Consider the following 230,686-nt stretch of genomic DNA (forward strand, 5'->3'; position numbering starts at 1 on the left):
GCAATCCTTATAACGATCCGGAACGCTATGTTATCGCTAAGGCGCTTCAGTTAAGTGAAGTCTTGGCGTCCAGGTTGGCGCTTTTGGGGGGCGGGATTGCCGATGACATGTTGCTTGAGGTTTCGCATGTTTTTGTGGAATTCGCCGCCGATTTATTGATTCGTCAATACGATCGTGCGATCGGAGCTCGGATGATTGTAGCCGCTATTAGCCGGAATAGAGGGTTTCCGAATTTGTTGGTCAAGGCTTATGCCGAAAATTTTGCTGATTCTTTTGGATTTACGCATGATGAGGCGGCTTCGATTATCATTGCCGAGGAGGCTAAATTTCGAAGATTGGCAATCAGGTACGGCATGATAATGCAATACAGCAATCGTAAGGCTCAAACGGAATTAGCGGGGTTGTTGGCTGAAATTGCTCCGCGCTTGATGGAAGGTTACGGTTTAGACGTTCCTTCTGCCATGTTGTTGCCGATCATACAGTTTGGCATTGGGGAGGCCTTTGAGTTATGTAAGGATGATTTGTTACCCGAGGTCGAAAATACCATTGAGGCGATCAAGGCGATCGATTGGCATAACAGGTAATGGACATCAGGCAGCGTTTTACTCGCTTTCGCAAAAAAGACAGCGCTATCGGCAAAACCTGGACGGGGAGGGTTATTTATTATACCCATCGTAGATCAAAATTCGGCACCGGGTGTCCGTCAAAGGACGCCGTGAACCCAGCACCTAAATCCCATAGCCAATGGGCTATGGGATTAGGTGCTAGGTGAATACATCCATGTAGATCCATCACCTAGCGTTAGGTGAGGGGTCGGGCACCCCGGCGGCTCCTCAGGCAATGCTGAAATTTCAAGTGCGAAAGGTATAACCCGGTCTAAACGTTTTGATTGGCCTTGGCTACTTTCGAAACGTTTAGGACAGGACTGCAAGCCCCGCCCTGCCAAGAGTAACCGTATCCTCGGCAAGGCTCATAAACCCAGTACGTTATTTTTCGCGAAATCCTTAGGATTTGTTTTAAGACAAGATATGAAATTCGCCATTCAAATCAACAGTAGCCCGACGGAGTCAAGCAGTGCTTATCATGCTTACCGGTTTGTTTGCTCAGTATTGGACGAAGGGCACTCGGTATTTCGCATATTCTTTTATCATGAAGGAATTTATCATGCTTTCAATTATGCGATGCCTCCCGATGATGAACTTAATTTTCCGAAACTGTGGAGTGCTTTGGCAAAACAATATGCAATCGATCTGGTAGTTTGCATTTCCGCTGCGCAAAGGCGTGGATTGCTTCATGCCGACGAGGCTAGTCGAGTCGGCAAACAGGATGACGATTTAGCCGACGGTTTTCGGATTTCCGGTTTAGGGCAATGGGTCGAAGCAACTCTACAAGCGGACCGTTGCATCGTATTCGGGTAGTTTATGCATAAGAAATTTCTGTTTGTTTTGCGTAAACCTCCTTTCAATGGAGTTTCGATGCAGGAAACATTGGATAGCGTATTGACGATCGCGGCATTCGATCAAGCGGTTAGTTTGTTGTTGCTGGACGACGGCGTATTTCAACTGAAGAACGGACAGCAACCGGAGCGTTTCGGCATGAAGGATACTTCGGCTGTGTTCGGTGCGTTAGAAATTTACGATATTCACGATATCCGAGCCGAAGTTGAGTCGCTGCAGGAGCGCGGCTTGAAGCCTGGCGATTTATGCCTGCCGGTACGAGAGATCTATCGCAAAGAGCTTGCTGCGTACATGAAGCAATTCGATGTGATTCTTGCCGGCTAATATTATCATTTCAACGCAAGCTGTAATGCTTTAACCCGGCAGGTCGGGTTAGGCGAGGCCGTAACCCGACAATCGATGGGCAAAATGTCGGGTTACGCTAATCCTAACTCGACCTACGCTTCTATTTTCATCGAGTCAATTAAGTCAATTTTTTATATTTTATCCGGTGCGGATTGTCGGCATCGGTGCCTAAACGGCGATGGCGGTCGGCTTCGTAATCGGCGTAATTGCCTTCGAACCAGACTACTTGGCTGTCGCCTTCGAAGGCCAGCATGTGCGTCGCGATCCGGTCTAGGAACCACCGGTCATGCGAAATGACCACCGCGCAGCCGGGGAAGGTCAGGAGCGCTTCTTCAAGAGCCCGCAGGGTTTCGACGTCGAGATCGTTAGTCGGTTCGTCGAGCAGCAAGACGTTGCCGCCGCTTTTCAATAACTTGGCTAGGTGCACGCGGTTACGTTCGCCGCCGGACAAATCGCCGATGCGTTTTTGCTGGTCGCCGCCTTTGAAGTTGAAGCGGCCGACATAGGCGCGCGATGGCGTTTCGTATTTACCGACCGTGATGATGTCGAGACCGTCCGAAATTTCTTCCCAAACCGTTTTGTTCGGGTCTAGGTTGTCGCGCATTTGATCGACATAGGCCAGTTGTACGGTTTGACCGATTGTCACGGTGCCGGAGTCGGGCTTTTCAAATCCGGCCATCATGCGGAATAATGTTGTCTTACCGGCGCCGTTCGGTCCGATGATTCCGACGATGCCTCCCGGCGGTAGTTTGAAGCTCAAGTCGTTGATCAGTAATCTATCGTCGAAGCCCTTGTTGATGTTGTCGGCATGAATCACGATATCGCCGAGGCGAGGGCCGGGCGGAATATAAATTTCTTGGGTTTCGTTACGTTTTTGCGCTTCTTGCGAAGACAGTTCTTCAAAGCGCGCCAAGCGAGCCTTGCTTTTCGCATGGCGGCCTTTCGGGTTGGAACGTACCCATTCCAATTCCGCCTTCATCGATTTCATTCGGGACGTTTCCTGGCGTTCTTCCAGTTCCAGGCGTTTTTCTTTTTGTTCGAGCCAGCTCGAATAATTTCCTTCCCAAGGGATGCCTTGTCCGCGGTCCAGTTCCAGAATCCAACCGGCGACGTTGTCAAGGAAGTAACGGTCATGCGTGACCGCGACGACGGTGCCGGAGTAATCGTGCAGAAAGCGTTCGAGCCATGCGACCGATTCGGCATCCAAGTGGTTGGTCGGTTCGTCGAGCAGCAGCATGTCGGGGTTGGATAGTAAGAGTCGGCATAATGCGACGCGGCGTTTTTCACCGCCCGATAGTTTCGTGACATCCGCGTCCCAATCCGGCAGGCGTAGCGCATCGGCAGCGATTTCCAGCTTACGGTCTAGCTCCCAGGCGCCGGCTGCTTCGATTTTGTCTTGGAGTTCGGCTTGTTCGGCGAGTAGCGCGTCGAAGTCGGCGTCGGGGTCGGCGAAGGCGTTGCTGACTTCGTCGAACCGGGTCAGTATCGCTTTGATTTCCGCTACGGCTTCTTCGACGTTGCCGCGCACGGTTTTGTTAGGGTCGAGTTGCGGTTCTTGCGGTAAGTAACCGATATGAATGCCTTTTTGCGGGATCGCTTCGCCTTCGATATCTTTGTCGATTCCGGCCATGATGCGTAATAGCGTCGATTTGCCCGAACCGTTTAAGCCCAGTACCCCGATTTTGGCGCCGGGGAAGAAAGATAGCGAAATATCCTTTAGGATAAATTTTTTGGGCGGGACAATTTTGCCTACCCGGTTCATTGAATATATGTATTGAGCCATTTTGTGATGGATTTCCGGTGTGTGAGTGGGATGTAAGTATTCAGACCCTGCTGATCCCTCTCCTAGCGTTAGGTGTGGGATCGAACACCCCGGCGCCTCTTCTGGCATTGCCGAAATTTGAAGTGCGAAAGGTATAAATAATCTCCCCTAGCACCCTCTTTTTCAAAGAGGGTGGACTGAATACTTACGAAGGGACTGAACAATTACAATGGAATTGGTCGTTCCTTATTATTTCACGTTATCGATGAATTTTTAAGTGTCGTTAAATAGACTAATCCACGTTCGCCTTCCTTCATGACTTGTGCATGGTTCCATTCGAATATCGGCCGGCAAAGAAAGGCAAAGCGGTTCATCCACGGTTTGCAGGTTGCGACGTGCCAATCGAATTCGAGCCGTGTCGATTCGGCATTGCCCGAAACTCGGCAATGTCCCGAGCCGACTAAGTCGCCTTGAACCTTCACCGCGAGGTAGCGATGCTCAATGGCGCGCGTAACGGTCAATTCAATGACTAATCGGTAGGGCAGACGTGTTTTCCAATAAATACGCCGTTTATTATTGGGAATCTTCGATGCGCCGGACGAGATGTTTTCAACCGAATCGACATATCTCCACCAATCCGGCCAGGTTTCGGGGCGAATCAGGTAGAACCAGACCGTTTCGATTGGCGACGGAATAAGCCAGGTGGTGTTTAATGAAAAGTCGGGCATAATGACGCGCTCCGCGCAATTGGAGTTATACCCATCGTAGATGAAAATTCGGCCTTGGGGTGCCCGTCAAAGGACGCCGTAAACCCAGCACCTAAATTACCCGAAATAGTTAACCATAGCCAGTGGGCTATGGAATTTAGGTGCTGGGTGAATACATCCCTGTAGGTGCTATGCCGGTCCCCTCCTCAGGCGCTGCCGAAATTTGAAGTGCGAAAGGTATACTGAAAAAATGAATTTTTCCTATAGTGTAGCGGGTTATACGACTTGATAATGATATGTTTTAACCCAGTTTCGGCCAAGATGAGCTTACGTTTCCAACTAATTGTCAGAATTTTGTTTTTATTCGTCTGTATATTGATACTAGGCGGTTCGATCGCGATTTGGCGGGCTCGGGAGGCGGTCACTGAAGAGGTCGGCTCTTCTCTAAACCTGGCATTGCAATTGGTTAAATTCGGATTTTCGAAACCGGCCTCCGCAACCATGAAGGAGTCGGATTGGATTTATTGGCTTAGCGCCTTACGAGAAACACGCCATTTGGATATTCGCGTCCAGCAACCGACCGGTGAAACGATTCAAGTGACCCGTTCGCTGCAAAGTGAAGACCAGCCCGACATGCCTCCGGGTTGGTTTGTAAGTTTGGTTACCGCAGATTATGCCGAAACGCACTATCCGATCGTGATGGCCGACGGCAAGGCATTGATGTTAATTATTCAGCCGAATCCGATGGATGAGACTGTCGAGGTTTGGCATGAAACGGTCGCTTTTTTTATTACGCTGTGCTTATTGATTATATTGATTTTTTTGGCGGTACACCAAACGTTGCATAAAACTCTGCGATTTATCGATACGATTGTCGACGGTCTCAGGCGTATCGAAAACGGACAATATCGGGATGTGTTGCCGAGGTTTTCGATTCAGGAATACGATAGTATCGCCGGGGCGATTAATCATATGGCCGGCGTGCTCGATAAGACTCGTGAGGAAAATCGTGCCTTAACCAAGCATTCGTTGAAAATTCAGGAAGAGGAGCGCCGGCGTTTATCGCAGGAATTACATGACGAATTGGGTCAATCGTTGACGGCAATCAAGGTCATGGCGGTCACTGCTGCGCATGAAAAAGCCGATACCCGTCAAATTACAGAGTCGATAAGCCATATCTGCGATCATTTAATGGCTATCGTACGCTCGATGATGCATCAATTGCATCCATTGATTTTGACCGAATTAGGCTTGAAAGCCACGCTCGAAGATATGGTCAATCATTGGTCGGAAAGAAACCCTTGGCTGAATTTGACGATCGAGTGTCCGGACGAGTTGGATTCGCTTGATCAAAATGTTGCGATACAAATATTTCGTGTCATTCAGGAATGTTTGACCAACACAATCCGCCACGCCGAGGCCAAACACGTTAAAATAGTGCTGGAAATTTTAGGCGAAAATCGTGATTGTTTGCATCTAGAGGTGGCCGATGACGGGCGCGGTTGCGATATCAATCGGATATCGTCGGGATTCGGGCTCAGAGGCATTCAAGAAAGGATTAAGTCGCTCGACGGCGAGCTGACCGTCCGCTCGCAACCCGGTCAGGGCATGGCAGTTAGCGCAACGATACCTATCCTATGAAAAGCAAAATCAAAATCAAAATTATTTTAGTCGATGATCATGCGGTTGTGCGTGCGGGGTTTCGAATGTTGCTCGGGACGCATGATATGATTGAAATTGTTGCCGAGGCCGATCGAGGGGAGCAGGCGATTCAATTGATGCAGGAACATGCTGTCGATGTCGCCGTGATGGATCTATCGATGCCGGGCTTAGGCGGGCTGGAGACGATACGGCGTATTTGTCAGCGCGACAGTAAGGCTAAGATTTTGGTGTTTAGCGTGCACGATGAACAGGTCTACGTTAATCGTGCCATTGCGGCCGGAGCCAAAGGCTATATCAGTAAAAACAGCGCGGCGGCCAATCTTGCGATGGCAATAGAGCATATCGCCAATGGCGAAATTTACATCGAAGATGGGCTGCTCAAGGATCAAACCGGAAAGTCGGATGTGATGGATTACCATGCAATTATAGAGGCGTTTTCGGCCCGGGAATTCGATGTATTCCGTTTACTTGCGAAAGGCATGACGGTACACAAAGTTGCCGAAGAGCTTTGTTTGGGCTACAAAACGGTCGCCAATTACGGCACGCAAATTAGAAATAAGCTCAAAGTTTCGACGCTGGCGGAACTGGCGCACATCGCGGTGATTTTGGGCTTGATGAAAAATTGAGCGGTTTGAGTTCCGTCGTTTCCACCGAGAAATCATAAAAAATTTATTCACCATGAAGGAAATGAAGAAAAGACTAGAGACTCAACAATCTAATTCTTTTCGCCGTGGCATGTAGCTGAATACTCCTTAGCAATACGGGATTTGCAATCCATACGGATTAAGCTAAGGATTTTGTTAAAATTAACTTACTGATTTAATTAATATTCTTGTGAGAGTGAATTCATTCGCTTGGGCAATTAAAATTGCCTCTAGATTGAATTTAGGGCGTTTCGAGGGCTTCGACATAAGCCGAGAATACCAAGTTACCGTTACACTAAGGAACGAGCATGAAATAACTTAGACAACTGTTGGGGGAGGGGCTCGATTGACAGGTGCCGGCGGCAGGGATAGCCGCCGTCAAGCCTACAGGGACGTATTCACGGAGTCCTGTCAAGCGAGTCACCAAACCGCCATAAAGCCTACTACTTGTATAAGTTACTTTGTGCATATTCCTAAAGGCATATCGAGGTCACAAAGACTAAAATATGCTGTTACTCAAGCTCCAGCTTGGGCAATCTGTTTAGGAAGCTTTAGCTTCCTGTCAACCCAGGAAGATTGAACGAGCGAGTCGGGGTTGATTGAGAATGTGCGGAGGTTGTGTTGGTCATAGGAAGCTGGAGCTTCCAGAGTGTCTTTTCCAAACTGGAGCTTGGGAAAGAGCGTGATGCGGGTTGGACGTTTTAAGCTTGATGCGCATGAGTTTGCAACCTCGTCCCGCAGAGTCTATTCAAAAGCTTGCCATCCCTGGCATTTCCTTAAGTATCGCCGAAATTAGAAGTGCGAAAGGTATAACGACTGCCGAGCAGTCATTTTTTCAAACCGATTTTTAAATTTATGTTCGAACTCTATCTCGATAGCGCCGATATCGCGCAAATCGCCCGCTTTCATGACTGCTTGCCGGTCAAAGGCGTGACGACTAATCCATCCATCCTGGCCAAGTCCGGGGTCGGTTTGAATCAATTATTATTGAATTTGGCCGAATTGATCGGTCCCGAAGCTCGCTATCATGTCCAGGTCGTCAGTTCGACCGTCGACGGCATGGTCGAGGAAGCGAAACGCCTACAGGATTTGCCGTACGATATTGTCGTGAAAGTGCCGGCCAATGAAACCGGTTTAGCGGCAATCAAAAAAATCAAAGCCGATGAGATAGCGGTTCTGGCCACGGCAATCTATAGCGTTCAGCAAGGCTTTTTAGCGGCCTTGTGCGGAGCCGATTATCTGGCGCCCTATGTCAATAGAATCGATGCGATGGGCGAAAATGGGCCGCAAGTGGTTGCCGATTTACAAAATTTGCTCGATCGCCAAAAATTGCCGTGTAAATTGTTGCCGGCCAGTTTCAAGAACACTCGGCAAGTACTCGATGTGTTGAGTGCGGGAGTGAGCGCTATTACTCTGCCGATCGAGATTGCCGAACAAATGCTGGGGCATCCGGCGGTGAATCCCGCGGTCGCGCAATTCGATTTGGATTGGTGCAATGTGTTTGGTAATCAGTTGTCGTTTGAAAGTTGACTCATGAATCCGGCGTTATGCGCGTAAGCTCCTCTATTTTATTTTCTTTTTTCTTGGGAGAGCGGGGTTTGTAATTTATATGCACCGAGCAAAAAATCGCCAAACCGCTTCCGCTAGTGGGTAGGCTGGAGGATAACCACCAGCCCCCCGTTGCCGGAAGTGCCGTAGGATGGGTAGTAGCGAAGCGGAAACCCATCGCTTTGTTTGAGTGCAGGTACGGTTGTGATAACGCCACCATTAACCAAACCCGCGATTTGTTACAATGGCTCTCATGATGTTCCATGATGGGTTTCGCTCCGCTCTACCCATCTTACATTAACTGTCTATCAACCTAAAAAGAGTAGTTTGAGGCTTCACCAGGCCGGTGAACGTGTTGTAGACCCTTCATGCTTCGACTTTACTCAGCACGAACGGTCTACAACACATGCCAACTGCTCTTTTTAGGATCAAACTTTTGACGCCGTAGAATTGGTTAAATAACTCGTGTTTTAAAAGCTTGCCATCCCCGGTGGAATAAAGGGTTCCGTGGGAATCCATACCTTGGCTGCCAAGGCAAGCAGTTCTATTTTTAAACTTTCGCGATTCATTAAACCGGAGGTGCGACAATGACGATGAATTGGCAAGCAATCGCCGAGCAAATCGAACAGGCGACTGGGCGGCCTTTTTCGGTAACGGAAGCCCGTCCGGTCGGCGGCGGCGATATCAATGAAGCTTATCGGTTGCGTGATGACGAACGAACTTATTTCGTAAAACTGAACCGTCCGGCTTCGGTCGATATGTTCGAGGCCGAAGCCGAAGGCTTAAAAGAAATAGCCGGCACTCGGACGATAAGGGTGCCCGAACCGGTTGTGTGCGGGCAAACCGATCAGCGGTCGTTTCTGGTTTTAGAGCATATCGAGTTCGCTTCTTCGAATTCTCGTTCCGAGCGCCAATTAGGGCAGCAGTTGGCGTTGCTGCATAGTGCTGAGCAGCCTTATTTCGGATGGCATCGAGACAATACCATCGGCAGCACGCCGCAACCGAACGGCCGTTACAACGATTGGCCGGGTTTCTGGCGCGAGCAGCGATTGGGCTTTCAGTTACGACTGGCTGCGCAAAACGGTTATCGAGGCCGGTTGCAAAGCCAAGGCGAGCGGTTATTGGCGGATATGGATGCCTTGTTCGACAATTACCGACCTAGGCCATCTTTGTTACATGGCGATTTATGGGGCGGCAATGCCGCTGTTGCAGCCGGCGGGGCGCCGGTAATTTTCGATCCTGCCTGTTATTATGGGGACAGCGAAGCAGACTTGGCGATGACCGAGCTTTTCGGCGGCTTTAGCCGGGATTTTTATGCGGCTTATCACGAGGTCTTGCCGGAAGACCCGGGTTATAGGGTTCGAAAGACTTTTTATAATCTTTATCATATTTTGAATCATCTTAATTTATTCGGTTCGGGTTACTTGAGCCGGGCCGAAGCGATGACCGAGCAAATGTTGGCTGAAGTTTAGGTTGATTGTCTCTGAAAATTCCATGAAAGGTCTCTGAAAGGAATCGGCATTACAATGCCTCACGACTTAAGCGGAATGTGCCGTATTAGGTTTCAGTTTAATTTTCAAACTCTGTTCATCTTTATTTTTAAGGAGTCAACAAGCATGGCAAAAATCAGTAATTTACGCGTAGGCGAATCATTGGTAGGCGACGGCAACGAAGTCGCACACATCGATCTGATTATCGGCCCACGCGGTTCGGCTGCCGAAACCGCTTTCGCAAATTGCCTGACCAACAACAAAGACGGTTTCTCCAGCTTGCTGGCTGTTGTTGCCCCTAACTTGATGGTAAAACCTGCGACCGTAATGTTTAATAAGGTCACGATCAAAGGTTCCAAGCAAGCCGTCCAAATGTTCGGACCCGCTCAGCGCGGCGTGGCGATGGCGGTTGCCGATTCGGTCGAAAGCGGCATTATCCCTGCCGACGAAGCCGACAATCTGTTTATTTCGGTAGGTGTTTTCATCCACTGGATGGCTGAAGACGACGCCAAAATTCAACAATACAACTACGAAGCGACTAAAGAAGCTATCGAGCGTGCCGTTGCCGGTTCTCCAACAGCTCAGGAAGTTGTTACCGGGAAAGCGACTGCTACGCATCCATTTGCGGCAAATTAAGGAAAAAGTTGACCGTTTCCGGCCGGGATGGCCGGACAAATCGGCAGGATAGCCGGTTTGCATTGACTCGAAGGATAATGTGAAGGAGCCACATAGTAAGATTCGATGCCATGGATGGCTCCCCCTCTCTTAATCTACTGCCATTAAGTTAAACCGTCACAGAATAAGTAATGCCGGCATTCGGGCTCGAATGTGCTTCAAGAGGCTGCCATCCATGGCGGAATGACGGAGTCTCTTTAACTAAATTGCAGTATTCTCACAATCCAAACGATAAAAGACGAGATCTGTCCGGTATTCGGTTAAGTTTTAGTGTTTCGGTAATGTAATCCCGCCTTCCTCGACGATTAGCGCTTTTATCAACATGTCGCTGGCCGACGGGTATTTTTCGTAAATGTCTCCGATCGTTTTGTAGTATGCAATCGTATCGAATGGTTGCTTGGCCTGCTGTTCGGTGATGTCAGCCAGTATGGCGCCGAATTCCGGCGTTGTGGTCACGACGCGCAAGCCTTTTATGATACTCGTGGCCGAATCGATCAATACCAGATTGAACGGCAGATAGCCGGGACCGGTTGCGACAGTTTCATCGCCGGCTAAATGAATCGTGAAGGCTAGGTCCGACCATTCCAGAAAATTATCGATCTTAAACAAAAAAAATAGCGCATCGTTCTCGGTAAACAGGCCGAATGAACACGAGCCATTCAAAAAGGCATCGATTTGTTGCCGATTCAGCGAAAAATTAAAGGTCAGCATTGGGGTTCCGTTGACCAGAATTACGCTCATGCCTTCGTCGGGCAAATTGTGATCGAATCGTTCGCCTACCGTTAATTTCATAATATCCGACATATCAGGATTTCCGCGAATGCGTGTAGAGGTTATTGAATAGGCGGATTGCAACCAAAATCAGCTCTTGCGTGATTTGTGTGGCAGGCACCCGGCTTGGATTTTCCGAGGCATAATCATCGACCGCTGCGTTCATAAATGCAATGAGTCCGGATTGCGGGGTTTCATCGTGTGTTCTTGAAATCATTCTTTCTTGCAACGAGTTCCGGATTTTATCGTCCATGTCTTGATTTTTCTTCACGGCTTGCAATTCGGTATCGAGTAGCATCGCTTGTTTTTGAAGCCAATCGATATCAAGTTCGTTTTGTGCGGGCAGGGGGCCGAAGGCTTTTTGAAATACGCAGAGCAAGTCGAAGCACAAATCCATGAACAAATGCGCCATGTCTTGGTTCTGCTCGGCAATGATGCCGGGAAAAATACCGAACAGCATCTGCGCGAGCATCGTCTGGTCGTTTTGGAAGTCGGCCATGATTTTTCTGCCGGTTGTTTCGTCGATGCTTTTGGCGTATTCGAGGGCTTGATAAAGCTCTCGGTCTGTCAGTGCTTGCATGATTTTTTCCGATAATGAAGTTTGTTGCGGAATGATATCATTTTGATGCGAGGCAATAAAAATGCGTAGAGTTCTAGGCATTTATTCGGCGCCAAATCTTTACTTAGGATTTCGTGACAGATAACGTTCCGGAACTATGAGCTTTGTAGCACGTAGCTCTGATTGCGCTGCGCTCCATCCGGGCTACGCTGTTTAAACTCACCGGAAGCGGTCGGTAGCGATTTAGCAGCGGGGGTCTGCATTTGGCTTGATCCTAAATTAGGCAGTCAGTCCACGAAAATTACGAAATACACGAAAATAATCATTCGGTTACATAAATATCTTGAATCATGCATTGGGTAAGTAACTTGCAAAGTATAGCTAATTAGATATTTTCATGGACAAAATGCTTTTTATAGCTTGATGCGTATAGGTTGCAAATCACGTCCTGTCAAGGGGCTTGTCGTAGTCTTAGAGTTAAACACAAATACGTTACAATATCCGAGAAAGGCACGAAAACAAGCATCAAGCACAATTGTCGTGCTTCGCCGTACCCGGCAAAACTTAGTTTTGTTGGCATCGATTGTTATAGTGAAAGCTACGCGTATTCTCGGATAGCGATCGAAACTTACATCAAAAACTTTTCTTATCAAAATGGCGCATCATGCAAGTCTTGCTTTATAACGAACTGAATCCGAAAAAGATACCCGGCTTTACCAAGTTGAAAAACTATCTCGAAGCCGGCGATTTCAAGTCGGCCGACGTCAAAAAGGTCGGCGATAATTTGTTTCGCGCTCGTCTCAATCGTAGCGATCGGCTGCTGTTTTCGATTTATCGCCATCAAGGCCAAGCCTATGCGTTGATGTTGGAATTGATCAAGGGCCATGCCTATGAAGATTCGCGGTTTTTACGTCATGGAGCAACGGTCGACGAAGATAAAATTCCGGTGCTGAACGCCCCTGACGAAAACGTCGGGCAAGACTTGGTTTATCTGAATACGGGGCATCAGTCCTTTAATCTGCTTGATAAAATTATTTCCTTCGACGATAGCCAGCAATCGATTTATGCACTGAATCCGCCGCTGATCGTGATCGGCTCGGCCGGTAGCGGCAAAACCGCATTGACGCTGGAAAAGATGAAGCAGGCGGTCGGCGATGTCCTTTATGTTACGCAATCGGCCTATTTGGTCAAAAATTCCCGCGATCTTTATTACTCGCATCATTACCGGAATGACGATCAACAGGTCGATTTTCTGTCGTTTCAGGAATTTCTCGAAAGCATCAAGGTGCCGGAAGGTAAGCCGGTTACGTTTCAACATTTCCAACAATGGTTCGGCCGTCATCGGCAAGGCGGCCAATTCAAAGATGCGCATAAGCTGTTCGAGGAATTTCGAGGCGTCATCACGGGGCCGGCCACCGATAAAAGCTGGCTTAGCCGCGAGGATTATCTGGCGTTGGGGGTCAAGGAATCGATTTTTCTGGCCGAGGAGCGCGAAGCGGTTTACGGCATCTTCGAGAAATATCTGGAATTTTTACGCGAAAATCGGCTTTACGACAGCAATGTCGTCAGTCACGATTATCTGAAGATCAGCGAGCCGCGTTACGATTTCGTCGTCGTCGACGAGGTTCAGGACCTGACCAATATCCAGCTCTATCTGATCATGAAGTCGTTGCGGCAGACGCAGGATTTTATCTTGTGCGGCGATTCCAACCAGATCGTGCATCCGAATTTCTTTTCCTGGTCCAAGGTCAAGACTCTGTTTTACAAGCAAGAAGACTTGCAGGGTTCCGAAGACCTGATCCGAATTCTCAATACCAACTACCGCAATTCGCCGCAAGTCACCGATATCGCGAACCGGATTTTGAAGATCAAAAACCGCCGCTTCGGGTCGATCGACAAAGAAAGCCATTACTTGGTCGAAAGCAACGGACATACCCAGGGCGAAGTGCTGTTTTTACAAGATAACGACAAAATCAAACAGGAATTGGATAAAAAAACCAAGGCTTCGACGCTGTTCGCCGTGATCGTAATGACCGCCGAACAAAAACCGATGGCCCGCGAACATTTCAGCACGCCGCTGGTGTTCACGATTCAAGAAGCCAAAGGACTGGAATATGAAAACATCATTCTCTACAACTTCTTGAGCCAGGAGGAGTCGCGCTACCGCGAAATCAGCAAGGGCGTCAGTCAGGCCGATTTGGAATTGGAGCTCAAATATGCGCGAGGTAAGGACAAAACCGACAAGTCTCTGGAAGTCTACAAGTTTTATATCAACGCCTTGTATGTCGCGCTGACCCGGGCGATCAAGAATCTGTATTGGATAGAAAGTAATCCGAAACAGCCTTTGCTCGACTTAGTGGGGCTGCGCGATGCCAGGGATTCGTTGGAGTTAGCAAATCAAAATTCGAGTCTCGACGATTGGCGGCAAGAAGCGCATAAACTCGAATTGCAAGGCAAGCAGGAGCAGGCGGATCGCATACGTAGCGAGATTCTGAAGCAAAAAACGCCGAATTGGCAGGTGATTGCCGGTGAAAATCTGGAAAACCTGAAGCAACAAGCGCTCGTCGACAACAATAAGAAAGCCAAAATGGCGCTTTTCGAATACGCCTTGGTTTATGAAGATCGTAACCTGATCAACCAATTGATCAAAGGCGATTTCAGACCCGCGCATAATGTGGAAAAGGGCCTGCAGATGCTGCAACAAAATCATTACATGGCCTATACCTTCAAGAAACCCGATGCGGTGTTGAAGCAGGTAGATTTGTACGGCCCCAATTTTCGCAATGTTTTCAACCAAACGCCGCTGATGGTTTCCGCATGGACCGGAAATGTCGAGGCGGTCAAGGCGCTGTGCCAATTGGGCGCCGATACCGAAAAGGTCGATGGCAACGGCCTGAATGCCTTTCAAATCGCTTTGGGCCAGAGCGAGCGTGACGATTCTTATGCCAAAAAGAAATTGGTCGAGATCTACGAACAATTGGAGCCTTCCAGTATGAGCATTCAGGTCGACGGACGCCTGATCAAGCTGGATCAGCATTTGATGGAGTTTTTTCTGTTGAATCTGATGATCGCGCTGTTTTACCGGGTCATGACCAATAAAATGCAATATCGGCTCGACGGCTTCGCGACGCAGGATATACTCAATGCGATACAACACATTCCAAGCGCTATCTTGCCCGATCGGCGAAAGAAGCGCGCTTATTTGAGCAGCATTTTGTCGAAGAACGAGATCAACCGGGACGACAAATACAATCGAAAATTGTTTTACCGGGTCAGGACCGGCCACTATATTTTCAATCCGAATCTGGCGCTCAAGGTGGAAGGCGAGTGGGTCAATATATACGATTTATTGCTCTTGGATCGGCTCGCGCCGGTTTATATACAAGAGGACGATGATTGGTCAATCCGAATCGCCGAATATAGACGCAATACCGTGAAAAAAAATAAAGCCGAGTTGAGATCGTTACTGGCGAAGATGAGAGGAGATGTAGGGGGCGATAGGTAGCAAAGCGGGCTGTCGAAAAAAGCCATTTTTAGCGAATTGCTGTATTCCCGCTTTTTGAATTGAAATATACCCCTCGTAGATCAAAATTAGGCATCGGGGTGCCCGTCAAAGGACGCCGTGAACCTAGTACCTAGATCCAGTGCCTAAATTCCATAGGTTTTTGGCAATGATTCAAAATCATGGCTTATTTAGGTGCTGGGTAAATACATCCGTGTAGGCTCTATGCCAGCTCCATGCGAGCACCCCGGCGCCTCCTAAGACACTACCGAAATTTGAAGTGCGAAAGGTATATTTTTGAAATTGTTGGTGTTCATAGGCTATTAAGTGCCAAGCGTAGGGTGCGCATCGCGCACCTGGGTCGGGACCTCTTGTCGGTTAGGCGCCGTGGAAAGGTGCGCGATGCGCACCCTACGGCACTGGCGGAATGACGCGGTTTTTCCCTCCTGCGGGACATAAGTATCTACACATCTTTATCTTTTAAAATCATGCTGTTATAAAGTTTCTTCTGGTTTTTTATGAAGATAGGGACTAAAAATTGGAGTTTTTAGGCTACTTTTTTATCCTAGATTACAGAAAAATTAACTTAACTAATTGTTTTATAAAGCTGAAAACTTGTGTAGATACCTATGCCTGCGGGACGGATTATTTAACCCGTTCCCAACGTTTCGACTTGCTTCGGCTACACTTGAAACGTTTCCTCTGCGGAACGGGTTGTTTTTCGTTCGTTTACCGCGTGCCCAGACTCAAGGTCGCCGAGATGCCCGGCTCTTTCCTAACCGGATTCAGTTCTGTCGCGAGCAGGAATATTCGGTTTCCGGGGATGCCGCCTTCGGCGATCAGGTAATTTTGTATTGCTCCGGCTCGGCGTACTGCTAAGTCGTTTAGTCGTTGTTGATCGGGCTCCAAGGCCGCCTCGAGCGTTTTCCGAGCGATCTCATAAAAGTCGCCTTGTTCAGGGTTTTTCAATCTCGGTCTGCCGAAGAATGTGTAGTCGGCCAACATCGGAAATTTTTCGATGAAGAGTTGCGCCAGCAAACGCTGCTCTTCATCTTCGGATAGCGTGACATATTCCGCGCGAATTCTTCTACCTTCCGCTCTGAGTTCTTTTGCTCTCATCGATTTCAGTTGATCATTCAGCGCTTCCGAGCGCAACGCCGGCCAGTCCAAAGCCTCGAAAGCGGCGCCTTTGATTTCCAATCTGAGGGCCAGTCTGTCTTTCAATGCCTTAGCCAATGCGTCGAGCTTGGCTTTTTCGGCCTCTGTGATTTTGGTGCTGCCCGGTTCGAAAGTGATGGCGCTTAAATCCTGTTCCGCGTCGAACATCGATGCGATGGCTCTGAAAGGCGAGGTGGCGATATTTCTTATTAGGTTGCCGAGCGCTCTCATCACCAACGAGCTGACGCTGAATTCCGGATCGTCGAGACTTCCGGTAATGGGTAAGTCGAGATTGATTTGTCCTTTGGAGTCTTTCAGTAATGCAATCGCTAAATTTAACGGTAGCGATATCGCATCGGGGTTTTCGACTCTTTCGCCGAGCGTGAATTGATCGATGAACAGATTATTTTGTGCGTTGAGTTTGCCTTGGTCGATTGTGTATTTGAGATCCAGCGACATTTGGCCTCGTTCGATTTTATAACCGGCAAATTGAGCCATGTAAGGCGTGATCAGCGGCAATGGCATGTCCTTGAAGTTGAGTTCGATCGCTGAATCGCCGCTGTCTATTTGATAATTGCCGGCAATGCTGACATCGGCTAAATTATAAACCTTGCCTTGCAGTGACAACTCGGCGGTAGCGCCGGGCTCGGACGAAATGCCGGACAAGACGCCGTCAAGATTATTCATTTGCGTGACGAAGGGCAGTATCAGCGAGTAGTCGGCGAAGTCGGACAAGCCTCTTCTGACCTCGATTCGTCCGACATGATAGTGAATGGGTTTAGCAGGTTCGGCTTCTGTCTTCTCGGTTTCCGGCGTTTCGGTCGCTATGACGATATCGCTAAAGTTCGTCGTTCCGTCTTTTTTGATCAATACGCGGATATAAGGCCGGTCGAAGCGGATGTCTTCAAAAATGAACCGGTTAGCCGCTAGGTCGATCGAAATACTGCCGAGGTCAAGTTTGCGCCATTTGACGAAGTCCCGGCGTTGGACTTGATCTCGGGTTAACAGCCTGTCGATATGAGCATCGCCACGAAATTTCAAGTCCAGCTCGTCCTGTTCATCGATTGCCAATAAAGCTTGACCTTGAGCGGAAAAATCGCCTTCTATGAGATCCAAACGAACATGACTTTCCAAGTAGGGTTGGAAAGTTTTTAGCGCGATCGCATCGACTTTGAGTTCGAGGTCGGCCGATAGCGGGGTAGGGGCTAATCGACCTTCGATGTTGATCGAGCCGGTTTCATTGACGTTCGTGTGTAAACGAACCGGTGATTTTTGATTGATTTGATCCGTTAGGTGCTCGATGCCGACGGTAAGTTCGGACAAGGTGATCGGAACCGGTGTTTTTTGAGTTTTATCGGTAAACGCTATTTGATAGCCGTCGATAGTGAACGAGTCGAGCACGAATTGCCAGGGTTTACTATCGGGTGTCGGTAGCGGATCGGTTTTTTCGGTGCTTTCGTCACCGAATAGAGCTAGATAGTTGAATTGACCGTCCGGGTTGAGCCAGGCTTTCAGCTTTGCGTCTTTCGATGTCAGCGACGCGATATGGATGCGTTGTTTAGCGGTATCAGCCTTGATGCCGCTAGCTGCTATTGCCGGAATGTTGATGAGTTCGGTATCTTGCCCGTTAGCCCCGAATTGGAGTTTGTTAAGATCTATTTTCCCTTTTTCGATTTGAACAGCCATGTCAGGAGCTATCGTTACATCGGCTGCAATCGTTAAACGGCTCAATTCGGCTTCGAGCAGTTCGGTATGCGGCTTGAAAGCCATTTTTAGTTTGTTTAGATCGAATCGGCTTTGCTCTATGTTCAGTTTGAGACCTTGTTCGTTGCTTTCGGCTGTATAGACGGCATCGAAAGTCATGTTATGCGCCGATAGTTCTGGGATGTCGGCGGAAGGCTTGGAGGGTTTCAGGTTGAATGTTTCGAGTGCCAGTTTAGCGGTATCGGTGTTGACTTTTAATTCGCCATTGGCCGTTGTCAGAGTGAAGTCGGTGCCTAATTCGACGGATTTAACGCTAATATCGGCTCTTTGTCCCGGTTCCGTGGGGATATTTAGGCTGAGATTATCGACGCTGAGCTGGTTCGGTGTCGTAGTCTTGAGCGTTATCTCGTCATTGGACATCGTTAGCTCATAATTAGCATCGAACTTGAGTGATTTAGCCTCGATATTGGAGCTTTGGCCGGGTTCTGCTGCGATTTTGAGTTTGAGATTATCGGCGCCGAACCGGATGGGTTTGATTGCCGCGGTTATACCGTTTTCTTCGGTATTCAACGTATAGTCGACCGAAAGATTCAGTTCGCCGTCGTCGACTTTGATATCGCCAATTTCCTGTAAAAAAAGCTGTCCGATTCGAGTTAATCCGACTTTTTCCAATTTAATCGAGCCTTGCGATTGAAGGGGTTTGAGTGTGATCGAGCCTTGCCAATCGAGCGTAGTACTCGAGTCCGAAATAAAAGAAAATTGCAGCGGGGCAGGTTCGGAATCGACCGAATTTAGTTCGCTCAGCGATAGGTTAATTGAGCCGAAAGTTTCTTTTTTCGGTTCGGCCTGTTGAAGATCGTCCCAAAGGACAGATCCTTCCAAAACGGCTAGGCCGCGGAGTCGGAACGCAAATATTCCGGTATCTTCTTCGATAGGTTGTGCTTCCGGGTCCGCTTCGGTCAAATCGGCGAAATTAAATATGCCTTCAGAGTCTTTAGCGAATCTGACGAAGGGTTCGATCAAGGTAATTTTCTCGATGATAGGCTTAAAATGCGTAATTGAATCGAAGCCAGCGATATCGATATAAAGGTCTTTGAATGACGCGAATGTTTGTCCGTCGGTTTCTTTTAAGTCGAAGCCCTGAATAGCCATTTCCAATGTGAATGGATTGATCGCGAGTTTCTCTACGGCGGATTCGCGGCCGGTTTCCTGATAGATGATTTTAGGGAGTTGATTTTTCAGAACGGCCGACACGATCCAAAAGCCGGCGAGGGCATACAATGCAAGTAAAATCGATAGAATCGCGGCGGGTTTGATTAGGTGTCGTAATCCATTGTGCATCCGTTCGAATAAGTCAGCGGTATTCATTCGGCCTCCGCGTCGCCATGAAAAATTTAGTGGTTGTCGTTATTTTATACCTCAAAAGAGGATTGGGGGGAGAATTGTAGTGGCTAGTTTGCAGAGAGCGGTGAGTAGTAAGTAGTAAGCAGTAAGCAGTAAGCAGTGAGCAGTGAGCAGTGAGCAGTGAGCAGTAAGCAGTAAGCAGTGAGCAGTAAGCAGGAAAGAGGAAAGAGGAAAGAGGAAAGAGGAAAGAGGAAAGAGGAAAGAGGAAAGAGGAAAGAGGAAAGAGGAAAGAGGAAAGAGGAAATTAGCGCTTGACAAATGGATTAAATGCCGCATCATTTCACCGCTCACCGCTCACCGCTCACCGCTCACCGCTCACCGCTCACCGCTCACCGCTCACCGCTCACCGCTCACCGCTCACCGCTCACCGCTCACCGCTCACCGCTCACCGCTCACCGCTCACCGCTCACCGCTCACCGCTCACCGCTCACCGCTCACCGCTCACCGCTCACCGCTCACCGCTCACCGCTCACCGCTCACCGCTCACCGCTCACCGCTCACCGCTCACCGCTCACCGCTCACCGCTCACCGCTCACCGCTCACCGCCATAATGCGGATGGACGAAACCGCCCATCCTTTCCGGTAGAGAAGATTAGATTAGGTTAGATTGTGGTAACCGGTTTCTTTGTGGGTTGCGATGTCTAGGCCTTGTTTTTCTTGGTCTTTGGTGACTCTCAAGCCGATCAGTAGATCCAGAACCTTCAAGATTAAATAACTAAAAAAACCGCTCCAGAGAATCGTGACGCCGACCGCCAGTGCTTGCACGCCGACTTGATCCATGATCGAAACGCCTTCGTCCAAACCCAATCCGCCTAAACTGGTGGCAGCGAAAACACCGGTTAAAAGCGATCCGACGATGCCGCCGACGCCATGAACAGGAAATACGTCGAGCGAGTCGTCGATTTTCAGTTTTCGCTTCATGAACTGAGTGGCGACAAAGCAGAAGGCGCCTGCAGTAACGCCGATCACCAATGCGCCTGCGGGGCCGACGAAGCCGGAAGCCGGAGTTATGGTGCCTAATCCTGCGACCATGCCGGTCACGATGCCCAATGCGCTGGGTTTGCCGAATTTGATCCATTCAATGAACATCCATGTTACAGAGCCTGCTGCCGCACCTGTGTGCGTTACCAGAATCGCCATGCCGGCTGAACCGTCGGCGGTCAACGCACTGCCGCCATTGAAGCCGAACCAGCCGACCCATAGCATGCCTGCGCCGGTTAACACCATTGTCATGTTATGTGGCGGCATTGCAGTAGTCGGGAAACCTCTTCGATTACCGAGAACCAAGGCCGATACTAGAGCTGCAACGCCGGCATTGACATGAATCACAATGCCGCCGGCGAAATCCATGACGCCCAAGTCGGCGAGCCAGCCGCCGCCCCAGATCCAATGACATATCGGCACATATACCAGCAGCAACCACAAGGAGCTAAACCAGAGAATGGCGGAAAATTTCATGCGCTCTGCAAAACCGCCGACGATCAATGCCGGCGTAATGATTGCAAAAGTCATTTGAAACATGAAGAAGACGGTCTCCGGTATGTCGCCTATTAGAGAATCCGTGACCAGGCTGGGCACGAAAAACTTATGGGTGCCGCCCAGGACTTGTTGCAAATCTCCTCCGTCGTCGAAAATTAGGCTATATACGCCGGCAAGCCATAGCAGCGAAACGATGCAGGTGATTGCGAAACATTGCGTTAGCACCGATAGCACGTTTTTGCTTCTGACGAGTCCGCCATAGAACAGGGAAAGCCCGGGCAGAGTCATGAAGAGCACTAATGCGGTGGAGGTTAATACCCATGCAGTATTGCTTTGGTTGAGTTCGCTGGCCGCGGCAAGTTGCGGCAGGCCGAACAGTAAAATGAAACTGTTCAGTTTGTTAAGGGTCATGCTGTCCTCGTTAATTATTATAAGGAATATGCACGAATTTACTTCTACAAGTTTTAGGCATTGTGGTGGTTCGGCGACTCGCTTGACAGGACGCCGTGAACCCAGCACCTAAATTATCCACGGTAGTTAACCATAGCCAATGGACTATGGAATTTAGGTGCTGGGTGAATACATCCATGTAGGCTCGACGGCGGCTATCAGATTGCCATGGATGGCATGAATGCGGATTTTGCAGGAGCAAAAATCTGCCCTGCCGCCGACGCCTGTCAATCGATCCGCCGAACCCCCTTTCAGCATTTGTCGAAGTTATTTCATGCTCGTTCCTAAGTTTTTAGTGGACGCGCGCGGAATTGTCGGTACCGGGAATAAATCGTATCCAGGTGCCGAATAGTTTGAGGCTTGTTCGTGAGCTTAACCCAGCCTTAACCAATGTAGTGCCTATGCTCTAAAGTATTGAATTATATAAGTTAAAAAGTCATGCCAATTTTTACCCAACTTTTACAAATAAGGCTGGGTTGATATTGTCGTGCATATGTTCATAATTACTTAATTTTCAATGCTTTATGATAGGCGTCTGTTAAAGCAGGGTTAAATGGCGTCGCTGCCGGTTTCACCGGTTCGGATGCGAATCACTTGCTCCAGACTTGTCACAAATATTTTGCCGTCGCCTATCTTCCCGGTATTAGCAGCCTTGACAATGGTTTCGATGGCCTGATCCAGAATCTCATCGGAAACGGCAATTTCCAATTTCACTTTGGGCAAGAAGTCCACGACATATTCCGCGCCGCGATAAAGTTCGGTATGCCCTTTTTGGCGCCCGAATCCTTTGACTTCGGTGGCAGTAACTCCCGCAACGCCGATTTCCGATAAGGCTTCTCTGACGTCATCCATTTTGAATGGTTTGATAATCGCTGTAATTAATTTCATATTGATCTTCCAGAGTGGTTAAGTTGCTATCGTATCCCTTTCGGGGTTCGGTTTAAGCCGCAATCATAGTTAAATATCCTTATAGTTACAATTTCATAAGGCTTAATCCGATGCGGGACGTTACTTTTTCCGAAAAAAAAACGGGCGCACGGCGCGCCCGTTGTTGTTAGGTCAACCGTTAGCGTTTGCTGCCTTCGGTCGTAAACTCGGGGTAAGCCTCCATGCCGCACTCGGAGAAATCGACGCCTTTGTATTCTTCTTCTTCGCTGACGCGGATGCCCATTGTTAGTTTGATTAAGTACCAAGTTAGTAGGCTGCTTAAGAAAACGAAACCGAAGATCGTTACGATGCCGATCAATTGGGCTGTAAAGCTGGCTTCCTCATTGGAGAAGCAGACTGCGATCAACCCCCACATGCCGACGACGCCATGGACCGAAATCGCGCCGACCGGATCGTCGATTTTGAGTTTGTCCCAAGTCAGGATCGAGAATACTACGATCACGCCGCCGACTGCGCCGATGACAGTGGCCAATAATGGCGATGGTGTTAAAGGCTCCGCGGTGATTGCGACCAATCCTGCCAAAGCGCCGTTCAGCGTCATCGAAAGATCGGCCTTGCCGAACGTGAAGTGTGCGGTTAATAAGGCAGCAACCAAGCCGCCGGCAGCAGCTGTGTTGGTGTTGACAAATACCATCGCGACTGAGTTGGCTTCGCCGATATCGGAAATTTTCAACTCCGAGCCACCGTTGAAACCGAACCAACCCAGCCAGAGAATGAAAGTACCCAGGGTTGCCAACGGCATATTACAGCCGGGAATCGGATTGATGGAGCCGTCCGCGCCGTATTTTCCTTGGCGTGCACCGAGTAATAGGACTCCCGCCAATGCTGCGCTAGCGCCGCACATGTGAACCACGCCGGAACCTGCGAAATCGAGAAAGCCCAGCTGATCGAGAAAGCCTTCGCCCCATTTCCAATAGCCTTGCATTGGGTAAATAAAGCCGGTCATTACGACCGAAAATACCAGAAACGACCAGAGTTTCATTCGTTCGGCAACGGCCCCGGAAACGATCGACATTGCCGTCGCCACGAAAACGACTTGGAAGAAAAAGTCGGCCATGTTGGAGTAGTAAGTTTCTCCCTCACTACCCATGACTTCCTCGACCGTATTGTCATCGCCGAGCAAGAAGCTGATGCCGGGCCATACGCTGTTGACGGCTTCGTCCGGGTACATGATGTTGTAACCGACCAGCATGTACATGATGCAAGCGATTGCAAACAAGGCGACGTTTTTGGTTAGAATTTCGGTGGTGTTTTTGGCCCTGACCAAACCGGCTTCGAGCATCGCAAACCCGGCCGCCATCCACATGACCAGTGCGCCGCTCATCAAAAAATAAAATGTATCGAGCGCGTAACTTAATTCAACTAATTTATCCACTTTCGATCTCCTCGTTAACGATATTATAGAGCTTCTTCGCCGGTTTCACCGGTTCGGATGCGGACGACTTGCTCGAGATTGCTGACAAAAATTTTGCCGTCGCCAATCTTGCCGGTATTGGCAGCTTTTGAAATGGCTTCTACAGCCGCTTCGAGCTGGTCGTCGCCGATGGCTACCTCGACCTTAGCCTTCGGTAGAAAGTCCACGACATATTCCGCGCCGCGATACAATTCCGTATGGCCTTTTTGGCGGCCAAAACCTTTAACTTCCGTTACGGTGACTCCTGAAACCCCTATTTCGGATAACGCTTCGCGTACATCGTCCAGCTTAAAGGGCTTAACAATTGCTGTTATTAATTTCATATCTCTATGCCTCTTGTTAAGTTACGAACTCGAATTTGTTTAAAGCACGGAGCGTGCCATAAAAGTCAAGGATGTTATTGACCCAAAATTTGGGTGTTTGCCTTAACGGGAGATATTGTTTTGTGTCAATGTGGTGCAACTTGTTTTAAACTGTGCACCATAATGATGCTAAGAAGGGTGGACTGTCGATGAGTGACGTTTTTTTTATAATTGAGATCAATTAGTTGCTTATATGGCATGTGAAGTGCTTAAAATTAGCGTGTAGCGATTTCGAAAGCCGGTGTCATTCATTTTCTGCGATCGTTTTGAGGTATAGCAAACCTGCTTCCGTTGTTTGAGAAGTTATTTCATGTTCGTTAGATGGAGCAAACGGTTCCGCGTTTTTGATTTGCTCACGGATCAATGATCGGTTAATGGGGAGGGGGGCTATAAAACTTTTCCGGGCGGCTATATTGCAACTCAAAAAAATGATATCGTTATCGCGAAATATTCTTAGCAATTTATATATAACAACCAACCTAGGAGACAACTTACATGTCTGTAGAAAATGTACTTAAAATGATTCAGGAGCACGATGTTAAATTTGTCGACTTTCGCTTTTGCGATACGCGCGGCAAAGAACAGCATGTGACTTTTCCTGCTCATGATGTTAATGAAGACCTTTTTGAAGAAGGCAAGATGTTCGATGGCTCCTCGGTTGCGGGCTGGAAAGGTATCAACGAGTCGGATATGATTCTAATGCCGGATCCAAGTACGGCGGTGATGGATCCGTTTTATGACGATAACACGATGATTCTGCGTTGCGATATCATCGAGCCGAACGATATGCAAGGTTACGAACGTGATCCGCGGTCCATAGCTAAACGTGCCGAAGCTTATTTAGAGAGCACCGGTATTGCCGATGCGGCTTTCTTCGGTCCTGAAAACGAGTTTTTCGTGTTTGACGATGTGCGTTGGTCAGCCAATATTTCAGGCGCTTCATACAAGATCGATTCTTCCGAGGCCGGTTGGAACTCTGAAAAAGCCTATGAAGACGGAAACATGGGGCATCGTCCAAGCGTGAAAGGCGGTTATTTCCCTGTCCCCCCGGTCGATTCTTTGCAGGATATGCGTTCTGCGATGTGTTTGATTCTCGAAGAAATGGGCATGGTTACCGAAGTGCATCATCACGAGGTCGCAACAGCAGGCCAATGCGAGATCGGTGTTAAATTCGGTACGTTGGTTAAAAAAGCCGACGAAGTGTTGGATTTGAAATATGTCGTGACCAATATTGCGCATGCTTACGGTAAAACCGCGACATTTATGCCGAAACCTCTCGTAGGGGATAACGGTAGCGGTATGCATGTTCATCAGTCCTTAGCTAAAAATGGCGTCAATCTATTTTCCGGCGACCTATACGGCGGCTTATCGGAAACCGCGTTGTACTACATCGGCGGTATTATCAAGCACGCCAAAGCATTGAATGCATTTACCAATGCCTCGACGAACAGCTATAAGCGCTTGGTTCCAGGCTTCGAGGCGCCGGTAATGTTGGCTTATTCGTCACGTAACCGTTCGGCATCGATTCGTATACCTTTTATTAACAATCCGAAAGGACGTCGTATCGAGGTGCGCTTCCCCGACTCGACTGCAAACCCTTATTTAGCGTTCTCTGCAATGCTAATGGCGGGTTTGGATGGTATTCAAAACAAAATTCATCCAGGCGATGCGATGGATAAAGATTTGTACGATTTACCGCCGGAAGAAGAAAAAGCGATTCCGCAAGTTTGTCATGCCTTCGATCAAGCTTTACAAGCATTGGATAGCGACCGCGAATTCTTGAAGCAAGGCGGCGTGTTTACCGACGATGCTATCGACGGTTATATTGCGTTGAAAATGGAAGAAGTAACTCGTCTGCGTATGAGTACGCACCCGGTTGAGTTCGATATGTATTACAGTCTGTAATTACGAATCGAAATAGCAATAATAAAACGCCCCATAATGGGGCGTTTTTTGTTTGGGCGCACCAAAAGTGCCGGCTAATGGTTTTCCCTAAGCTCGTTTTGCACCGGAAATGATGGTGAAAGGTGAAAGGTGAAAGGTGAAAGGTGAAAGGTGAAAGGTGAAAGGTGAAAGGTGAAAGGTGAAAGGTGAAAGGTGAAAGGTGAAAGGTGAAAGGTGAAAGGTGAAAGGTGAAAGGTGAAAGGTGAAAGGTGAAAGGTGAAAGGTGAAAGGTGAAAGGTGAAAGGTGAAAGGGGCGGTAGAGGGTTGCTGCTATTAAGTTAAGGGTAATCCGTTATTCCAGCATGAGCTCGCGACCGTTCTGGTTTCTGTGGTCTTCCGTGGGGGCTCATTACCGTGGCTGCCGAGGCAAGATCGGTATGCATTCCCACGCTGGAGCGCTCATCGTTATGCACAAATATCGGTAAACTTGCTAAGCAGAGGTCATCGTATACTTGGGAGCGTGCTGATTGATAAATCTTCGGATATTGGATATCAGCTGCTCCGAAATGGCAACCAAAGCGTCGCTCCCACAAGAGGGCATAAGTATCTACACATCTTTATCATTTAAAATCATGCTGTTATAAAGTTTCTTCTGGTTTTTTATGAAGATAGGGGCTAAAAATTGAAGTTTTTAGTCTACTTTTTTATCCTAGATTACAGAAAAATTAACTTAACTAATTGTTTTATAAAGCTGAAAACTTGTGTAGATACCTATGCGCAAGGGGGGCGAATGCTCTGTGGGAGCGATCCCCAGATCGCGATTTCGAGGTCAAGAGTGTTAAATGACAATAAACGGTATCGAGGTCGCATTCGTCAAGATGGCAAGACGGTACTACGACTTATGTATAACGGCGAGCGCTGGAGCGTGGAAACAAGGAAAAAACGTCATCCCAGCGTGAGTGCCCATCGCAAGATATGGTCTTAGATTCGTCGATTAGTTATCTAAATTCTTTGGTCTAATACTTGCTTAAATTCAGTAAAGTATTCGTTTTCCCTGTATATATTTTTCTTCCTTGATTAATCGATAAGCTCATGACTTTAAAAAACCGTGTATAAAAAGATTCTCGAACACTTAAATGAAGCGGTTTTGCTATTCGATAGGCAGTTGAAACTGACTTACATCAATACCGCCGGCGAGGTGCTATTTGCCGATAGTGCTCGGCATTTGTTGGGCAATAGTGCCACGGAGTTATTCAAGACGGTCGATTCGGAGCAGCGGTTGGATCTGGAACAATGCCTGCAAATGGATGAGCCCTTAGTCGATCGTGAATTGACTCTGGACATCATGAATCAGAGCATTACTGTCAATTTTAGTGCGACGCCCGTTATCAATGATGATCAGGTTACTGAGATCATTGTCGAGTTGCAACAACTGGATAGGCATTTACGCATTTCTAAGGAAGAGCAATTATTATCTCAGCAATCAACCGTTCGAATGTTGGTCAGAGGTTTGGCTCATGAAATCAAAAACCCTCTTGGCGGCCTAAGAGGTGCGGCGCAGTTGCTGGATCTTGAATTGGATGATCCTGAGCTTAAGGAATACACTCAAATCATTATTGCCGAGTCCGACCGGCTGCAAGGTTTAATGGATAAAATGCTCGGCCCTAATAAGCTACCGAATAAAGCGCTATTAAATATTCATGAGGTTGTCGAGCGGGTTAGGCAATTGGTGCTGATTGAAGCGAACGGAAAACTGAGCGTTATTCAGGATTACGATCCTAGTATTCCGGATGTTTTTGCCGATAAAAATCAATTGATTCAAGCGGTATTGAATATTGTCAGAAATGCCGTTCAGGCGATGGAAGGCAGCGGAATACTGACTTTAAAAACCAGAGTTTGCCGACAAATGACGATCGGTCGCAAGAGAAACAAATTGGCCGCGAGAATCGATATTATCGATACCGGTCCCGGAATCGATAAAGAGATGATGAGCAAGGTCTTTTATCCGATGATTACCGGACGGGCCAGCGGTACAGGGCTGGGTTTGTCCATCGCACAGTCTTTGATCAATCAACATGACGGCATGATCGAATGCGATAGTCAGCCCGGTCGTACCGTATTTTCTATTTATTTACCCCTGGAGAATCACCATGAGTAATTCGGGCATGGTTTGGGTCGTCGACGACGATAAATCCATCCGCTGGGTATTAGAAAAAGCCCTGCAAAAAGCCGCGATCGAAACCCGTTCGTTCTCGAACGGTAATGTGTTGCTCGAGGCGTTAAAATCCGAGGAACCGGACGCGTTGATCACCGATATTCGCATGCCCGGCATCGATGGCCTGCAGTTGTTGAAGAGTGTGCAAAATAGTCATCCGGATTTGCCGGTCATTGTGATGACCGCGCATTCCGATTTGGAAAGCGCGGTATCGGCATTTCATGGCGGGGCCTTCGAATATTTGCCCAAGCCGTTTGATATAAAAGAAGTCGTTGAGGTCGTTCGCCGCGCATGCGAGCATTCCAAGCAACGACAGGAGTCGATACAAAACAACCATGTTGTTGAATCGACCCCGGAAATTATCGGTGCCGCTCCGGCGATGCAAGAAGTATTTAGGGCGATAGGTCGATTGGCTCGCTCCCACATTACCGTGATGATCAATGGCGAGTCCGGAACCGGTAAGGAATTGGTAGCCAAGGCGTTACATCGCCATAGTCCAAGGGCGAGTAATCCGTTTATTGCGTTGAACATGGCCGCGATCCCTAAGGATTTGATGGAATCCGAATTATTCGGACATGAAAAAGGTGCGTTTACCGGCGCTCAAGCACGAAGGTCGGGGCGATTCGAACAAGCCAATCACGGAACGCTGTTCCTAGACGAAATCGGCGATATGCCCGCCGAACTGCAAACGCGCTTGCTGAGAGTGCTGGCGGACGGAGAGTTTTATCCGGTCGGTGCGCATTCATCGGTCAAGGTCAATGTTCGGATCATTGCCGCGACACACCAGAATCTTGAAGTCTTAGTCGCTCAAGGCCGGTTTCGCGAGGATTTATTTCACCGCTTGAATGTTATTCGTATTCATATTCCACCGCTTCGCGATCGCCGAGAAGATATTCCGTTGCTGATGCAGTATTTTTTGAGTAAAGCCGCGGCCGAATTGAATACCGAATTAAAGGTGCTTAAGCCTGACGCCGAACAGTTCTTGAAGGCTCTGGATTGGCCGGGCAATGTTCGCCAGCTCGAGAATCTGTGTCGTTGGCTGACCGTAATGGCTTCGGGCCGGGAAATTCATAAGAACGAATTGCCGCCGGAATTGCTGCATAGTCGGGAGGAGTCGGGCGGGGCGGATGAGAATTGGCAAGGGGTGTTGAAGAAAAATATCGAGTACCAATTGCATAAGGGCGATCAGGAGATTGCCAAGCATACGATACCGGTAGTCGAAGCCATTTTGATTAAGTCCGCGTTAGACTATACCGGCGGAAAACGTCACGAAGCGGCTAAGCTTTTGGGTTACGGTAGAAATACGCTAACTCGTAAGATTAAGGAACTGGATATCGAGGAATGATCGTTAGCCCGGCACCGAATTTTGAACTGCGTTGGGTATACACATGGCCATCACGAAATCCTTATGGCTCGAGAAGAGGGCTTTCAACGAAGAAAGCCCTCTATCCGGTGTGATTGCCTATAAGGTTTTAGCCTTTGAGCAAATCCTTGACTTTAGCCATGATTCCGGCCGGATCGATGCCTTGGTGCGGGAATTGCTCCCACAAGCCGCCGCAACCTTCTTTGTGCGTGGCAATATGAGCGAATTTAGGCGTGTATCCGCGTTCCAGCAACCATGAACCATAGCGACTGCCCAGACCGGTTTTGCGGTTGAACGATTCGACGACCAACACCATCGGGGATTTTCCGACTTTAGTCAGCATCTCTTCGTCGATGACGTTCAATGTCGGTTTGTTGATCAAGCCGACATCGATGCCTTCTTTTTTCAAACGTTCAACCGCATCCAACGCGCGGTATAACGATTCGCCGAAGCTGACGACATAGCCTTGCGTCCCTTCGCGGATGACTTCGTCCTTACCGGATACGAATTTATAATTGCCGCCGAAGAAATCGTTCCCGTCGCTATCCAGGATCATGGGCACCTTGGAGCGGGTAGAGAAAACGAAACGCAGACCCGGGTTGAAGAAAATAGTTTCCAAGCAGGCTTTCATTTGATTCGGGTCGGCCGGGAAGTACAGATTGGTGTCGTAACCGTCGCTCAAACCGTTGTCGGCAAACATGTTGTTTAAACCGAAATGGCAAGTGTTGTCGGCCATGTCGTCGATACCGGAATGCGAGAAATGACACAACACGTTGGAATTGTTCAAACGCGCCATCGTGATTTCGGAAATACACATTTCCAGGAAAGCGCTGAATGTGCCGAAAATACCTTGTTTACCGGCTTCCATCCCGAAACCGGCCGCCGCAGAAAAGTTACCGCGTTCCATGATGCCGGAAGAAATAAAGATTTCAGGGTATGCATCATGAATTTTCTTTAAGCCGCAAGAGCCCTCGAGGTCGCTGTCGATCACGCGGACTTTATCCAAACGTTCCGCTTCGGACAATCGGCCCAAAATCGCGACAGACGCATCGCCGAAGACGTTGCGGTTGGCATCCCATTTATCGCTGGAGCCGAGGAAGGTGTAGTCTTGTTTCGGTGCTTGGATGGACTTCAGATGTTCGACCGCCGCTTGCTGACCGTTGGCTTCCAAGTATTCGAGCGCCAGTTTAACCGAGATGACATCGTGACCGTGGGTCGAGCCTTCCAGGCCTTTGATGCCAGGGCACATCGGGCGGTGGTTGATGACCGCGACAGGACCTTGCGTGTTGATCGCGGTGACGATGCGGCGGTACAAGTCGTCGAGGTCTTCGCCGTCGCCTTCCAGTACTTTAACGCCATGGCCTTCCAGCGTTTTTGCGGTGCTGCATCCGCCCAAATAATGGGAAGGGTGACCGGCGATCGTGACATCGTTGTCGTCGATGATCAGTTTGACATTCAATTGTTGAGCGACGGAAAGGCGCGCAGCCTCGGCATCGTTACCTTCTTGTTGCGAGCCGTCGGAGCCCAGGCAGAATAATGTCTTGCTAGGGTTAGCCATCGCCACGCCGTTGACATAAGGCCACATGTGACCTAAGCGACCGGAGCTGAATTTTACGCCGGGCGTAAAGCCCAATTCAGGATGGCCCGGAAGATGAGAATGCGCTTCGCGGTAATGCATCAGCTTTTCGGCCGGTAAATCGCCGTTTAACGTGGACATCAAGTATTGTGTGGCAACGCGGTGTCCTGCTTCATCGAAAAAGACAGGAACGAATTTGTCGTCGTTGCCGCGAAACAGTGCGTCCAGAATCATGACTTCCGGAACCGTATCGAACGGGCCGCCGGTGTGTCCGCCAACGCCTCTGGCGGCGCCGGTTGCCGTGAAAAATACGATCGCATCGCGGCATAATTGAATGTTGGCCTGCAGCGCCGATTTTTGTTCGGCGGTCAGTTTATCGCTGCTTGGATCGAGTGAAATGCGCTGATAAGCGCTAAGATCGATTGGAAATTTAGACATAGTTATTTTTCTTTTCGGTTGGGTTAATAAACGTGCTTTGAACCTAGGAAAAGCATTTTACCATAAAGGTCGCGGAGAATAAGTCACTAATTCAATGGCTTATTTTGCCTATGCAAATCGTTTTGTCCTAAAAGGTTATTGTAACTATTCAGCGCATGCGGTAGGTTGGTGTCAGGCATTGATTTCCAAGGACGCGTGAATACATCCCTGTAAGCTCTGACTGCAACGTCCTGTTGCAGACAGCCTTATAAATCAATGCCTGACACCTTCTCATACATGACTTATGCTGAATAATTACAGGTTATTTAAGATTTTATAGGGCAAACCGTTTAAAGACTTCATGTGCTTCATGGTCAAATTGCCGAGTTTAGGTTGAAAGCGCTCTCTTTATATATCCTTTGCTGGTCAAATTTCGGCGCAGGGGTGTCCGTCAAAGGACGCCGTGAATACGTCCATGTAGGCTCTATGCCAGCTCCATGCTGGCAAAGCCTTTATCGGACACCCCGGCGCCTCCTTAGGCAATGCAGAAATTTCAAGTGCGAAAGGTATATTTTTTGAGTATAAAGGGTGTGGCTTCGGTTTTGACATACCTCCGTCCGTGTCTTCGGCAGTCTTCAATCCGGGCTATTCTGAGCCTGATTTTTAACTGCCTAAAAATCACTTTCGAAAGTATAACTCGTAGGCAAGCTCAACAAAACATTTTCGCAAAAAATGTCGGCTCAATCGTTTCGAATCCAAGATTGATTTTCACGCTCGGTGTAGCGGTCTCTTGCCAGTAACAGATAAAACGAAGGGACGACGAACAGCGTAAATAGCGTTCCAACGCCGAGACCGCTAGCGATTACCAAGCCGATATCGAAACGGCTGGCAGCGCCCGGGCCGGAGGCGATCAGTAAAGGGACCATCGCGACGATCATCGATACGGTCGTCATTAAAATCGGCCGGAGCCGAATTTTCGCTGCTTGCTCTACCGCTTCGCGTTTGGTTAAGCCTTCGCGGATCTGCAGTTGATTGGCGAATTCGACGATCAAAATACCGTTCTTTGCAATTAAACCGATCAACGTGATCAAGCCGACTTGCGTATAAATATTGATCGAGGCAAAGCCGAGCATGATGAAAGCTAGGGCGCTGGCGATCGAGAGCGGTACCGAAATCAGAATAATCAAAGGGTCGCGCCAGCTTTCGAATTGTGCGGCCAGCATTAAATAAATGATCAACAACGACATGAAAAACGTCGCGACCAGAGCGCTGCCTTGTTGTGCGTATTGCCGGGAACTGCCCGTATAGTCGTAACTATAACCGCGCGGAAATAACTCATCGGCTTGCTGTTCCAAATAATCCATTGCATTGCCCAGTGTGATGCCTGGTGCCATCATGCCCGATACGGTCAGGCTGTTGAGCTGTTGAAATTGAGTTCGTTTGCTGGGCTCGACCGATTGTTCGAGATGCACCAGCGATGACAGCGGTATTTGTCCGCCCGATGCGGTTCGCAAATAATAATGATCGAACTTACTGGTATCGAGGCGCGATAAATCGTCGACTTGCGGTATCACTTTATAACTTCGCCCCTGCAGGCTAAAGTGGTTGACATATTGTCCGCCGAGTAAAGATGCCAGATTGCTGCCGATGTCTTGCATCGTCAATCCCAAATCCGCCGCTCTATCCCGGTCGATGACAAGGGTCGCTTTCGGCCGGTCGAAATTGACTTCCTTCATCAAAAAATTGAAGCGTCCGCTTTGTGTCGCACGATCGACCAGAAGGTCCGCTACTTGGTCAAGCGATGCGTAATCGGCATCGGTGACGATTACGAATTGTAGCGGTAGGCCGCCTCCCGAGCCGGGTAAGCTTGGCCGCGGAATGACCGCGGTTTGAAAGCCTGCAATGGCGTTAACCTTAGCCTGCAATTCCGGTTGTATCGCCATTTGCGAACGGTTGCGTAATGCCGTCGAAGGCATTTTAAAGCCCCCGAACACGGTATTGTTGCTGCCGCCGAAGCCCAGCAACATAAAGCTTTCGTTGTATTCCGGTATCGATTCGAATTGTTTAATCAACTCTTCGGCATAGGCTTCATTATAATTCAAAGTTGCAGTTTGCGGACCGCTCGCCATGACAAACAGTATGCTTTGGTCCTCGGTTGGGGCCAATTCTTTTTGCGACAGGCTGAACATGAAATAAATGCTGATCAAGACCATCAGCGCAAATGCCAGTACCAGAGATGGCGTTTCCAGAAGCGGGTGCAGCAATTTTCGGTAACGTTCGGACCAATCGTTAAAGATTGCTTCGACCGCATGTTCGAAACGACCGGCCTTGCCTTGATCCTTCAGGATTTTGGAGCTCAGCATCGGTGCGAGGGTGAGTGCGATAATGCTCGAAATGACGACCGCGCCGGCTAGGGTAAAGGCGAATTCGGTAAACAAGGTGCCTACCAGTCCGCCCATGAAACCGACCGGCAAATAGACCGCAACCAGCGCCACCGTTGTCGCGATTACCGGAAGAACCAATTCGCGCGTGCCATCGATCGCCGCTTCGAATTTGGATTTGCCCAGTTCGATATGGCGATGCACGTTTTCGACGACAATGATCGCGTCGTCGACGACTAGACCGATGCCTAGCACCATTGCCAGCATTGTGAGCAGGTTTACCGAAAACCCCATGAGTAGCATTAAAAAAGTGCCGCCGATCAACGATAGGGGGACTGTGATCGATGGAACCAGTGCGGCACGAATCGAACCCAGTGATAAATAAATGATCAATAAGACGATGATCAATGCTTCGGCCAGCGTGCGAAAGACTTCGTTGATCGAATCCTGGATAAAACGGCTCGCATCATAAGGCAGCAGGATATGCATGGCTTCGGGCAAGTCTTTTTCAATTTCGTCCAATATATCGCGGACGGCATAGGCAACCGTCAGCGGGTTGGCGCCGGGTGCCTGTTCGATACCCATGAAAATCGCGGTCTTGCCTTTATACCAGTTGACCATGTCGTAATCTTCGCTGCCCAATTCGGTATCGGCAACATCGGATAACCTGATTAGCGTACCGCCGCGATTGCCGACGACTAGATTACGAAATTCCTGTTCGCTGACGACATCGGTTGTCGCGCTCAAATCGACCGTAACGAAATTTCCCTTGGTTTGGCCGGCGCCCGACAGGTAATTGTTCGAGCGCAACACATTCGCGACATCCTCGGCAGTTACGCCGAGCGACGACATGCGCTTGGGGTCGAGCCAGATGCGCATCGCAAAGGTTTTATTACCGAGCACAGTGGCTTTGCCGACGCCCGGTATCGATTGAATTTTAGGTTTAACGACGCGCAGCATGTAATCGCTGATTTGCGAAGGTTTCATCGTATCGCTATATAAAGCGACATACATCAATGCGGTCGTGTCTCCGACTTGCGATGTAATGACCGGGTCTTCCGATTCGGCAGGTAAGATATTGCGTTGACTTGCTACTTTCGCTTGAATTTCGGCGACCGCGGCATTGGGGTCGTAGTTAAGACGCATGTGCGCTTCAATCGTCGAAACGCCTTGGCGGCTGTTCGAGGACAGATAATCGATGCCGTCGGCCTCGGCGATGGCCTGCTGTAGGGGCGTGGTAATGAAGCCTTGCACCAAATCGCTGCTGGCTCCGGGGTAGGACGTCCTTACCGTGACGACGGTATTTTCGGTTTCGGGGTATTGCCTGAGTTCTAGCACCGTGATGGCTCTTAAGCCGAGTACTAAAATCAATAAGCTGACAACACTGGCGAGGACCGGCCGTTCGATGAAAAGGTCGGTGAACTTCACTGTGAAATCTCCCGTTCGCCGGGGGCGGGTTTATCATCCAGCGTAACCGGCATGCCGTTTCGTAATTTGACTTGGCCTGCGCTGACGACACGTTCTCCAAGCTTCAAACCGTTAATGATTTCGACGCGTCCCGCTCGGGTTTGTCCCGTTTCGACTTGCCTGCTTTGAACGATCAGGCCTTGTTCGTTTGTTTCGATCACGAATACCGAATTGCCGTAAGGGTTATAGGTAATCGCAGTGTCGGGCAACGTCAGTACGTTGAGTTCTTGGTCCGATAAAATGCCGATCTGTGCGAATATGCCCGGATGCAGCAGTTTTTCGCTGTTGCTTAGCTTGGCGCGAACTTGTACGGATCGCGTGCCTTGGTCGATCAGCGGACTCACGGCGCTGATTTCGCCGTTGAATTCTCGCCCCGGGTAAGCTTGTACGGTCGCAATGACTTGGCGGCCTTTAACGAGTCGATTCAAATAGCGTTCAGGAACGGTAAAGTCCAAATAAATCGGGTCCAGCTGTTGTAGCGACACGATTGCCGAACCTTCCGTTAAGTATTGGCCGAGGTTGACTAGACGAATGCCGAGTTCGCCGGTGAAAGGCGCGCGAATTCGTTTTCTGTCGATCAGTGTACGTTTAGCATGAACGGCCGCGGCGGTTTCGTCGAGTAGGGCATGGTTCTGATCGTAATCGGATTGGGAAATGAAGTTTTTACCTATTAGTTTTTCGCTCCGCTCGAAGCGGACCTTGGCGAGCCGCATTTCGGCCTGGAGTCCTTGTAATTCCGCGCGATCGGTCGACGCATCCAGTTCCAACAGCAATTGTCCCTTTTTAACCGATTGACCGGAGTCGAAATGAATCGCTTCGACTTTGCCGGCCACTTCGTTGCTGACGTCGACACCGGCAATGGCGGTCAAGCTTCCCACCGCGGACAATGCGGAAGGCCAGATTTCCTGGGTGACTTCGGTGGCTGCAACGACGGCAGGCGGCGGTGGTTGAAATTGGCCGGCTTCTTGATGAAGTTGGTAAAACTTCAGTCCGAAAATGCCGCCAAAAATCAGCACGGAGAATAGTATTAGAATAAGAAAACGTTTGAGCATGTGAGGTTTAAAATACCGAGTCGATAAGTTAAGCCGTCCATGGTTCGACAAGCTCACCACGAACGGCTTAACTTAATGGCATTGACGGAGGTCGTGGTAGCCGGAAAGCCGCGACGGCTAGCGGGCATCAAGTTCTTTTATCATTTGTCGGATCCGATTTAGCAATTGTCGTTGTTGCGTTGTCGGCAATCGCTTTAGGTCGCGTTCGAATTCATTGAGGCCATAATCTTCTGTTTCATTGCTCAAATCGGATCGTTGTATACCGCAATCGGCGAGAACGCGAGTGATGGGTTCGCGTGCGTCATCGAGCGGCATCGCCCCCGACAATATGTTTTTGAGCATGGTATGTATGCGTACGAAAACCGATTTTCCGTTTAGTAATGCCTCGGCAAATGCTAGAGCATGCTCGTCGTTATAGGCTCTTCGTCTCGTATCCGAAAAGGTGCGCATTTCAATCGTAACGAGCGCTTGTTTATCGATTCGATAATCGAAGTCGAACGGCTGACTTTGAGAAGTAATCAGACTGTTGGAATCGACAACTAGTTGCAATTGATTCGCCTTGCAAACGATTTCAAGTCTGATTAAATCATATTTCCCCCGTTTCGGTAGCGGCGATCGCGCTAGGGTGTATTCGAGGTTAGCTAAGTGGTCCCGGTTACGATGGTAACTCCATGTGTGGAAGTCCTGAGCTACTGCGGTTTGTAAAGACAAGGCGACAATGCAAAGAATCTGTAAAAAATGCTTAAATAATCGAGTTTTAAGTTTCATTGAGCAATAGGCCGTAAAGCTTTGATAAAGAACCTTAGGATACACTAAAACACGAATCGAAAGCTAAACCGAGTAAAGCCAATTCAATGCTTGGCAGGACGGCAGTTGAAACCCCGTGAAACCCCGTTCTAAACATTTAGAACATGACCAAAGCAAGCTGAAATATTTACTGTGAAAGTTCGTAGATATAGACCCTTTATCTAATTTTTCGATATACGGCGCTCGACAGAGCAAATGCCGGTTCCGGAGAGGGTGCGGTTGCTCGACCGACAGGCGTTGGCGGCAGGGACAGCCGCCGTCGAGCCTACAGGGACGTATTCACGGCGTCCTGTCGGGCGAGTGACCGTACCCTCCCCACCAGAGAACTTTCATTTGCCGGGGCGATGGCCAGGCCTTCATGAACGTTACTGTGAAAGTTCGTGAGTTAAGGTTCTGGGTTTACGGCGTCCTTTCGCAGGAGAGCCCTGTCGAAGGGTGAACGGTAGTTTGAGGCTTCACCAGGCCGGTGAAAGTGTTGTAGACCCTTCATGCTTCGACTTGGCTCAGCACGAACGGTCTACAACAAATGCCAACTGCTCTTTTCAGGATTAATGCAGTGTATTGTCGGCTAATTCGCTTTCTCGCCGGAGTATCGATATCGATCGCTTTGTCGGATCAATTCATCCGCCGGCATGGGGTGCGCGAATAAATAGCCTTGAGCGATATTACAACCTTCGCGTTCAAGAAATTGAGCTTGCTCTTCGGACTCGACGCCTTCCGCGACGGCTTCCAGCCCTAGGTTTCGAGCCAGCGCGATGATAACCCGAACGATGGCTTCGCCGTGTTCATCGCGGCCGATGTCCTGCACGAAAGATTGATCGATTTTTAACCGATCCAGCGGGAGGTTTTTTAAATAAGCCAGACTGGAATAACCGGTGCCGAAATCGTCAATCGATAGCAAGATACCTTGTTGACGCAAATTATCCAAAATGCGCATGGCTTGATCCGGTTGGCGCATGATCATCGATTCAGTCACTTCCAATTCCAAATGCTTGGCAGGGATACTCATTCTCTCCAATGCTGCGGATACTTGTCCGGCGAGATCCTCCCGGTCGATTTGCTGCATCGATAAGTTGACCGAAACGCGAGGAACGTCAAAGCCCTCTGCTTGCCACTCGGCCATTTGTCTGACGGCTTCATTTAAAACCCATTCGCCGATTTCGGCAATGATACCCATATCCTCGGCTAACGGAATGAATTGCCCCGGCGATACTATGCCTAATTCTGCGTGTTGCCAACGCACTAATGCCTCGACTCCCGCAAGCGTACGGTCGATCAAATTAATTTGAGGTTGATAGTAAAGTAAAAGCTCGTTTCGGGCGACTGCGCCGCGCAGAGCGTTTTCCATAATCAAGCGCTCGAAAGCGCCGGTAGTTAGGCCTGATGAAAAGAACTGATACGTATTACGGCCTTGTTGTTTGGCTTGATACATGGCCAGGTCGGCATGTTTCAATAGCGTGTCGACGTCTTTGCCGTCTTGCGGAAACAGTGCGATGCCGATGCTGGCGGTCACGGTTAACGTGTGGTCCTCGATGAACATCGGCCGGTTAAAAATTTGCAATAATTTATGTGCGACGATAACCGCGTGATGCGCGGTGGAATCGTCTTCCAACAGCAGAACGAATTCGTCGCCGCCTAGTCGGGCCAGCGTATCGTCGGCTCGAATCGCTTGTTGCATACGATCGGCGGCTTGTTTCAATAAGTCGTCGCCTACCGGGTGACCCAGAGTGTCGTTAATTGTTTTGAACCGGTCCAGATCAAGAAATAATACGGCCAGATTCTTGTTTTCCCGTTGCGCATGGATCAAGGCATGCTCGAGACGGTCTCTGAATAAGGTGCGATTAGGTAGGCGTGTTAATGCATCGTGATGAGCCAGAAAGTCGAGTTGCGCTTGGGCTTCCTTGACCGAGCTGATATCGTTGAACACGCCGACAAAATGCGTGGTGGTGCCTTCGCTGTTTTTGACCGCACTGATAGTTAACCATTCCGGATAAACTTCGCCGTTTTTACGCCGATTCCAGACTTCGCCGCGCCAATGGCCTGTGCCTAATAAAGTATTCCACAACTCGAAAAAAAAAGACCTGTCTTGGTGGTTGGACTTCAGGATGCTGGGGTTTTTGCCTAACACCTCGATCTTGGTATAGCCGGTGATTTGCTCGAAGGCCGGATTAACGGCTACGATATTGGCGTCGATGTCGGTAACGATGATGCCTTCGCCGGTCGATTCAAAGACCTGGTCGGCGAGACGCAGCTTTTCGAGATAGCGTTTGCGTTCGTCGCGTAGTTCTTTTTCCTCCAGCGCATGCCGGATCGCGGCGCCCAAGCGAGCAGGGCGGTCTTTCAACACATAATCGAAAGCGCCTTTTTGCAAGGCATCGATCGCGATTTCCTCGCCGATACTGCCGGAAACAACGACGACAGGAATATCGTTATCGCGGTTATGAAGCAGTTCCAAGACTTTGAGGCCGCTAAATTGCGGCAGACACCAGTCGGTTAAAATCAAATCGGGTCGGGTATCGAGTGCTTGCAGAAAGTCCTCTTCGTTTTGAACCCGTTGCCAATCGAAAATTAATCCGTCATCCTTCAATTGTAATACCATCAGCTCGGCATCGACCGGGACGTCCTCGACGATCAGAATACGCAATACTTCGTTACGTTCCATAAATGATTTAGTCATTTTCAGCCTCAGGTTTAGAGGTAACTCCGAGCGGCGGCCCGATATTTAGACTTAACCAATAGTTTTCGATTTGCTTGATGACTTCGATAAAGCCGGAAAACGACACGGGTTTGACCAGATAGGAATTAGCGCCGATATCGTAAGATAAAGCCCGGTCGCCTTCTTCGCGCGATGAAGTCAAAATAACGACCGGTATGCGTTTGATCAATGGTGCGGTTTTGATTTGCTTGAGTACATCGAAGCCGTCTATGCCCGGCATTTTTAGATCAAGCAGTATCAGATCTGGTAACGGATAACGCTTCCGGTCGCCGTAGTCGCCGCGTCCGAATAAATAATCGAGTGCTTCTCGGCCGCTTGAAGCCGTTTCGATTCGGTTGATCAGCCGGGCTTCATGAAAGGCGTCCAGTGCTAATTCGATATCCATGCGATTATCGTCCACTAACAATATAAAGGCCTCATTATTCATAACGATTCTCATGCTTTAATTGGCGGCGGGAAGCCGAATACTAAACGTGCTGCCGTTGCCGGGGGTAGATTCGACTTCTACCGAACCGCCCATCATGCGTGCCGATTTGGCGACGATGGCGAGACCTATCCCCGTTCCCGGGTATTCGTCTTCATTGTGCAGGCGCTGAAAAACCTGAAAAATTTTATCATAATACTCGGGCTCGATACCTATGCCGTTATCGGTCACTTGAATAATGATTTGACCTTTATTAATGCGCGACGAGATTGCGATTATGGGCGGTATATCCGGTTTACGGTAAATTAACGCATTATCGAGTAAGTTGGATAATATTTGCCCAACTAAAGTGGCGTCGCCGATCGGTGACGCCAGCGGTTCGATGATTTCAAGCGTGGCTTGAGTGGCCGTTATGCGTTCGGCAAATGTTGCCGATAGCTGTTTCAGCAACGGCGATAGGGCTATCGGGCTCATTTGTACGGCGCGCCGCCCGGTGCGAGAATATTCCAGTAGGTCCTCAATCAATTGGCTCATACGGTTTCCGGCTTCGATGACATTATCGAGATAATGGCGGCCCTCGTCATTGAGCGTATCGCTATGTCTGCGTGCCAGAATTTGCGCAAAACCGTTAATGGCGCGAAGCGGTGCGCGTAGATCGTGCGAAACCGAATAGGAAAACGATTCGAGTTCTTTATTGGCTTGTTCCAACTCGGCCGTGCGCTCGCTAACTCGTCGTTCCAGATAGACATTCAGCCTGAGCACTTCCTGTTCCGCTTCGATTCGTTCGGTGATGTCCAAGCAGTAGCCCAGATAGCCGACAAAATCGCTCTTGTGATCGTAACGAGGCACGCCGTCGTCGATAAGCCAACGGTATTCCCCGTCGTGACGACGCAAGCGGTAAACGATAGAGAATTTCTCGCGCTTGTCGAAAGCCTCATTATAGACTTGCACGCAACGATCGTAATCATCGGGATGCACGCCTTCAGCCCAGCCGAACCCCCATTCTTGCTCCAGCGTCCGGCCGGTGAATTCAAGCCAGGGTTCGTTGAAATAGTCGCATAACTTATCGAGGCGCGCCGACCAAATCAGCATGCGCCCGTTATTAGCAAGTGAACGGTAACGCGTTTCGCTTTCTTTCAATGCTATTTCGGCCGATTTTTGATCTTCGATCAAGCTTAATAATACCAAGCGCTGTCGGTCCGATTCCTTTAACAATTGTTCGGTTTCGGTTCGTGCCGCATGAGTGGCTTGTTCGGCTTGTTTTCGTTTGGTGATATCGATCACGATCGCGACCGTCCCGTTCGGCGACTGGCCTTGTTCCCATAACGGCGAAACCGTTAAATTGACCCAAACGCAGCGCCCATTTTTATGGATATAACGTTTTTCCATTGAAAATTCGCGAATTTCTCCGGCCAGGAGTCGCTGCGTTTTTGCGTTGTCGGCTGCTAGATCTTCGGGATGCGTGATGCTTTGATAGGTCAGTTGTTCCATTTCATTGCGGGTATATCCGACGATATCGCAAAATCGTCGATTGATTCGCATGAAGCGGCCGGTGCGTATGTCGATCTGAGCAACGCCTGCCGCGGCTTGCTCGAATAAGGTGCGAAATCGCGTCTCGCTTTCGCGAAGCATCTCAGTGTCGCGGTCGCGGCGAAGCCTTATTATCATTAGCGATCCGAGCATGACAACCGCTAAAGGGTAGATCGTCAAAACCGGTAAGGCGATATCAGACAGAACCCGAACTGCGGTGGAATAAGGAAGGATCAGCATCAAGGCTAGCATCAAAACATGAACGAAAAGCCCGAATAGCCAAAGTTCGCGCCACGATATTTCGACGAGCGGCGATGGCCGAAAATGCCGCCAGAGTATGCCGGCGAGTCCCGATACGATAATGACCGAAACTCCGGTCCATGTCGCAATTCCGCCTTGATAGAGTCGTAGTGCCGCTGTGCCGGCCATGGCAACGGCTGTCGGGATGGTGCCGAAAAACAAGCCGGAAATACTTAACAGTACCGACCGAGTATCGAAGATGATGCCGGGTTGGTAATACCAAGGCGTTAGCATGATGACCATGCCGATCAAGGCAATACCCAGGCCGATTACAATTTGTCCGGCTAACTTAGGCTTGAATAAGAAACGCCCGGCCGTCATGTCGAAGGCTAGCGCGATCGTCAGCAGTAATGCGGCATTTTGGAGTATTGCTAGCGCTCCGGAAACAATCATGGCTTGAGTTCCTGTACTGAAACGGAGTAGCGCGTCGGTTCGCCGAGCCGGGTTAGTAGGGCGTTGACTTCTTGTTTCAAGTCGATGATCCTCGACTCTCTGTCTAAGGTGACCGTGTGCCAGCGGCGCAGTTCGTCTAATTGCCGGTTAAGTTTTTGAGTATCCTGTTCTCTTTCGATCGTAATCGCGGCTAAATGCGCAAAGGTATTGATTAACTGTCGCTCGCTTTCGGTTGCGTGGCGCGGCGTTCGGTAATAAGCCGCAAAAGTGCCGAGTACCTTGCCGGTCCCGGAAAAAATCGGTGTGGACCAGCAGGCGCGTAAACCATGATCGAGAGCGAGGCGATTAAAATTTTTCCATAGCGGGCTTTCGGCGATATCGTCGACGAATACCGGTTGCTTAGTAAAAGCCGCGGTGCCGCAGGAACCGACGGAAGGCCCAATTTCAATACCGTCCACAGATCGGTTGTAGCCATCGGGCAGGCTCGGTGCCGATCCGTGCCTAAGATGTAAGTCGTCCGCATCCATTAACAAGATCGAGCACAGCATGTCGGGGCTGAGCTGTTCTATGTTACGGGCGATATGTTTCAGTATTGTCGTTAGCGGCCGTCCTTCGGCGATTTGCTCCAAGGTATTGTTTGCTGCGGCGAGCAAAGCTTGCTGTTGTTTGAGTTCGCTGATGTCTCGGGCGATACCGAGAACGCCGATGAGTTTTCCTTTGGCGTCGTACATCGGCGTTTTTGTGGTTTGCACCCGAATGCTGCGCCCGTCTCCCGAAAAAGTCAGTGTTTCTTCGTTCGTGACCGGCTTTCCAGCGGCTGCCGCGGCGAGGTCGTTCGCGCGGAAAGCATCCGCTGTTTCCGAGTCGACAAAGTCGTAATCGGTTTTGCCGATAATTTCGGATACAGGGACTCCGAATAATTTTTCGATAGCCGGATTGCAGGCCAGGAAGGTACCGCTATGATCTTTTAGCCATACAAAATCGGGTATCGTCTCGAAGAGTGTTTTTAATCTATGTTCGGCTTGTTTACGCGCGGTTTCGCGTTCGAAATTATCCAATGCGAAAGAAATATCCTGAGCCATTTCTTCCAACAAAGTGCGCATTTGCCGGTCGAAAATATGCGTTTCGGCGGCATAAAGGTTGAATACCGCGACCAATCGGTTGCTGCACCGCAAGGGCAGCGCGACCGATGCGCCGATGCCGTATTGCCGGGCCAGGTCGTGCCATGGAGCGGTTGCCGGGTCGTTAAGAAAGTCCTCGCAATAATAAGGGCGTCCTTTGCGCATGACGTTAGCGGTCGGTCCTCGGCCTTTCGGTGAATCGGGGGCGATCTCGATTTCGGTTTGGCGGAGGTATTCATCGAGCGCGCCGTAGCTGGCTGCCGGTTCGATTCGGCCGGATATGTCGTCGATGCGGCCGATCCAAGCGCCAAGGTAACCTCCGTATTCGACCGCGATGCGGCAGAGGCGCTGAAAAAGCTTGTCCGGATCGCGAGTTCTTACGATTGCCTGATTGGTTTCGCTGAGTGTTGCATAGGCTTTGTTGAGGCGCTGTATTTGCTCTTCGGCGGCTTGTCGAGCGCTAATGTCACGAATAAAGCTTTGCCGGTAAAGATTGCCGTCGATCTCTAAAGGGCTGCAACTGATTTCGACCGGAAAGATATCGCCGTTTTTGCGTAATTGTAATATCTCGAACAACGCGCCGCCCTTCGTGTCGGCGGACGGCCAGATGTTTTGGATGGCGGACTGAAGATGCGACGGCGTTAAGTCGCGGATAGTCATCGAGCACAATTCGTCGATCTCGTAACCGTATGCCGATGAGGCGGCTTCGTTGGCTTCGACGATGCGTCCTTCGAGATCGGTTAGTAAAAAGATATCGCGCGCCAGTTTAACCAACCTGTCATAATGCCCGACAATTGCTGCTCGATCTTCCAGTTGCCGTTGTCGGAATAAGGCAAAACGCATTTGTTGACTGCGCCAGAGCAGCAAAACGGCAAGACCTCCGGCGCCAACCGCGAATATTACCACCAGAAAAATCAATTTTGCCCGTAGTTTCAACGGTTTCAACATTGCATCGGCATTACTTTCTAATAAGACATGCCAAGGCATGCCGGAGATCGGTTGAAATGCCGCCCATACTTCCATATCACGGTCATTGATGCATCTGCAAAAACCGGCTCCGTCGAGTACTGCTCGGGTAGCGGACAAGTTTACTCGGCTTAACGGTTTGCGGTGTGTGAGCGGAGAGTTGCTTATCCATTCGGTTCTGTTGAGATAGGCCACTTCATCGCCTTCTCGGCGCACTAAAAATAATTCCGAATCGGCGGAAATGGCCGACCATTCATTGAGGGATTTATAGAGTTCTATAGTCGGATCGGCGCTCAATACCACCATGACAAAGATTTTTTGCGGCTCGTTGATGATTATCGGTGCGATAAATTCAAGTCGATATTGGTCGGGCTCGGATTTGAGGCGATGTATGTCGTTGATCGCCAATTGCCGGGATCGTGACGAGTCGATAATGGCTTGCCGCACTGCTGCAGTGGCTTCGATGGCTTCGCCGGTAGTGAATAAAGGATGTCCTTGCTTGGTATAGAGCGTTACGCCGACCCATTCTTTGGTTTCGAGCAGGGCGTTGAAATAGCTTTGTAGTTTGGCTTTAAGTGTTTTGTCTAGTTGCCCGGAAACGGGTGCGTCGATTGCTGAAAGTATCGGATCGGATTGTATGAGTTTAATGTCCTGGCGGCGTTCGGTTAACCAGTTTTCTATATGGCGGGCTTTGAGCTTGACTATGGTTGACTGTACGGAAAATTGCCGCGCGGTGAACTCCAGGGCCTGCTGCCGATACACCAGGTAGCCGATACCGCCAATCGAGAGGGCTATTAAAATGTAAGTGGCGATCAGTAAACCGGCTCGAAAGTTGAAATACCCGGAGCCTGCTTCATTCTGGGTTGGAAGTTTTAATCTCAACAATGCATAAAGCACAAGCGCGGTCATTAGTACGAAGGCCGAGCCTTTCCAAGCTTGGATGCGAACTAATAGAGTTCTATCGGTGATGAGTAAGTCGACCAGCCAATCCGAAGTCAATATCCAAAAGCCTGCGAAAGCCAAATACAGGAGTGTGATAATCGCTGCTTTTGAAAGTCGTTGGCGCACTGTCATGTTCCTATAGTGAGCTCATAAAATCGGCGTTGATTAGGGTTGTTATTGACGCTGATGGTGGTTATGCGAGTTTGTTTTTATCAATTAGCGCTTAGGATACAGGTTAGTCGTAAAAAAACAAATTTTGGTTATAGGGCCTAGGAGTCACTGCCATTAAGTTAAGAGAATCCCTTCATTCCGCCATGGATGGCAGGCTTTTGAAGCGCATTCGGGCCTGAATGTCAGGATTACTTAATTTAAATGACTGCTTAATTTAACCTGATTAGCAAGATGCTTCAGCTTGCCGAGGCCAAGTGTCCGAGCAAGGACCAGTCGTAGTCGCAAAAACTAAAATATGCTGTTACCCAAGCTCTAGCTTGGGTAACCTGTTCAAGAAGCTCTAGCTTCCCGAAAATCAAGAAAGATTGAACGAGCGAGTCGGGTTTGATTCAGAATGTGTGGAGGTTGTGTCGGTCTCAGGAAGCTGGAGCTTCCGGGGTGTCTTTCCCAAGCTGGAGCTTGGGAAAGAGCGTGATGTGGGTTGGCCGTTTTTAGCTTGACGCGCATGGCTTGCGAACCCCGTCCTGCTAGGGATATGCTGGTTTTTGGGCTTTAGCTGAAGAAACTTGCTAATCAGGTAATTTAATGACGTTGGCGGGTAGGCGCGGCGCGAAAACCCTGGCAGGACGGGGTTTGCAACCCCGTTCTAAACGTTTTGACTTTGGCCGAAGTCAGCCGAAATGTTTAGGGCAAACCGAAACGTTGGGGACGGGTTAAATAACCCGTCCCGCAGAAGTCGCTGCGGTTACGACTAGCCCGCTCGGGCACTTGGCTCCGGCAAGCTGAAGCATCTTGCTAATCAGGTAACTTAATGACGTTGGCGGGTAGGCGCGGCTCGAAAATCTGATCGCTTCTGTGAATAATGCTGTTGAAAGTGCGGCTTTGGTGCGCAAATAAGAAACAATTGCACCTAGTTGGTACAAATAGTTGTCTTAATGCAACAGTGATGGTTGTTTGCCTAGCGGCAGCGGGTTTTATAAAAAAACCGGGAAACGTTTTTAATATGATGAAATCTAAAGATTAAATAGATTGTCGTTAATGGATGGGTTGAGCGTTTACCAAAATATATGGATTTTGGCAAGTGCTTTGCATCGAACAAAGTGACTATGAATTTCGTGATAAATAACGGGCTACTCACTTAACACGGGACAGTTTAAGGTTAATCCTTAGTACTTTTGTCCCGCCTTAAGTGGGAAGCCAAATAACGTTAAGAAACATGTTCGAACTAGGAATTACTGTTTTTAGCCGATTTTTTGTTACTTCTGTGAGGATAAGTCCATGACTCAAACAATGAATGCTTCCATGAATCTTTTTGAAGCGATAGCTAGTTGGCCGATGATCACTTCATTCGATTTGGCCGGGTTTACATTATTGATGTTTTTTATCATTTTGTCCGCCATCGAAGCGCATCGTCCTCGAAAGAAATTGCCGAAAAGTAATTTAAAAAACTCTTATCGGGTTAATATTACCTTATTATTATTCAACAGTTTGGTATTGTCGTTATTGTCGGTTTCATCGTTGCTGGTCGTGGCAGAGCATTTTTCCGGTGCGGGTATTTTGAGCGGGATGTCGGATTCATTGATCAAGGCTGCGTTGTCGTTAATTGTGCTGGATTTAGTGTTTTACCTTTGGCACAAGGCTTGTCATGACTTCGATGTTTTATGGCTATTTCATAAAGTCCACCACAGTGAGCCATATCTGAATGCCTCGACTGCATATCGTGTGCATATTTTGGAGATATTGGCTGCTACATTGATTAAAGCGCTCAGTATCGTCATTTTCGGTTTCGATAAGGCCAGCGTATTGGCTTATGAATTATTGATGATGCTGTTTGTTATGTTTCATCACGCAAATATTGCATTTTCTCGAGAAAAAGACCTAGGGTATTTATTCATTACTCCCTATCTGCATCGGGTTCATCACTCGACGGTTCGAGCCGAGCATGACAGGAATTACGGCGCGGTGTTTTCGATTTGGGACCGTCTGTTCGGAACCTTGATCGAGTTGGAGCCCAAACAAATTGGACTTAATAGCCAACCGCCGCTGACTTTTTTCAAATTATTAAAGTTTGGTGTGACGTCGGAGCCCAAGGCGAATCCTGTCGGTGATATTCCCGAGGCCATGCCGATGATTGCCGAGGCGGCTTATTTCAGAGCCGAAAAGCGCGGTTTTGAGCCGGGTAATGAAATGCTTGATTGGTTGGAGGCGGAACGCGAAGTCGTTCGGAATGCTTATGCCGGCAATGCCATCAAAAAACGCTTCCGGTTTGATATAGGGACCTTGTTGAAGCTAAGCCTCAAAAACAATGGTGCCATGCAGAGTTAATTGACTCAATAATGGAACGGGCATGATTCATGCCCGTTCTTTTCTCGTTCCCATGCTCCTGCGTGGTAATGCATGCCGATTTTTCTTCGGCAACCAAGGTACGGGTTCCCACGGAGGACCGTGGGAACCCGAATAATGCATAACTAAAGGTGCTGTTTGATCACTCTGTGTATATCGAACTTTAGTGGCTTCGATAGTCGCGACGAAGGCGTCGCTCCCACAGTACTTTCCGCGTTCCCACGTTCCTGCGTGGGAATGCATACCGATCTTCCTTCGGCAACCAAGATACGGGTTCCCACGGAGGACCGTGGGAACCAGAATAATCAATGATTAGGCATAGCTTCCGGTCATGTCCCGACCGATACTCCCTTCGGTACTTTTTTCTTTAACGCCATTGATTTTGTCGGTAATCAAGGTTTGCATGTCGTTGAATAATTGTTTTAGGTAGCGTGCGAACCGAGAGAGCAAAACTTGAGCCTCCATCTGTAATTTGTGAATTTCGATAAAAGTGGAACCGGTTCTTTGTTGGATTGGGCTGACAATTTTTCCTCGCCAAAAAAACTTGATTTCTCCAGGGGCTGCTTGCCACACCTCTTTGAAGTCGTCGCGAGCGTTTTTAATCGGCCACAATACTTTTTGGTCGAGCATATGAAGAATTTCGTCGGTCAAGTGGCGATAATTGCCGTTAAATTGGCCAAGCATATCGCGATGGCGGCTTGCCAGTGTGTTTAAAATGTTTTGATAATAATTCAACACATCGACTTTGGCGTCGTTCAACTTTCGTGTGCCGGTTTCCAGTATATTCATCGCAAAATAGTCTTTTGCGGTTACGGGCAATGAACGGGCAACTTCGATCAGGTCTTTGATTTGTGCGAGTTTCGCTACCGTCGATGCGCCAAGCGTGCCGCCTTGTAAAAGGCGACGGTATTCGGCGATTTTCATCCATATTAAACTGAGCAAGGAATGCTGAGCGATATTAAGAGCCGCTTCCAATTCGGCTAAGCGGCTTTGGCTTTCCGATAAGGATTTTTCCAGCGATTCCACTGTTTCGGATTTCGTTTGTAGAGCTTGTGTTAAAATTGAAACTTGCTGTTCAAGGTGTGCTAACTGGCCGAGCAATTCGCTATGCTCGTTATTCGGATTCAATGACATTGTTTTCCCCTCTTGGAATGGATGGCCTATTTTTATTAATTAAGTGGTTTTTTCGGCCAGCGGAACTTATTAACAGTTAAATGATATAAAGTCAATTATCGATATCTGCCGTTATCGGGGTTAATCGATTCGTTCCATGGACGTGAGTAGTCGCTGCTATTTGACAGCATTGATGGATTCAGCATATTTTTGTTAACCTTTTTCGTTGTGTGGGATGTTCGGCATTTAATGATCCGACTTGTAAATGCATTTCGAATTAAACTTAGGTATTAGCTGTATCATTCCCTATAAAATTAATCCTGATTAGCAAGTTTCTTCAGCTAAAGCCCAAAAACCGGCATATCCCTAGCAGGACGGGGTTTGCAACCCCGTCCCGCAGAAGTGGCTACGACTGGTCACTGCTCGGACAGTTGGCTTCGGCAAGCTGAAGCATCTTGCTAATCAGGAAATTAATTATGTTTAAGTCAGCAGATATGTGCCGAATGGTTACTAAATTTTAGAGCAACACAGTGAGTAATAACGATTGTAATGAACCGATACGACTAGGGCTCATGCCCCCGTTGACAGGATTAGTCGGGATCTACGGTGACGAAATCGTTCGTGCCGCAACGATTGCTTGCGGCGAAATCAACGAGCGGGGCGGAGTGCTTGGGCAGCCTTTGCAATTGATCGTCGAGGATGATGGCAGTTTGCCGGAAACAGCGGTGCAAGCAGCTATCAAGCTTGTCGACGAGCATCGTTGTTCGGCGATCATCGGTAACCTTCTGTCGAACTCCAGGATTCTGGTCGCGACTCAAGTCGCCGAACCGAGAAGAATACCTTATCTCAACTTCTCGTTTTACGAAGGCAGTATATCCGGTAGGTATTTTTTTCATTTTGCGGCTTTGCCTAATCAGCAAATCGATAAAATGATCGCTTGTATGGCCAAATATTACGGTCAGAAAATGTTTTTCGCGGGCAATAATTACGAATGGCCAAGGGGTTCTATCGATGCCGCGAAACTCGCTTTGACGGAGCTGGGCGGAGCGGTGGTCGGAGAGGAATATTTGTCGATCGGTGTTTCATACCGTGAAATCGACGATTTGTTAAAACAAGTTGCTCACTCGGGAGCTGATGTTTTTGCACCATTTTTTGCCGGCATCGATCAAGTCAAGTTATTAAACCGCTTTTCGGAATTGGGTTTAAAAAACCGTATGACGGTCGTTATGGGGCATTTCGACGAGATCATGGCTTCAAGGTTGTCGGCCTCGGTGCGCGATGGCTTTTATTCTTCGAACTCCTATTTCATGAGCGTGGATACGCCGGAAAACCGTAATTATTTGGCGAGGCTTGAGCAACTGCCTGGCATCGACGGTCTTTGGCCTTACGGTAACGGTATGTTGACTAATTTCGGCGAGGCGACCTATTTATGCGTGCAGGCCTTCGCCAAAGCTGCAGAGGTTGCCGGATCAGTGTATCCCGAAGCCTTGGTTGCGGCACTGGAAAGCGTGTCTATCAAAGGCCCGCAAGGACTCGTGCAAATGGATGCGAATACCCATCATGCCTATGTCAATACCTATCTATCACGGTGTACCGCTGAGGGTTCGTTTAGAATTATCGAAAGTTTCGGCCTCATACCTCCAGTAATTCCCGATCGTTATCGAATGCAAGCAAGACAATCGGCCGAAGCGGGTAAGGCCGATTCGGTCTCGCAATTAATTACCGACGATGCCAAGCAATTAATGCAAAAACTGAGTACCGCTTGGGATATCTTGTCGATCGCCGATATGGCGATTTTGGCGACCGACGAATTCGGTATTATCGTCGAAGCCAACACGAACGCTTGCCAGATCTTCGGGTATTCCAGCAAAGAATTAATTGGGCTTTCGGTTCATCTGTTGTTGCCGCCGCATTTGCGCGAACGGCATGTCGAGATGTTTCGCTTATTCGTCGAGGGCGAAGAAACCGAGAGGCGCATGAGCGGGCGTAGTCCGGTAACAGGCTATCGTAAAGACGGCACTTTTTTTCCTTTGGAAGCCTCGATCGCTAAATTTCGTCAGGACGGGCATTGGCTGTTAGTAGTCACGATGCGCGATATTACCGAAAACAAACGAGTTGAAGACGAAATTTTATGGTCTGCAACGCACGACGCCTTAACCGAATTGCCGAACCGAAGACTGCTTCGCGAAAGGCTGACGGATGCTTTACAACGATCGCGTAGGCAAGGCACCAATGTTGCGTTGTTATTTGTTGATCTCGATAATTTCAGTCTAATCAATAATATACATGATCATAAGATTGGCGATCAGGTGTTGCAAACGACGGCAAGACGTCTAATGGAGATTGTACGGCCCGGCGATAGTGTGGCGCATTTGTCTGCCGATGAATTTGTCGTGCTTTGCGAGCAATTAGAGAACCCGACAATGATTTCAACGCTCGCCGAACGGATCAATGAAGCCTTGAGGCAGCCAATAGACCTCAATGGCAATCAGTTATCGGTAACGGCCAGTGTCGGTATCGCGGTAGGACAAGGCAGCACGCATTCGGCCGATGACTTGTTGCGTTCCGCTGATACGGCGATGTCTGAAGTTAAAATGCTGGGTAAGGATAGCTGGTATTTTTTTAACGACAGCTTACAGGAAAAAGTGCGCTTGAGGTTGTCGATTACGCAAGGTTTGCGGATGGCGATCGAGCGCGATGAATTTTCCCCCCGATTTCAACCGATTGTCTGCACCGCAACCGGGCGCATCATAGCGGCTGAATTACTGCTGCGCTGGTTTCCATCGACCGGTGAAGTTTCTCCGGCTATTTTTATACCGATTGCCGAGATGAACGGCTCGATCCTCGCGATCGGCAACTGGGTGTTTCGGGAGGCTTGCCGGGCTGAAGCCGAATGGCGTCGACTATGGGGCGATAATGCGCCCGCTTATATTTCGGTTAATGTTTCGGCAAGGCAGTTGGATGAGGAATCGCTTTCCGATCAATTTGCCGACATCATTCGTGAAACCGGGGCCGATCCTTCGAGGATATTGCTCGAAATCACCGAAACGTCTTTGATGGCCGATGTCGAAACGAATCTACGCATGTTACGTCGTCTTGCCGATCAGGGCTTGCGAGTGGCGGTCGACGATTTCGGAACCGGTTATTCCTCGTTGGCGCAATTAATTAGGCTACCGGTTAGCGTACTTAAAATCGATAGAGCCTTCATCGACGGCTTGGAGAATCATCAAGAAAACCGTTTAGTGACACAGGCTATCATCGGTTTGGGGCGCGGTTTGGGTCTGAAAATGGTTGCCGAGGGCGTTGAGAATGAATTGCAGTTGAGAGAGCTGCGCGCACTCGGTTGCGATTATATTCAAGGCTATTATTTTTATCGGCCGCTGGATTGGAATACCTATGTCGAGACCGTCGAGCGCGAAATCGAAACCGAAACACCCGATGCGCCGTCGCCGTTATTTTTTGTGCTGTATGTCAGCCACGCTGTTCGACCGATGCCGGAAAATGAAATCGAAGCTTTATTGGAGCAGACCCGTCAATGTAACAAAATAAACGGTATTACCGGTTGCTTGCTGCATCGGGATGGTTGGTTCATGCAGCTCATAGAGGGCTCGCCTGAAAAGGTGATGGCTTTGACCGAAAAGATTAAACTGGATCCGAGGCACAAGGATATGCAGGTGGTTATTCAGGGGCCAGAGCGGAGACGTCTTTTTCCTGAATGGAGTATGGGCTATCGCGAAGTCGGTCAATTACCTGACGAGCTTGACTTCAGTCCTTGGCGCAAGCGGGTAATCGGTTTCGAAGAACTCGCCGAGGACGCCAAGATTTGTTACGAATTCATTACCTCGTTCAAAACGCGCACGGTTTAGGCTTCGGCCTGATGGTTAGGCGCTAAATTTGAGGATTATTGAAAATGCCGCAAGACATGCAAGCGATAGAAATTGTCGCACCGGGGAAGTTAGGCACGACGCACCGGCCACTGCCGATGCCATTAGCCGATGAAGTGCTGATACGCGTCGAGGCGGCCGGCGTTAATCGCCCCGATATTATGCAGCGCCAAGGTTTATATCCGCCCCCGCCAGGCGCATCAGATATTCCCGGGCTGGAAGTGGCCGGAACCATTGCAGTTTTGGGCGGTGATGTGCGGCATTTGCAATTAGGCGACCGTGTCTGCGCCTTGGTGACCGGCGGCGGTTATGCGCAGTATTGCACTGCCGCAGCCGAATTATGTTTGCCGATTCCGAAAGGGATAACGGTAATTCAGGCGGCCGGACTGCCGGAGACTTTTTTTACGGTTTGGAGTAATCTATTCGACCGCGCCGGACTCAAGCCCGGCGAAACCTTGTTGGTGCATGGCGGTAGCAGCGGTATCGGCGTCACGGCGATACAGATGGCCAAGGCCTTCGGCGTTCGTGTGTTCGTGACTGCAGGGTCGGCGCGTAAAAGCGCGTTTTGCCTTGAATTAGGCGCCGATGCCGCAATCAATTACCGCGAACAGGACTTCGTCGAAGAAGTATCGGCATTGACCTCCGGTAGAGGCGTCGATGTGATTCTGGATATGATCGGCGGCGATTATTTCCCGCGCAATCTCAAATGCATGGCATTCGATGCCAGGTTGGTGCAAATCGCGGTTCAAGGCGGACCGAAAGCCGAAATCAATCTATTGCAAGTATTTTTGAAAAGATTGACGATTACTGGTTCGACCTTGAGAGCCCGCGACAATGCCTTTAAGTCGGCGATCGCCGGAAAGTTGCGCGAGCATGTTTGGCCGCTCTTGGAGTCGGGCGACATTCATCCGGTTATCGATACGGTGCTACCTTTAGCCGAAGCGGCGGAGGCGCATGCATTAATGGAAAGTAGTCAACATATTGGAAAAATTATTCTTACGGTATAAACAACAATGGCTTATACAAATTTAATTCCCGTCGATCAATTAGCCGAGGATATCGGGACTCCCAGCTGGGTCGTTTTCGATTGTCGGTTTTCATTGGCCGATACCGAAGCCGGCGGTAAAGCTTACCGGCAAGGCCATATTCCAGGCGCCCGCTACGTTCATCTCGACCGGGATCTATCGTCCGGAATCACGGATTTAATCGGCCGCCATCCATTGCCGGACTTTAACTCGTTATGTAAAAAGCTGGGTGCCTGGGGCGTATCAAACGCCAGTCAGGTCGTGGTTTACGATGATGCCGGCGGCGCCTTTGCCGGCCGATTGTGGTGGTTGCTGCGTTGTTTAGGACACGATCGGGTCGCAGTACTCGATGGAGGGATTCAACAGTGGAGGAAAGGCGCTTATCCCATCACGACGGCATTGCCTTCGATTCAACCCGCATTGTTTAGGCCTTACCTAAACGATTCGAATTGGCTCAGTGCACAACAAGTGCAAAACGGATTGGCACGAAAATCGATTAAATTGATCGATGCCAGGACTCCGGAACGTTTTTCGGGGCGTCAAGAGCCTATCGATCCGGTTGCGGGGCATGTGCCCGGCGCGCTTAATCGGCCGTTTCAATTCAATCTGCAAGCGGACGGACGTTTCAAGGCGATGCAAGAGTTGCGCGATGAATGGTCTGCATTGATCGGTGTCACACCAGCCGAACACGTCGTACATATGTGCGGTTCCGGCGTGACTGCTTGTCATAATCTATTGGCGATGGACATCGCGGGTTTTGCCGGCTCCAAGCTTTATGCAGGATCTTGGAGCGAATGGATACGCAATAAAAATCGCCCGGTTGCGACAGAGTCTACTTAATACCAATCGCGAACTATTTTTCCGGTTCCTGTAAAATCATTCCGAATAATGACAGGACGTAAATATTCAGTCCCCCTTCTTTTTATGCTGTTTCCCAAGCTCCAGCTTGGGAAACCTGCTCAGGAAGCTCTAGCTCCTAGGCGATCAAGACAGATTGAACAGGCGATTCATCACGCGAGCGGCGGTTTACAAAAATGTTGATATAAGACGGCCTGGTAGCAATCGGTGCCTAGGCGAGCGGTGTTTGATTGGGGCCTAACGGCGGTGGTGTCGGTCTCGGGAAGCTGGAGCTTCCGAGGTTTGTTTCCCAAGCTGGAGCTTGGGAAACAGCGGAAACAGTGACCAGGACACTCGGTTGTCTTTTTGCCTTCGATCATGCCTAGCCGTGATACAGGAATTTTAGAGAGGAAAATTATTTTTTATGAGTGCTACGACTCTCAGGATAGCCATTGCACAAAGCAATTTTCGGGTTGGTGATATCAAAGCCAATACCGAAAAAATTATCGCCCAGGCACTAGACAGCCGCGACCGGCTAAAAGCCGATATTGTTATTTTTCCGGAACTCTCGGTAACCGGTTACCCGCCGGAGGATTTGTTGCTGAGACCGGATTTTATCGCCCGGGCCCAGCATGCCGCGACAATGATAGTCGAACAGGTGCAAGACATCGATGTGGTTTTCGGATACCCCGAACAGTCCGGCGGCAAGTTGTTTAACTCGGCGGTAGTGTGCAGGTCGGGAGAAATTATTGCGCGCTATCATAAGAATGTTTTGCCGAATTACGGTGTATTCGACGAACAGCGTTATTTCACTGCCGGTTCCGAGACTGCGTTATTCAACCTGAAAGGTTTGACTCTGGCATTGACGATTTGCGAGGATGTTTGGCAGTCGGGCTTGATCGCCAAAAACCGTCAGGCCGGCGCGGATATCGTTTTGACCTTAAATGCGTCGCCCTTCCATGCCGGTAAGATTCATCAGCGCGAGCAGGTCGTCTGCGATCAAGTTAAAGCTGCCGGCGTTCCTTTAGTTTATGTCAATTTAATCGGCGGACAAGACGAATTGGTTTTCGATGGTGCGTCATTTGTTGTCGATAGCGAAGGTTCAGTCGTGTTTCGTGCCGAGGAATTCCGGGAGCAGCTCAGTGTCGTCGAATTTGCCGGCAAACAACCGATTAAATCGATATGCGCCCCGATTTATCGGCCGGTGTCGAGCGAATATCAGGCTCTGGTCTTGGGGATTCGCGATTATGTCAGCAAAAACGGCTTTAACGGGGCCTTATTGGGTTTATCCGGAGGCATCGATTCGGCGCTGGTACTGGCATTGGCAGTCGATGCGCTCGGCGCCGATAAAGTCGAAGCGGTGTTGATGCCTTCGCGTTATACGCAAGCGATGAGCAACGAAGATGCCGAATCGGAAGCCAATGCGTTGGGTGTGAACTATCACATGATTCCAATCGAACCGGCTGTCACGGCATTTAACGAGATGTTGGCCCCGGTATTTGCCGGCAGCGCCAAGGATACGACCGAGGAAAATATTCAGGCTCGTTGTCGCGGCGTCTTGCTAATGGCCTTGTCGAATAAGCAAGGTAAATTGTTGCTAACCACCGGCAATAAAAGCGAGATGAGTGTCGGTTATGCGACGCTTTATGGCGACATGGCCGGCGGATTCGCGCCGATCAAAGATGTCCCGAAGCTATTGGTCTATGCATTGGCGCGTTACCGAAATTCGATTTCGAAAGTCATTCCGGATCGAGTGATAACGCGGCCGCCGTCGGCGGAATTGGCGCCGGATCAGGTCGATCAGGATTCATTGCCGCCTTATGAAGTTCTGGATCCGATCTTGGAGCGCTATGTCGAGTTCGATCAATCGGCGGACGAAATTATTGCAGCAGGATTTGCCGCAGAGCATGTCGTCAGGGCGATTACGCTGGTCGATCGCAACGAATACAAGCGTCGACAATCGCCGCCCGGTATTAGGATAACCCCTCGAGCCTTCGGCCGCGATCGGCGTTATCCGATTACGTCCGGTTACAAAGGTATTTGAGATAGCAAAGAAATCATGATGAAGAATAAAAAAAATGCGTTTCGTGTGGTCTGGTTTGTGTTGTTGATTTGGCGGACCTCATTTGCTTCAGCCGAAGATCGTTTTCAAGTCGAATTAATCGTATTCGCACAGGACATGGCGACGACCGAATTGTTCGATCAGACCCGTAGCGAGATTCAATGGCCGAGTCAGGTCGTCGAAGTGTCGGCATTGGCTCAGGCCGCCACGGAACAAAAATCGTTATCCCATGTCTACGCTACGCTTTCGCGTTCTTCAACGTATCAACCGATCGCCCACTATGCATGGATTCAAGTCATCAATGAAGACAGCGCCGGCGATGCGGTTCGAATTCAGGATGCCGCTAATGTGTTGGACGGTTTTTTTCAGCTCGAACGAGGCGATTTTTTGACCGTGACACTAGATCTTGAGTATCAGCCCGATCCCGAGCGATTTTTTAGAATGTCCGAAGCGAGGCGAATTAAGTTTAATGAAGAGCATTATTTCGATCATCCGAAATTCGGCGCTATTTTGAAGGTGAAAATGAAAGATGAAAGGTGAAAGGTGAAAGGTGAAAGGTGAAAGGTGAAAGGGGTAAGCAGTGAGCAGTGAGCGGTGAGCGGTGAGCGGAAATTAGGACTTGACAAGTGCTTTTAATGCCTCATCATTTTGCTAACTGCTAACTGCTAACTGCTAACTGCTAACTGCTAACTGCTAACTGCTAACTGCTAACTGCTAACTGCTAACTGCTAACTGCTAACTGCTAACTGCTAACTGCTAACTGCTAACTGCTAACTGCTAACTGCTAACTGCTCACCATCCACTTTCATTAGGGCTTTTTTTGTTTTCGATTTGGTGATTAAATAGCCGCCACTTTTCTCCGTTGTAATGACGGGGTGTTTTTTTTAGATGTACATACAATGACGCAAAAATTATATATTCAGACCAATGGTTGTCAGATGAACGAGTACGATTCCGACAAAATGCGGGATGTACTTAAAGCATCTCACGGTCTGGAGTTGACCGATAAACCCGACGAAGCCGATGTTTTATTACTCAACACTTGCTCGGTGCGCGAAAAAGCTCAAGAAAAAGTCTTTTCGGCTTTGGGCGTATGGCGGCCGTTCAAGGAGTTGAAGCCCGATGTCATCATCGGCGTCGGAGGTTGCGTGGCGAGTCAAGAAGGCGAGGCGATACAAAAGCGCGCGCCGTTCGTCGATATTGTCTTCGGTCCGCAAACCTTGCACCGATTGCCGCAATTGCTTGACGAAGCTCGCAATAAGCATAAGCGTGTCATCGACATCAGCTTTCCCGAAATCGAAAAATTCGACGCTTTGCCGGAACCGCGTGCCGAAGGTCCTAAAGCCTTCGTATCGGTGATGGAAGGCTGCAGCAAATATTGCACGTTTTGCGTCGTTCCTTATACACGAGGCGAGGAAATCAGTCGTCCGCTCGACGATGTGATCACCGAAATCACGATTTTGGCGAAGCAAGGCGTTCGTGAAGTCAATCTGCTCGGACAAAACGTCAATGCTTATCGGGGGCTGATGGCGGACGGCGATATCGCCGATTTCGCGCTTTTACTACATCATGTCGCTGCGATCGACGGTATCGACCGTATTCGTTTTACGACGTCGAATCCGGTTGAATTCAGCGATAGCCTGATTGAAGCCTATGCCGAAATTCCGCAATTAGTCGATCATCTGCATTTACCGGTGCAGAGCGGTAGCGATGCGATTTTGAAAAAAATGAAGCGAGGCCACGCGCGCGCCGAGTATTTCGAGATTATTCGCAAATTGCGTGAAGTCCGTCCCAATATTTCTCTGTCGTCCGATTTCATCATCGGTTTTCCGGGCGAAACCGATCGGGACTTCGACGATACGATGGATTTGATCGAGACGATCGGATTCGATCTTTCCTACAGTTTCATTTACAGTCAAAGGCCAGGTACGCCAGCTGCCGATTTGCCGGACGATGTTCCGGTCGAAGTCAAAAAGCAGCGTTTGCAACGTTTGCAAAACCGCATCAATGAAATGGCGGCCCAAATTTCGGCGAGCATGGTCGACACCGTGCAAACGGTCTTAGTTGAAGGCCCGTCGAAAAAGAATCCGTTACAAATGCAAGGTCGAACCGAAAATAATCGCGTCGTCAATTTCATCGGTCATCCTCGATTAGCAGGGCAATTCGTCGACGTGTACATAGCCGAGGCTTTGCCTAACTCTCTTCGCGGGCGTATGGTCGAATCTTCGACCGCAAAAATAACTGCGGTGGCTTAAGCAATTGATGTCAACTCAAGAAATTACGCTGTTGCCGGCCGATAACAGCAGACTCTCCAATTTTTGCGGCCAATTCGATTGCCATCTGCGTCAGATCGAGCAACGCATGATGGTGGAAATCGCTAATCGAGGTAATCATTTCAAAATCAGCGGTGAAGAGCAGGCAGTCAAAGCGGCTTGCGCGGTGATGCATAAGCTATTTGACAGCACCGAACTGGAATTATTGACTCCCGAGCAGGTGCATCTATCGATGCAGGATGCCAGCATCGACGAAGCCCTTGAGGCGGTCAAGGCCGAAACGGCGGCTCAACATCAGGTGACGGTCAAGACCAGGCGCGGCGTTATTAAAGGTAGGGGCGCCAATCAACAAAGTTATTTGAAAAAAATCACGACTCACGACATCAATTTCGGCGTAGGACCTGCAGGAACCGGGAAGACTTATCTTGCGGTCGCTTGCGCGGTTGAAGCCTTGCAAAACGAAAAAGTCCGCCGAATCATATTGGTCCGTCCAGCCGTGGAGGCGGGCGAGAAACTCGGTTTTTTGCCCGGCGATATGGCGCAAAAAGTCGATCCCTACTTACGTCCTCTGTACGACGCCTTGTACGAAATGCTCGGCTTCGAACGCGTCGAAAAATTGATCGACCGCGATGTCATTGAGGTAGCGCCGTTAGCCTTCATGCGCGGCAGAACCTTGAACGATTCCTTCATTATTCTCGATGAAGCGCAAAACACAACCGTCGAGCAAATCAAGATGTTTTTAACGCGGGTCGGTTTCGGTTCGACCGCCGTAATTACCGGCGACATCACGCAAATCGATTTGCCGTCCGAAAAAATGTCGGGATTGCGTCATGTGTTGAAGGTATTGGACAATGTCGAAGGCATCAGTTTTACGTTTTTCGGCGCGAAAGACGTCATCAGACACCCGTTGGTACAGCGAATTGTCCTTGCCTATGAGGCCTATGAGAAAAAACATTCGAACCCTTGATGAACAGTATTGAAATCCAACAGGAGATCGCTTCGGACGATGTGCCGGATAGCGGTCTATTGCAAACTTGGGTTGATGCCGCGCTAAAGGATTATCCGGACGATACCGAGCTGGTGATCCGTATCGTCGATAAACCCGAAATCAGTCAACTCAACGAACACTATAGAGCTAAACCGGGCCCGACCAATATTTTGAGTTTTCCTTTCGACGTGCCGGACTATATAGAAACCAACTTGCTTGGCGATTTGGTTGTATGCGCGCCGGTCTTGGCCGAGGAGGCGTTGGCGCAACACAAGACCTTAGAGCATCATTGGGCGCATATCATCGTGCATGGAGTCCTGCATTTGCTGGGCTACGATCATGTCGAAGATAACGAAGCCGAATTAATGGAAGCGAAAGAAATCGAAATATTGGCACAATTGAACATCGATAATCCGTATAACGAGGCAAACGAGGTATGAACGACGAACCCTATCCGAGTCAGACGCCGCAAAAAAGTTGGATCGGCAGACTAGGACAACTTTTGAGCGGCGAACCGCAAGATCAGGAAGACCTTCTTGAGATTTTACGGGAAGCTCGGGAAAAACATTTACTAGGCCCTGATGCGCTGGCAATGATTGAAGGCGTGCTTCAGGTTTCGGAAATGCGGGCACGGGATATCATGATTCCGAAAGTACAAATGGTCGTAGTGCCGCGGGATGCCGACTTGAAAACCATTTTTCCGTTGGTGCTCGAACACGGTCATTCGCGTTTTCCGGTGATCGAAGAGGACCGCAGTAAAGTGGTCGGCGTTTTGTTGGCAAAAGATTTGCTGCCTTATGCTCTGACCGAGACCAATCATGATATCAAAGTCGAGGAATTGATGCGTCCGGTCAGCATCGTGCCGGAAAGCAAGCGCTTGAATGTGTTGTTAAAGGAGTTTCGTACCAATCGCAATCACCTAGCCATCGTCGTCGACGAGTACGGAACCGCGGCAGGATTGGTGACGATAGAGGATATACTCGAAGAAATCGTCGGCGAAATCGAGGACGAACACGACCAGGAGCCCGATGAGGGCTACATCGTGCAGCGCAACGAAAACGAATATATGGTCAAGGCATTGACGCCGATGGAGGACTTCGACGAATATTTCTTTTGCGATCTATCCAGCGAGGAATACGATACGGTCGGCGGCTTTATCGTGACCAAGCTCGGACACCTGCCGCAAAAAGGCGAAAAAGTGATCGAAGGCAAGCTCAGGTTCGAAGTGGTCCGAGCGGACAGCCGCCGAATTCATTGGCTAAAATTGAAATTGCTCGAAGAAGAGGAAGAGTAGGCGGGTAATTTAATCCGCTCCGAACGTTATGGTTTGCTTTAGGCATGGTCGAAAGGTGCAGTGTAGTACCTGAGTACGGGCCGCCAATGTACCAAAGAGGCATTCGGATGGTCGCGTCGTGAGTGATAAGGACCGGTACGCCGCAGAAAAAGGGGGCTCGGAGTAAAGGTCCTTACGATCAATAGGCCGGTTACTAGTTTGAATCGTTTTTTAATGTATTGAGTAGTTCTATAGCTTTTGCTTTTTCAGGAATATTCTGCTTAAGACTAGCAATTTTCGACAGCAATTTAACGGCAGGGGGGTTGTTATTTGTGGCTAATAATGCTTCTGCCAGGTGGAACTGGATATCATATGCCATAGAGTCTAAAGAAAATGCTTTTTCAATAATATCTAAGGCTTCTTTAGCATGGCCAGTCTTAAGCAATATATAGCCATAAGTATCAGCGATTGCGGCTGAATTAGGTGCAATCTCATAAGCTTTTCTAGCCAAAATTATCGCCTTAGCATTATTCTGACTAAAATAAATCCATGCTAAGTTATTTAATGCTAAAGCATTATTTGGCTCGGTTGATAATACAAATTGGTAATGTTTTGCGGCCAAATTTTTTTCGCCTAAATCATCATAATTTAATGCAAGTTTAGAATGAATTGCAGTATTGTCAGGGTTTCTATCTAATTCTTGCTTAAGAAAGGATATGGCTTCATTTGGTTTTTTCAATAAATTCAATAGATCTGAAATTAAAAATAAAACCTTATTAGTTGGCTGAATCGTATAAGCAAGCTGATAAGCCGCTAGAGCTTTATCATACTGACTCATTGCAAAATAAATATCGCCTTGTAGTAGCTTACCAATTACTTGACTTGGTAATTCGGTATCAATTTTCTTCGCTAATTCCAATGCTTCTTTATTTCGGTTGCGCTTCATTAAGTAAGTTGTTTTATAAATTCTAGCCTGAAAATTATTTGGATCAATAGCGACTGCTTCATTTAGCAGATCAATTACTTCTTTGTCTTTTCTGATATCATCGCTAATTAATTTTGCCAATATAACTCGATGATTAACGTCGTTTATTTTCTGTTGTAGTAATGTACGTAACGTTTTTTCAGCTTCTTCAGGCTGATTGTTCAAGATTTGTGACTGCGCCAAAAGAGATAAAACATTAGGATTTTTCGGGTAGCGCTGAGATAGGCTTTGGCTGAGTTGAAGTATTTTATCGGTTTGATTTTGTGCTTGATAAAATCTGCCCAAATTATTCACCACTTCGACTTCTGCTAGAACATTGCCAGTCGCGCTTTTCAACGTATTTAATAATATTTGCTCTGCCTCCGAATAATTGCTTTGAACATAAGCAACATCAGCTAATAAAAATTGAGCGTTTATTATTTTGTTATTAACTTTCAAGACCCGATTCGCGAAATCTTGAGATTCTTTTAATTGTCCTTCTTCAAAAGCCAATTTTGCTAAGCCATATAAAGCGAAAACACCGTTGCTATCTATCTCGATCGAGTTTTTAAAACTTTGCTTAGACAATGCCTTGTCGTGGGTAACAATGCCTAGTAATGCTTGCAAGTTATGGAAGTTGGGCTGATTTGGATTTTGTTTTAATAATTCAGATATTTTTGCACGCGCGTCTTCAATCCTATGCCTTTTTAGCAGATCGATTACTTGGTCATATTCGACTTTGTTTGGGTTATTCTGAGGTTGCTGTAACTGCTCAAACATGTGAATACTGTTTTCAAGCTCATCTTGAGAAAGTATTGACTGAAAATCATCATTTATTGTTGCTTGGCTTGTTCGATTGAGGGCCAAAAGACCAATAAAGATGCTGATTATCAGATAATATTTATTATATTTTTTCATTTGACTCTTTCAGTGCACTTGCACCTGGAATGTAAATAAAAATTGCGAAATGGTAAGAATGAAGTCATCCTGTAATTACCAAAGCAGATAAGCTGAGCCACTAAGGATTTCGTGATAAATAACTTCCTGGAACTATGAGCTTTGTTGAGGGTTCGGTAACTCGCTTGACAGGACGCCGTGAACCCAGCACCTAAATTATCCAAGACAATTAATCATAACCAAAGGCTATGGAATTTAGGTGCTGGGTGAATACGTTCATGTAGGCTTGATGGTTTTCCCTGCCGCCGACAATTGCCAATCGAGCTACTGAGCCCTCTGTAAAATAGGGGGTTATTACTACGGCCAAAGCCTAACTCGAAAAACATCCTAAAGGACACTCATTTTGGTTCAATTTATAAAAACGGTAAATTCTTTTGTAAAAAAAGTTGACACTAGAATGGTGGTGACTGATTCAAGAATCGAAAGCAAGACAGCCGGGCTGCGGTTGCATCAGCCCAGCAGCACATAAACGATCAATTCAAAATTTTGCGACGTTTAGCGACGACAAATCCAAACAGTCCCAATGCCACTAACGCAAGCGTTTCGGGTTCAGGGACTTGGGTTGGGTCGACAACTTGACCGTTACGAACTTGGAAAACATAACGACCGTCAATATCTGAGTTAAGTCGATTGTTGATTAGACCGGTTTCTTGATTGCCATCAAGAAGGGCGCCATTAATCGCTGAGCCAGCAATTTCATAGGCAACATCCACACCATTAGAATATCCGGCTCTTGCCGAATTGCCGCCCAATCCGGAACTATTACCCCCACTGAATTCACCCGTTTCCCATAAGATTTGATCATAGTTGAATTCAAAATCAAAATCGCCCGCTGCAATATCGGAACGATCGGTCATGATCAATTGAAAGCTGTTTAAAGGGTCTGCCTGCTCGTTATAGAAGCCTACATCGATCCAATTCACGCCGAAAACCGATCGACCGTCTATCGTAGCTTGACCGTACCGCACGACATCGCTGGCCAAGTTACGCGTATCCACATCGGCAAAAAACGGCGCCAACATGGGCGTGCTCGTTGACAGCAAGCTGAACGGTGTATATACACTCAATGCTGAATCGAAGGTGACATTGCCATTATTGTTGACAAACAGGCTCGAAAAATTCTGTCCAAAAAAATTGATATCGAAACCGATAGCGACAGGTCCTGCCGAGTCGTCATCATTCCTCGCCAATTCAGTTGTAAACAAATCCGCATTACGAATGGCGGCAGCTTCAGCCGTTTCGATTTGCGGAAATATTAAACTTGCAGCCAATAAACTAGCAGAAATGCCTTTGTATGCTGTTTTTTTCATAAAATTATCTCCTAAGTGTTGAATAAACATTAACTTCATGTGAATAGCGTTTAAGCATAAGCTAGTTTAGTGCCATAATTATCTTTCATATTAAATACAAATTGTTATGAGATTTTTCTAAGTAATTCCCGGCAGCAGAGAACAAAGTTGTGTAAAAAAAACTGACAATTTGTACACTAAGTATGCAAAAGCCATGGGGTCACAAAAGCCACAAATTACAAAGCCATGGGGTCAGGTCTGGTGCGACAAGCGAAGCTTGTCATTTCTTGCAGGGTGAAAGTCCCTGTCTGGAAAATTCAAAGGACTGAGTTTGTAAGGCCTAACCAGCCACCAGAAACAGCTATGGTGTCAGGTCTTGAATTTTGCAAATATGTGCTTGCATAAACAAGACTTGATACCAAATTAAAAGACTTGACCTCATGCGCGCTGCTTCGCTCTGGGTTAGTTGGCGAGTGATGATCAACGTTAGTTGTGAAGCGTTATGGCGCTATAGCGCTAAAGTGCTATAATCGGCAAAAAAGAGGTGCCTTTTATGAGTGAGTTATCAAAAAGATCCACGGTTTACTTCGAGCCAGAGATTCACCATGCCCTTCGGGTTATGGCTGCAAACACGCATCAATCTGTCTCCGAATTCGTCAATGAGGCGGTTCGTATGGCCCTGCGCGAAGATCAAGAAGATCTGAGTGCGTTTGAAGAACGGGCGGCAGAGCCAACACTGAGCTATGAGGAATTGCTGGAAGATTTAAAGTTACATGGCAAATTATGAAATTCAGTTCAAGAAGTCAATTACCAAAGATCTTCGCGCTATTCCAAAAAAGGATGTCAAGAAAATACTGGAGCGAATAGATGCCTTGGCGGTAAACCCAAGGAGCGAAGGCTGTATCAAATTGTCCGGTCAGGAGCGTTACCGCACTCGGCAAGGCGTTTATCGGATAATTTATGAGGTCAAGGATGCCGAAATTGTCGTCGTTGTGGTCAAAATTGGGCGTCGTTCCCAAGTCTACAAAGACAGCTAACAAGGCAAACTCACTCGGACGGCAAAAAGGGGGCTGGGGTCAGGTCTTGAATTTTGCAAATACGTGCCTGCATAAACGAGGCGTGATGCAAATTAAAACCTGACCTCGTGCGGGCTAGAAGAGAGGCCATTCTGCGTTAATCAAGTGGGCAGAGTTGTTGTAGCCTGAATACCTTCGCCAATTAGGCTAAGTAATACATTAGCTCTATTAGTTAAAGCTGAAGAGGTAAAGATCGACAACTCTGAACTTTTGATTTCTTAACACTTGTTAAACCTCAAAAACCGTTCTTTATCCGGCTATACAGCTTTGCAATCGCTTAACAAAATTTGTTCTGTCGCGGTATGGTCGGCGGCAAGAAATTTCAGAATGCCGGAATCGCCTTTCGTATGCCAACGAAGGCTTTTTTGCTCGTCCAATGCAATATACAGCGCGCCGGAAGCCGCTTTCCGAATCTGCATTAAACTTAGCAAGCCCTGGTAATAAAGGGCGGCAAACGATTCGCCGGATTGTAGGTTTAAATAAGCGACCTGCAATTCGGTGTCGGGATGGCAATGATAAACGACTATTTTGCTTCGCCAACCGCTTCCTTCGATGATACTGGTTGTAACCGGTGTGCCGTCAAAATGTAAGGGATCTAAGGGATCTAAGGGATCTAAGGGATCGCGCTTAATTTGTTGTGCACAAGCCGTCAGTAATGCGGTTAAACTGATCACGAAAAGAATTCTACTCATAATTAATCTCTAGTCTTGAATAGCAGGAGCGGCAGTAGGCTGTCGAAAAAAGCCATTTTAGCTAATTGTTGTGTTCCAGCTTTTTAAACTGAAATATTTTTGAAATTGTTGGTGTTCATAGGCTATTAAGCGCTAAGTGTAGGGTGCGCATCGCGCACCTGGGTCGAGCACTTGTCGGTTTGGCACCGTGGAAAGGTGCGCGATGCGCACCCTACGGCGCTCAAAATACCTTGAAAATTGTTGATTATTATAGGCTATAAAGCGTCATTTATTTTCTCAAAATCTATAAAACAGTCATTTTATCTGACATTAAAATCAGTAAATCTCGACCCTCTAGGGCGGCCGTTATCCCGATAGAGATCAATATCCCGCAGCCTCTATACGTACATGCCGAAGTTTTAAGCACAAAAGGTATACTTATATTTTCATTGCTCGTCTAGCGGTTTTATATGCAAAATACCGGTTCAGATGGGTAAAGCCTTCAATAAATCCTAGCAAACTGGGGAGAAAAGTATGATGAAACGATGGATTATTTTTGCGTTATGCAGTGTGCTGATAGGGTGCGCAACTGATGCTAGCCGAGAGGAAAACGACGACGAGCAACAATTCAAGTGGGACAATATTGCTTGGCAACTCGAACATTTTGTCGAGCCTAACGGCAAAACGACAAGCGTTATAGATGATACGGTTATCGATGCCTTGTTTTCGAAAGGTCAATTATCCGGAAGCGGCGGTTGTAATCGTTATTTTGGAAAGTTTGAGGTCACAGAAGAGTCTAAACTAATGGTCAGCCCAGTCGGCTCAACGATGATGGCTTGTTCGGATATTATCAACGAACAAGAGCGCCGCTATTTCGATTGGCTCGCTAAAGTCGGCGGCTATCGCTACGATGAAGACGCTCGATTACTGACGCTTTCGGACCTAGAAGGAAATCCATTATTGGTGTTCAATACAAAAACCCAGCCGGCACTGGAACAAACCCAATGGCAGGCATCCGGCATCAACAACGGCAAGGGTGGCGTCGTGTCGGATAAAAATACCGTTTTAGCGAATGCATATTTTGCCGATGGCACTGTCCAAGGCAAAGCGGGTTGCAATCGATATTCGGCGGCTTATACAAAGCAAGATGAAGAACTCAGAATCGATTCTGCGCAGACGACTCGAATGTTTTGCGCCGAAGATGGCGTCATGGAGCTCGAAGCGAATTTTTTGAATGTTATGGCTCGGGTCGTCCGTTATGAAATCGATGGCGATCGACTAAAGCTACTCGATAAGGATGGGGCGTTATTGATTGGCTTTGTCAGAAAATAGAGTTTGAATATCCTTTTCCAGGAAGTTGTTTATACCATTTGCTAGCCCAAATTCGGCACCAGGGTGTCCTTTGACGGGCAGCCCTGTGTCGAATGGGGTTTTATAATAGATAAAGCTTTCGATTCCTAGAGTAACGTTCATGAAGGCCTGGCCACCACCCCGGGAAATGAAAGCTCTCTGGGGGGCGGAGGATGCGGTCACTCGCCCGACAGGACGCCGTGAACCCAGCACCTAAATTATCCAAGATAGTTAACCATAGCCAATGGGCTATGGAATTTAGGTGCTGGGTAAATACGTCCGTGTAGGCTCGACGGCGGCTATCCCTACCGCCGACGCCTGTCGATCGAGCAACCGCACCCTCTTCGGAACAGGAATTGCCGGAATGGAGATTTGTATATCGAAAAATTAGATAAAGAGTCTTAATCTACGAACTTTCACAGTAATGACCGGTTCGTTTCTCAAACCGCCTTTTTTATTCTCTCCAACGCATTTTCCAAGTTTTTCATGCTGGTCGCGATCGAGATTCTGACGTGGCCGGGGCAGCCGAAGGCAGAGCCAGGCACCAGCGCGACACCGGCATTTTCGATCAGGTATTCTGAAAAATCCAAGTCATCTTTGATGTTGTCCATTTTGGCGATTGCTTGTTCGACGTTCGGGAATACGTAGAATGTGCCGTCGGTTTCAAGGCAATCGATGCCGTCGATTTTGTTCAATTCCGAGACGACGAAATCATGGCGTTTCTTGAATTCGGTCATCATCATGTCGATGAAGCCTTGATCGCCGGTGAGTGCGGCTTCGGCGGCATATTGCGAAATCGAGGTCGGATTCGAGGTGCTTTGCGATTGAATTGTGCCCATCGCTTCGATTAGGTTGGCAGGCCCTGCCGCATAGCCAATGCGCCATCCGGTCATCGAATAGGCTTTAGAGACGCCGTTCATCACGAGGGTGCGGTCGTAAAGTTCCGGGCAAGCGTTCAGAATATTCACGAAGTTGCCTTTTTGCCAAAGGATATGTTCATACATATCGTCGGTCGCGATCATAATGTCCGGGAATTCTTTCAGTACAGTGCCGAGCGCTTTTAGCTCGTCGAGGGAATAGGCGACGCCGGTCGGATTCGACGGACTGTTGAGGAAAATTAGCCGGGTCTTGTCGTTAATCGCCGCACGCAGTTGATCCGGCGATATTTTAAAGTGCTGCGCCTGTGTCGTTTCGATGACGACCGGTACGCCGCCGGCTAACAGCACCATGTCGGGATAAGAGACCCAGTACGGCGCAGGAATGACCACCTCGTCGCCTTCGTTCAACAGTGCTTGCGTCAGGTTGTAAGAGCTCTGCTTGCCGCCGCACGAAACCAGAATTTGCTTGGCTTGGTAATCGAGGCCGTTGTCTTTTTTGAATTTGTCGATGATTGCTTGTTTCAGGCTTGGCGTGCCGCCGACCGGAGTGTATTTCGTAAAGCCTTTATTCATCGCTTCGATTGCGGCGGCTTTGATATGATCCGGTGTGTCGAAGTCCGGTTCGCCGGCGCCGAGGCCGATAATGTCCTTGCCGGCGGCGCGCATGGCGGCGGCTCTTGCTGTGATCGCCAGTGTCGGTGAGGGTTTAACGGATTGAACTCTGCCGGAAAGTTTTATGCTCATAAGTACCTGTCAAATCAATGTAAAAGTAGTCATGATTATACTCTATGTATAATGGCTGTTGAAATTCCATTAGAGAGTGAGTGTGTGAAAAAGGCATTTAATATTCAAGGCCGTTTTCAACCGGCGGGCGATCAGCCGGTGGCAATTAACCAATTGGTCGAAGGATTGAACGACGGCGAAGTGCATCAAACCTTGCTCGGCGTGACCGGCTCGGGCAAGACTTTTACGATTGCTAATGTTATTGACCAAGTGCAGCGTCCGGCGATGATTTTGGCGCCGAATAAGACATTGGCCGCGCAATTGTACGGCGAGATGAAGGAGTTTTTTCCGGAAAATAGCGTCGAGTATTTCGTGTCGTATTACGACTATTACCAGCCGGAAGCCTATGTACCGGCCTCGGATACCTTCATCGATAAAGATGCTTCGCTGAATGAACATATCGAACAAATGCGTTTATCGGCGACCAAGGCGCTGATCGAACGCGAGGATACGATCGTCGTCGCAACCGTGTCGGCGATTTACGGCTTGGGTGAGCCGGAGTCGTATTTTCAAATGGTCTTGCATTTGGTGCGCGGCGATTTGATCGATCAGCGCGCGATCGTCCGTCGTTTGGCTGAAATGCAATATACGCGTAATGAAACCGAATTGCGCCGCGCGACCTATCGCGTGCGCGGCGAAGTCATAGATATATTTCCGGCCGAATCCGAACAGGAGGCGCTTCGCATCGAGTTGTTCGACGATGAAATCGAGCGACTGTCGCTGTTCGATCCGTTGACCGGCGAAATTAAGCAGCGCATCGCGCGTTTCACGGTCTATCCGAAGAATCATTACGTCACGCCAAGGGATCAACTGTTGACTGCAGTTGACGCGATTAAAATCGAATTGAAAGCGCGTCTCGAGCATTTGTATTCGCTGAATAAATTGGTTGAAGCGCAACGCTTGGAGCAGCGAACATTGTTCGATCTCGAAATGATTTTGGAGGTTGGCTATTGTTCCGGCATCGAAAATTATTCACGTTATCTGTCCGGTCGCGGCCCGGGAGAGCCGCCCCCGACGATGTTCGATTACTTGCCGGATAATGCTTTGGTTATTGTCGATGAAAGTCATGTGACGATTCCGCAGATAGGCGCGATGTATAAAGGAGATCGCTCGCGTAAAGAAACCTTGGTCGAATACGGGTTCAGATTGCCTTCGGCGCTTGATAACCGTCCGTTGACCTTTGAAGAGTTCGAAGCAAAATCCAGGCAGCGAATCTATGTTTCGGCAACGCCCGGGCCTTATGAAAAAGCACATTCCGGGGTCTTTGTCGAGCAGGTTGTCAGGCCGACCGGTTTGCTCGATCCGGAAATCGAAGTTCGACCCGCAACGACTCAGGTCGATGATTTGTTGTCGGAGATCAACAAGCGTGTCAAGGTCAACGAGCGCGTCTTGGTCACAACGTTGACCAAGCGCATGTCCGAAGACTTGACCGAATATCTGGCCGACCATGACGTGCGAGTGCGTTATCTGCATTCGGATATCGATACGGTTGAGCGCGTCGAAATTATTCGCGATTTGCGGCTCGGCAAATTCGATGTGCTGGTCGGTATCAATTTACTGCGCGAAGGGTTGGACATTCCCGAGGTTTCGTTGATCGCGATTTTGGATGCCGACAAGGAAGGGTTCTTGCGTTCGACCGTGTCGTTGGTGCAAACGATAGGCCGCGCGGCGCGCAATGTGCATGGCAAGGCGATTTTGTACGGCGATAAGATCACGCGCTCGATGCAGCAGGCGATCGATGAGACCGTGAGGCGCCGCGAAAAACAGAGCCGTTTCAACGAAATGAACAATATTACGCCGGCAACCGTCTTCAAGTCGGTCAAGGATATTTTGGAAATCGCGATTCCGGGCGCCGGCTTTCAACCGGCGGCGAAGGCCTTGGCTGTGACCGAGCCCGATGCGGACTATAAAGCAATGACGCCGAAACAAAAAAGCAAGAAGCTCAAGCAGATGGAAGAGCAAATGTATAAGCATGCTCGGAATCTGGAGTTTGAAGAAGCGGCGCGGCTCAGGGATGAGATAAAATTATTGCAGGAGATTTATGTGATTGAATGATTCTAAAGGTGAAAGGTGAAAGGTGAAAGGTGAAAGGGGCAAGGGGCAAGAGGCAAGAGGCAAGAGGCAAGAGGCAAGAGGCAAGAGGCAAGAGGAAAGAGGAAAGAGTGTTGGTAGGTTTAGTGGGTACTGCCATTAAGTTACCTGATTAGCAAGTTTCTTCAGCTAAAGCCCAAAAACCGGCATATCCCTAGCAGGACGGGGTTTGCAACCCCGTCCTAAACGTTTTGACTTTGGCCGAAGTCAGCCGAAATGTTTAGGGCAAACCGAAACGTTGGGGACGGGTTAAATAACCCGTCCCGCAGAAGTGGCTACGACTGGCAACTGCTCGGACAGTTGGCTTCGGCAAGCTGAAGCATCTTGCTAATCAGGTTAAGTTAAGGGAAGCTCGTTATTCCGCCATGGACTGGCAGGCTTTTGAGGCGCATTCGATCCTGAATGCCAGCATTAATTATTCTGTGAAGGTGCTTAAAGGCATTGGGTTTAGTGGGTGATGGTTTATTTGTTGTGTTTTTGGGAGGGTAGGCAATGAGGTTTAAATTAGGTTGCGATCTCGATTATCAGGTTGACTCCTTTAGTACGTTTATCTTTAACTTTCGTATCGCGCAGATCGATTGCCAAAAGATTATTAGTGAACATCTGCAGCTTGATCCAGATGTTCATATTGATGAGTTTGCGGCGCCTGTTTTAGAAAATCGATATTTCAGAGTCAATGTATCGCCCGGAACGAATTTGCGTGTTTCGTATAGAGCAGAAGTTGAAATGTCGCATTTTTACGGGGATCCGAATCAGATTATGGAAATTCAGCCGGCGGAATTGCCGAAAGCGACCTGGCCTTACCTTTATCCCAGTCGCTTTTGTCAATCGGACCGATTAGTTAACCTAGCGCTTTCGGAGTTCGGTGGGGAGTTGATGGGCTATTCCAGAGTTACGGCTATCTGTAATTGGATTTTTGACAAGGTTTATTATCAATACGGAACCAGTAGCTCACATACTTCCGCATTCGATACCGCTACTGAGCGAATCGGGGTATGCCGGGATTTTGCGCATTTGGGCATCGCGTTTTGCAGGGCCTTGAATATTCCGGCGCGGTTTGTCTCCAGTTATGCTTATGGATTAGCGACACCCGATTTTCATGCCTGTTTCGAAGCCTATTTGGATAATCGATGGTATTTGTTCGACGCTACCCGTCTGGCGCCGCAGAACGGTATCGTGCGTATCGGCACGGGACGCGACGCGGCCGATGTTTCGATAGCCACAATCTTCGGAAATGTTTCAATGAACGATATGCGTATTTTTATCGAGCATGTTCCAGATCCGGATTGTCCCGGAATTCCGGAGCCGACGACGGAGGCCATTGCGATTTTATGAGGTTGAGAGATTTGAGATATGCATCCTGCAAAACTGGAATGGTGGAGTGACGACGCAGGTCGACAATTTGTTATCCGAGATTAACAAGCGAGTGCTTGTCGCGGCTGTCGCTCCGTGAACCGACTACACATAAGCGTCGCGATAGCGACACAAAGCCTTATTTAGGTTTCAAACTAAATCTTATAGTTAATTAGGAAAAAAGGAATATTTTAACTATTTGATTTTCTATAGTGGTTTAATGCGTTTGTCCTGTACCAGGGTGTCCGTCAAAGGACGCCGTGAATACGTCCATGTAGGCTCTAGCCAGCTCCATGCTGGAAAGCCTTTATCGGACACCCAGACGCCTCCTCTGGCACTGACGAAATTTCAAGTGCTAAAGGTATAATTGTCGAATTTCGGATAAAAGGTTTTCGTTATTATTGCGCTATGAGTTAACATTTCGGCTTTTCGATAATCATTTACCGACCGATAGTCAATTTAAACGATGATCTGATTTCTGTTTCAACGGAAGTCCGATATGACTCGCTGGGTTGACGATCGTATTGCACATTTCGAACATGTCAGGCTCATCCGTACTTTGCTGTCCAGAATCAGAGATTAGTTCCGCTCAATCCCATATCGTTGGTATTGGTGCTTCCGCAGGTGGTCTCGAGGCGTTGTCGGCGTTTGTCGGTAATATACCCGAGGGGCTTGGGTGCGTGTATATCATTGCGCAACACATGTCGCCGAATCATCGCAGCATGATGGTCGATATATTATCGAGAGAGTCCACACTGCCCGTTCAAACAGTGGTAGACGGCGGTTTACCTGAGCCCGAAAATATCTATGTCGTCCCTCCCGGTTTCAATCTGTCGATTCGAGAAGGCGTATTTCGATTGCAGCCGCCGTTGCCGGAAATTTCGCCGAAGCCTTCGGTTAATTTATTGTTTCAATCGATGGCCGAATATTACGACGAACGCGCGGTCGGCATTATTTTATCCGGAACCGGGTCAGACGGAACGAGCGGTTTGAGAGCAGTCAAGGCGGCCGGCGGCATCACCTTCGCACAACTGCCGGAGTCGGCCAAGTACGACGGCATGCCTCGCTCGGCGATCGAATCTGGCGTGGTCGACCGTATCATGATGCCCGATCAGATGGGCCGGGATTTGGAACGCTTGATTAAATTTCCGAACGTCGATTTACCGGATGACGATACGGATGAACAGACTTCGGAATTGGCGCGTCTTTTCGACGAGGTGCGGCAAAAAACCAAGATCGATTTTTCGAGTTACAAATTGTCGACGGTTCTGCGGCGATTACAACGACGTTTTTTAGCGACCGAAACTGAAAACCTGAGCGCTTATTTGGGTTATATCGAGCAGAATCCGAACGAGCTGGATAGTCTGGCGAAAGAAACGTTGATTTCGGTGACCGAATTTTTTCGCGACAAAGAGTCGCAAAAAACCTTGGAACGCTATATCAAAGAATTGATCGCGCGCAAAAAGCCCAACGAGGAAATCCGTGTGTGGGTTGTCGGTTGCGCGACCGGAGAAGAGGCTTATTCGCTCGCGATTTTATTCAGCGAACATATCCGTTCGCAAGATAGTAGGGCGAGGCTTCAGGTTTTCGCGACCGATATCGACAACGATGCGCTATCGTTTGCTCGACGCGGATTCTTCAATAGCGCGGCGATGGCTGAAGTACCCCAAGAATATCTCAACCGCTATTTTCGCCCCTCCGGTAACGGCTTTGAACCGATCAAGGAATTGCGCGACTGTATCGTGTTCGCGAGACAAGATATTGTCAGCGATCCGCCGTTTTTAAAAGTCGATTTGATCTCGTGTCGCAATGTATTGATTTATTTCAATGCCGATTTGCAGGCCAAAGTTTTGAATGTCTTGCATTTTGCCTTGAAAACCGACGGTCTGCTGTTTCTCGGCAAATCCGAAAGTGTCAGTCAAAAGGATACGTTGTTTGCCGTGCTGGATCGTCGCGCGCGTATCTTTCAGAGTCGCGGAGGAGGCAGTGCGCTGGATATTAAAATGAGTCGGCGCGGCCGACTGCCGTTGACGCTGCCGCCGAAAAAACAAGATCATACCCATGAGCGCCAATTTTTCGAAGCGGTGCGAAAGTTTTATGCGCCGTATGCGATGTTGATCGATTCGGCGTTCAATATCGTTTATTTGCAAGGCTCGATCAATAAATTCATCGATTTTCCAAGCGGCAGACCCGATATGAACCTGGCGCAAATCATCGTACCCGAATTTCGTAACGAACTGTTGACGACCTTGCATCGCGCTCGCCGGCATCAGGCGAGCGTGTATAGCCGTAAGCGGCGTATTGCATCGCTCGACTTCCAAACCTGGCGTCTGGCCGTGCATCCGCTCGAGGATTATCGGGACGAAATTTATTTGCTTGCATTCGAGGAAACCGGAAAATCGAGCGGCAATAAATCCGACTCGGTGAATTTGTTGGCATCGGCCAACGAAGCCGGTGACGACGATGAGCTGCAATCCGTACGCGAACACTTGCAAACCTTGCTCGAAGAGATGGCCTCTTCAAACGAGGAAATGCAAGCACTTAATGAGGAAGTGCAAGCATCCAACGAAGAGCTGCAGGCGACGAACGAAGAGTTGGAGGCTGCGAATGAAGAGTTGCAAGCGACCAATGAAGAATTGATCAGCGTCAATGAAGAAAGCTTGGTCAAATCGGCCGAATTAGCCGCGCTAAACAGCGAATTTGAAAGTCTTTATAATACGATGGATTTTCCGATCCTCGTCTTCGATTGCCACCTGATTCTCAAACGCTCCAATCTGAGCGCGATGCGGCAACTCGATATTTCGATGTCCGGTAACAACCGTCATGTGTCGCGTATCGACTTTCCTCCTTACTTGGTCGATATCGAAAAGCGCCTGCTGAATGCCGCCGACAAACAGCGCAAAGAAAATTACACGGTCTATCTAAACGATCGCTCGTATCAGGTTTATATCACGCCGACGATAAATACTACAGGCGTTACGCAAAGCATCGTGTTGTTCATTATCGACAATACCGAACTGGTTGCCGCGAATCGTTTGATCAAGGAAACGCAAGACAAACTGCTGTCGATTATGAATCACTCGCCTTACTTGGTGTCTTTGAAAGATACGGCGGGACGATACGAATTCGTCAATTATCGCTTCTGTGAACTGTTCGGCGTCAGTGGCGAGTCGATCTTGGGTAAAACCGATCGGCAGCTATTTTCGCAGGATATTGCTGATCCGTTGCGCCGCCGCGATTTGGAGGCGATGGAACATCAATCGTTGGTTCAGGCGAAACAGGAATTTAAAATCGGCTCCCGGTCCGTGTTTTTGGAGTCGACGCATTTTTCGATATTCGATCAAAGCGGCGTTGCCCGTTCGATTTGCATGCAAGCGATTGACGTGACGCAAAAACAAAAAGCCGAAGAGCAATTACGCCTGGCCGTCAAAGTGTTCGACCGGGCTGGCGAGGCAATCATGATTACCGACGCGTCCGGTCGCATCATCAAGGTCAACGATGCGTTTACGACGATTACCGGCTATCAGCCCGGCGACGTGATTGGACGCAAACCTTCGATCCTACAATCGGGTTTGCATGACGACGCGTTTTATCAAGCAATGTGGAATAGCATCAAGGGAAACGGCGGTTGGCAGGGCGAAATCAACAACCGGCGAGCCGACGGTACGGTTTACCCCGAGTGGTTGACGATCAGCGCGGTACATGACGTCAGCGGCGAGTTGGTCAATTATGTCGGCATCTTCAGCGATATTTCCGCGATGAAGGCTTCGCAGAATCGCATCGAGCATTTGGCGACGCATGATGAACTGACCGGTTTGCCGAATCGGACGCTATTGATGGATCGGCTGAGGCATAATTTATTTCAGGCTAAGCGCAAGAAAGAATCGCTCGCGGTTCTATTCATCGATTTGGACAACTTCAAGAATATCAACGACGCGTTGGGGCATGAAGCTGGCGATGTTTTATTGAAACAAGCGACTGACCGGTTATTGGCGTGCATGCGCGACGCCGATACGCTTGCCCGTTTGGGTGGAGATGAATTCGTCGCGATTTTGTACAATATCGACGGCGCCGATATCAATCGAATCGCGATACGAGTCGTCGATTCGCTTTCCGCATCGTTCCGTATTTACGATCGAGACTGTTTCGTTTCATGCAGTATGGGTATCAGTATTTACCCGCAGGACGGGGAGGACAGTACGACGTTGTTGAAAAATGCCGATACCGCGATGTATCGCGCGAAGGATCAAGGCAGAAATCAATTTCAATATTTCGCCGACGAAATGAAGCTGAAAGCTTTGCAGCGTTTGACGATCGAAACCGGCTTGCGGCTCGCGATGGATCACCAACGGCTTTTTTTGCATTATCAACCGAAAATTGATTTGCCGAGCGGTTTGATCGTCGGTGCCGAAGCGTTATTACGGTGGCACGATCCGAATTTGGGCAACGTATCGCCGGCGCAGTTTATTCCGGTCGCGGAAAGCTGCGGTTTGATCAATAAGCTCGGTGAACAGGTCATGACAATGGTGGCTGCCGATATTCATTTTTGGAAGCAAAAAGGGGTCGAGGTTCCGCCGATTGCGATTAATCTGTCGGTGCATCAGTTAAGGGATAAACGTTTCGGCGATATACTGATCTCACGTTTGAGTGAATTCGACGTCCCGGCGCAAGCGATTACGTTGGAGATTACCGAAAGTATGCTGATGGAGCGTATTGAAGAAACCGAGCGTTTGTTGGCGGATTTATCAGCTCAAGGCTTTAAAATTAGCGTCGACGATTTCGGCACCGGTTATTCATCTCTGTTATATCTTAAAAAGCTGCCGATCGACGAATTGAAAGTCGACCGGAGTTTCGTTGACGGGATCGACGAGCAGTCCGAAGATCGCTCGATTACGGATGCCATTATCAATATGGCGCACGCGTTACATTTGAAAGTCGTTGCCGAGGGCGTCGAAACTGAAGCGCAATTACGTGTTTTGCGCAGCCTCGATTGCGACGTTGTTCAAGGATACTATTATTACCGGCCGTTATCGGCAAACCAATTTTATGCTGTATTGGCACAATAGCGAATAGCCAAATTAATGAAGAACACAATAACCTAGCAATTTAGCCGATGAGTGAAATGAATATCGATGAATTGGCTCTGCAATGTGAACAAGAAGCGTTGCATCATTCCGGAGCGATACAACCTTTCGGTGCTTTATTGAGGCTCGATACCGACGAGAATTTGATCACGCATGCCAGTGAAAATTTGCTGTCGATCGCAGGTATCGAATTCGGCCGGATGATAGGGCAATCCATCGATAATTATGATTGGTTGCGGGAAGGGCTAAGCCGATTGAGCGACAAGTGCGGAAAACCATTGTTTTGGGAGCGTGCCGTCAAGACCCGGGATTGGCTCGACATTACGATGATTCGTACTGAAAACGGCGTATTGGTCGAAATCGAACGTAATGAACTTCCCGACGTTCATTATGATATTCAGTATTATCGACAACAATTGATTAAACCGATACGAGACTCCAATGAACTGGCTGCCTATCACCAGATGATTCTGGATGCTTTGAATGTCGTCACCGGTTTGAGCAGAATTATGGTTTACCGGTTTCATTCGGACTGGTCCGGAGAAGTCATCGCCGAGCTGGTTGCTTCCGGTTTGGGCAGTTATCTGGGCTTGCGATACCCGGCCAGCGATATCCCGGCGATTGCAAGAAATCTATATTTGCTCAATCCGATACGTTCGATTCCCGATGTCAAAGCAAAACCGGTAACGATCGTAGGCCTAGACGACCGGCCGGTCGATCTCAGTCGAACCGATTTGCGCAGTGTATCGCCGATGCACATTCAATATCTCGAGAACATGGGGGTCGCGGCTTCATTGTCGTTACCGATTAAACTCAACGGTCAATTGTGGGGGTTGATTGCCGGTCATCATCATGCACCGCTCAAATTGTCTCGTTATCAACGCCATTTATGTATCGAGCTGGTGGCATCCTGCAATTTGGGGTTGGCCAATTATTTCAACGGTAATCGTTTGAAAATTATCGACGGTTTGGAGCGTCAGGTTAATCTGTTACTCAATAAAATTTTCGCATCGGGCGATCCGTTGGATAATATCGATAACAATCAACAGTCAATTATGGCGTTTTTTCAAGCGGACGGTTTCGCGGCGATATTCGATCAAGACGTGATCAGTATCGGGGCCGCGCCCGAGATGGACGATATGGCCGATATCGATGCTTGGTTCGGGCGACAAACCAACGAAGTCGTCGCGTATGAAAAGCTTCATGATCTCTTTCCCGATAACCCGATGTTGTTAGCGATAGTAAGCGGGATGTTGGCGATAAAAATCGATTTGGGCCGGCGAGGCCATTTTCGTTTTTTTTGGTTTCGTAGAGAAGAAAAGCAGGAAATCCCTTGGGCGGGAAATCCGAACAAGCCGATTTTGGAAAAAGCCGATGCGATTGTTTTGTCGCCGCGTCGATCGTTCGAAAAGTGGGTCGAAGTGAGGTCGGGCTATAGCCTGCCATGGACTGATCAGGATAAATTGCTCGCGACAAAATTCAGAAAGATCATGTTGCATTGGTTATGAGCGAGAATTTTGCCGAATCGTTACACAGTTTTTTAAAAGAGCGAACCCGGGATTCGCACCGCCGGCTCGATCGAAACAGTATGCTGAGAAGCTTGCTGGATAACGGACTGACCGAATCCGTTTATGGGGATGTTTTACAGGCGATGTACGCATTTTATGCTGCGGTTGAACCGCAAATACTGGCTTATCTGGAGCGATCGGCGCTGCCGTTCGATTACCGTGAGCGAGTCAAATTGCCGTTGCTTGCGAACGATTTGTCGCGGCTTGATCGAAAGCCGGTTCCGCCCGTCGAGACGATGCCGGATTTAATACAAGACGCCGAATTGATTGCTGCGTTGTATGTGCTCGAAGGCGCGACGCTCGGCGGTCAGATGATCGTCAAATCGCTGACTTCGAAACATGCTGGCCTGCCGGTCGAATTTTATACCGGTTACGGCACGTTTACACAACAGCGCTGGCGCGAGTTTTGGTTGTTTGCCGAGGTGTATTGCCCGCAAAGCGACTGGTGTGTTGCCGGCGATTATGCCGTGTCACTCTTTGCGTTACTTGAAAGCCGTTTGTCCGGAGAGTGATTCTGTGCTCGTTGCCTAAGTTTGAAGTAGTCGATGAGGAGCCGATTAGGTTTTGCCTCGATAGATCTGTTCGAATAATTCCAGAAACCAGCGAGGACGGAAGATGACGGCGAATAATGCGATTAAACTGGCTGTCGGTATCGGGCCGATGTCGATCGCTATTAGCACGAGCATCGCCAAAAATAATAACAGGCGGGTTTTGAATGACGAAGCGTTGGTGTTTGTCGTTTCGCGGTGTTTTGGCTTAGGAGGGGGTGTATGAACATTCATTGCATTGCGCAATTTTGGATATTGCGAGTTGCTACCATATATATTATCGACCAGGGTCTTGAACCAGCGAGGGCGGAACAACGCGACGAATGCGCCTAGTGTCGAGGTAATCGGAATCGGGCCTATGCTGGCGATCGCGATCAAGATCAAGGTTAGTGCGCATTTTGCGCGTATCGATGTCGTCGTCATTTCTAATTCCCTGGTGCTATTGGGCTAGTCGAGTTTCGATGCTAAGGGCTTCTTGATCTACGACGGTATAATAACCGTCAAGCTAACGTTGCATGTGCTTGGTGTCAATGGTCCTTTCGTTGGTCTTGTCTTTTCGCTTAACAAAGTCAAATTAAAGGACATTCGAAAAAAAACATTTTAAATCGTTGCAAAAAATAAATGCTTCGATATAATAGCCGGCCTGAACACAAAGACCTTAGGCGCGTAGCTCAGTTGGTTAGAGCACCACCTTGACATGGTGGGGGTCGTTGGTTCGAATCCAATCGCGCCTACCAAATTTCAAAGCACCGTATATCGGTGCTTTTTTGTTAGTGAACCTTCAAAAGCTTAAATTAACATGCCGGTAATCACACTTCCCGATGGATCACAGCGTCAATTTGATCATGCCGTCACGGTTATGGATGTGGCTCGTTCTATCGGTTCCGGATTGGCAAAAGCTACATTGGCTGGTCGTGTCGACGATAAATTGGTCGATGCGGAAACAGTCATCGAACAAGATGCCCATTTACAGATTGTAACCGCTAAAGATGAAGAAGGCGTTGACGTAATTCGTCATTCGGCTGCGCATTTGCTGGCGCAAGCGGTTAAGCGCTTGTTTCCCGATGCGCAGGTAACGATCGGTCCGGTCGTCGAAAACGGATTTTATTACGACTTTTCCTATAAAAGGCCCTTTACGCCGGACGATCTTGCAGCGATCGAAAAAATGATGCAGCAAATCGTTGCCGAAGATATCGCGGTCAAACGCTTTCTTTTGTCACGCGACGATGCCGTCAAATTTTTTAAGGATCAAGGCGAAGCTTATAAGGCCGAGATCATCGAGTCGATTCCGGCCAATGAAGATTTGTCTTTATATGCCCAAGGCGAATTTACCGATTTATGCCGCGGACCTCATGTGCCGAGCACAGGTAAACTAAAGGCCTTCAAATTAATGAAGATTGCAGGCGCTTATTGGCGCGGCGATTCCAACAACGAAATGCTGCAGCGTATTTACGGTACTGCCTGGGCCGATGGCAAAGAGCTGAAGGCCTATCTGCATCGCCTGGAAGAAGCCGAGAAGCGCGATCACCGTAAGTTAGCCAAATCTCTCGATTTGTTTCATGCTCAAGAAGAAGCGCCGGGTATGGTTTTCTGGCATAGCAAGGGCTGGACGCTTTATCAGCAAGTCGAACAATACATCCGCAATAAACTGCGTCTGAACGGCTACCACGAAGTCAAAACGCCGCAAGTCGTCGATCGATCGTTATGGGAGAAATCCGGGCATTGGGATAAGTTCGGTGATATGATTTTCACGACACATTCGGAAAATCGCGATTATGCGATCAAGCCGATGAACTGTCCTTGCCATGTGCAAATTTACAATCACGGACTAAAAAGTTACCGCGATTTACCGATTCGCATGGCCGAATTCGGTTCCTGTCATCGTAACGAGCCTTCAGGAACCTTGCATGGCTTGATGCGGGTTAGAAACTTTGTGCAGGATGATGCGCATATTTTCTGTACCGAGGATCAAATTCAACAGGAAGTCTCGATATTTATCGACTTATTGTTTGAAGTTTACAAAGATTTCGGCTTCCGCGAAGTCATTATTAAATTATCGACTCGGCCGGAAAATAGGGTAGGTGACGATTCGGTCTGGGATAAGGCCGAGGAAGCGCTGGAAGTCGCATTGAACAATAAAGATTTGGATTGGCAGTTGCAGCCGGGTGAAGGCGCTTTCTACGGGCCTAAGATCGAGTTCTCGTTAAAGGATTGTATCGGCAGGGTCTGGCAATGCGGTACGATACAGGTCGATTTTTCAATGCCTGGTCGACTCGGTGCGAGTTATATCGCTGAAGACGGTTCTAAACAAGTGCCTGTCATGTTGCATAGAGCAATACTCGGTTCGCTCGAACGTTTCATCGGTATCCTGATCGAACAGCATGCCGGTACCTTCCCGCTCTGGCTCTCTCCGGTACAGATTGCCGTGCTGAATATTGCCGACAGACAAGCCGAATATGCCGAACAAGTCGTACGTAAGCTGGAAAAACAGGGCTTCAGAACGATAATTGACTTGAGAAATGAGAAGATAGGCTTTAAAATTCGCGAACACTCTATGCAACGGGTGCCGTATCTTCTGATTATCGGTGATAAAGAAATGGACAATCAGTTAGTTACGGTTAGGACGCAAAAGGGTGAAGATTTAGGCAGTCTTTCAATCGATCAATTGACCGAACGGCTAGGTAGCGAGATTGAAGACAAAAAATAATCATTGTTTGGAGGATTAGGGTATCTCAGCGAAAAAAGACGAAGTGCGCATAAATGACACGATCACCTCGAGAAGGGTGAGAGTCGTTGGCGCAGATGGCGAAGCGCTCGGCATTATATCGATCGATGAAGCAAAGCAGCTGGCTTATGATAACGACCTGGATCTGGTGGAGATTTCACCGAATGCGGATCCGCCGGTTTGCAAGGTCATGGATTACGGCAAGTTTCAGTTCGAGCAAAACAAGAAACAGCAGGCCGCCAAGAAAAAGCAAAAACAGATACAGGTTAAGGAAGTCAAGTTTCGTCCGGGCACCGAAGAAGGAGACTATCAGGTTAAATTGAAAAACCTGACTAAGTTCCTCGAAGAAGGCAATAAAACCAAAATTACACTCCGTTTTCGCGGTCGTGAAATGGCTCATAAAGAGTTAGGCATGGATTTATTGAAGCGTATCGAAAAGGATTTGGAAGAGCTGGCCTTAGTTGAACAGTTCCCTAAAATGGAAGGTCGTCAGATGGTTATGGTCATGGGGCCGAAAAAGAAAAAATAAAAAGGGCGTCGATTGTGAGGCGTCCTTGTTGTTAGGAAGGCAGCAGAAAGCATTGCCTAGGGTAATGCGACACAAATTCTTCAGGGCCTTGCATTTTGCCTTGTCGGGTTTAAATCTCAAGGAAACTTACTATTTTAATCGGAGCAAACAAATGCCAAAAATTAAAACTAATCGCGGTGCGGCAAAGCGTTTCAAAAAAACCGCAGGCGGATTTAAGTGCGGACAATCGCATCGCCGTCATATTTTGACAAAAAAGTCCACTAAAAGAAAAAGACAGTTACGTAAAGCAACTCATCTTCACCCGTCCGACGTGCGCATGGCGACACGTATGATGCCTTACAGTTAAAACGACAGGAGAAGAAAAGTGGCAAGAGTTAAACGTGGCGTAACAGCCAGAGCAAGACATAAAAAGATTTTAAAGCAAGCGAAAGGATACTACGGCGCGCGTAGCCGGGTTTATCGAGTTGCTAAGCAAGCAGTGATCAAGGCGGGCCAATATGCTTACCGTGACCGCAAACAGAAAAAACGTCAATTTCGCGCATTATGGATTGTTCGTATCAACGCCGCTGCGCGCCTGTGCGGAATCTCCTATAGCCGTTTCATCAATGGTTTGAACAAAGCCAATGTTGCGGTCGATCGTAAAGTGTTAGCCGATTTGGCCGTGCGTGACATGGACGCTTTTGCGGAATTGGCTAAAATTGCGCAAGCTAACTGCAGTAAGCCCTAAAAAACAGAAAAACCGGTCGGGTTGGTTCATTCTAGCTTTTCGCGATTTTTCGAAATGGCTATGATGCAGGGTGCGCATCGCGCGCCTTACTCAATGGCAACCGATCCCCAAGCGTTTTTCTTTATAGTGCGCGTTTCTTAGTACGGCCGCTTTAGTAATGAAGCGGCCGCACTTTTTCGATATTTCCCATTCATTTCTAATAGCGAGTTGAGCAGTGTCGGCTACTCTCGAAGATCTCCTGGCGCAAGCTTTACAAGAACTTGCGAATTCTCAAGACCTCAATCAGTTGGATCAGGTGCGCGTTCATTATCTAGGCAAAAAAGGCCTATTTACGCTGCAGATGAAAGAATTGGGCAGGCTCGATCCGCAGCAGCGACGAGAAGCCGGGCAGGTCATCAATCAAGCAAAAAACCAGTTTCAAGAAGCGCTTGAAGCGAAGAAGCAAGCGTTAGAAGCAGCAGCGCTGCAACAACGGTTAGCGAGCGAGTCTATCGATGTGACATTGCCGGGAAGAGGGCAACAGGTTGCAGGCTTGCACCCGGTTAGCCGAACCTTGCGCCGCATCGCCAAAATATTCGCCGGCGTCGGCTTCGATGTCGTCGAAGGTCCCGAAATCGAAGACGATTATCATAACTTCGGTGCCTTGAATATTCCCGATCATCATCCGGCTCGTGCAATGCACGATACCTTTTATTTCGATGCCCATACGGTGCTGCGCACGCATACGTCGCCGGTGCAGATTCGCGTGATGGAATCCGAACAGCCGCCGTTGAAAGTAATCGCGCCGGGCCGCGTGTATCGTTGCGATTCGGATTTGACGCATACGCCGATGTTTCATCAAGTCGAAGGCTTTTTGGTCGATAGCGGCGTGAGCTTTGCCGATTTAAAAGGCGTCGTTTATGAGTTTTTGCGCGCCTTCTTCGAAAAAGACATTCAAGTCCGCTTTCGTCCTTCTTATTTTCCGTTTACCGAACCGTCTGCGGAAGTTGATATCGAGTGCGTGATGTGTGGAGGAAAAGGCTGCCGCGTTTGCGGACATACCGGATGGCTCGAAGTGATGGGTTGCGGCATGATACATCCCGAAGTATTCAAATCGGTGGGTATTGACGGCGAGCTGTATTCGGGCTTCGCATTCGGCATGGGAGTCGAGCGCCTGGCGATGCTGCGCTATGGAATCAACGATTTAAGATTGTTTTTCGAAAACGATCTGAAATTTTTGCAGCAATTTAGGTAGGTTAAGGTCGGATCATGCAATTAAGTGAAGCTTGGTTAAGGGAACTGGTCAATCCGCCGATTTCGACGGCGGAACTGGTCGGGCAATTGACAATGGCCGGTCTCGAGGTCGATTCGGTGACGCCTGCGGCGGCCGAATTTAGCGGTGTCGTGGTTGGCGAAGTTTTGACGATGGAACCGCATCCGGATGCAGATCGACTGCGAGTCTGCAGGGTCGAGGTTGGTGAGCCCGAACCGCTGCAAATCGTTTGTGGGGCTGCAAATGTTCGCGTCGGTTTGAAAATTCCGGCCGCATTAATCGGTGCGGTATTGCCCGGCGATTTCAAAATCAAAAAGTCGAAACTGCGCGGTGTAGAATCGTTCGGTATGCTGTGTTCCGAAAAAGAGCTGGGTTTGGCAAAAGATGCCGAAGGCTTGATGGAATTGCCGGCCGACGCGCCTGTGGGTAACGATATTAGAGATTATTTGTCGCTAAACGATAATGTGATTGAGGTAGATTTGACGCCTAACCGGGCCGACTGCCTTAGCGTCGAAGGTATTGCCCGAGAAGTGGCGGTGTTGAATCGCTTGAATTTTAAACCGGAACATGTGATGCCGGTATCTGCGGTTCATCAGGATACGTTAGCAGTCGCGGTGTCGGCAGCCGAATATTGCCCTCGTTATAGCGGTCGATTGATTAAAAATGTCAATCCGGACGCTGAAACTCCGTTATGGATGCAGGAGCGTCTGCGAAGATCAGGGCTGCGTAGTCTCGGGCCTTTGGTCGATGTCACCAACTATATATTGTTGGAGATGGGGCAGCCTTTACATGCCTTCGATGCCGATAAATTGACCGGCGGAATTCGGGTGCGTTTAGCCGAGGCCGGTGAAAAACTGAATTTGTTGAACGATCAAGAAATCGTGCTCGATAACGAAACGCTGGTTATCGCCGATGATAGCCGTGCGTTGGCCTTGGCTGGCGTAATGGGCGGTAGCGAAAGCGCTGTCGGCGATAAAACAAGCAATATCTTTTTGGAATGCGCGTATTTCTCGCCGGATACCATCATGGGTAAAGCTCGGCGATACGGTTTGCATACCGATTCCTCGCATCGTTTCGAACGTGGTGTCGACCCGTATTTACAATCTCGAGCTCTGGAAAGGGCGACGCAACTGATTCTTTCGATTGTAGGCGGCAGCGTCGGTCCGGTTATGGAAGTCAAAAGCGAGGCGGCCTTGCCAAAACGTTTGCCGGTTTTATTACGCAAACAACAGATTTTGGACATTCTTTGCGTCGAGCTTGAAGATGAAGTGATTTCCGATATTTTCGAGCGCCTAGGCATGTCGGTCGAAACAGCGGAAGAGGGTTGGCAAGTTACCCCGCCCGGCTTCCGCTTTGATATCGCCATAGAGGCTGATTTAATCGAGGAAGTGGCCCGTATTGTCGGCTACAATAATCTTCCGCAAAGCGAATTATTTATGCGCTCGGAGTTGAGCAAGGCGCCGGAAGCGATGCTCGAACTCGACAGGGCTAAAGATTTTTTAGTCGATAGAGGCTACCAAGAAGCGATTACCTATAGTTTCGTCGATGAGGCGATACAAAAAATCATCGCGCCGGATGATGAGTTTATTCCATTGCAAAACCCGATTTCATCGGAATTGGCCGTAATGAGAACCACATTATGGTGCGGCTTGCTACGTGCTGCCTTGCATAATATCAATCGGCAGCATACTCGGGTCAGATTATTCGAAACCGGCTTGCGTTTCGTGCGTCGGGATGGCGCGATTCATCAGCAAAAAATGCTGGCAGGTCTCGCAATCGGCGATGTTTATGCCGAGCAATGGGGAGATAAAGGCCGCGCAATCGACTTTTTCGATGTTAAGGCCGATCTAGAGGCGCTGTTTGCCTTAACCGGTATCACAATGCGGTTTGAAGCGGCAATTCATCCTGCATTACACCCCGGCCAGTCGGCGCAAATTTTCTCTGCATCAGGGGAAATTATAGGCTGGATGGGTATGTTGCACCCGTCGCTGGAAAAACAATTAGATCTCGATTCGAGAGTTTTCTTGTTCGAATTGGATCAAGATTTATTATTGAACAAGGCCATTCCTGCGTTCAAGCCTTTATCGAAATTCCCTTCGGTACGCCGCGATATGGCCTTGATCGTCGATGAAAATGTAACGGCCGGTCAAATCGTCAATGTGATCAAAAGCTGCAACGAACCGATGATACAAGACATTATGATTTTCGACGTTTATCGTGGACCCGGTGTCGAAGCGGGCTGCAAAAGCATTGCCTTAGGCCTGGTTTTTCAAGATTTTTCACAAACTCTTACCGATTCGCAAATTGATGCTATATTTAGCAAACTGTTAGCGGCTTTAGCCGATAAGACCAATGCAAAACTGAGGGATTAAATTTATGGCATTAACGAAAGCTGATTTTGCCGAGAGGCTGTTTGACGAGCTTGGATTAAACAAGCGCGAAGCGAAAGACATGGTGGATTTGTTTTTCGAAGAAATCAAAGGATCTTTGGAAAACGGAGAACAGGTCAAATTATCGGGATTCGGCAAATTCGAACTTCGGGACAAAAACAGTCGGCCGGGTAGAAATCCGAAAACAGGTGAAGAGATACCGATTACCGCCCGTCGTGTGGTAACATTCAGGTCCGGTCAAAAACTAAAAGCCCGAGTAGAAGCTTATGCTGGAACCGAGTAATAATAATGAACTGCCGCCGATACCGGCGAAACGCTATTTTACGATAGGTGAAGTCAGCGAGTTATGTGCGGTCAAGCCGCACGTACTAAGGTATTGGGAGCAGGAGTTTTCAGAACTAGCCCCTGTAAAACGGCGGGGTAACCGTCGTTACTATCAACGGCACGATGTATTGATGATTCGTCAGATTCGATCGCTCCTTTATGAGCAAGGCTATACGATAGGCGGCGCAAGGGCGCACTTATCAAGCGACGATGCCAAAGAGGACTCAACTAGGACCAAGCAGTTGATTCATCAAATGATCGGCGAATTAGAGGATATACTGGAAATCCTTAAATAATTAGCAAGCTTTAATTATTCAATAGATAGGCCTGAATAGTTAAGTTTGTATTCACTTTTTAACGAATATCCAGTATTATTCCATTCTTTTCCAAAACGTCGGGGCGTAGCGCAGCTTGGTAGCGCACTTGCATGGGGTGCAAGGGGTCGAAGGTTCAAATCCTTTCGCCCCGACCAATTAAATCAAAGGCTTGTGATTTCCGATTAAATCATAATGCTATCATTTCGAGAAGCCAATTATAGGCGCTTCAATTTTTATGTTTTCCTCAGGTTATATCGATCGTCAGTTAATGACAACAGGTCCGGTCCAATTGAGTTCGTCGATCGCTCTTTGAGCCGACTCGATTGTTGGATAGGATGTGTTTAATACATGTCCGGCTTCGCTTCCGATGACGATGAATACCCGAATGCGATTTGAGTCGTTATTGATCCTAATAGAGCACACTATCCCCCGTCTAACGAGCCTACGCGCTTCGTTAGCTGTAATTTCAATCATAAAACAATCATTCATATTGATACCTGTGTTGGACAGTCTAGTTTAAGGCCCATTTTGGCACATTTTGGTTTCGTCTGTCTGTTTCCAGATCCATCATTCCTTCTGCAGTCCAAATTTCGGCAGTGATTAAGGAAGTGCTGGGATTGTTAGGTCGATTTTCCTGCCCTGCAACGCCTAACGCCTACTGTTGATGCCCCTAATACACGTCATTCGTGGCTCAATTTGTTGGCCATTGACACGCCATCCATCGTGATTACAAGGGCTTTGCCAGCATGGGGCTGGCATAGAGCCTACATGGGCGTATTTACCCAGCACCTAAATAAGCCATGATTTTGAATCATTGCCAAAGGCCTATGGAATTTTTAGGTGCTGGGTTTACGGCGTCCTTTGACGGACACCCCGGCGCCGAATTTTGATCTGCGATGGGAATAGCTTGTCATGAGTTGCTAAGGATTTTTTTATCAAAATAGGCTAATCTCTTATCGCATGCCGATTTTTTGACATCATGCAAAAAAATTTCAGTAGACGTATTTTCTAGTCAAAATTTTAGAGCGCGGGATATTCTCGCAAAGACAGACGGATATTTTAGGTAAGAACGAATTATGGCTTGGCCGTGTATTATATTGATCGATGATAATCAAACCAGAGCGCTTCAATTCAAAGCGGTACTAGAATTTATGGAGCATCGGGTGGAAATGACTCTCCCATCCACTATTACCGACGGTATCGAACGTTGCGGCGAAGAATTAATTGCCGTGTTTATTGGCGATTCGATCGATAAGCAAGCTTCGGTTATAAAATCCGTCTTGGAGAAGACCGAACGGGCTCCGGTTATTTTGTTGAAAGATAAGAATGTTGCCGGAGCGCTGCCTACGGCAGTCGAAGATATGCTGTTTCAACAATTGGTATGGCCGACGACTCATGCTGCATTGAAGAAATTATTGGATGAAATATTAGCTACGATCCATAACGGACAAATACCCCGCCATGCCCTTGATAGACGAGTTTACGAGCGGCGTTTATCGTCGGAGCAACGTCTTAAAGGCAACAGCAAGGCGATTGTCAATGTGTGTAAACTCATTGATCAAGTCGCCGAGTCCGATGCGACAGTAATAATTCTGGGCGAATCGGGTACCGGTAAAGAAGTCGTTGCTAAGACTGTACATGACTGGTCGTTACGCAGCAATCAGCCGTTCGTGCCGATTAATTGCGGTGCGATTCCGGGCGAATTGTTGGAGAGCGAGCTATTCGGGCATGAAAAAGGCGCTTTTACAGGCGCGTTGTCGACCCGGCAAGGCCGTTTTGAATTGGCCGAAGGCGGTACGTTGTTTCTCGACGAGATCGGGGATATGCCGATGGCGATGCAGGTCAAACTATTGCGAGTGCTGCAAGAACGGACATTCGAACGGGTCGGTAGTAATAAAACAATGCATTGTAACGTTCGCATTATCGCCGCGACGCATCGCAAATTAGAAGACGAAATCAAAGAAAATCGATTTCGGGAGGATTTGTTTTACCGGTTGAACGTTTTTCCGATCGAAATGCCGGCATTGAGAGATAGAGCCGAGGATATACCTTTATTGGCAAAGGATTTGATAGCGAGAATGGCGTCCGAAAATCGCGGTTCCGTGCGGTTGACCGATGCGGCGATTGCGCTATTAATGCAACATCAATGGCCGGGTAATGTAAGGGAGCTGGCTAATTTGATCGAAAGACTCGCGATTATCAAGCCGAACGGTTTGGTTGACGCAGAGGACTTGCCGGAAAAGTTTCAGCATTATGTCGTGCCGGAGAACATAAAAATCGTTACGGAAGAGGCATTCGAGCCGGAAGCTGTTCGCAAGACTAACGACTCGGCGGGAGGAACATCGGGAATCTTTCAATTACCGAAGCAAGGTATCGATTTGAAGGAGTATTTAAGCGACATGGAGAGTGACTTAATCCGTCAGGCTCTGGAAGAATGTAACGGCGTGGTTGCGCATGCCGCCAAGCGCTTGAAGATGCAGAGAACGACGCTAGTTGAAAAGCTTCGTAAATACGATTTGCAACGATAATGTCGACAGTTTTTTGACGAAGGGAATAAGAGTTTGACGGTAAGTCGTTGAGTGTACAGTTGAAATAAAGTGGTCCGTATTTTGCTTTAATCTGATTGAACCATCCGGAGCGATCAGCTTATGTCTTCATCAACGATTTCACAATCCCACAACAAAACCGAACAACTCGCCGATGCCTTTCGACTTTTCAACGAGTTGTCTCAAGATTTGACGATTTCCTATCAAAATTTGGAGCGGCAAGTCGCGAAGCTGAACGACGAGTTGGCCGCAGCACGTAGCGAAAGGCTTAAAACGCTATTGGAAAACGAAAAAATCGCGGCTCGTTTACGGCAAATACTCGCCGCTTTACCGGCCGGTATTTTGATTGTCGATCCTTCCGGCAAAGTCGCCGATTATAATCCCACGGCGCTCGAATATTTAGGTGAGCCATTATTGCAAAGGTCTTGGTCTGAAGTAGCCGATCGCAGTCTTAAAGCGGTTTCCGAGAACCCCCATGAGCGACAATTGCCGAGCGGTAAGCGTGTCGGCTTGAGTTATAACGCATTAACTGAGGGCGCGGGGCAGCTCGTCCTGTTGTCCGACGTAAGCGAAATGCGGGCCTTACAGGACATGGTCGATAGGCAAAATAATTTATCGGCGATGGGGGAAATGATCGCAAGCCTGGCTCATCAAGTCAGAACACCGTTATCGACCGCTATTTTGTATGCTTCGCAAATGTCAAGGCCCGGTATAGGCGAGAGCAAACGGCAACAATTTTCAAGCAAGATTCTCGAACGCCTGCATTATTTAGAAAGACAGGTGAACGATATGCTGATTTTCGCGAAGGAAGGGCGTTTGTCGATGGCGACTTTCGCACTGCATGACTTGCTCGGCAATGTTGAAGAAGCAATGGCGGACCGCTTAGCTGCCTGCAACTCTGTTGAATTTAACCTCAAAAACGAGGTGGGTTCCGAGATGTTGATAGGTAATGAGCCGGCATTACGCGGTGCGATTATGAATTTATTGAACAATGCCTTTGAGGCCTGTGCTGGAAAAGGTGTTGTTGCGTTGGCGGTGGTACGGTCTTCGCGGCAAAAAATTATCTTTACCGTTCGCGATACCGGGCCAGGCATTGAAAAAGCTTTGTTCCAGAGGGTCTTTGAACCTTTTTATACCACAAAAAGCAGCGGCACAGGTTTAGGGCTTGCCGTTGTCGACAGCGTCGTTAGAGCGCATCACGGCAAGGTGAGTTGCGACTCAATGCCGGGCATGGGGACTGTGTTTGAATTGGAATTGCCGATTGCCTGGGATACGAAACCGGCATTACCCGGCGGGTTTTCGGGAAGGCAAGCTAAGTTCGAGGAGTTATATGATGAAGCAATATGACGTCTTGATTGTCGAAGATGATCCCGATCTATGCGAGGCGCTTTCGGATACGCTAGAACTTGAAGGATACCGGGTATTGGCGGCGCATAATGGAACGGAAGCATTGGCAAAGCTCGGGCGTAATCGAGTAAAGTTGGTTGTTAGCGACGTGCAAATGCCGGTGATGGACGGCTTCGAGCTGTTGCGCAACATACACGCTCTGCATCCGGGGCTTCCGGTATTGTTGATGACGGCTTATGGAACTGTGCCTAAAGCGGTTAGGGCGATGCAGGAAGGAGCAGTCGATTATTTGGTTAAGCCTTTCGAGGCTTCGGCTTTAATCGATAAAGTTGCCGCATTTGCCGTTGTCGATGCGCCGGCTGCGGATTTTACGATAGGGCCGGATCCGGGGATGCAAAAACTTTATCGTTTGATCGAGCGCGTTGCGCAAACCCATGTCACGGTGCTGTTGCAGGGAGAAAGTGGTACCGGTAAGGAGGTTGTAGCACGCGCGATACACGAGCAATCGCCGTATCGTGGCGGACCTTTTGTCGCAGTCAATTGTGCCGCAATTCCGGACAATATGTTGGAAGCGATGTTGTTCGGCTACGAAAAAGGTGCTTTTACCGGCGCGGTGCAATCGATGCCGGGGAAGTTCGAGTTGGCTCAGGATGGAACATTGCTGCTGGATGAAATCGCCGAGATGGACTTGGGTTTACAAGCTAAACTACTGCGCGTCTTACAGGAAAAAGAAGTGGAGCGCATCGGCAGTCATAGAAAGATTGAATTGAACGTCAGAATTTTGGCGGCAACCAATCGCAAATTGAAGCAATCTGTCGAGCAGGGTTTATTTAGGGAAGACTTATATTATCGATTGAGTGTATTTCCACTGAGGATGCCGGCATTGCGAGAGCGCCCCGGCGATATTGTGCCGTTGGCTATCGAGTTGTTACGGCGTCATGGTTTCGACGCGGCGTGCGAGGCCGTTTTCGATCGTGAAGCATTAGATAAAATGCAGGCTTATTCATGGCCGGGTAATGTGAGAGAGCTGGAAAATGTGATGCAGCGAGCGTTGATTTTAAAAAGCGGTAAGCGAATCGCAGTAGAAGATTTAATTTTCGAGGAGAATGTAGACCCGCATGTGATGGCTGGAGCCGTCATTGAAAATGCTTGGGTCGATAACTCCGAAGACATGTCTTCTTTAGGCGATCAAGTGCGCTCGGCAGAGGAAAAAATGATCTTGCAGACGTTACTGACCGAAAACGGCAGCCGTAAAACCACGGCCGAAAAATTAGGCATTAGTCCTAGGACGCTACGCTATAAAATTGCCAGAATGAAAGAATCCGGCGTTGCTATTCCTTGTTCGGCTTGATGGCTCGAATTTTGCTTTTGACTTAGAAAGTCGTGTCGGAATAATTGAGAATAATCATGAGTGAAATGAATGTCAATCAAGTGCTGGCGCAAATGCGCCGGATGTCTATCGAGGCCGGGGCGGATGTAAAGCCGCAAGCGCTGGAAAGTAGCGATCAGGTTAACTTCGCTTCGTTGTTGAAACAATCGATCGACTCGGTGAATACGCAGCAAGCGACAGCGAGTGCGATGTCGACGGCATTCGAAACCGGAGAATCGGATGCCAACTTGGCCGAAGTGATGGTGGCGATGCAAAAAGCCAGCGTGTCTTTTCAGGCCATGGTTCAGGTTAGAAATAAACTGGTCGATGCCTATAAAGACGTCATGAATATGCCGATGTAGGCAGGCAGTGAATTAAGATGAGCGAGCAAGGTGCAAATGAATTAGTCGGAACGTCCACCCCCCAGGCAAAGGACGTTGACATCACTAATCCATTGTTGAAAGGTTTGGCTGGGCTGACAATGGCGCGTCAGATAGGGTTGATGCTCGGATTTGCTTTCAGCGTCGCGGTGGCAGTGGCGGTTGTGCTGTGGTCGCAAGAACCCTCCTACAATTTATTGTTTGCCGGCATTGCCGAAAAAGATGCGGCGGAAATTATCGAGGCATTGGATAAAGAAGGCATTAAGTACAAAGTCGAGTCCGGTTCGGGAGCAATCATGGTCCCGGGGTCCGATGTTCGCGAATTAAAACTGAAACTGGCTGCTCAAGGCTTACCGCGCAGTACCAGCTTAGGTTACGAACTACTCGATCAAGAGCAAGGCTTCGGAACCAGCAAAAATATTGAACAAATGCGTTTTCAGCGGGCATTGGAAGGCGAAATTGCGCGAACGATAATGACTATTCAAAGCGTCAAGGCGGCAAGGGTGATATTGGCGATGCCTAAGCAGTCGGTATTCGTTAGGCAGCAGAAAAAACCCAGCGCCTCGGTCATGGTCAATCTATATCCGGGCAGAACCTTGGATAAAGGGCAAATTGAATCGATAATTCATCTAGTCGCTTCTAGCGTTCCCTTAATGGAAGCAGGGCAAGTGACGGTCGTCGATCAAACCGGGCGTTTACTCAATGCTAAAGGAACCGATTCCGATATCTCACTGACTTCGAAGCAGTTTGAATACAAGAAAAATATCGAAGAACATTTAATGGCGCGCATCGAAAATATTTTGACGCCATTGGTCGGCGCCAACGGTTTACGCACGCAAATATCGGCCGATGTCGATTTTTCCGTGACCGAAAGAACCCAAGAAATGTTTAACCCTGACCTGCCGGCGCTACGTAGTGAGCAAACTCAAGAGGATCTCAGTTCCATGGGAGCCATTCAGGGTGTGCCGGGGGCGTTGACTAACCAGCCGCCACCCGCCGGCATAGCGCCTGAAGTGGCTGTCGGTGAAGGTGCCGAAACGCCGGCAGAATCGTCAGGATCTTCCAGCAAGAGTGCCACGCGGAATTACGAGCTCGATAAAACTATTACGCACACCCGTCTTGCTAGCGGTGTACTTAAGCGGTTGTCCGTGGCCGTGGTTGTCGATAACCGCTCTGTCGTTCGCGAAGATGGGAGTATCGCTAGCGAACCTTATCCGCAAGAGGACATCGTTCGCTTAAGTGATTTGGTCAGGCAAGCGGTCGGTTTCGATAGTAGTCGCGGCGATCAAGTGACCGTATCCAATGTTGCGTTCAGAGTGGTGGATGAACTTGAAGCATTGCCCGATGCGCCGCTTTGGGAACAGGCTTGGTTTATTGACGCCTTGAAACAGTTGGCGGCTGCGGCGGTTATTTTATTTTTGATTTTCGGCGTTCTCAAGCCAACCATGCAAGGTTTGATAGGCCGTACTGAAGAAGAACGCAAAGCCGCGGCATTGGCGTTGGCAAAAGCGGAAGCCGAAGCCATGGGCGGTGCGGTTGCATTCGACGAAAAAGGGGTGCCTTACGCGGTGCCTGCCGATGAGGCAGCGAAGCAACAGCTTGGGCTGTCTTCCGAGACCGAAGATCTGTTGCTGCTGGAAGCGCCGCAGAGTTACGAGAAACGGTTGGAGTATGTACAAAAATTAGTTGACGAAGATCCTCAATTAGTCGCACAGATCGTTAAGAATTGGGCCAAGCAAGATGTCTGAGAAAGAAATCGATTTGACTTATCCTCAGCGTGCAGCGCTGCTGCTTTTAGCGGTTGGGCAGGATCGTGCATCGGCGGTGCTCAAGCACATGGGACCTAAAGAAGTGCAGCTGATCGGGTCTACGATGGCAGGGCTTGGTGCTATTTCACCGGAAATGGTGGATGCCGTGCTTGAAGAATTCATTACTCGAATCAAGGATGAAACCGGCTTGGGTATTAATTCGGATGAGTTTATTCGCAACATGCTGACGGGAGCTTTAGGCGCAGATAAGGCGGGAAGCATCATCGATAGGATTCTACTCGGTGCCAACAGCAAAGGGATTGAGCAATTGAAATGGTTGGATACACGGTCGATTGCCGATCTAATACGTTTGGAGCATCCTCAGATTGTCGCGATCATTTTATCGCTATTGGATAGTGACCAAGCTGCCGATGTTTTAGCCTTATTACCGGAAAACATGCGTTCGGATATTCTGATGCGCATAGCGACGATGGAAGGTATTCAGCCGGCGGCATTAAAGGAATTGGACGAAATTATGGAAAAACAATTGACGGGCAGCGATGGCATGAAATCGTCATCGGTCGGCGGCGTCGATACCGTGGCAAATATTTTAAACTTCATGGAAGGCTCGGTCAGCGAGCATATCATGGAAGATATCAATGATAATAACGCCGTGTTGGGGCAAGAAATCATGGATAAAATGTTTGTCTTCGAGGATCTATCGACTGTTGACGACAGAGGTATTCAAACGCTATTGCGAGAAATATCGACCGATCGTTTGCTGCTGGCATTACGCGGTGTCGATGACAGCTTGAAAGACAAAATATTCGGCAATATGTCGCGTCGAGCCGCCGAAATGCTGAAAGACGATCTAGAGGCAGCGCCGCCGGCGAGACTCAGCGAGGTTGAATCGGCACAGAAAGAAATACTCGGAATCGCGAAGAAGTTGGCCGATGCCGGAGAAATCATGTTAGGTAGCGGCAGTGGCGATGAGCTCGTCTAAACAGCCGGGTTTCACCGATGACGAACTGGATGCATTGCGCCTTTGGGATATGCCTGATGTGTCGGGACGCGAACCCGCGAAATCAAGCGAAGAGGATAAAGCGCGCAGTCCGCTGTTGACCGTTCAAGATATTGAAGCGATGCAACAGCAAGCCTATGAGGAAGCCTTCGCCAAAGGCAAAGAAGAGGGTTTTACGCAAGGTTACGAAGAAGGGCGGTCGCAAGGTTACGAGGAAGGTTTGGAAAAGGGGTATGACGAAAACGTGGATCGATTGCGCGAACAAGGTTTGCAATTAGCCGAAATATTGGAGACGCTCAGCGAGCCTTTGAATGCATTGGATGAAGAAGTCGAAAAAGAGTTGGTGGATTTATCGATAGCGATAGCTAAACAGCTGGTTCGCCGAGAAATTAAATCGGATCCGGGGCAAATTGTGGCCACGGTTAGAGAAGCCGTCAATGTATTACCTATCGCAACGCGGGAAATAACGCTAACTTTACATCCTGAAGATGCGGAATTGGTGCGCTCGGTGTTGCAGCTAGACGAGCACCCCATCCCTTGGAAAATCAAGGAAGACCCCTTGCTCAGTAGGGGCGGTTGTTTAGTGGATGCCGAACAATCGCATGTCGATGCTTCGGTCGAAAGGCGTCTAGAGGCTGTTATCGCTCAAGTGCTTGGCGATGAACGGATTAGGGACGAAACCTCATGAAGTCTTCGCTAGATCGAAACGAGATTTGGCTCGGTAAGTTAAAACCTTACGCCAAACGGTTGGTTCAGCCCCCGGAACTGATCGTGGAAGGCAAGTTATCCAGAATGGTCGGATTGACACTCGAGGCTGTCGGTTGTAGAGCGCCTATCGGTTCTCGTTGTCAAGTACAAACTAAAGCGGGCAGGGTTATCGAAGCCGAAGTCGTCGGTTTTTCCGGCGATCGCTTATTTCTAATGCCCACCGGTGATCCTTATGGCTTGGAGCCGGACTGTCGCGTCATTCCGATGAGTAAGGAGTATTTAGCTAGAGTCGGTTTTAGCTTGCTGGGTCGAGTATTGGACGGGGCGGGTAATGCTTTGGACGGCAAGGGACCTTTGAAGACCGATGCGCAAGTGTCGTTAACCGGTGTTCCTGTCAATCCGCTTAGCCGAAAGCCGATTCGCGAAGTGCTCGATGTCGGTGTCAGAGCGATCAATGCCTTGTTGTGTGTAGGGCGAGGGCAAAGGATGGGCTTATTTGCCGGAACCGGCGTCGGCAAGAGCGTTTTGCTGGGGATGATGACTAAGTTTACCAATGCCGACGTCGTCGTGGTGGGGCTTATCGGTGAACGGGGGCGTGAGGTTAACGAATTCGTACAAAAAATTCTGGGTACCGAAGGGCTTAGTCGCTCTGTCGTTGTTGCGACGCCGGCCGACTACCCGCCATTGATGCGGGCGAATGGAGCATTGCTTGCGACCAGTATTGCTGAGTATTTCCGCGATCAGGGCTTGGATGTTTTACTGCTGATGGACTCGCTGACTCGTTATGCTCAAGCCCATCGAGAAATCGCGCTCGCAATCGATGAACCGCCTGCCACTAAAGGTTACCCGCCTTCGGTATTTGCTAAGTTGCCTCGGTTAGTTGAGCGTGCCGGGAACGGCGACGAAGGCGGCGGCTCGATTACGGCTTTTTATACCGTACTGACCGAAGGCGACGATCCCAACGATCCTGTAGCCGACTCGGCTCGCGGCGTATTGGATGGGCATATCGTGCTAACTCGAGAGCTTGCGGAGTCCGGACATTTTCCCGCGATCGATATCGAGGCGTCGGTCAGTAGGGTTTTGCCGGATATTGTCGATGACGATCATTTACGAATGGTGCGCAAATTGAGAGGCCTGTATTCTCTGTATCAGCAAAATAGAGACCTCATCAGCGTCGGCGCCTACAAACCGGGTTCGAATCCGAATATCGATTTGGCGATTGAGAAAATAGCAGCGATTAGGAATTTTTTGCAACAAGATATGAATGAGCCTGTGGATTTGAGTCGAAGTATCTTGGAATTGTCCGACTTGCTTGGGAATGAGGTGAAAGGTGAAAGGTGAAAGGTGAAAGGTGAAAGGTGAAAGGTGAAAGGTGAAAGGTGAAAGGTGAAAGGTGAAAGGTGAAAGGTGAAAGGTGAAAGGTGAAAGGTGAAAGGTGAAAGGTGAAAGGTGAAAGGTGAAAGGTGAAAGGTGAAATCGGCGCTTGACAAGCGAATTAAATGCTGCATCATTTTACCGCTTACCGCTTACCGCTTACCGCTTACCGCTTACCGCTTACCGCTTACCGCTTACCGCTTACCGCTTACCGCTTACCGCTTACCGCTTACCGCTTACCGCTTACCGCTTACCGCTTACCGCTTACCGCTTACCGCCCCTGCGTCAGGATAGTTATTCAAGTTATTTCATGCGCGATTCTTCTCTACGGTAGTTATCAATAAAATGAAAAAATCCGAACGCCTGAAAACGATTGTCGAGTTGAATGTTGCCCAGGAAAAAAAAGCCTTGGAAACATTCGGGCAAGTGCAAAAAAAACAAGTGCAATTGCAAATGCAGCTCGACCATTTGATTAATTATCGTCAGGAATATCAGGAAAAATTCGACGCTTTCTGTAAAACCGGGGCTAGGGTCGGACAACTGCTGGAGTTTAAGTCTTTTTTAGATAAACTCGATCTAGCGATTAATGGACAGGAGCAAGCGCTGCAGTCACTGGAAACGGAACTAAGTCGGGTGCGAGGAAATTGGATAGGACTTCATAATCGAACGAAGAGCTTGTCGAAATTATTTGACGCGGCGCAAGCCGATGAAGTTAAACAACTAGATAGGCGAGAACAAATCGAACAGGATGATAGAGTTGCTTCAGGGCGGCGCGGCGGCACGAAAAATGCTGGATAAATCCGTAATAGTTAAGAGGAAAAGTATATGAACGCTTTAAATTTATTGACGATGTTATCCGGTTCGATCGGCAAAGAAAATTTAAGCCCGCTTTTTCAGGGAGAAAATAAGGCATCCGGTGACTTTGCCGAAACCTTGATGGCTCAGATCGGTTTACTTTCGCAACCCCAAGCGCAGGAAAATTTAACATTGCCAATGGCTGATTTAGCGGAATTAACCGAACAATTAACGCAGTTGACAAGTTTTGATTCCGAACGAATGAGTTCGGCCATGCAAGAAATTGCCGGTTTGTTGGGCAATAAATTGCCGTCCTCGGAGCATTTCGATCAAGAAATCGATCTTGAGAAAACCATGCGGAAGTTAAGCGAAGTACTCGCTCATATTGAGGCCGCGACCGAGTCGTTGACTCATTCGACTGGGATGTCCGGCAATGTTGAGCGCGCCGAAACGGATGAAGCGAGGTTGCTCGATCATTCTGCTGAGGAAACCCCGGCTGCCATTCCGGTAACGACGATGCCTTTGAACATTATTAAAAGTCCGGATGAGACGATACTGGCGGTCGATGCAAATACTAAGTTGCCGCTTGAGAACCAGAGCGACGACACCGGAATTACCGATGGTGAAGGAAATATTCCTAAATTAATCAAAAATATATTGCAGACAACGAAGAGGCTTGAGCGCACCGTTCTGAAAGATGCGCAAGCCATGCCGGCGACGATGAGGTCCGATCACAACGTCTTAGACAATACGCAGGCCATTCCGGTATCGACGATGCCTTTGAATATTATTAAAAGTCCGGATGAGACGATACTGGCGGTCGATGCAAATACTAAATTGCCGCTTGAGAACCAGAGCGACGATACCGGGATTACCGATAGTGATGGAAATATTCCTAAATTAATCAAAAATATATTACAAAACGGAGAGGAGCTGAGCAATGGCAAGTCGCTGATCGAAGAGCAGCGTCTTGCTGGGGAAAGCAAAGTATCGACTGACGGAAAGGCTGTTGACCTGCATGCCAAGACCGATTCCGAAACCGCAAGTATTGAAAAAAAATTAGCGCCTTCTACGGCTGTTGAGAAACCGGTTTCGAAAATGGCGTTGGATATGGCTCAATTACACCGACAAATTGCCGGTCAAACAAAAATCGAGGCACCGGCAATGAGCAAGCCGATGGCGCATCCCGAATGGGACCAGGAGCTAGGCGAACGGATTGTTTGGATGAATAATCGGGCCATGCCGTTTGCCGAACTTAAGCTAAATCCTCAGCATCTCGGGCCTATTTCAATTCGTATCGATATGAATCAGGATCAAACTACAATCGCATTTTCCGCTCAACAAGCTGCGGTCAAAGAAGCCATAGAAGCCGCGATCCCGAAGTTACGTGAAATGATGGGAGCTCAACAGTTGAATGTAGCTGAGATTAGCGTGACTCAAGCTTCGCTTGGCGAACAAGCTAAGTTACCCGGATTTGGTCAAGCCGCTCAACAGCAAAACGAAGGCGGACAGAAAAATAGCCGTGGAACCAGGCCTTTTGAAAACTCGGATAGTGCGGCTAATGCTAGCGAAGATGCCGATAACGCAAATGCGATAGTTAGTTCAGGAATTTTGAATATTTTTGCATGATCCTAAATTCGGTAGTCAGTCCACGAAAATTACGAAATACACAAAAGTAAACATACGGTTACATAAACCTCTAGAGTCACCCATTCGGTAAGTCGCTTGAAAAGCGTAGCTAATTGAATATTTTCGTGTGCTTTCATAAGGATGATTTATCAGCCGTGTTAAGGAATGAATAAATTTTCAATTTTTGCAGTCGATTGCTCGGAAATTATTCAAGAAATCGGGTAATGTCGTTCTCGGAGATAAAAAATATTTATTCAATTTCAAGGGGGTATTAATATGGATTCTCAACTTCTAACACAACAGCGCGCACAATTTATTGACCGAGTGCATCAGGAATTTTTAGTCATGACGGGCTACGGTGCGCATGTTCATATCAATACACACGGTATTTTGATGTTATTCAATCAATTTTTAAACCAACAAAGACCGGAGAGAGAATTTATTAGAGCAGCGATTAGTTCTCTTAAGCGGACATAACTTTTCCGGTCTTTAACTCCGCGCGGTCAGGGCTACTATTCGACGTTTACAGCGTAACCGGAGGGAGGGGTATGATTAAGCGAACTCACGTTTTATCCGCTACGCCAAATAGAAAAGAGTAGCCAAATCCCGCCGAATAGTGCGCCGACGAAAGCGGTCAAGCCGATCAATGATGATGCGCCGCCTTCAACGGTCGAGACAATCGAGCTGCCAATAATCATTGCCGCAGTAACTAAGCTGACGGAAATTCGATTGACCACACGGTCGAGTTCTTTGCCTAGCCATTCCGGTCGCGTGATGTCCAATCGAACGCTCAACGCACCTCGTCGCAAATCCTCCATAATTCGGTGCATATCTTCCGGTAACTCGCTTAGCATTTCAACGAGTCCTGCTGCCGATTTAAAACTGCGTCGCGCCATGGCTTCCGGGTTGTACCGGAGTAGAAACGCCCTTTTGAGTAGCGGTGTTGCCGTCACGACCAAATTAAATGATGGATCGAGTTGTCGCCCCAATCCTTCCAGTGTAATGAATGTTTTAATTAATAATGTCAGATCGGCCGGCAAATTGAGCTGATGGTCGCGTAGTAAATTCGTTAAATTAAATAGCAACTCTCCTATGTGCAGGTCTTTCAACGGGATATCGTGGTATTGGTCGATAAAATTGTCGATTTCCAGCGTTAATGCGTCTTTATTCGCCATCGACTTGTCGGCCCATTTTAAAAGAATCTTGACGACGATATCCGGATCGCGCTCCACTAAGCCGTGCAAGAGATTGACGACTTGATTCCTCCGCTCGTCGGTGAGTCTGCCGACCATGCCAAAATCGATAAACGCGATGCGATTGCCGGAAAGAAAGAAACAATTGCCGGGGTGAGGATCGGCATGAAAAAAACCGTCTTCTAGAATCATTTTAAGCACCGCATCGGCACCGGTTTTAGCCAATTTTTTCCGGTCTAAATTCGAGTAATCGATGCGATCGATATCATGACCCGAAATGCCGTCGATGTATTCCTGAACATTCACGCGCTCACAAGTCCATTGCCAATATACTTTGGGAATGATGATAGAGCGGCTTTTTTTAAAGTTGACGCGCATGCGTTCGCTATTGCGCCCTTCGATGGCCAAGTCCAATTCTCGACGCATCGATAATGTGAATTGGCGTACGATTTCCTGTGGATTATAACGACGTAGATCTTTGATTTCCCGGGCTGCAACCTCGGTCATCTGGTTGAGTAGGCGCAAATCTGCTTCGACGGTAGGTCGTATGCCGGGACGGCGAATTTTTACAATAACCTGAGTGCCATCCTCCAGCGAAGCTTTATGTACTTGGCCAATCGAAGCTGCTGCTATCGGCGTTTTGTCGAAAGTTGCGAAGACTTCGTGCGGCGGGGCGCCCAGATCTTCCTCTAGCTGTGCCAAGATTTTATCGATCGGCGCCGGACGGGCTTGATCCTGCAGTTTTTCGAACTCAGCAATCCAGGCAGGGCTGAATAAGTCGGGGCGAGTAGCGAAAATCTGGCCCAGTTTCACGAAAGTAGGCCCCATTTCTTCCAGAACTCGACGAATGCGTTCCGGTGGTTCCATGCTGGTCAATTCGTCAATTTCATGCCAGTGCAAAACATGCCCGGCGCGCTCAACAAGACCAACAATGCCGAGTCGGCGGACAATATCGCCGAAACCATAGCGGATCAAAATCGAAGTGATTTCATGAACGCGTCCGAAATCTCTAGCGACGGAAAAGGTTTCCAATATCATTATGTTGGTATGTTGACGGTTAGGTGGCGGAAGTGAATGTCAATATGGGAGAGGAATATCTCTGTAAGTTTAAGTTAATGGTTCATAATTTATAGTTAGCAGTTAGCAGTTAGCAGTTAGCAGTTAGCAGTTAGCAGTTAGCAGTTAGCAGTTAGCAGTTAGCAGTTAGCAGATCGTTAACTTTGGCTTGATCTTCATGACTGAGCTAAGTTCATTAACAAAGAAAATGAATAACCGGGAGATTCATAATTTTTGCAAAAGTTTCATAAGTCACCGGACGTTACTTTATCGGTCATATGAATAGCAAGCCAAATCGTATCGCTATTTCGATCGGTCCATTCTACCCGATGTAAAGCATGTGCCGGGATTAATAAATAATCTCCGGGATTTAAAACAATATCTTCGAGACGGTTTTTATAACGTAGTTTCGCTTGCCCTTGAAGCAGCAATACCCATTCGTCCCAGTCTTGGTCGTACCAATGCCCGGCTTTTGTCGAGTGATTCCTAGAGACGATCCGCTCGATGTGGACATGATCGGTTTTTAACACGGTTTCGAAGAGTTCTTCGGGTAATCGACTTGGAATGTTTGCGAAAATATTGGAATAGCTTATGGACATCGTTAATATGACTCGAGTCAAAAAGCGATAAATATAGCAAAGATGAAAGGTGAAAGGTGAAAGGTGAAAGGTGAAAGGTGAAAGATGAAAGATGAAAGGTGAAAGATGAAAGATGAAAGATGAAAGATGAAAGATGAAAGATGAAAGATGAAAGATGAAAGATTCGCTGTTTCCCAAGCTCCAGCTTGGGATATGCTTGCGTGAAGCTCTAGCTTCGCGGTGCAAACGTTATTGCGGGTCGGGTAAGCAACTCCGGTTTAAACTATCAAGTTTATGCCTTTTGCCGAACACCTCGACGCCGAATTTTGGATTACGACTACCAGTCGATACATTTTAGGTGGAAGACTGAGCGCTAATTATTGTCGCTGATTTGAAGTTACGAGGATCGTCAACCAACACAGAGAGGTAGTATCATGAATTTAAAAGATATTGATTGGCAAGCGGGATTTGATAAGAGTGTTGTCGGAATGCGATGGGCTTTAAGGGGCCTGGATAAGCTTAAGTGTATCGACTTTATCGCGCCTTTGTTGTTACGGCTTTATCTCGTTCCGGTACTGTGGATGGCCGGGTCGAAAAAATTCGCCAATTTTTCCGATACGGCGGCGTGGTTTGGTGACGAACAGTGGGGATTGGGCTTGCCATTACCTTATTTGCTGGTATTCCTAGTAGCATTGATCGAAGTATTGGGAGCGGTTTTTTTGTTGATCGGGTTCGGAGTCAGGCTGATTTCATTACCGTTGATGATCGTAATGGCGGTGGCGGGAGTTTTAGTGCATCTCAAGAACGGCTGGCTCGCGATTGCGACCGGTTCCGGATTATTGGCAACCGACCGTACGATCGGTGCGGTAGAGCGACTGGAACAGGCCAAATCGATCTTGCAGCAATACGGCAATTACGACTGGCTGACTGAAAACGGGGCCTTCGTCGTATTGAATAACGGAGTCGAATTTGCCGCAACTTACTTTATTATGTTGTTGGTATTGTTTTTTATCGGTGCCGGACGTTATGTCAGCATCGATTATTGGCTGGCGGCAAAATACTCAGAGGAATAGCTATATGTTGATTAAATCCAAAGCGGTCGTTTCGGAAAACGACGTGACCGACCGGACGGTTTTCGAAGCCCGCAGAAGCATTATTAAAGCCGCGCTGACGTTACCTTTGGCGGGAGCATTACCAGGTGTTTCGGAGGCTAAAAACAAAATATACACCGAGGTTCCGGTCGGCCCCTATTCGGCGGATCTTGAGCCGAACAAATTTGAAGATGTCGCTAACTACACTAATTATTATGAATTCTCGACCAATAAGACAGACTCGACAGTCTTGGCGCGGCGCTTGGTAACAAGGCCTTGGTCGGTCGCTGTCGAAGGCGAAGTCGAAGCGCCCGGCGTCTACGATTTGGAGGATATTCTCAAAACCAATCCTTTGGAGCAGCGTATTTACCGATTTAGATGTGTCGAGGCTTGGTCCATGGTTGTGCCGTGGATCGGCTTTCCTTTGGGGGAAATGCTGAAGCAGTTTAAGCCGACTTCGAAAGCTAAATATGTAGAATTTACGACATTATATAAACCGTCGATCATGGTCGGTCAGAAAAGTAATGTATTGGAATGGCCTTATGTCGAAGGTTTGCGTATCGATGAAGCAATGCACCCCCTAGCCTTCATTGCAACCGGAATGTACGACGATGTTTTGCCTAATCAAAACGGCGCCCCGTTACGTCTGGTCGTTCCTTGGAAATACGGATTTAAGAGCATCAAGGCGATCGTCAAGATTCGCTTTCAAGAGGACATGCCACAAACGGCCTGGAATAAAAGCGCACCGCATGAATACGGTTTTTTTGCCAACGTTAATCCGGACGTGTCGCACCCGCGCTGGAGCCAAAGCCGCGAACGCATACTTGGCGCAAGTATTTTCACACCTAAACGCAAAACCGAGTTATTCAACGGGTATGGCGAAGCTGTCGCGTCTTTATATGCGGGTATGGATTTGACGAAGAATTTTTAATCGAGTGATTCAGAACGCCGATCAAAACACGGGGCCCGATATACCTGCTCCTTTGATACAGAACAACCGTATTCTCTAGCGCGCAGTGCATTAGAAAGTAATTATTGACTTTCTTCTAAATGGTTTATTTAGGATTTCGTGATAAATAACGTCCTGGAACTATGGGCCTTGTTGAGGGTTCGGTCAGGGCAAACGCATTAAAATAATCAACATATCAATATGTTATCCTGTTGCTTAGAACGCTTGGTCAATTCAGTTTAACTTATGGTACCCCTCCCTGGGCCCCGTTAGGCCGCGCCGAGCACTGGCGATTTTGCCGAGAATAGCCCGTTAGGGGAGCGGCAGGGATGCCGCTCGTTTTCGGAGGGCTAAGGATCACTGCCATTAAGTTAAGGATTTTTCCGTTCGCCCTGAGCCTGTCGAAGGGTGAATGGAAAAATCCTGGGTCGATAAGTTAAGCCGTCCATGGTTCGACAGGCTCACCACGAACGGCTTAACTTAATGGCAGTGAGCGTTAGGTGAGGGATCGAGCATCCTTAGTCACCTGCCGAATTTTGAAGTACGAAGGTATATTTACGGCCAAATCCTTAGTAGGAAAGAGAACCGTTTCAACTGCAAACGCGAACATAGTCTTATTTAAGGCATCTCGGCCGGGCGGGTAAACACATAATCGGTTTTTTCGGCCTTGGCGTGGCATCCGGCGCATTCCTGCGCGAAATCGGCGTTATCACCGTAAGGTTTCAGTTCCTTGCCGACCCAGCGGGCGTAGCCCCAGCCTTGGGTCGCTTGGAATTTTTTGGCGTCCTTGATCATGAATTCGAAATGTTGCACATCGCCTGGAACCGTCGCGGCTTCCCACAAAGGGTGCTGTCTGTCTTTCCAGACCAGTTTGGCCAGAATCGTGCCGTCCGGCCAAGGGTTGGTATTGCCGCTGCGAGCGGCCTTGACTGCGATGCTGTTACCGAGGATTCCGCGTAGCGAATTGTTGTCGGTTCGGTGCGCGACGCCGATGAATTGCCAGTTTTGATAATTTTTCGGTATTTCGATGCCGTTCGGTGCGGGCGCCGGTTGTTTGGTTTCGGCATAAACGCCGAAAGATATCGACAGGCTGATGGCGATCGTTGAACACAGTCGTAATGGTAATGTGTATTTCATGGATTATTTCCTCTTCACGTTAACTTAAGCGTAACTATTCAGTCCCCCGTCAATTACCCTAGCAGGACGGGGTTTGCAACCCCGTCCTAAACGTTTTGACTTTGGCCGAAGTTAGCCGAAATGTTTAGGGCAAACCGAAACGTTGGGGACGGGTTAAATAACCCGTCCCGCAGAAGTGGCTACGACTGGCCACTGCTCGGACAATTGGCTTCAGCAAGCTGAAGCATCTTGCTAATCAGGTAACTTAATGGCAGTGACGCTCTGCGTGGGAACGCCTGAGTACCGCTCCAGCGGTACGAGACGCTAGAGCGTCTCGGTCTTCATTCACACGCCGGAGCGTGGGAACGATAGGGGTGTGAATAATTACACTTAAACTGATGGCTTCCTGTCGGTTGATATTTGATGATCCTAAAATGTATTTCACCATGAAGATCATAATTAATAATAAGTTAATTCGATAGCTTGCTATTCATTGGTAGGGGCTGATTCCAAAAAATGCCATTTATTATTTACCATGAAGAGCATGAAGGACTTGAAGACGCAGTGTTTTCAATTTAAATGCGTTACTAATCATTAACAGCCTATGTCATCATTATTGCCGCTGGAGTACTGGCTTTGCCTGCACTCAGTCCCGCCATTGTTTTGATGTTTTTTAGTCATTAACTGGATCTGAAAACTCAGTATTTTTGCATTGAGTTTATCCATGTAAGTGCATCTGTGCCATTGGGACAGTTCATAAAGCACTCAATTCTCTTCCCTTCATTATCTTCATGCTCTTCATGGTAATAAACAAGTTATAAACATTGTACTGCATTAGCACCCATTGGTGGTAAGCGGTAAGCTTATTCTGAATGTGCTGCCTTTGCCGATATTGGATTCTACCTCAATCTTACCGTTGTGGTTTTGGATGATTTTATAGGATAGCGATAAACCCAATCCGGTTCCTTGGCCAACCGGTTTCGTCGTGAAAAACGGGTCGAAAAGTTTAGAGCGGATTTCTTCAGGAATACCTTTTCCGGTGTCTTCGATTTCAATCCAAATATGGTCTTTTTCGGTTCCGGTTCTGATATAAATAGTACCGAACGTTTCGATGGCGTGAGCGGCGTTGACCAATAAGTTCATGAATATCTGATTCATCTGTGCGCCGATGCATCGATATGGTTTTAATCCGCTATATTCCTTGACGATTTTCGCTTTGTATTTGAGTTCGTTTTGGATGATATTCAAGGTGGCGTCGATACCGGCCTCGATGTCGAATAGTTCCATTTCCTGCTTGTCGATTCGAGAGAAATCTCTAAGATCTTGTACGATCTTACGCGCGCGCGTTGCTCCTTCGATCGATTCCTCGACCAGATCCGACAAGTCGGTTTTTAGATAATCGATATCGATGTTTTCCTTGAGCTGATGATAAGCAAGAACTTCGCGGTTATCGGCGGGCAGTTCTTGGGCAAGCTTTTCGGCGGTCTCCGAAAACAGCAGGATATCGTTCAGGTATTGTTTTAAGCTATTCAGGTTGGAAAAAACATAACCTAACGGATTGTTGATTTCATGAGCGACACCGGCTGCTAGTTGCCCGATCGATGCCATTTTTTCGGATTGAATCAAATGGGCTTGGGTTTCTTTTAGGCGTGCATTCAGTCGGACTTGTTCGTTTTTTTCCGCTTCCAAGGTTTTGTTGGCATCGAGCAACTGCTGCGTCCGTTCCTCAACTTGTTCCATCAATAACTGATTGATGCGGGCGATTGTGATTTCGGCATTCTTTTGATTGGTAATATCCATGCCGCAGCCCAGGAGTCCGGCAAAACTGCCGTTTCTTCTGATTCGCGGGACGCCGGTTTCCAGAATCCAGACAATACTTTCATCTTCTCGACGCAAGCGGTATTGGATTTTGAATTTTTTTAAGTCGGATGCGGCATGGGTATAGGTATCCGCAACTTTATCCCGATCGTCGGGATGTATCATATCCAACCATTGCGAATGATTGCCGGAGCCTAAGGGGATATTGAATTTTTTATGCCGGTAACGATTGCAGAAGACCGGAATGTTTTTGGCATTGGAAATCCATATCAATGCCGGTAAATTATCGGCCATTTCCTTGAATCGGTCTTCGCTTTCCCGTAAGGCCGAATAGAGATTGCTTTGCATGATAATGCCGGCTTGGTCGATTTTAGCCGCATCTGAAATCGGCTTGCCGAGAATGCGGTCGGCCATTTTTTTATCGGTGCCGAGTATGTGCCGGTATAGCCAGTCGAAAAGAAAATCCAGTAAGTGATGCAGTAAAAAAGATGCGTTGTCCGGTTTCTGGTTGCGCGCTTCGACGATTGTTTCGACAAATTGTCGATGTTCGTTCTTGTGCGATGTGAACAATGCTTCCTCGAAGTCCGATTGTTGCATCAATTTCTCTTCTTCGTCGAAATGATAGCGCGTGTAATCGATCAAATCGTCGAGAAGCTCGGTAATTGTATCGGGGGCATGGCCTAAGGCTACGGCTTCGTCGAGACGGTTGATCAGCTCTAAAAGTCGACGGTGCTGATCGTCGACGCTGCTTATGCCTAATTTAAGACTATCGTTCCAAGTTAAAATAGAATCCATATTATTCGAGTCGGTTAAGGATTTCGTGAAAAATAACTTCCTGGAGCTATGAGTTTTGTAGCGAGTTACCGAACCTGCTTGCCTTGCATTAAAAATAGGGGAGTTATTTATGACCAAATCCTAAGTTTAACAGCGCTAAACGTATAATTTTCGTAGTATAGCCTAAAGTTGAATTGTTTCGTTCGTTTGGCGTAGACTGGCGTAAGTGTATGGGCAGCAATTCGTTTTGCGAATGGCGGCTATACTGGATGTTTTATTCATCGGTCGATTTTTTCCTAAGGTCATGGCTCAATACGACGAAAGCAGTCAAAAACTGACGATCAAGCTGGTTTATTACGGCCCGGCGCTCAGCGGTAAGACGACTAATTTAATGCGTCTGCACGATATTTTGACGCCCGATATGAAAGGCGAGTTGATGATCATGGAAACCGCCGACGATCGGACCTTGTTTTTCGATTTATTGCCGTTGGGATTTCGCGCGCCGTCCGGTTTGCTGATCAAATTCAAGGTTTACACGGTGCCGGGACAGGTGATACACGACAGTACGCGCAAGGCCGTGTTGTCCCGGGCCGATGGTGTTGTTTTCGTTGCCGATTCGCAGCGGACGCAAAGTGTCAATAACGGCGAGTCGTTTGAAAATTTAGTCGCAAACGCCGCGCGCGTCGGGCTCGATTTTCAGCAATTGCCGTTGGTCGTGCAGTTCAACAAGCGCGATTTGCCGGCAATTCTGAGCGAACAGGAAATAATGGCGCGGTGGGAAAAGGCGCCGTGGCCGGTCTTGTTTAGTTCTGCATTGACCGGCGAGGGCATTATTGAGACCTTCAAGACTTTGTTGGCGGCTGTTTATCTAACCTGCGATCGGCTGTACCGCTTGCAATCGGATCATGGTCTCGATTGCGATAGCTTTATCGCGCAAACGTTGGGCGGTTCATTATCATCGGCAAAAGGTTGAGACGATGTACGATTTTCAATCGGGGGGCGATTTCGAACGCGATTTGAATCTTGACGAGCTCTTAAAAGGTATAGACAAGAGCCGCTTGATTTCGGCATTGAATGTCTTATTGGACACTACGGTCGGCGTCGTGGACGATTCAGGCGCAAGCGTAATCGGCGACAACAGCTCGAAGACGGTTGATCGGGTGCCGTTGCATGGCGAGCTGGAGCCTGTCGGCTTTTTGCAGACACGAACGGCCGTTCCATCCGAACGCTTGAGTGCCGCGGCCGATTTGATGCAGTTGATTTTGCGCTGCAATGCTCGCTATTTGTTGGCATCCGATATTCATCTACAAACCCAGCGCGACGATTTCGAGGAATTACAGCGCAGAAACGTGGCTTTGCAAGCGTCCGAAGCGCGCTACAAAAAACTGTCCGAAAGTTTGGAAATACGCGTCAAGGAGCAGGTTAAAACGATCGAAAAGGCGCATTTGAAGCTTTATAGAAATGAAAAGCAGGCTTCGGTAGGTCGGTTGGCGGCCGGTGTGGCGCATGAGATCAACAATCCGTTAGGCTTCATTCGCAGCAATGTCGCTACCGCCGCATCCTATCTGGAATCGTTTTACGAATTTAATGCTTTGATCGATAACGGGGCTTCATCGAAGGATTTACGCAAAGTCTGGGAAGAGCGGGAATTGTCGTTATTGCTCGACGATTTCAAGGATTTGATGAAAGAAAGCCTCGAAGGACTCGATCGTATCGCGAAGATCGTTATTGCATTGAAGGGTTTTTCGCGTATCGATCAAACCGAAACCGAACGAGCCGATATCGATACGATCGTTCGGCAAATCTGCCAGGTTGCCGAATCGCAATGGCAACAAAAAGCGAAACTCGTTTTGGAACTGTCTTCGGAAACGCCGATTCAATGTCAATCCGCGCAATTAGGCCAAGTCGTATACGGGCTGCTGGGTAATGCGGTAGATGCGATCGAAACAAACGGCATTATTCGTATCCGCACCGCTGTTCGAAACGGGGCTGTCGTGCTCGAAGTTCAAGATAACGGACGAGGCATTCCGGAGACGGTTTTACCGCATGTGTTCGAACCGTTTTTCACGACTAAAGAGGTCGGGCAGGGGACGGGGCTGGGCTTGACCGTTTGTCACGATATAGTCAAAGAGCACTGCGGCTCGATCGATATCGTGAGCCAGATAGGTAAGGGAACTCGGGTAACGGTTAATTTACCTGTGCAAAACGCTATTCAGAACCCTAAAGAGTCTTAACAATGTCGTTTTATGCCTCATTGTTTACCGGCGGCCAAAATACCGACGCCGCGGACGAGCAAGACGATACGCAGCAAGCATCCAAGGCGTACGGCATATTACTGGTTGACGACGAACCCAACGTACTCAGCGCGTTGCGGCGCGTGTTCCGTCAGGAAAACTACCGCGTCGAAGTCGCTATGTCCGGCGACGAAGCTTTGCACACGCTCGCGAACGGTCAATTTCAGCTGATCATTTCCGACTATAAAATGCCGGGCATGAACGGAGCCGAATTGCTGCGGCGCGTCAAAATGCTTCATCCCGACATTATTCGGATCATGTTAACCGGCGAGGCCGATACCGGCGCGGTACTCGGTGCGATCAACGAAGGCGCGGTCTATAAGTTCATTCTCAAACCCTGGAATAACGACGATTTGCGTATCACGGTCGGCTTGGCGCTGGAACAGTACGACCTGATCGAAAAAAATAAAAAGCTCCAGCACGATAATGTCAATAAAACCAAGGAGATTAAGCGGCTCAGCAAGCTGGCCGTGTCCGATAGCGCACGAATCGCGGTCATGCTGCATAAAAAACAATTGCTCAGCGACCGGCAGCTTCAAGAGTTATATAAAATCAAGCAGACACGAAAGGATTCGATGCTCAAATTGATATTGGAGCGCGAATGGGTGGCCGAGAAAACGATTCGCAGCATTTTACGTAAGGAACTGCTCATCGAAGAAGTCTCGCTGCCGGAGTTTCAGGTCAATCCCGAAGCGGTCGAGCTGTTGCCGCGTTCGGTGTGCGAACAACATTGCGTATTGCCGTTGAAAGTCGATCAACGCCAATTGTTACTGGTCATGGCCGACCCGCTCGATATGGGCTTGCAGGCGGAATTACGGTTCATGACCGGCTTGACGATTGAAACCGTGATGGCCGATATCGCCGCGATCAAGAAAAAAATCAATGCCGTTTACGGCGACGAGCCGAGCTTCGGAGAAATCGAAACCATAGTTTCCGCTCTCGACCCGTTCGAGACGATCGAAGTCGTCATCGATCACGAAGACGATATTTCGCTCGAACAATTGCTGCAGGAAACGTCCGAACCGCCGGCAATACGATTGGTCAATTCGATCATCATCGAAGCGATACGCCTGAGAGCCAGCGATATTCATATTCAACCGCGAACGAAAAGCATCGTCGTTCGTTACCGGATCGACGGTATTTTGTTCGACAAGATATACATTCCGAACCAACTGCACAATCAACTCGTTTCGCGCATCAAGGTCATGGCCGAAATGGACATCACCGAGCGGCGCAGGCCTCAGGACGGACGGATTACCGTCAAAACGCCGATGCGTATCGTCGACCTTAGAATTTCGACCTTGCCGGTCATCAACGGGGAAAAGGTCGTGATGCGAATTCTGGACAGGAACGCGCAGATTCAAAGTATCGATAACCTTGACGTTGCGGAATCGGAACGGGAGAAATTGTTGCATCTGATCAACAAACCGCAGGGTATCGTACTCGCGACCGGACCGACCGGCAGCGGCAAGACGACTACGCTTTATGCCTTACTGCAGCACGGCGTGACACCGACAAAAAACTATCTCACGATCGAAGAGCCGGTCGAATATTTTCTCGATTCGGCCGGCCAGGTCAGTGTGCGCGAAAAGATCGGATTGACTTTTCCGATGATATTGCGCGCCATTTTACGGCAAGACCCCGATGTGATTCTGTTAGGTGAAATTCGCGATTTCGAAACCGCCGAAGTGGCCTTTCAGGCGGCTCTAACCGGCCACTTGGTGTTTTCGACGCTACATACCAATTCCGCATTGGCGACGGTGGCAAGATTGATCGATTTGGGCTTGAAACCGTTCATCGTCGCCAGCGGGCTCGAAGGTGTGATCTCTCAGCGGTTGGTGCGCAAGATTTGTACGCATTGCCGGGAAGCCTGCGCACCCGATCCCGAAACGATGCGCATGCTCGGTCCGTTATTCAATACAAACGCGATCGAAGTATACCGGGGCAAAGGGTGCGAAAACTGCGGCAATACCGGCTATCTGGGCCGAGTTTGCTTGATGGAGATATTGGTGCTCAACGAAGCCATGCGCGATTCGATAACCGCACAGGTCAGTTTCAGCGACCTGAGAGCCATGGCGGTTGAAAACGGCTATCGAACACTGCTCGACGATGCGTTCGATAAGGTAGTCGCGGGTACGACGACTTGTGAGGAAATATTACGTGTTCTGGGGCCGCAGAGTTTATTCTGAGTCGTGCGTCGAAATAAAGGGCTACGATTACAATATTCATCAATCTAGAAAAAGCATTTCACCATGAAGATCATGAAGAATAACAAGTCAATTCAATAGTCCGCCATGCTTTTGCAAAACAATTTTGCACTCATGAAAGGTTGCTAAAAGATTACCTGATTAGCAAGCTGCTTCAGCTTACCGAAGCCAAGTGTCCGAGCAGGGGCCAGTCGAAGTCGCAAAAACTAAAATATGCTGTTACCCAAGCTCCAGCTTGGGTAACCTGTTCAGGAAGCTCTAGCTTCCCGACAATCAAGAAAGATTGAACGAGCGAGTCGGGTTTGATTCAGAATGTGCGGAGGTTGTGTCGGTCTCAGGAAGCTGGAGCTTCCGGGGTGTCTTTCCCAAGCTGGAGAGACTGTGAAAGTATTCCAAATCTAAGCGGCTCTCAGGTTGCCCAGCGCGGCATTTTTTTGAAAATTCAGGTTTTGCTGCCTATGGCATCGTTTTTATTTAAGCTAACCAGCCAAAATCCGTCATTTTTTATGCATATTCCATGTTTTTTAGCGTATTTCCTGGTCTCCGGACGCAATAATCCCTCAGCGCGTCAGCACCGAGAATCGTGAGTAGGCGCGTGAAGTTGTAGGCTAAAACCATCAGGCTAAATTCGCCTCGACACTTTTCCAAGCCTCGCATCAAGAAGTGGTTCATGCCCGCGCGATGCTTGAGCGTACCAAAGGGGTGCTCAACCAAGGCCGCGCGTTTCTTCATGATGCCCGGTTGTTGTTCCATCCGCTGGCGGTGGCGTTCGATGACGTCTTCATGCTCCCAGCGCTGAATTTGTTTGATCGTGGCTTTTTCGGTTAAACAGTGTTCGCGTAGGGGACACTGGCTGCAGTCGGCGGGCTTGCTTTTGTAGCCGGTCATCCATTTGCCGTTTTTTTGATGGGCTTTGCCGCTGACAGTCAATAGCTTGCCTTGTGGGCAACAATAGGCATTTTGTTCCGGGTCGTAGCTGAACTGCTCGCGCGTCAAGCGTCCCTTCGCGGCGATGGCTTTCGACTTATCGGGTATGGCCACATATACGGGAGTGTTTTGGTCTTCGCAAGATTTCAGTTGGTTGCCTTCGAAATAACCACTGTCGGCAAGCCCGGTCAGGCTTTCGGACTGCAAGGTCTCTTGCGCCTTTGCCATCATCGGCGCCAGCTGATGAACGTCATTACCGGCTTGTGTGACCTCGTCGACCACGATCAGTTTGTGCCGGTCGTCCACGGCAATTTGAACATTGTAGCCGGAAACGGTTTGTCCGCGTTTGGTCAGCAAGCGGGCATCGGGGTCGACGGTGGAGACTTGTTTGTCGCCGCTGGTTTTGAGCTGTTGCAGCAAGGCTTTTTTCTCGGCTTGTTTAGTTTGCAATTGCTCAAGCTTTGCTGGCAGCTGTTCATCCTCAACCAGGCTGCCTAGGCTGGCTCGGTCATCGGCGGAATCCTGCTCGGCGAGGGCTTGTTGGTAGTCGGCGATTTTCCGGCTTAACTTTTCAAGCTGTTTGTTGAGTTTATCTTCGGTGTAAATCCCCGCTTTACTGGCGTTGGCATTGAAAAAGCTGCCATCGACGGCGACTTGTTCGCCACCGAACAGCGTGAGTTCTTTGCACAGCAATAGGAAATCGCGGTTCGCCGCCTTTAAGGCATCGCTATTGCCTTGGCGAAAGTCGGCGATGGTTTTGTAGGTAGGCTGTAAGCCTGCGATCAGCCACATCACTTCCAGATTGCGGGTGGTCTCTCGTTCCAATTTACGGCTACTGCGAATACCTTGCAAATAGCCATACAAATACAGCTTCAATAACGCCGCCGGATCATAAGCCGGCTGCCCGGCACCAATGACCGGCTCGGTGTTTTTGAAACCTAAGACATACAAGTCCAACGTATCGACATAGGCATCAATGGCTCGCACTGGATTATTCTGACTAACATAGTCATCAATACAAAGCGGCAACAGCATGTCTTGCTGGCGGTTTAATGCGCGATGATAGCGGCGGGATGACATGGCGGTTTGTTAACGGGTAGTGGTTAAGTAATATATATTATAGTGTATGGACTGCAATAATACTTTCACAGTCTCTGGAGCTTGGGAAATAGCGTGATGTGGGTTGGCCGTTTTTAGCTTGACGCGCATGGCTTGCGAACCCCGTCCTGCTAAGGATATGCTGATCTTTGGGCTTTAGCTGAAGAAACTTGCTAATCAGGAAAGATTATGAGTATCTTCTTAAAATACTTCACGAACTTCATGTGCTTCATGGTTAAATTGCCGAATTTAGGCCTCCTAGGAGTTTATTTATGACTGACCCCGAATCGCCATCGGAGCGTGTGCTCTTACTCGTCGACGACGAAATCAATATCGTCAAAGCTTTGAAACGGTCCTTGCGTAGAGATGGTTATCAAATTTTGACGGCCAATAGCGGTGCCGAAGGATTGGAACTATTGGGTCGACAACGCGTAGGAGTTATCGTTTCCGACCAACGCATGCCGCACATGACCGGTGCCGAGTTTTTAAGCGAAGTTAAAGTTCTTTACCCCGACACGATGCGTATCATGTTGTCCGGGTACACCGACTTGGAATCGGTCACCAATGCGATCAATGAAGGAGCGATTTATAAATTTTTGACCAAGCCGTGGGAAGACGATTTGTTGCGGGATAATATCCGCATAGCGTTTGAGCATTATGAGATGGCTTTCGACAATCGGCGATTGACCGCCGAGTTGCAAAGCGCTAACGAGGAACTCCAGCAATTCAACCGGGAGTTGGAGCGCCAGGTCAAAGAAAAAACGCGGGAAATTATTCGCAATGTCAATTTGCTGCAGGTATCGCAAGAAATACTCGAGCATTTGCCGGTAGCGGTGGTGGGTATCGATGAGCAAGGCATGATAGCCGTCTCGAACCATGAATCGGACAAAATGCTACTCGGTCCGTCCGTCGGCGGACTGGTCGGATTGCAAGCCAGCAAGGTAATGCCGTCGGAAGTCATGAACTGGGTAGAGCAATGTTTCGGCGGCGTTTTACCGGATAATAATACCGCTCGGATTTTAACTCTAGGAGGCGTCGAGACGACGGTTTCGGTGCGGGCGATGGGCTATTCCAGCGGCGCCAGAGGTGTTATTGTTGTGTTAATCCAGGTTTAAGTCATGATCTCCAATGATTTCGGTTACCGATTCAGAGATTGAGCCGATATCGCCGGAAGAGCAGCGCTACAAACCATGCTTGGTATGAAAACGCCTGCAAATTACAAGACCGTAGGGTACGCTGCGCGTACCAAAACCGTGCCCGGGCGGTTCGAATAAACATTGTAGCTTGAGGCTTCACCAGGCCGGTGAAAGTGTTGTAGACCCTTCATGCTTCGACTTGGCTCAGTACGAACGGTCTACAACACATGCCAACTGCTCTTTCTAGGATTAAAGACATGAATGCTTGTCAAAAAATGTAAAAAATTGAGGTATAAGAAGCTAAAGCAAGTTTTGGAGACGCTATGCTGTTCAATGAAAAAAAGCAATTGCAATGGATCAGCGAATTGTATCAACTGGGTCAATCCGATTCATTGCAAGAAAATCCCGGTCAATTTTACCGAGATATCCTTCGTTTTATTTTGGAAGGGTTCGATGCCGATACCGGTTCGTTGACCATGCTGGATAATGAACGCTATGTCATTAAATCCGGAGTCGGATTGCCCGAAGAATATATCGGACGGCCGATATCGGATCAAAGCGCCGTTATTCGTTGGGTGTTGGAGAACCGGCGTGCATTATTGCTCAAAGGTAACATCGATGAAGACCTCCGCTTCAAGAATCACGGTCCGAGGTCCGATTCGCGTATTCCGGCGGCGGCCCTCTGTTGGCCTCTGATTTCGGGACAACGCTCGATCGGTACGATTTGCGTCAATAAATTGGACAGCGGTTTGGAATATACCGAGGCGGATCTGGAAAGCGGCCAATTAATGGCCAATGCGATCGCGCTGGCGATCGACAATATCCTGCTGAACATCGATCGATGCAAGCATATACAAGAACTGGCCGATGCTAACCGCCAGCTGCAGATTATCCGGCGATGCTATGAAGAGTCGGAAAAACGTTTGCATGACATCCTAAATTCATTGGACAGCGTGGTCTGGTCGATGGAGCCCGGAACCTTGAAACTCCTCTACTTGAACCATGCTGCCGAGGAAATTTCCGGCAGACCGGTCCGGGATTTTTTCGAACGGCCAGGTTTATGGTTGTCCATCGTTGATCCTAAGGACAGACAAGACGTTGAAAACCGGTTAGCCGATTTACCTGCGGCCGGTACCCAGAAGCTCGCCTACCGCATCGTACGTCCCGACGGCGAACAGCGCTGGCTATATCAATCGATGCGTTATGTTCGCGATGAAAACGAAGCGCCGCTACGAATCGACGGTATCACGGCCGATATTACCGAGCATAAAAAAGCCGAGGATTTGCTAAAACAGCGTAATACGGAATTACAGCAAGCGTTGACACAACTTCAGGAGCTGCAACAGCAATTGATGCAATCGGAAAAAATGTCGTCGATCGGCCAGCTGGCGGCCGGCGTCGCGCATGAAATCAACAACCCGATCGGCTACATCAATTCCAATCTGACATCGTTGAAAAACTATATAGAGGACTTACTTGAGCTTGTAGAAATGTATGAAAATATCGATGCGGTTTGCAACGATGCGGAACGGATCGATCCGGTACAGGCATTTAAACGGCAGATCGACTTGCCTTTTTTGAAAGAAGACGTGCTCGACTTGTTAAGCGAATCGCGAGAAGGAGCTGAGCGAGTCAAAAAAATCGTGCAGGATCTCAAGGATTTTTCTCATGTCGGCGGAGACGATGACTGGCAATGGGCGGATTTACAGGCTTGTTTGGATAGTACGTTGAATATCGTGCATAACGAGACCAAATACAAAGCGGATATCATTAAAGAATACGGCGATCTTCCACGGGTCTGGTGTTTGCCGCATCAACTGAATCAGGTGTTCATGAATTTATTGGTTAACGCCGCGCATGCCATTGATGACAAAGGTACGATCACGATTCGTAGCGGAACCGAAGACGGCGGCCGGATATGGATCGAGATTGCGGATACCGGAAAAGGCATCGATCCTAAGCACCTCAATAAGATTTTCGATCCGTTTTTTACGACCAAACCGGTCGGTAAAGGAACCGGTTTAGGGCTTTCGGTTTCGTACAGCATCATCAAAAAACATGACGGCGAAATTCAATTGGACAGCCGCGTCGGCGAAGGCACCAAGTTTCGGATCGTGTTGCCGGTAGAATATAACGCGCCGGGTAAATGAATACCGATCTAATTTGTTGGGGCTAACGTATTTCGATTGATCCTGTAATCCTAAATTCGGCAATTTAACCATGAAGCACATGAAAAAATCCTTGAAGTATTTCAGGAGAGCGAAACTGTTTTGCAAAAGCATGGCAAGCTGTTGAATTAGCCTTTTATTCTTAATGGTGAAATCCTTTCCTAGGATAATAAGCATTGACTGTAAAGTAGCGGAACGACGAAATCTGAGAAAAAGGTCATCGAGCCGCATTAAAAAAATTCCACATCGCCCGACTCCGGACTTTGCGGCGCTTTTTCAATCAATCCTTGCTCGAGCAGTTCTTCATAGACGCGGATTTGGTTTCTGCCGTGCTCCTTGGCATAGTACATGGCTTGGTCGGCGCAGGCGATTACTTCGGCGGGACTGTCTTGATTCGTGACTTGCATGATACCGATGCTCACCGTCACATGACCGAGTTGCGGAAACTCATGAGTCTCGATGTTTTTTCGCAAACGTTCGAATACCGATTTTGCCTCCTTCATTTCATAAGCTTGTAACAAAATCACGAATTCTTCACCGCCGAAGCGGAAAATCAGATCTTCGTCGCCGCGAATGTCGCTTTTCATTTGCCTGGCTACTAAGATCAACACTTCATCGCCGAATAGGTGCCCGAAGCGGTCGTTTACGGCTTTAAAATGATCGATGTCGACAACACCCAGCCAAAAGCCAAGCGGGTTTTTTTCGCGTTTGATCAAGCGCCTACGGTTTTTTTCATTGTTTCGGATCAGGATGCCGATGAGTTCTTTGTCGAGAGTTTCCCGGTTGAGCAACTGAGTCAATTTGTCCCGTTCATTGTGGTCGATCAGTTCCAGATAATTGGCATACACCTTGAGCAGACCATGAGCATAACGCAGAATATCCAAGTCGGGCGTTTCCTTGCATTCTTGGATCAAGATGGCGAAAACTTCGTTGTCATGATCGATTGCCGGGTAAATGTAATGCGTTACCTTTCCGGCTTTGTTTTGGATTTGCTCCAAACTGCCTAGTAAAACGGCGGCTTCGATACCCGCCTTCAGATGTTCGAAAATGCAATGTGTTTTAGTATGTTTGCCACCGGTTTCGATCACGCCATTGACCGAATAGGCGAGTAGAGCAAGCGAGATTTTGGGTTTTGCTTCGACCACTCTGTACAGCTTGAATTCCTGCCCCGTCGTCAGCTCATCCAAGGTCTTCAATAAGCTTTTTTCGAGGATTTCCCGGTCGTGATGCCGAGTCATTTCGGCTAGACTATCGATAATCTGAATAGTGCTGATTTTATTCATTATTGGGCTCCTCGATTGATTTTCGGGCATTATACCCGTCGTAGATCAAAATAAATTATCCGCCCCGCGTGGGGCTATAGTGCGAAAATATCAAACAGATGAAAAAATCCCCCCAAAACGTTATAATCCGCTGCTTTTTTCATCGTTCCGGCTTATCATGAATATTACCGCAATCTATCCGGGCACTTTCGACCCCGTGACCGCCGGGCATTTGGACTTGATTGCTCGGGCCGCTAAACTTTACGACAACATTATCGTCGCAATCGCGGTCGGTACGACAAAAACGCCCTTATTTACGATCGACGAGCGTGTCGCGCTGGCTAAATCGGTGACCGAAGCGTTCGAAAACGTATCTGTTATCGGGTTTAGCAACCTATTGGTCGATTGCGCCAAAGAACAGGGCGCCCATGTCATCATTAGGGGGCTGAGAGCGGTTTCCGATTTTGAATACGAATTTCAATTGGCCGGCATGAACCGGCGGCTTTCACCCGATCTTGAAACGGTCTTTTTAACGCCTGCCGAACAATACGAATTCATATCGTCGAGCATGATCAAGGAAATCGCACGTCTCAATGGCGACGTATCTAGCTTTGTGCCCGATATCGTTAAACAAAGTTTGATCCAAAAATTTAGTCAGGAGTAACCATGGCCCTTATTATCAATGACGAATGCATCAATTGCGACGTGTGCGAACCGGAGTGTCCGAACGGCGCGATTTCCCAAGGCGAGGAAATTTATGTCATCGACCCGGCTTTGTGTACCGAGTGCGTGGGGCATCATGATCTGCCGCAATGCATCGAAGTGTGCCCGGTCGATTGTATCGACAAAGACCCGGAGCATGCCGAAAGCAAAGACACGCTCTATCAAAAATACCTCAAATTGACAGCGTAGAGTACGCGCCGCGTAAACCTTTCGGGTTAAGCATGCCGCAAATACGACTGACCACGCTTAACGCCCGGTACATCCATAGCGCATTCGGGCTGCGCTATCTCTACGCCAATTTGGGAGAGCTGCAAAACGAAGCCGAAATACTCGAATTCGGCATACAAGACCGGCCGATCGACATCGTCGAAAAGCTTTTGCAGCATCGTCCGAAGATCATCGGTTTCGGCGTCTATATTTGGAATGTCGCCGAAGTCGGCTCGACCGTGGCATTGCTCAAACAAGTCGCGCCGGAAATTGTGGTGATTCTGGGCGGACCTGAGGTCAGTCATCCGCCCGATTTGCCTCTTGTCGCCGAGTTGGCCGACTACATCGTCACCGGCGTTGGCGAAATCAGTTTTCGCGGATTATGCGAACAAATCCTTAACGGCGAAGCGCCCGACGAAAAAATCATAACCGGCGCCGAATCGCCGCTGGAAAATTTGGCATCGCCTTATCCCTATTACAACGACGAAGACGTTCGCAACCGTATCGTCTATGTCGAAGCCTCGCGCGGCTGTCCGTTCAAATGCGAGTTTTGTCTTTCGGCGCTCGATGTCACGGCCAAGCCGTTTGCATTGGATCGCTTCTTGGGCGAAATGGAAGTGTTGTATCGGCGGGGCGTTCGGCATTTCAAATTCATCGACCGGACCTTCAATTTAAAAATCGCCGTCAGCATTGCGATACTGGAATTTTTTCTCGAACGCATGAGCGACGGCTTGTTTTTGCATTTCGAAGTGATACCGGATCATTTACCCGATCGACTCAAACAAACGCTCGAGAAATTCCCGTCCGCAACGCTACAATTCGAAGTCGGCGTGCAGACCTTCGACCCGGCCATTCAACGGCTGATTAGTCGCCGTCAGGATAACGAGAAAACCAAAGAAAACCTGCGATGGCTCAAGGCAAGTACCCATGCGCACATTCATGCCGACCTGATCTTCGGTCTGCCCGGCGATACGCTGAACAACTTCGCGGCTAGTTTCGACCAATTAGTGGCTTTACAACCGCATGAAATTCAACTGGGTATCTTAAAACGCTTGCGCGGTGCGCCGCTCAACCGGCATAACGAAACCTATCGGATGCGTTACAATCCCGAACCGCCTTACAACATCCTCAGCACTCGCGATATTGGCTTTGACGAAATGCAACGCATCAACCGCTTCGCGCGCTATTGGGACATGATCGCAAATTCCGGCCGCTTTGCCGAAACCTTGCCTTTGATACTGGCCGATGCGCCCTTCGAACGCTTTTTGCGGCTAAGCGATGCTCTTTACGAACTCAGCGGCAGCACCTGGAAGATAGCGCTACGGCGTCTGTTCGATCTGTTATATCGAGCGATGACGGAATCGTTGGCGATTTCTAAGGTGGATGCGAAAAATGTTCTCGAAGCGGATTACCGAAAAACCGGCGAGAAAGGCCTAGCGTCGTTCATGAAAACCGAAGGTTATGAAAAAGGTAAATCCTCTCGCCAAAATCGAGCTAATAAGCGCCAGCGGTCATTTGAATAAGGATTTCGTGTGTAATTCTCTTTAATTCCAATAAATAACTTGCCAAATCTAAAAATATGTTTATAATAGCTCAAATCAATCGCGGGGTGGAGCAGCTTGGTAGCTCGTCGGGCTCATAACCCGAAGGTCGTAGGTTCAAATCCTGCCCCCGCTACCAAATTAAAAAAGGCCCCTTTTGGGGCTTTTTGTTTTTTGGGCGTTTGGATCGTTGGTTGTTTAACGAATATAGACTTTAAGGAAGAGCCATTGGCTCTTTTTTTATGTGCGTAAATAAGTGAGGAAAGATGAAGCAGGCACCTGAGCATTTGGTTAATTTGATTCAGCCGATTGTTGAAGGCTTGGGTTATGAGTGCGTCGGGATTGAATACAATCCGCATCCTCGTAACGGCTTATTACGAATTTATATCGACAACGAGCAAGGGATTTTAGTGGAAGATTGCTCGAAAGTCAGTCATCAGGTCAGCGGGATGCTCGATGTCGAGGATCCAATCCAGGGTAATTATCAACTGGAAATATCGTCTCCGGGAGACGATCGTCCGCTATTTTCTATCCAACAATTCGAGCGCTTCATTGGGCATATGGTCTCGGTTAACTTATTCAAACCGATTGAAAAGCGCCGCAAAATTTCAGGCGTAATCCAATCAGTCGACAATGACACCGTGTTTCTCCAGGAAGGCGATCGGGTTTACGAGATTCCATTTCAAGCGATGAGTAAGGCGCGGCTGGTGCCTGAGTATTTAATTAATAAAGGAGTGCACAGTGGCAAATAAAGAAATTTTATTGGTAGTGGATGTTTTTTCGAATGAAAAAGACATCGATAAGGAAATCGTTTTCCAGGCAGTCGAGTCTGCGCTTGAAGCGGCAACGATAAAACGCTATGGTAACCAAATAAAAGCGCGTGTTTCGATCGATAAAAAAACGGGCGATTATACGACGTTTCGCAGATGGGAAGTTGTCGAACCGGATGATGATTTCGAAAACGGTCTCGAATTTCCCGATGCCCAGATTTTGTTGGACGATGCGCGGCAAAAAAATCCCGACATCAATGTTGGAGATTTTTTCGAGGAAGAAGTCGAGTCGGTCGAATTCGGACGAATTGCCGCACAGACCGCCAAGCAAGTGATGATTCACAAAGTTCGCGAAGCCGAGCGCAGTAAAATTGTCGAAGCTTATACCGATAGAGTCGGCGAATTGATTACCGGCATCGTCAAGCGTATTGAGAAAGGCAGCGTTTACTTGGATCTTGGCGGTCATGTCGAAGCCTACATCGCCAAAGAAGATATGATCCCGCGCGAGTCGTTTAGAATCGGGGATCGGGTTAGAGGTTATCTTAAAGCGGTTCGCTCGGAACCGCGCGGACCGCAATTATTTGTCACCCGCGCCGCACCTGAGTTGTTGGTTGCGTTGTTCCGTTTGGAAGTTCCCGAAGTCGGCGAGGGTATGATCGAAATCAAGGGCGCGGCTCGAGACCCGGGGGCGAGAGCCAAAATCGCGGTCAAGGCAAACGATCCGAGACTCGATCCGGTTGGTGCTTGCGTCGGAATGAGAGGGTCGCGTGTTCAAGCGGTATCGAACGAGCTTGCCGGCGAGCGCGTCGACATCATTTTGTGGCATGAAAGCGAGGCGCAATTTGTTATCAATGCAATGGCGCCTGCCGAAATCGAATCGATCGTAATCGATGAAGATAAACACAGTATGGACTTGGCGGTTAGTTCGGATAATTTGTCTCAGGCGATAGGCCGAGGCGGTCAGAATGTTCGCTTGGCAACTGAATTGACAGGGTGGGAGCTGAACGTGATGGATGCATCGAAAGCGCAAGAAACCAGCGGTGCTCAAGCCAATAAAACCAAACAATTATTTATCGATCAATTAGGTGTCGACGAAGAAATCGCTACGATTTTGGTTGAAGTCGGATTCGATTCGATTGAAGAGATTGCTTATGTTCCGGTTAATGAAATGCTGGAAATTGAAGAGTTTGATAAAGAACTGGTCGACGAATTAAAAGGTCGGGCAAAAGACGCGCTGTTAATTAGTGCAATTGCATCGGAAGAAAAAATCGAGACAGCGGAGCCTTCGCAAGAACTGCTGGAAATGGAAGGCATGGATGAGGCCTTGGCTTATGAGTTAGCAGGCCAGGGCATCGTAACGTTGGACGATCTCGCGGATCAGGCGGTTGATGATTTACTGGATGTAACCGGTGTGGATGAAGAAAGAGCGGCAAAATTAATCATGAAAGCGCGTGAGCGATGGTTTGCCGAGGACCAGGGCGAATTAGGATAGGGGGCAAAATATGAGTGATAAAACAGTAAGGCAGTTAGCGGAGGTAGTGGGTATACCTCTAGAGCGATTATTAGAGCAACTGAAAGAAGCCGGGTTATCCGCGCATGCCCCTGATGACGTAATTAGTGAAGATGAAAAAGTTAAGTTGCTGGCTCATTTACGTAAGCGGCATGGTAAATCGACAGGGGAGACGGATGCCGCTCCGAAACGCGTAACGTTAAAGCGTAGAACGGTCAGCGAGCTGAAGCAAAGCAACGCCCCGGGCAGTTCTGCAAAAACTATCAGTATCGAAGTCCGCAAAAAGAAGACCTACGTTAAACGCGCTGAAGTCGCGCCCGTAGGTGATGAGCCGAAGGAGTCGGAAGAAATCAAAAAAACAGAGGAACGGATTCAGGCAGAACCGACGCCGGTAAGCACCGAGCAACCGCCGGTTAGCGCGGTAACGGAAGAAAAGGCAACCAAAGGCGAAGAAGAATTATTCGAGCGGGAGCAGCCGGTTGACGAAGTCGCTACTACAGCAGAGGCTCCTCAGGATAAAATAAGCGTAGACGATTCCGAACCGGTCGATAAAGAAGCGTTAACCGAAGCTCAAGCCATTGAGATTCGCAAGGAAACCGAGCGAAAAGCCAGACTTTCAGAAACCGAAAGAAAAAAAGAGGAAGAGAAAAAACGTCGTCTCGAAGCTGCGGTAGAAAAAAATGCCGAAAAAGTACGGCAATTAGCGGCAGCCAGAATGGAGAGTCAAAAGAAAAAAAGACAAGGAGGACAAGCTGCCGGGAAAGGTAAGAAAAAAGGCAAACAAAAGGACAGGAGCGGTGCTCAGGCCGATTTGAAGCATCAATTCGAGAAACCGGTTGCGCCGGTCATTAGGGATGTCACTATTCCTGAACATATTATCGTTTCCGATTTGGCGCAAAAAATGAGCGTCAAGGCCGCCGAAGTCATCAAGCAATTGATGAAAATGGGTATGATGGCAACGATTAACCAGAGTATCGATCAGGAAACGGCGGTGCTGTTAGTCGAGGAAATGGGCCATAAAGCCATCATGCAAAGCGATGACGATTTGGAAGCCGAAATTTTGGCGGCTCTGAAGGAAGAAAGTAGTCAGGAAATGTCTCGCGCACCGATCGTTACCATCATGGGGCATGTCGATCACGGTAAAACTTCCTTGCTGGACTACATCCGTGAGACTCGCGTGGCCGCCGGTGAAGCGGGCGGTATTACTCAGCATATCGGTGCTTATCAGGTGGTTACCGATCACGGTTCGGTAACCTTTTTAGATACGCCGGGGCATGCCGCGTTTACTGCGATGCGTGCTAGAGGCGCGGAATTGACCGATGTGGTTATTGTCGTAGTCGCGGCGGATGACGGTGTCATGCCGCAGACTAAGGAAGCTGTCGAACATGCGCGTGCGGCCAATGTGCCGATCATCGTCGCGATCAATAAAATCGATAAGCCGCAAGCCAATCCGGAAAAGGTTATGCAGGAAATGTCCACCATCAATGTGGTGCCCGAGGAATGGGGCGGCGATGTGCAGTTCATCAAGGTTTCGGCTAAAACCGGCGAAGGCATCGATGACTTGATCGAAGCGTTGATTTTGCAGGCGGAGATTTTAGAATTGAAAGCGCCTGCGGAAGGATCGGCTTCGGGTATTGTTGTCGAGTCCAGGCTGGATAAAGGCCGAGGGGCGGTTGCAACGATTCTGGTGCAGCGCGGCATGTTGGAAAAAGGACAATTCGTTTTGTGCGGCCATGAATACGGTCGTGTCAGGGCAATGTTTAACGAGAACGGTAAAGCCGTTAAAGAAGCCGGTCCGAGTACGCCGGTTGAGATTCTAGGCCTGTCGGGTACCCCGAATGCCGGCGATGAATTTTTGGTCGTGCAAAACGAGCGTGCGGCGCGGGAATTGGCCGAGCATCGTGAAGATAAGAGCAAAATCAGCCGCATGGCCGCGCAGCAAGCCGCTAAATTGGATCAAGTATTCTCAAAAATGGCGACCGGCGAAACGGCTAGTTTGAACTTGGTGATTAAAACCGATGTTCAAGGTAGTTTGGAAGCCTTGCGCGAATCTTTGATCAAGCTGTCCTCGGATGAAGTCGAGGTTAAGGTCGTTTATGGCGGTGTCGGCGGCATCAACGAAGGCGATGTCAATTTGGCTCTGGCTTCCGGCGCGATTTTGATCGGCTTTAATGTTCGTGCGGATACCGCCGCGCGTAAATTGATCGAAGAAAAAGACGTCGACTTGCATTACTACAGTGTGATTTATCAGGCGATCGATGAGGTGAAAAGTTCGATCAGCGGCATGCTGGCGCCCGAGATCAAAGAGACTATTGTCGGTTTGGCCGAAGTCCGGGATGTGTTCCGTTCGCCGAAATTCGGTGCGGTGGCAGGTTGTATGGTCGTCGAAGGTTTTGTCAAGCGTAACCTGCCGATTCGCGTATTGCGTGAAAACGTCGTTATTTACGAGGGGCAACTGGAATCGTTACGCCGCTTCAAAGACGATGTTGCCGAAGTCAAAATGGGCATGGAATGCGGTATCGGCGTTAAAAATTATAACGATGTCAAAGTCGGAGACCATATCGAGGTTTTCGAGCGTGTTGAAGTGAAACGGGAGTTATAAACGTCATGGCCAGAGAATTTAGCCGTAGCGCACGGGTTTCGTCCCAGATCCAAAAGGAGCTGGCGCTGATTCTACAGCGAGAGCTTGACGTGAAGCGGGTAGGATTCGTTACGGTTAACGAGGTCGTTATCAGCAAGGATTTGGCCGTTGCCAAAATCTATGTCACGGTGCTTAATGCCGACGATCAGGGAAAAAAAGACAGTATTAAGTCTCTGAACGATGCGACGCCCTTTATTAGAAGCGAATTGTGCAAGCGCATGCGCTTGCGCAATATACCGGAGTTACGCTTTTATTATGACGATAGCTTTGAGACCGGTATGCGCGTGGCCGAATTATTGAGCGAATCGAAGGATAAAAAAGAGGATTGAGCGGAATGGCAAAGCGTAAAAACGGGCGCGATATTCACGGAGTATTGCTGCTCGATAAACGCCTCGGTGTTTCGTCGAACAGAGCCTTGCAGGAAGTCAAGCACTTGTTCAATGCGAACAAGGCCGGGCACACAGGCAGTCTCGATCCTTTGGCATCGGGATTATTGCCGATTTGTTTCGGCGAAGCGACCAAGGTTTCCGGATTCATGCTCGATGACGACAAACGTTACCAGGTAGTTGTTCGTTTGGGCGTGGTTACCGATACCGGCGATGCGGAAGGTCAGGTGCTAAAAACACGCCCGGTTCCGCCTCTGTCTGAGGATGAAATTCTGGCTTGTCTGAAAAGGTTCACAGGGGATATCGAACAAGTGCCGCCGATGTATTCGGCGCTTAAGCTTAACGGCAAAAAGCTTTATGAATTGGCCAGGCAAGGCAAGTCCGTCGAACGTAAGGCTCGTCCGATTACGATATACAAAATCAATTTATTGAAATTTCAAGAGCCGCTTCTGACCTTGGATGTTTGGTGTTCGAAAGGCACTTATATCAGAACCCTGGCGGAAGATGTCGGCGAGCATCTCGGTTGCGGGGGGACGGTTATCGAGCTTCGCAGGCTGGCATCCGGCCGCTTTGTCATCGACGAGGCCAAATCGATCGAGCAATTGCAGGCAATGAGCGAAAGCGAATTGATGAATTGTTTGATTCCGGTTGATAAGCCAATTGACTCGATACCTGCCGTCGATTTGTCCGAAGAACAGGCAAATTCAATCAAGCAAGGACAAAGTTTGACGCTTAAAAATTCGTTGGAGGGGCCCGTGCGAATGTATACGGGGCGGCAATTTTTAGGTTTGGGCGAAATGTTTTTGGATGGTAAACTAGCGCCGAAAAAATTATTCAATATGAGTCCTTCTTAATATACTTCGCGCGGCCACATTTTGCTGTTACCCAAGCTCCAGCTTGGGTAACCTGTTCAGGAAGCTCTAGCTCCCGATAATCAAGGAAGATTGAACGAGCGAGTCGGGGTTAATTGAGAATGTGCGGAGGTTGTGTCGGTCTCAGGAAGCTGGAGCTTCCGGGGTGTGTTTCCCAAGCTGGAGCTTGGGAAAGAGCGTACATGAGTCCTTCTTACATATACTTTTCGCACTTCAAATTTCGGCAGTGCCAGAGGAGGCGCCGAATTTTGATCTACGACGGGTATACTAATTTCCGAATAGTTTTGTTTCTGCACCCTATTGCGGAAACACATTATCCTGGCACCGAACTCGGTGCTTTGTATTTTTTATAAACAATATTAATCTTATAGGGGTTAAATAGAAATGCCATTTACCGCGGAACAAAAAAAAGCAGTCGTTGAAGAATATCGTTTGAACGAAACCGATACCGGATCTCCGGAAGTGCAAGTCGCATTACTGACGGCGCACATTCTTCACTTGACGCCGCATTTTGCCGAACATAAAAAAGATAATCATTCTCGTCGCGGTTTACTGCGGATGGTTAATCAGCGCCGCAAGTTGTTGGATTATTTGAAAAATAAAGACATCAACCGTTATCGCTCATTGATCGAGCGCTTAGGATTGCGTAAATAAGAATAAAAGAAGAACGGCCTGAAATTACTATTCTGTGCCGTTCTTTCATTTGTAAGGAAAGCAATAAACCGATTTTGATAACAACCCTTAACCTATAGGAACTGTATAGTGAATCCGATTCGGAAAGAATTTCAGTATGGCGATCAGCTCGTTACGCTGGAAACCGGTGAGATAGCTCGTCAGGCGGACGGCGCTGTAATGATCGACATGGAGGGGACCACCCTTCTAGTGACAGTCGTTGGAAAAAAAGAAGCAAACAGCGGCGGAGATTTTTTTCCATTGACTGTCAATTATCAGGAAAAATCTTTTGCCGCGGGTAAGATTCCCGGCGGTTTCTTTAAGCGAGAAGGCCGACCAAGCGAAAAAGAAACGTTAACCTCCCGTCTCATCGATCGTCCAATCCGCCCCTTATTTCCGGATGGCTTTACCAACGAAGTTCAAATCATAGCCACCGTTCTTTCACTGAATCCCGAAGTCGATCCCGAAATTCCTGCCTTGATCGGAGCTTCTGCAGCGTTATCGATTTCAGGGTTACCCTTCAACGGTCCTGTCGGCGCGGCGCGAGTGGGTTATAAAGCCGGACAGTATTTATTGAATCCGACGCCCTCTTCATTAGCTGAGTCGCAATTGGAATTGGTTGTTGCCGGTACCGAACATGCGGTACTCATGGTCGAATCCGAAGCGCAATGTTTGTCCGAGGAAGTGATGCTTGGTGCCGTATTGTTCGGTCATGAGCAAATGCAAACTGCTATCGTTGCAATTAAAGAACTTGCCGCTATGGTTAACAAGGCGCCGATGGCCTGGCAACCGGTGGCTGCTAACACCGAGCTGGAATCTTTGGTGGTAGCTGAAGTGGAAGCCGGAATTAAGGCGGCATATCAAGTCCCTGAAAAACTGGTCAGACAAGAGCAACTGAAAGAAATCAGAAATGCTGCAGTCGATAAGTTGACGGCTGATGAGCAATATAGCGAATCCGACATTCGCGGTATCATCGAAAATCTCGAAAAGAAAATCGTACGCGGCTCGATTCTTGAAGAAGGTAAGCGTATCGACGGCCGCGACTTGAAAACGGTCAGACCTATTTCAATTCGTACCGGCGTGTTGCCGAGAACTCACGGTTCGGCGTTGTTTACTCGCGGCGAAACGCAGGCCTTGGTTGTCGCGACCTTGGGTACCGAACGTGATTCGCAGGTCATCGATGCTCTGGAAGGCGAATACCGTGAAAGTTTCATGCTGCATTACAATTTCCCGCCTTATTGTGTCGGTGAAACCGGTTTTGTCGGTTCTCCGAAACGCCGGGAAATCGGCCACGGCCGCTTGGCAAAACGCGGCGTTCAAGCCGTATTGCCGAACATGGATGAATTCCCCTATGTCGTGCGCGTCGTTTCCGAAGTTACCGAGTCGAACGGTTCTAGCTCGATGGCGTCGGTGTGCGGGAGTAGCTTGGCGCTGATGGACGCAGGCGTGCCGATTAAATCGCCGGTTGCGGGTATCGCGATGGGTTTGATTAAGGAAGGCGATCAATTCGCCGTGTTGTCCGATATCATGGGCGATGAAGATCATTTAGGCGACATGGACTTCAAAGTTGCCGGTTCCGAAGAGGGCGTTACCGCGCTGCAGATGGATATCAAGATTGACGGAATTACCGCCGAGATCATGAAAACCGCACTCGAGCAAGCCAAGCAGGGCCGCTTGCATATTTTGGGCGAAATGAACAAATCGTTGTCCGAGACGCGCGGGCAAATGTCCGATTATGCGCCGCGCATTATTTCGTTCAAAATCGATCCAAGTAAAATCCGCGAAGTCATCGGTAAAGGCGGTGCAACAATCCGCAGTATCACCGAACAAACCGGTGCAAGCATCGATTTGACCGATGACGGCATCGTTAAAGTCGCTTCCGTCGATAAACAAGCCGGAGAAGAAGCGCGTCGTTTGATCGAGGAAATTACAGCGGAAGTCGAAGTCGGAAAAACCTATGAGGGTAAAGTTGCCCGATTGATGGACTTCGGCGCATTCGTGACGATTCTGCCGGGTAAAGACGGTTTAGTGCATATTTCTCAGATTTCGGACGAGCATGTCGACAAGGTTAGCGATAAGCTATCCGAAGGCGATGTCGTCAAAGTCAAAGTACTGGAAATCGATAGACAAGGTCGTGTCAGATTGAGCATGAAAGCTGTTGATATCGAAGAGTAATTCGTAAGAAAAACTGACGAATTGAAAAGGGCCCGAACGGGCCCTTTTTTATTCCGGAAATTAATTCAAGAAAATGTATTTCACCATGAAGATCATGAAAAATAAGAAGCTAATTCAATAACTTCATGTGCTTCATGGTGGGTGCTGATGCCGCATAATGTTTATAGTTTGTTTTTATTACCATGAAGGGCATGAAGATAATGAAGGAAAGAGTATTGAGCGCATTATGAACCGTTCAGATATCACGGATGAACTCATTAAATAAATTCAATGTAGTCACATAGCGTTTTCAAAACCAGTTAATGACTAAAAATATCAAAACGATGGCGGGACTGGAGTGCAGGCTTCGCCTGCACTCCAGTGGTGTAATTATTTACACCCCTTATCGTTCCCACGCTCCGGCGTGGGAATGAAGACCGAGACGCTCTAGCGTCTCGTACCGCTGGAGCGGTACTCAGGCGTTCCCACGCAGAGCGTGGGAACGATAATTTCCGGGGGACTGAATAGTTACCCAGTGGTAATATTGATGACACAGGCTGTTAATGGTTGGTCACTCAATTAAATTAAAAAAATTGTATCTTCAAGTCCTTCATGCTCTTCATGGTAAAAAATAAGTGACATTTTTTGGAATCAGCACTCTTCATGGTTGAACTGCCGAATTTATACCCGTGGTAGATCAAAATTCGGCGCCTGGGTGTCCGCTAAAGGACGCCGTGAACCCAGCACCTAAATTATCCCAGATGGTTAAGCATAGCCAATGGGCTATGGAATTTAGGTGCTGGGTGAATACCTCCATGTAGGCTCTATGCCAGCTCCATGCTGGCAAAGCCTTTATGAGCGACATGGAAGGCGTGAATGTCGATTTTGCAGGAGCGAAAATCGTCCGGACACCCAGGCGCCTCCTCTGGCACTGCCGAAATTTGAAGTGTGAAAGGTATAAGTTAATGGGTTGGTATTTAAAAAACGGCTTGTGTGATGCCGATCGATAAAACCGGTTTATTCAGGGAATTGCTATTTCCTTGAAAATGGCGTAAAAACAAAGCTCCATCGTTGATGGTTACTAGGCGGGGACAACTTTGTCCTTTTTATTGTCGGGGTTAAAAAACTCAGTAGGGGTGTTAATAATAACTCAAGATTTCCGCTACTGATTCCTGACAAGAATAATTTGTATATTTAGGAGAGTCACATGAGTAAATCTTTAAAAATCGCTTTATTTTCTGCGCTGTCGTTAACTGCGGTAGGCGTTGCTCAGGCCAATGATGTTTTTAATAAAAATTGCGTCGCTTGTCATGCCGGCGGTAAAAACGTTATGAATCCGGATAAAACTCTCTCTTCAGAGAGTTTGGAAAAAAACGGCGTGAATTCTTTGGATGCAATCAAAAAACTGGTTTCTGAAGGCAAGTCCCCAATGCCGGGATTTGCATCGACTTTGAGTAAAGAAGAAATCGAAAGCGTTTCGGCCTATGTCCTGGAACAGGCAAAAAAAGGCTGGTAATTGTCCTGAAGACCGGGGAGAGCTTTCACGCGCCCCGGTCTGCACCCCGGCACCCTTGTCAAAATCGTTCAAAGAAACAGTTTCTGAGCCAGCGACGCCACGTTTCCACCTATCAAACCGATTGTTTAAGTGATTCATATATTCAGGATACGAATCGGGTAAAGTTTCGCAAGTATTCCTGAGTTATACCTTTCGCACTTCAAATTTTGGCAATGCCAGAGGCGCCGGGCCAGCATGGATCTGGCATAGAGCCTACCGGGAGGTCTTTACCCAGCACCTAAATTCCATAGCCTGTTGGCTATGGTTAACTAACTTGGATAATTCATCCAGCACCTAAATAAGCCATGATTTTGAATCATTGCCAAAGACCTATGGAATTTAGGTGCTGGGTTCACGGCCTCCTTTGACGGCGCCCTCGGCGCCGAATTTTGATCTGCGATGGGTATATCAAGCCTAGAAATGGTATGCGATGCGTATCCTGCGGCTCGCTTTAAGTTTTCTGATTAGCAAGATGCTTCAGCTTGCTGAAGCCAATTGTCCGAGCAGTGGCCAGTCGTAGCCACTTCTGCGGGACGGGTTATTTAACCCGTCCCCAACGTCTCGGTTTGCCCTAAACATTTCGGCTGACTTCGGCCAAAGTCAAAACGTTTAGGACGGGGTTGCAAACCCCGTCCTGCTAGGGATATGCTGGTTTTTGGGCTTTAGCTGAAGAAACTTGCTAATCAGGTTAAGTTTTTACCCCAGTTTTATTTTGTAAAAGCTGGATAAGGGCATAAGTTGAATCTTGCGTAAATATTCTTAATGCTTTAGATTGCCGTCTTTCTGGACTTCCTTTATTTTGTATGGACCCGCGGTTCAGAGAAAAGCTGTTTTCGTAATTGGACGGAATTAGTATTTCCAGACCTCTACTTCATTACCCAGGCGGAGCCCGTGCATTCTTTATATATCGTTGTCGATCGCCTGGAAGACTGGGCGCCTTATTATCCGAGTAGCGACCTTGTTACGGTCGAGGCTTATCTGACATTGCCGGAAAGTAAAAAAGCCGGTAAGACACAGGTAATCAATCTATGCCGAGATTATGATTACCTCGGCACCGGTTATTATTGTTCGCTGTTGGCCGAAGCGCGGGGCCAACGGGTAATTCCGTCGATTCGCAGCATCAACGATTTGGCCAATCATCATTATTACCGGCTTTACGATAACAACCTCGATAAATACCTGGGTAAATATCCGGCAGGTTACGGGCAACCCGATACGGAATATTTCGGAATAAAAATTTTCTTCGGTAGGGTGTCTTATCCGCCGCTTGAAAAATTGGCCAGGCGTTTGTTTGAGCTCTATCCCAGCCCGATTCTAAATGTCGAATTCAAACGGGGCGAACGTTGGGAAATCGTTGGGATTACGCCGGGAAATCTAGCCGAATTGAATGAAAACGAACAAAATCAATTTGCGGAAGCGATCGATGCCTACAGTCGTAAGATTTGGCGCAAACCTCGTTCGCGTAAACGGTTTCGCTTCGAAATGGCGATTCTCTACAATCCGCAAGAGGAATTTCCGCCGAGCGATACGAAAGCCCTGAAAAACTTCATCAAAGCGGGTAATGACCTGGGTCTGGATGTCGATCTGATCGATAAAAACGATTTTGCGCGGCTTTTGGAGTACGATGCCTTGTTCATCCGCGAAACTACAGCGATCGATCATCATACCTACCGTTTTGCCAAACGGGCGGAGAGTGAAGGTTTGGTGGTGTTGGACGATCCCGATTCGATTCTGAAATGTGCGAATAAGGTATTTTTGGCCGATTTATTGAGTGCGCATGGTGTTCCGACGCCGAAAACGCAGTTGATCATACGCGACAAGCCGTTGGATTTCGACGAGTTGGAACAGAGCTTCGGTTATCCTCTCGTACTCAAGATTCCTCACGGTTCATTTTCGCGCGGCGTGGTCAAGGCGCATGGCCGTGAAGAGTTGGAAAACCAATGCCGCGAATTATTCAAAGAGTCCGCAATATTATTGGTACAGGAATATGTGTTGACCGACTACGACTGGCGGATCGGTTTTTTGAACAACCGGCCGATTTATGCCTGTAAATATTTTATGGCGCGCGGGCATTGGCAGATCTACAACCATAGCAGCGATAAAGCCAAGGGCAAAAGCGGCGGCTTTGAAACGCTCGCTGTTCACGAAGTTCCGAAGGATGTCGTGAAAACCGCAGCGAAAGCGGTTAAGCTGATCGGTGACGGGTTTTACGGTGTCGATATGAAACAAATCGCAGGCCGTAACGTGATTATCGAGATCAACGATAATCCGAGTATCGATAGCGGTGTCGAGGACGATTATTTGGGCGAGGATTTGTATCGCATCATCATGGAGGAGTTCGTACGCCGATTGGAGCGCAAACATAGTGCTTATGCTTGAGACAGGAAATTTCAAGGCGGTTTAGGAAAAAGCATAAAATAACTTCCCTAATGATTCCTTCGTTCCGATTGAGAGCCCGGATGCCCTAACCGCAGCGTACCTTCGAGTTCCCTATTATTTTCAGCAAACCGGATGAGTACATTATGCCGAGCCATTACGACCTAGAAAGCTTTTCCACAGACTATTTCGACGCACGCGATAAGTTTCTGTCCGCCTGTTCCAGTCAGCCAGGTCATCTGAGGCGTTTTCAGCATTCATTGTTAGCCGGCGACAATCAACCGTTGTCGACCGAGGCGTTTTGGCTCGGTGAAGAACAGGTTAGTAAGGTGTTGGTCATTATCAGCGCGACCCATGGCGTCGAAGGTTTTTGCGGTTCCGCAGCGCAAATCAATTGGCTCAGACACGCACCGATGCCCGCAGGCGATACCGCAGTGTTGTTCGTTCATGCCTTGAATCCATTCGGCTTTGCTCATTTGCGCCGGGTCAACGAAGATAATGTCGATTTGAATCGTAACTTCATCGACTTTTCCGATAGGCCTGTCAATCTAGGTTATCGAGAATTGGCCGATGTCTTGCTGCCGGAGCATTGGTCCGACGCGAACGAAAAAAGCGCAATGCAAACAATCAACGATTACCGGAAACTTTACGGTCAACGCAAGACCGAAGAAGCAATCAGCAGCGGTCAATACGAGTATCCGCAAGGTTTGTTTTATGGCGGCGCTACTGCCACTTGGTCGAGACAAGTGGTCGAAACCGTGATGCGCGAATTCGACTTGGCGAATCGGCAACGAGTCGCGGTGGTCGATATCCATTCCGGGCTCGGACCCTATGGTTATGGTGAAGTTATTTCGGATCATCCGCCTGGCTCCACGGCTGCGACATTGGCGAAACGCTGGTTCGGCGACAGCGTCACCGAGCCGGCGCTAGGGACATCGACTTCGGTGCCTAAGCTGGGCTTGCTCGATTATGCCTGGCACAAGGTTCTGGGCGATCGCGGCTGTTATATCACGTTAGAATTCGGCACCTATTCGCTCGATACGCTGTTTCAGGTATTGCGTAAAGAAAATTATTTTTGGCACAGAGATCCGGAAACAAGGCAGCTCAGTCATCCGATACGGCAACAAATTCGGGATTATTTTTATCCGGATAAGAGAGACTGGCAGGAAATGGTGCTGTTTCGTAGTGAGCAAGTGTTAACGCAGGCGCTTGATGGATTGGCGGATATGGATTGACGGATGATGACTGATTCTGCGAACGCCGAAGAAACACCGAAAATCGTGTTTCGTAGCGCGGTCAAAAATGACGTTCGGCAATTATTAGCGATTGAAAATGCTTGTTTTACGCAGGATAAATTAACCTCGCGCAATTTTCACTGGATGCTGGAAAGAGCCAATGCCGATATCATCCTTGCCGAAATCGAAGATAAAGCGGCAGGATATGCGCTGTTGTTGTACCGCAGAGGCGCATCGCTGGCACGGCTTTATTCGTTCGCGGTGTTACCCGAATACCGCGGACTCGGTATTGGCGTGGGCCTGCTTAATCACTCGGAAGCACGCGCTCGAGAGCGCGACTGCGTATATTTGAGGCTTGAAGTTCGTCCCGATAATCAACAAGCGATCGCGTTGTACCGAAAACAAGGTTATCGGCAATTCGATACTAAAGAAGATTATTATGAAGATCACAGCGAGGCGCTGTGCTTCGAGAAACGAATTATCTATCCGCATCCGGAAACCCGCCTGACCGTGCCGTTCTATCGGCAAACGACCGACTTCAGTTGCGGCCCTTCGGGGCTGTTGATGGCGATGGCCGGACTCAAGCCGGACATCGAATTGTCGCAGGCGCATGAATTGCAAATTTGGCGCGAATCGACGACGATTTTTATGACCTCCGGGCACGGCGGATGCGGACCTCACGGTTTGGCGCTGGCGGCTTGGCGGCGAGGGTTCGCTGTCGATGTGTATTTGAGTCAACAAGACGTGTTGTTTATCGACAGCGTGCGCAATCCGGAAAAACGCGAAGTCATCAGTCTAGTGCAAGAGGATTTTCTGCGCCAGCTCAAGCAAACCGACGTGCGCATGCATTTCGATAAAATCACGCTCGAAGCATTGACCGGGCATCTGGATGCCGGTCATATTCCGTTGATTTTGATCAGCACTTACCGGATCAATCGCAACAAAGCGCCGCATTGGGTAGTCGTGACCGCGCACGATCCGCACTTTATTTATCTGCACGATCCCGATGTCGATACCGAGCAGCATGCCAGCGAAGCGGATAATTTTTATGTGCCGGTGCCGAAAGCCGAATTTTTGGCGATGTCCCGCTTCGGGCGCAGCCAGCTCAGAGCCGTCGTAATCATCGCGCGGCGCGAATGACTAGAGGACTAGAGGACTAGAGGAAAGTTATGACCAGCGATCGTCCGATTAGACACTGCTTAACGGTTTGCCTTGCGCAATCCTTCGATTTTCCGGCATTGCGCGAGAAAATGTTAATGTCGGGACGCGTCAAGGCGTTTAGAAATGCCTTGGTCGTCGACTATAAAAGCGGCTGCTCGATCGTATTCGCTTACGGCGTCGCCGTGCATTGGAACGTGAGTTTGGACGAGCGGCGCAATCTTCATGATTTGTTACTAGACTTCGCGATCAAGCCCGATGCCGAGCCGCAGGAAGACAATTTCAGCTACGAAACGAACTCCGAAAAATACCGGATACAAAGCGATCATATCGAATTGATCGACGCCGATCAGATGGTGCTCCTGGCAGTGTCCCATGCAATGGCTCAGTCGATCAAACTGGCCGCATTCGAAAGCCATGCGATCAATACGATCCGCGAAACCAGTCATTTGCCCGAATCCTTGGCCAGGGAAGGGAAGATACAACTCGGCAGAAAAGCCACCGCGATGATCCGGGGGCAATTGTTTCTGACCAAGAGCGATATTATTTTGAATTACGATCTGCTCGATACGCCCGAGTTTTTCTGGGAGCATCCGGAGTACCAGAGCATTTATTCGATGGCGGCCAATTATCTCGAAATTCAGCCGCGCACCGAAGTATTGTCGAAAAAACTCGAAACGATACACGAATTGTTGGAAATGCTGGCCGACGAACAAAAACATCAGCATTCGTCGTTTCTCGAGTGGATCATTATTTATTTGATCGCGGTCGAGATCGTGATGTCTTTGATAGATAGGGTTTTTTGATGCGTCGGCAAGAGGCTCTAAACGGCTGTCCGAATGACATATACTTCGCGGTAGTTGGTTCGCGAGCGCAGTAGGGTAGGTAGGAGCGAAGCGGAAAATGCAAACGGTAGGAAAATATTGCGGCCGTAATTTATAAACCCCGTCCGGCGAGAGGTCCGCGGTGGCGGGGTTGAAACGATGGGTTTTGGCTTCCGCCTCTACCCATCCTACGCAAGAGGGGGGCATGCGGAATGGACTGCGCAGTAGGATGGGTAGGAGCGAAGCGGAAACCCATCATGGGGATCCCGCAAGCCCTTAAAAGACTTCATGAACTTCATGGTTAAACTGCCGAATTTAGGATTATGTGGGAGCGATCCCCAGGCCGAAATTCGGCTAGCAAAGGGTATAGAGTCAAGCCCCTTTATGATCTTCACTGAAAATCGGCAAGGATTTCAGCAATGCAACTACGCCGAAAATCGCGGTCGCATAGATTAACGTCGATTTGATATAAGCCGGGTAGAAATTCGCCATTTTGCTCAGTTTTTCAGACCAGTCCAATGCATCGTGACGGCCCGACAACAAATAGAAGCTGAATTCGGAAATCAGAAACGCAAGCGTCGTTGCCGCGAGTAGGATTGCGAATTGTTTTAATAACACCGAAGGGTTCGACTCTTTGAATTGGGCGCACATTTTGCCGCCGAACCAGACTGCGGCATAAGTCGGAATCAAAAAGGCATAGGCCGGCGAAACGCAAAAACTGCTGACGCCGAAGAATTGAATCACGACAAAATCGATCAATGCCGCTTCGGCCAATAAAACGGCAAAAAACCGGTTGCCGCCGAACCAAAGCCCGGCCAGAAAAAATACCGCCAAAGAGGCGTCGGGGAGTTGAAAAGGCGTGCCGATATGGCTCGAGCGCGTTGCCGCCATCAACAGCATCAGTGCGATCGCGCCAGGCTGAATAGGTAGGTTTTGGACAGGTAAACGTTGTGCGATATTCATCGTCATTTCTCCGATAAGGTTAAGTTTTTAGATGTTGTAGCGAATCGAAACGAAAAAGTTGCGATCGGCCGTGTTGTAGGTATCGACCAATTGGTATTGTTTATCCAGCAGATTATTCAATTGAGCGCTAATGGTCCAGTTTTTATTGATGTGATAGGCCGAGCGTAAATCGACGGTCGCATAACCGCTGACTTTGGTCGTATTAGCGGCATCGTCGTAGCGATAGCCCTCGGCTAATAGGAAAGCACCGACGTCGACGGGACCGAACGATCTCGATAGATCGAATGATAACATTCTATCGGTGCGGCGTGGCAGACGATTATTCGTTTCCCGGTCGACCGGGCGGAGCAAATTCATGCCCAGTTTGGCGTTCCAACCGAAAATTTGTGTGCCGATTTCGGCTTCGATCCCGTTGATTTGAGCTTTACCGATGTTTTCGGCGGATAAGTTAAACGTTGCCGGATCAAAGACATAGACGATTAGGTTATCTAGGTCGGTATGATAAGCGCGAATCTCCCACTGTAGCCAGTCATGATTACCCGCGAGTCCGACCTCGACCGATTTCGACTCCTCGGCCATTAAGTTGGGGTTGCCGAAACCGGGCCAATAGAGTTGGTTGAAGGATGGGGCCTTGAAGCCGTTGCCGAAATTCGCGAATGTACTGATGCCGTAATCCCAATTGGAACGCCAGCCGATGCTGCCGGTGACGAAATCGCCGAAGGCTTCGTTTTCATCCCAACGAATCGAACCGTTGAGATGATGGTTATCGAAGAATCGTCCGTGCCATTCGCCGAACACGCCGACATCGTAACGCGATAGCTCGGTATAGTCGGTGGTGCTATCCGCTTCATCCAAACGGTAATCGGCCCCGAGTGTCAATTGATGATCGTCCGACAATTGGATCGCATTCAACCAACTGGCATTCCAGCGCGTGCTGTCGAAACGGCTGAAAAACGTGCCGTCCGGACTGAAATTGTCGGCGTCGTCTCGGCTTTGCCCTAACCGTAAGGTCGAGCGCCAATTGTCGATGACATCGATGGCGCCGCTCAGGCCGATGACCTGATTGACGAATTCCATTCTATTCGGCGTGCCGTCGAAGTCGTTGCGACCTTCCGAGCGCATGTAGGTGGCTTCCATCTCGGCATTGTTATCGAAGCGATGGCCCAAGCGTGCATTGAGGCCGGTATTATAGAAACCGTCTTTATCGGGCTCATCCACCCCGAAAAAACCGGTAGTCGGTTGCCGTGCGTCGAAGCCTTGCGAATTGAAATGCGACGCGCCGAGGGTATACCAACTATTTTGATAACGCCCGCTGATCGTGCCCGAAGCCTTCGCGGTATTAAACGAGCCGCCGCCGGCATCGATCGTGATCGTCGGTTTTTCTTTTTGTGCGCCTTTGCGGGTAAAAATTTGAATGACGCCGCCCAAGGCTTCGGCGCCCCAAAGACTGGATTGCGGACCGCGAATGATCTCGACGCGTTCGATTTGATCGATCGGCAGCAGTTCGAACGGCGAAGTACCGGAGGTGACAGAACCGAAGCGGATGCCGTCGACCAAGACCAAGACATGGCCGGAATTGGTGCCGCGTATGAAGACGCTGGAGTTTTTTCCGTATCCGCCTTGTTGTGTGATATCGAGTCCGGTCGAACCTCGGAGCAATTCCGGCAAGGTGTTGACCTGAAGTCGTTCGATGTCTTCGCGAGTATAGACGGTGCTGGCGGTTGCCAGATGTTCTTTGGGGCTGTCGGACCGAGTTGCCGTGATCAACATCTCGGGTAAATGTAACGGTGTTTCGTCCGGGGCCGAGTCGGCCAAGGCCGGAAGATGGAAGCCGGTGAATAACAGTGGGCTTAAAAAGAATGTTCGCATGATGTCCTCTGCGCCGCCCGCGCATGAAAGGTTGTAGTATTACAACGCAAGGGCGCGCGGCGAAAAGGCAGAGTATGGCTCGACCGTTTCGTTAACAGCCCTCCGCTGTGTCGAATCGCTATCGGGCCGGTCTCCGGGCTTATAAGTGGCCATAGGCCTGAATCATCGCCTTCCCATGTCATTGCACACAGTGGCAAATTGATGATTCTTTACTTATCTACCGTTGCGGGGGCAGCGCCGGCTTTGGCTTGATGACCTGACCGGCTTCCCGTTTAACCCCGCCCTAGAATCGACAGGTCGATTCTAGGGCGGGGCACCTGAAAGCAAGGAGGGCATTATAGGGATTTACCGGCTGAATGCAAGTGGAAGAAAAATAGAGAGGATTCAATCGAAAAAAGCATTTTTGGGGCGGACTTGGGCGGGACGGAGTTTGCAACTCCGTCCCTAACCGTTTCGACTGTGGCCGAAGCAAATCAAAACGTTTGGGCCGGGTTACATAACCCGCCCCGAGCGAGGCATGCGGAACCATTTAGGGAAGTTATTCCTAGCCAGGCCCTTATTTCATCTGCAATTTCAACCCGGCGCTGCAAAAAAAGACTCGCTCGCAATGCCGCCCCATCAATTGCGCGGCCTTGCCCGATAAATCGATGAATTGCCGGGCTAAGCGATTGTCGGGAATGACGCCGAGGCCTACCTCGTTATGAATCAAGACCAATTCGACGGGAAGCTGCAACACGGCGTCTAATTCCTGCAGAATGTCGGATTCGGGAATTTGATGATACAAGGCGTTGTTCAGCCACATCGACACGCACTCGACCAATACCGGACGGTCTAAGCCTTGTAGTGCGGCGAGCAGCTTGACCGGTTCCTCGATCGTGACGAACGAATCCTGCCGGCGCTGTTGGTGAACGGCCACTCGGGTCTTCATTTCGTCGTCGAAAAATTCGGTCGTCGCCAGATAATAGGGTTTTTCATTCCCGCATCGCTGTAAAACATAGTCTTCCGCCAAACGCGATTTACCGCTTTTGACGCCGCCGATGAATAAGGTCTTCATGCCTGTTCCTGTAATGCTTGTAGGATTAACGATAAATCCAAATTGGCCGCGACCCGGTCGGCGAAACCCTGAATTTGAGCATCTCGGTAGACGGCGTAGGCATAACCCCGATAATCGGGGGTCAGGGCTTTGAAATAAGCGGTTCGAAATACGTCGTTGTCGAAAATGCCGTGTACATGCGTGCCGGCGACCGCGCCTTGCCGATAAAAAAGCGGGAATTGAGTCATGCGCCCGCAATGAATTTCATAGCCGCTCAAACCCGGATAGTCGAACAGGTCATAGCTGCCGCGCCGGACGATCTTGGGTAGCCGGTAAAACACCTCGTCATCGATAAAACCGAATCCGGATTCGCTGCCGGGCCGGTCGTGTTCGATAGCGTCAGGGTCGTGCAACGTTCGGCACAGCATCTGGTAACCGCCGCAAATACCGAACACCGCTTTGTCGAAACGCTCGATTTCGTCGAACAAGCCTTGTTGCTTCAGCCATCTCAAATCGCGCAGCACGGTTTTACTGCCCGGCAACAGCACCATGTCGAAACCGCTCAAGGGGCGGTAGGCTTGAATCAATTCGACATGCAGCTCTTCATCCGCCATCAATACGTCCAGATCGTTATAATTGCTCAAGCCGGGGTAGGCGATCGCGGCAATACGAATCTTGACGCCGTTCAGGCGTTGCCGGTAATTATTGAGCGATTGCGAATCTTCCATGTCGATATTGAGCGGCTCGAACGGCAATACGCCGAGCACCGGCACGCCGAAGCGCTCTTTGATGATGGTTTCGCCTTCATCGAAAAAACGCCGATCGCCCCGGAATTTATTGATAACGACGCCGATCAAATTTTTGCGCATGACAGGATGCATCAATTCCAGCGTGCCGTAAATCGACGCGAAGACGCCGCCCCGTTCGATGTCGGCGACCAGAATGTTTTTGGTGCCGAAGGTATTGGCGACAAAACTGTTCGATAAGTCTTTATGCAGTAGATTGAGTTCGACCGGAGAGCCGGCGCCTTCGGCGATGACCAAGTCATGAGACTGCCGGAGCGTCGTAAAGGCTTGTTCAACCTGTAATTTAAGGTCGCCTATCGAATCGTAATAGTCCGCAATCGATTGATTTCGATCAACCAAGCCGTTGACGATCACTTGCACCGAACCGTTGCCGTGCGATTTCAGCAGCACCGGATTGAACAAATGATTCGGTTCGACCCGCGCGGCCTCGGCTTGCAGGCATTGCGCGCGGGAGATTTCGCGGCCGTCCGGGGTCACCGCCGAATTATTCGAGACGTTTTGCGCCTTAAACGGCGCAACGCTGAGTCCCTGGTCTGCAAAAATCCGGCACAAGGCCATCGCTATCGTGGTTTTGCCGGCGTCCGAGCTGGTGCCGAAGATTGCTAAAGGTTTCATAGATTGAGATAGTGAATATAGGTGTATTGATGGCTATATTGAAATTTATGCAAAGAGCCATGATCGACGCGGAATTGAAAGGCGGCAGCGGGCGACAGCTTCAAGATATGGGTCAGAAGGGCGCGAATCACGCCGGCATGAGTCACGACGACGGCTTGCGAAAGCTCGGTCTTGATGAGCTCTTGCCAAAAACTGCCGGCACGGCGGCATAAATCGGTAAAACTTTCGCCGTTCGGCGGCGGGACGTCGACGAAATTTTGTGTCCAATGGTTTAGGGCTTTTGCGTCGATTTCATCGAAAAACACGCCTTCCCAATCGCCGAAATCCAGCTCCAAAATCCGTTCGTCGGTGACGACCTCATCGGATAGGGAATCAGCCAAACGTTTGCAACGGCTGAGTGCGCTGCTATAAAACCGGCAGTCTTCGGCTAGTTCAGGCAATTTTTGCCGTAGGGCTTCCATCTCCCGGGCAAAGCTGTCCGCCAGGGGAATGTCAGACCGCCCGTAACATAAGCCTTTAGCGGCTGCGGTTTGGGTATGGCGAATCAAATAAATGTCCATAGAGCGTTTAGGAAAAGATAAAAAACGACTTCGGCGACTTGCTGGCCGGCCCCCAAGCAGTCTCCGGTATAGCCGCCGATATGACGATGAAAATAGCGGCCGAGCACTAGCGTGACCAGCGCCATCGGTATCAGCGCGGTCAGGGCTAAAGGGGGCAGCAATACAAAAGGCAGCAACGCCGGAATGCCTGCCAAGAGTAAAGTTTTCGCATCGGGCTTGAATACCGCGCCGGACGACTTGCTAGGCTGCGTGCGGGCGTAGTCGTAGCGGTACATCAAATACAACGGAAACCAACGGCTGATACTATGTCCCGCCAGTAAAGCCAGCGGCGGCAGATGCGCCGGTAAACCGGTCAAAAGCCTGAATTTCAACAGAAGCAGCAATAACAAGCCGAGCGCGCCATAGGCGCCGATCTGCGAGTCTTTCATGATGTCCAGAATGCGCTGTTTATCGTAGCCGCCGCCGAAACCGTCGCAGACATCGGCAAAACCGTCCTCATGAAAAGCCCCGGTAACCAGAATCCCGGCGATCAAGGCGATAACGACCGCAATGTCTTGCGGCCAGATTTGCAAAGCGATCCAGAACACCGATGCCGAAATACCGCCGACCAACCAACCGACCAGCGGCAGGTAAACGCAGGACTTCGGAAGCCGTCGATAATCGAGGCCAGCCGGGCAGGGCAGCCGGGTATAAAAGCCGACGGCCAGTAGGAAATCGTGAAATGAAGGCATGGGGAGTTTTGCTTGAATTAGGCGGGATATGTTCTTGGCATGTCTAATTCTACTTTGTCTTGCGACAATTTATAAAATCGATCGCTTGAGAACATGACAAACCGGGCGGCTAATTATGAACACAAGCAACACGGTGTAAGCCTTGCGGCGTATGGCAAATGCCGGAAAAAGGCAGGTGGTTGAATTATAAAATAAACCCGATACCCTTTTTTTGCAGTTTTGTTTCGACCTGTCTAGTTTGGAGCTAACGCAAAGCTCAGCGGCGGAGCGTTAGCGGAGTCCGCTGGAGTACCAGGTTAGGCGTAGACAGCTTCATATCCCCAATTGCCCTTTGATAAGCCGACAAAGACTCTCTTTTATTTCGGAATGTCTTGGAACTGGAGTTTGTTTACCATTGGCAGGATTTGCATAAATATCGTGCTTATTGCCATGACGTTTAAGGTAACAGCCTGCTTCAACCAATTCTCTAATAAAGTTTCCTCGTTTCACGCTACTTCGACGAAGACTTCTTTTATTTGTGATGCTGGGTGGTTGGTTTGCACCTCCTCTGCCATTAAAAGTTTATAAGCATCTTCAATATTTTCTTCCAACTCCTCTAGTGTCTCACCCTGGCTAAAAACCCCAGGGATTTCCTTAAGTTTGCCAATATACCATCCATCATCCAACCAATACTCGAGAGTAAATGCACGTTTCATATTTATATCCCACTAAAAATTGACCTGAATTCTGTTGTTCAACACAAAGTTCTTTAGCGCTCGCTTTCCGGTTGAGCACTGGGTTAAGCTTGATTCTCGGAGAGCCAAGCCATCACCTCAATAACATTTTTATCTGGTGGAAAGACAGGATAAAAACATTTTTTAATCATTCCACTTTGTGTAATGAGCGTCAATCTTTTGAGCAATTTTAACCCTTCGACTTCAAGTAGGGGCAATTTCAAAGTTGAGGAAAAATAATGATTGACATCGCTCAAAAGCGGATAAGGCAACCCTAATCGACTAGCAGCTTCTTTTTGTGTCTCTGATGTTTGAGTACTTATGCCGTAAATGCCTATCCCATTACGATTGAATTCAGTATAGTTTTCACGATATGAACATACCTGTGGCGTACACCCAGCGGCACCGGGAATTTGAACCCAGCCTTCTGGAATGGCAAATCCTGGGCGACCTGTCATTGGATAGCAGAAAATCACATTCCAGCCAGACAAGCGGGATAGATTGATTTCTTGGTCATTGATAGACCATAGAGAAACATCCGGCAACAGCATGTTTTCCAGATGTTCACATGCCCTATCATTCAAAGGAATTGGCAAATCCTTTGGAATAGATAGAAGTACATCGGGTGGAAGTTGAAAATTTGGCACAGTAATTTTCCAAGAAGCCTAACTACAATTAGACATCCTAAATGATGCAAAATATTGCGTCATAGAGCTGCCTAATTTATTTGATAAAATTAAAATAATATAGTTTACAGCGAGTTGTAAAAAACAACTTTTCCTACTAAAAATGCGAAATACGTCAGTGCCGACTTCGGGGAATTCAACGATATTATGGGATCAAGTATGGGCTAAGATTCGTTTGAGGCACTGTAGCAATCGTACCGAACAGGCCTATACGGACTGGATTAAACGCTATATTCTGCATTTTGGCAAGCGTCATCCGCGTGACTTGGGCGCTAGTGAAGCGGTGCAGTTTTTGACGCATTTGGCGGTCAGCGGCAAAGTGGCGGCCTCCACGTAAAATCAAGAGAAAGCCTCGTTGTTGTTTTGTGAAAAAAGATGGGCAGATCGGATTAAAATGAATCCTTTTTTATTCAGGCCAAAACTCAGAATTCATAACCTGCTCAATGCTCCATGGACAGGACTCGGGGAAGCAATCGAGTCCTGTTTCCTTTACCGCAAGACTGACGGCATCGGACCACACCCATTCCCGCCAATCGGGTTGAGTCAAATCGGTTTTAAGACTGGGGGTTTCTTTCAAGGAACCTGCAATCCCTCGACGTTGCTCCTTGATTGCCCGCTGCCAGCTTTTACTGCGAAAGCCTGCCTGATATTGCCATTTCAGTAGATGGGCCAGCAAAACAGCCATTCTACTTTTCAATTCTCTTCGTTCGCTTTTGCCCACGTCTTCAATCTCATCCGCAATATGTTCAAGGTCGAGCATGTTGAACTGGCCCGCACGGAGCAGCGCGGCCTGCTCGTTCGCCCATGCAACAATGTCTGATTCGTAGCTATGCATCGAAAAGCCCTCAATATTTCTCAATAGGGTTTTAAACCGTGAAAAAAGTAACCCCGCGTCTCATCAAAAACAAACCTCGGCAATTTCAACCCCCATCCACGCCAGCCTCGGCAAAGCTGGCCATTTCGTTCAGCATCGCAACCGCCGAGATAATTAAAGGATAAGCTAGCGCCGCGCCCGAGCCTTCGCCGAGGCGCAGTTCAAGATCGAGCAAGGCTTGTGCGCCGAAGTGATCGAGCAGTGCTCGATGTCCTTGTTCGTCCGAGACATGGCTAAACACGCAATAATCCAAAACCTCAGGATGGCATTTCGCCGCAACCAACAATGCGCTGCCGGCGATAAAGCCGTCGACGATGATTAACATGCCCAGTTCGGCGGCTTTCAAATAAGCGCCTGCCATCATCGCGATTTCAAAGCCGCCGAAGATGCTCAATGCCGCCAATGGATCGCGTTGGCCGGGGTGCCGTGCCAAGGCTTGATTCAATATCGACAACTTATGGCTCAGTTGCGCATCGCTTAGTCCGGTGCCGCGTCCGACGCATTGCGCCAGCGGTATACCGGTCAAGCAATGCATCAACAGCGAGGCGGAAGAGGTATTGCCGATGCCCATTTCGCCGAAGCCGATACAATTGCATTCTGCCCGGTGGCGTTCCTGTACGATATCGGCGCCGGCTTGCATGGCTTGGGCGCATTCGCTCTCGGTCATTGCCGGCGCATCTAAAAAATTACGCGTGCCTTTGCCGATTTTAGCTTCGATCAATTTAGGGTGCCGGTTTAGATCGGCATTGACGCCGGCATCGACGATCCACAGGTCGAGGCGGTTGTGCTTGGCAATAACGCTGATGGCGGCCCCGCCCGCCAAAAAATTGGCGACCATTTGCGCGGTGACGCTTTGCGGATAGGCGCTGACGCCGTTTGCTGCGATGCCGTGATCGCCGGCAAAAATCACGATAGCCGGGTTTGTCAGCGTCGGCGATAATGTGTTTTGTATTAGCCCGATGCGCAGCGCCAGTGCTTCCAATCGGCCTAGCGAACCCAAAGGCTTGGTCTTTTGGTCGATTTTGTCTTGTAGCGCGGCGGTAAGGGGGTGGTCTAGCGGATTGATCAAAAAGTGAGTTTGCATGGGTTGTTCCAGGCGTTTTCAAATAAACAATCGTTCAATTCCAAGCGCGATGCCCACCGTTCTTGTTGCAAGAGCGGCTCGTCATAAAAGCGCTCGACATGGCCCAGACATAAAATCGCGAACGGTTGGCTGTCGTCGGGCATCGCCAATAATCGTTTCAGCGCTTCCGGCTCGAACATCGAAACCCAGCCCAAACCCAGACCTTCGGCCCGGGCGGCCAGCCACATATTCTGGATCGCGCAGGATAACGAGGCCAGATCCATTTCCGGCAGGGTGCGCCGGCCGAAGATATGCTCGTCTCGGCGGTCGCTTAATGAGGCGATGATGATTTCGGCGCATTCCATGATGCCTTCGACCTTGATGCGCATGAATTCGTCTTCGCGCTCCTGTAAGGCGCGGGCGGTTTGCAGGCGTTCCTGCTCGACCTGGCCGTGTATGGCTTGGCGTAAATCCGGACGGGTGATGCGTATGAAACGCCAGGGCTGCATGAAACCGACGCTTGGGGCGTGGTGCGCCGCCGCGATGATGCGTGCTAATCTGTCGGGTTCGACCGGGTCGGGCAAAAAATGCCGCATATCGCGGCGCTCGTAGATAGCGCGGTAAATGGCGGCGCGTTCGGCGTCGGAATAGCGATGATCAGGCATGGGCGGCGTGTCGGTGTTGTACGAGCAGATCTTTAAAAACGAACGGGTCTTTGGGTTGGCTCAGGGCGGCTGGGCGATTGCTGTAACGGTGCACGAGGCGCGATAGCCAAAAACGTAGCGAGGCGGCTCTGAGCATGCGGTTGCAATGCTGATGTTCGATTGCCGATAAGGGTCTTAGGGTTTCATAGCCCGAAAGCAGTGCGGTTAATTTTTGTGTGTTGAAAATACCGTCGTCTCGGCACCAGTCGTTCGCGCAGACGGCGATATCGCGTAGCCAGTGGTCGCTGCAGGCACTATAGAAATCGAGTATGCCGCTGATTTGTCCGTCGGCGAATAAGGCATTATCCCGGAATAAGTCGCCGTGAATCACGCCGCCGGGCAGCGTTTGTTGTTCGTGTTCGGACTGAAATTGCAGTTCGCCGAGAATCAATTCGCGGTCCGCGTCGGACAGTTGACTCTCGACTTGCTCGAACAAGGCTTTGATCGACAAAACGTCATGATGGCTTGCGATCGGAAAGGTGCAGTCCCGCGTGTCGAGATGCAGCCTAGCCAGTTGCGCGCCGATTTGCCGGCATTGATCTAGCGTAGGCGAAACGAGGGATCGGCCGGCCAAGCGTTTACAGACCAGTGCCGGCTTGCCGTTGAGGTTGAGCAAGAGCCGGTTTTGTTTGTCGGCCTGCGGATTCGGATACAGCGGGTTGCGAGTACCTAAGCGTTGCATCAGTCCGATCACCGGGATCAGTTCTTCGCTGTTTTGTGCCTCGAACAAGGTCAAGACATAGTCGCCTTGCGTGGTCGCGACCGCATAATGGCTATTCGCGATGCCGTCGGGAATACCGGCTGCATCGACTACTTGGCCGAGATCGTAAGCGCCGAAAAAGGCGTCCAGTTGTGCGGGTGTGACGGAGGTATAAACGGACATTGCTTGATCAAGACAGCAAGAAACCAACGGCCAATAGGCCGAGGATCGTAAAATCAATGGGTGTTTTCATGGACAAGGCTTTCGATAGCGTGGTTTTAGTGACCGGCACGATGGCATCGCCCAGAGCCGGTTTGGTTTTCAGCCGGCCATGGTACATCGCATCGCCGCCCAATGCCACGCCCAAGGCGCCCGCCATCGCGGCGATCGGCCGGCCGGCATTGGGGCTTTCCAGTTTATCGGCGTCCCGCCATAAGCATTGCCAAGCCCGTTTTTTATCGGACGACACTAAAATGATCAACAAGGCCGTCAAACGGGCCGGGATGAAGTTGGCGAGATCGTCAAGTTTGGCGGCGACTCGGCCGAAATGAAGATAGCGGTCGGTTTTATAGGCGATCATCGAATCCAAGGTATTGACGGCTTTGTAAACGGCCAAGCCCGGTAGGCCGAATAAGACCAAATAAAACAGAGGCGCGATGACGCCGTCGCTGAGGTTTTCGGCCCAAGTTTCAATCGCCGCCTTATAGACCTCGCTATCGCTCATCGTTTCGGTATCGCGGCTCACCAGGTAACGCAAGGCTTGCCGGGGCTGCTTTGAGGTCAACAGTTCCGATACGCTGGCATGGAGCATGTGCATCGCAAGCCCCATTGATGCGATGACGGCCAAAACGGGTAGGGCGAGCCAATACGGTAATTGTTGGCAGGCGTAAACGATCGAGAGGCTTACGATCAGGGTCAAGGTCAATAGACTGGCGATCAATATCGCGCCTGATCGAATATTGTCGCGGTAATAACGCCCTTCGTACCCTTCGATAAAGCGGCCCATCAGCACGACCGGGTGGGTCGTGCGGAATTCGCCGAAACGCAGGTCGATCAAATAGGCCAGCGCCGCCAATTCAAACATGTTGCAAACACTCGGCAAGCCGGGCGATCGATTCGGCATCCTTAACCGCGAAGCGCACATACCGCTTATCCAGGCCTTCAAAATTGTCGCACACGCGAATCAAGATTCGCGCCTTTTCCAGGTGACGCTGCAAGGCATGGCCGTCGATTTTCGCCAAACGGACGAGGATAAAATTGGCTTGGCTCGGATATACCCGGTCGAACAGTTTGGAATCCTCCAGCATTTGCCTCAATGATTCGCGAAGCTGTGTTGTTTGCCTGCGCGTGTTGTCGGCGAAGGCATCGTTATAAAGGGCTTGATGCATGTAGGCGATATCGAAACTCGACAGTTTCCACGCCGGCTCAAGTCGTTGCAATTTTGTGATTGCGGTTTTCTCGGCGGCGACGAAACCGATGCGGACGCCGGCGCTGCCGTAAAACTTACTCAAGGACTTGATCAGGTAAAGGTTCGGGATTTGGCCTATTCTGTCGGCGATACTGGTCGTGGCGGCGGCAGGGCAGAAGTCCAGAAAAGACTCGTCGATCAGGATCGTGCATCGAGCGGCCTGCCATTGGGCCAGTAGCTCGTGCAGGTCGTAAAGCGCGCCGTCGGGCGTGGCCGGATTGACGAAAATGACGGTGCTGTGCGGCGGAATTTCCGTTTGTTCAAAACGTCCGAAACGGTCGATGCAACGGATGCGGCAATCTAATTGCCGCGCGATGCGCGCATATTCGACATACATCGGCGTATAAAGTACGACCTCTTCGGGATGGAGTCGGCGCAATAACGCAAAAATCGCGGCACTCGCGCCGTTGAAGGGTTCCAGGTCGGTGTCGTTCGGCAACGGGTAGCGATAGCGAAGCGCTTCTTTTAAGGCACTGTAATCGGGATCGGCATAAGGCGACGGGTCGAATTGCAACGTGCGCCAGTCGATGGCCTGGACGGGATTGATGTTGGCTGAAAAGTCCAATACCTGATCCGACCGGCAACCGATGCGTTCGGCAAAACCGTAAATATTACCGCCGTGTTTCATTCAGCAATGCGTATCGTGCGAAGTCAAAAACCGGTTATTTTAAACCAAACGGGGCGTCGGGGGGAGAATATCGGCGGATTCCCTCCGCGGTAGCCCAATCAACTGCGATCTTTCAAGAAGGTGCGCCGGGCGATAAAAATCGCCGACAACGGCATCGCCAGTCCCAAAAACATCACGATGAAAAATAAGCTGCCTAATTGGCTGTAATCGGCGGCGGTGACGATTAAACCAGTTGTCGGGTCTTTGATTTCGCGGCTGATCACGAACACTTGATTGAGCGCCTTGGTCAGTAATTGAGACAGCGATAGCGCCAAGTTGACGAATGCGGCCATGACTGCGAAATAGGTCGCCTTGAGTCTAGGCGGTGCGGAGTTGGCGATCCAGGCCAGCATCGGAATCATCGCGATCTGTCCGAGGGGAGATTCCAGCGCGGTATCGATCAAGGCAATGAAGCGCGCATCGACCACGCCGCCGGTATGGGCCTGGGTCCATTCATGAAAGCCGTAAAACAGCGCGATATTCGGTAAATACAGCGCACTCAACGCTATCGTCAAGACCGCAATCACATGGGTAATCGGGCGTTCGGCCATGAAGCGCCGGAATAGAAACATGCCGAACAGAGTCAGTCCGCTCGTGAGTAACGATAGTTGCGCAAGAAAGTGTTGATCGAAGGCGAGCACATCGATCATCCACCACGTTTCGCCTGCGCCGGTCGTCGGCACGGCCCGAAAGGCGAATATCACGAAAGCGATGCCGTACAACTGATTGCGCTGGGTGGGTTCCAAGTCCAGCGTCAGGCGCCAAATCAAAAAAATGACGATAGCCAGCGAACCGATGAAGACGATCGCATCGCTATTCGGAATATCGCTCAAGCCCATCAAGACCGCGAACAACACGAAACCGAGTCCGCCGCCGAGAATCCACCAGTTGATTTCGGGCAATTCATCGTCGGGTCGGGCCAGCAAGCGGTCAATGTCTTCGAGTTCATAACCTTGCGCCGCCAAGCGCCATTCCTGTTGAGATCGGAGATAGGCGGACAGCAAAACCCCGGCTATCGAAATCAAGGGTATGACCAAGGCCCAACGATAAACCGTCAAATACACCGCCGCTTTTTCGGCGTCGTCCATCAAGTGTACGTCATCGAACAGAATGACATTGGTGGCCGCAACCAGCATCGACCCGCCGATAATGGCGACTCGGCCCAAGGTCTGCATCGTCGTGTGCGCCAATTTGATTTGCGCTTCGGGTAGCTGCCTGCCTTGTTCGTCGAAACGCGGCACCGCTTCGACCGTCATCGCATCGGCCACGGTATCCTGAACGACATAACCGATCGGCGCCAGTAATACCGATAAGACAAACCAGGTTTCGGCGGGCAGGATATGCGTCATGAATTCCCGGTCAGCCAAGAGATTGATCATGATCAGCAAGCTAGCCGCGATCAGCGCCGCGCCGAGATAGATCAACTTGGCTTTATGCCGCCACAGCAAATCGACCAGATGCCCGACCGGCATTTTTAGCGCCCACGGCAGCATTATCCAGAAGCCCAGCATGGCCAAAAACTCGGCCGACAAGCCGAGATAGTCTTTGACGAAAAAGGTTCCGACGATGCCGGTCAAGCCGGATACGCCGGCTGCCAGATAGACCATTAACGGCGGAACATAGCTAAGGCGCATTTGTCGAGCCAGATCGTAAACATTGCGGTCCAGCCAGTTTTGCCATTGGCGGTTCGGTTTTGTATTCATAAGTTCATTGTCGATGAGTGAGACGTTATGCAATGCTTAATCCTAACCCGGACTAGCCCGAAGCCAAAGCGGAAATCGTTTTCGCCATAAAAGTAAAAACAATAGAGACTTAGATCCTTGTGGGAGCGACGCCTTCGTCGCGATATCGAAGCCGAGGTCGTTTACGTGATCCATATCTTTTTCGAAGCCTGCAACGTTTAGCCGCCTTTTTTCGGAGCTTGGCGTTGCGGCTTCGATTCCGTTGTTCGTTTTTTAGCATTGTCGTCTTCGACGATCGCGATCTGGGGATCGCTCCCACAGCACTAATCATCCTTGTTACTTGTTTCAACTCAAGCGGGATATCCGGTTTCGCAACGCTGGAGCGTTGCGGGCTGCATTCCAACGCAGAGCGTTGGAACGATAAGGTGAAAAGACAATGCGGAGCGCCGAAAGCCTAGTAATACCTGTTATTTGAAACCGCTTCGCGTCCAGCCTGGTTTTTATGGTTAAATGCCGTTTTCCTTATGTTATTGGGGCATTGTTTATGAAATTCCGAATCTTGACTAAGAAAACATTGTTATTTTCGATCATGGTTATTGCTATCGTCGCCGGTTGCGCCTTTCAAAAACCTGATTATTTGACCATGATCAGTGCTGATGAACTCAATCGAATCATGCAAAATGAGTCTATTGTTTTAATCGATGTTCACATTCCCGAGCAGCAGCATATCAAGGGGACTAATCTTTTCATTCCTTACAACGAGGTTGAGCGATACCAAGATAAATTGCCTGCCGATAAAAATACCGCTCTTTATTTGTATTGCGAAGGCGGACCTATGGGCAATGCGGCCGCGCGGTCTCTCTATGAACTAGGCTATCGTAATTTGTACAATCTTGAGGGCGGAGCTAAAGCTTGGCGGCAAGCGGGGTTGGCGTTTGAATGAGGGGGTGTTAGTTAGCGGTGAGCAGTAAGCAGTTAGCGGAAAGAGGAAAGAGGAAAGAGGAAAGAGGAAAGAGGAAAGAGGAAAGAGGAAAGAGGAAAGAGGAAAGAGGAAAGAGGAAAGAGGAAAGAGGAAAGAGGAAAGAGGAAAGAGGAAAGAGGAAAGAGGAAAGAGGAAAGAGGAAAGAGGAAAGAGGAAAGAGGAAAGAGGAAAGAGGAAAGAGGAAAGAGGAAAGAGGAAAGAGGAAAGAGGAAAGAGGAAATTAGCGCTTGACAAATGGATTAAATGCCGCATCATTTCACCGCTCACCGCTCACCGCTCACCGCTCACCGCTCACCGCTCACCGCTCACCGCTCACCGCTCACCGCTCACCGCTCACCGCTCACCGCTCACCGCTCACCGCTCACCGCTCACCGCTCACCGCTCACCGCTCACCGCTCACCGCTCACCTCCAACTCCCCAGCGCTTTTTTAAGCTCGGCTTCGGCGCGTAGCGCGTCGAAACGTGCCGCGATATCGCGTGAATGCGCTTTGTCGCGTGCGACTTCGGCTTCGATATAGCGCGTGACCGTGGCCGCGCCGGCTTGGCGTTGTTGGTTGACCAAGCGCAAGGCTTCCTCGGCCGACGCGATGGCCACTCGCGTCACATTGAGACGCGCCAGCGCTTCCCTGAATTTTAAATGCGCGGTTTTGACTTCGTTTTCGATAGCGAGCTTGGTCTGGGTATGCGCTTTTTGCGCTTCGTTCAATTGATGTTCGGCTTTTTTAACGGCTTCGCTGGTACCGAAACCGTTGAACAAATCCATTTCGACCATGACGCCGGCCGTGACATTGTCGCGGTTAGTGGAAAAATCGATATTCTTGCTGTCCGAGCCGTAGCTGACATACGCATTCGCGCGCGGCAGATGCGCGCCTTTGGCCGCGCTCAATTTGCGTTCGGCGATTTCGATTCGTTTGTAAGCCGCGGCGATTTCCGGACGCTCCTTGATGGCGCGGTTGAGTATATCGTCGAACGCTTCATGATTTTCCGGAATTTGTAGCGCCGCCGAGACTTGCTCGAATTCGAATGATTCGTCGGCATTAAGGCCCAGCAGCGTTTTGAGTCCGGTCCGAGTCAGTTCGATCGCATTCGCGGCTTGAATCTCGGCGTCTTGGGTTTCGGCCAATTGCACTTCCAACGATAAGACATCGGATTTCAATAGCGCGCCGGCTTCGTATTGGTTTTTGCTTTGCCGCAGTTCGCTGTCGACCGCCTTGATAGAATTCAAAGCGACTTTATGCGCCTCGGAGCTTGCCAACAGGCCGTAATAGGTCGAGGTCACCGCTTCGATCAATCGATTGCGGACCGCCGACTCTTGCAATTCTGCCGCTTCGACGCCGAGCTCGGCGGCCTTGGCCGCTTGATAGTCTTGGCCGCCGCGAAACAGCGAATAAGTAGCGACGACTTCGGGACGGTAATTATCGGTTCCGCCCGGTTGATTGAAATTGGTAGTACCGTCGAGATTCAGCCGCCGCTGAGATATGATCATGCCGAACGCGCGCGAGGGATTGTCGGTATGTTCGTAAGACATGCGTATTTGAGCTTGCGGGTAAAACGCGGCAAATGCTTCGCCCAATTGCGCTTGAGCCTGTCCGATACGCTCATGAGCGATTTGCAAATCCGGATTGTTTTGCAATGCAAGCGATATGGCGTCTTCCAAGGTATAAGTCGGCCGGCGTTCGAGTTCCGAGGATTGCGCGTAAGCATGCGCTTGCGGCAGTATCAATAAGCAAGCCAGAACGGCAGTTTTGGTCAATTCAAGCATAATGGCTTTCCGTTAAGGTAATGTGAATCATGCCGGCTAGTATATAAGAAAATACTAATATTAAATAGGTTTTAGAATCGAGTCGATAATACCGCATCATAAGCGTAATTATTTACATCCACCTATCGTTTCCACGCAGAGCGCTCACCTTTATAAATAAGTCAAAAATTACCCTTTTGCAACCTTAACCAATGAGACCTCGATACCATTTATTGTCACTTAACACACCACCTAACGCTAGGCGATTCGCGTAGGGTACGCTGTGCGTACCATGGTAACCCTGCGATGTTCATGTGCCAGCCGAACCGTCAGTGCACAGCTTTGGTACGCGCAGCGTACCCTACAATTTATCTATAATGATGAGTGCAGAGCGTGGGAACGATAATTGCCAGGGGACTGAATAGCTATTCATAAACTGCTGATGCCGAGGATATCACTCGGCTTCTATTCTCGTCTGCAATACTAGGATATTATTAATTTCAATGGCTATTTTTTCCGGAGAGTCGCTAAAATCATCGCGTAGTCCGCAAAACGCCTTTTCGAGTAGAAACAGGTCGATCAGACCGCGCGGAGCTGCATTTTTTGCAAACAAGTCGCTATTGCTTACCGCTTCATCATAAGCGGCGAGGAAGACATATTTAACCTCGGTTTCCCAGTCCCGCATCATGGGTTCTAGTTTGGCGATATCATTGGGCCGTTCAACGCTGGCGAGCGTCATGGCTTTATGGGCCGCATGATTCAAGGATCTTAGCACATCCGCCACATCTCTTAACGGCGAATGTTTTTGGTGCCGGTCGACGCGTAATTGCGCCGGATCGCTCTCAAAGTCGGTAAATAAAAAATCGTTTTCGGTCAGTAGCACATGCCCCAAATGAAGATTTCCATGATAGCGGATTTTAATTCCTCTTACCGGTTCGGAAAGACAAGCTTTCATTCGCTCAATCAGCGCCTCGCGTTGTTCGAGTACAGGGCGTAGCGCCGTTTGAACCGCTTCATCAAGCTCGTTCAGGCGATGTTCGAGTGAATCCAGCGTTGATGCCGCTTCGGTTTGCGCTTGACACACCCAGTCCGATAGGTCGTCATCGCTGACCGGTTCGGGGTCGAAAGCGGGATTGTCAGTTACCGTGCCCAATGCCTGATGCAGTTCGCCTGTGCGTCGACCGAGCGTTTGAATGAGCATGAGATAGGCGCTATGCTTCTCTGCGGCAAGACAAGGCACAGGTTCCGTCGTGAGACATTCTTCCAGGAATCTTTCCAAATAATCGAGCGTGTAGCTCCAGCCGTCGCCCTGGTTTTTGACATAGCCTTGCAGCACGGCAAGGGTCATGGCATCGCCATTCTCGGCCTGATACTCTATGCCACCGGCGATGGGCGGCGTATTACGGAATTTTGCCGTATTGTTCAAAAAGCAACCTATTTCAATTTCCGGATGGCGTCCGATTTGAAGGCGTCTATAGCCTTTTAAAAATAACCGATTGTTCAGGGCGACGGTCGTTTTATTATCTTTCGTATGCGGTGGTTGTGCGGCTAGCTGGTCCATCTCTTTCTCTGCAACACATTCGTCAAACGCCTCGGTCGGCGAACAGCGGATGATTCCTTGCTCGCATGCGAATGTTCGGCCGGCGCCTATAGCCTGAACCAGTGCTTGGCAAAAAGTCTCGTCGGCAAATGCATCGCCTAAAATGCCCACTTGAGATTGCTGGCGCACCTTAGCCACTGTGAAAGGCGTCAAATCATGTAAGCGTTTCAGATCGTGATTTTCCCATGCCAGCGCGAGCGGTAAAAAACAATGAAAAGGTTCGCCGGACTTTTGTTCGACACGGGCTAGGGTGAGTAACCATGTATTGTTTTTCGGTCCCCATTCGGCATAATCGCTAATATGCACACGGTCAAGCGATTCGCTGCTGATTTCACGATGCCAGTTTTGTGCGGCGACAAAGCCCGGTAACGCGTTTTCTTCGAGTTGAGTGCGCGCTTTTTTCGACATGGCAATACGCCAGGATTCGTCTTGGTTTCGAAAAAAACTGTGCCAGCCGTCGAATAGCACTAGCGTCGGTAACTCCTCGGGTAATAAGTGCTCTTCGTGCCAGGCCGGCACATCTTCGCTACGGGCCAGCCGGAACCAATAATAATTATAGCCGGGCAGGGTAAGTAGGTAAGGTAATTCGCCGATAGGCGGAAAAGTCGTATGTCCGAGCATTTCCACCGGCACGCATCCTTTATAGGCCGAAAGGTCAAGTTCGACCGCTTGCGCGGCCCGCGACAAGTTGCTTACGCATAGGATGATGTCGTCTTCGTATAACCTCAGGTAGGCGAGGATTTTGCGATTGCCGGGATGTAAAAAAACCAGTTCGCCGCGTCCGAATGCCTGGTGATTTTTTCGCAAAGTCAAAACATGCTTCATCCAATTGAGTAACGAGGAACGGTCGCGCGACTGCGCCTCGACATTGACCGCCCCATAGCCATAGATCGGGTCCATGATCGGGGGCAAATATAGGCGCTGCGGGTCGGCGCGGGAGAAACCGCCGTTACGATCGGGACTCCATTGCATTGGGGTCCTGACGCCGTTGCGGTCGCCAAGGAAAATGTTGTCGCCCATGCCGATTTCGTCTCCGTAATAAATGATGGGCGAGCCCGGCATGGATAGCAGCAAGCTGTTCATCAGTTTGATTTTATCAAGCTCGTTATCCATCAGCGGGGCTAGTCGGCGCCGAATTCCGACGTTAAGTCGCGCGCGAGGGTCGCTGACATACATCTGATACATATAATCGCGTTCTTTGTCGGTGACCATCTCCAGGGTCAATTCGTCATGATTGCGCAGGAATATGGCCCATTGACAGTTTTCGGGAATCGTCGGAGTCTGCCGCATGATATCGACGAGAGGATGGCGGTCTTCTTGCGCGATAGCCATGTAAATTCGAGGCATGAGCGGGAAATGATAGGCCATGTGGCACTCGTCGCCGTCACTGAAATAATCCCGGACATTTTCCGGCCATTGATTGACTTCGGCGAGAAACACGCAATGCGGATAGTGTTCATCGACGATCGCACGCATTTGTTTGATCACGTCATGCGTTTCCGGTAAGTTTTCGTTGTTGGTTCCCTCTCGGACGCATAGATAGGGAATGGCGTCCAGGCGCATGCCGTCAACGCCTTGATCCAACCAGAAACGCATCAATTTGATGACTGCTTTGACGACCTGCGGGTTATTGAAATTGAGATCCGGCTGGTGAGAAAAAAAGCGATGCCAGTAATAGGCATGAGCCTCATCGTCCCAAGTCCAATTCGATTTTTCGGTATCCTCGAAAATAATTCGCGTTTCGGGGAATTTTTGGTTGGTTTCGCTCCAAATATAAAAGTCGCGCTTGCCGGAACCCGGCGGCGCTTTTTTCGCAGCTTGAAACCACGCATGTTGGTCCGATGTGTGATTGATCACCAGTTCCGTGATGACCTTGAAACCGCGGCGGTGGGCTTCTTTCATGAAACGCTTGAAATCGTCCATACAGCCGTAATCGGGATGAATGTTGCGATAGTCGGCTATGTCGTATCCGTCGTCGCGCAGCGGCGAAGGGTAAAAAGGCAGTAACCAGAGCGTGTTTACCCCGAGATCTTGCAGGTAATCGAGCTTCTGTATCAATCCTTCGAAATCGCCCATGCCGTTATTGTCGCTGTCGAAAAAAGCCTTGATGTGCAGTTCGTAAATGACGGCATCTTTGAACCACAACGGGTCGTTTTCCCAGTCCGGTTTATCGCTGTTTAACGGTTGTTCAAATTCACTGTCTTCTGTTTTAGTCATGGCCTTTTCCTGCAATAGTAAAAGGGAGTCAAAACCAACGCCCCGACGCTTACCGGTAAATATAAAACAGCCGGCGATTCGGCTCAATGCGGTTAATGACAGTTTAGCACGCGCGTGTTTATCCTAACGCGCCCGGTTGCCCTTTGCCTAGCCATAGGTGAGGGAGCGGCATCGCTATCGCAAAGGGTGATTAATGCTGTGGGAGCGATCCCTAGATCGCGATCGTCGAAGCCGATGATGCCGAAAAACGAACAACGGAATCGAAGTCGCAACGCCAAGCTCCGAAAAAATGCTGGCTAAACATTACCTGATTAGCAAGTTTCTTCAGCTAAAGCCCAAAGATCAGCATATCCTTAGCAGGACGGGGTTCGCAAGCCATGCGCGTCAAGCTAAAAACGGCCAATCCACATCACGCTCTTTCCCAAGCTCCAGCTTGGGAAAGACACACCGGAAGCTCCAGCTTCCTGAGACCGACACAACCTCCGCGCATTCTCAATCACCCCCGACCCGCTCGCTCGTTCAATCTTTCTTGATTATCGGGAAGCTAGAGCTTCCTGAACAGGTTACCCAAGCTGGAGCTTGGGTAACAGCATATTTTAGTTTTTGCGACTACGACTAACCCCAGCTCGGACACTTGGCTTCGGCAAGCTGAAGCATCTTGCTAATCAGGAAACATTATAGGCTTCGAAAAAGATATGGATAACTTAAACGCTCCCGACTTTCCCTCACCTAGCGTTAGGAGAGGGACGACGAAGGCGTAGCTCCCACAAAAGATTACAACAAAAGGTTGCTATGCGGTCATAAATAAAAGCCATGCGGATTTTGAGTTTTTAGACCCTGCCCGCCAGTGCTACAATACAACTTTCCAACCACGCCATTACCTTAGGATGTCAGTGGATTCCGAACTCTCCCCCTTTGTTGCCGATGCGCCGTCCGAAAGGCTGCGCGAAATTCCCTATAACTATACCTCTTTTTCCGACCGAGAAATCGTCATTCGATTGCTCGGCGAAGAGAACTGGCAGATCATCGAGTCGCTACGCGGAGAACGCATGACCGGCCGTTCCGCGCGGATGCTGTTTGAAGTGCTCGGCGATATTTGGGCGGTTCAGCGTAATCCTTATCTCGAGGACGATTTGCTGAACAACCGCAAACGCCGCAAGGCTCTGCTCGACGCCTTGCGCCACCGTCTGCGGCAAATGGAAAAGCGCCATGCCGAATACGAAAACGAATATCCGGATCGAGCCCGGCGCGTGGCCTTGCTGATCGAAGCGACGCATCAGGCCGTGAACGAATTCGAGGCGCATTTCGACCGTACCCGAGAAATGCGCCGCAAGGCGCTTGCCTTGTTTTCGAAGCATACGCACAAAGACAACATCGGTTTCGACGGCTTTGCCCGCGTGTCTCATGTGACCGATGCGACCGACTGGCGGGTCGAATATCCGTTCGTCGTGTTATATCCGACCAGCGAAAAAGAAGTCGGCCAATTGGTGCGCGATTGCATCAAACTCGGCCTGACCATCATTCCGCGCGGCGGCGGCACCGGCTACACCGGCGGCGCGGTGCCGCTGACGCCTTACTCGGCCGTGATCAACACCGAAAAATTGTTGGACATGGGCCCGATCGAACCGCAATCCCAATTACCGGGCGTCGAGCAGACTTATGCGACGATACATACTGGCGCGGGCGTCGTAACGCGGCGCGTAATGGACATGGCCGAAAACGCCGGTTTGGTGTTCGCCTGCGACCCGACTTCGGCCGATGCTTCGTGCATCGGCGGCAATGTAGCGATGAACGCCGGTGGTAAAAAGGCCGTGCTGTGGGGAACCGCGCTGGATAACTTGGTATCCTGGCGCATGGTGACGCCGGACGGCAATTGGCTCGAAGTCGAGCGTATCCATCACAATTTCGGCAAGATTCACGACCAGGAACTTGTTACCTTTGCCTTGAAGCGTTTCGATGCCAAAGCCAAGGAATTGTTGTCCGAAGAGCGGCTCGAGATTCCCGGTGCGAAATTTCGCCGGGACGGCTTGGGCAAGGATGTGACCGATAAGTTTCTCGGCGGCCTGCCGGGCATACAAAAAGAAGGCTGCGACGGCATCATCACGTCGGCGCGCTGGATATTGCATAAAATGCCGGCCTATACGCGCACGTTTTGCCTGGAGTTTTTCGGTCAGGTCCGCGATTCGGTACCGGCCATCGTCGAGATTCGTGATTTTCTGGAGGCCTTGCCGAAAAGCGGTAACGACCGGGTGATGCTGGCCGGGCTCGAGCATTTGGATGAACGTTATGTCAAGGCGGTCGGCTATGCCGGCAAAGCCAAACATCGCGGTCGGCCGAAAATGGTGTTGATCGGCGACATCGTCGGCGACGACGATCATCAAGTCGCCTTGGCGGCTTCGGAAGTCGTCAGATTGTGCAATGCGCGCGGTGCCGAAGGCTTCGTTGCGGTTAGTCCCGAATCGCGCAGGACCTTCTGGCTCGACCGGGCGCGTACTGCTGCGATCGCAAAACATACCAACGCCTTTAAAATCAATGAAGACGTCGTGATACCGCTGCCGCGCATGGGCGATTATTGCGACGGCATCGAACGCATCAACATCGAATTGTCGTTGCGCAACAAACTGCGTTTGTGCGATGCCTTGATCGATTTGTTCGAAGGCGATCTACCCTTGCGTTCCTATGAGGACGGCGTCGATAAAACCGATTTGATCGGCGAACGGCGCGGTCATGCCTTGATGGTGGTCGCCGAAGTTCGCGAGCGTTGGCAATGGCTCTATGATAATTTGGACTTGCCGTTGCCGCAGGCCGAGGCCCTGTTTTCCCAATACGGCATCGTTGCCGGCGAATTGACCAACCTGACCGAGCAGCCGACCTTGTTTCACCGACTGCAGGATTATTCGCTGATGGTATCCTGGAAACAGGAATTGCTGCCGCGCCTGAAAGAGATATTCGTCGGCGACAATTTCCGGCCGGTCGTCGAGCGCATCGAGGCGACGCATAAAGATGTGCTGCGAGGACGGGTATTCGTGGCGTTGCACATGCATGCCGGCGACGGCAACGTGCATACCAATCTGCCGGTCAACTCCGATAATTATGAGATGCTGCAAGAAGCCAACGCGGCAGTGGCGCGCATCATGGCCTTGGCGCGCTCTTTGGGCGGCGTGATTTCCGGCGAGCACGGCATCGGTATCACCAAATATGAATTCCTGACTGACGAAGAATTGGCCGGTTTCCACGATTACAAACAGCGCATCGACCCGGAAGGCCGCTTCAATCGCGGTAAATTGATGCCCGGTTCCGATCTGAGTTCGGCTTATACGACCTCGTTCAATCTGATGGGCTTCGAGTCGCTGATCATGCAACAAAGCGACATCGGCGCGATTTCCGATTCGGTCAAGGATTGTTTGCGTTGCGGTAAATGCAAGCCGGTATGTTCGACGCATGTGCCGCGCGCGAATCTATTGTATTCGCCGCGTAATAAAATTCTGGCGACGTCGCTGTTGATCGAGGCCTTTCTGTACGAAGAACAGACCCGGCGAGGCATTTCGATCACGCACTGGAAGGAATTCGAAGACGTCTCCGATCATTGCACGGTGTGCCATAAATGTTTCAATCCATGCCCGGTTGATATCGATTTCGGCGATGTGTCGATGAACATGCGCAATCTATTGCGCAAAATGGGCAAGCAAAGCTTCAACCCGGTCAAGACCGCGGCGATCGCGTTTCTGTCGACCGGCCGGCCGAGTAGCGTCAAGCTGATGCGCAAACTATTGATCGAATGGTCTTATAAAGCGCAGCGCTTGGGTAACTTTTTTCTCAGGCCATGGGGTAGGGCGCAGCTCAAGCGGCCGCCGTCGTCGACCGGCAAGCCGGCGATGAAAGAGTATGTGATTCATTTCACGAACCGGAAAATGCCCGGCAAGTTGCCGTCGAAAACGTCCAGAGCCCTGCTTGGCATCGAAAGCGATCAAATCGTGCCGATCATCCGCGACCCGAACAAGACCCGAACCGATTCCGAGGCGGTGTTTTATTTTCCCGGTTGCGGTTCCGAGCGCTTGTTTTCCCAAGTCGGTCTTGCGACGCAGGCGATGCTCTATGAAATCGGCGTGCAGACCGTGCTGCCGCCGGGTTATTTATGCTGCGGTTTTCCGCAGCGCGCGGCCGGCCAGTTCGACAAGGCGCAGCAAATCACGACCGACAACCGCGTGTTGTTTCACCGGGTTGCGACTACGCTCAATTATCTCGATATCAAGACCGTCGTGGTCAGTTGCGGCACCTGCCTGGATCAATTGGTCGATTACGAATTCGACAAGATTTTTCCCGGTTGCCGCATGATCGACATTCACGAATATCTGCTCGAGAAAGGCGTGAAACTGGAGGGCGTCAACGGCCGTCGTTATTTATACCACGACCCTTGCCACAGTCCGATGCAACAACAGGATGCGATGAAGACCGTCAACGGTCTGCTCGGCGCGCCGGTCAATAAATCCGAACGTTGCTGCGGCGAATCCGGAACCTTAGCGGTCGCGCGCCCCGATATTTCGACACAGGTGCGTTACCGTAAATCGGTCGAACTGCACCGCGACACCGCGAAACTCCGCGCCGACGATTATGACGGGCCGGTCAAGATGTTGACCTCGTGCCCATCCTGTCTGCAAGGCTTGCAGCGTTACAAGGGCGACGTCGATCAGCTCGAAGTCGATTACATCGTCGTCGAAATCGCCCGGCATGTTCTCGGCGAAGATTGGATGAAAAGCTATATCAAGCAAGCGGCCAAGGGCGGGATCGAGCGGGTGTTGGTTTGATTTTGGTTAGCGGTTAGCAGTTAGCAGTTAGCAGTTAGCAGTTAGCAGTTAGCAGGGAGCGGATGGCAGTCGCTTCTACGGGATGGGTTATTTAACTTGTCGCCAACGTTTCGGCTTGCCCTAAGCATTAAAGGGTGATGAGTACTGTGGGATCGATCCCCAGATCGCGATCGTCGAAGACGGCAAGGCCGAAAAAAGCACAACGGAATCGAAGTCGTAATGCCAAAGCTCCGAAAAAAGGCGGCTAAACGTTGCAGGCTTCGAAAAAGATATGGATCACGTAAACGTCCTCGGCTTCGACATCGCGACGAAGGCGTCGCTCCCAGTGCGCCCAGGAGGGCACAAAATCAGCAGGGTGTAAGTCCCTGTCGGCGTAAGCCATAACGTCGTAGCTGAAAGTAACTGCGTCACCGCGAGGTGGGGTGGAGAGCAACTGGAGGCAAAAGAGCAGTCCGCAGTAAAGCGAATCCGATTCGGCGGGGTAAGGCGGCGAGTCCCCTGGGAGTCGACGAAGCCTGAAAACCATCATTTACGTTGTTGTGGCAGATAAAACGATAAATGGGCCTACCTTGTGGTTGGGAGTGGAATGTTCAGAAGGTATTGTGAAGAAACTGGGGAGACCTGTTACGGAGGTGACCGTGGCAGGAGTCAGAACCCTTATATTACCGTAAGTCGAGGAAGCTCAAGGCAAGGCGAGGACAGTGTGGCACCGCTGGGAAACCAGGCGCAAACAGAGAAAACAAACACGAGCCTAAACCGAGAGGGGAAAAGATGGTAAAAGCCGGCTAGCAAAACCGGCCATAGGAAAGAAGGGTAGGAAGGTGGAAACGAGGTAGCGTTCGGTGTCACGGCCATTAAGCCAACCTCAGGTAAAAGGCTTAAAGAGGCTCAGCCGTTGAAGGGAGCCGAAGGTAACGAATCAAACCGAGTTTGCGGGCTGACGTGGTAACGCGGAGTAATGGGGTTCACCAATTAATAACACCATTGCTCACCAGCTTGTCCCGATGAGGAAACCACCGACTGGAGAGCCGTGTGCGGGAGAACCGCATGCACGGTTCGGAGGGAGGGGAGAGAAATCTTCCCTACCCCTATCAAAAGTTTATGCTGTTACCCAAGCTCCAGCTTGGGTAACCTGTCTTAGCAGGACGGGGTTTGCAACCCCGTTCTAAACGTTTTGACTTTGGCCGAAGTCAGCCGAAATGTTTAGGGCAAACCGAAACGTTGGGGACGGGTTAAATAACCCGTCCCGCAGAAGTGGCTACGACTGGCCACTGCTCGGACAGTTGGCTTCAGCAAGCTGAAGCATCTTGCTAATCAGGAAAGTTTATGCTGTTACCCAAGCTCCAGCTTGGGTAACCTGTTCAGGAAGCTCTAGCTTCCCGAAAATCAAGAAAGATTGAACGAGTGAGTCGGGTTTGATTCAGAATGTGCGGAGGTTGTGTCGGTCTCAGGAAGCTCTTGCCCTGAGCATGTCGAAGGGGGAGCTTCCGGGGTGTATTTCCTAAGCTGGAGTTTGGGAAATAGCGTGATGTGGGTTGGCCGTTTTTAGCTTGACGCGCATGGCTTGCAAACCCCGTCCTGCTAGGGGATATGCTGATCTTTGGGCTTTAGCTGAAGAAACTTGCTAATCAGGATCTATTATGGGCAAGAGAACGGTTGTGGGTCGGTAATCGGCAACGATCGGCGCGGTATGATTAACGGTTCTCGTTTGATCCGATGCGTTAGGGTGATGCTCCGGAAAGCCGCAGGGGCTCGAGTCGCACGCGCGGGGCAATAAAGGCGTTGCAAATAACGGTAACGAAGGTCCGTAGTAGCTCATGACAGTACCGAATCTCCGATCAATCCCCCAAGCATAGGAGTAAGGGAATTTGCCTGCCACGTTGGAGAACTCTCTGTCATGAACCAAGCCGAAACTGTGGCCGACTTCATGTGGGAAGGTTTCGGTACCGCAATAACTTCTCGTATTTGCGTCTTTGGACTGGCCGTCGCTAACTGTCGCGAAGGCAAAATTCGGAATGCCGCCGCCGCCATTTGCAAAACCGATATAGGCTTCGCCGCAACTACCGGACGTTTGACCATATAAGGGCCTAAACAGCAAGACCACATCGGCGCCGTATTGATTGCGTAACGCGGCAGTTCCGCTAAATGCGCCTCGATCAAAGGCTAAATCCGTTAACGCCCTGGAATTGCTGTTGCTTTCAATATAAGAGGTCGCCCGGGTATGCACTAATCTCAATTCCATCTTGATGCCCGAGTCCAGGAGGGCCTGGTTAGAAAGGTCGACCAGAAATTGAATGCGTTGCCTTGCGTATTCGGCGGTTTGTTTGCCGGTCGTGTACAAGACCATTAAATCGACAACGGTATTAGAGGTCTCATTCGGCGGATCTATGGGCTTGTCTAATGGCGTGTCGTTGGGGGAGTCTAATGCCGCCAAATATTCGGCATAGGCGGCTTCGGCGTTTTTTGCATCGGCTTCCGCGTTATCGGCAAGAGATTGTTTTCTTAGGTAAATTCTATGCAGCCGATTCGCGATTCTGGTTGCCTTTCTATGCTCGGCAAGCGTTTTTCTCAATTCGCGCCGAGCGGCTCTAAGTTCTACTCTGGCCGCCCTAAGCGTCAACCTTGCCAGTCTTATCTCTTCTCTCGATGCGTTATTCGCACGAGACTGATTCAGCGTCAATCTGGCTGCTAGACGGTTTTCCTTCGCTTGATTAAAGCTGTCACGCAAGACCTCAACTTGTCGAGTCGTTTGTTCAACATAATCTCTCTGTTGCTCATACTCCGCCAGAGCGCTTTCTGCCTCGGACGCCAATTGGTCGGCTCTTGCCCGGGCCAGTTCGGCCGACTCTTTTAATCCCTCAACGCGCAGTAACGGCTGATTGTTCATGACGGGTATCAAAGACTCGGGCGGCGGCAACATAGTATCGTGCTCATGCTGCCTGGCTTTTTGCAAGCCGGATCGCTCGAGGTCAACAAGCACCGTAAGGCCTTCGACGCTGTCGATGAGATATTCGCCGTCCGGGGTATAAACATTGCCGATAATCCCCGCCTCGCCTTGCGAAACAAAAAATCGGTAGCCTTTACCTTCCTCGGCTAGATGGCCTATCCAGGTAAGGGGGCCGTTTTGATGTTCGATTTTATTATCGTGCTCAATGTCATATTGCCCGATGGGCAAATCGAGCGTCAATCGCCCTCCAATGCTCATGGCGTTCAATTTTGCCATCGGCAAATCGATCGGCATGACCGAGCCGGGATTATAGTGCCGGTATTTGTTCGGCAGTTTTTCGGCAAAAACAGGCTCAATGACCAGCGGTTCGGAAAACGTTACATCGTCGTCGGCAACTTCGCTCCCGTTCCTGCCGGAGATGATGACTGTTTTAACATTACCTTGATCGAATTCAATAACATAATTGTAATTCTGCAGCAATTGCTCGACGGCGATTTGCCAATGATCGGCAGCCAATTTTTTCGTGATGATGTCGTCTTTGATCGCATCGTCGATTTTAAATACTATGCCGGATCGGTTCGCTATAGCCGATGCTGACTCGTGCAGGGTCTTATGTTTAATAACATGATAAATTTCGTGCGGCTCTTCCTTGATTACCGGGTCGGTCATGCCGGCGATTCCGTTAAGCGAGAAAAACAAACAGAAAAAAGCCAAACAGTTTTTTAAGGAACGAGCATGAAATAACTTAGACAACTGTCGGAAGGGGGGTTGGTGGCTCGATTGACAGGTGTCGGCGGCAGGGCAGATTTTTGCTCCTCGGCAATTGCTCCTGCATTGCCCTAATACACGCCATCCATGGCGTAATGCAAAATCTGCATTCATGCCATCCATGGCAATCTGATAGCGGCCGTCAAGCCTACATGGACGTATTCACGGCGTCCTGTCAAGCGAGTCACCAAACCGCCACAAAGCCTACTACTTGTATAAGTTATTTTGTGCATATTCCTAAGTGAATTTTCATTTCGTTCAATTTCGGCTATTTACAACAATAAACGCTCGGCAAGGCCAAGGTCGGTCGAAAACCATCAACCCCTCGTAGGTCCAGTGGCCATCTCAGCGCCAAACAAAAACATTCATTGTAATTATTCAGCATAAGTCATGTATAAGAAGGTGTCAGGCATTGATTTACCTGATTAGCAAGTTTCTTCAGCTAAAGCCCAAAGATCAGCATATCCTTAGCAGGACGGAGTTCGCAAACCATGCGCGTCAAGCTAAAAACGGCCAACCCACATCACGCTCTTTCCCAAGCTCCAGCTTGGGAAAGACACCCCGGAAGCTCCAGCTTCCTGAGACCGACACAACCTCCGCTCACTCTCAATAAGCCCCGCGACTCGCTCGTTCAATTTTTCTTGATTGTCGGGAAGCTAGAGCTTCCTGAACAGGTTACCCAAGCTGGAGCTTGGGTAACAGCATACGCTCGGCAAGGCCAAAGCCGGTCGAAAACCCTCAATCTCTTCGTAGGTCCAGTGGCCATCCCTGCGCCAAACAAAAACATTCATTCAGACAACGCAGAACACCAAAAAGCTCCATATTTTTTCAAGCATAATCGTTCTAGGCACTATGCAGCAACTAAAGTCAATTCATGCAAATAGCCTAGTATTAATCCTAAGCAAAATATGTAAAAATAGCGGATTAATATAAGGAGTCGTTAAACACAACATGAAAGTAACAGAAAAATCCGACTTAGAAGATGCGCTGAAGCTATGTAAGAGCGCTTTTCTATCCGCAGCCGGTTTCAGCATGCTCATCAATTTTCTAATGATTACCCCGTCGATATACATGCTGCAGGTTTACGACAGAGTGGTTTCAACCGGAAATAAATCGACATTAGTGATGCTCACGCTAATCGTCTTGGGTCTTTATGTTACGCTAGCGGCCCTGGAATGGGTCAGGTCGCAAATATTGGTTCGGGTCAGTACGCGCCTGGAAACCCTGCTCAACCAGCGATTGTTTCAGGTGGCATTCAAGCAAGCGCTCTTGTCCGGCGGACAAAGAGCCACGACTCAACCCTTGGACGATTTGACCGGTTTGCGCCAGTTTTTAACCGGCAACGGTTTATTCGCATTTTTCGATGCGCCGTGGATGCCGTTTTATCTCGGTTTACTCTTTTTGTTTCACCCCTTATACGGATGGTTTTCGGTGGTCACGGCGATTTTGTTATGCTTGGTCGCCCTAGCTAACGAAAAAGTCACGTCAAAAACCTTGAGCGAAGCCAATACTACAAACATCGCCACTCGCGGCATGCTCCAGAAAAATCTACGCAACGCCGAAGTTATCGAATCGATGGGCATGCTGGGTAACATTCGTCGACGCTGGATGAGTGGCGCTGTCAAAATGTTAGACCTGCAAGCCGTCGCCAGTTCGCGCGCGGGTATACTGACCTCGTTATCAAAGTTTATTCGCATATCGTCCCAATCATTGATCTTGGGTTTAGGGGCTTACCTTGTCATCGAGCGCGAAATTTCCCCTGGCTTGATGATTGCAGGTTCCATTCTGATGGGGCGGGCACTAGCGCCTATCGATTTGATGATCGGCACCTGGAAAGGATTTATCAATGCCCGAGACCAATATGGCCGTTTGAACGCCATCTTGTTGCAAATTCCCGCCGATAGCGAACGCATGCAACTGCCCGACCCTAAAGGCAATATTCAACTGGAAAATGCGGTTGTCGTACCGCCGGGCTCCAAAACACCCGCTCTTAAGGGCATCAATGTCACCATTGATTCCGGCGATATCGTTGGTATCATAGGCCCGAGCGGCGCCGGAAAATCGACCATGGCTCGTGCCGTGTTGGGTATCTGGCCTACAGCGAATGGCGCGATACGGCTGGATGGCGCCGAGGTCTTTCAATGGGATCGCGAACATCTTGGCGGATTTATCGGCTACCTGCCGCAAGACATCGAATTATTTGAAGGCACCATCAGCGAAAACATCGCCCGTTTCGGAGAGATCGATTCGCAAAAAGTGGTCGAGGCCGCGAAAATGGCCGATGTCCACGAACTGATACTCCAACTCCCGGAAGGATACGACACCGTGATTGGCGCCGGCGGCGGCACGCTTTCCGGAGGCCAGCGCCAAAGGATCGGCTTGGCGCGCGCGATATACGGCAATCCGGTTTTAGTCGTTCTCGACGAACCCAATTCCAATCTCGACGATCAAGGCGAAAGCGCCTTGGAAAAGGCATTGATGCAGCTGAAACAGAAAAATACCACTGTCCTGATTATTACCCACCGTAAGAACGTGCTGGATAAAGCCGATAAGTTATTGATCCTGAAAGACGGCGTCTTAGCGGCCTATGGCCCTAAAAATCAGGTGCTCGCCCATTTGCAACAACAGGCAAGTTCTGCCGCTGCAAAATCATAAAGAATGACACACCCTATGAGCGAAAATTCCGCATTAATTAACGCCGAACCCACGGCCTTACATACCGACGACAAACCGATTCGCCTGATTGGCGCTATTATCGTCCTGGCGACATTCGGGGTATTCGGCGGCTGGGCGTTTTTAGCGCCTTTAGACAGCTCCGCCCTCGCGACCGGAGTCGTCGTGGTCAAATCCTACAAAAAGACCGTGCAACATCTCGACGGCGGCATTGTAGACCGAATTCTGGCCCAAGACGGCGACCTGGTCCAAGCGGGGCAGTTGCTGGTAATCCTGGACGATACTCAAATCAAGGCTCAACTTGGCATCGCCTACAGCCAAAAAATCGCCTTGGCCGCACAAGTCGCAAGGCTTGAGGCAGAGCGAGACCTGCTTCCCGAAATCGTCTTTCCCGACTTTCTCGAAACGCCGGTCGACCCTAGAGCAATAGAAGCGACCCAAGCCGAGCGCAACGTCTTTCGTGCCCGAAAAAATGCCTACCAAGGCGAAATTGCCGTGCTGGAACAGCGAATCGGACAAATCAAAAGCAAGATCAACGGCTTAAGAAGTCAGATTGCCAGCAAACAGATTTTAGTCAAATCCTATGCCGAAGAGATCAAAGACTTACAGGAATTGCTGGCGGAAGGCTTTGCCGATCGGCAACGCCTGCGCGACCTTGAGCGCAGCCATGCTCAGCAAACCGGCGAAATTGCTCAATTACAGTCTGAAGTGGCAACCAATGAAATACAGATTAGCGAAACCCGTTTACAAATACTGCAAACCCAAAAACAATTTCAACAAGATGTCGTCACCAAACTGAGCGAAGCCAAGGCCGCATTAAACGACGCCGAAGAAAGAGTCACCGCCAACCGGGACAAACTCGATCGGATTGCGATCAAAGCGCCGGCGACCGGCATGGTTTTAGGGCTATCGGTGCATACCGAGGGCGGCGTCATCGTCCCCGGAGATCCGATCCTGGACATCGTTCCGAAAGACGTCGAACTGATTATCGAAGCCAGAGTATCGCCGCTCGATATCGACAGAGTCAGCGTCGGCTTACAGTCGGAAGTGCGTTTTAGCGCATTCAAGCAAGCGACGACGCCAAAAATGGAAGGCAAGGTTATCCATCTGTCCGCCGACAGTTTTATCGATGAAAGAACCGGAGAATCCTATTATCAGGCGCATATCGAGCTGACTCCGGAAAGTCAAATAGATCTGGGCGAGCTGCAATTGTTGCCGGGCATGCCGGTAGAAGTGCTCATCAACACGGGTGAGCGAACCTTGGTTGAATATCTGTCGCAACCGATCACCAATGCCATTGCGCGCTCATTCATTGAAGATTAACCCGATGAATAAACTGAAACACGGCTTACTGTGCTTGCTTACTGCAAGCACATATAACGCTGGCGCCGAAGACTTACTGACCATCTACCGCCAAGCGCTCGAGGCCGACCCGCAACTGCGTTCGGCGCGTCTGCAGGCCGAAATCGGCTCGGCGCAAAAAGGCCAAGCGTTAGGCCAAATGCTGCCGCAGATCAACGGCACAGCTAACTGGTCGAAAAACGAACAAAAAATATTTGCTCAAGGCGGGGCTATCAACAACAGCTACCCGGGTACGCGCTATTTTTTATCGCTCAACCAAACGCTGGTAGATTTCGCCAAATTTTGGGATTGGCGCAGGGCGTCTAAGGTGGAAGATCAATACGCGGCGGAAGCGATCGAAGCGCAAAACGAATTGATGTATAAAGTCGTGGAGCGCTATTTCGATTGGTTGCAGGCGAATGACGAACTCAACTTTACCCGCAGTGAAAAACAATCCACAAAAAAACAGCTGGAGCAAGTGCGCAAGCAATACGCCAAACAAATGCTCAAGATAACCGACGTATATGCGCTAGAAGCCAGGCTCGACCAACTGGCGGCCGAAGAAATCATGGCTGAATCTGAACTCGTCAAGGCCGAAGAAAGTCTCCGCGAATTGACCGGCGTAAGACCGGACCAACCCTATGGCTTGCAAGACGATGTCGAGTTCAAAAAGATAGAAGGCGACCTAAAAGATTGGATAGCCATGGCCCAAAGCCAAAATCCGGCAATGATGGCCAAAACCATCGCGATTGAAGCGGCCGAAAACAATGTCGCCGTGCAGAAATCGAAATACATGCCGGTCGTCGATCTGCAACTAAACTATTTTGATACCGACACCGGTTTCCAAAGTACCCAGACACCGCAGATTCAAACGCAAGTGGCTGCGATCAATATTAATGTTCCGATATTCTCCGGCGGCACCACCACGCATCAACTGTTTGAGGCGCAACACAGATTAGAGCAAAGCAAAAACGACAACGAAGCGACTTTGCGCGCTTTGGTCAAAGAAACTAGCGATGCTTTTCTCAGCTCAAACGCCAGCGTTAGACATATCAAGGCCGCCCAAAAAGCCCTGGAATCGTCGGTTAAGTCCCGGGAGTCCATGGAACGGGGTCTTTTTTACGGTGTCGTCACCGTAAGCGACCTGATCCAAGCGCAGCAAAGCGAATATATGTCCAAGCGGGATTTATCGATTGCGCGCTATACCTACATCAAAAACCGAATCCGTTTTTTACGATCGATAGGATCGGTCAACGAAAACAATATATTCGAAATCAACGAATGGCTGGATGTGACCGAGCAAGAAGTTAATGCCCAGCCGATGTCGACCGTCGCCCTTCCGCATGCGAACGGCGAGAAGCTGAACGCGACCCAGCCAAGCCGACACGACGCACCGCCGCAAGAAATGGCGCAAATTCCGCAAGACGAGCAGCAAATGGAGTGGGACGACGAAACCATGGAAAAAGTCTTACGCGAAATCAAAAATTCGCGGAACATGCAAGGCACCGAATAAAAAGCTAAATTCGAGCATGTATTCATGATGGGTTTCGCTCCGCTCTACCCATCCTACATTAACTGCCTATCAAATTTACGATGCCGTAGGATGGGTAGCAGCGAAGCGGAAACCCATCGCTTTGTTTGAGGGTATTTACGCTTATAATAACGCCGCCCATGACCAAATCCGCGATTTGTTAAAATGACTTTCGTGGCATTCCATGGTGGGTTTCGCTTTGCTTCGTAGCCCCCACATGGGGCGTGGCGCAATCCGGGAAGCTCAGAGCCACGGGTTACGCCCTTTAAGCAACTTGTGAAAGAGCGGACCCGGGTTGGCCGTTTTTAGCTTGAAACTTATGCTCCGGGCCTCCTTAAGCATCGCCGAAACGTGAAGAGCGAAAGATATAGGATAAAGCGAGTATGCTTGTTCCTAAGAGTCCAATCGGAAAGTCATTCTTCAAAAATCTCAAAAAAACTCAAAGTCGGCAACAGTCAAATTAGCCGCGGTAAAGGTACCCTCATCAACAATCCCCACCTTGACGATAGGCTCCGCTCTGGTGCTGTTTTCGGCATCGTAATAAAGAATACCGGTTTTAGTGTTGTAAACGAGAAACGAAGCCGTATTCGTGTGAGCCCTGTTTAAACCGGGGGCGCTAATAAAATTGATATTGCCGTCTTCATTTGGATCTAGGCCTGAATAAATCGCCGAACTAAATTTAAGGATATCGTTCGAAAAATCAATGATAAAGTCTCGGTTTTGCCGGCCCGGCTGCGTATCGAAAACAAACGTATCCGTTCCCGGCCCGCCGCTTAGTCTGTTACGGCCTAAGCCGCCGTAGATAATGTCGTCGCCGCCTCCGCCAAAAATCCTATTATTGCCGTCGTTGCCTTTCAAGATATTATTGTCGTCATTGCCGACTAGCTTTAAATTACGATTTCCGGTCAGCGTCACGTTGTCAATATACTCCAGTCCCTTGATCGGGCCTCTGTGTGGTTGGCTCAAATCAATACCGGACGCGACCTCTAAAGTATTATTGCCTCCGGTATCGAATATAACGAGCCGGTTTCCTAGCGCGATATACAAATCGTTGCCCAGGCCGCCTTGTAGAATATCAGGTTCGCCTCTAATATTGCCGCCGATCAAAATATCGTCGAAATCGGTGCCGGTCAGAACATTCGCGGTAGTCGTGTCTCTATCTTCTACAGTAATGCCGATTCCCGGGCTGCCTCCTTGGTCAACATCGCCGACAAGAGGAATAATTTCGCCGCTACTGAATTCCAGCAAGCCGACGCCTCGAATCGTATAAGTTTGGTTTTCGCCAAGTAACGTGTAGTTGCCCGGCGCACCGCTTAACTCATAGTCGTTGACCGATCCCTCCAATTTCAAGATATTGGAGCCTCCACCGCCGATAATCGTGTTATTGCCGGGACTGCCGATAAAAATGTCGTTGCCGGGCCCACCGATTAAAATATCGTCCCCGGCTCCGCCGTTCAAAATATTATTGCCGCGACCTCCGCGAATGACATCGTTGCCATCGCCCCCGATCAATTCATCGTTCCCGGCTGCGCCGCTTAGGTCGACGCCGATTGCACCGTTGACGATGATCGTATCGTCCCCGCTACCGCCGGACAGTGAACGGCCTAGCGGAATACCTTGTGCATTGTAGCGTTGCATGACGATTTCGGTGGCGGCATCGCCGTCTTGAAATACGCCTTGTTGATGGCCGTCTTGGTATTCGGCTTCCCAAGATACGACAAAGCCGCCGTCGCTCAAACCGATGACGGTCGGTTGTTGTTGCGAATCGTGCGCGGTAGTGTTGACTTGAAACTCCCCGCTCACTTTAGTGCCGTTGGCGTTAAATCGTTGACCGTAGACGCCCCAATAACTTTCGTCTTGTAGCATGGATTGCCAGACCACGACGAATCCTCCGCCGGTCAGCGCCGCGACCGTCGGGTGGGTTTGGTCGTAGGTTGTGAAGGTGTTGACCTCGATTTCATCGGTCAAAACCTGACCGTTTGCGTTGTAGATGCGTGCAACAATACTGAAATCATGCGCATCGAGAGGATCATCCAGAATGGGATAAACATCGCGAGGCGCTTGCCAGACCACGACAATGTTACCGTTGTTTAGCTGTGCGGCGGTCGGAAACTTCTGCGCGCTTGCCAGTTCGTTAAAATCCGGGTTACCCACCAGAGGATCTGTAGTTTCAAAGGTCGCGTTGATGGCGATACCGCTGTCATCGGCAGTCAAAAAGTTTTTAAATTGCCCGTCGTTATCGAAGCGTTTGGCAAAAATCAGCATTTGCTCGCTTATGGCGCTGATCGCTTCGTAGCCAATGACGTAGCCTCCGTCAGCAAGCGCCGTGACAAAGGCATCCGATCCGCCCGAGTCGCTGATTTTGGTTTCCCAGCCTAACGGGTTGCCGAATTTATCGAAAAGTTGACTGAATACGCCGGTTTGATTAGGCGTGCTACCCATTGAAACGCCGTTTTGTAAAGAATCGCCTTGATTGCTAGAGCTCCAGGCTACGACGAAACGGTCGTTTTGCAACACCGCTATGGCAGGTAAGTCTTGGTCGTCGGTTATAGTATCGTTGGCACGAAATATGTTAGAAGGCGATTTGCCGTCGGCATCGAACAATTGCACGTAAACCCCGCTGCCGTCGGCATCCGGTGCCGACCAGGCCAGGACGATACTGCCGTCGGAAAATAATGCCGGGCTAACATTGGCACCTTCGCCGATTCCCGAAAGGATTCTTTGCTCGATCCCAATTCCTCTGCCATTCGTGTCGAACTTTCGAAAGTAATAGCCGTCTGGCCCTTGCCAAAAGTTAATGAAGCCGCCGTCGGGATACGCCAGCACGGTAGACGCCTGCTGAGTGCCGGCCGTTAGTGTGTTGACTAGGGTTTCTTGCGATAGCAGTATTTGTTTGTTATCGCCATAAAAATGAATTTTTTCGATATTGATTAACCGGTTCGATCCGTCGTTCCCATTGATATGCGTGACAATCACCTCTTTTTCATTAACTTCAATAGTATAGTCAGTGGAGCTGCCATTGAAGAAAACGACATCGAGGCCGGCTTTACCATCGATGGTTTGATTGCCGGGGGTCACATAAAAAATATCTCTGCCGTCGGTTGGAATTGTTGACATTCAATTAGCCTCTTTAATTTAGATGAAGAAATTTCTTTACCCTTCGCTAGTCAAACATAGAAATCATAGGTTCTCACCCAGCATGCTAGGAGGGCTGGGGATAGGGGTAAAAAACCGAAGAATTCGAGTGCGAGTGCAATGCGTAGATTTAGAATAGTTTAGCCGTCTTTAAATGGCTATAAAAAATGGAATTTTTTTATACGTTTCCAACGCGGGGAGACAGCGGACCGAGTTTCAATAAAGGAATGTAGGGTGGGTAGAGCAAAGCGAAACCCACCATAGAACGCCACGAAAGTTATTTTAACAAATCGCGGGCAGGGCCATGGGCGGCGTTATCATAACCGTACCCGCCCTCAAACAAAGCGATGGGTTTCCGCTTCGCTGCTACCCATCCTACGGCGCCGGAAGTTGGGTAGACGGCTAATGTAGGGTGGGTAGAGCAAAGCGAAACCCACCATAGAACGCCACGAAAGTTATTTTAACAAATCGCGGGCAGGACCATGGGCGGCGTTATCTTAACCGTAACCGCCTTCAAACAAAGCGATGGGTTTCCGCTTCGCTGCTACCCATCCTACGGCGCCGGAAGTTGGGTAGACGGCTAATGTAGGGTGGGTAGAGCAAAGCGAAACCCACCATAGAACGCCACGAAAGTCATTTTAACAAATCGCGGGAAGGACCATGGGCGGCGTTATCTTAACCGTAACTGCCCTCAAACAAAGCGATGGGTTTCCGCTTCGCTGCTACCCATCCTACGGCGCCGGAAGTTGGGTAGACGGCTAATGTAGGGTGGGTAGAGCAAAGCGAAACCCACCATAGAACGCCACGAAAGTCATTTTAACAAATCGCGGGCAGGGCCATGGGCGGCGTTATCTTAACCGTAACTGCCCTCAAACAAAGCGATGGGTTTCCGCTTCGCTGCTACCCATCCTACGGCGCCGGAAGTACGCAGCATAACCTGGCTTAAAATTGACCTAATTCGCCATGCCGGATGCAGGGTAGATCTCTTTACCGTCTTTAGCCAGTTCGTCATTCAAAACCCGAGCATAGGCCGCTCTAGCCGTTTGTGCAATGCCCAGCAAAGTATTCAGGCGTTGAATTTCAGCGTCAGTTACCCGCAGATTATTAATCTGATTTTTGGCATTCTCAGACAGATCGTTCAAATCGTATTCAATGCCGTTGATAGTGACGATTTGTTTGTTTGCTTCACTCATGAATTTAAGTCTCCTTAGTTAAGTTGTAAATGCGTGATAGTGGAATCATGGTCGCATGATTATGTTTTCTGCCTGGAGTGAATTATTCAACCCGCTCCCCAACATATCAGCCTGTCTAGGTCATAGTCGAAACGTTCCGGCCGAGATTATAAAACCCGCCCGGCAAAGGCATTGGTCCGGTTTCAAGATCAATAAAAAGCCTGCGACAGAGTGCGCGGGTCAGGGTTAAAAATTAAACTTCAAAGTATCGTCCTTAGTACCGAACAGCGCATCGAAATCCAGAGAAGGGGTCGGTTGCGCATCGCTAAGCGCCTTGTGTTCACGATAACGTAAATCCTGCAGTCGGGCCTGACTGAAAAGCTGAGCATAAGCCAGGCCTAGTGCGCTGTTTTTGGCAAGACTTTGATACGTTTCCGGGCTTAATGAGCGCAAACGTTCCTCGTCGATCTGATAAAAGCCGCCTAAATTTTGCTGTTTCTTGGCTTTTTCCGGATCGGCGTCATTAGAATTGGGCTGCCAACTGATAGTCCAAGGCTGAATCAACTCGGCTTGCTGCAGGGCATCGGTCAAAACTTGCGTCACTTGCTGGTTTTGCAAGCGTTGCGTCAAAAAATTAAGAATTTGCCCTGCTGCCTCGGTTAATTCGCCACTCTCCTGATAAAGTAAGGTGTCTTCTGGCTGGGCCGGGTTATGCAACAAGGGGCTGGTGATATCGACGGCTAGAGCCGCTTTGCCGTGTTCATCCGGCAACAGGCTGAACGGGTAGCCGCGGAAATAACTCGGAACATAGGGCGCTAACCATTTGCCGTGTTTGTCCAGATAGACATTACGGTTCGGACGTAGGCCCAATAAAGCGACCAATTGAAACTTAACCGGTTCGGTAGACGATACCGGAAGAAAAGCTAAAGAATAATAAGGTAAGGTTTGAGTCAGCTCAGCCATTAAAATCGGACAATAAACGTCCTGGCTAGCAAAAGCGTAATGAGTAAATTTTTGCCAGCCGGCTTGGCTGTGGGCTTTAGTGTCTAATAATTGCCAGCGGTTCATCGTTACTCCATTTGACGTTGTTCAAGAAACGAATTATACATGCTTTAACATTCTAAATGGGCGCAAGTCCGTATAAATTTACCACGAATCGGGTTTAATCGCAGAGCGGCGAGGCATCGTTTTACAACCCGCCCGGCAAAGAAAGTGTTGTGGGGGCGACGCCTACGTCGCGATAAATCGAAGTCGTGTCGCTAATCGACAAAACAAACGTACTCGAAGCCCCTACGGCACGAAGCCCGGCAGCGTAGCGGAATTCGGGAATGGCCTGGCTCCGAACTCCCCGGATTGCGCCATGCTCCATCCGGGCTGCGCTGTTTAGACTCGCCGAAAGCGGTCGGTAGCGATTTATCAGCGAGAAACCTTGTTAACTTTATGCGTATGGGCGACAACCCCCGTCCGGCATAAGGGCGGCAAAGAAAGTGTTGTGGGAGCGACGCCTACGTCGCGATAAATCGAAGTCGTGTCGCTAATCGACAAAACAAACGGACTCGAAGCCCCTACGGCACGAAGCCCGGCAGCGTAGCGGAATTCGGGAATGGCCTGGCTCCGAACTCCCCGGATTGCGCCATGCTCCATCCGGGCTACGTTGTTTAGACTCGCCGAAAGCGGTCGCTAGCGATTTATCAGCGAGAATCTTTGTTAGCTTTATGCGTATGGGCGACAACCCCCGTCCGGCATAAGGGCAACAAAAAGTTCAGCTATGGAATCGATATATCGATAAATAAACAATGAAAAAACATTTTAATTAAATCAAATATATAAAACTTAAATTACACTAAAATACTTCAATCATAGTAATAGAAAGCCAAATTTTAAGCATTATTTCACCCAAAATAAGGGCGGTCCCTAGAAAAATTATTAAAAACTCTCTATACTCAAGCACCGTAAGCTATCAACTCAGTCCAGCTCTTTACTTAGAAAGGCTGATCAAGGTATAGTGCATACAAAATTCAGTGCGTATCAAAACGTGTCTAGAGTTCTTTCTAACAAAAAGCGAAAACCTCAATTGGAGATTTAACATGGCAACACTCTCAGTGGATATCGCTCAATCCTATATGGAGACCTTACGGTCCTATGGGCTTGAGTTTAACATAAGACAAACCAACAACCTGACCAATCGGATAATTAACCGCTTGGAAAATCGCGGCCACACACCTGAGCAAGTAGCAGACTGGCTTATGAGCAGGGTTGCGGTTAAACAGCAATTGAGAAAACTGGTTAAACAAGGCGAATTGGCCGAGTTTGATCTGGATGGCAATGGCCGCCTCAATCGATCTGAATTGCTAAATGCAATGTCTGCTCTGTCCGAGACAGCGGTCGAAGAAGCGCCGGTCGAAGATCCCACGACTCCCAAGCCTCCGGCCGATCCTAGCATCACGACCTTAACGCTTACTGAGATTCCGACTCAGCGTACGGCTACGTTAAAATGGAACAATGTCGATGCCGATTTGGCCATCGATTTCATGCAAGACGTACTGAAACTAGATCTAAATCGACTAGGCTGGATGGAAGACGGTCAATTGACCGTCAACATCGACAATATCGCGATCAGCGATTCGGACAGTAATTCTGATATCAACATCGGTATGGTCGATGGCGAAGAATTTTTGTTCAGCGTAAATACGCCAGTGGCGCTGTATACCAATATTATATTTGATTTGAAGCAAAACGATGATGTCATTCAAACCGGCATCGTGCTAACGCCGACCGAAAACAACGGCGGTTCGTTTGAAAACGGCATTACCTCCGATGCCGACAACCACATCATCGCCGGTCGTCCTGAATTGCTGCACGGCGCCTACATCGACGGCGGCGGGGGCTACAACACGTTGGAAGTCGACATGAAAGGCTTCTTTGCGCAGCCGTTCCAACTGTTGAACATCCAAGAGATCCACGTACAAAACCTCCCGAATGTCTACAGTTTCGATCAAACAATTTTCAGCGACACCGAAGGCGACTATTTTGCTAATTTTCCAATTCCTACGAATTTGGATGGCGATGATAGCATTCTTGACTTGAGCCGGGCCACTAGCCTAGAAAGACTGGTCATTAACGAAGCACGCTTTCCCGGTAGCGCAAATGCCTTAGGCGACCTCTACCTGGTCGGTATCAAAGCCGATGCGGTCGCCCGTCTAGAAGGCAACTTCACCGAAGACGTAAACTTGTTCTATGGTCGCGGCTTGGGTAATGCGATCAACCTGGAATTTGCCAATGTCACGATGAGTGATAGTGAGGGGGGGGGTGAATTGGTGCTGGGTCATAATGCCGGTACCGTGAATCTGCTTTCCGAAGGTCGTCTGAACGTCTTGGAATCTGTTGATTTCGGTAGTTTCCTGCGCGAACTCACCATCACCGGTACCGGAGAGTTGGTTATTGATGACGCCCTCGCATTCGCCTTTGGCGAAGTACATATCGATGCCTCTGCTAATACCGGTGGTATTCGCCTCAAGGTCGACAGCGTTGCAGACGGTAGCAGCCTATCCAATGAAATCGGCTTTTCTGCGGTTCTTGACGAAGTCACCATCAAAGGCTCACAAGGTCGTGACGTTATCGAGATCTCCGGCACTGCTGCAGGCGTATTGCTTGACATCGACACCGGTGCTGGCCGCGACACCGTTTTCTTGACCGACGATACTTTGAGTGCTGGCGCTGGCTCAGTGATCACCGGTGATAATTTGACAGTTGTGGTGACAGCCACCGCCGATCTGCGTAAGGCCGATGTTGTTGGCGTTGACCGCTTTGTACTGAATGCAGGTCCCGCAGCCGCTGGCAACCTGGTTTTGACTCAGACCCAAGTAGAAGCCATGGATGCCGGTGTGTTCACCGCAGCCCATAATACTATCGCAGTTCTGTCAGTCGAAATCACCGAAGCGGGTACGGTTCTGTCAGATCTGATCGATCTTTCGGCACTGAGCAGTGATGTTAAGCTGGCCTTCAATGTTGTTAAAGGTGCAAGCCTTGAAATGACCGCTGAAGAACTGCATAAGTATGTAGCTTTTGAAGGCATCGATGCAACTATGGCTGGTCACCTGGTGATCACCGGTGCGGGTCTGGGCTTTGATCCTGAAGATCAATCTGACTACGATACTGGTGGTACGATTGCCAATTACGGTCTTACACCAGACCAAAATATCTCCATTATTCGTGATCCAAACGGTTTTGAGCGCCCGGCGCCCGATACCAACACTGACATCCTGACCATTGATACCACAGGTGGAATCACCATCGGTGCCAATGCACTGTCAGATGACGATGCCTTCTCAACCAATGCAACCACCTTGATCATCGAAGGTGCAGGTGATATTACCTTTAATGCACCGTTGGAAATGTTATTAGATAACTACACCATCGATTTTTCCGGCCTGACCGGCAATCTCAATGGCCTGACCATTCTCGATTTCCAGAACATCACGGATGGAAACGATCCGAGCGACTGGGGCCAGATTATCGGTAACCCCGATGTTAATACCCGTATCAACGTGGTCATTGAGGACGGTAAGGAAGTTGGTGATGACAGTTTAGGCAATGCCAATGGCGGCCTCAAGTCTTCCGGTGTCGAAACCTACGTAGTTCTGGGAACTGTCGGCGAAACCTACACCTTCAATGTTTGTGATACCACGCAAGGCCTTGAAGTCCTCGGTTTCCGTGGTCTGGGTGATGTCACGTTCAACCAGATCAACTGGGGCACCAACCTGCTGCTGGAAGGCGATGGCTTTGAAAACTTTGGTGATATTCCGAAGGCTTTTGCCAACCCGAACCAATCCAACATCGGCAGCATCGAAGCCAACTACTTCTTCGATGGTGCTACTGTAGATGTTGCCATCAACAACCAGGGTCAAGCTCTGGGCACCACCTCTACAGGGGCAGCGCGTCCCTTAGTGGTAGAAAGCATCGTGGTAAACGGTGCTGAGACCGTAAACCTGGCAATCGAAGACGGCAGCGCCTGGATCAAATCTGTTGATGGCTCTGTTCTCGAAGATCTGACCGTCACCAGTGATTTCCACGTTACACTCTCGCTGATCGCTGCCAACAGCGACCTCGAATCTATCGATGGATCTGGTGTCGTAGGTGTCATGGCTCTGGAGATTAGTGATGTTGATGGCGCCGGGGATCCTACTGCCCTGACCGTAGACCTCTCTTCTACAGAACTGAGCGGCATCGACCAGATCGATCTGGGCCCATTGGCTGATCTCACTCTGAACATTGATCAGATTGAGGACATCGGCACAGCAAACATCGCCTTTACCGGTACGGCTGCACAAGCTCAAAATGATCCAGCGACGCTGAACATTGGTCAGTTTGCTGAACAAGAGTTTGATATTACGACAGTCGGTCTGGAAGCCGGTGTTGAACTGGGTACTGTTACCTTTGTTGCGAATGCAGGTGAAATCACTATGCATCCAGACACCAACCTGTCCGGTGCAACTGCAATCGTGATTCCAGAAGGCACAACCGTGAATATGACGGCTGCGCAGTATGAGCAGATCGTAGATGGTGGAAACGGTAGCAGCTTCTCAGGCCTCGGTGTGTTGAACATCACCGACCTGCTGGGTGAGCCTGAACTGGATACAAATGGTGATCCGATCCCAGGAGCCTTTGCTTCCGACATCAATCTGTCCGGTGTACCTGTCGAAATGATGGGCAGCATCAGCCTGGCAGCGGGTGTCGATAGCATGCGCCTGACGGGTAATATCGGTATCGCTCAGTTTGAAGAAAGGGAAATTGCTGATCCTGATAATACAGACTTCGTATCGGTTCAGACTTCGCATAATTTTCATGAACTGACCGGCGAAACGCAGGGCTTCAGCTTTGTGCTGGCCGAAGATCAGAACCTGATCTTCACCACAGAAGCGCAGGCCCATAACCGTGTGGTTGAAGGCGATGGCTCTAAAGTCACGCTGGCGTTTGCTGTGCTGCTGGACTCTCAGGTCAACTTCAATACGCTGGGCGGCACTCTTGCTGTTGATGGTCTGAACCTGGCCTACTACAGCGATTTGACCGATCTTGAAGTGCTTCAGGCCTTGGTAGCTGGTACTAACGTTGAGCAGATCCTGGGTAATCTGGATGAAAATACAGTTGTTCAGATTTCTGAGTTTATTGCTGGCGCTAACTTTGCTAATCCGACTTTCCGCGATGTGGAAGTGTTGGAAGGTGTAACTGTTGCCGGCGGTCTGGTCTTCGAGAACCTGAACGATGAGTTACCGGATAGCCTCAAGCTGACTGAACTGAGTCTCAGCCTGTTGGGTGATGCGACTATCACAGGTACGGTTGATATTAGTGGTGCACCACTGCTGGATCAGGGCTTCGAAACCCTGACCATCAACTCGCTGGGTGATGATCCCAACACCATCAATAATGTCGTAGCGACAGGCAACGATCTGATCGATGTCGTGATCAATGCTGAACAGGATCTGTCAGTTCAAACCATCACCTTGAGCTTTGTTCCAAAAACACCTGGTCAAACATCAGACGCAACCTTGACAGTCAATGGTGATGCAGATGTAACCATCAAGACACTGGATAGCACTGATCCTGATATCAACGTAGTTAACATTGATAACAACCTGACTGGCGGTGCCACACTCACCTTCACAGGTGGTTCAGCTGCATTCGAGGGTGATGATACAGATAGCCTGATCCTTACCGGTGCAGGTAACACTGTATTTGATACTGAAGGTGCAAGTACGGGTGGTATCGACTCCGATAGCCTGTCACTGATCGATGCTTCTGAGCACACCGGTGATCTGGACCTGGGTCGTATCATCAGTGTTGACGAAGCTAACTTCAGCCTGCTGACCTCCGCCGGTAATGCCTCAGCTACGCTGCAAGCCACTATGAATGATCAAGGCTTTAATGCCGCGGTCCTGGCTTACAACGCCGCTCTGGCAGCGGATCCTGTTGTTCCGGGAAACGTTACTGCAGCGCTAACTGCTCTAACTACTGCTGCAGGTCTTCTTGGCTTTGTAGATGCAAATGAAGATCCGCTGGCCTTCACTCAGGCTAACGCGGCTGATCTGATCGCAGAGTTCCGTCCTGAATGGAACTTTGAGCTGGGTGCTAACACCGAGCTAACCATCGATGGAGATGACATCGTTGGAGCTGACTTTGTTGCCGGTGCCCTGGTGATATCCGGTGGCAAGTTGATCATCGAAGGTGAAGTCGATCTGCGTGATCTGGCTGTACTGGACATCTCTGATGTCGAGATTGAGCTGGCCGCAGGTGCACGTATCCTGATGACTGACGAGCAGTTCGACGCGCTGGACAACGTCACCTTCTCTGGCCCAGGTCAGACGCTGGAAGTTGATGATGCGCTGCTGGCTGAGCTTTCTATCGTCAACGATATCACTGATATTCGCGGTGTCACTGAGATTCAGTTGGAAGAAGGCCTGGTTGAAGACATCACCATGACAGCTGAGCAGGCGCGTATCGCGACTGTAGTCGATGCCGACGGTAACCCTGTCCTGGTTGACTTCGATGTTGATCCAACTGTGATCGATGCTGCGGGTGACCCTGTTGAAGCCGGAGACTTCCGTACCCTTACAGGTTCTGTTGTTACCGTCGAAGTAACAGGTAACGACGATCTGACCGATCTGGCTGGCCTGAATCGCATTGAAATCGTCAGTGATGATCTGGTTGATCTGAAAGTGGCACTGGATCTTGATGGTGCTAACAACCAGGTTGCCGCGTTGCAAACTGCAGCGGGTGGAGCGTTTGACGGCACATTCTTCGATGTGTTGAGCAACTTCACTGTTGAAGCAAGCTTTGAGGTGCTGAGCCAGTTTGACCCTGAAACCACGTTGTTCGTTGCCAATCCGATCGTGGAGGATGTCAACTTCGACATCGTACGTGATGTGAATGGTGATGTGACTTCAGTCAGCGTCAGCGGTGGCTCTTCCCTTGGTTTCGCCCAGAGCGATGCCGGCTTCCAGGAGTTGTTGGAAGCCGGTCAGGTAACTGAGGTGGTGTTCGAGAATGTTGGTTCACTCAACAGCATCCTTGTTAGTGGCAACTTCGTCGGTAGCTACGATGCCGGTGGTATTTTCTACGAGAGCACCTTTGAGTTCGGCGCAAATGCTGGTTCGGTTGCTGAAGGGGTGGGTACAGATGGCAACATCTTCACCATTGCTGAATTCACAGCCGGTGCAGCAGCCAGTGATATCCTTGATTTCACTGCCATGCCTGTTGATAACACGAACACTGCTCCAGCCACTGGGCATGAGTTCATCGCGGTAGGCACTGAAGCTAGCATTGGTGACGATGCCACCATCATTGTCTTCACGGCGGGTGTTGCGGCCGACGCAGCAACCATCGTGACACAGTTTGCTGATGGTGCGGGAGATTTCCGTTCAGCAGATGCTACTGCACGTAACGCTGACTTTGCTATTGATAGCCAGTTGATCTTCCTGATTGACGATGGCGCTGGTAATACCGGTGTCTGGTATTGGGATGATACAGTTGGTGCTGTTGGCGATGGTATTGTCGATGCTGATGAGCTTTCGCAGATTGCCCAGTTGACTGGAGTCGTCACTGCCGAGCTGACGGTTGATAACTTCGTCCTCGCTTAATCCCACTTTTAAAGTGAGATGCCTCGAAGGTACCCGGCTTTACGCCGGGTACCTGAAGGGTTAAAGCCTGTTCCATTAAATTAGAGCCCCGTCCCATCCAAAGGGCGGGGCTTTTGTTATTGACACATAAATCTGAAGGAGTGACACATGGCCTTTTTTGGAAATAGCCCGACAATAGCCAGTAGTTCAAACTTTGGCTCAGCTCCGCAAAAAGCAGCCCCCAGCTTTGGCCCAGCACCGGAAAAAGCAGTCCCCAGCTTTGGCCCAGCACCGGAAAAAGCAGCTCCCAGTTTCGGGCCGCCACCGGTTAAAAGCGATGCCCCCAGCTTTGGCCCGCCCCCGGAAAAAGCAGCCCCCAGCTTTGGCCCAGCACCGCAAGTTGGCGACTCGTATATGGCAGATGATCCGGTTAAAGGGGGTTCATACTGGCAGACCCAAACCCAGACCCATTATATCTTTGATTTTACTTCAATCCCTGCTGAACTTGAATCGTTAGGTCAATTCAGCCTTATTGCCGAGGGTGCTGATGTCGATATTCCCCTTGACACTCAGGGGCGCAGCTTTGGCCTGCTTCAATCAAGGAATGTCCAAGCCGCAGAGATTGATATCTTTCTCGGACTGGATGCTGGTACATTAAACAGCCTGACTCCATCGACAGCTACCAATGGCGCTGTCATAAAGTTTACTGTTCCCTCTGCTAAAGACCTTGAAATGATTCGTTTTGACTGGAATTTTGTGAACAATGAATCAGGTACTTACGATGATTTCGCTTTCTATTACATCAGTGACGGCCAGATTGGGGTACTAAGTAGCTCTTCGCAAATCAATTTTGCCAGCTCAACAGGATGGCAACAGATGCTCGTGGATGATCTGGAAATCGATGGTCCAGTGTCTGTAGCTTTTGGCGTTCTAAATGTTTTGGATACAGCGGTAGATGCTTATCTGGGAGTGGATCAAGTTGAGTTAATTGGGGTATCTTTTGCGCCTGACATCTCTGTAGGGACCTCCTTCTGGGGGTGATGCATAGGGAGTAATGCGCTAAAGAATAGGTCTTGAAGTGCAATCATAATATGCATACCTGACTAGCTTTTCCCCTGCTCCATTTAAGCAGGGACAGATTCCTCGTTCCCAAGCTCCGGCTTGAGAACGCCTACAGGAAAAAGGGGTCAGGTCTAGAATGAATGCGTTTTCCTCGTTCCCAAGCTCTGGCTTGGGAACGCCTACCGTCAAGCTCAGCTTGACGAAGCCACGCCGGAACCCACACCCACCGTGGGAACCCATGCCGGAGCAACGTAACACAAAGGCTGCCCAAACCCACTCACCCGCAAGGAAACCCGCCAAGCAGAGCTTGGAGGTAGGCATTCCCAAGCTGGAGCTTGGGAACGAGGGCCAAAAAACCGCCCCGGGCAACCGGCGGCGGTTTTTTTATGCGCGAAACCGTGACTTCGAATGTTAATGGTCAATTAAACTGAGCCAGAAATGGCCAACAATTTTGAGCCACTTTTTCAGACTTTATTTATACCAATAAATCTGACAGAGTCCCTGAATTTTTTCCAGGGAGCGTCATGAAGGAGTGGATTGTGATCCATCAGATTAAAGCGTTATACAACGATGGCAACGGCTTATCCGAGCGTCAGATTGCCAGTCAATTGGGTATTTCCCGTAACACCGTGAGCAAATACCTGAAGCTGTCGGCTGCGGACATTAGTGCCCTGCAGGAAGAGATATCCCGTGGTAAGAAGCTGGACGATTACCGCGACTACATTATTCAGTTGCTGCAAACCTATCCGGGCTTGTCAGCGGTCAAAGTGCTGCGCAAACTGAAGGCCAAAGTGGACGATTTGGCCGTTTCCGACCGTTCGGTACGGCGTTATATACAGGCTCTCAAGCAAGAGATTAGCTTTAAGCAGGCGCGTTATTATGAGCCGGTATTGGACATGGTGCCGGGCGAACAATGCCAGGTCGATGGCGGCGAACTCCGCGATGTGATGATTGGCGGCGTGGCGACGACGGTATATTTCATGGTGTTTGTGCTATCGTATTCGCGTCTGATGCATGTTTCGATCTGTGCCAAGCCGATTGATACCGAGATGCTGATTCGCCAGCACGATGCGGCATTTCGCTATTTCGGCGGCATGCCGCAAGAGTGCGTGTACGATCAGACCAAGCTGGTGGTCATTAGCGAAGTGTTTCGCGAGTTGCGCTTGAACCAGCGCTTCCATCAGTACGCCACGGCAGCGGGCTTCACGATTCGGGCTTGTGAAGGTTATGATCCGGAAAGCAAAGGCAAGGTCGAGGCCGGGGTCAAATACGTCAAACAAAATGCCTTGTATGGCGAGACTTTTACCGACTGGGATGCTTTGAAGGCCCATATGACCGACTGGCTCGACGGGATAGCCAATCAACGGCGACACGGCACCACCGGCCAACAACCGGCGATACATTACGCGGCCAACGAGCAAGGCCATATGCGGGCTTACCTGACGCCGTCTTGTGTTGACGCTACCGCCAGCCAGGCCCGCATCACCCGCAAGGCGGATAAAACCGGCTTGATCGCCTGGCAATCCAATAAATACTCGGTACCGATGGCGTATCAATGCGCCCGTGTCGCCGTGCATGAAGCTAACGGCGTCATCCAGATCAGCGATCTCAGTACTCACAAAGTGATCGCCGAACATGCTGTGTGTCTGGAAAAGGGGCAAATTATCAAGAACCGGCATCATTACCGAGATATGTCGCTACGCATCGAAACGCTTGAAAAGGACTTGCATGAACTGCTGCCGTCTCCGGCGGTCGTGACTCAGCTATGTGCCTTGTTGAAAGCCAGCTCGCCGAAAATCTACAAAGACCAGCTGGCCGGTGCCAAGCAGGTGCTGACCGAGCAGATCAAACAGCAGGGTGCGATTCCCGAAGCGGTGCTGACGCGACTGATCGACACGCCTCGGTTAACGGCCAGCGGCCTGAAAGAACGACTGGAGGCCTGGCGGCAGTCTGTGGGACGCTCGGACGACAGCGATGCCCTATCGATGCCGCCATCAGAGCAGGCCACTGCCGCCATCAAGCAAGAATGTCCGCTGGCCCGTTATCGTGCCCTGAATGGCCACTCGGCTGGCCAAGGAGAGAGCCATGCCATCCATTGATCAGATTGCCAGGCAATACCGCAGCTTGTGCCTGACGGCCATTGCCGAGCACTTGCCGACCTTGCTTGGCCAAGCCGAGACCCATGAAAGTTCCTACCTGCAGTTTGCCGAAAGCTTGGTTGAACATGAACAGCGCCAGCGCAACGCCAAGCGCATCGAGCAAAACCGCAAACGCGCTGGCTTTCCTTTGCTCAAAAGCCTGGAAGAGTTCGATTATCGCTTTCAGACCACCATCAGTAAACGGGAAGTCAACAGTCTGCTCGACTTCGGCTTTATCGACAATCGGGACAATGTGGTCTTCATCGGACCGCCCGGGGTCGGCAAGACCCACCTGGCCATCGGCATCGGCCTGAAAGCCATTGATGCCGGTTATAAGGTCAGCTTCAACACCGCACTAGGCTTGATGGAGGTATTGGAACTGGCCGAACTCAAAGGCGAGTTGAAAAAGAAAATCAACCAACTGCTCAAATTCGATGTGCTGATCATCGACGAACTAGGATACCTGCCGATGAACAAACAAGGCATGCACAACCTGTTTCAGCTCATCAATGCGCTGTACGAATACCGCTCGGTGATCCTGACCACCAACAAGGAATTCACCAACTGGGGCGAGTTTTTTATCGATGACAACGTCGCCGTACCCATCGTCGACCGCATCATCCATCATTCACACATTTTTATGCTGGGAGGGGAAAGTTATCGACTCAAATCAAAGCTAAATCAAGCATCGTAACCCTGGAAAAGTGGCTCAATTTAAATGGCCAAAACTGGCTCAATTCTGTTGGCCATTGACATCGAACTTCCCAGATGCCTCGATCCCCAGCCGGAACTTTCCTCGTTCCCGAGCTCCGGCTTGAGAACGCCTACCGTTCCTCGTTCCCAAGCTCTGGCTTGGGAACGCCTACCGTCAAGCTCTGCTTGACGAAGCCATGCCGGAACCCACGCCCACCGTGGGAACCCATACCGGGGCAACGTAACACAAAGCCCTCTGTGTCAATATACCTGAGACACCGCCCCATGCATTAATTAGGGAACATTTTCGGAGAAAATCTCATGACTGACACAACCGTACAAGCTATTCCTCATGCCGCGGCGAACGGTATGGACACGCAAGACGCCCGGCAGTTCGAGAGTGTCTCGGTTCGCGAACACTTCCCGCATCACCAGCGAAGTGCTTGAAAAGGCCGCCCGCCGCACGTTTACCGCCGAATACAAAGAGCGCATCTTGACCCAGGCTGATGCGTGTAGCGAACCGGGCTGCATCGGCAAGTTGCTGCGCACAGAGGGATTATATTCCTCACATCTCAGCAAATGGCGCAGGGACGTGAGCAGGCCATCCGCGCCGGTCTATCCAAGCCGCGTGGCCGCAAACCTTCGGACAAGAATCCGTTAGCCGCTGAAAATGCTCGTCTGCAAGCCGAAATTCAGCGTTTGCAGGCATGCCTAACACAGGCGGAGCGTATCATCGATGTCCAAAAAAAACTTTCGCAACTGCTGGGCTTGTGCGAGATTCCAGCCCACACCGGGAGAGCATCATGAAGGCCACGCTTGAACTCAGCCGTGAGTTGGCGTTAAGGCCGCCTGCGAGGCGCTCAACTTCAACCGTGCCTCGTTTTATCGCGCACAACAAGATCGCTCTTCGTGGCCGGTCGAACGTCCGCGCCCGCCGCTGGCACTGAGTACGGACGAAGAGCTACACGTCCTGGCGCATCTGCACAGCGAGCGTTTCATGGATTGCTCGCCTTATCAGGTCTATGCGGCGCTGCTCGACGAGGGCGTTTACCTGTGCTCCATCAGCACCCTCTATCGCATCCTGGTGCGCCACCAGGAAGTGCGCGAGCGCCGCAACCAGCTTCGTCGTCCCAACTACACCAAGCCCGAGTTACTCGCCACTGCGCCCAACCAAGTATGGTCATGGGATATCACCAAACTCAAAGGCCCGGCCAAATGGACGTATTTCTACCTCTACGTCATTATCGACATTTTCAGCCGCTGCGTGGTCGGCTGGATGGTAGCGCACCGCGAATCCACCGAGCTGGCTAAGCGACTGATTGGCGAAAGCTGTACTCGGCAAACTATCCGTGAAGGCCAATTGACTATTCACGCCGACCGCGGCAGCAGTATGACCTCCAAAGGCGTCGAGCAACTGCTGGCTGACCTGGGCGTGACCAAAACCCATTCACGGCCCCATGTCTCCAACGACAACCCGTATTCCGAGGCGCAGTTCAAGACCTTGAAATACCGACCGGGCTTTCCGGCTCAATTCGGCGCTATCGAAGATGCCAGAAGCTTTTGCGGAACGTTCTTCGACTGGTACAACCATGACCACTATCACTCCGGCATTGCACTGTTAACCCCGGCCAGCGTTCACAGCGGCCAAGCCGTCGAGATAGTTACGCAGCGCACGCAAGTCCTGCATGCCGCATTCGAGCGCAATCCGGAACGCTTCAAAAACCGCCAACCCCATGCCCAAGCCGTACCTGAAGCCGCTTGGATTAACCCGCCCCCTTCACGGACGGCAAATGAGGCTCTCGACCAGGAAAACTAAACTCACAATCTACACTAATTTTTTATTATGGGTGTCTCAAAATCATTGACATATACCGAAGTCTTAATCGGTTTGTGTATTACGTGACTCAACTCCTATTTGGGACGCTCAATCGGCGTAGTCAACGCAAGAGCTACAACTGGATAGGATTTAAGGAACTGATCACGTATTTTGGACTTGCCAAACCGCGCATATGCCATGCTCTCTAGGAATCAAGGAAACATCGCGTCAGTGCAAAGCGAGCAATTTTGAAAAGCCCGGTGCGGTAATTCCGCACGCCGGGATTTGTGAGGGGGCAGTCGGGTAACTGGCTGTTCTACCTTGATGAAAGAATGCATTTTGTTGTTTTCGCCCAATGCCGGGTTATGTTAGATCGTTTCTCAATACAGAGCAGTGGCCAACCGAAGTAAGGATTTGGTCGAAAATAACTTCCTTATTTTATGGAGGGTTCGGTAGCTCGATTGGCAGGTGTCGGCGGCAGGGAAAGCCGCCGTCAAGCCTACAAGGACGTATTCACGGCGTCCTGTCAAGCGAGTTACCGAACCCTCAACAAAGCTCATAGTTCCAGGATGTTATTTATCACGAAATCCTAAATGATTTAAAGTGGAAAAAGTTAGCTCTTAATTCGCATTTGAGGAATGGTATAATCCGAACTATTAAGATATACCAAGGGGAAACTATTATGGCTTTGGCGGCGCAAGATATTGAACAAATCGAAGCGATCGTCCTCCGGGTGTTGGCGGAACGAACGGAAAGCAAGAGCGGAACGGTGCGCTATGACTTGGAACTTCGGGAGCGCTTTGTTCGTGTGGAAGAAGAATTGAAGCATCAGCGGGAATTGATGCTGGAAGGCTTCAAGCAAATGGAGAAACGTTTTGAGCAAGTGGATAAGCGTTTTGAGCAAGTGGATAAGCGTTTTGAGCAAGTGGATAAACGTTTTGAGCAAGTGGATAAGCGTTTTGAGCAAGTGGATAAACGTTTTGAGCAATTGGATAAGCGCTTTGAAGTCATGCAATTAGAGATGAATAAGCGGTTTGAACAAGTTGATAAACGATTTGAACAACAACATCACGAAATCATGGTGTTGCATCAAGAGATCAAGGTATTGATGCGCTGGGGTTTTGGCGCCTTGATTGGTTTGAGCGGGTTGATTGTCGGTCTATTCCGGTTGATGGTTTAGCAGGTAGCACAAACAAAAGGACAGGCACTTTGTTGACGCCCTTTGTAACCGTCTGAACATTGATCCCGAGCAGTTCATCGACTGTAATAACTGGGGTCAGGTACGAATTATTTGTCAGGAAATTAGACTCAGGTCTTGAAATGTTGCATTATCTTGGGAGACTGAAGATTGAAGGAGGCAGGTCTTCTAGCAATCGGATTTTTGCTATAAAAATACAGACTTCATGTTTTGATCGGTTATGTTTTAGTTTCAGGCGTTTGTAAACCGATAGCAAAGGTTATTGAAAATGGCTTTAGCACAAGATGATATTGATCACATTCAGTGGTTAATAAAAAAAGCGATATCCGAAGCGTCGGAGATCAGCAACGCTAATGTGCGCTATGAGTTGGATTTGCGGGAAAGGACTATCCGAGTCGAAGAGGAGTTGAAGCATCAGCGGGAATTAATGATTGAAAGCTTTAAGCAGGTGGAAAAGCGTTTTGAGCAAGTAGACAAGCGTTTTGAGCAAGTACATAAACGTTTTGAAGCGATACAGACCAGCATGGACAAACGCTTTGACGAACTACTCAAGCGTCACGATCAGCAATTTTTTTGGTTGCTCGGCTTTATTGCCACCGGCGTTGGGTTGGTGATTGCCTCCCTGCGCTATCTCAAATAAAAGGAATCGCAAAGAAATCGGGGTCAAAAGGAATCGGGGTCAGGTCTTACATTTGATATCTTCCTTGTTCTCATCGTCCGGCGCTCATTGGCTAATAAACCAGGTCCTGGTATGACACGTTTTATTCGTTCTCAAGCTTGAGAGACTGTGAAAGTATTTCAAACCCAAGCGGTTTGGCTCTATGTGAAATACAGTGGGTAATCAAATTTCAACTTTCCACATAGGAAGTAAATCATATTAATGAAATTGTTGATGTTGCGATACGCTCTGGCTCGCCGTTTAGCCAGCTGAATCTTACTATTGATGCCTTCAAGAATGCCGTTACTAATGAGTGATTCCACGAAATGCACAATTCCCGACCAATGTCCTCGAACTGTGTTGGCGAACTTGATAAACGCTGGAATTTTGGCTGCGTCCACCGCATCGCACCATTGCCTCAAAAAAGCCTCCGCTGTCGGTTTGTCGGGCATTTCCCAGAGATCATTGAATAGCACTTTTAAGCGGTTAACTTCGCCCAGCGTGGGGTACAGTTGTATCAGTTCATCCAGCTCTTTTTCTTTTTTGTCGGATAGGTTTTCCCGGTTCTTTAGAAAAGTGTATTTGTGGCCTTTCAGAGCATCATGCTCTTTGCGTTCGGCAATGCGCACCTGATTCATGGCCTCGTTCAATAATTTCACAACATGGAATCGGTCAAAGGTAATTTGTGCAGACGGGAATGATTCGGCAGCACCGGCAATAAATGACGGTGACAAATCCATGCTGATTTGCTCCACCTGTTCTTTATCAACACCTTTATCTTCAAGGTGTTGCTGAATACTTTGCAGCGTTGCCTTACCCTTACCTTCGGTGACATGAATTACGCGGGCTTCATCCAAATCAACGCCCAGCGTAACGTAATGATGGCCTTTTTTGGTCGAGGTTTCATCGACGCCCAGCTTGGTTATCGTGCTCGGATCATCGGCTGCTTTTGCCTTGCTAATCCAGTGATTAAAGATAGTCCAGATGCGCTGTGGATTGACCTTCAGTATCTCGGCGACTCGGTTGACCGGCATTTCCCGCTCAATCAAGCTAGCGCTAAGGCTACGAATAACAGGGTAAAACCACTGCCTGCCGTGCCAAGGAACGTCAACAGTACGGACTTTGCCATCGGTCGTGGTAATGCGCGGCACCGCACAATGGAGGTAACAGGTGTGTTCAAAAAAGCTCAAATGTTGCCATTGCCGCTCTACGGTATCATGCACTGGACAGAGGTTATTCGCGTCGTCTAAGAAGCGCGAGCCAGTCACGAAATCGATATGCAGATGAAGTTCGCTACGGGCCAATTCATCTGTAGAAAAGGTCACAGCTTTGACCTGCCAAGGAGGTTGCAGGCCTAAAGCCATGCTGAATAAAGTTTCACTGTTCATGGCTATATTATTGCATTACCCACTACGAATCACATAGAGCCAGCGGTTTCCAGGGGCCCGGCGCGGCATTTTTTGAAAATTCAGGTTTTGCTGCCTATGGCATCGTTTTTATTTAAGCTAACCAGCAAAAATCCGTCATCTTTTATCCATATTTCCACATTTTTTAGTATATTTCCTGGTATCTGGGCATAATAATCCCTCAGCGTGTCAGCTCCGGGAATCGTGAGTAGGCGCGTGAGGTTGTAGGTCAACATCATCAGGCTAAATTCGCCTCTTACTGGCGTTATTGCGGGTGGTCTCTCGTCCAATTTACGGCTACTGCTAATACCTTGCAAATAGTCATACAAATACAGCTTCAATAACGCCGCCGGGCCATAAGCCGGCTGTCCGGCACCGATGACCGGTTCGGTGTTTTTGAAGCCTAAGGCATACAATTCCAACGTATCGACATAGGCATCAATGGCTCGCACTGGATTATTCTGACTAACATAGTCATCGATACAAAGCGGCAACAACATGTCTTGCTGGCCGTTTAATGCGCGATGATAGCGGCGGAATGACGCGTTCCTTCCTTAAGTTGGCGCTTTAAAGCCTATGGTTGTCCTATTCATCCCACATCCTGCGTAAATTCATACTGGTTTTTAACATTATATCAACCGTGCGGTCATGGCCGACTTTTTCGAGATATTGTTTACGAGCGCTGTCGAGGTCCAGCAGGATCTGGCGTTTGCGGGAATCGCGTATGCGCGACTGTATCCATCCCACAATGACAATACGCTCGCCTCGTGTAACAGGGCTAACGCGATGTAATTCACCGGTCGGATAAAGAATCAGCGAGCCCGCATTTAGCCTTATGCGTTGCTCGCCTAAAGCGGTTTCTAGTACCAAATCACCGCCCTCGTAGGCATCGGGACTGGATAAAAATAAAGTAAACGAAATATCGGCTCGATTGCCTCCGGGCATAATGGCGGAGTCGGTATGAGTCCCATATTCCATACCGGGCTGATAGCGGCTTAGCATGACATTGACGATGGCGCGGGGCATGGTCACAGCATTGAATAACGGATTAGCCATAATGACTTTGGACAACAAAGGCATCAAATCTGGGACTTTATCCACCATTACTTGCTGATTATTTTTAACTGCTTTAGCCATGCCGGCGGCAGTGACTTTACCATCATCAAATTCAACTTGCTTAAGATTGTTGCATATTGATGCCACTTGCTCGGTGGTAAGTATATCTTTAATTACAAATACTGAATCCATGAGAATTTCAACTTTTTGGTTATTTAAACAGGAAAGGAGGCCCTAATCCCTTTTGATCGAAAAACCGTCTAAGAATAAAAGGAATGGGATGTGTCTATCGAGGATCTCCGCAAACCCATCCATGGGGGCTTGACGGCAGCGATCCCTATGACCGACAAGCTCGCTAGCTACACCTCATACCTTTATATAATTGTTGAGTATAAAGGGAGTAGCCCAATTAGGCGGCTCAAACGAGAGCTGATCATGGCTAATTATCGCAACAAAGTTAGTTGTTGAGAACCCCAGCAGTAATTCCCCAGCAATTCCCAATTTGGGGATCAAAAAGGGTGTGGGGTGTGCTTGGCGAGGATGTTGGCAGCAGGGAGCTGCCGCCAAGCCCCCATGGATGGGTTTACGGCGTTCCTAGATAGGCATACACAACATACTAAACTCTGTGAGAATCTTCAAACTGGGAGTAGATAGCTTTTCGATCAATAAGGAGTTGGTTATACTTTTCGCAATTCAAATTTCGGCAGTGCCTGAGGAGGCGTCAGGGTGTGCGGCCCCTCACCTAACGCTAGGTGAGGGACCAGCATGGAACTGGCATAGAGCCTACATGGACGTATTCACCCAGCACCTAAATTCCATAGCCCATTGGCTATGGTTAACTATCTTGGATAATTTAGGTGCTGGGTTCACGGCGTCCTTTGACGGACACCCTGGTGCCGAATCAGGGCAAACGCATTAAAATAATCAATATATCAATATGTTATCCTGTTACTTAGAACGCTTAGTCAATTCGGCTTAACTTATGGTACCCCTCCCTGGGCCCCGTTAGGCCGCGCCGAGCACTGGCGATTTTGCCGGGGAGCGGTAGGGATGCCGCTCGTTTTCGGAGGGCAAGGGATCACTGCCATTAAGTTAAGCCGTTCGTGGTGAGCCTGTCGAACCATGGACGGCTTAACTTATCGACCCAGGATTTTTCCATTCACCCTTCGACAGGCTCAGGGCGAACGGAAAAATCCTTAACTTAATGGCAGTGAGGGCTAGGGATAGCCCTTCCGAAAACCCTCGGCAAAATCGTCAGCGCGCAGGATGCAGCGGCCTCCGGGTGTCTTTACTTTTGGATACTTTTCTTTGGACAAGCAAAGAAAAGTATCGCGGTTGTCGGTCCGCGAACCGACTACACATAAGCGTCGCGATAGCGACACAAAGCCTTATTTAGGTTTCAAACTAAATCTTATGGTTAACCAGGAAAAAAGGAATATTTTAACTATTTGATTTTCTATAGTGTTTTAATGCGTTTGCCCTGGGTGCCGAATTTTGATCTGCGATGGGTATAAGTCCTATCTGTTATAATTTGAATCCTAATTGGAGCATACTCCCTTTATACTCAAAAAATGGGTTAACTTTATGAAGGTATGGGGTGTGGCTAGCCAGGATGTCGGCAGCAGGGCAGATTTTTGCTCCATGCAAAACCCGCATTCACGCCATCCCTGGCGTTCGATCGCTGCCGTCAAATCCCCATGGATGGGGTCGCGGCGGTCCTCGATAGACACACAGCATACCTTTTATTCTTAGACGGTTTTTCAATCAAAAGGGAGTAAAATCGATGAATACAGACTCAAACGTAGAGGCTAATCAGGGCCGGGGAGGTCCGTCCAGCCATTGTTCGGTGCTGAGGCTAGATGAAGAGTTCCTGGCGAGTTGCTTGCCTAGCGTTAGTCTGACTAGTCGGGTCACGAGTGGTCAGGTAACTCCTATTCGGTTCCGGCTTTTGGGTCAGGGATGCAGTCGGATTTTGCAATTGGATATGGCTGTTGATCTTTTACCCGATGATGCTATAAGTCCGCTTGGATTGCATCTTACCCTCGTTAGCAATTCCTGGGCTACTATAGGGGATTGGCCGCCAAGTCTGCCGTTGGCCGAATCTGACGGTTTGTTCGATGAGAGGGCGGTTGAATGTTCTACGATGGTCTTTTCAGGGTCTATGGCTCCCGATGACGCCGCGTCCGGTGCAACCGGTCAGGAGGCTGTAACCTATACGCTTCACAAGATCGATCATGTCATGCTTTCATCAGATATGCCATGGTTGCGTCTTCTGCATTCTGCCGGTAAAAGTCAGTCGCCTGCTTGCGCTAAGTTAACATCGTTGCCTTCGGGCGAAGCCTCCTTGCCCTTGGCTGATGCTTTGCGGCAAACCCTCCTCGATTGGTTGTACAGTCAACAGCTTACATATCGCGAAGGATTGGTTAACTGGATCGCAACCGGCCCCATCGGCCATTTTGGGTCTGTTGAAACCCGTGTTCTGGAACGAACCGGTCAGGCTGATCTTCAGGTTGATGTGACTTGTTTAGCTCAAGTACGCCAAGCCAACAATCCCGATATCCCTGAAACCTGTTTGACGCTTTATGGCGAACGTCTTGGAACTTGGTTGTTACACCGCAATCAACCCAAAGTAACCAAAGTTGTTAACAAGGAGAGTCAGCAACTGTTGGTTAATGAACATCAAGAGGTTTTGATAGCCGATCGGCTGGAAGATCTTATTCAACAGACCGGCTTAGGTCCGTTGGAGAAACGTCTATTTAAGCAAGCCAAGTTGTTGCCGCCGGAACGCTTGTGGCACACTCCGTCGCTTGAAACCAACCAAACACCAGAACATACTTGCGTTAAGCGTCAACCTGAAGAAGCGACATTGAACCTTAGCGGTTTAGACGCCCGAAGTCGTAGTAGCCTGACTCAGTTGTTTAAATGGGCTCAACAAGGACAGCTGACATACCTTAATTTAGATTTACTTTATAAGGTTGCCCGGCAATTGAGTAAAGCTAACCGGTCGTCGTTTTAACAGAAACTCTCAGTTTCAACATGTTCTCGGAGTTTAGAAAAAGTGCCTGTCGAGGACCGACGTGAAACCAGCAACTACCCCCATCTTATACTCAAAAAATGGTTAACTTTATGAAGGTATGGGGTGTGGCTAGCGAGGATGTCGGCAGCAGGGCAGGTTTTTGTTCCTCGGCAATTGCTCCTGCATTGCCCTAATGCACGCCATCCTTGGCGTTCGAGCACTGCCGTCAAGCCCCCATGGCAGGGTTTACCCCGCACCTAAATTCCATGGTCCATTGGTTTTGTTAACTATCTGGGATAATTTAGGTGCTGGGTGAACGGCGATCCTCGATAGACGCATTCCATGCCTTTTATTCTTAGACGGTTTTTCAATCAAAAGGGAGTAAGAATAAAAAGTAATGCTGGTTATTCACCTAGTGTTAGGTGAGAGACCGTGTCCTCGGTGCCTTTAGGCTCTGCCGAAATTTGAAGTGCGCAAGGTGTACGTTTCGCTAGATAAAGCGAGGAGTGTATAGTCGGACACGTTAAGATTAACCATGAGGAATGGGATTATGGCTTTGGCGGAACAAGATGTTGAACAAATCGAAGCGATCGTCCAGCGAGTATTGACGGAACGGATGGAAAGCAAGAGCGGAATGGTGCGTTATGATTTGGAATTGCGGGAGCGCTTTGTTCGCGTCGAAGAAGAGTTGAAGCATCAGCGGGAATTGATGCTGGAAGGTTTCAAGCAAATGGAGAAACGTTTTGAGCAAGTGGATAAGCGTTTTGAGCTACAACATCAGGAAATCATGGCGTTGCACCAAGAAATCAAAGTGTTGATGCGCTGGGGCTTTGTTGGGCTTGGGTGGGTTGATTGTGGGAGTGTTCAGGTTGGTGGCTTAGTCTGCTAGGCTAGACAGTCGCTATAACCATCGCAAAGCAATATTTTGCGCCGAGGTGTTTGTTAAAAGACGTCGTGAATCTCTGTTTAAATTATCCAGAGCAGTTGAGCAAAGCTAATGGGCTAAGGGATTTATGTGCAGGGTGGGGCTGTCATTCTCTTTAGCTACGCCCCGTTGCTTCATAAAGGTAGTCGTTTTTGAGTATAAAGGGAGTAGGGCGCATTCAGGTTTTTGATTTAATTGGCGCCCCGAGCAAGATTCGAACTTGCGGCCTTCCCCTTAGGAGGGGGACGCTCTATCCAGCTGAGCTACCGGGGCTTCGATACCGAATTTTATCATAACTTTCTAATTATACCCATCGTATATCAAAATTCGGCGCCGGGGTGTCCGTCAAAGGACGCCGTGAATACGTCCCTGTAGGCTCTGTGCCAGCTCCATGCTGGCAAAGCCTTTGTCGAACACCCCGGCGCCTCCTCGGGCATTGCCGAAATTTGAAGTGTGAAAGGTATAAGTTTCGTTGATTTCTAATGATTTCCCGTTCGACTCTACGGGGAGTAAATCCGCTTCGGATCGGTTAGAAAATTGGGACTATCGTCGTTTTTGATATTCCCGATTTCTTGGGGGGGCGTGTTGTACTAAAGAGTTGATGTAACGTATCCGGCATGGCACGGTTCGGTTGAATCGAAACACCGGATTATACTGAAAATAAGGTGCCGGAAAATAAGTCCGACTTGGTGTTGCCGTCAGGTCCGTAGGTATTGGTCGTTTGCGGCTTTCCTTTAAGGATGTTCAGCGATTGTCGAGTATGACGTAGTAATATTTCAACAGATGCTCCGTTTTGTTCGTTGAGTAATTGGCATTTTTCGGTCGTTTTAATGAGCGTTGTCCAGTTTTCGGCTGTTTTGGACGTATCGAATCCTGCCTGTATGGCGCGCTCTAAATAATCGCTTAGGCCTGCTGGGGTGTTGGGTAATTTTTCCGTTTCGAGTATTTGCGCAAGCTGTTTGGCAAACAGGTTGAGTTCTTGAGCGAGGGGTTGTTTTTGGCGGGTTATTTCATCGAGCGTTTCGGTAAGCGCAGACTGCTTTAGCGTAGTCGACTCCTGTTGCAGTGCTTGATAAAGTTGTTCCGTTAATGATAAGCCATTCGCAATGAGTTTTTCAGCGATGGGAAATGTTTGGCTAATAAGGCTCATGGACTGTCCTCGGTGCTCAATAATTCGAATTGACTAATTTTTTGCGCGATACGTTCCGGGTCGATGGCATAGGTTCCTTCAGCCAGTGCTTGTTTTATTGATGCAACGCGTTCGTTATCGACTACCGGAAGACTTGCTGCTGTGTCTAATGCTCTTTTTATTTGACCGGAATTGGCGGTAATTTCAATGCGGTCGTTGTTTGGTTTCGCTTGAACTTTTGCGGCGCCGGTTTCAATGCCGGGCTTTGCCGGGCTTTTGGTTGTTGTTGCGCTCGGTATACGGCTTGCAATGGGGTCGATAGCCATGACAAATTCCTCAAATAATTGGTTTCAGTATTATTATCGGCAATGTTACCAATTTATTTAGCGTCATGACTTTAAATTATTGAATAATGGAAACTAAGCCGGGCTTGATCACTGTGGCGGTAATCGTGCGACCGGATGAAACGTTTTTTACGCGAATCGATTGACCTTTTGTGCCATCCATCATGGCTTTACCTTGCATGCGTACATTATAGCCGGGCGACGAGGCGCTAATGGTTATTCTTTCTCCGCGTTTTATCAAGACCGCATCTGTAATATTGTTAAAAGTAATGACGGATCCTGCCGGCAGATTGCGTAACGATTGTTTGTTTTCGACGGACTCGATTCGACTGAAATAGCCGCCTCTAAGACGGGCTTGGTCGCGTTTTTCGATGGCGAGCATTTGACGTGTCAAAATCTGACCGCGGCTGACCGGCCGAGTCAGGATTAATACGTCTTGCATGATTTTTAATGAGCCGGTGGTGTAAATCGACCAGGGTTTCGGTCCCTCGCTACAGCGTACGCCGACCGAGAATCGTCCGGCTTGAAGCCGTTCGTTATGTGCGGTGAAGGCGGTTAATTGGTCGGCGCATTTTGGTAATTTCAAACGCTTATCCAGCGGCGAAATCTGAATGTCGTAGTCGGCGGATTCCCCGAGTTGACCGGTAATAAAATGGGTCACAGTTTGATAGATCGATGCATGCGTTTGATAACGCGGTGCGGCGAAACCGCTATGGCTCGCCGCGAGCAGTGCGATTAGAACAACGAGTAGTTTGATGATCATGGTGTTCTGTCGGTTTTATGGCGTTGTTATGGAGCAAGCAGGAATAGTGCCAATTATTTATCAAAGAAGTTTGATCGAAATTGATTATAATTCTAAAAAGAGCAGTTGAGAGCCTCAAACTACCGTTCGCCCTGAGCCCCTTCGGCTACGCTCAGGAGAGCCCTGTCGAAGGGTGAACGGTAGTTTGAGGCTTCACCAGGCCGGTGAAAGTGTTGTAGACCCTTCATACTTCGACTTTACTCAGCGCGAACGGTCTACAACACATGCCAACTGCTCTTTTTAGGATAATTCTTCTCTATGGTCAGGAGGCGGTGATTGTTGAATGAGGTTATACTTCTCGCTTAGGAACGAGCATGAAATAACTTAGACAACTGTCGGAAGGGGGTTTGGTGGCTCGATTGACAGGTGTCGGCGGTAGGGATAGCCGCCGTCAAGCCTACATGGATGTATTCACGGCATCCTGTCAAGCGAGTCACCAAACCGCCACAAAGCCTACTACTTGTATAAGTTATTTTGTGCATATTCCTTATCTTTATTTAGGCATGTGTTGTGGGGTTGTGGGGCATTGACGATTGGTGATTATTCGCATCCCCCCTATCGTTTCCACGAAGAGCGCTCATCGTTATACATAAATTGTAGGGTACGCTGCGCGTACCAAAGCGGTGCCCTGGCGGTTCGGTTGGCATATGAATATCGCGGGTTTACCATGGTACGTACAGCGTACCCTACGCGGATCGCCTAGCGCGAGGGAACAATAATTGCCGGGGGACTGAATAGTTACAACGATTATGTCTGTTTTTCGCCGCTCAACTGGCATTTTTAATGTTTTTGCAGCGTGAAGTCTAATTATGCGTGCAATTTGGTCTTGGTTTGCGTTTCAATACAAACTGTTTTGGATTAGAAATTAATTATTATCGGAGTTGATGTCAATGGCTGGAATTTTAGATGGGGTCGATCAGCGTACTCAGCTGGCAGGGCATAATCGCTTTGAGTTATTGCTGTTTAAGCTTGGCGGGCGCCAGCGATTTGGCATCAATGTGTTTAAAGTTCAAGAGGTGATTCAATGCCCGTCTCTGACGCAAATTCCGAAATCGCATTCGGTGATTTGCGGCGTCGCGCATTTGCGAGGAAAGACGATTCCTGTTTTGGACTTGTCAATGGCGATCGGTTTGAGGCCGATTGACCGCGACGAGAAGTCTTATGTCATTGTCACTGAGTACAACAGAACCATACAAGGCTTTTTAGTGGGGTCGGTGGATAGAATCATTAATATCGGTTGGGGTTCGGTGAAAGCACCGCCTTCGGGTTTAGGCCGGGAAGGTTATTTAACGGCGGTTACCGAGGTCGAGGGCGACTTGATAGAGGTAATTGATGTTGAAAAGGTTATGAAGGAGGTCATTGGTTTACGCGAACAAGCCAGTGATGAGGCGATCGATAAAGATGTGTCGGGTGCCGGCGATCGAGTATTGATCGTTGACGATTCAATGGTTGCCAGAAATCAAATCAAAAAAGTTTGCGATCAGCTCAATCTTCAATACGATGTGTTGAAAGACGGCTTGGAAGCTTGGGAGCATTTGTCGGAGTTGGTTCAGAATGATGTTGATTTGGAGGACTATTATGCGATGATTATTTCCGACGTGGAAATGCCGCGCATGGACGGTTATACGTTGGCTACTAAGATCAAAAAAGACCCTAAATTGAAGCATATCTACTTGGTATTGCATACTTCGCTGAGCGGAGTGTTTAATTCGTCGATGGTGCAGAAGGTTGGTGCCGACGAATTTTTGGCGAAATTCGAGCCGGACGAACTGGTCAAAACCATTCAAAAACGTTTGCAGGTTTTTCATGTCTCAAAAGATCAGTAACTAAGTGGTCGGGTCGATTAGCGCATTTTAATCGTTATGCTTGATTCGCCAAATTTGGGTGTAAGCGTTCAAATTCCACCTAGAAAAGCGTCTGCCGGCGACTGGGGAAATAAGGATGTTAAGGATTTTTGATTTTATAAGGCCCTTTTCTAATGAGGGATGAGTGCTTATTCGGAAAGTAACCCATGGAAATGACGCAACAGGAATTTAAATATTTTCAGCAGTTTCTCGTGCAAGCATGTGGCATTGTTTTGTCCGATAGTAAGCAATATTTAGTGAGAAATCGTTTGTTCGGACTGCTGCCGCGATTCGGATTGAGTTCGTTTGCCGATCTGATTGTCGTACTGCAAAGCGAGTCTCATGCATCTTCAAAAATCAAGGTAGCAGTCATTGAGGCGATGACGACCAACGAAACGTTTTGGTTTCGTGATGAAAGTCATTTTGCCGAATTGGCTGGAGCCGTTTTGCCGTCCCTAGCGGTCAAACGGAGCACGATTAAAATTTGGTCGGCGGCTTGTTCTTCTGGGCAGGAGCCTTATTCAATCAGCATGTGCGTCGATGATATGATCAAAAACCAAGGCAAATCATTGTCGGTGAGTATTGTAGGAACCGATATTTCGGAAACCGTGCTTAGGCAAGCTAGACAGGGTGTGTATTCCGCGGCGGCGTTGTCTAGGGGAATCGATGTTATGCGGCAAAAGCGTTTTTTTGTACCGATTGATGAGGGGTTTCGCGTTAAGCCTGAAATTAGCGCCCGAGTAAGATTTCAGCAATTTAATCTGCTTAAGCCTTTTTCGGTATTAGGGCGCTTCGATGTGATTTTTTGCAGGAATGTATTAATTTATTTTTCCGATGCCATGAAGCAAGATATTTTAACGCGCATGTCGCAAGCTATCGAACCGGGCGGATTTCTTTTTTTGAGCAGCAGCGAAGTGTTGCCTGCCTCGGTATCCGGATTTGAAACGGTGCGCGGCGAACGCGGCCGGTATTATCGAAAAATCGGCTGATGCGCCGGTGAAAAATTGGCAGTCGCATATTTTATTACTTACTTGCGTTTAGTTTTGGCTATGTTCGCGTTAGCAGTTGAAGCGGTTCTCTTTCCTACTAAATAAACCATTTAGGAAATAGTCAGTGATTGCTTTCTAATACACTGAGCGTGGAAGAGGGTACGATTACTCGCCTGACAGGACGCCGTAAATACGTCCATGTAGGCTTGACGGCGGCTTTCCCTGCCGCCGACACCTGTCAATCGAGCAACCGTACCCTCCTTTCAACAATCCACTCAATATTGAAAAAAGCAAGTTATTTATAGCTATATCCTTTGGTTTCTGCTGACTTTGAGTTCAAATGGGTGTCAACTATTAACGCGAACATAGCCTTAGTTTTCTGCTTTGTCAGGTTTAAGGTTAATGGCAAGGCTCGTCTAATTGAAAAATAGCTTGACAATACATTCAAGGGGTTGGCAACCTTTCACCTTTCACCTTTCACCTTTCACCTTTCACCTTTCACCTTTCACCTTTCACCTTTCACCTTTCACCTTTCACCTTTCACCTTTCACCTTTCACCTTTCACCTTTCACCTTTCACCTTTCACCTTTCACCTTTCACCTTTCACCTTTCACCTTTCACCTTTCACCTTTCACCTATAAGACCGGCGGTTAGATATTGCCGCTCGGATTTGCCGGCGGCGTGAAAAAATTGACGTCCTTATTTGTAAGTCAAAGATAAGTCAGTAGAAATAGCCTATGGCATACGATGTGCTTATTTCATAAGCAACAAGTGTGAGAGGCTACTATCATGACAATTAATTTCGATAAAGCATTAGGCGTTCATCCCCAAGCATTGGCATTGCGCGAAAAACGGGGGGAGGTACTTGCCTCCAATTTAGCCAATGCCGATACTCCAGGCTATAAGGCGCGAGACCTTAATTTTCAATCGGTTTTAAAAACCGCGATACCGGATGCGTTGCCGATGGAGCGTACACAGACCGGACATATCTCGGCAAACAATACGCTCTTGGGCGCTTCCATGATGTATCGCATTCCGAATCAGGCTTCGTTGGACGGCAATACTGTAGAAGGTCATGTCGAGCAGGCCAAGTATGCCGAGAATGCTGTGCAATACCAAGCCAGTTTGCGTTTTCTAAACGGTAAATTTTCGGGTTTAACGTCGGCCATTAAAGGAGAGTAATCATGAGTTCATTCAGTATTTTCGATATTTCCGGTAGCGGCATGAATGCCCAATCGCTGAGATTGAATCTAGTCGCTAGTAATATTTCCAACGCCAATAGCGTTAGCAGCAGCATCGATCAAACCTATAAGTCGCGGCAACCGGTATTTGCGGCGGAATTGAAAAATATCATGGATAAGCAAAATGCCGCGAGCAAGGTCAATGTGTTGGGCGTGGTCGAAAGTCAGGCGCCAACGGTCATGGAGTATGCGCCGAATCATCCGATGGCCGATCAATCCGGCTATATCTATAAGCCCAATGTCAATATCGTCGAAGAGATGGCCAATATGATGTCGGCTTCACGCTCTTATCAAAATAATGTCGAAGTGCTTAATACCGCGAAGGAACTGGTATTGCAGACTTTACGAATAGGCCAATAAAAGGAGAAGCCAATGTCCATCAACTTTGACGCATTAAAAAATCTGGGTGTTAGAACGGTTGAAGATACTCCTGTAAAAAAGCAATCGTTAGAGCAGGAACAATTCTTGAAATTGATGACCACCCAATTGACTCATCAGGATCCCACCAAACCGATGGAAAACGGCGATTTTTTGGGGCAAATGGCGCAGTTCAGCACCGTCAGCGGGATTCAAGATTTGCAAAAATCGTTCGCCGAATTTGCCGGTTCGATCAGTTCGAATCAAGCACTACAGGCAGCCAGCTTAGTCGGTCGGTCGGTGCTGATACCCGGTTCGGAAGGCGTATTTTCACTCAATGACAACATGAAAGGGGAGGTCGCATTGACCGGACCTACCGATAATCTCATCGTCGAATTTCAAAATCGTAACGGTGTCACGGTCAAGCAGCTCAATCTGGGGCGGCAATCGGCCGGTAATGTCGAGTTTGAATGGGATGGTCAATTGGATGACGGGACTTTTGCCAATCCCGGTGTCTATCGAATCAAAGCCAGCGCGAGTATCGATAATAAAAACACTGCGCTAGAAACCTATGTCAACGCAGGCGTCAACAGCGTCACATTGGGTAATGGCAGTAACGGCATTCAATTAAGTTTAAACGGTCTTGACTCGGTGAGATTCAACGATGTCAGACGGATTTTTTAGCGTTATTTCATCAGGAGAGCGATCATGAGTTTTGCGACAGGATTAAGCGGCTTGAGAGCCGCGTCGAGCGATTTACAAACTACCGGTAATAACATTGCCAATGCCAATACGACGGGTTTTAAAAAATCGCGAGCCGAGTTTGCGGATGTGTATGCAACGAGCTTGGGTGGCGTGGCGAAGACTCAGCCTGGGTCTGGCGTCAAAGTGACCGAGGTTGCTCAGCAATTTACTCAAGGTAATATTGATTTTACTGAAAATAGCCTGGATATTGCGATTAGCGGCAATGGCTTTTTTACATTGGCAAATAATGTAAATGATCCGCAGCCGACTAATTTTACTAGAAATGGAGCCTTTCAGCTAAATAAAGAGGGTTTTGTTGTCGATGATCGAGGGCGTTATTTGATGGCATTCAAGCCCAATGGCGAAACCATTGAAGAAGGCTTTAGCCAAGGCGTGTTTCAAGCTTTGCAGGTTGATACCAGTCAAGGTTTACCGCGTGCTACGGAATCCGTCGATATGAAAATCAATCTCAATGCCGGAGATTTAGCGCCAACTGCGGCGTTCGACCCAAGCAATCCGGATTCATTCAATAATGTTACTTCGGCGACAATTTACGATTCGCAAGGTAATCCTCATACATTAAGCACCTATTATCGAAAAACTGGTGCTAATCAGTGGGATAGCTATGTTTATCTAAATGATAGAGGGGTGACTCTTGGTGCCAATCCAGTCTATGACGCAAACGATGCCATTATTACGCCAGCAGGCGATGCGACCTATGAGCCGGCTGGAACGACTCCGGCTCCAGTGCCCGTTACTTTTAGCGCATCCGGATTGTTATTGAATGTGAATGGTCAGGATCCTTTATCCACCGGCTCCTTTCCGAGTAATATTTTCTTGAATGGCATTGATTTAGCGCCGGAGTTTGTTGTTGAAGATTTGAGTTTTGAGCTTGATTTTGCTGGAGGTACTCAATTCAATTCGGCATTCAGTGTTAATGATTTAGTTCAGGACGGTTTACCGTCCGGAAATTTGACTGGCATTGAAATTAGTAGCGAAGGAGTCATGTTCGCTCGATTTAGTAACGGCGCTTCGAAGCCAATCGGTCAGGTTGCTTTGGCTAGATTTCCGAATGATCAAGGGTTGGCGAAATTGGGGGATACGAGTTGGGGCGAGAGTGCGGATTCCGGGCAGCCGATATTCGGCTCGGCGGGATCCAATAACTTTGGAGTCATGCAGTCCGCGGCGTTGGAAAGTTCGAATGTCGATTTATCCGAGCAACTGGTGCGGCTGATTATCGCCCAGCAGGCTTATCAAGCCAATGCCCAGACCATTAGTACTCAAAATACGATAACGCAAACTATTTTGAATATTCGTTAATCAATTAGCAGGAGCCCGTCATGGACCGCAGCCTTTATATCGCAATGAGCGGCGCCAAGCAAACCTTGCTGGCGCAATCGGCTAACGCCAATAATTTGGCGAATTCGCAGACCACCGGATTTAAATCCGATTTCGAGCAGTTTCGCAGCATGCCGGTATTCGGCCCCGGTTTTCCGACGCGTGTTTATGCGATGTCTGAGAGGCCGGGTATCGACTTGACTGCCGGTCCGATGCAAATTACCGGTCGGGATCTGGATGTCGCGATCAACGGCGAAGGATGGCTTGCGGTTCAAGGCCAGGACGGCAAGGAGGCCTATACGCGGGCCGGCGATTTGCGCTTGACACCGGAAGGCTTGCTACAAACCGGCACTGGTTTGCCCGTGTTCGGTAATGACGGCCCGATTGCAGTGCCTCCCGCTTCCAAGGTGTCGATCATGCCGGACGGTACGATTAACATCATTCCGCTAGGTGAAACGAACGCGGCGAATCAGGTTATCGTTGAACGCATCAAGATGGTTAATCCACCGCTCGACGATCTTGAAAAACAGAACGACGGTTTGCTTTATTTAAAGAATGGTGGCGTCGCGCAAGCCAGTGCCGATGTGAGGTTAGCACAAGGTGCCTTGGAAGGAAGCAATGTCAGTACGATCGGTGCGATGGTTGCGATGATCGAACTGGCCAGGAATTTTGAATTGCAAACCAAGGTGATGAAGCAAGTCGATGACAATTCGGGCGTTAGCGCCAAGTTGATGCAAATGGCATAAGCCGTGCATATATCAGTTAAAAGAGCCGGTAAAGACGGTAATTCGTCATCATAGGAGGTTATCATGACAGAAAGAGCATTATGGGTGGCTAAATCGGGTCTCGATGCCCAGCAAACACGGATGGCGGTAATCGCCAACAACTTGGCCAACGTTAATACGATCGGTTTCAAGAAGTCCAGAGCGATTTTCGAAGACTTGATCTATCAAAATATTCGCCAAGCCGGGTCGCAAACCAATCAAGGTAACGAGCTACCAACCGGTTTGCAACTAGGCGCCGGGGTTAGAACCGTTGCCACCGAGAAATTGCATACTCAGGGAAATATGATACAAACTGAAAATTCCTTGGATGTTGCAATCAGCGGGAGAGGTTTTTTTCAGATTTTGATGCCCAACGGTGACATTACTTATACTCGAGACGGTTCGTTCAAATTGGATTCTTTGGGCCAAATTGTCACGGCCGGCGGTTTGTTACTGGAGCCGGCGATTACCGTGCCGAACGATGCGATCAGTTTGTCGATTACACGGGACGGTACTGTTTCCGTTGTGCAGCCGGGAAGCCCGGCGGCGGTTCAATTAGGTCAAATTCAAACGGCTGATTTTATCAATTATGCGGGTCTTGAACCGGTGGGCGAGAATTTGTATCGTGAAACTGTTGCGAGCGGCCCTCCGGTGCTGGGTATCCCTGGCGAAAACGAATTCGGTGCGGTATTCCAAGGGTCTTTGGAAACCTCGAATGTCAATGTCGTCGAAGAACTAGTCAACATGATCGAGACGCAACGCGCTTACGAAATGAATTCCAAGGCGATTTCGACGACCGATCAAATGTTGTCCTACGTGACGCAACAACTTTAGGTGACCGTCATGGCGCATTTTAAATGGATAATATTCATATCCTTGTTTGCGGTAGCTTGTACGCCTTTACCGACTCGCGACCCGGCGTTCGCGCCGGTCGAACCTGCCGATTTGCGGGCGCCGGCCCAAAATAGCGGTTCGATTTATCAAGCCAATTACGATATGCGCCTATTCGAGGATCATACCGCCAAGCGGGTCGGCGATGTGTTGACGATTCGCTTGGTCGAAAGAACGCAAGCTAGGAAATTGTCGGATATGGAAGCTAGAAAAAATACTTCTTTGTCGGTAAAGGCGCCGATGATCTTCGGCATGGAAGCGGCTCAATTACTAGGGCATGATGTCGAAACCGAAGTGGCGACAAATCATCAATTTACCGGCGAAGGCGAGGCCAATCAAAGTAACAGCCTAACCGGCGATTTATCGGTAACTGTCGTCGAGGTATTGCCGAACGGTAATTTGAGAGTACGCGGCGAAAAACGTGTCGCGCTCAATCAGGGCAGCGAGTATGTCCGCTTGTCCGGCATTGTTCGACCGGTCGATATCGATGTCGCGAATAGCGTGCTTTCTAGTCGAGTGGCGGATGCGACAATCATGTATACCGGAGATGGCGCCGTTGCCGACGCCAGCAAAATGGGTTGGTTGGCGCGTTTTTTAATGAGTCCGTGGTTTCCGTTTTAATTCAGTAGTTTACCGGTTGTGAGGACTGGCAATGAAACAAATAAAGACTGTAATAGTCACTGCGTTGCTCTGGTTTGGCTTAATGACGACGGTCCATGCCGAGCGGATTAAAGATTTGGCCTCGGTAGCCGGCGTTAGAGCCAACCAGTTGGTTGGCTACGGCTTGGTTGTCGGTCTCGATAAGTCCGGAGACAGAACCTTATTCACCGGTCAGGCACTTCGCAGTATGTTGGCACGATTGGGTATGACTCTGCCGCCGAATATCGATCCCAGGGCGCGTAATGTCGCCGCGGTTTCGATTCACGCCGAATTACCGCCTTTTTCGAAACCGGGGCAAACCATTGATGTGACAGTATCATCGATCGGCGATGCGAAAAGTTTGCGTGGCGGTTCGTTACTGATGAGCCCGCTGAAAGGCGCGGACGGTCAGGTTTATGCTGTCGCTCAGGGCAATCTAGTCGTGGGCGGTTTGAGCGCCGGCGGTCTAGACGGATCTAAAATTACCATCAACAACCCGGCTGTCGGTCGGATTCCCAATGGGGCAACGGTCGAGAGGGAGGTGGCGACGCCATTTGCAGACGGTCAGTATCTGGTGTTCAATTTGCATAATGCCGATTTTACCAATGCCAATCGCATGGCCGCGGAAATTAATCGAACTTTCGGGAAAAATACTGCGACAGCGATTGACGCGACTTCCGTCAAAGTCAGCGCACCGTCCGATACGTCTCAGCGGGTCATGTTTACCTCGATGGTCGAAAATTTGACGCTAGCGGCAGACGATGCGCCGGCTCGCGTTATTATCAATTCCAGAACCGGCACGGTCGTGATCAACGGAAAAGTGACGGTACAACCGGCCGCCGTGACGCACGGTAGCTTGACCGTAACGGTTAGTGAAAGCCCGCAAGTGGTTCAACCGGAGCCTTTCGGGGGAGGCGAAACGGCGGTGGTGCCGCAAACCGATATTATCGTCGAAGAAGAAAATAATCGAATGTTTGTGTTTAATCCCGGCGTATCGCTCGATGAAATCGTCGCCGCAGTCAATAATATCGGTGCGGCGCCGAGCGATTTGGTCGCCATATTAGAAGCGCTCAAGTCTGCAGGTTCCTTACGTGCGGAATTAATTGTCATTTAGCGGAGGTAAGCCGTGTTGAATCCAGGCAATGCCGATGTCTATACCGATTTTTCAGGTTTGTCCCGGTTACGAAATCAGGCTAAACAAGAAACGCCCGGGGCAATCAACGAGGTCGCCAAGCAATTCGAATCGTTATTTTTGAACATGGTGTTGAAAAGTATGCGCGAGGCTAAATTGGCCGACAGCATGCTCGATAACGACCAGAGCAAATTTTACCGCGAAATGTACGATCAACAATTGGCCGTACATTTATCAGGCAAACCGGGCGTCGGTCTAGCCGATTTAATCGTTAAGCAATTAGGCGGCGAAAAAACCGGCGAAACCGAACGAATGACGCTTGACGATTATTTGAACAATCCGTTACAGCGATTTCCACCCGCAAATAACGCTAAGAAAGATGCGTCGAATTTCAATCCGATTTCGTCCGAAGTCAAATCAAGGCTAATAAAAAACAGCGATCGGCCGATACAATCAATAGAGTCGAAATCCATCGGCAGCGAAGAGATAAAATCGCAGGAGCCCATTCGAACAGCAAGGCAATTTGTGAAACGCTTGCATGGTTACGCCGAGAAAGCGGCTGCAGAGTTGGGGGTCGAACCGAAGGTGTTGTTGGCCCAAGCGGCTCTGGAAACCGGTTGGGGACGGTCGGTGATCAAACATAAGGACGGCAGCAGCAGTTTCAATTTGTTTAATATTAAAGCGGGATCTTCATGGACGGGCAAGCGGACGAATGTTGCCACATTGGAATACGAAAAAGGTATTCCTCAAAAACAAATGGCCGGGTTTAGATCTTATGATTCTTATCAGGAAAGTTTCGACGACTATGTCCGGTTAGTGAAAAATAGCTCCCGTTACAGTCAAGCATTGAAACATGCAAACAATCCGGGACGCTACATGCAGGAGTTGCAAAAAGCCGGTTATGCGACCGACCCGCATTATGCGGATAAGGTGATGAGAATTTATCACAGCGACGATGTGGCGAGTTATCAACCGAATGTCGTTGTGGCGATGCAATAGTCGAGAATAATTTAGCAGGGCAATAAGATGAGTGGAATATTAGGCACGGCAATTTCAGGGCTTATGGCTTTTCAACGCTCGCTAGACACGACTAGTCACAATATTGCCAATGTCAATACCGAAGGCTACAGTCGGCAGCGTGTCGAATTGGCAGCAAAGCCCGCGCAATTTATTGGCTCCGGCTATGTGGGCGCAGGCGTACAGGTTACCGATATTACCCGGAGTTATGATCAGTTCATTAGCGGGCAATTACGCTCCAGTGCTTCAGGATTCGGCGAGGCGGATAAATTACAATCGATGGCTAGGCAAGTCGATTTTATTGTTGCGAACGATGAAACAGGTCTTGCGTTTTCATTAAGCGGGTTTTTTAAATCCGTGAACGATGTTGCAGGCGATCCGACATCGATTCCGGCCCGGCAAGTCATGCTTGGGGAAGCGGATTCTCTAGCGAACCACTTCAATATGATGGCGGGGCAATTGGATTCGTTGCGTAATCAAGTCAATGTCGATATGCAATCGATGGTCAATGAGATTAACTTGTTGGCCTCGGGTATTGCCGATTTAAACAAACGCATCGCTTCCGATATAGGTCAGGGTTCCGGAAGTAAAATGCCGAACGATTTGCTCGATGGCCGAGATCTAATGTTGCAAAAATTGGCAAAATTAACCAATGTTTCGGTGCTCGATCAGCAAGACGGTTCGGTTAGCGTATTCATCGGGCAGGGGCAATCGCTTGTATTGGGAATGAATGCATCGACCGTAAGTTTGAAGCCTTCCAATAGCGAGCCTGAGCGCCAGCAAGTACTCATTGGCGATCAAAATGTCTCGAAGTTCATTACCGGCGGACAATTGGCCGGAGTGATGCGTTTTCGCGATGAAGTACTCAATCCCGCTCAACAGCAATTAGGCTTGGTTGCGGCTGGATTGAGCGTACGATTCAATGATCTGCATAAAGAAGGCTCCGATTTGAATGGCGATGACGGGCTGGATCTATTTTCGATGGGCAACCCGGAAATTGCTGTGATAGGAGATGATACTTTTCCCGGAGGCGGTGCCGTCAGCGCGGTTTTCGATCCCGCAACGATTAATCAATTGCAAGCCAGCGATTATCGTCTCGACTATATCGGCGGGAGCTATAGTTTGACGCGCTTGAGCGATAACGTGAATATTCCGATTTCGGGTACTTTTCCCGAGACGGTCGGCGGTATCGACATTGATGTGACGACAGCCCCAACCGGCGATGCCAGCTTTTTGATCCGGCCGACGTATAATGCGGCTAAAAATATCAAAACTGAAATAAAAGATCCCGCTTTGATCGCGGCGGCCGAGCAAGTGCCTCCAGGTGGAACGGCGTTGCCGGGCGACAATCGCAATGCATTGAAATTGGCGGATTTGGAGTCGGGGGCGTTCATGACCGGCGGCCGGTCGTTGACTCAGACTTACGGTCAACTGGTATCGCAAATCGGTGTTGCGGCGCATTCGGCTAACGTGAGCCGGTCGGCTCAGGAAATATTATTCAACAGAGCCAGTCAAGCGAGAGAAAACCTTGCCGGTGTCAATCTCGATGAAGAAGCGGCTAATCTCATCAAGTATCAAAATTCTTATCAAGCTGCGGCGCAAGCCGTTAATGTTGCGCGCACGGTATTCGACACGATGCTGAACGCGTTCAGGTAGCAGAGGATTAGTCATGCGAGTTTCAACAGCGTTTTCCCATCAGTTAAGTCTTAACTCAATGCTTAAACAGAGCGAGCAGCTCAATCAGACTCAGTTAAAGCTGTCGTCGGGCAAGAAGATTCTGACGCCATCGGAAGACCCCGTTGCGGCGGTCAGAATTTTGGATTTTAAACAACGTATCGAACAAACCGAGCAATATCAACGTAATATCGATACGGCACGGCAAAGGCTTTCGCTGGAAGAAGTGACGCTGCAAACCGTTACCGATGTGGTTTTTTCGATTCGAGACCTCGTCTTGCAAGGCTTGAATGCTATCAACAGTCCGGAAGAACGGCTTGCTATAGCGGACGAATTGGATAGATTGAACGAACAGTTAACAGGCCTGGCGAATACCAAAAATTCCAATGGCGAATATTTATTCGCAGGATTGGCCTCGCTTGAGGCACCGTTTAAGGATATCGATGCCGCGACTGATCCGCCTTTTTATGAATATGTCGGCGACAATAATCGGCGTTTGGTGAAGATCGGCGATGCAAGGCAAATTAGCGACGGCGATGACGGTGCGAGCGTGTTCGGCCCCTCTACGCCTGGCGGAGTCGATAATATGCTCGATATCGTGCGAAAGCTTTCGGATGAGTTTAAAGATAATAATCCGCAATCGGCGACTCTGGGTGAACTGGATGTTGCAATGGATAGAGTTGCATCGATTCGCTCTTCGGTCGGTACTCGGTTAAACGCGCTAGATCGTCAAGAAATATACAATGAAGATATTTTATTGAACATGAAAACGGTATTGTCGGAAACGGAAGACCTCGATTATGCCGAAGCCATCAGCCGGTTCAATTTACAGACAATATCGTTACAAGCGGCTCAACAAACGTTTACCACAGTACAGCGACTCTCTCTATTCAATTACTTATAGCTTACAGACGAAGTCCAAACTCAGTTATTCTAAAAAGAGCCCTTGAGAGCCTCAAACTACCGTTCGCCCTGAGCCCTTCGGCTGCGCTCAGGAGAGCCCCGTCGACGGGTGAATGGTAGTTTGAGGCTCCACCAAGACGGTGAAAGTGTTGTAGACCCTCCATGCTTCGACTTAGCTCAGCACGAACGGTCTACAACACATGTCAACTGCTCTTTGTTAGGGTTATACATATCGCTTTAATGCGTTTGCCCTGTATCTTGAGCCTCCAAAAGAGACAGTGATCTGCGCGTATGGGATAATCCGCTTGTTTATTTAGCATAGTAAGGATTTCATGCGGCGATTTATTCAACGTATGCCAGGGCGAAATACCTGGTTGATTCTGCACCTTTACTTGGCGCTGGGCTTAGGTTTTTTATTTGTACTGATCGGCCTGACCGGCAGTCTTAGCGTTTATCGCGAGGAATTGGATGGTTTGTTGAATCCAAGTCTCAAGGTAGACAACCAATCCGGCAATTATTTGCCGCTCGATCGCATCATGGCTTCGGTCAAGGCGGTCCATCCGGCAAGGCATGGTCCATGGACATTGGAAATGCCGCAAACGCCGAGCGGCATGGTAACCGCTTGGTATGAAAAACCGCATGAGACGACCGGCGAGCTCTACGCGCCGTTGATGGTCTCGGTCAATCCTTATACCGGGGAGGTCGTTGCCAGTCGGTTTTGGGGGAGTACGCTAACGACTTGGCTGCTTGATCTACACACGCAACTTCGGCTGGATCGAAGCGGTTGGCGAATGGTCGGTTATCTCGGCTTGTTGTTCGGCGTTTCGATTCTAACCGGAATCTATTTATGGTGGCCGGGCAAAGGGCGATTTTTGCAAGCCTTCAAGATTCGTTATCATTCCGGTATCGTTCGTTTGGCATTCGATCTGCACCGGATGATTGGCTTGGTCGGAGCGTTATTGTTGCCGGCGTTGATCGTCACCGGACTCCATTTGAGTTTTCCTTCCGTATTGGAAAGTTTGACCGGTGCGGATAATTTGGGACACGGCGATCAAGGTCCGCCGATACGAAGCACCGCCGTTCCGAATGACAGGCCGGTTACGATGGAAGAGGCTGTGTTATTGGCCCGCGGTCCGTTTCCGAAAGCTAAACTCAGACGCATCACGACCCCGGCAGGTGCGTCCGGCATCTATCGTGTCGATTTGCGCCAAAACGAGGAAATCAATCGAAAGCATCCTTACACGACGGTATGGGTGGACCGCTGGAGCGGCCATATCAAAGCGGCGCGCGATCCCTATAGTTTTACGTCCGGTCAAGCGTTGACTATTGCTATCTGGCCGATTCATACCGGCGAAGCGTTGGGTCCTTGGGGCAGGTTTTTATGGTTTATAGTCGGGTGGCTTCCGCTGATACTTTATGCCAGCGGGTTGATGGTGTGGTTGCGAAGGAAGGGCTGGCTTAAAGACAGGCCGGTGAACGTGCCGAATTTTCGCCCTTTGCGGTCTTATGCGCTAACAATAGGGCAACGCATCGGCTTAGAGGGGAGGCGTTGGGCCGGTTTATTGGAACGTTATATCGAGCGAAACGAACCTCATTTTAGAGTAAAGGCACAAAAGTTATGGCGGCGCTGCCTTGAGTTTGCATCCGGGTTATCGAAATAAATAATCTTAGCCCGGAATAAAAGAATCATTCTATACCCTTTGCTGGTCAAATTTCGGCGCCGGGGTGTCCGTCAAAGGACGCCGTGAATACGTCCATGTAGGCTCTGTGACAGCATCCCTGCTGTCAAAGCCTTTGCCGAAAACCCCGGCACCTCCATGCGTCAATGCCGAAATTTAAAGTGCGATGGGTATAATGTTCATGAAGGCCCGGCAAATGAAATTGTGCGGCGTGGGGAGGGTGCGGTCACTCGCTCGACAGGACGCCGTGAATACGTCCATGTAGGCTCGACGGCGGCTGTCCCTGCCGCCGACGCCTGTCGATCGAGCAACCGCACCCTCTCCGGAACCGGCATTGCCAGAACGGAGTTTTGCATATCGAAAAATTAGATAATGAATCCAAATTTACGATCTTTCACAGTAAAATCGGTAGTTTAGCCATGTAGCCCGGATTGCGCTACGCTCCATCCGGGCTACGCGGCTTCATATTCTTCATGGTGAAATGCTTTTTCTAAGATCAATGGAAAAACCTTCGTTTAATAATCACTTTTTAGCAGAACATGCCGCCTTATTGGGCGACAGTTATAATCGCTTGCTCGGTAAACCGCTGATTAACGGCATTTGCGGGAGTCGGGAATTTGCCGAAGCTTTGTTTCATGCGCCATTCGCCGTGGTTTCGCACGACACCGCCGACGACCCCGTGTTTAATTATGCGAATGCTCAGGCATTGACCTTATTCGAAATGAATTGGGATGAATTTACTCGGACGCCGTCCAGGCTATCCGCGGAACCGGTCAATCGGCAAGAACGAAGTCGTTTGTTGAAGAAGGTTACTGAACAGGGCTATATCGATCATTATCAAGGCGTGCGTATTTCGAGTACCGGAACCCGTTTCATGATCGAAAATGCCGTGGTTTGGAATCTGATCGATCGACACGGAAACTATAAAGGCCAGGCCGCCTGCTTCGGTGATTGGCGCTTTTTATAAAGTATACTTTTCACCGAATCTCAAAGCCGGCCGGAATATCGATGCCTGTCAGTTCTTCGGTTTCGATATGATCGACCCGGGCCGTGATCGGTCCTTTATGACACCATCGTATCAACTTTTCCACCGCTTCCTTGGGGCCGGCCGCGATCACTTCGACCCGGCCGTCCGGCAGGTTTTTCGCGAATCCGGAGAGTTTGTGTTTCTTCGCTTCCTTCTGTGTGAAGGCGCGGAAATAAACGCCTTGCACCCGTCCCGACACGAGTATTCTGACTTGTTTGGTCATTCGCTAATTCTCCAGCAATAATGAATCTTGGGATTTCTGGCAAAATCTTCCGGAATCGTCGCCGCCGTGATGTCTTCGATCACTAACTCCGATAGGGCCTCGGTGTCGAGTTTAAAGCGCCTGAAATTGGTCGAGAAATACAGCACGCCGCCGGGCGCCAGCAAGGCCGCCGCGTTTTCGATCAATTCGACATGATCGTTTTGAATATCGAATACGTCGTCCATGCGCTTGGAGTTGGAAAACGTCGGCGGGTCCAAAAAGATCAGGTCGTATTGACGGGTATAAGGCTGTTTGGCTTCATTGGCCAGCCATTCCAAACAATCGGCACGGATGAATTCGTGATCGCCGCCGGCCGCATTCAAGGCTAGATTCTGCTCTGCCCAGTCCAGATAAGTTTTCGACATATCGACCGTGGTGGTCGATTTTGCTCCGCCGACAGCAGCATGCACGGTTGCGCTTCCGGTATAGGCGAACAGATTCAAAAAACGCTTACCTTTGGCTTCTCGTTGAATACGCAGCCGCATCGGGCGATGATCGAGAAACAAGCCGGTATCGAGATAATCGGCAAAATTGACGCGCAATTTGCAGCCGCCTTCTTCGATGACATGGAATTCGTTGTTGTGGCCTTGTTTTTCGTATTGATCGGAGCTTTTTTGTTTGCGCCGTATTTTTAGGAAGGCCTGTTCTTTCGGAATGCCGAATAAGTCCGGAATTTCTGCCAAGACCCCGGCTAAGCGTTGGTCGGCTTTGTCCGGGTCTATCGATTTCGGCGGTTCGTATTCCTGCACGACGATCCAGGTTTTATCGCCCCGGTACAGATCGACCGCGACCGCATATTCGGGCAGGTCGGCATCGTAAACCCGGTAACAATCGATTTGGTTTTGCTTGGCCCACTTGCTCAGTTTTTTCAGATTCTTCCTGACGCGGTTGGCGAACATTTCAGCACCGGTATCGCCGCTGCCGGTCACGCTTTCCGCAATTTGCGCGAGGCGTTCGTCGCGGTTCTTAGGCTTCGGAATAAAAAAGGCCGCATCGGCTATCGTCATGCGCAGCAATTTGCATTCGAGAGCGCCATTATAAAGCGTGATCGGTTTTTGGGAACGAATCCCGAGGCGGAATCCGAGTTCTGGATCGCTGACGATCAGCGAGGCTTGCCAGCCAACAAATCCGGCTTTCAGTGTGTCGCCGAATTTTTGATAAAGCTCGGCGGTTTCTTCCGCGTCGCCTAGGCGTTCTCCGTAAGGAGGATTACAGACCAAAAGGCCTTTCGGCCAGCCGGCGGCAGGCCGCGCATCGGCGATATCGCGCCGTTCCAGATGAATCTTGCCGTTGAATCCGGCTCGCTCGATGTGTAGCGCCGCCGCATTCAGGCTATGTCGGCTTTGGTCGAAGCCGACGATCATCGGCAATGTTTTCAGTCCGTCGGATTTACGTCGTTCGGCTTCGTCGATCAGATTTTGCCAAAGTTCGGGGTCATGCTTTTTCCAGCCGCTGAAACCGTAATGTTTGCGCAATAATCCCGGTGCGATATCGGCGGCGATCATCGCGCCTTCGACCAAAAGCGTGCCGGAACCGCACATCGGATCGAGCAGAGAGCCGTTTTGTTTGGCGATCGCGGGCCATCCCGAGCGGATCAGAATCGCCGCAGCCAAATTTTCTTTGATCGGCGCCTTTATGTTGATATCGCGATAACCGCGTTTATGCAAGCTTTCGCCGGACAGATCGATGCTTAATTGCGCCTTTTCGCCGTGCAGATAAACATTGACGCGTAGCGACGGTTGTTCGGTGTCGATCGAAGGACGTTTGTTGAATTTCGCGCGCATTTGATCGACGATCGCGTCCTTGACCTTGAGCGCGCCGAAATGAGTATTGTTGATCGCTTTTGAGTTTTTCGCGCTGAACGTGACCGCGATCGAATCGTCCGGCTTTAGGTGTTCGAACCAGTTGATTTTCTTGACGCCGCGATACAGGTCGTCCTGGCTGCCGACATCGAATGTATCGAGTACCAGCAAGACCCGGTTGGCGATGCGGGACCACAGGCAGACCCGGTAAGCGGTTTCAAGCGTGCCTTCGAACGCGACGCCGGCAACGGTTTGTTTGATGTTTTGCGCGCCCAGCGCGGACAGTTCGTCGGCAAGCAGTTGTTCCAGGGCTTTCGGCGATGTCGCGAACAGTGAGAATGAGGTCATTATGAAGTAAGTTCCGTATGGGTTCGCACGCGAAAAGTGAGAACTGGATAATAAAAAACATAGTTTGAGCGAGTGCGCCAAGTATTTCAATTACAAATGATGGGTTAAGACGACTAGAATAGCTTGAATAAACGTAAATGATGCATGAATGTAAGTGGGTTTTTCCTCGTTCCCATCGCTCCAGCGGGGGAATGCATAAAGTATGCGGCACTCAAGATCGAAAAATAACAATAAACTGAAGCGGGTTGATAAAACATGAAATCGGATAACCATTATAAACAACTAGGCTGCGCGGAATGTGCGGGCGGGGCCGGATTAGGTTTCGATTTCACGATGGCGTTTCAGCCCATCGTGAATACGACGACGCAGTCGATTTATGCTCATGAAGCCTTGGCGAGAGGTTTAAATAACGAGCCGGCAGGTAAGGTGTTCGAGCTGGTCAACGATGCAAATTGCTATCGATTCGACCAAAGTTGCCGCACAAAGGCGATTAAGTTGGCCTCGGAGTTGAATATGGATACTTTTTTGAGTATTAATTTTATGCCGAATGCGGTTTATCGCCCCGAGTTGTGCATAAGAACAACATTGGAAGCAGCCAAAGTCTATGGATTTCCGGTCGAGCGCATTATTTTTGAAATTACAGAAGGTGAGCAAGTTAAGGATCATGCGCATTTACTCGAAATCGTTCAGTATTATAAAGCGCAAGGTTTTAAAACCGCGATAGACGATTTCGGAGCCGGGTATTCCGGACTCAATTTATTAGCCGAAATCCAAACCGATATTATTAAACTGGATATGGCTTTGATTCGACATATCGATCAAGACCGTAATCGGCAAGCCATAGTCAAAGCGATCTTGCAGCTATGCGGCGAGCTATCGATTATACCTCTTGCCGAAGGCATCGAAACTTATGAAGAGCTGAGTGTGCTGCAATCTTTTGGTTTGGAATTGTTTCAAGGCTATTATTTCGCTAAGCCGGCCTTTCAATCGTTGGCGGCTTTGCCGCCGAATGCGTTTGCCGGCCGTTGAACGCCAGGGAGAGCGAGTCATACCGTTTTTATCGGAAAAATTTGCCAAATACTCTTCCGTCGAAATGTAGCGAGTAAAGGCTGGACTAAATTCGAGTCGCAAAATTAACTTAACTAAGTGATAATCGCATATTTTTCGCGCCGTGCTTGGATTTTTGTCGTTTGAGAGATTAAGCCCGCCGTGTTGCATTCATTTAGTTAACGTGACGAACCATGACCGCCATTCAATATATCGATACTCCGCAAAAGCTTGACGAATTGTGCCGACAAATCGCCAAGGAATCTTGGCTAGCGCTCGATACCGAGTTTCTCAGGGAAAAAACTTATTATCCCAAATTTTGTTTGCTGCAAATCGCGACGCCCGAGTGGGTGGCGTGTGTCGATCCGATTGCGTTGGACGATTTGGGCGCGCTGTTTGAGGTTATCTATAATCCGAAAATAATCAAAGTGTTCCATTCTTGCCGGCAGGATCTGGAAATTTTTTATCAATTGACCGGCAAAATTCCGCAGCCGATTTTCGATACGCAAATTGCCGCGCCCTTGTTGGGATATCAGGAAAATCCCGGCTATGCGATGTTGGTATCGAGTTTTTTGAATATCAATCTCAGCAAAGCCCATACCCGCACCGACTGGACCGTTAGGCCGCTTAGTCAGGCGCAATTACAGTATGCAGCCGACGACGTGATTTATTTATGTCAAATTTATCAAACCATGCTCAAGAAACTGGCCGAGCTCAATCGTTTGGATTGGCTGGAAAGCGATTTCGCGATGTTGAACGATCCCGAGCTTTACGAAATTTCACCGAAAAATGCTTGGCTTAAAATTCGCGGCAAAAATAAATTGACCGGTAAGCAATTATCGATCGTACAAACCTTGGCCGAGTGGCGCGAACAAACCGCGCAAAAAGAGGATAGACCTCGAAATTGGTTGCTTCGCGACGATATGATGTTTGAGTTGGCAAAGCAGCAGCCCGGTACTGTCGAAGAAATGTTGAAAGTTCATAATATCAACGAGCGTATGGTCAGCAAGCACGGTAAGATCTTATGCCAATTGATTAATGAAGCCAAGCAAAGGCCGCCGATACCACTGCATGAAAATGGCCGGTCTCCCAAAAAGACCCAGCAGCAAGAAGCTATTTTGGATATTTTGACGGCATTGGTACGCATTAGAGCGGACGAGAACTCACTGAATCCGGCTATATTGGCTGATCGTAAGGCATTAGAATTGTTATTGTTTGAAGACCCCGAATCATTATTGTTGAAAGGTTGGCGCTATGCAATGGCCGGCCGTGAGTTGCTGGGATTATTGAAAGGCGAACAAGTGCTCGGTATTGACGGAGAAAAAGTCTATACCATCGATAATCCTTCAAGTTGATATATGCTCCTCGTAGATCAAAATTCGGCACCGAGGCGCCCGTCAAAGGACGCCGTAAACCTAGCACCTAAATTCCATAGTCCATAGTCCATTGGCTATGGTTAACTATCTTGGATAATTCATCCAGCACCTAAATAAGCCATGATTTTGAATCATTGCCAAAGACCTATGGAATTTAGGTGCTGGATTTAAGTGCTGGGTGAATACGTCCCTGTAGGCTCCATGCTGGCAAAGCCTTAGCCGAGCATCCCGGCGCCTCCTAAGGCACGGCCGAAATTTGAAGTGCGAAAGGTATACACAATGCTCTTCAGATTCCGGTGATGTTTAAGGATGTGCCGGGGAGTTCAGTTGTCATGGATGACAGGTTTTTTCGGATTATCCGATGTTGGGAGCGGTACTCGATGCATAAAATAGTGACTATTTTGCTACGGATTAGCGTTGTCGCGATATTGATCGCATTGTTAACTATTCGGTCGACATCGCCAGGACCTGAGCCGATTCGTATTGGCGTGATTTACTCGCTGACCGGTACGATGTCGGTCAGCGAGGCGCCATTGATCGATGCGATTAGCTTGGCGGTCGACGAAATCAATAACGAAGGCGGGTTGCTGGGACGTCCCGTCGCAATGACAGTCGTCGACGGACAATCCGATTGGCAAGTGTTTGCTCATGAGGCAGAGCGACTGATCGCACAAGAGAAAGTCGGTGCATTGTTTGCTTGTTGGACATCTGCTTGTCGTAAGGCAGTCAAACCGGTCGTTGAGCGCCTTGACCATCTTCTTTTTTATCCGGTTCAATATGAGGGGCTCGAGCAGTCGCCCAATATCGTTTATACCGGCTCCGCGCCGAATCAACAAATTGTTCCCGGGACCTATTGGGCGCTCGAGAATTTCGGAAGCCGCGTCTATCTTATCGGTTCGGATTATATTTTTCCCCATACGGCAAATATCATTATTCGTGATTTGATAATCGCGATTGACGGACAAGTGTTAGCCGAACATTATGTACCTTTAGGTCAACAAGATGTTTCCTTAGTCGTTCGAGACATCCTGGAGCAAAGGCCCGATGCCGTACTGAGTACCTTGAACGGCGATACGAATAAGGCATTTTTTGCCGGATTACTTGCCGCGGGTTTGGCTGATATACCGTTGATGTCGTTTAGTGTTAGCGAGGGCGAAATGCAGGCCTGGGGAGGCGATAAGTTCAAACGGCATTTTACGGTAAGCAGTTATTTTCAATCGATAGATCGTCCTGAAAACAAACAATTCGTTAACGCATTCGGAGCGCGTTTCGGCAAGGACCGTTTGATTGGCGATGCGATGGAGGCAGCTTATGTGAGTGTAAAACTTTGGGCTCAAGCGGTTCGTGATGCAGGGTCGGCCGAAGCGACGCGCGTAAATCGAACAATATTAAGACAAACTGTGAACGGCCCTTCGGCAATTACATCGGTCGATTTATCGACCCGGCATACTTGGAAAATGGTACGCATCGGGCAGGTGAAGCCCGGAGGGCAATTCGAGCAGGTTTTTGCCACCGAAAAGCCGCTGCGTCCTAAGCCTTGGCCGTACTATCGGACTCGGGAGCAGTGGTTGGACGTTTTGGAAAGCTTGCAACCTGGCGGTAAAGCCGGCGCAAGTCAAGGCTTGCAGGCCGATGTCGCATTCGAGGATCAATCCTTGCAATACAAGGACAGCCCATGATTCTAGGTAAAATCATTCCCCGTTCTTTGTTGGTTTTTTTGATGGTGTCGCCTTTGCCGTTGGCAGGTTTGGCTTATTTGTTCGTCGGAACGTTCGAACAAGAATTGACTAGAACGGTCATGACACATTTGGCTTCGATCGCCGATAAAAAACATGATCAAATCGAGGCTTATTTAAACGAACGTTTGGCCGATGCTCAACGTTTAGCGAATATAGCGGTGACGCATCAAACCTTGGGTACGCTTTCGGCATTATTCGACGAATCGATAGATTCAGTGCCTTATCAAGATGCGCTACAAAAATATCGAAACGATTTTGTCAGGTTTCAAGACAGTAGCGGTTATTACGATGTGTTGTTGATCGATAAACTCGGCAATGTTATTTTCTCGATATTGCATGAAGACGACCTCGGTACCAATTTAAACTCCGGGTTTTTACGCGATACGCCATTAGCCCTCGCTCAGCGGAGTGCATTGGCATTGCTTGATACGCAATTGACGCCGGCCGCACCGTACGCGCCTTCCGCGAATAGGCCGGCTGTTTTTATCGTCACGCCGTTGCTACGTGACGGCAAGCCGATTGGAACATTGGCCTTTCAGTTGGATCTCGATCGATTGAATCAAGTTACCGCAGACAACACCGGCTTGGGCGAAACCGGCGAGACCGTTCTGGCTCAACGTGAAGGCAATCACGCGCTGTATGTCGGTCCTTTAAGTCGAATCGGCGAGGCCGCTTTTCGCTATCGCGTACCATTGACGGAAACCGCCAGTCCGATGCGTTCCGCCTTATCGGGTGAAGTCGGTATGGGCCTGACTCAGGATTATGTGGGCGTCGATATCGTATCGGTATGGCGCTATTTGCCATCATTGGGCTGGGGGATGGTCATCAAAATGGATGTCGACGAAGCTCTTGCTGCGGTTCAGCGACTACGGCAACTGACTTGGGGAGCCTTGGGGCTATTGTTGGTTTTGTCGAGTCTTACGGCGCTGTGGTTCGGCAGGGCGTTGATTTTGCCGATTCGTAGAGTGACTGAAGTCGCAGGGTTTATTGCCGGCGGCGATATCGATCGAAGAGTGCCGGTCGAAGGCTGGCAGGAACTAAAGGAGTTGGCGGGCAGTTTCAATCGTATGACCGACCGGTTGGCGGAAGATCAATTGCTGTTGGAACTCCGCGTCGAGCAGCGCACTACAGATTTGGAAAGCGCGAACCGGCGTTTGCAGGATTTATTAACGCTTGATGCCGCGATACTCGATAATGCCGCGCATGCGATTATCGCGACCACACCGGAAGGGATCATTACCGTATTCAACCGGGCAGCCGAAGATATGTTGGGCTATTTGGCGGACGAAGTGATCGGCAAGCAAAGCCCCGACATATTTCATGATCCTGACGAGCTTGAAAAGCGGGCGCAAGAGTTTTCCGAACAGTTGGGTATGCCGGTTGCGCCCGGTTTCGATACGATTATTGCTAAATCGCGTAATAATAAACCGAATGAGCACGAATGGCTCTATCGGCGTAAGGATGGCTCGGCGATTCCGGTTTTATTGTCCGTTGGCACGATGCGTAATATCGACCGGATGATTAGCGGCTATCTCGGGATAGCGGTCGATATCGGTAAATTAAAAAAAGTCGAGCAAGCGCTATTGGATAGCGAAATGCGTTTTCGTACGATTTTCGAAAAAGCCAGTATCGGCATGGTCTTTGCCGATGCCGAGGGTAATTTATTGCAGGCGAACGATAGCTTTGCGCGCTTTTTAGAATATTCGGCGACCGATTTATCGAATGTCAATTTCGCAAAGCTAACTCACGCCGATGACTTGTCGAGGGAAGTAGGGTTAGTTGAAGAAATCGTAGAGGGTCGAAGAGACAATTACCGGCTCGAAAAGCGATACGTCACAAAATCCGGACGAGTCGTTTGGGGGGATTTGACGGTAACAGTATTGCGAGACCTGCAAGGGCAAGCGGTCAATTTTATCGGCATGATTATCGATATCTGTGCGCGTAAGGAATCCGAAGCCGAGTACCGCACCATTCTCGAAACGACACAGGACGGTTTTGCGTTGTGCGACAGTCAAGGCCGATTCATCGATGTCAATGACGCTTATTGCCGTTTAATCGGCTATGAACGGGATGAGCTGCGGCAAATGACAATACGGAATATCGAAGCGATCGAAAGCCCCGAACAAACTCAACAGCATCTCGATAATATTTTCAAAAACGGGGCGGATCGATTTGAAACCCGGCATCGGCATAAAGATGGCCGATTATTGGATATCGAAGTTAGCGCCAATTATTTACCGGTCAGCGAAGGCCGATTGGTCGTCTTTTTGCGCGATATCGGTGCTCGAAAGGAAACCGAAGCGGCATTAATCGAAGCCAAGCAAAGCGCGGAGACGGCCAATCGGGCCAAGTCGGCGTTTCTTGCCAATATGAGTCATGAAATTCGCACGCCGATGAATGCCATATTGGGCTTGACGCAACTGGTTCTGGAAACCGATCTCAATGCCCGGCAGAAGGATTTTCTGCAAAAAGTGCATGCTTCGTCGAAAGCCTTGCTGAGCATTCTTAACGATGTGCTCGATTATTCGAAAATCGAGGCCGGGCGACTGGAAATAGACCGGGTGTCGTTTCGGGTGGAGTCGGTGCTGACATCGGTCGCCGACTTGTTCGCCGCGCGCATTGAGGAAAAAGGTTTGGAACTTTTTTTCGAAATCGAGGCCCTTGCAAATCGTACTTTGATTGGCGATCCGTTACGCTTGACTCAGGTGCTCAATAATCTGGTCGGTAATGCCATTAAGTTTACGAACGAAGGCGAGGTTCATATCAAGGTCGAAGCGATTGAACAGAGCGACGATTCGTTACTGTTGCAATTCTCGGTTCGCGATACCGGCATCGGTTTGTCTCAAGAAAAAGCCGAGTTATTATTTCAGCCGTTTACGCAAGCCGATAGCTCGATTACCCGGCAGTTCGGCGGAACCGGTTTGGGTTTGGCGATTTGCAGCAAGATAGTCGCATTAATGGGTGGTACGATCGGTGCCGCCGGCGTCGAAGGCAAGGGAGCTGTTTTTACGTTTACGGTTCGCGTTGGTATCGAAGCGGAAGCGCCGCAAAATCTCGATTTAAGCCGGATCCGAGCTCAGCGGGTATTGGTGGTTGACGATCAATCGACTTCCCGTCTGATACTCGAGTGTTTATTAACCGAGTGGGGGGTGATTTGCGACACATCGGACTCGGGAGAAGATGCCTTGCGACAGATTTATCGGGCGGAACAAAAGAATTGTCCGTTTTCGACGGTGCTGCTCGACTGGCGCATGCCCGGAATGAGCGGAGCCGAAGTAGCCGAACGGCTCGAAAACGATTGCCGTAAGGGCTTGTTGAAACATC

At 49.2% G+C, this 230,686-nt stretch carries 166 protein-coding genes, 4 tRNA genes, 3 pseudogenes and 1 riboswitch (2 of these 174 only partly in view); of the genes and pseudogenes, 112 read left to right on the forward strand and 61 right to left on the reverse strand.

The features are described 5' to 3' along the window. From MEALZ_RS04055 to tusC, 3 genes are all read left to right on the forward strand, one after another. On the forward strand, positions 1 to 584 hold the 3' portion of the coding sequence (locus MEALZ_RS04055; protein WP_162472915.1) for a hypothetical protein. 250 nt of this gene lie to the left of the window's left edge; 584 of the gene's 834 nt are visible here — the last part of the coding sequence; the start codon falls outside the window, past its left edge; it ends in the stop codon at positions 582 to 584. A gap of 444 nt (positions 585 to 1,028) precedes the next feature. After that, positions 1,029 to 1,418 (forward strand): sulfurtransferase complex subunit TusD, encoded by a 390-nt coding sequence (tusD, locus tag MEALZ_RS04060; RefSeq protein WP_014147335.1) that lies wholly within the window; start codon positions 1,029 to 1,031, stop codon positions 1,416 to 1,418. Between the two features lie 3 nt (positions 1,419 to 1,421). After that, the gene (gene tusC / locus MEALZ_RS04065; protein ID WP_014147336.1) at positions 1,422 to 1,781 is read left to right on the forward strand and encodes a sulfurtransferase complex subunit TusC; all 360 of its coding nucleotides are present in this window, start codon (positions 1,422 to 1,424) and stop codon (positions 1,779 to 1,781) included. Between the two features lie 139 nt (positions 1,782 to 1,920). Here tusC and ettA read toward each other — a convergent pair whose 3' ends face one another. Together ettA and MEALZ_RS04075 are read right to left on the reverse strand one after the other, a co-directional pair. Then, on the reverse strand, positions 1,921 to 3,585 hold the full coding sequence (gene ettA / locus MEALZ_RS04070; RefSeq protein WP_046060975.1) for an energy-dependent translational throttle protein EttA: 1,665 nt from the start codon (positions 3,583 to 3,585) through the stop codon (positions 1,921 to 1,923). Between the two features lie 233 nt (positions 3,586 to 3,818). Beyond that, positions 3,819 to 4,292 carry an SRPBCC family protein gene (locus tag MEALZ_RS04075; protein WP_014147338.1) on the reverse strand — a complete coding sequence of 158 codons (474 nt, stop codon included), beginning with the start codon at positions 4,290 to 4,292 and terminating at the stop codon, positions 3,819 to 3,821. Positions 4,293 to 4,592: 300 nt separating this feature from the next. Here MEALZ_RS04075 and MEALZ_RS04080 point away from each other — a divergent pair, with 300 nt between their 5' ends. The 5 genes from MEALZ_RS04080 to fae all read left to right on the forward strand — a co-directional run bounded on the left by MEALZ_RS04080 (position 4,593) and on the right by fae (position 10,251). Continuing rightward, positions 4,593 to 5,912 carry a sensor histidine kinase gene (locus MEALZ_RS04080; protein ID WP_014147339.1) on the forward strand — a complete coding sequence of 440 codons (1,320 nt, stop codon included), beginning with the start codon at positions 4,593 to 4,595 and terminating at the stop codon, positions 5,910 to 5,912. Then, a complete protein-coding gene (locus tag MEALZ_RS04085; RefSeq protein WP_014147340.1) occupies positions 5,909 to 6,559 on the forward strand; it encodes a response regulator transcription factor in 651 nt (216 codons plus the stop codon). Before MEALZ_RS04080 ends, MEALZ_RS04085 begins: the two co-directional genes overlap by 4 nt. 873 nt (positions 6,560 to 7,432) lie before the next feature. Continuing rightward, entirely contained in the window at positions 7,433 to 8,107 is a 675-nt protein-coding gene (locus MEALZ_RS04090) for a transaldolase family protein (protein ID WP_014147343.1), read from the forward strand. A gap of 611 nt (positions 8,108 to 8,718) precedes the next feature. Then, complete coding sequence (locus MEALZ_RS04095; RefSeq protein WP_046061358.1) at positions 8,719 to 9,597, forward strand: fructosamine kinase family protein; 879 nt, start codon at positions 8,719 to 8,721, stop codon at positions 9,595 to 9,597. A gap of 144 nt (positions 9,598 to 9,741) precedes the next feature. Beyond that, positions 9,742 to 10,251, forward strand: a complete 510-nt coding sequence (gene fae, locus MEALZ_RS04100) for a formaldehyde-activating enzyme (protein WP_014147345.1) — start codon at positions 9,742 to 9,744, stop codon at positions 10,249 to 10,251. Between the two features lie 306 nt (positions 10,252 to 10,557). Here the strand turns inward: fae and MEALZ_RS04105 are convergent, their stop codons facing one another. Then, positions 10,558 to 11,082, reverse strand: coding sequence for a hypothetical protein (locus MEALZ_RS04105; protein ID WP_223842348.1), 525 nt, complete (start codon positions 11,080 to 11,082; stop codon positions 10,558 to 10,560). Positions 11,083 to 11,095: 13 nt separating this feature from the next. Beyond that, positions 11,096 to 11,722 (reverse strand): hypothetical protein, encoded by a 627-nt coding sequence (locus MEALZ_RS04110; RefSeq protein ID WP_014147347.1) that lies wholly within the window; start codon positions 11,720 to 11,722, stop codon positions 11,096 to 11,098. Between the two features lie 562 nt (positions 11,723 to 12,284). Between MEALZ_RS04110 and MEALZ_RS04115 the strand changes: the two genes are divergently transcribed. Further along, on the forward strand, positions 12,285 to 15,125 hold the full coding sequence (locus MEALZ_RS04115) for a UvrD-helicase domain-containing protein (protein WP_014147349.1): 2,841 nt from the start codon (positions 12,285 to 12,287) through the stop codon (positions 15,123 to 15,125). A 726-nt stretch (positions 15,126 to 15,851) separates the two neighbouring features. On the opposite strand, the gene MEALZ_RS20595 is transcribed toward MEALZ_RS04115, so the two are convergent. The 5 genes from MEALZ_RS20595 to glnK form a co-directional block, all read right to left on the reverse strand. Further along, entirely contained in the window at positions 15,852 to 19,352 is a 3,501-nt protein-coding gene (locus MEALZ_RS20595; RefSeq protein WP_014147350.1) for a DUF748 domain-containing protein, read from the reverse strand. Positions 19,353 to 19,985: 633 nt separating this feature from the next. Further along, on the reverse strand, positions 19,986 to 21,278 hold the full coding sequence (locus tag MEALZ_RS04125) for an ammonium transporter (protein WP_014147351.1): 1,293 nt from the start codon (positions 21,276 to 21,278) through the stop codon (positions 19,986 to 19,988). Positions 21,279 to 21,866: 588 nt separating this feature from the next. Next, complete coding sequence (locus tag MEALZ_RS04130; protein ID WP_014147352.1) at positions 21,867 to 22,205, reverse strand: P-II family nitrogen regulator; 339 nt, start codon at positions 22,203 to 22,205, stop codon at positions 21,867 to 21,869. Between the two features lie 178 nt (positions 22,206 to 22,383). Then, positions 22,384 to 23,640, reverse strand: a complete 1,257-nt coding sequence (locus MEALZ_RS04135) for an ammonium transporter (RefSeq protein ID WP_014147353.1) — start codon at positions 23,638 to 23,640, stop codon at positions 22,384 to 22,386. Between the two features lie 23 nt (positions 23,641 to 23,663). Further along, positions 23,664 to 24,002 carry a P-II family nitrogen regulator gene (gene glnK / locus MEALZ_RS04140; protein WP_014147354.1) on the reverse strand — a complete coding sequence of 113 codons (339 nt, stop codon included), beginning with the start codon at positions 24,000 to 24,002 and terminating at the stop codon, positions 23,664 to 23,666. Between the two features lie 534 nt (positions 24,003 to 24,536). Here glnK and glnA point away from each other — a divergent pair. The 3 genes from glnA to ntrC all read left to right on the forward strand — a co-directional run bounded on the left by glnA (position 24,537) and on the right by ntrC (position 29,485). Next, positions 24,537 to 25,946: a glutamate--ammonia ligase gene (gene glnA / locus MEALZ_RS04145; protein WP_014147355.1), complete on the forward strand. Its 1,410-nt coding sequence runs from the start codon at positions 24,537 to 24,539 to the stop codon at positions 25,944 to 25,946. Between the two features lie 1,087 nt (positions 25,947 to 27,033). After that, positions 27,034 to 28,083, forward strand: coding sequence for a nitrogen regulation protein NR(II) (glnL, locus tag MEALZ_RS04150; protein ID WP_014147356.1), 1,050 nt, complete (start codon positions 27,034 to 27,036; stop codon positions 28,081 to 28,083). Further along, positions 28,076 to 29,485, forward strand: a complete 1,410-nt coding sequence (gene ntrC, locus MEALZ_RS04155; RefSeq protein ID WP_014147357.1) for a nitrogen regulation protein NR(I) — start codon at positions 28,076 to 28,078, stop codon at positions 29,483 to 29,485. The genes glnL and ntrC overlap by 8 nt, the downstream gene beginning before the upstream one ends. 127 nt (positions 29,486 to 29,612) lie before the next feature. Here the strand turns inward: ntrC and MEALZ_RS04160 are convergent, their stop codons facing one another. From MEALZ_RS04160 to MEALZ_RS20605, 8 genes are all read right to left on the reverse strand, one after another. Continuing rightward, entirely contained in the window at positions 29,613 to 31,517 is a 1,905-nt protein-coding gene (locus MEALZ_RS04160; RefSeq protein ID WP_014147358.1) for a transketolase C-terminal domain-containing protein, read from the reverse strand. Positions 31,518 to 32,236: 719 nt separating this feature from the next. Further along, positions 32,237 to 35,305, reverse strand: coding sequence for an efflux RND transporter permease subunit (locus MEALZ_RS04165; protein WP_014147359.1), 3,069 nt, complete (start codon positions 35,303 to 35,305; stop codon positions 32,237 to 32,239). Further along, positions 35,302 to 36,360, reverse strand: a complete 1,059-nt coding sequence (locus MEALZ_RS04170; RefSeq protein ID WP_223842349.1) for an efflux RND transporter periplasmic adaptor subunit — start codon at positions 36,358 to 36,360, stop codon at positions 35,302 to 35,304. The genes MEALZ_RS04165 and MEALZ_RS04170 overlap by 4 nt, the downstream gene beginning before the upstream one ends. Before the next feature lie 153 nt (positions 36,361 to 36,513). Next, positions 36,514 to 37,164 (reverse strand): hypothetical protein, encoded by a 651-nt coding sequence (locus MEALZ_RS04175; RefSeq protein WP_014147361.1) that lies wholly within the window; start codon positions 37,162 to 37,164, stop codon positions 36,514 to 36,516. 607 nt (positions 37,165 to 37,771) lie between these two features. Next, positions 37,772 to 39,880, reverse strand: coding sequence for an EAL domain-containing response regulator (locus MEALZ_RS04180; RefSeq protein WP_014147362.1), 2,109 nt, complete (start codon positions 39,878 to 39,880; stop codon positions 37,772 to 37,774). After that, entirely contained in the window at positions 39,873 to 40,346 is a 474-nt protein-coding gene (locus tag MEALZ_RS04185) for a response regulator (RefSeq protein ID WP_017840132.1), read from the reverse strand. Before MEALZ_RS04185 ends, MEALZ_RS04180 begins: the two co-directional genes overlap by 8 nt. Positions 40,347 to 40,361: 15 nt before the next feature. Beyond that, positions 40,362 to 42,566 carry a PAS domain S-box protein gene (locus tag MEALZ_RS20600; RefSeq protein ID WP_014147364.1) on the reverse strand — a complete coding sequence of 735 codons (2,205 nt, stop codon included), beginning with the start codon at positions 42,564 to 42,566 and terminating at the stop codon, positions 40,362 to 40,364. After that, a complete protein-coding gene (locus MEALZ_RS20605) occupies positions 42,563 to 45,721 on the reverse strand; it encodes a GAF domain-containing protein (RefSeq protein WP_014147365.1) in 3,159 nt (1,052 codons plus the stop codon). The genes MEALZ_RS20600 and MEALZ_RS20605 overlap by 4 nt, the downstream gene beginning before the upstream one ends. A gap of 1,323 nt (positions 45,722 to 47,044) precedes the next feature. Here MEALZ_RS20605 and MEALZ_RS04200 point away from each other — a divergent pair. Beyond that, entirely contained in the window at positions 47,045 to 48,091 is a 1,047-nt protein-coding gene (locus tag MEALZ_RS04200; RefSeq protein ID WP_014147366.1) for a sterol desaturase family protein, read from the forward strand. A 330-nt stretch (positions 48,092 to 48,421) separates the two neighbouring features. On the opposite strand, the gene MEALZ_RS04205 is transcribed toward MEALZ_RS04200, so the two are convergent. Continuing rightward, positions 48,422 to 49,243 carry a hypothetical protein gene (locus tag MEALZ_RS04205; protein ID WP_014147367.1) on the reverse strand — a complete coding sequence of 274 codons (822 nt, stop codon included), beginning with the start codon at positions 49,241 to 49,243 and terminating at the stop codon, positions 48,422 to 48,424. A gap of 509 nt (positions 49,244 to 49,752) precedes the next feature. Between MEALZ_RS04205 and MEALZ_RS04210 the strand changes: the two genes are divergently transcribed. The 9 genes from MEALZ_RS04210 to MEALZ_RS04250 all read left to right on the forward strand — a co-directional run bounded on the left by MEALZ_RS04210 (position 49,753) and on the right by MEALZ_RS04250 (position 61,585). Continuing rightward, a complete protein-coding gene (locus MEALZ_RS04210) occupies positions 49,753 to 53,088 on the forward strand; it encodes an EAL domain-containing protein (RefSeq protein ID WP_014147368.1) in 3,336 nt (1,111 codons plus the stop codon). 44 nt (positions 53,089 to 53,132) lie between these two features. Then, the gene (locus MEALZ_RS04215) at positions 53,133 to 54,113 is read left to right on the forward strand and encodes an NAD(P)H-quinone oxidoreductase (RefSeq protein WP_014147369.1); all 981 of its coding nucleotides are present in this window, start codon (positions 53,133 to 53,135) and stop codon (positions 54,111 to 54,113) included. A gap of 6 nt (positions 54,114 to 54,119) precedes the next feature. Continuing rightward, entirely contained in the window at positions 54,120 to 54,971 is an 852-nt protein-coding gene (locus MEALZ_RS04220) for a sulfurtransferase (protein ID WP_014147370.1), read from the forward strand. A gap of 421 nt (positions 54,972 to 55,392) precedes the next feature. Next, positions 55,393 to 57,012 (forward strand): NAD+ synthase, encoded by a 1,620-nt coding sequence (locus tag MEALZ_RS04225; RefSeq protein WP_014147371.1) that lies wholly within the window; start codon positions 55,393 to 55,395, stop codon positions 57,010 to 57,012. 15 nt (positions 57,013 to 57,027) lie between these two features. Beyond that, positions 57,028 to 57,570 (forward strand): CsiV family protein, encoded by a 543-nt coding sequence (locus MEALZ_RS04230; protein WP_014147372.1) that lies wholly within the window; start codon positions 57,028 to 57,030, stop codon positions 57,568 to 57,570. Between the two features lie 359 nt (positions 57,571 to 57,929). After that, positions 57,930 to 59,285 (forward strand): tRNA (N6-isopentenyl adenosine(37)-C2)-methylthiotransferase MiaB, encoded by a 1,356-nt coding sequence (miaB, locus tag MEALZ_RS04235; protein ID WP_014147373.1) that lies wholly within the window; start codon positions 57,930 to 57,932, stop codon positions 59,283 to 59,285. Between the two features lie 7 nt (positions 59,286 to 59,292). Continuing rightward, positions 59,293 to 60,270: a PhoH family protein gene (locus MEALZ_RS04240; protein ID WP_014147374.1), complete on the forward strand. Its 978-nt coding sequence runs from the start codon at positions 59,293 to 59,295 to the stop codon at positions 60,268 to 60,270. Beyond that, positions 60,270 to 60,731, forward strand: coding sequence for an rRNA maturation RNase YbeY (ybeY, locus tag MEALZ_RS04245; protein WP_046060977.1), 462 nt, complete (start codon positions 60,270 to 60,272; stop codon positions 60,729 to 60,731). Before MEALZ_RS04240 ends, ybeY begins: the two co-directional genes overlap by 1 nt. Further along, positions 60,728 to 61,585 (forward strand): HlyC/CorC family transporter, encoded by an 858-nt coding sequence (locus MEALZ_RS04250; RefSeq protein WP_014147376.1) that lies wholly within the window; start codon positions 60,728 to 60,730, stop codon positions 61,583 to 61,585. The genes ybeY and MEALZ_RS04250 overlap by 4 nt, the downstream gene beginning before the upstream one ends. A gap of 193 nt (positions 61,586 to 61,778) precedes the next feature. Here MEALZ_RS04250 and MEALZ_RS04255 read toward each other — a convergent pair whose 3' ends face one another. Then, complete coding sequence (locus MEALZ_RS04255; protein WP_014147377.1) at positions 61,779 to 63,446, reverse strand: tetratricopeptide repeat protein; 1,668 nt, start codon at positions 63,444 to 63,446, stop codon at positions 61,779 to 61,781. A gap of 512 nt (positions 63,447 to 63,958) precedes the next feature. Further along, positions 63,959 to 64,795: a nidogen-like domain-containing protein gene (locus tag MEALZ_RS04260; protein WP_014147378.1), complete on the reverse strand. Its 837-nt coding sequence runs from the start codon at positions 64,793 to 64,795 to the stop codon at positions 63,959 to 63,961. 532 nt (positions 64,796 to 65,327) lie between these two features. Between MEALZ_RS04260 and MEALZ_RS04265 the strand changes: the two genes are divergently transcribed. Both MEALZ_RS04265 and MEALZ_RS04270 read left to right on the forward strand, forming a co-directional pair. After that, on the forward strand, positions 65,328 to 65,561 hold the full coding sequence (locus MEALZ_RS04265; RefSeq protein WP_014147379.1) for a hypothetical protein: 234 nt from the start codon (positions 65,328 to 65,330) through the stop codon (positions 65,559 to 65,561). After that, the gene (locus tag MEALZ_RS04270; protein WP_014147380.1) at positions 65,548 to 65,811 is read left to right on the forward strand and encodes a type II toxin-antitoxin system RelE family toxin; all 264 of its coding nucleotides are present in this window, start codon (positions 65,548 to 65,550) and stop codon (positions 65,809 to 65,811) included. Before MEALZ_RS04265 ends, MEALZ_RS04270 begins: the two co-directional genes overlap by 14 nt. A 296-nt stretch (positions 65,812 to 66,107) precedes the next feature. On the opposite strand, the gene MEALZ_RS04275 is transcribed toward MEALZ_RS04270, so the two are convergent. Next, entirely contained in the window at positions 66,108 to 66,542 is a 435-nt protein-coding gene (locus MEALZ_RS04275) for an MliC family protein (RefSeq protein WP_014147381.1), read from the reverse strand. Between the two features lie 513 nt (positions 66,543 to 67,055). On the opposite strand from MEALZ_RS04275, the gene MEALZ_RS04280 reads away from it, so the two are divergent. Beyond that, complete coding sequence (locus tag MEALZ_RS04280; protein WP_014147382.1) at positions 67,056 to 67,853, forward strand: META domain-containing protein; 798 nt, start codon at positions 67,056 to 67,058, stop codon at positions 67,851 to 67,853. 458 nt (positions 67,854 to 68,311) lie between these two features. On the opposite strand, the gene MEALZ_RS04285 is transcribed toward MEALZ_RS04280, so the two are convergent. After that, the gene (locus MEALZ_RS04285; protein ID WP_014147383.1) at positions 68,312 to 69,493 is read right to left on the reverse strand and encodes a pyridoxal phosphate-dependent aminotransferase; all 1,182 of its coding nucleotides are present in this window, start codon (positions 69,491 to 69,493) and stop codon (positions 68,312 to 68,314) included. A gap of 84 nt (positions 69,494 to 69,577) precedes the next feature. On the opposite strand from MEALZ_RS04285, the gene uvrB reads away from it, so the two are divergent. From uvrB to MEALZ_RS04310, 5 genes are all read left to right on the forward strand, one after another. Beyond that, complete coding sequence (gene uvrB, locus MEALZ_RS04290) at positions 69,578 to 71,587, forward strand: excinuclease ABC subunit UvrB (protein WP_046060979.1); 2,010 nt, start codon at positions 69,578 to 69,580, stop codon at positions 71,585 to 71,587. Between the two features lie 528 nt (positions 71,588 to 72,115). Continuing rightward, entirely contained in the window at positions 72,116 to 72,958 is an 843-nt protein-coding gene (locus MEALZ_RS04295; RefSeq protein WP_014147385.1) for a transglutaminase-like domain-containing protein, read from the forward strand. A 557-nt stretch (positions 72,959 to 73,515) separates the two neighbouring features. Next, on the forward strand, positions 73,516 to 78,042 hold the full coding sequence (locus MEALZ_RS04300; protein WP_014147386.1) for an EAL domain-containing protein: 4,527 nt from the start codon (positions 73,516 to 73,518) through the stop codon (positions 78,040 to 78,042). Positions 78,043 to 78,089: 47 nt separating this feature from the next. Further along, positions 78,090 to 79,568 carry a GAF domain-containing protein gene (locus MEALZ_RS04305; protein ID WP_014147387.1) on the forward strand — a complete coding sequence of 493 codons (1,479 nt, stop codon included), beginning with the start codon at positions 78,090 to 78,092 and terminating at the stop codon, positions 79,566 to 79,568. Further along, on the forward strand, positions 79,565 to 80,140 hold the full coding sequence (locus tag MEALZ_RS04310) for a biliverdin-producing heme oxygenase (protein ID WP_014147388.1): 576 nt from the start codon (positions 79,565 to 79,567) through the stop codon (positions 80,138 to 80,140). Before MEALZ_RS04305 ends, MEALZ_RS04310 begins: the two co-directional genes overlap by 4 nt. A gap of 45 nt (positions 80,141 to 80,185) precedes the next feature. On the opposite strand, the gene MEALZ_RS21510 is transcribed toward MEALZ_RS04310, so the two are convergent. Beyond that, positions 80,186 to 80,599 (reverse strand): hypothetical protein, encoded by a 414-nt coding sequence (locus MEALZ_RS21510; RefSeq protein WP_014147389.1) that lies wholly within the window; start codon positions 80,597 to 80,599, stop codon positions 80,186 to 80,188. A 237-nt stretch (positions 80,600 to 80,836) separates the two neighbouring features. Here MEALZ_RS21510 and MEALZ_RS04320 point away from each other — a divergent pair. From MEALZ_RS04320 to MEALZ_RS04365, 10 genes are all read left to right on the forward strand, one after another. Beyond that, a tRNA-Val gene (locus tag MEALZ_RS04320) sits at positions 80,837 to 80,913 on the forward strand. 62 nt (positions 80,914 to 80,975) lie between these two features. Then, entirely contained in the window at positions 80,976 to 82,883 is a 1,908-nt protein-coding gene (gene thrS / locus MEALZ_RS04325; RefSeq protein ID WP_014147390.1) for a threonine--tRNA ligase, read from the forward strand. 43 nt (positions 82,884 to 82,926) lie between these two features. Continuing rightward, entirely contained in the window at positions 82,927 to 83,430 is a 504-nt protein-coding gene (gene infC, locus MEALZ_RS04330; protein ID WP_014147391.1) for a translation initiation factor IF-3, read from the forward strand. 151 nt (positions 83,431 to 83,581) lie between these two features. Further along, on the forward strand, positions 83,582 to 83,776 hold the full coding sequence (rpmI, locus tag MEALZ_RS04335; protein WP_014147392.1) for a 50S ribosomal protein L35: 195 nt from the start codon (positions 83,582 to 83,584) through the stop codon (positions 83,774 to 83,776). 18 nt (positions 83,777 to 83,794) lie between these two features. Next, positions 83,795 to 84,157 (forward strand): 50S ribosomal protein L20, encoded by a 363-nt coding sequence (rplT, locus tag MEALZ_RS04340; RefSeq protein WP_014147393.1) that lies wholly within the window; start codon positions 83,795 to 83,797, stop codon positions 84,155 to 84,157. 214 nt (positions 84,158 to 84,371) lie between these two features. Next, a complete protein-coding gene (pheS, locus tag MEALZ_RS04345; protein ID WP_014147394.1) occupies positions 84,372 to 85,391 on the forward strand; it encodes a phenylalanine--tRNA ligase subunit alpha in 1,020 nt (339 codons plus the stop codon). A gap of 14 nt (positions 85,392 to 85,405) precedes the next feature. After that, positions 85,406 to 87,781 carry a phenylalanine--tRNA ligase subunit beta gene (gene pheT, locus MEALZ_RS04350; RefSeq protein WP_014147395.1) on the forward strand — a complete coding sequence of 792 codons (2,376 nt, stop codon included), beginning with the start codon at positions 85,406 to 85,408 and terminating at the stop codon, positions 87,779 to 87,781. Between the two features lie 4 nt (positions 87,782 to 87,785). Then, entirely contained in the window at positions 87,786 to 88,082 is a 297-nt protein-coding gene (gene ihfA, locus MEALZ_RS04355) for an integration host factor subunit alpha (RefSeq protein ID WP_014147396.1), read from the forward strand. Further along, positions 88,066 to 88,419 (forward strand): MerR family transcriptional regulator, encoded by a 354-nt coding sequence (locus MEALZ_RS04360; RefSeq protein WP_014147397.1) that lies wholly within the window; start codon positions 88,066 to 88,068, stop codon positions 88,417 to 88,419. The genes ihfA and MEALZ_RS04360 overlap by 17 nt, the downstream gene beginning before the upstream one ends. A 99-nt stretch (positions 88,420 to 88,518) precedes the next feature. Continuing rightward, positions 88,519 to 88,595: transfer RNA gene (locus MEALZ_RS04365), tRNA-Pro, on the forward strand. Between the two features lie 106 nt (positions 88,596 to 88,701). On the opposite strand, the gene MEALZ_RS22575 is transcribed toward MEALZ_RS04365, so the two are convergent. Next, on the reverse strand, positions 88,702 to 88,914 hold the full coding sequence (locus tag MEALZ_RS22575) for a hypothetical protein (RefSeq protein ID WP_162472917.1): 213 nt from the start codon (positions 88,912 to 88,914) through the stop codon (positions 88,702 to 88,704). A gap of 602 nt (positions 88,915 to 89,516) precedes the next feature. On the opposite strand from MEALZ_RS22575, the gene MEALZ_RS04370 reads away from it, so the two are divergent. The 12 genes from MEALZ_RS04370 to MEALZ_RS04425 all read left to right on the forward strand — a co-directional run bounded on the left by MEALZ_RS04370 (position 89,517) and on the right by MEALZ_RS04425 (position 101,834). Further along, the gene (locus tag MEALZ_RS04370) at positions 89,517 to 90,968 is read left to right on the forward strand and encodes a sigma-54 dependent transcriptional regulator (RefSeq protein ID WP_014147398.1); all 1,452 of its coding nucleotides are present in this window, start codon (positions 89,517 to 89,519) and stop codon (positions 90,966 to 90,968) included. Positions 90,969 to 91,088: 120 nt separating this feature from the next. Continuing rightward, on the forward strand, positions 91,089 to 92,333 hold the full coding sequence (locus tag MEALZ_RS04375) for a sensor histidine kinase (protein ID WP_014147399.1): 1,245 nt from the start codon (positions 91,089 to 91,091) through the stop codon (positions 92,331 to 92,333). After that, a complete protein-coding gene (locus MEALZ_RS04380; protein ID WP_014147400.1) occupies positions 92,320 to 93,684 on the forward strand; it encodes a sigma-54-dependent transcriptional regulator in 1,365 nt (454 codons plus the stop codon). The genes MEALZ_RS04375 and MEALZ_RS04380 overlap by 14 nt, the downstream gene beginning before the upstream one ends. Before the next feature lie 56 nt (positions 93,685 to 93,740). Next, on the forward strand, positions 93,741 to 94,064 hold the full coding sequence (gene fliE / locus MEALZ_RS04385; RefSeq protein ID WP_014147401.1) for a flagellar hook-basal body complex protein FliE: 324 nt from the start codon (positions 93,741 to 93,743) through the stop codon (positions 94,062 to 94,064). 17 nt (positions 94,065 to 94,081) lie between these two features. Then, positions 94,082 to 95,830 (forward strand): flagellar basal-body MS-ring/collar protein FliF, encoded by a 1,749-nt coding sequence (gene fliF / locus MEALZ_RS04390; protein ID WP_014147402.1) that lies wholly within the window; start codon positions 94,082 to 94,084, stop codon positions 95,828 to 95,830. Next, positions 95,823 to 96,833: a flagellar motor switch protein FliG gene (fliG, locus tag MEALZ_RS04395; RefSeq protein WP_014147403.1), complete on the forward strand. Its 1,011-nt coding sequence runs from the start codon at positions 95,823 to 95,825 to the stop codon at positions 96,831 to 96,833. The genes fliF and fliG overlap by 8 nt, the downstream gene beginning before the upstream one ends. Further along, positions 96,820 to 97,539: a flagellar assembly protein FliH gene (locus MEALZ_RS04400; protein ID WP_014147404.1), complete on the forward strand. Its 720-nt coding sequence runs from the start codon at positions 96,820 to 96,822 to the stop codon at positions 97,537 to 97,539. The genes fliG and MEALZ_RS04400 overlap by 14 nt, the downstream gene beginning before the upstream one ends. After that, positions 97,536 to 98,900, forward strand: a complete 1,365-nt coding sequence (gene fliI, locus MEALZ_RS04405) for a flagellar protein export ATPase FliI (protein WP_014147405.1) — start codon at positions 97,536 to 97,538, stop codon at positions 98,898 to 98,900. Before MEALZ_RS04400 ends, fliI begins: the two co-directional genes overlap by 4 nt. A gap of 158 nt (positions 98,901 to 99,058) precedes the next feature. Beyond that, positions 99,059 to 99,277: a hypothetical protein gene (locus tag MEALZ_RS04410; protein WP_162472918.1), complete on the forward strand. Its 219-nt coding sequence runs from the start codon at positions 99,059 to 99,061 to the stop codon at positions 99,275 to 99,277. Position 99,278: 1 nt separating this feature from the next. Then, on the forward strand, positions 99,279 to 99,731 hold the full coding sequence (fliJ, locus tag MEALZ_RS04415) for a flagellar export protein FliJ (RefSeq protein WP_014147406.1): 453 nt from the start codon (positions 99,279 to 99,281) through the stop codon (positions 99,729 to 99,731). A 27-nt stretch (positions 99,732 to 99,758) separates the two neighbouring features. Beyond that, positions 99,759 to 101,357 carry a flagellar hook-length control protein FliK gene (locus MEALZ_RS20610; RefSeq protein ID WP_014147407.1) on the forward strand — a complete coding sequence of 533 codons (1,599 nt, stop codon included), beginning with the start codon at positions 99,759 to 99,761 and terminating at the stop codon, positions 101,355 to 101,357. A gap of 276 nt (positions 101,358 to 101,633) precedes the next feature. After that, positions 101,634 to 101,834, forward strand: coding sequence for a hypothetical protein (locus MEALZ_RS04425; protein WP_014147408.1), 201 nt, complete (start codon positions 101,634 to 101,636; stop codon positions 101,832 to 101,834). Between the two features lie 92 nt (positions 101,835 to 101,926). Here MEALZ_RS04425 and MEALZ_RS04430 read toward each other — a convergent pair whose 3' ends face one another. Then, positions 101,927 to 103,588 (reverse strand): ABC1 kinase family protein, encoded by a 1,662-nt coding sequence (locus tag MEALZ_RS04430; RefSeq protein WP_014147409.1) that lies wholly within the window; start codon positions 103,586 to 103,588, stop codon positions 101,927 to 101,929. 263 nt (positions 103,589 to 103,851) lie between these two features. Continuing rightward, a complete protein-coding gene (locus MEALZ_RS04435; RefSeq protein WP_014147410.1) occupies positions 103,852 to 104,205 on the reverse strand; it encodes a cupin domain-containing protein in 354 nt (117 codons plus the stop codon). 413 nt (positions 104,206 to 104,618) lie between these two features. Here MEALZ_RS04435 and MEALZ_RS04440 point away from each other — a divergent pair, with 413 nt between their 5' ends. Together MEALZ_RS04440 and msrP are read left to right on the forward strand one after the other, a co-directional pair. Beyond that, complete coding sequence (locus MEALZ_RS04440; RefSeq protein ID WP_014147411.1) at positions 104,619 to 105,257, forward strand: HvfX family Cu-binding RiPP maturation protein; 639 nt, start codon at positions 104,619 to 104,621, stop codon at positions 105,255 to 105,257. Positions 105,258 to 105,261: 4 nt separating this feature from the next. Beyond that, complete coding sequence (msrP, locus tag MEALZ_RS04445) at positions 105,262 to 106,206, forward strand: protein-methionine-sulfoxide reductase catalytic subunit MsrP (protein ID WP_014147412.1); 945 nt, start codon at positions 105,262 to 105,264, stop codon at positions 106,204 to 106,206. Between the two features lie 636 nt (positions 106,207 to 106,842). Here the strand turns inward: msrP and MEALZ_RS04450 are convergent. Together MEALZ_RS04450 and MEALZ_RS04455 are read right to left on the reverse strand one after the other, a co-directional pair. Next, a complete protein-coding gene (locus MEALZ_RS04450) occupies positions 106,843 to 107,361 on the reverse strand; it encodes a cytochrome P460 family protein (RefSeq protein ID WP_014147413.1) in 519 nt (172 codons plus the stop codon). An 813-nt stretch (positions 107,362 to 108,174) separates the two neighbouring features. Continuing rightward, positions 108,175 to 109,953: a bacteriohemerythrin gene (locus tag MEALZ_RS04455; protein ID WP_014147415.1), complete on the reverse strand. Its 1,779-nt coding sequence runs from the start codon at positions 109,951 to 109,953 to the stop codon at positions 108,175 to 108,177. A 232-nt stretch (positions 109,954 to 110,185) separates the two neighbouring features. On the opposite strand from MEALZ_RS04455, the gene MEALZ_RS04460 reads away from it, so the two are divergent. The 3 genes from MEALZ_RS04460 to MEALZ_RS04470 are packed head-to-tail and all read left to right on the forward strand — an operon-like array spanning position 110,186 to position 114,415. Beyond that, positions 110,186 to 110,905, forward strand: a complete 720-nt coding sequence (locus MEALZ_RS04460) for a GTP-binding protein (protein ID WP_014147416.1) — start codon at positions 110,186 to 110,188, stop codon at positions 110,903 to 110,905. A gap of 4 nt (positions 110,906 to 110,909) precedes the next feature. Next, positions 110,910 to 112,166: a sensor histidine kinase gene (locus MEALZ_RS04465; protein ID WP_014147417.1), complete on the forward strand. Its 1,257-nt coding sequence runs from the start codon at positions 110,910 to 110,912 to the stop codon at positions 112,164 to 112,166. A 2-nt stretch (positions 112,167 to 112,168) separates the two neighbouring features. Next, positions 112,169 to 114,415, forward strand: a complete 2,247-nt coding sequence (locus MEALZ_RS04470) for an ATPase, T2SS/T4P/T4SS family (RefSeq protein ID WP_014147418.1) — start codon at positions 112,169 to 112,171, stop codon at positions 114,413 to 114,415. A 522-nt stretch (positions 114,416 to 114,937) separates the two neighbouring features. On the opposite strand, the gene MEALZ_RS04475 is transcribed toward MEALZ_RS04470, so the two are convergent. Next, the gene (locus MEALZ_RS04475; protein WP_014147419.1) at positions 114,938 to 116,440 is read right to left on the reverse strand and encodes an IS1182 family transposase; all 1,503 of its coding nucleotides are present in this window, start codon (positions 116,438 to 116,440) and stop codon (positions 114,938 to 114,940) included. A 290-nt stretch (positions 116,441 to 116,730) separates the two neighbouring features. Here MEALZ_RS04475 and MEALZ_RS04480 point away from each other — a divergent pair, with 290 nt between their 5' ends. After that, positions 116,731 to 117,573: a response regulator gene (locus tag MEALZ_RS04480; RefSeq protein WP_014147420.1), complete on the forward strand. Its 843-nt coding sequence runs from the start codon at positions 116,731 to 116,733 to the stop codon at positions 117,571 to 117,573. Between the two features lie 344 nt (positions 117,574 to 117,917). Further along, a complete protein-coding gene (locus MEALZ_RS04485; RefSeq protein WP_014147421.1) occupies positions 117,918 to 119,744 on the forward strand; it encodes an ATP-binding protein in 1,827 nt (608 codons plus the stop codon). Between the two features lie 248 nt (positions 119,745 to 119,992). Here MEALZ_RS04485 and MEALZ_RS04490 read toward each other — a convergent pair whose 3' ends face one another. Next, a complete protein-coding gene (locus MEALZ_RS04490) occupies positions 119,993 to 121,045 on the reverse strand; it encodes a GGDEF domain-containing protein (protein WP_014147422.1) in 1,053 nt (350 codons plus the stop codon). A gap of 157 nt (positions 121,046 to 121,202) precedes the next feature. On the opposite strand from MEALZ_RS04490, the gene coaD reads away from it, so the two are divergent. The 17 genes and pseudogenes from coaD to MEALZ_RS04570 all read left to right on the forward strand — a co-directional run bounded on the left by coaD (position 121,203) and on the right by MEALZ_RS04570 (position 139,630). After that, positions 121,203 to 121,688: a pantetheine-phosphate adenylyltransferase gene (coaD, locus tag MEALZ_RS04495; RefSeq protein ID WP_014147423.1), complete on the forward strand. Its 486-nt coding sequence runs from the start codon at positions 121,203 to 121,205 to the stop codon at positions 121,686 to 121,688. Between the two features lie 2 nt (positions 121,689 to 121,690). Further along, positions 121,691 to 121,936 (forward strand): YfhL family 4Fe-4S dicluster ferredoxin, encoded by a 246-nt coding sequence (locus MEALZ_RS04500; RefSeq protein WP_014147424.1) that lies wholly within the window; start codon positions 121,691 to 121,693, stop codon positions 121,934 to 121,936. Between the two features lie 32 nt (positions 121,937 to 121,968). Continuing rightward, on the forward strand, positions 121,969 to 123,477 hold the full coding sequence (locus tag MEALZ_RS04505) for a B12-binding domain-containing radical SAM protein (RefSeq protein ID WP_014147425.1): 1,509 nt from the start codon (positions 121,969 to 121,971) through the stop codon (positions 123,475 to 123,477). A gap of 80 nt (positions 123,478 to 123,557) precedes the next feature. Continuing rightward, positions 123,558 to 123,634, forward strand: a tRNA-Met gene (locus MEALZ_RS04510). 127 nt (positions 123,635 to 123,761) lie between these two features. Then, complete coding sequence (gene rimP, locus MEALZ_RS04515) at positions 123,762 to 124,247, forward strand: ribosome maturation factor RimP (RefSeq protein ID WP_014147426.1); 486 nt, start codon at positions 123,762 to 123,764, stop codon at positions 124,245 to 124,247. Further along, positions 124,237 to 125,757: a transcription termination factor NusA gene (gene nusA, locus MEALZ_RS04520; RefSeq protein WP_014147427.1), complete on the forward strand. Its 1,521-nt coding sequence runs from the start codon at positions 124,237 to 124,239 to the stop codon at positions 125,755 to 125,757. Before rimP ends, nusA begins: the two co-directional genes overlap by 11 nt. A gap of 10 nt (positions 125,758 to 125,767) precedes the next feature. Continuing rightward, positions 125,768 to 126,086 (forward strand): annotated as a pseudogene (locus tag MEALZ_RS23900) (translation initiation factor IF-2 associated domain-containing protein); the annotation flags it as partial. A 503-nt stretch (positions 126,087 to 126,589) separates the two neighbouring features. After that, positions 126,590 to 128,377 (forward strand): annotated as a pseudogene (infB, locus tag MEALZ_RS04525) (translation initiation factor IF-2); the annotation flags it as partial. 5 nt (positions 128,378 to 128,382) lie between these two features. Then, positions 128,383 to 128,745, forward strand: coding sequence for a 30S ribosome-binding factor RbfA (gene rbfA, locus MEALZ_RS04530; protein ID WP_014147429.1), 363 nt, complete (start codon positions 128,383 to 128,385; stop codon positions 128,743 to 128,745). A 5-nt stretch (positions 128,746 to 128,750) separates the two neighbouring features. Next, positions 128,751 to 129,656 carry a tRNA pseudouridine(55) synthase TruB gene (gene truB / locus MEALZ_RS04535; RefSeq protein ID WP_014147430.1) on the forward strand — a complete coding sequence of 302 codons (906 nt, stop codon included), beginning with the start codon at positions 128,751 to 128,753 and terminating at the stop codon, positions 129,654 to 129,656. Positions 129,657 to 130,058: 402 nt separating this feature from the next. After that, a complete protein-coding gene (gene rpsO / locus MEALZ_RS04540; RefSeq protein WP_014147431.1) occupies positions 130,059 to 130,328 on the forward strand; it encodes a 30S ribosomal protein S15 in 270 nt (89 codons plus the stop codon). 108 nt (positions 130,329 to 130,436) lie between these two features. Beyond that, positions 130,437 to 132,521 carry a polyribonucleotide nucleotidyltransferase gene (gene pnp / locus MEALZ_RS04545; RefSeq protein WP_014147432.1) on the forward strand — a complete coding sequence of 695 codons (2,085 nt, stop codon included), beginning with the start codon at positions 130,437 to 130,439 and terminating at the stop codon, positions 132,519 to 132,521. Between the two features lie 1,186 nt (positions 132,522 to 133,707). Continuing rightward, the gene (locus MEALZ_RS04550) at positions 133,708 to 134,016 is read left to right on the forward strand and encodes a c-type cytochrome (protein WP_014147433.1); all 309 of its coding nucleotides are present in this window, start codon (positions 133,708 to 133,710) and stop codon (positions 134,014 to 134,016) included. Positions 134,017 to 134,946: 930 nt separating this feature from the next. Then, a complete protein-coding gene (locus tag MEALZ_RS04555; protein ID WP_014147434.1) occupies positions 134,947 to 136,434 on the forward strand; it encodes a RimK family protein in 1,488 nt (495 codons plus the stop codon). Positions 136,435 to 136,577: 143 nt separating this feature from the next. After that, a complete protein-coding gene (locus tag MEALZ_RS04560; RefSeq protein ID WP_014147435.1) occupies positions 136,578 to 137,666 on the forward strand; it encodes a M14 family metallopeptidase in 1,089 nt (362 codons plus the stop codon). A gap of 3 nt (positions 137,667 to 137,669) precedes the next feature. Then, complete coding sequence (gene rimI, locus MEALZ_RS04565) at positions 137,670 to 138,806, forward strand: ribosomal protein S18-alanine N-acetyltransferase (protein WP_014147436.1); 1,137 nt, start codon at positions 137,670 to 137,672, stop codon at positions 138,804 to 138,806. A 29-nt stretch (positions 138,807 to 138,835) separates the two neighbouring features. Further along, positions 138,836 to 139,630 carry an RMD1 family protein gene (locus MEALZ_RS04570; RefSeq protein WP_014147437.1) on the forward strand — a complete coding sequence of 265 codons (795 nt, stop codon included), beginning with the start codon at positions 138,836 to 138,838 and terminating at the stop codon, positions 139,628 to 139,630. A gap of 390 nt (positions 139,631 to 140,020) precedes the next feature. Here the strand turns inward: MEALZ_RS04570 and MEALZ_RS04575 are convergent, their stop codons facing one another. From MEALZ_RS04575 to MEALZ_RS04610, 9 genes are all read right to left on the reverse strand, one after another. Then, positions 140,021 to 140,611, reverse strand: coding sequence for a hypothetical protein (locus MEALZ_RS04575; RefSeq protein ID WP_014147438.1), 591 nt, complete (start codon positions 140,609 to 140,611; stop codon positions 140,021 to 140,023). A 27-nt stretch (positions 140,612 to 140,638) separates the two neighbouring features. Next, positions 140,639 to 142,480, reverse strand: a complete 1,842-nt coding sequence (locus tag MEALZ_RS04580) for a TonB-dependent receptor domain-containing protein (RefSeq protein WP_014147439.1) — start codon at positions 142,478 to 142,480, stop codon at positions 140,639 to 140,641. Positions 142,481 to 142,587: 107 nt separating this feature from the next. Then, positions 142,588 to 142,816, reverse strand: a riboswitch (cobalamin riboswitch). A gap of 220 nt (positions 142,817 to 143,036) precedes the next feature. After that, positions 143,037 to 143,534, reverse strand: coding sequence for a bifunctional adenosylcobinamide kinase/adenosylcobinamide-phosphate guanylyltransferase (locus MEALZ_RS04585; protein ID WP_014147440.1), 498 nt, complete (start codon positions 143,532 to 143,534; stop codon positions 143,037 to 143,039). Next, the gene (locus MEALZ_RS04590) at positions 143,531 to 144,934 is read right to left on the reverse strand and encodes a cobyric acid synthase (protein ID WP_014147441.1); all 1,404 of its coding nucleotides are present in this window, start codon (positions 144,932 to 144,934) and stop codon (positions 143,531 to 143,533) included. Before MEALZ_RS04590 ends, MEALZ_RS04585 begins: the two co-directional genes overlap by 4 nt. Next, positions 144,931 to 145,494, reverse strand: a complete 564-nt coding sequence (cobC, locus tag MEALZ_RS04595; RefSeq protein ID WP_014147442.1) for an alpha-ribazole phosphatase — start codon at positions 145,492 to 145,494, stop codon at positions 144,931 to 144,933. Before cobC ends, MEALZ_RS04590 begins: the two co-directional genes overlap by 4 nt. Continuing rightward, positions 145,479 to 146,225, reverse strand: coding sequence for an adenosylcobinamide-GDP ribazoletransferase (gene cobS / locus MEALZ_RS04600; RefSeq protein ID WP_014147443.1), 747 nt, complete (start codon positions 146,223 to 146,225; stop codon positions 145,479 to 145,481). The genes cobC and cobS overlap by 16 nt, the downstream gene beginning before the upstream one ends. A 312-nt stretch (positions 146,226 to 146,537) precedes the next feature. Continuing rightward, complete coding sequence (locus tag MEALZ_RS21515) at positions 146,538 to 146,714, reverse strand: type II toxin-antitoxin system HicA family toxin (protein ID WP_084685321.1); 177 nt, start codon at positions 146,712 to 146,714, stop codon at positions 146,538 to 146,540. Further along, positions 146,711 to 146,920: a type II toxin-antitoxin system HicB family antitoxin gene (locus MEALZ_RS04605; protein ID WP_014147444.1), complete on the reverse strand. Its 210-nt coding sequence runs from the start codon at positions 146,918 to 146,920 to the stop codon at positions 146,711 to 146,713. Before MEALZ_RS04605 ends, MEALZ_RS21515 begins: the two co-directional genes overlap by 4 nt. Before the next feature lie 83 nt (positions 146,921 to 147,003). After that, positions 147,004 to 147,585 carry a peroxiredoxin gene (locus tag MEALZ_RS04610; protein ID WP_046060984.1) on the reverse strand — a complete coding sequence of 194 codons (582 nt, stop codon included), beginning with the start codon at positions 147,583 to 147,585 and terminating at the stop codon, positions 147,004 to 147,006. Between the two features lie 142 nt (positions 147,586 to 147,727). On the opposite strand from MEALZ_RS04610, the gene MEALZ_RS04615 reads away from it, so the two are divergent. After that, the gene (locus MEALZ_RS04615; protein WP_046060985.1) at positions 147,728 to 147,961 is read left to right on the forward strand and encodes a phage integrase N-terminal SAM-like domain-containing protein; all 234 of its coding nucleotides are present in this window, start codon (positions 147,728 to 147,730) and stop codon (positions 147,959 to 147,961) included. Between the two features lie 69 nt (positions 147,962 to 148,030). On the opposite strand, the gene MEALZ_RS04620 is transcribed toward MEALZ_RS04615, so the two are convergent. From MEALZ_RS04620 to MEALZ_RS04650, 7 genes are all read right to left on the reverse strand, one after another. After that, positions 148,031 to 148,459 carry a DUF29 domain-containing protein gene (locus tag MEALZ_RS04620; RefSeq protein ID WP_014147447.1) on the reverse strand — a complete coding sequence of 143 codons (429 nt, stop codon included), beginning with the start codon at positions 148,457 to 148,459 and terminating at the stop codon, positions 148,031 to 148,033. 85 nt (positions 148,460 to 148,544) lie between these two features. Then, a complete protein-coding gene (cobT, locus tag MEALZ_RS04625; RefSeq protein WP_046060986.1) occupies positions 148,545 to 149,582 on the reverse strand; it encodes a nicotinate-nucleotide--dimethylbenzimidazole phosphoribosyltransferase in 1,038 nt (345 codons plus the stop codon). Beyond that, positions 149,564 to 150,226 (reverse strand): 5,6-dimethylbenzimidazole synthase, encoded by a 663-nt coding sequence (bluB, locus tag MEALZ_RS04630; RefSeq protein WP_014147449.1) that lies wholly within the window; start codon positions 150,224 to 150,226, stop codon positions 149,564 to 149,566. Before bluB ends, cobT begins: the two co-directional genes overlap by 19 nt. Continuing rightward, complete coding sequence (locus MEALZ_RS04635) at positions 150,219 to 151,148, reverse strand: homoserine kinase (protein WP_014147450.1); 930 nt, start codon at positions 151,146 to 151,148, stop codon at positions 150,219 to 150,221. The genes bluB and MEALZ_RS04635 overlap by 8 nt, the downstream gene beginning before the upstream one ends. A 7-nt stretch (positions 151,149 to 151,155) precedes the next feature. Further along, positions 151,156 to 152,049 carry an adenosylcobinamide-phosphate synthase CbiB gene (gene cbiB / locus MEALZ_RS04640; RefSeq protein ID WP_014147451.1) on the reverse strand — a complete coding sequence of 298 codons (894 nt, stop codon included), beginning with the start codon at positions 152,047 to 152,049 and terminating at the stop codon, positions 151,156 to 151,158. Then, positions 152,042 to 153,061, reverse strand: a complete 1,020-nt coding sequence (locus tag MEALZ_RS04645; protein ID WP_014147452.1) for an aminotransferase class I/II-fold pyridoxal phosphate-dependent enzyme — start codon at positions 153,059 to 153,061, stop codon at positions 152,042 to 152,044. Before MEALZ_RS04645 ends, cbiB begins: the two co-directional genes overlap by 8 nt. 98 nt (positions 153,062 to 153,159) lie before the next feature. Further along, positions 153,160 to 154,803, reverse strand: coding sequence for an MFS transporter (locus MEALZ_RS04650; protein WP_014147453.1), 1,644 nt, complete (start codon positions 154,801 to 154,803; stop codon positions 153,160 to 153,162). 523 nt (positions 154,804 to 155,326) lie between these two features. On the opposite strand from MEALZ_RS04650, the gene MEALZ_RS04655 reads away from it, so the two are divergent. Together MEALZ_RS04655 and MEALZ_RS04660 are read left to right on the forward strand one after the other, a co-directional pair. Beyond that, positions 155,327 to 155,725: a rhodanese-like domain-containing protein gene (locus tag MEALZ_RS04655; protein WP_014147454.1), complete on the forward strand. Its 399-nt coding sequence runs from the start codon at positions 155,327 to 155,329 to the stop codon at positions 155,723 to 155,725. Positions 155,726 to 155,742: 17 nt separating this feature from the next. Beyond that, positions 155,743 to 155,988: a hypothetical protein gene (locus MEALZ_RS04660; protein ID WP_046060988.1), complete on the forward strand. Its 246-nt coding sequence runs from the start codon at positions 155,743 to 155,745 to the stop codon at positions 155,986 to 155,988. A gap of 179 nt (positions 155,989 to 156,167) precedes the next feature. On the opposite strand, the gene MEALZ_RS04665 is transcribed toward MEALZ_RS04660, so the two are convergent. Further along, on the reverse strand, positions 156,168 to 157,526 hold the full coding sequence (locus tag MEALZ_RS04665) for a TolC family protein (RefSeq protein ID WP_014147455.1): 1,359 nt from the start codon (positions 157,524 to 157,526) through the stop codon (positions 156,168 to 156,170). 433 nt (positions 157,527 to 157,959) lie between these two features. Further along, positions 157,960 to 161,322 carry a maltose alpha-D-glucosyltransferase gene (gene treS / locus MEALZ_RS04670; RefSeq protein ID WP_014147456.1) on the reverse strand — a complete coding sequence of 1,121 codons (3,363 nt, stop codon included), beginning with the start codon at positions 161,320 to 161,322 and terminating at the stop codon, positions 157,960 to 157,962. 887 nt (positions 161,323 to 162,209) lie between these two features. Here treS and MEALZ_RS04680 point away from each other — a divergent pair. Beyond that, positions 162,210 to 166,127 (forward strand): DUF3683 domain-containing protein, encoded by a 3,918-nt coding sequence (locus MEALZ_RS04680; protein WP_046060990.1) that lies wholly within the window; start codon positions 162,210 to 162,212, stop codon positions 166,125 to 166,127. Between the two features lie 1,624 nt (positions 166,128 to 167,751). Here the strand turns inward: MEALZ_RS04680 and MEALZ_RS20615 are convergent. After that, positions 167,752 to 169,743, reverse strand: coding sequence for a reprolysin-like metallopeptidase (locus tag MEALZ_RS20615; RefSeq protein WP_014147458.1), 1,992 nt, complete (start codon positions 169,741 to 169,743; stop codon positions 167,752 to 167,754). Positions 169,744 to 170,793: 1,050 nt separating this feature from the next. Between MEALZ_RS20615 and MEALZ_RS04695 the strand changes: the two genes are divergently transcribed. From MEALZ_RS04695 to MEALZ_RS04705, 3 genes are read left to right on the forward strand one after another with little or no spacing between them, the layout of a single operon-like run. Then, positions 170,794 to 172,497 (forward strand): type I secretion system permease/ATPase, encoded by a 1,704-nt coding sequence (locus MEALZ_RS04695; protein ID WP_014147459.1) that lies wholly within the window; start codon positions 170,794 to 170,796, stop codon positions 172,495 to 172,497. Positions 172,498 to 172,512: 15 nt separating this feature from the next. Then, positions 172,513 to 173,838 (forward strand): HlyD family type I secretion periplasmic adaptor subunit, encoded by a 1,326-nt coding sequence (locus MEALZ_RS04700; protein WP_014147460.1) that lies wholly within the window; start codon positions 172,513 to 172,515, stop codon positions 173,836 to 173,838. A 4-nt stretch (positions 173,839 to 173,842) separates the two neighbouring features. Next, positions 173,843 to 175,369 carry a TolC family outer membrane protein gene (locus tag MEALZ_RS04705; RefSeq protein WP_223842350.1) on the forward strand — a complete coding sequence of 509 codons (1,527 nt, stop codon included), beginning with the start codon at positions 173,843 to 173,845 and terminating at the stop codon, positions 175,367 to 175,369. 447 nt (positions 175,370 to 175,816) lie between these two features. On the opposite strand, the gene MEALZ_RS04710 is transcribed toward MEALZ_RS04705, so the two are convergent. The 3 genes from MEALZ_RS04710 to MEALZ_RS04720 all read right to left on the reverse strand — a co-directional run bounded on the left by MEALZ_RS04710 (position 175,817) and on the right by MEALZ_RS04720 (position 180,762). Next, positions 175,817 to 178,504 (reverse strand): calcium-binding protein, encoded by a 2,688-nt coding sequence (locus MEALZ_RS04710; protein ID WP_014147462.1) that lies wholly within the window; start codon positions 178,502 to 178,504, stop codon positions 175,817 to 175,819. 971 nt (positions 178,505 to 179,475) lie between these two features. Further along, the gene (locus MEALZ_RS04715) at positions 179,476 to 179,715 is read right to left on the reverse strand and encodes a DUF6447 family protein (protein WP_014147463.1); all 240 of its coding nucleotides are present in this window, start codon (positions 179,713 to 179,715) and stop codon (positions 179,476 to 179,478) included. A 225-nt stretch (positions 179,716 to 179,940) separates the two neighbouring features. Further along, positions 179,941 to 180,762: a SapC family protein gene (locus MEALZ_RS04720; RefSeq protein ID WP_014147464.1), complete on the reverse strand. Its 822-nt coding sequence runs from the start codon at positions 180,760 to 180,762 to the stop codon at positions 179,941 to 179,943. A 1,019-nt stretch (positions 180,763 to 181,781) separates the two neighbouring features. Between MEALZ_RS04720 and MEALZ_RS04725 the strand changes: the two genes are divergently transcribed. The 8 genes and pseudogenes from MEALZ_RS04725 to MEALZ_RS04760 all read left to right on the forward strand — a co-directional run bounded on the left by MEALZ_RS04725 (position 181,782) and on the right by MEALZ_RS04760 (position 195,853). Next, positions 181,782 to 188,327 (forward strand): beta strand repeat-containing protein, encoded by a 6,546-nt coding sequence (locus tag MEALZ_RS04725; RefSeq protein ID WP_014147466.1) that lies wholly within the window; start codon positions 181,782 to 181,784, stop codon positions 188,325 to 188,327. A gap of 147 nt (positions 188,328 to 188,474) precedes the next feature. After that, positions 188,475 to 189,347, forward strand: coding sequence for a hypothetical protein (locus tag MEALZ_RS04730; RefSeq protein ID WP_014147467.1), 873 nt, complete (start codon positions 188,475 to 188,477; stop codon positions 189,345 to 189,347). Positions 189,348 to 189,907: 560 nt separating this feature from the next. Next, complete coding sequence (istA, locus tag MEALZ_RS04735) at positions 189,908 to 191,467, forward strand: IS21 family transposase (RefSeq protein WP_014146712.1); 1,560 nt, start codon at positions 189,908 to 189,910, stop codon at positions 191,465 to 191,467. Continuing rightward, the gene (gene istB, locus MEALZ_RS04740) at positions 191,454 to 192,200 is read left to right on the forward strand and encodes an IS21-like element helper ATPase IstB (protein ID WP_014146713.1); all 747 of its coding nucleotides are present in this window, start codon (positions 191,454 to 191,456) and stop codon (positions 192,198 to 192,200) included. The genes istA and istB overlap by 14 nt, the downstream gene beginning before the upstream one ends. A 320-nt stretch (positions 192,201 to 192,520) precedes the next feature. Beyond that, positions 192,521 to 192,646 (forward strand): hypothetical protein, encoded by a 126-nt coding sequence (locus tag MEALZ_RS23705; protein WP_269844359.1) that lies wholly within the window; start codon positions 192,521 to 192,523, stop codon positions 192,644 to 192,646. Further along, a pseudogene (locus tag MEALZ_RS21525) lies at positions 192,600 to 194,015 on the forward strand (IS3 family transposase). The gene MEALZ_RS23705 and the pseudogene MEALZ_RS21525 overlap by 47 nt, the downstream one beginning before the upstream one ends. Positions 194,016 to 194,697: 682 nt before the next feature. Next, complete coding sequence (locus MEALZ_RS04755) at positions 194,698 to 195,195, forward strand: hypothetical protein (RefSeq protein ID WP_014147470.1); 498 nt, start codon at positions 194,698 to 194,700, stop codon at positions 195,193 to 195,195. A gap of 286 nt (positions 195,196 to 195,481) precedes the next feature. After that, positions 195,482 to 195,853 (forward strand): hypothetical protein, encoded by a 372-nt coding sequence (locus MEALZ_RS04760; protein WP_014147471.1) that lies wholly within the window; start codon positions 195,482 to 195,484, stop codon positions 195,851 to 195,853. 179 nt (positions 195,854 to 196,032) lie between these two features. On the opposite strand, the gene MEALZ_RS04765 is transcribed toward MEALZ_RS04760, so the two are convergent. From MEALZ_RS04765 to MEALZ_RS04775, 3 genes are all read right to left on the reverse strand, one after another. Further along, complete coding sequence (locus MEALZ_RS04765; RefSeq protein WP_014147472.1) at positions 196,033 to 197,259, reverse strand: ISL3 family transposase; 1,227 nt, start codon at positions 197,257 to 197,259, stop codon at positions 196,033 to 196,035. Positions 197,260 to 197,339: 80 nt separating this feature from the next. After that, entirely contained in the window at positions 197,340 to 197,777 is a 438-nt protein-coding gene (locus tag MEALZ_RS04770; RefSeq protein WP_014147473.1) for a transposase, read from the reverse strand. Positions 197,778 to 197,862: 85 nt separating this feature from the next. Continuing rightward, a complete protein-coding gene (locus MEALZ_RS04775; RefSeq protein WP_014147474.1) occupies positions 197,863 to 198,525 on the reverse strand; it encodes a Fe2+-dependent dioxygenase in 663 nt (220 codons plus the stop codon). A 1,792-nt stretch (positions 198,526 to 200,317) separates the two neighbouring features. On the opposite strand from MEALZ_RS04775, the gene MEALZ_RS04785 reads away from it, so the two are divergent. Beyond that, positions 200,318 to 201,349 (forward strand): hypothetical protein, encoded by a 1,032-nt coding sequence (locus tag MEALZ_RS04785; RefSeq protein WP_162472919.1) that lies wholly within the window; start codon positions 200,318 to 200,320, stop codon positions 201,347 to 201,349. 550 nt (positions 201,350 to 201,899) lie between these two features. After that, complete coding sequence (locus MEALZ_RS04790) at positions 201,900 to 202,238, forward strand: hypothetical protein (RefSeq protein WP_014147477.1); 339 nt, start codon at positions 201,900 to 201,902, stop codon at positions 202,236 to 202,238. Positions 202,239 to 202,470: 232 nt separating this feature from the next. Here the strand turns inward: MEALZ_RS04790 and MEALZ_RS04795 are convergent. The 4 genes from MEALZ_RS04795 to flgA all read right to left on the reverse strand — a co-directional run bounded on the left by MEALZ_RS04795 (position 202,471) and on the right by flgA (position 204,510). Continuing rightward, positions 202,471 to 202,547 (reverse strand) — tRNA-Arg (locus MEALZ_RS04795). A 376-nt stretch (positions 202,548 to 202,923) separates the two neighbouring features. Then, positions 202,924 to 203,424 carry a flagella synthesis protein FlgN gene (locus tag MEALZ_RS04800; protein WP_014147478.1) on the reverse strand — a complete coding sequence of 167 codons (501 nt, stop codon included), beginning with the start codon at positions 203,422 to 203,424 and terminating at the stop codon, positions 202,924 to 202,926. Next, positions 203,421 to 203,729, reverse strand: coding sequence for a flagellar biosynthesis anti-sigma factor FlgM (gene flgM / locus MEALZ_RS04805; RefSeq protein ID WP_014147479.1), 309 nt, complete (start codon positions 203,727 to 203,729; stop codon positions 203,421 to 203,423). The genes MEALZ_RS04800 and flgM overlap by 4 nt, the downstream gene beginning before the upstream one ends. 76 nt (positions 203,730 to 203,805) lie before the next feature. Beyond that, the gene (gene flgA, locus MEALZ_RS04810) at positions 203,806 to 204,510 is read right to left on the reverse strand and encodes a flagellar basal body P-ring formation chaperone FlgA (RefSeq protein WP_014147480.1); all 705 of its coding nucleotides are present in this window, start codon (positions 204,508 to 204,510) and stop codon (positions 203,806 to 203,808) included. 929 nt (positions 204,511 to 205,439) lie between these two features. Here flgA and MEALZ_RS04815 point away from each other — a divergent pair. The 15 genes from MEALZ_RS04815 (at position 205,440) to MEALZ_RS04885 (ending at position 220,728) form a co-directional block, all read left to right on the forward strand. Next, on the forward strand, positions 205,440 to 206,375 hold the full coding sequence (locus MEALZ_RS04815) for a chemotaxis protein CheV (RefSeq protein WP_014147481.1): 936 nt from the start codon (positions 205,440 to 205,442) through the stop codon (positions 206,373 to 206,375). Positions 206,376 to 206,560: 185 nt separating this feature from the next. After that, positions 206,561 to 207,382 carry a CheR family methyltransferase gene (locus tag MEALZ_RS04820; RefSeq protein ID WP_014147482.1) on the forward strand — a complete coding sequence of 274 codons (822 nt, stop codon included), beginning with the start codon at positions 206,561 to 206,563 and terminating at the stop codon, positions 207,380 to 207,382. A gap of 789 nt (positions 207,383 to 208,171) precedes the next feature. Further along, on the forward strand, positions 208,172 to 208,564 hold the full coding sequence (gene flgB, locus MEALZ_RS04825; RefSeq protein ID WP_014147483.1) for a flagellar basal body rod protein FlgB: 393 nt from the start codon (positions 208,172 to 208,174) through the stop codon (positions 208,562 to 208,564). A 2-nt stretch (positions 208,565 to 208,566) separates the two neighbouring features. Further along, positions 208,567 to 208,983 (forward strand): flagellar basal body rod protein FlgC, encoded by a 417-nt coding sequence (gene flgC, locus MEALZ_RS04830; RefSeq protein WP_014147484.1) that lies wholly within the window; start codon positions 208,567 to 208,569, stop codon positions 208,981 to 208,983. Between the two features lie 12 nt (positions 208,984 to 208,995). Beyond that, complete coding sequence (locus MEALZ_RS04835; protein ID WP_014147485.1) at positions 208,996 to 209,664, forward strand: flagellar hook assembly protein FlgD; 669 nt, start codon at positions 208,996 to 208,998, stop codon at positions 209,662 to 209,664. 24 nt (positions 209,665 to 209,688) lie between these two features. Beyond that, positions 209,689 to 211,044 carry a flagellar hook protein FlgE gene (flgE, locus tag MEALZ_RS04840; RefSeq protein WP_014147486.1) on the forward strand — a complete coding sequence of 452 codons (1,356 nt, stop codon included), beginning with the start codon at positions 209,689 to 209,691 and terminating at the stop codon, positions 211,042 to 211,044. A 20-nt stretch (positions 211,045 to 211,064) separates the two neighbouring features. Continuing rightward, entirely contained in the window at positions 211,065 to 211,808 is a 744-nt protein-coding gene (gene flgF, locus MEALZ_RS04845; RefSeq protein ID WP_014147487.1) for a flagellar basal-body rod protein FlgF, read from the forward strand. A gap of 63 nt (positions 211,809 to 211,871) precedes the next feature. Next, entirely contained in the window at positions 211,872 to 212,660 is a 789-nt protein-coding gene (gene flgG / locus MEALZ_RS04850) for a flagellar basal-body rod protein FlgG (RefSeq protein ID WP_014147488.1), read from the forward strand. 9 nt (positions 212,661 to 212,669) lie between these two features. Beyond that, positions 212,670 to 213,338 carry a flagellar basal body L-ring protein FlgH gene (locus MEALZ_RS04855; protein WP_014147489.1) on the forward strand — a complete coding sequence of 223 codons (669 nt, stop codon included), beginning with the start codon at positions 212,670 to 212,672 and terminating at the stop codon, positions 213,336 to 213,338. 31 nt (positions 213,339 to 213,369) lie between these two features. Next, positions 213,370 to 214,470, forward strand: a complete 1,101-nt coding sequence (locus MEALZ_RS04860; protein ID WP_014147490.1) for a flagellar basal body P-ring protein FlgI — start codon at positions 213,370 to 213,372, stop codon at positions 214,468 to 214,470. 12 nt (positions 214,471 to 214,482) lie between these two features. Further along, positions 214,483 to 215,487: a flagellar assembly peptidoglycan hydrolase FlgJ gene (gene flgJ, locus MEALZ_RS04865; protein WP_014147491.1), complete on the forward strand. Its 1,005-nt coding sequence runs from the start codon at positions 214,483 to 214,485 to the stop codon at positions 215,485 to 215,487. 27 nt (positions 215,488 to 215,514) lie between these two features. Further along, the gene (gene flgK / locus MEALZ_RS04870) at positions 215,515 to 217,161 is read left to right on the forward strand and encodes a flagellar hook-associated protein FlgK (protein ID WP_014147492.1); all 1,647 of its coding nucleotides are present in this window, start codon (positions 215,515 to 215,517) and stop codon (positions 217,159 to 217,161) included. A 13-nt stretch (positions 217,162 to 217,174) separates the two neighbouring features. Continuing rightward, positions 217,175 to 218,083, forward strand: coding sequence for a flagellar hook-associated protein FlgL (gene flgL / locus MEALZ_RS04875; RefSeq protein WP_014147493.1), 909 nt, complete (start codon positions 217,175 to 217,177; stop codon positions 218,081 to 218,083). A 331-nt stretch (positions 218,084 to 218,414) separates the two neighbouring features. Beyond that, a complete protein-coding gene (locus MEALZ_RS04880) occupies positions 218,415 to 219,743 on the forward strand; it encodes a PepSY-associated TM helix domain-containing protein (RefSeq protein ID WP_014147494.1) in 1,329 nt (442 codons plus the stop codon). Positions 219,744 to 220,260: 517 nt separating this feature from the next. Then, entirely contained in the window at positions 220,261 to 220,728 is a 468-nt protein-coding gene (locus tag MEALZ_RS04885; RefSeq protein WP_014147495.1) for an MEKHLA domain-containing protein, read from the forward strand. Positions 220,729 to 220,738: 10 nt separating this feature from the next. On the opposite strand, the gene MEALZ_RS04890 is transcribed toward MEALZ_RS04885, so the two are convergent. After that, positions 220,739 to 221,011, reverse strand: coding sequence for an acylphosphatase (locus tag MEALZ_RS04890; RefSeq protein WP_014147496.1), 273 nt, complete (start codon positions 221,009 to 221,011; stop codon positions 220,739 to 220,741). Further along, positions 221,008 to 223,200 (reverse strand): bifunctional 23S rRNA (guanine(2069)-N(7))-methyltransferase RlmK/23S rRNA (guanine(2445)-N(2))-methyltransferase RlmL, encoded by a 2,193-nt coding sequence (gene rlmKL, locus MEALZ_RS04895; RefSeq protein WP_014147497.1) that lies wholly within the window; start codon positions 223,198 to 223,200, stop codon positions 221,008 to 221,010. The genes MEALZ_RS04890 and rlmKL overlap by 4 nt, the downstream gene beginning before the upstream one ends. A 255-nt stretch (positions 223,201 to 223,455) precedes the next feature. Here rlmKL and MEALZ_RS04900 point away from each other — a divergent pair, with 255 nt between their 5' ends. The 4 genes from MEALZ_RS04900 to MEALZ_RS20620 all read left to right on the forward strand — a co-directional run. After that, entirely contained in the window at positions 223,456 to 224,229 is a 774-nt protein-coding gene (locus MEALZ_RS04900) for an EAL domain-containing protein (protein ID WP_014147498.1), read from the forward strand. A gap of 212 nt (positions 224,230 to 224,441) precedes the next feature. Continuing rightward, positions 224,442 to 225,602 (forward strand): ribonuclease D, encoded by a 1,161-nt coding sequence (gene rnd, locus MEALZ_RS04905; protein WP_014147499.1) that lies wholly within the window; start codon positions 224,442 to 224,444, stop codon positions 225,600 to 225,602. Positions 225,603 to 226,003: 401 nt separating this feature from the next. Then, positions 226,004 to 227,302 carry an urea ABC transporter substrate-binding protein gene (locus MEALZ_RS04910; RefSeq protein WP_014147500.1) on the forward strand — a complete coding sequence of 433 codons (1,299 nt, stop codon included), beginning with the start codon at positions 226,004 to 226,006 and terminating at the stop codon, positions 227,300 to 227,302. Beyond that, positions 227,299 to 230,686, forward strand: partial view of a PAS domain S-box protein gene (locus MEALZ_RS20620; RefSeq protein WP_014147501.1) — the 5' portion only. 1,199 nt of this gene lie beyond the right edge of the window; the window shows 3,388 of its 4,587 coding nt (coding positions 1-3,388); it begins with the start codon at positions 227,299 to 227,301; its stop codon lies beyond the right edge, outside the window. Before MEALZ_RS04910 ends, MEALZ_RS20620 begins: the two co-directional genes overlap by 4 nt.

It is taken from the genome of Methylotuvimicrobium alcaliphilum 20Z, from assembly GCF_000968535.2.
Taxonomy (GTDB): Bacteria; Pseudomonadota; Gammaproteobacteria; order Methylococcales; family Methylomonadaceae; genus Methylotuvimicrobium; species Methylotuvimicrobium alcaliphilum.

Excerpts from the sequence above, each read along its gene's own strand:
- MEALZ_RS04300 (WP_014147386.1), top strand. The coding sequence starts at position 73,516 with ATGTCAGGCTCATCCGTACTTTGCTGTCCAGAATCAGAGATTAGTTCC.
- MEALZ_RS04455 (WP_014147415.1), bottom strand. The coding sequence starts at position 109,953 with ATGGATTCTATTTTAACTTGGAACGATAGTCTTAAATTAGGCATAAGC.
- MEALZ_RS04085 (WP_014147340.1), top strand. The coding sequence starts at position 5,909 with ATGAAAAGCAAAATCAAAATCAAAATTATTTTAGTCGATGATCATGCG.
- MEALZ_RS04175 (WP_014147361.1), bottom strand. The coding sequence starts at position 37,164 with ATGAAACTTAAAACTCGATTATTTAAGCATTTTTTACAGATTCTTTGC.
- fliE (WP_014147401.1), top strand. The coding sequence starts at position 93,741 with ATGAGTGAAATGAATGTCAATCAAGTGCTGGCGCAAATGCGCCGGATG.
- MEALZ_RS04115 (WP_014147349.1), top strand. The coding sequence starts at position 12,285 with ATGCAAGTCTTGCTTTATAACGAACTGAATCCGAAAAAGATACCCGGC.
- MEALZ_RS04910 (WP_014147500.1), top strand. The coding sequence starts at position 226,004 with ATGCATAAAATAGTGACTATTTTGCTACGGATTAGCGTTGTCGCGATA.
- fliG (WP_014147403.1), top strand. The coding sequence starts at position 95,823 with ATGTCTGAGAAAGAAATCGATTTGACTTATCCTCAGCGTGCAGCGCTG.
- MEALZ_RS04715 (WP_014147463.1), bottom strand. The coding sequence starts at position 179,715 with ATGAGTGAAGCAAACAAACAAATCGTCACTATCAACGGCATTGAATAC.
- MEALZ_RS04665 (WP_014147455.1), bottom strand. The coding sequence starts at position 157,526 with ATGCTTGAATTGACCAAAACTGCCGTTCTGGCTTGCTTATTGATACTG.
- MEALZ_RS04450 (WP_014147413.1), bottom strand. The coding sequence starts at position 107,361 with ATGAAATACACATTACCATTACGACTGTGTTCAACGATCGCCATCAGC.
- MEALZ_RS04305 (WP_014147387.1), top strand. The coding sequence starts at position 78,090 with ATGAGTGAAATGAATATCGATGAATTGGCTCTGCAATGTGAACAAGAA.
- MEALZ_RS04790 (WP_014147477.1), top strand. The coding sequence starts at position 201,900 with ATGGCTTTGGCGGAACAAGATGTTGAACAAATCGAAGCGATCGTCCAG.
- coaD (WP_014147423.1), top strand. The coding sequence starts at position 121,203 with ATGAATATTACCGCAATCTATCCGGGCACTTTCGACCCCGTGACCGCC.
- MEALZ_RS04720 (WP_014147464.1), bottom strand. The coding sequence starts at position 180,762 with ATGAACCGCTGGCAATTATTAGACACTAAAGCCCACAGCCAAGCCGGC.
- MEALZ_RS04855 (WP_014147489.1), top strand. The coding sequence starts at position 212,670 with ATGGCGCATTTTAAATGGATAATATTCATATCCTTGTTTGCGGTAGCT.
- fliI (WP_014147405.1), top strand. The coding sequence starts at position 97,536 with ATGAAGTCTTCGCTAGATCGAAACGAGATTTGGCTCGGTAAGTTAAAA.
- bluB (WP_014147449.1), bottom strand. The coding sequence starts at position 150,226 with ATGCCTGATCATCGCTATTCCGACGCCGAACGCGCCGCCATTTACCGC.
- MEALZ_RS04075 (WP_014147338.1), bottom strand. The coding sequence starts at position 4,292 with ATGCCCGACTTTTCATTAAACACCACCTGGCTTATTCCGTCGCCAATC.
- MEALZ_RS04430 (WP_014147409.1), bottom strand. The coding sequence starts at position 103,588 with ATGATATTGGAAACCTTTTCCGTCGCTAGAGATTTCGGACGCGTTCAT.
- truB (WP_014147430.1), top strand. The coding sequence starts at position 128,751 with ATGGCAAAGCGTAAAAACGGGCGCGATATTCACGGAGTATTGCTGCTC.
- pheT (WP_014147395.1), top strand. The coding sequence starts at position 85,406 with ATGCAATTAAGTGAAGCTTGGTTAAGGGAACTGGTCAATCCGCCGATT.
- ybeY (WP_046060977.1), top strand. The coding sequence starts at position 60,270 with ATGAACAGTATTGAAATCCAACAGGAGATCGCTTCGGACGATGTGCCG.
- MEALZ_RS04490 (WP_014147422.1), bottom strand. The coding sequence starts at position 121,045 with ATGAATAAAATCAGCACTATTCAGATTATCGATAGTCTAGCCGAAATG.
- MEALZ_RS04575 (WP_014147438.1), bottom strand. The coding sequence starts at position 140,611 with ATGAATATCGCACAACGTTTACCTGTCCAAAACCTACCTATTCAGCCT.
- flgF (WP_014147487.1), top strand. The coding sequence starts at position 211,065 with ATGGACCGCAGCCTTTATATCGCAATGAGCGGCGCCAAGCAAACCTTG.
- cobS (WP_014147443.1), bottom strand. The coding sequence starts at position 146,225 with ATGCCTTCATTTCACGATTTCCTACTGGCCGTCGGCTTTTATACCCGG.
- MEALZ_RS23705 (WP_269844359.1), top strand. The coding sequence starts at position 192,521 with ATGACTGACACAACCGTACAAGCTATTCCTCATGCCGCGGCGAACGGT.
- MEALZ_RS04890 (WP_014147496.1), bottom strand. The coding sequence starts at position 221,011 with ATGACCAAACAAGTCAGAATACTCGTGTCGGGACGGGTGCAAGGCGTT.
- treS (WP_014147456.1), bottom strand. The coding sequence starts at position 161,322 with ATGACTAAAACAGAAGACAGTGAATTTGAACAACCGTTAAACAGCGAT.
- MEALZ_RS04240 (WP_014147374.1), top strand. The coding sequence starts at position 59,293 with ATGTCAACTCAAGAAATTACGCTGTTGCCGGCCGATAACAGCAGACTC.
- MEALZ_RS04815 (WP_014147481.1), top strand. The coding sequence starts at position 205,440 with ATGGCTGGAATTTTAGATGGGGTCGATCAGCGTACTCAGCTGGCAGGG.
- MEALZ_RS04205 (WP_014147367.1), bottom strand. The coding sequence starts at position 49,243 with ATGTCATTGAATCCGAATAACGAGCATAGCGAATTGCTCGGCCAGTTA.
- flgE (WP_014147486.1), top strand. The coding sequence starts at position 209,689 with ATGAGTTTTGCGACAGGATTAAGCGGCTTGAGAGCCGCGTCGAGCGAT.
- MEALZ_RS04265 (WP_014147379.1), top strand. The coding sequence starts at position 65,328 with ATGAGTGAGTTATCAAAAAGATCCACGGTTTACTTCGAGCCAGAGATT.
- MEALZ_RS04080 (WP_014147339.1), top strand. The coding sequence starts at position 4,593 with ATGAGCTTACGTTTCCAACTAATTGTCAGAATTTTGTTTTTATTCGTC.
- MEALZ_RS04785 (WP_162472919.1), top strand. The coding sequence starts at position 200,318 with ATGGCTGTTGATCTTTTACCCGATGATGCTATAAGTCCGCTTGGATTG.
- MEALZ_RS04900 (WP_014147498.1), top strand. The coding sequence starts at position 223,456 with ATGAAATCGGATAACCATTATAAACAACTAGGCTGCGCGGAATGTGCG.
- MEALZ_RS04225 (WP_014147371.1), top strand. The coding sequence starts at position 55,393 with ATGAGTGCTACGACTCTCAGGATAGCCATTGCACAAAGCAATTTTCGG.
- MEALZ_RS04185 (WP_017840132.1), bottom strand. The coding sequence starts at position 40,346 with ATGAATAATGAGGCCTTTATATTGTTAGTGGACGATAATCGCATGGAT.
- MEALZ_RS04130 (WP_014147352.1), bottom strand. The coding sequence starts at position 22,205 with ATGAAATTAATTACAGCGATTATCAAACCATTCAAAATGGATGACGTC.
- ettA (WP_046060975.1), bottom strand. The coding sequence starts at position 3,585 with ATGGCTCAATACATATATTCAATGAACCGGGTAGGCAAAATTGTCCCG.
- MEALZ_RS04220 (WP_014147370.1), top strand. The coding sequence starts at position 54,120 with ATGGCTTATACAAATTTAATTCCCGTCGATCAATTAGCCGAGGATATC.
- MEALZ_RS04615 (WP_046060985.1), top strand. The coding sequence starts at position 147,728 with ATGCGAAATACGTCAGTGCCGACTTCGGGGAATTCAACGATATTATGG.
- MEALZ_RS04470 (WP_014147418.1), top strand. The coding sequence starts at position 112,169 with ATGTCGTTTTATGCCTCATTGTTTACCGGCGGCCAAAATACCGACGCC.
- MEALZ_RS04760 (WP_014147471.1), top strand. The coding sequence starts at position 195,482 with ATGGCTTTAGCACAAGATGATATTGATCACATTCAGTGGTTAATAAAA.
- tusD (WP_014147335.1), top strand. The coding sequence starts at position 1,029 with ATGAAATTCGCCATTCAAATCAACAGTAGCCCGACGGAGTCAAGCAGT.
- MEALZ_RS04285 (WP_014147383.1), bottom strand. The coding sequence starts at position 69,493 with ATGAGCATAAAACTTTCCGGCAGAGTTCAATCCGTTAAACCCTCACCG.
- MEALZ_RS04230 (WP_014147372.1), top strand. The coding sequence starts at position 57,028 with ATGATGAAGAATAAAAAAAATGCGTTTCGTGTGGTCTGGTTTGTGTTG.
- MEALZ_RS04800 (WP_014147478.1), bottom strand. The coding sequence starts at position 203,424 with ATGAGCCTTATTAGCCAAACATTTCCCATCGCTGAAAAACTCATTGCG.
- ntrC (WP_014147357.1), top strand. The coding sequence starts at position 28,076 with ATGAGTAATTCGGGCATGGTTTGGGTCGTCGACGACGATAAATCCATC.
- rbfA (WP_014147429.1), top strand. The coding sequence starts at position 128,383 with ATGGCCAGAGAATTTAGCCGTAGCGCACGGGTTTCGTCCCAGATCCAA.
- miaB (WP_014147373.1), top strand. The coding sequence starts at position 57,930 with ATGACGCAAAAATTATATATTCAGACCAATGGTTGTCAGATGAACGAG.
- MEALZ_RS04820 (WP_014147482.1), top strand. The coding sequence starts at position 206,561 with ATGGAAATGACGCAACAGGAATTTAAATATTTTCAGCAGTTTCTCGTG.
- MEALZ_RS04475 (WP_014147419.1), bottom strand. The coding sequence starts at position 116,440 with ATGTCATCCCGCCGCTATCATCGCGCATTAAACCGCCAGCAAGACATG.
- MEALZ_RS04580 (WP_014147439.1), bottom strand. The coding sequence starts at position 142,480 with ATGCGAACATTCTTTTTAAGCCCACTGTTATTCACCGGCTTCCATCTT.
- MEALZ_RS04250 (WP_014147376.1), top strand. The coding sequence starts at position 60,728 with ATGAACGACGAACCCTATCCGAGTCAGACGCCGCAAAAAAGTTGGATC.
- MEALZ_RS04645 (WP_014147452.1), bottom strand. The coding sequence starts at position 153,061 with ATGAAACACGGCGGTAATATTTACGGTTTTGCCGAACGCATCGGTTGC.
- MEALZ_RS04605 (WP_014147444.1), bottom strand. The coding sequence starts at position 146,920 with ATGAAACGTGCATTTACTCTCGAGTATTGGTTGGATGATGGATGGTAT.
- MEALZ_RS04270 (WP_014147380.1), top strand. The coding sequence starts at position 65,548 with ATGGCAAATTATGAAATTCAGTTCAAGAAGTCAATTACCAAAGATCTT.
- MEALZ_RS04585 (WP_014147440.1), bottom strand. The coding sequence starts at position 143,534 with ATGAAGACCTTATTCATCGGCGGCGTCAAAAGCGGTAAATCGCGTTTG.
- MEALZ_RS04360 (WP_014147397.1), top strand. The coding sequence starts at position 88,066 with ATGCTGGAACCGAGTAATAATAATGAACTGCCGCCGATACCGGCGAAA.
- MEALZ_RS04105 (WP_223842348.1), bottom strand. The coding sequence starts at position 11,082 with ATGAAATTAACGGTAGGCGAACGATTCGATCACAATTTGCCCGACGAA.
- MEALZ_RS04730 (WP_014147467.1), top strand. The coding sequence starts at position 188,475 with ATGGCCTTTTTTGGAAATAGCCCGACAATAGCCAGTAGTTCAAACTTT.
- fliF (WP_014147402.1), top strand. The coding sequence starts at position 94,082 with ATGAGCGAGCAAGGTGCAAATGAATTAGTCGGAACGTCCACCCCCCAG.
- MEALZ_RS04860 (WP_014147490.1), top strand. The coding sequence starts at position 213,370 with ATGAAACAAATAAAGACTGTAATAGTCACTGCGTTGCTCTGGTTTGGC.
- rimP (WP_014147426.1), top strand. The coding sequence starts at position 123,762 with ATGAAGCAGGCACCTGAGCATTTGGTTAATTTGATTCAGCCGATTGTT.
- flgC (WP_014147484.1), top strand. The coding sequence starts at position 208,567 with ATGAGTTCATTCAGTATTTTCGATATTTCCGGTAGCGGCATGAATGCC.
- rnd (WP_014147499.1), top strand. The coding sequence starts at position 224,442 with ATGACCGCCATTCAATATATCGATACTCCGCAAAAGCTTGACGAATTG.
- MEALZ_RS04650 (WP_014147453.1), bottom strand. The coding sequence starts at position 154,803 with ATGAATACAAAACCGAACCGCCAATGGCAAAACTGGCTGGACCGCAAT.
- MEALZ_RS04550 (WP_014147433.1), top strand. The coding sequence starts at position 133,708 with ATGAGTAAATCTTTAAAAATCGCTTTATTTTCTGCGCTGTCGTTAACT.
- MEALZ_RS04705 (WP_223842350.1), top strand. The coding sequence starts at position 173,843 with ATGAATAAACTGAAACACGGCTTACTGTGCTTGCTTACTGCAAGCACA.
- MEALZ_RS04260 (WP_014147378.1), bottom strand. The coding sequence starts at position 64,795 with ATGAAAAAAACAGCATACAAAGGCATTTCTGCTAGTTTATTGGCTGCA.
- MEALZ_RS04370 (WP_014147398.1), top strand. The coding sequence starts at position 89,517 with ATGGCTTGGCCGTGTATTATATTGATCGATGATAATCAAACCAGAGCG.
- rpmI (WP_014147392.1), top strand. The coding sequence starts at position 83,582 with ATGCCAAAAATTAAAACTAATCGCGGTGCGGCAAAGCGTTTCAAAAAA.
- MEALZ_RS04215 (WP_014147369.1), top strand. The coding sequence starts at position 53,133 with ATGCCGCAAGACATGCAAGCGATAGAAATTGTCGCACCGGGGAAGTTA.
- ihfA (WP_014147396.1), top strand. The coding sequence starts at position 87,786 with ATGGCATTAACGAAAGCTGATTTTGCCGAGAGGCTGTTTGACGAGCTT.
- MEALZ_RS22575 (WP_162472917.1), bottom strand. The coding sequence starts at position 88,914 with ATGATTGAAATTACAGCTAACGAAGCGCGTAGGCTCGTTAGACGGGGG.
- MEALZ_RS04310 (WP_014147388.1), top strand. The coding sequence starts at position 79,565 with ATGAGCGAGAATTTTGCCGAATCGTTACACAGTTTTTTAAAAGAGCGA.
- glnK (WP_014147354.1), bottom strand. The coding sequence starts at position 24,002 with ATGAAATTAATAACAGCAATTGTTAAGCCCTTTAAGCTGGACGATGTA.
- istB (WP_014146713.1), top strand. The coding sequence starts at position 191,454 with ATGCCATCCATTGATCAGATTGCCAGGCAATACCGCAGCTTGTGCCTG.
- MEALZ_RS04400 (WP_014147404.1), top strand. The coding sequence starts at position 96,820 with ATGAGCTCGTCTAAACAGCCGGGTTTCACCGATGACGAACTGGATGCA.
- MEALZ_RS04480 (WP_014147420.1), top strand. The coding sequence starts at position 116,731 with ATGACTGACCCCGAATCGCCATCGGAGCGTGTGCTCTTACTCGTCGAC.
- MEALZ_RS04295 (WP_014147385.1), top strand. The coding sequence starts at position 72,116 with ATGAGGTTTAAATTAGGTTGCGATCTCGATTATCAGGTTGACTCCTTT.
- flgK (WP_014147492.1), top strand. The coding sequence starts at position 215,515 with ATGAGTGGAATATTAGGCACGGCAATTTCAGGGCTTATGGCTTTTCAA.
- MEALZ_RS04775 (WP_014147474.1), bottom strand. The coding sequence starts at position 198,525 with ATGGATTCAGTATTTGTAATTAAAGATATACTTACCACCGAGCAAGTG.
- flgL (WP_014147493.1), top strand. The coding sequence starts at position 217,175 with ATGCGAGTTTCAACAGCGTTTTCCCATCAGTTAAGTCTTAACTCAATG.
- MEALZ_RS04880 (WP_014147494.1), top strand. The coding sequence starts at position 218,415 with ATGCGGCGATTTATTCAACGTATGCCAGGGCGAAATACCTGGTTGATT.
- flgM (WP_014147479.1), bottom strand. The coding sequence starts at position 203,729 with ATGGCTATCGACCCCATTGCAAGCCGTATACCGAGCGCAACAACAACC.
- MEALZ_RS04765 (WP_014147472.1), bottom strand. The coding sequence starts at position 197,259 with ATGAACAGTGAAACTTTATTCAGCATGGCTTTAGGCCTGCAACCTCCT.
- MEALZ_RS04410 (WP_162472918.1), top strand. The coding sequence starts at position 99,059 with ATGCTGCATCATTTTACCGCTTACCGCTTACCGCTTACCGCTTACCGC.
- MEALZ_RS04680 (WP_046060990.1), top strand. The coding sequence starts at position 162,210 with ATGTCAGTGGATTCCGAACTCTCCCCCTTTGTTGCCGATGCGCCGTCC.
- MEALZ_RS04770 (WP_014147473.1), bottom strand. The coding sequence starts at position 197,777 with ATGTTGTTGCCGCTTTGTATCGATGACTATGTTAGTCAGAATAATCCA.
- msrP (WP_014147412.1), top strand. The coding sequence starts at position 105,262 with ATGTTGATTAAATCCAAAGCGGTCGTTTCGGAAAACGACGTGACCGAC.
- MEALZ_RS04180 (WP_014147362.1), bottom strand. The coding sequence starts at position 39,880 with ATGACTAAATCATTTATGGAACGTAACGAAGTATTGCGTATTCTGATC.
- cobT (WP_046060986.1), bottom strand. The coding sequence starts at position 149,582 with ATGCAAACTCACTTTTTGATCAATCCGCTAGACCACCCCCTTACCGCC.
- MEALZ_RS04200 (WP_014147366.1), top strand. The coding sequence starts at position 47,045 with ATGACTCAAACAATGAATGCTTCCATGAATCTTTTTGAAGCGATAGCT.
- MEALZ_RS04280 (WP_014147382.1), top strand. The coding sequence starts at position 67,056 with ATGATGAAACGATGGATTATTTTTGCGTTATGCAGTGTGCTGATAGGG.
- MEALZ_RS04440 (WP_014147411.1), top strand. The coding sequence starts at position 104,619 with ATGAATTTAAAAGATATTGATTGGCAAGCGGGATTTGATAAGAGTGTT.
- MEALZ_RS04885 (WP_014147495.1), top strand. The coding sequence starts at position 220,261 with ATGGAAAAACCTTCGTTTAATAATCACTTTTTAGCAGAACATGCCGCC.
- MEALZ_RS04090 (WP_014147343.1), top strand. The coding sequence starts at position 7,433 with ATGTTCGAACTCTATCTCGATAGCGCCGATATCGCGCAAATCGCCCGC.
- MEALZ_RS04835 (WP_014147485.1), top strand. The coding sequence starts at position 208,996 with ATGTCCATCAACTTTGACGCATTAAAAAATCTGGGTGTTAGAACGGTT.
- MEALZ_RS20610 (WP_014147407.1), top strand. The coding sequence starts at position 99,759 with ATGAACGCTTTAAATTTATTGACGATGTTATCCGGTTCGATCGGCAAA.
- thrS (WP_014147390.1), top strand. The coding sequence starts at position 80,976 with ATGCCGGTAATCACACTTCCCGATGGATCACAGCGTCAATTTGATCAT.
- MEALZ_RS04255 (WP_014147377.1), bottom strand. The coding sequence starts at position 63,446 with ATGAAAAAATATAATAAATATTATCTGATAATCAGCATCTTTATTGGT.
- MEALZ_RS20595 (WP_014147350.1), bottom strand. The coding sequence starts at position 19,352 with ATGAATACCGCTGACTTATTCGAACGGATGCACAATGGATTACGACAC.
- MEALZ_RS04570 (WP_014147437.1), top strand. The coding sequence starts at position 138,836 with ATGACCAGCGATCGTCCGATTAGACACTGCTTAACGGTTTGCCTTGCG.
- flgB (WP_014147483.1), top strand. The coding sequence starts at position 208,172 with ATGACAATTAATTTCGATAAAGCATTAGGCGTTCATCCCCAAGCATTG.
- cbiB (WP_014147451.1), bottom strand. The coding sequence starts at position 152,049 with ATGTTTGAATTGGCGGCGCTGGCCTATTTGATCGACCTGCGTTTCGGC.
- MEALZ_RS04590 (WP_014147441.1), bottom strand. The coding sequence starts at position 144,934 with ATGAAACCTTTAGCAATCTTCGGCACCAGCTCGGACGCCGGCAAAACC.
- flgA (WP_014147480.1), bottom strand. The coding sequence starts at position 204,510 with ATGATCATCAAACTACTCGTTGTTCTAATCGCACTGCTCGCGGCGAGC.
- flgG (WP_014147488.1), top strand. The coding sequence starts at position 211,872 with ATGACAGAAAGAGCATTATGGGTGGCTAAATCGGGTCTCGATGCCCAG.
- fliJ (WP_014147406.1), top strand. The coding sequence starts at position 99,279 with ATGAAAAAATCCGAACGCCTGAAAACGATTGTCGAGTTGAATGTTGCC.
- MEALZ_RS04655 (WP_014147454.1), top strand. The coding sequence starts at position 155,327 with ATGAAATTCCGAATCTTGACTAAGAAAACATTGTTATTTTCGATCATG.
- rlmKL (WP_014147497.1), bottom strand. The coding sequence starts at position 223,200 with ATGACCTCATTCTCACTGTTCGCGACATCGCCGAAAGCCCTGGAACAA.
- MEALZ_RS04725 (WP_014147466.1), top strand. The coding sequence starts at position 181,782 with ATGGCAACACTCTCAGTGGATATCGCTCAATCCTATATGGAGACCTTA.
- glnA (WP_014147355.1), top strand. The coding sequence starts at position 24,537 with ATGTCTGTAGAAAATGTACTTAAAATGATTCAGGAGCACGATGTTAAA.
- MEALZ_RS04375 (WP_014147399.1), top strand. The coding sequence starts at position 91,089 with ATGTCTTCATCAACGATTTCACAATCCCACAACAAAACCGAACAACTC.
- MEALZ_RS04465 (WP_014147417.1), top strand. The coding sequence starts at position 110,910 with ATGTACGATTTTCAATCGGGGGGCGATTTCGAACGCGATTTGAATCTT.
- MEALZ_RS04500 (WP_014147424.1), top strand. The coding sequence starts at position 121,691 with ATGGCCCTTATTATCAATGACGAATGCATCAATTGCGACGTGTGCGAA.
- MEALZ_RS04275 (WP_014147381.1), bottom strand. The coding sequence starts at position 66,542 with ATGAGTAGAATTCTTTTCGTGATCAGTTTAACCGCATTACTGACGGCT.
- MEALZ_RS04435 (WP_014147410.1), bottom strand. The coding sequence starts at position 104,205 with ATGTCCATAAGCTATTCCAATATTTTCGCAAACATTCCAAGTCGATTA.
- MEALZ_RS04710 (WP_014147462.1), bottom strand. The coding sequence starts at position 178,504 with ATGTCAACAATTCCAACCGACGGCAGAGATATTTTTTATGTGACCCCC.
- fae (WP_014147345.1), top strand. The coding sequence starts at position 9,742 with ATGGCAAAAATCAGTAATTTACGCGTAGGCGAATCATTGGTAGGCGAC.
- MEALZ_RS04460 (WP_014147416.1), top strand. The coding sequence starts at position 110,186 with ATGGCGGCTATACTGGATGTTTTATTCATCGGTCGATTTTTTCCTAAG.
- MEALZ_RS04560 (WP_014147435.1), top strand. The coding sequence starts at position 136,578 with ATGCCGAGCCATTACGACCTAGAAAGCTTTTCCACAGACTATTTCGAC.
- tusC (WP_014147336.1), top strand. The coding sequence starts at position 1,422 with ATGCATAAGAAATTTCTGTTTGTTTTGCGTAAACCTCCTTTCAATGGA.
- MEALZ_RS04425 (WP_014147408.1), top strand. The coding sequence starts at position 101,634 with ATGGATTCTCAACTTCTAACACAACAGCGCGCACAATTTATTGACCGA.
- MEALZ_RS04095 (WP_046061358.1), top strand. The coding sequence starts at position 8,719 with ATGAATTGGCAAGCAATCGCCGAGCAAATCGAACAGGCGACTGGGCGG.
- MEALZ_RS04620 (WP_014147447.1), bottom strand. The coding sequence starts at position 148,459 with ATGCATAGCTACGAATCAGACATTGTTGCATGGGCGAACGAGCAGGCC.
- rimI (WP_014147436.1), top strand. The coding sequence starts at position 137,670 with ATGATGACTGATTCTGCGAACGCCGAAGAAACACCGAAAATCGTGTTT.
- MEALZ_RS20600 (WP_014147364.1), bottom strand. The coding sequence starts at position 42,566 with ATGATTGTTTCCGGAGCGCTAGCAATACTCCAAAATGCCGCATTACTG.
- rpsO (WP_014147431.1), top strand. The coding sequence starts at position 130,059 with ATGCCATTTACCGCGGAACAAAAAAAAGCAGTCGTTGAAGAATATCGT.
- MEALZ_RS21510 (WP_014147389.1), bottom strand. The coding sequence starts at position 80,599 with ATGACGACGACATCGATACGCGCAAAATGCGCACTAACCTTGATCTTG.
- MEALZ_RS04380 (WP_014147400.1), top strand. The coding sequence starts at position 92,320 with ATGAAGCAATATGACGTCTTGATTGTCGAAGATGATCCCGATCTATGC.
- MEALZ_RS04635 (WP_014147450.1), bottom strand. The coding sequence starts at position 151,148 with ATGTCCGTTTATACCTCCGTCACACCCGCACAACTGGACGCCTTTTTC.
- MEALZ_RS04485 (WP_014147421.1), top strand. The coding sequence starts at position 117,918 with ATGCTGTTCAATGAAAAAAAGCAATTGCAATGGATCAGCGAATTGTAT.
- MEALZ_RS20615 (WP_014147458.1), bottom strand. The coding sequence starts at position 169,743 with ATGACCGACCCGGTAATCAAGGAAGAGCCGCACGAAATTTATCATGTT.
- MEALZ_RS04160 (WP_014147358.1), bottom strand. The coding sequence starts at position 31,517 with ATGTCTAAATTTCCAATCGATCTTAGCGCTTATCAGCGCATTTCACTC.
- MEALZ_RS04110 (WP_014147347.1), bottom strand. The coding sequence starts at position 11,722 with ATGCCTAGAACTCTACGCATTTTTATTGCCTCGCATCAAAATGATATC.
- MEALZ_RS04695 (WP_014147459.1), top strand. The coding sequence starts at position 170,794 with ATGAAAGTAACAGAAAAATCCGACTTAGAAGATGCGCTGAAGCTATGT.
- cobC (WP_014147442.1), bottom strand. The coding sequence starts at position 145,494 with ATGGACATTTATTTGATTCGCCATACCCAAACCGCAGCCGCTAAAGGC.
- MEALZ_RS04125 (WP_014147351.1), bottom strand. The coding sequence starts at position 21,278 with ATGACCCTTAACAAACTGAACAGTTTCATTTTACTGTTCGGCCTGCCG.
- MEALZ_RS04505 (WP_014147425.1), top strand. The coding sequence starts at position 121,969 with ATGCCGCAAATACGACTGACCACGCTTAACGCCCGGTACATCCATAGC.
- MEALZ_RS04755 (WP_014147470.1), top strand. The coding sequence starts at position 194,698 with ATGGCTTTGGCGGCGCAAGATATTGAACAAATCGAAGCGATCGTCCTC.
- MEALZ_RS04700 (WP_014147460.1), top strand. The coding sequence starts at position 172,513 with ATGAGCGAAAATTCCGCATTAATTAACGCCGAACCCACGGCCTTACAT.